Source organism: Saccharicrinis sp. 156 (genome assembly GCF_050589685.1).
Taxonomy (GTDB): domain Bacteria; phylum Bacteroidota; class Bacteroidia; order Bacteroidales; family Marinilabiliaceae; genus Saccharicrinis.
In genome coordinates, this window is the sequence record NZ_JBNGOS010000003.1 from 57,672 (window position 1) to 259,514 (window position 201,843).

Consider the following 201,843-nt stretch of genomic DNA (forward strand, 5'->3'; position numbering starts at 1 on the left):
TTCAGCAAATTACAAAGTATCTGGATGTAATGGATTTACCTCAATATGCTGAGTATTTAAATGAAGTAAGAGTTCAGGATGGACAAGACCCGAAAGATTCATTCCTCGATCCTAGTTTATTAGGAAAAGGTACAGATTGGCAAGAGGAAGTATTTAGAATTGCACCGATTACCAATCATCAGCTATCTGTTTCAGGAGGCTCGGAGAAGACTAAAGTTTATTCTTCGTTCAACTATTACCAACAGGATGGTATCTTGATTAATACAGATTATGAGCGCTTTGCTTTACGATTAAATATGGACCATCAGGTTAATGATTGGCTGAAAATAGGTAACACAATTACAGCCAGTAATGGTAAAGAGAATATTGCTTATAACGATTCTGAGGATGGGGTTATTATGGGTGCTTTAAGACAATCACCAGAGGTTCCGGTTTATAACTCGGATGGTAGCTGGGGTGGACCAATTGGAGCCGATGGAGTTGGTTCTGGCGGCGGTGGAAACCCGGTAGCATGGTCTAGTATTCGCTCGTCATATCTTGAAAGAAACAAAGTGTTAGGTACCATTTATTCTGAAATAAGTTTCTTAAAAGATTTCAAATTAAGGAGTGAGTTAGGTTATGACTTTAACTTCAACCAAATGTCATCGTTTAATCCATCATACGAGATTGGTGATTTAGTGAACGAAACAGGTACTTCTTTTAAGTATAATACCAACAGTTTTTATTGGATTATGAAAAATTTCCTGACTTACTCAAAAAAGTTTGGCGTTCATAATGTAACAGTAATGGCAGGTCATGAGGGGCAACACTCAGATTGGGAACAAATTCAAGCCAGTCGAGGTGGATTTTTAACCAACGATTTAACAGCTTTATCTATTGGAGATTCAGAAACAGCAGGCGCAACCAGTATGCAGAACCAATGGGCAATGCAATCGGCTTTCGCCAGAGCTAATTATAGTTTTAACAATAAGTATTTATTAACGGGTACTTTTAGAGCGGATGCTTCCTCTAACTTTGGCCCAAACAATAAATGGGGTTATTTTCCATCATTCTCAGCTGGTTGGGTAGTGAGTGAAGAGCCGTTTATGGAATCGCTAAAAGGAACATTGGATTGGGTTAAGATTCGTGCAGGATACGGAGAGGTAGGTAACCAAAATATTGGAGCTTATGCTTACGGTCAGTCTCTGGCAACCATTAACTCAGCATATGGTTCTGCTTTTATACCTGGTAATATTGCTAATCCGGATGTTAAGTGGGAAACAACTACTTCTACCAACTTAGGATTGGAATTAGGTTTCTTTAATAACCGTATTAACATGGACGCTGATTTTTACATTAAAAAATCAAAAGACTTCTTATATCAGTTGCCAATGGCTTACTATTATGGACGTGAAGCATTTTCAGCTCCATATGTAAACCTGGGTGAGATGAGCAACAAAGGTTTTGACTTGTCTATCAATACGGTGAATACAAATTCTAGCAGTCCAGTTAAGTGGAACTCAAGTATTGTTTTTTCTATGTACAGGAATGAGTTAACAAAATTGGCTGATGAAAATTCAACGATTACACAGGTTATTCAATTTAACCAAACAGTTACGCAAACTTCTGTAGGCAATCCAATTGGTCAGTTTTATGGTTACGTAACCGATGGTTTATTTACCAGTATGGATGAATTAAATAATGCGCCATCTCAGGGAACTATTGATGAAAACAATGGTGTATGGTTAGGTGATTATAAATTCAAAGACGTAAATGATGATGGCGTGATAGATGATAACGACAGAACGATTATCGGTAGCCCTCACCCTGATTTTACTTTTAGTCTTTCAAACAATTTATCATATAAAAATCTGGATTTAGCCTTTTCATTATATGGTTCTTATGGAAACGATATAATTAACTGGACACGTAAGGTAACGGAAGGAATGACTGAGCCATATGGTAACCAATCTGTAAAAGTGGCCAACAGGTATACCTCAAGTAATACAGATACAGATATGCCACGTTACGTTTCGGGTGATCCTAATTCAAATGCAAGGGTATCTGATCGCTATGTTGAGGATGGATCATTTTTACGTATTCAAAATATTACTTTAGGTTATACACTTCCTGAAAAGTGGATTAAGAAGACCGGAATCATATCGAACTTAAGAGCTTACGCAACGATCCAAAACTTACATACTTTTACTAATTATAGTGGATACGACCCGGATATTGGTGGGCATAGTAACAATGCATTGTTAGCAGGTATCGATAATGGAAGATACCCTGTGCCACGCACTTATTTATTTGGTTTAAAACTTGATTTTTAATCGTTGAATTCTAAAAGAAAAGAGATATGTACAAATATAAGATATTAGGAATATTAATGTTATTGGTCTTTATGACAGCATGTTCAGAAGATTTTCTGGACATTGCCCCTGAGGATAAAATAACAATTGATAATTATTACAATAACGACGATCAGTTATTGACTGGTGGTGCGGCACTTTATAATCGACCTTGGTTTTATTTCAACGAGAAATTTATTTTATGCTTAGATGTATATGCTGGTAATGCTTCTGGCGATTATGTAGATATTGCTCAGTTTAACAAGTTTGCAGTTTTTGCAGCAAATCAGTTTTCAACAGAGGGCTACCAATCATTATTTTCAGTTGTGGCCTATGCTAACAGTTTATTAGATATCGTAGAAAACAAAACAGGCCCTGCAGTAACTGATGAGGCGAAAGAATGGTCGCGAGGAGAAGGTTTATTTATGCGTTCCGTAGCCTACTATTTTTTGGTACGCACCTTTGGTCCTGTCCCTATTTTAGAAGATATTAACCAATATGGAACCGATGCCGTAGTTTATAAGAACAGGGTAGAGGATATTTACACTTTAATAGAGCGTGATTTAAAAGAAGCAGCTGAGTTATTACCTTTAGCCTGGTCGGAGACAAATGCTGGTAGAGCGACCTCCGGAGCAGCAAACGGCATGTTAGCCGAAGTGTATTTAACATTGGAAGATTATGCCAATGCTAAAGTTTACGCTGATAAAGTAATTGAAAGTGGAAAATATTCCTTGATGCCTGACTATTCAGATAATTTCCAGCATCAAGATGGTGTAAGCAGTGATAACAATAACGAATCAATTTTTGAGTTGCAATGGGTTTCTCCACCGCAAGGAGAACATTGGTATTATACCAATACACACCAGGCTTATTTGGCAGCTGCTGGAAAATTAACAGGAACGGGTGATGGCTGGTCAACTTTTATTCCGAGTAACGATTTTATTGCTGCCTATGAAGAGGGTGATTTAAGAAGACATCCGAGTATTATGGAAGAAGGCAACTTTTATCCTGAGTTAGTAACCAAAGAAGGTGGTTATTTAGTGGAGAATTCATTGTCCAATAACTATGCAGGTTTCAGAAAATATATTGTAGGTTCAGCCGAGGAGTGGCCTTCAGTAAACTTTATGAATACAGATATCAATACCCATATATTAAGGTATGCTGAGGTATTGCTAATTCGTGCGGAAGCTATTTTAGGAACAGCCTCTTCTACAACAGATGCTACTGCGCTGGCAGATATTAATGCTGTGCGTGAGCGTGCTGGTTTGGATGCTTTAACTGAAGTAACTTTAGATGATATCCTTCAGGAAAGAAGAATAGAGCTTGTGATTGAAAGTGGCGACAGATGGTTCGATTTAGCTCGTATCAACCGGACAAAAGCAATCGATATTTTATCGAATACGGATAGAGCATTTTTGGCTGACCGTGATGATCCATCGCAAGGAACAGAAGGTGGTGGTAGATTTGTGGTTCCGCAAGAAAGCGATTTCTTATTGCCGCTTCCTCAGGTAGAAACAGATATCAATCCACTTCTGAAAGAAGACCCTGTTGCTTACGATTTTAACTAACATTTAAAGCTTTTGAAATGAAGAAATTATTAAAATATAGCATATTGGCAGCTTTATTTGTAGGAATAATGTCTGTTAGTACCTCTTGCGAGGATGAAGAAACGTACAATCCTGAATTTTCATTATTAAGATCTACCAATGATGAAATTTCAACTTACGCCCAAGGTTTCCCTGGCGATTTAATTATTGCAGAAGGAGTTGAGCTAGATAAAATGAAATCGATAGGTTTTGTTACTACAGTAGATACTGTGAATGTAGTATTTAACCCAGTTTTAAACTCTGCTGTAGCAATAATGTTTAATGTTCCGTTTGATGAGGATTTAGGAAGTGAAATAGGATTGCAACAAATCTTATTCATCAATAAAAACGATACTGAAGTATTGCAACCTTTCGAGATTCTTCAGCCAGAACCTGAGATTACCTCTTTTACTCCGGCACGTCCAAAAGCAGGCGAATCTACAATTATTCAGGGAGAATGGTTTCAGAACCTTGAGAGTGTAACTTTTGCCGGACAACCTGCGGACTACAGCCAGATGTCATCAACAGAGATTGCCATTAATATTCCTGAAGGTTCTGTTCCTGCTGATGTGGTGGTAACGACTTCTGTTGGTAGTGTAACAGAATATTTAGATGTAGATATAGGTTACAACGTGTACTTATACAACGATTTAGATGGAGGTGGTCTATTCGCTATTAACGAGTGGTGGAGTAATGGAGATTTATCTGACACCCCTATTAAGTTTAGTGATACAGATGGTTTTAAAGGTAACTATGCAGAAATTACCTGGACTGGCTCGACAACAAACGGTTGGGGTAATGCAGAAACATCATCAGGTGCGAATCCTGGAATCCAGGAGACTAGCCAAGCAGATGTTTACTTTGTTTTTGAGGTTTATTGTGTAAGTGCAGCAGGTTCATCTATGCAAATTCAAATAGACGATGGAGGAACAACTTGGGCACATGATTATACTTTCTCAGCAGATGAAGTAGGTAAGTGGATCACTGTTGAAATGAGTACTTATGACTTTGGTAGAGGGTACGACCCAGGTAATCAAACTCACGATATGGACTTGCAGAGTATCAGCAAAGTAAAAGTAGCTATCAACAGCTGGAGTGGTGTTGCGCCAACTACGGTTAGGATAGATAACTTAAGATTCCACGGATATTATTAATGAATATTAGGTTGCTTGCCAAACGTGGCAAGTTAACCTCTAAGATCCTTGAAAATTAAGAGAAGTGTTTCGAAAATATCGAAGCACTTCTCAACATTAAACAAATATTATGCATCAATTAAAAATTTTAATACTTATTGTAGGAACATTTTTAATGTCATCATGTGGTAGTGATGAAGGAGACGAAAACCCTAGCCTTTCATCACCTCTAGCCTTAAATGCCGATGATATTACAGAAACAGGTTTCACAGCTAAGTGGGTAGGAGTAAACAACGCAGAGGGTTATATATTAGACATTTCAACAAATACCGATTTCTCAGATTTTGTACAGGGGTATCAAGCAAAAAAAATTAGTGGTATTGAAGAGACGGTTACAGATTTAACTGGGGCAACAGAGTATCATTACCGGGTGAGAGCATATAACGGCAGTGTTGAATCAGACAACTCAAATGTAATTAAAACAACCACGGAAGTTCCAACCAATGTTACTTTAAAAGAAGCTACTTCAGGTTTTTTTATTGGAACAGTAGTACAAGCCAATAGGCTTACGGGCGATCATGATGTGGTGCTGAAAAGAGAGTTCAGTAGCATAACAGCAGAGTATCAAATGAAAATGAACATCATGTATCCTAATGAAGGGGCTTACGACTGGACAGAATCTGATGCTATTGTTGATTATGCTTTTAACAATAGTTTTAATTTGCATGGCCACGCTTTAATCTGGCACAATGCTACACCAGACTGGGTTGTGAACTACAGTGGAACAGATGCTGAGTTTGAAACGATAGTGGAGGATTATATCAAAACCGTTGTTACTCGTTATAAAGGAAAAGTTACATCGTGGGATGTGGTGAATGAGGCTTTTGAAGATGGTTCAGGTTCGTACCGAAATTCTGTTTTTTACCAGCGAATGGGTGGAGATGATTACTTGAAGAAATGTTTTCAATGGGCTCGTGAAGCTGACCCTGATGTACTATTATTCTATAATGATTATAGCATGTGTAGCGACCAAACCAAACAAGATGCTACATTTAATATGGTAGATGATTTTATAGCGAATAATGTACCTATTGATGGGGTTGGTTTCCAAATGCACATCTCATATGACTGGCCGCAGAAAGATGACATCGAAAGCGCTACAAATCGTATTGTTGAACGTGGATTAAAAGTTCACTATTCAGAATTAGATATTCGAGCGAACCCGAATAATGACTTAACAAGCCTAACAAGTTCTCGTGCTTTAGAACTTAAGGAAAAGTACAAAGAGGTGGCAGCCCTATATAACAATATACCTACTGCAAACCAATATGCTTTAACTATTTGGGGCATGAAGGATAATGAAACTTGGTTAATAAATCATTATGGGCATATGGACTGGCCATTACTTTTTGATGCAAACTTTGATAAGAAAGAAGCATACTATGGATTTCTTGAAGGACTATTATATTAAATTTGAGTTTCAGGAATTCAGGTTTGGGCGAAGTGCCAAATTTGCTTAGGGCATAATTGATGGAGAATCATTATTTAATAACGTTGGTGAATGAAAAACTTTATAATATACATACTGATTCTATCAGCAGGTTTGATAGATATAAATGGACAAAAAGTAGAAATGCTAGATTCAAAGATTGATGAAATAATGGAGGAGATGACTTTGGAGGAGAAAGTTGCCATGTGTCATGCTCAATCTAAGTTTAGTACTCCAGGAGTACCACGATTAGGTATACCTGAATTATGGATGTCTGATGGTCCACATGGCGTTAGAGGGGAGATTAATTGGGATGATTGGGGTTATGCCGGTTGGACCAATGATTCGATAACTGCTTTCCCGGCGTTGACTTGTCTGGCCGCTTCCTTTAATCAGGAACTATCCCATGCGTATGGAATAGCTATTGGAGAAGAAGCCAGATATCGTAAAAAAGATGTTTTACTGGGGCCAGGTGTTAACATTTATCGTACTCCTCTAAACGGAAGAAATTTTGAATATATGGGCGAGGATCCCTATCTGGCTTCCCAATTGGTGGTTCCTTATATAAAAGGAGTGCAGAAAAATGGAGTAGCGGCTTGCGTTAAACATTATGCACTAAATAATCAGGAGATGTGGAGAAACCACATTAGTGTAAACGTAAGTGATAGAGCGTTACATGAGATTTACTTACCTGCATTTAAAGCTGCCGTTTTAGAAGGTGAAACATGGTCAATTATGGGTGCATATAACCAATTCAGAGGGCAGCATACCAGTCACCATCAACTTTTAATGAATGAAATTTTAAAAGGAGATTGGGGATTTGAAGGAGTTGTCATTTCTGATTGGGGAAGTGTTCATAATACCGATGAAGCCGCTATGAATGGTATGGATATAGAAATGGGCACATGGACCAATGGATTGACGGCTTCGGAGAAATTTGCTTACGACGATTACTTTCTGGCTAAACCTTTTCTGGAGAAATTAAAAAGTGGAGAGATTGAAGAATCAGTTATAGATGATAAGGTCCGTCGTATTTTACGACTGATGCTACGTACCAGCATGAACCCTAACCGTAACTATGGGCGAATGAACAATGTTGAGCATTCTCAAATAGCCAGGAAAGTAGCTGCCGATGGTATTGTATTATTGAAGAATGAGGATGACTTTTTTCCTCTAGACAAGAATGCCAAATTAACCATTGCAGTTATCGGAGAGAATGCTACACGTTCTATGACTATTGGTGGAGGTTCATCGGAGCTTAAAGCTAAATATGAAATATCGCCATTGGAAGGAATAGAACAATGTTTTACAAATGCCAAGGTGCTACATGCCATGGGGTATGCTTCAGGACCTTCTGTTTATGAAAAAGTAATTCCTTCGGAACTTGATGCCGATGCATTGGTAAAAGAAGCAATTGAAGTAGCTTCTAAAGCTGATGTTGTTTTGTATGTAGGCGGTTTAAATAAAAGTCACCATCAGGACTGTGAGGGAGGAGACAGAAAACATTACAAATTACCTTTTGGTCAAGATGAGCTCATTGACAAATTATTAGCTGTTAATCCTAACCTGGGAGTTGTTTTGGTCAGTGGAAATGCTGTTGAAATGCCATGGCTTGGCAAAACAAAGGGATTAATTCAATCGTGGTATAATGGTAGCGAAGCAGGAAATGCGTTGGCGGATATTGTAAGTGGAGTTATAAATCCATCAGGAAAGTTACCGTTTTCATACCCGGTTAAACTCGAAGATAATGCAGCGCATCATTTTGGAGAAATATCCTACCCGGGAGATAGCATAAAACAAAACTACCTGGAGGATATTTTGGTTGGTTACCGCTGGCATGATACAAAAAAGATTAAACCGCAATTTCCTTTCGGATATGGATTGTCATATACAAATTTCCAAATGGAAGATGTAACGGTCGACAAAAAAGTTTATATAAAAGATGAATCCATTAAGATCAACCTTAACGTTAAAAACTCGGGTGATATTTATGGGGCAGAAGTTGTACAGATTTATGTGGGTAAAACGAAATCGAAAGTTGATAGGGCTGTAAAAGAATTAAAAGGCTTTAAAAAGCTTTATCTAAAAGCCAGTGAAAGTCAAAATGTAACGATCGAAATACCTGTAAGTGATTTGGCTTTTTATGATGAAACTATTTCCGACTGGAATATTGAAAATGGAAACTACACGGTATATATTGGTAATTCATCAGATAACATCATAGCAAAACAAAAAATAACTGTCAATTCTAAGTAGAGTCTGTCCATAAGTCTTCATATTTTAAGAGTCTGAGATTTTATGTTCGAGAACAAGGCTTGTGAAGTTTTGAAAATAAGGAGTTTACTTTTGTAAATGACTGTTTTCAAAATAAGCATAACGCAGTTATCGGACTTAAAAGACAGACTCTAAGTAGACTTAAGTAAGATATTGTTGATAAGGCATTAACCTTTTGTATTGATTTCACTTAAGGTCAGAAATTCACATCTTATTTTCTAAGAAATTATTCAAAATATGAGCGATAAACCATCACAAAAAATATCAGTAATCGAAAAAATAGGATACAGCCTCGGCGACTTGGCTGCCAACCTAATTTTTCAGACATTGATGACCTTTCTGGCATTCTTTTACACCGATGTGTATAAGATTCCTCCAGCAAGTGCCTCTGCCATCATATTTGTTGGAGGTATGATAGGTGCATTCTTCAATCCTATAATGGGAGCCATTGCTGATAGAACCAATACACGTTGGGGTAAATTTCGACCATGGATCTTATGGACAGCCATACCCTTTGGTGCAATGGCTATATTAGCTTTTAGTACACCTAATTTCGGACCTCAGGGCAAAATCATATATGCCATGTCTACTTACGTGCTATTAGTGATGATTTATTCGGCAAGTAACCTACCCTATTCCGCGTTAAGTGGTGTTATCACAGGCGATATGGCAGAACGTAATAGCATTTCTTCGTATCGTTTTGTGGCTGTGATGGTTGCTCAGTTTACGATACAGGGCTTATTATTACCCTTAGTTTTAATATTTGGAGATGGTGATAAAGCTGTTGGTTTCGAAAAGGTAATGACTGTATTTGCCATCGTGGGAGTCATCTTTTTAATCATCACTTTTTTAACGACTAAAGAAAGAATTGTTCCTACCAAAGATCAGAAGTCATCTTTAAAAGAAGACCTAGGAGATCTCTTTAAGAATAAACCTTGGATTGCCATGTTAGTGCTTACTATTCTTATTTTTATTACGCTAGCACTGAAGGGAGGAATGTATATTTATTACTTCGACAATTTTTTAAATAAAGAAGCACTTGCAGCATTTTTAAATAACATTGGTTTTGTTGATTTAATAGCATCGTTAAAATATACATTTTCGGGTTTTGATTGGCCCGATGATCCGGTAACATCTGCTTTTAGTTTATTCAACGCAGGAGGAATTATCTTTATGATTGTAGGAATTGGTTTCTCAAAACCATTGGCCGATAAATATGGAAAACGAGATGTGTTTATTGTAGCCTTAATTATATCTACGCTTTGTGTTTTGGCATTTTTATTTTTCCCAGCTAATAAAATTACCATTGTTTTTATAACGCAAATACTTCATGGATTTTTCTACGGTATTACGATTCCTTTGCTTTGGGCTATGATTGCCGATGTAGCGGACTATTCGGAATGGAAAAACAATAGAAGGGCTACAGCTATAATCTTTTCAGCTATGATATTCGGTTTAAAAGCAGGATTGAGTATTGGAGGTGCATTAGTAGCCGGTATTCTTGCGGCCTATGGATATAACGAGCAATTGACTATTCAAGCTCCTGAAACTATAAAAGGCATTCTGCTTTCGGTTAGTGTATTTCCAACAATCACTTTTTTGCTGGGAGGTGGCTGTCTCTTCTTTTATGAGATCAATAAAAAGATGGAAGTAAAAATTGAAGAAGATTTAAGATCTCGCAGAAATTAATTTTACCAATAAAGACACATGAATTTAAAGACAAAATTATCATATATACTTGCAGGGTTCTTAGTATTGGGATTAAGCTCATGCTCTTCTCCAGCAAAAACATCGAAAGACAAAGTAATGACGCTTTCGAAAGCTTACGAAGGCAAATTTTTAATAGGAACAGCCTTAAATACAGCTCAAGTTTTAGGTGAAGATACATCATCCTTAAAAGTTGTTAGAACGCATTTTAATTCAATAGTGGCCGAAAACTGTATGAAAAGCGAGGTGCTTCAACCACAGCAGGGCGTATTCGACTTTAAACAAGCAGATGGTCTTATAAAGCAAGGAGAGCAAACAAACTCTTTTATTGTGGGACATACTTTGGTTTGGCATTCGCAAGCTCCTGCGTGGATTTTTGTGGATAATGCAGGAATTGAAGTATCAAGAGATACGTTAATTGAAAGAATGAGAACGCATATTTCAACGGTTGTGGGACGTTACAAAGGTAAGGTACACGGTTGGGATGTAGTGAATGAAGCATTAAACGAAGATGGTACATTACGTCAAAGTAAGTGGTACAATATAATAGGACCTGATTTTATTGAATTAGCCTTTAAATTTGCACATGAAGCCGACTCAACTGCAGAGTTATATTATAATGATTATAACATGTATAAACCTGAAAAAAGAGAAGGAGCTGTTCGATTAGTTAAATCGCTTCAGGAAAAAGGTGTTAGGATTGATGGTGTAGGAATGCAGGCACATTATGGTTTAGATATGGATCTGATTTCTGACATTGAAGCTAGTATAAATGCCTTCTCTTCAACTGGTGTTCAAGTAATGATTACAGAATTAGATATATCGGTACTTCCTTTTCCAACAGAAGAGCTTACAGCTGAGGTTAGTCAGTCGTACGAAAATAAGCCTGAGTTTAATCCATATGTCACTGCTTTGCCAGATTCCATGCAGCAAGCTTTAGCTGACCATTATGTAGACTTATTTAAGGTGTACCTGAGAAATCATGATAAAATTAGTAGAATTACTTTTTGGGGAGTAAACGATAGTCAAACCTGGCGTAATTATTGGCCTATATCAGGACGTACGGATTATCCTTTATTGTTCGATAGAAATAACAAGGCAAAGCCAGTATTAAATAAATTGATAAAACTTGTAGAACAATGAAAAGTGGGAAGTATTTTTTATTAATCACGATTGTGTTTCTTGGGGTCATATCCTGCAGTAAAAATAAAAGTACTACGGTTTCCATTAAAGATAATCAGTTTTATATCAATGGGGAATTAACTTACAAAGGTGTAAAATGGAACAATTATCCCATTGAAGGATTGTTGATGAATGCAAGGATGGTACAAGGTATTTTTGATGACCTTAACCCCAACACAAAATCAGGTTTTATTTATCCAGACACAAAAACATGGGATGCGGATAGAAATACCAACGAATTTGTTATGGCAATGGGTGATTGGTATGACCATGGCTTATTGGCTTTTACCTTAAATATGCAAGGGGGTAGCCCATTGGGATATGGTAATGAGGGTTGGATAAATTCGGCTTTTGATCCCAAAGGAGAGTTACGACCAGATTATATGCTGCGCTTGCAGAAAATTTTAGATAAGGCCGATCAGTTAGGAATGGTCGTTATTTTAGGATACTTCTATTTTGGTCAGGATGAACATCTCGAAAATGAACAAGCTGTAGTTAATGCAGTTAATAACATTTCAGATTGGCTTATAAAAAAAGGATATAGAAATATTCTTGTTGAAATAGCAAATGAGTGTGATATTTATTACGACCATAATATTTTAAAGCCAGAAAGAATAGTAGAGTTGATTAAGCTCGTTCAAGAGAAAGGCTTATTGGTAAGCACAAGTTTTAGTGGAGGAAAAATACCAACGTCTGAAATTATTGACCAAGCAGATTTTGTGTTGCTCCATGGAAACGGGGTTGATAACGCAAAGGAAATTACAGAAATGGTTGATGCCGTTAAAAACAGTTTGGCTTATACTAATAAACCTATCCTTTTTAATGAAGATGATCATTTTATGTTCGAAGAGGATAGTAATAATTTTAAGAGTGCTATTGTAGCATATGCATCCTGGGGATATTTCGATTTTAGAATGGAAGGAGAGTCCTATGAGCATGGATTTCAAAGTGTACCTGTGGATTGGACAATAAGCTCAAAGCGAAAGAAATCATTTTTTAATAAAATCAAGGACATAACATCCAATTAGGGTGAGAACCCTTGATTAAAATATAGTAAAATGAAAAAAGCAAAGTACTTAGTTAAGGATTTATTTACAGCTGACCCTTCAGCTCACGTTTTTAATGATAAATTATTCATATATCCATCACATGATTTTGAGTCGGGAGTGCCAGAAAATGACAACGGGGATCATTTTAATATGCGCGACTATCATGCTTACTCTATGGATTCGATTGATGGAGAAATCACCGACCATGGTGTGATATTGGATGTGGATGATGTACCATGGGCAAGTCGTCAAATGTGGGATTCAGATGTAGCTGAAAAAGATGGAAAATATTACCTATACTTCTCTGCCAAAAATCATAATGACATATTTAAAATTGGAGTTGCAGAAAGTGATACGCCTGAAGGTCCATTTGTTCCACTTACCCATCCGATGCGTGGCAGCTACAGTATCGACCCATGTGTATTTAAAGATGATAATGGAGAATACTTCATTTATTTTGGTGGTATTTGGGGTGGACAGTTACAACGTTACCGTAATAACAAAACCATTGAATGTGGTACTGAACCTGCTGATGATGAGCCTGCTTTAAAACCAATAGTGGCAAAATTAAGCGATGATATGTTGGAATTTGCCGAAGAACCTAAGCAATTGCAAATTTTAGATAAAGATGGTAACCCTCTTTTAGCAGGAGATCATGATCGTAGGTTTTTTGAGGCTTCCTGGATGCATAAATACAATGGCAAGTATTACTTCTCTTATTCTACTGGTAACACCCATTTATTGTGTTATGCAACGAGTGATAACCCTTACGGACCATTTACCTACCAAGGTGTTATCTTAACTCCGGTTGTCGGTTGGACTACTCACCATTCTATTGCCGAATTTCAGGGTAAGTGGTATTTATTTCATCACGATTGTGTCCCTTCCGGAGGTAAAACTTGGCTTCGAAGTATGAAAGTGGTTGAATTGGAATATAACGCGGACGGAACTATTAAAACGATAGAAGGTGGAGAATAGCAAAAGAACTTTAATTCAATGCATATTCCTTACCTGGATTGTATTCAGTATTGTGGCCTGTGGAAATTCAGAAAAGAATCCTGAAGCAGTAATTTACAACCCGGTATTGCCCGGATTTTATCCCGACCCTAGCATTTGTAGGGTCGGTGATGATTATTATATGGTAAATTCTACTTTTAGTTATTTTCCGGGTGTTCCGATTTTTCACAGTCGTGATCTGACCAATTGGAAACAAATCGGACATGTTCTTAACCGTCCCTCCCAAATTGATTTGGATGGATTAGGTGTCTCAAGAGGAATATTTGCTCCAACAATTAGGTATAATAAAGGAACGTTCTTTCTGATTACTACCTTAGTTGGGAAAAATGGGAATTTTTTTGTGACGGCACAGGATCCCTCAGGCCCCTGGTCTGATCCCGTATGGCTTCCTGAAGTTGATGGAATAGATCCTTCTATTTTCTTTGATGATAACGATAGCTGTTACATTGTTAATAATGGTCCGGCTCCTAATAATGAACCTTTATATGAAGGTCATCGAGCTATATGGATTCAACAGTTTGATTTGAATGCGAATAAACTTGTTGGAGAACGAAAAATTATCGTTGATGGAGGATCTGATATTAGTCAACAACCAATATGGATTGAAGGTCCTCATATTTATAAAAAAGAGGGTAGCTATTTTCTGTGTGCCGCAGAGGGGGGTACAGCTGAAAATCATTCGCAGGTTGTATTTAAAAGTAAATCCGTTTGGGGTCCTTGGCAGGCATTTTCAGGTAATCCCATTTTAACACAAAGCAAACTTCCGGTTGATCGTCCCCATCCAATAACTTGTACAGGACATGCAGACCTGGTAAAACTGCCGAATGGTAATTGGTGGGCTGTTTTTCTTGGTTGTCAGCCTTATGCTCCAACGGTTGAAAATCATTTTAATACCGGCCGCGAAACATTCATGGCACCGGTTGACTGGTCACAAGGCTGGCCAATAATTGGCGAAAAAGATGAAGCATTGAAACGTGTTTATCCTAGGCCTATGTTGAATGAATACGCACCTGAAGGTTATAAACCTTTGAACGGTTCATTTACGGTTCGGGATAACTTTGAAAAGGATTTCCTTTCGTTAACTTGGAGTTTTTTGCGCGTTCCTACGGATAATTGGTATGAGTTAAAAAACGGAAAGTTAGTTATTAAATGTCGTCCGGTGCCATTAACCGGGTCTGGGAACCCTTCTTTCATCGGACGCCGACAGCAACATTCTTTGTGCTCATCAACGGTTAGTTTGAATTTTCAAGCGGTTAACCAAGAAGAAGCAGCAGGACTGACAATTTTTCAGAATGAAAATCATTTTTATGGCTTACTTATTTCTAAATCGGACGGACAACATGTTGTTCGACTCGTTAAAAGAGAAGAAGTACTGGCTGAAAAAGCAATTTCAGACGAAGATGTTGACGGCTCCATTCAATTGCGTATAACAGCGCGTTGTAATTCATATGATTTTGACTATCGCGCGATTACAGCAGAATGGGTTTCTGTTGCTGCCAATGTGGACGGAACTTTTCTGAGCACACGTACCGCTGGAGGTTTTGTTGGTGCTTATTTTGGGATGTTTGCATTTGGAGACTCTGGTAATCAGGCTGCTTTTGAGTGGTTTGAATATTCAGGAGAATAAATACAATCATCGTCTGCTGTGTGCAAGGGAAGGTTGATTTATATATTGCGTAGGCACAGCTAGTCTGTAATGAAAATTAAATAGCATAAGTGGAAGTTTTAATGGAATAACAAAAAGGTAATTCTTACTTGGGAAATTTTGTTTGCCATTAGGCTTTCGCTTGTTGTATTAGAGTTTGAAAAAATAAATTATAAACCATGCGTTATTTTATACTGATTAGCTTTATTTGGGCTGTTACCTTTCTTCCACCCTACAAATTATTCGCTCAAAAATATACGATCTCTACACAAAAAGATCGTTTGCATCAATATGCTGGTCAGTGGGTGAGTACCATACATCCTAATACCGATTCTATCGCATCCAATCCGCAACTTAAGATGATCAACACATCTAATACAAATCATCATTCTTTAAATGTAGAGGTGTTACGATTAATTGGAGAAGATTACCATCCCATTCTACATGAACTAATCGGTTTTGATCGTATTAGCCAAGATATATTTGCAGCAGGACATAATGATATAGGAGATTTTTTTACTGGTAAAGGTCAGTTTACATCTGAGAATAGATGGATGATGCAAGATGCTGATTTAAACGGTAAACCTACCATGAAGGTTATATTCAATTTCCAGAGTTTTACTGATGTTATCGTTGAGGGTCTTGATACAGAAAATAACAGCCTTTGGAAAACAAGATACATCAAGCAGAATCCGAAAAACAATCACATTGGCATTCAGTTGGTATCGGTTCATGACGAAATGCAGAAAGATGCTATAGGAACATTGAAACAGTTGGGTAGGATGGGATATGATTTTGTGGAAACCTTTGTCTATAATAATGGAGCTTTTTATGGTATGCAAGCACAGTATTTTAAATCTATAGTCGAACAAGCAGGTATGCAATTTAAAGGTTCCATGACTTTCTATAATCTTCCGGACGAGAAGAATTGGAGCGAAGCAATGGAGTGGTGGAGCACATGTATTAGTGATCATAAAAAGGCGGGCGTTTCTTACCTTTCAACATCAAACAATCAAATAAAAAGTATAAAAACAAAAGTAGTTTTACAAAGATATTGCGATTATTATAATGCGGTAGGAAAATTATGCAAGGAAAGTGGGTTGCTATTTGTTTATCACAACCATGCAGATGAATTCAAAGAAATTGATGGGATAAAAGTGTATGATTATTTTCTAGAAAATACGAACCCTGAATTTGTACATTTTCAAGCAGATTTATATTGGATGCACGCAGGGGGAGCTGATATAGAAGGTTATTTCACTAAGTACCCAGATCGTTTTATTAGTTGGCATATGAAAGATTATAAGGAGCTCGGAGAAAGTGGTAAAATTGGCTTTAAAACGATACTTAAAAATGCTGATACTTCCAACCTCAAATATTTAGTTGCCGAAGTTGAGGATTATAGTTTTCCACCATTGTACAGTGCTGCATTAGCATGGGAATATATTCACTTTGAAATGTTACAACCATGAAAAATACTTTAAAATGGATAACTGTTCTAATATTTGTACATTCTTCAACTTTTATTATGTCACAAAATCAGTTCAAATTATTACTATTTACACAAGAGGATGAGTGGCATTCGGATTGTATACCTGTTGCTATAGAAACCTTTCAAAAAATGTCAATTAAACACCAGTTTCACTTCGATTGGACACTTCAGCCAGAAGAATTAGCTGAAAAGTTATATGCTTATGATGTGTTGGTATTTTTAAATGCCAATGTAGATAGTTTTGATAGCATACAAATTCAAGCGTTAAAAAGCTTTATCAACAATGATGGTGGATTCGTTGGCATTCATGCCTGTTCTTACCGTAAGAAAAATAAGCCTTGGTTTGATGGATTGATAGGAGGAGTGTTCTCCAACCACCCAAAACTTCAAACAGCAATTGTTAAAGTCGAGGAAAAGGACTTTCCTGCAGTGATGCATCTATCCAACAAATGGCTCTGGAGCGATGAATGGTATAATTTTCGAAATCTAAAAGATGATATTCGTGTTGTATTATCTGTGGACGAGAACAGCTACAATTTTACAGCCGGATACGACAATATTTCATTAAAAGGAATGGGAGCAAACCATCCTATTTCCTGGTATCACCATTACGATGGAGGAAGGGTGTTTTACACATCATTAGGACATAAGCCTGAGGCATTTAAAAACGATTTGTTTTTAAATCATATTTTTGGCGGTATTTACTGGGCACTTGGCAAATAAAAAAGGGCCGGCAACCTGCCGACCCTTTCATATATATCGCTTATACAACTTACACGTTGAATAATAACTCGCGGTATTTAGGCAATGGCCAGATTTCATCGTCAACGATCAACTCTAATTTGTCGATATGGTAACGGATGTCATCAAGGTAAGGACGAACTTTTTGATCGTAAGCATGTGCTTTATCAATTCCATCCTCCATAACATTACACTCCTTACGAGCCTCAATCATTTCTTTTCTCTTAGCTTTAATAGCAGAAGTATGTTGAGAAATTTCTTTAATTAAATCCAAACGTGTTCCTGCTAATGTCGTAAATTCTTCTTCTGTGAATAAGTCTTTCAACCCTTGAACATTTTGAATCAACTTAGTCTGGTAATTAACAGCTGTTGGCACAATGTGGTTGATGGCTATATCAGCAAGTACGCGAGATTCGATCTGAATCTTGTACACAAACTTTTCCAATTCTACCTCTACACGAGCTTCCAACTCTTTTTCACTCATGATACCACCGTCAACCAATACTTTTTTAGCAGGAGCTTCTAAGTATTTGCTTAATGACTCAGGTACACTGGTGATGTTGGTTAAACCGCGTTTTGCCGCTTCTGTTTTCCATTCATCAGAATAACCATCACCGTTAAAACGGATAGGTTCACACTCAATAATGATTTTCTTTAGCACCTGGAAGATCGCTTCGTCTTTCTTAACACCGGTATCAATTAAACCGTCCACTTCCACTTTAAACTCCCTTAACTGAGTAGCTACTGCTGCACTTAATACCGTAGTAGACACAGCTGCATTGGCAGAAGAACCTACAGCACGGAACTCGAAACGGTTTCCGGTAAATGCGAACGGAGAAGTACGGTTACGGTCAGTGTTATCCAAAATAATCTCAGGAATACGACCAATACCCAACTTAAGAGCCGTCTTTTCATCCGGTGTCATTTTATGATCCGGTACCTCAGCAACAATTTTATCTAACATAGCGGAAACCTCAGTTCCCAAGAACGCAGAGATAATTGCCGGCGGAGCTTCGTTAGCACCTAAACGGTGGCTGTTAGAAGCAGTTAGGATAGATGCACGTAATAAATCCTGGTTTTTGTATACAGCCATTAAAGTGTTCACCACAAAAGTTAAGAACTGTAGGTTACCTTTAGGATTTTTACCCGGAGCATACAATACAACACCTGTATCTGTACCTAACGACCAGTTATTGTGCTTACCTGAACCGTTGATTCCGGCAAATGGTTTTTCGTGGAACAACACGCGGAATTTATGACGACGTGAAATACGCTTCATCAAATCCATCATTATCTGGTTGTGGTCATTTCCTAAGTTAGCCTCTTCATAAATAGGAGCAACCTCAAACTGAGAAGGAGCCACCTCGTTATGACGGGTTTTAATAGGCATACCTAATTTATGTGCCTCACACTCAAGATCAACCATAAAGCTACCAACACGCTCAGGAATAGAACCAAAGTAGTGGTCATCTAACTGCTGATCTTTTGAAGAAGAGTGCCCCATTAATGTACGACCAGTCAATGCCAGGTCAGGACGTGCTTGATAAAGCGCCTCATCAATTAAGAAATACTCTTGCTCCCAACCCATGTTGGTATGTACTTTGGTAACATTTTTATCGAAATACTGACATACAGCTGTAGCCGCCTCGTCAACTGCAGCTAACGATTTCAACAAAGGCGTTTTATAATCTAAAGCCTCTCCTGTATATGAAATAAATACGGTTGGAATACAAAGTGTAGTTCCTACAATAAAAGCCGGAGAAGAAGTATCCCAGGCGGTATAACCACGTGCTTCAAAAGTTTGGCGAATACCTCCCGATGGGAAAGAAGAAGCGTCAGGTTCCTGTTGCGCTAATAATTTACCCGAAAAGTTTTCGATAATGCTACCATCGTCTCCATAGTCGATAAAACCATCATGCTTTTCAGCAGTTCCATCCGTCAATGGTTGAAACCAGTGCGTGTAGTGAGTTGCACCTTTTTCGATGGCCCAGGCTTTCATTCCTGATGCAATACCGTCAGCCATTTTTCGGTCGATTGTACCACCTTTTACGTTTGCAGCTTGCACGGCAGCGAAAGAATCCTTTGAAAGATACTTTCTCATTGACTCGTTATTAAAAACTTGTTCGCCGTAATAATCAGTTACCTTATTTGATGGTAACGTTACTTCTTTCGGTGCTCTGGAAAGCAACTCGTTTAATGCTTGAAATCTTAATGTTGCCATAATTGTATTAAAAATTAAATTTTTCTTCGAGTTAGCGTAGCAAAAATATATAATTCTAAATTAAAACCTCTAATAAACATGATTTTTTTCACTAATATTTACTTTTACGAAACAAATACCCTATTTTCTATCCATCCACAGCAATATTTTTCTAAATACAGGTGCCATTTTTTATTTTATCCTCAATCTTAAACTTAATCCCGAACAGTCCAAAAACAAATCGAAAGTAAATACCCCAGATTGCTATCAATTTAAAAGTGAAGAAAAGTGATTGTAAAATCAATATCCTAAAAAAATAAAAAAACTTTTGCATACACAGGCAAAAGTCCGATTCAAAGGGTAGAATAATCTTCTTTTTATCTACAAAAAAGCCAATCTAATTATTTTATCTTACAAGCAAATAAAAAGAATCCTTCTAAAAAATTAAAAGCATAAATGAGATTTCTTCAAGATTTAAACACTCTCTCGATTGGAACTAATCCTAATTATTCACGAACAAATACCCCTTTCGATAGCGATTAAGAGCCTCATCCAATATTAGTCTTCTAAATTGGGACTTCTCTATTTACCGGTTAATCCTCCTGAACATTCATTTCATGAAACATCATGTATTATACGTACTAAGGGATTAAATTTTCTAATTCACCCATTCCCCATCAACAAGGCACTTCTTCCTTGTTTTCAATATGGAGAGAAAAAAAATGCCGACAAAACTTGTCGGCACCTCAAATAATACATACAATATACTTTACTTCCTTAATGCTGCATAATATTCGTAGAAATATGGAATGGCCTCAATCCCTGTAAAGAACTGCTCCAACGGATAATTTTCGTTAGGCGAATGAATGGCATCCGATTCCAAGCCAAAGCCCATTAAGATGGATTTAACACCCAGGATGTCTTCAAACGTAGATATTATAGGAATTGAGCCGCCACTTCGCACAGGCACCGGCTTGCGACTAAATACTTTTTCATATGCTTGCTCGGCAGCCTGGTATTCCGGCATATCGATCGGACAAACATAACCCTGACCACCATGTAAGCTTTTCACCTCCACTTTAACACTTTCCGGGGCAATGGATTCAAAGTGGTTTTTAAATAGCTCCGCTATTTTATGATGATCCTGGTTAGGAACCAGCCTGGTAGAAATCTTTGCATATGCCTTGGATGGCAATACGGTTTTAGCTCCTTCGCCCGTATATCCACCCCAAATGCCACATACATCAAAAGAAGGACGAATACCGGTTCGCTCATTGGTTGAGTAACCTTTTTCCCCACTTAACTCTTTTACGCCCACAGCTCCCTTATAATTTTCTTCATCAAAGGGTGCTTGCGCCATCTTTTTGCGTTCTTCGGGCGTAACCTCAATCACATCATCATAAAATCCTGGTATGGTAATTTTACCTTCCTCATCCGTCATTTGCGCGATCAATTTAGCGAGCACGTTAATTGGGTTGGCGACGGCACCGCCAAATAATCCCGAATGTAAGTCGCGATTCGGTCCGGTCACCTCTACCTCCCAATAGGCCAAACCCCTAAGTCCGGTAGTAATGGAAGGAATACCTGGTGAAATCATAGAAGTATCGGAAACCAGAATCACATCGGCCTTGAGCATCTCTTTGTGCTCCATGCAAAATTTAGGCAGGTTAACAGACCCGACTTCCTCTTCCCCTTCAATCAGGAATTTAACATTACAAGGTAATTGGTTGGTCTTTACCATATACTCGAATGCTTTGGCATGCATAAAGCTCTGTCCCTTATCATCGTCGGCACCTCGAGCGTATATATTTCCGTCTTTTACGGTAGGCTCAAACGGATCGGTATCCCATAGTTCTATGGGATCTACTGGCATCACATCCATATGTGCATACACCATTATCGTTGGCAATTTCGGATCAATGAGCTTCTCTCCGTAGGTAATTGGATTGCCTTCCGTCTCGAAAATTTCAGCCTTATCGGCACCGGCATCCAGTAGTATTTTCTTCCACAATTCTGCCGCCCTGTACATATCCGGTTTGTGCGACTCTATACTACTAATTGATGGGATTCGAAGCAATTCGAACAATTCTGCAAGAAAACGATTTTTGTTTTCGCTTATATAAGTTTTTAATCCTTCCATATTATAAATTAATTAAAAAAACGATACAAGGTACAAAAGTATCGTGGTATATATTATGAATTATATCATTACTACAAACTGGATAGTTTTAAGCCTATAAAAACCGTTCGCGGACGGGATGGCCCATATATATAACCACTATCCCTGTTTTTACCGGTATCAAAATCATCCTGGTATTCATTAAAAATATTCTGTACCCCTGTGAATAGCTCTATACTCATACCTTTTTCAAACCAATCATACTGGTACGACAGCTTTAGGTTATTCTCCAAAAAGGATGACGATGTGATAAGCGCATCCTGCTCAGGCGTTCCCGGATCATCAGGCACTCCAAAATGCGGAATCAACATGGAGCCAGTATATACTCCTGATAGAGCAGCCTTAAACCCAGACCGGGGAGTGTATGTAAGGGTATAATATCCGTATTCTTGAGGCGTTCGCAAATAATCTTTTTCTCCCGACAATTCCTCCGACCATTCAACTGCCTCATCAAAGCGACTGGTTTGAATGGTTGCTCCGGCTTCCAACTGCACTTTTCTGTTATAATTTCCTCTTACCTCAACAGTACCGCCCTTAACCGTTGATCCGTCACCGTTCCTTTTTTCGAGAATAGAATTACCATCTTCATCAACGCCCATTTCTTCAAGTATAAAAGCATTATTTAAATTTGTATAGAAGCCTTCCAAGGTAAAACCAAAAATAAAATGCTTATGAGGATAATCGTAATTAATGGATGCACTCCAACTTTTTGAACGTTCCTCTTTTAAATCCGCGGCCAATTGCACTTTCTGAATTCCACCGCCGGCAAATGCTATATGCATATCGGCATCAAACGCTTGTGGCGGCCTAAATCCGGTAGACCAACCCGTTCTGAATTGCCAATTCGACAACTTATACAATAAAGATACCCTAGGGCTGAGAATCAATTCATCCACCATATTATGTTTGTCGGCCCTCACGCCCGTCAACAGGGTCAATTTTCGGTTTATTGCCCAGTCACTTTGTAAAAAGGTACCGAAATTTTTAGTGGTTTGATCGATAATATATTGATATGCTAAAATTTCATCATCCACCATATCGTAATTGTACTCTAAACCAAAAGTCAAATTATTTTTTCCTGAGATAAAATCAGATAACATGTGGTTAAGCTGAATGCCACCAATATACGTTTGATTATCGGTAACGCCATAAGGCGGTTCTTTAATGTGCTTTTCGTAAAGATCCTCACCACTGCCACTTAATTCGCCCACATCAGGCACAATACCCGTATAATGGTCTCGATCTGTTCGCTGCAAGGCCAGGTAAGCGGCAAATGACGATAAATTTTCATTAAAATTTACACTATAATCAACCCCTCCCATCAACACATTATGTACTCGTTCCTCACTTTGGTCGGCCAGATATGCCGGCCCATCTTCTTTATTACCACCGTATCTATATTCGTACATTGACGACAGGTTAAATTCAATTTTATGATTGGGAGCCGGTAAAAGAAAAGCATTTACCCCAAACGAATTATTTTTAAGCTGTGCCATCTCACTATAACCGTCCCCATTATGATCGTAAGAATCCCGTTTTCGGTGCGAGGCAAACAAACTCAATCCTGAATTTCTTCTATCTGAAACCGCGCTCACATTAACATTTGCCATAAAATCATTTGATTCGCCATTGATTATTGCCGTATTTGTATTTACAGCGTATGCGTTTCTATCCGGAGGACGCGTAATCACATTTACGGTTCCGCCAATTGCACCTGCGCCATACAAAGCAGACGCGCCTCCCCTTACTACCTCGATACGCTCAATCATGTTGGCGGGAATCTGCTCCAAACCGTATAATCCGGTCAACGGACTGAACACCGGGCGACTGTTAATTAATATCTGAGAATACCCTCCTCCTAAGCCATTCATACGCAATTGGGTGTAATTACAAGTCTGACAATCCGTCTCCAATCGTATTCCCGGTTGAAACACCAAGCCTTCCGATAAAGTATTGGCCTGTACCAACTCCAGTGTTTTCCCTTCCATCACGTTTACTATTACAGGCGATTCAGTCCTGCGCTTGAACGTTTTTGTTCCTGTGATCACCACATCATCTATGGCCATTATTTGTTCTTCCAACACAAAATTGATCTCGATACTTTGACCTGCTTTCACAACCACTTCTTTTTCAACAGGCTTATACCCCACACTGTTGGCTACAATGATATGCTTTCCCGGTTTCAAATCTATCAGCATATAATGTCCCGACATATCGGTGGCTGTCCCCTTGTTGGTCCCTTTAACATATATACTTACAAAAGGAAGATGCTCTCCTTTACTTTGAACATCCCCAAATATATTGGCATCGGTATGTTGGGCGTTGTTATTCGCCACCAATATCAACCCAGTTAAAATCAATATTATTATTCTCATTTCATTTGACTTTTTTAATGTTGATAAATAAACTGACAAACACATTAATTTGCCGCGTTTCTTCATCAATCCTACATTCGTTTTCCGCAAATCAGTCTTTGCTTTACAAAAACATCAATAAACTTAAGGCCATAATGGCCATACCGGTAACCAGCCCGTAAATTGACAAATGGTGTTCCCCGTATTTTTGGGCTGCCGGCAATAGTTCGTCCAAGCTAATAAAAACCATAATTCCTGCTACTCCGGCAAATATAATCCCAAACAAGGTTGGTGATAGAAATGGCATTAAGATAAGGTAACCCACCAAGGCGCCAACCGGCTCAGCTAAACCCGAAAGGAAACTTAACCGGAAAGCTCTACGCTTGCTTCCTGTAGCATAGTAAATAGGTACTGAAACCGCAATCCCTTCCGGTATATTATGGATGGCTATGGCCACGGCAATGGCGATACCCAGATTCGGATCGGTTAATGCCGCCGTAAAAGTAGCCAAGCCCTCCGGAAAGTTATGAATTGCAATGGCCAGTGCCGTAAAAACTCCCATACGCATCAGGTGGGTGCTTTTTCTCCGTTTTTCTTCGGTCATATCCTCAATCTTTTCCATTTCGTGCGGGTTTTCTGCCGAAGGGATCATTTTGTCAATGATTGCTATCAATGCAATCCCCCCAAAAAACGATATCACGGTTGCCCATGTTCCTGAAACCACGCCGTAGGATTCAGTCAAACTGTCCTTGGCCTTAAAAAATATCTCGACAAATGAAACATAGATCATTACCCCTGCCGAAAATCCCAAGGCCAGCGATAAAAACTTAGTATTGGTTCTTTTGGCGAAAAATGCCATGGCACTGCCAATTCCAGTGGCCAGCCCCGCAAACAGGGTTAGGCCAAACGCCATTAAAATTTGTGGGAATGCTATATTTTCCATCTTATTTGTTTCAAAAATAATTATTTACAATGTTTTTATATTTTCAATCATTTATTTATTACGCATCCAAGTACTTACAATAAATTTTTTTTTGAAGAACCGGTGACAAATGCACCTTTCTTCCATCAAATTCTATTTCCATCGAGTTATCCAAAGCAAACATTTTCACTACCTTAAAGCTTTTTCCTGTTTCAACCTTATAATGCTTGAACATCTGCTGTACTTCTTCGTCGGCATAAATTAAACGAACAATCTTATATTGTTCACCTTCTTCGCATTCATTCATTTTAATAGCGTTTTTATGCCTTTGTATGGATCCATCCGTGCCGGGAATAGGGTCCCCGTGCGGATCAAACTTCGGTTTTCCCAGATAGTCATCCATTTTTGCCAGCAACCTATCCGAAGTTTGATGTTCCAACATATCAGCCTCCATATGCACTTCATCCAAATCCATTTTTAAAACCTGGTGCAAAAACATTTCCCAAATCCGATGGCGGCGAATCACCTTTATCGCAAAGTTTAATCCCTGAGGAGTTAACTCAAGCTCTTTGTAAGGCTCATAGTTAACCAGTCCTTTTGCCGATAATTTTTTGGCCATATCTGTTATGGCAGGCCCCGAAATCCCTAAACGCATCGACAAATTAGTCATGGAGGCCTTTTCCCCTTCATCATTTTTTAAGGTGAAGATATTTTTCAAAAAATTCTCGACAGACGTTGAATTCATTTTTTCAGTTTGCTTTGTTGCAAACTTAAGCACACTTAACTTATTTTGCAAACATTTTTAGAATAATTCTAAATAAAATAACGTTACAACTCAAAAGTCACTGAGAACAAGCTTTTATTAATGAAGAAAAGAATTATTTTTGCACATAAGAGGAAATTTCTTTTACCAGAACAGATTAAAGATGATAAAAAGATTATTGATCTTATTGATAGGGTTTGTGCTTCTGCCTGCAGAAGCACAAGAAACTGTTAAAACAAAATATTCTACCCCAAAAAACGGAGAAGGACTGTATGCCTTTTTAAAACGCAACAGCCTTAATTCTGACGATTTAAAGACGGAATTTCTCGAGCTGAACAAATCCAAACTAGGCAAAAACAACACCTTGTTAATCGGTGTAAAGTATATACTTCCAGAAACAAGCACTACGATTTACGAACCTTTATATGGTAAGGAAAGAGAAAATTTCGAACTGGAATCTGATGCGCTAAAGGGTGCGGTTTTTCATTTGGTTAGCGGACATGGAGGCCCAGACCCCGGCGCACTAGGAAAATATGGCAGTAAAACCTTGTCAGAAGATGAGTATGCTTACGATATCACATTACGACTAGCAAAAAAGTTGCAGGAAAACGGGGCAACGGTGCATATGATAATAGAAGATAAAAACGATGGCATCCGAGACGACTCTTATCTTGAATCCGACAAAGATGAAACATGTTTGGGGGAAGCTATCCCCTTAAAACAGATCAACCGCTTACAACAACGTACCGATGCCGTAAACAAATTGTATATCCAAAACAAGCCCTCATACCAAAGGTGTGTGGTTATCCATGTAGATTCAAGAAGCAAGGGAAAAGAAATTGATGTGTTTTTTTACCATGCACCTAAAAGCAAATCAGGTAAAGCCACCGCTCAATCCATATTAAAGGTATTTGACGAAAAGTATAACAAACATCAGCCGTCGAGAGGGTATTCCGGTGTGGTAAACAGCCGTAATTTATACCTTTTGCGAAAAACATACCCAACAGCAGTATTTGTTGAATTGGGCAACATTCGAAACTACCGCGACCAGCAACGATTCATCATACAAAACAACAGACAAGCGCTGGCTAACTGGATGTACGAGGGCTTAATAAATGATTTCAAAGAAAACAATTAATTTATAGATAATCTCCCCCTACTTTACAGCAAGGTTTTTACCTTTGAATGAATTTTATACAAAACGCTAAATAATATGAAACCTACACTTTTAGTACTGGCAGCCGGAATGGGCAGTCGCTATGGAGGATTAAAACAATTGGACACCTTAGGCCCCAACGGAGAATCAATTATAGACTATTCTGTTTACGATGCTATTCAGGCTGGATTTAAAAAAGTTGTATTTGTGATTCGTCATTCTTTTGCCGATCAGTTTAAAGAAAGGTTCGACCCTATGTTGGCGGGGAAAATAGAGGTTGATTATGTGTATCAGGAGCTAGATATATTACCTGAAGGTTTTTCTGTACCCGAAGGAAGAGAGAAACCATGGGGTACAGGACATGCCATGCTGATGGCCAAAGAAGCTATTCAGGGACCTTTTGCCATTATTAATGCCGACGATTTTTATGGACGTGAGGCTTACCAAACGGTGGTGGACTTTGTGGAAACGAGCACGAGCGACACCGAATACGCAATGGTAGGCTATTATCTGGATAATACTTTATCCGAATACGGTACGGTATCGCGTGGTGTTTGCGAAACAGATACGAACAATAACTTAGCGAACATAGTGGAGCGTACTAAAATTGGATATCTTGACGGTAAAGTGGTCTTTTACGAAGGCGAAGAAACAACCGAGCTAACCGGTAAAGAACCTGTGTCCATGAATTTCTGGGCATTTAAAAACTCCTTCTTCTCCGCATTAGAAGAAGGCTTTTTGGCTTTCCTTGAGGAAAAAGGAACTGAAATGAAATCAGAATTCTATTTTAATGCATTGGTGGATAAAATGATTAAAGCCGGAAGGGCTACAACCAAGGTATTGTCCAGCGATGCCAAATGGTTTGGTGTTACTTATCAAGAAGACAAACCAATTGTACAGCAAAGCTTACAAGCTTTAATTGATAAAGGCGTGTATCCCTCTAATTTGTGGGGGTAATATATTAGTGATTCGTCAATGGTCCTCGGTCAGGGTTGTAATACTACCACTGACTGATGCACTATTGACCATTAAACCCAATCGATGACAAAACCCGAAAAGGTACTAAAATTCTGCCCCAAGTGCGGTTCTGAAAAGTTTCACTTTGAAGGCGAACGCTCTTTCTTATGTGGCAACTGTAGTTTTCATTTTTTTATTAATGGAGCGGCCGCTGTCGCTGCTCTGATCGAAAATGAGAAGGGCGAACTACTTTTAACAGTAAGGGCATTCGACCCCAACAAAGGTATGCTGGACTTGCCGGGCGGTTTTGTCGACCCTAATGAATCCGTTGAACATGCTTTGACAAGGGAAATAAAAGAAGAATTAAACCTAACCGTAACTGAGTTGGAATACTTAACATCTTTTCCCAACGAATATGTTTTTTCGGGTTATTCCGTTTACACTTGCGACCTGGCTTTCAGGTGTAAGGTGCAAGGGTGGGATCAAATGCATATCAAGGATGATATCTCGGATATAAGATTTGTTAGCAGAGAAAATATCGACTGGGATGCCGTTGGGGCCGAATCCATTAAAAAGATTGCCAAAGCACATTGGAATATGTAATGCCAGCTTCGCTCCCACAATAATTTATCTTTTTTCAACCTTTCCCATAATAATTTGTTAATAAACTGCTCTTTTTTTAGCAAATTTGCAATACGCACCAATTATTGTACGCAAAAAAATATTCACACAAAACGTAATTGTAACGATGAATCCGCAAGCACAAGAATTAAACGAGGTTATTATTTCAAAAAATCCTGTTGTTTTTGAATTATTATCCGAAAAAGGGAAAAATATTTTTTTCCCCAAAAAAGGGATTTTAGGTCAGACTGCAGAAGCGAAGGGCACCAAGATAAATGCCACCATTGGAGCCGCCATTGAAGACGATGGAACGCCAATGCGATTAGAATCGATTGCCTCAAAGATAGATTTGGATCCATCACTGTCCTTTCCCTATGCGCCCAGTTTCGGCCGTCCCGATTTAAGAAGCAAGTGGAAAGAAATGATATACGAGAAAAACAGTAAACTTAAAGGTAAAGAACTGAGCCTGCCCATAGTAACCAGCGCCCTTACACATGGCCTTAGTATGGCCGGCTACCTGTTCATGGACGAAGATCAGGAAATTATTGTGCCCGACTTATTTTGGGGCAACTACAATTTAGCACTGATAAATGCCTATGGCGTAAAGTTTAACAAGTTTAATTTGTTTAAAGACGGGGGATTTGACACCGAAGCTTTAAAGGTTAGTTTGATGTCGGGAGGCGAGAAAAAGATAGTGATACTTAACTTCCCTAATAATCCGACCGGATATACCCCTACCAACGAAGAAATGGATGCCATTACTGCAACCATAAAAGAAGCCGCCGAAACGGGAAAGAAGATTGTGGTAATTATAGACGATGCATATTTTGGCCTTGTGTTTGAAGAAGGAATTGCCAAAGAATCCATTTTCGCCAACTTGGCCGATTTACACGAAAATGTGTTGGCAGTAAAGATAGACGGGGCAACGAAGGAAGATTATGTATGGGGTTTTCGCGTAGGATTTATCACCTATGGAATTAAGGGAGCAGATGCAGATTTGTATCATGCACTTGAAATGAAAACAGCTGGCGCAGTTCGCGGAAACATATCCAATTCATCAAACCTAAGTCAGTCCTTGTTGTTACACGCTTTCGAGTCGCCTGATTACCCAGAACAGAAACACTCGAAGTTTGTACTCATGAAAACCCGATATCAGGCCATTAAAGATGTGTTAACTGATGACAAATATGGCGAGTACTTTACTCCTCTTCCATATAATTCAGGGTATTTTATGTGCGTCAAACTAAAGGAAGGGCTGGATGGTGAAGCGATCAGGGAAATTTTGATAAAAAAATACAGCATCGGAGTTATCAACCTCAACAATATATTGCGGGTCGCCTTTTCAGCCATGGCTGCATCTGATGCGCAAGAATTGTTTGATGGCATATTGGCTGCCTGCAAGGACTTCGAATCGAGATAACGATCTTTTTATGTAGCAGTTGCCAATAAACGTAAAATACGCGTTTGCACATCCCGCAGCCGTATGACCGTTTTTTCTGGCTTCACAGACCTTCTCTTTGACCGCTTCTTAACGAAGGTTTTGTAACCAACGAGTTATATTGCAGGCACTTATTTATTTTAAAAAAAGACGGGGAGATGTTTCCAACAGGAATATTCACCTCGTTCTTTTTTAAATATTTCTTTTAAAATAAATAGATTTCCATTAGCTTTAATCGCAACATACAGATGGCTATGGAAACTAAAGACCTTTATATAGAAGAGCGCAATGAGGTAGCTCGATTTATGCGACGATTGTATAATAAAAACCTTACCACCAGCTTAGGCGGAAATATCAGCAAACGATTAGGTGAGCATGTTATTATTACCGCAACAGGCATTGACAAAGGGGAGCTTGAAGGCAGCCAGGTGGCTATTATTGATTTTAGCGGTATCAACCTGACCCCACATCTTAAACCCAGCCTCGAAACCACAATGCACCTTCAAATATACAAGGATCATCCCACCGTCAACGCCATTGTGCATTGCCACACTATATTTGCATCAGCATTTTCTGCCATGGACATCCCAATCAATGCGCACCTTATTGCCGAATCACGAATGATTATTAAAGAACCCGTTGTGGCTCCGTATGGTTTGGTGGGCTCTGAGGAACTTGCCAAAAATGTAAGTGACACCTTTGCCGAAAATAAAGTTTTAATCATGGAAAATCACGGTATCACTGCTATCGGTTCCAAAATGATTAAAGCCTTTAACAGAATTGAAGTTTTGGAAAACGCGGCAAAAATGACCTTCATCACTCATCTGATGAATGACGAAAGAAAGCTTTCAGATGATCAGCTATCGCAAATTGATGAATTGTGAAGCATATAACCTATCTTGTTCAGCAAGGAATATCAAATCGGATGTGTAAAAGTAAATTGCGTTCCAACATTCAGCTCACTTTTTAATCTAATTTGACCACCCAATAATTCCACCATAGTTTTTGCGATCGACAGTCCCAGGCCGGTTCCTCCCATGTCGGCAAAATGTTGGTTCGAGAACCGAATGGCCTTGGTTTGCTTTATCTCCTCCCGCCGCAGTCTCCCGTTGTACCGGGATTATGTATTGGAGGTTCGTCATGAGCATTGCAAGTACAATAATACAAGGCATTACTGAAACGAAGCATATTATCGTTCTGGTGAGTTGAAGTGATGCAACGAAGTGCCTTGTTTTAAAGTAATTTCAATGTGTAATAGAATTTCTAATGCATATTGCGGGTTGAAAACAAACACCAATCACAAGTTGCCTAAAAGCAAAGTCATGACAATAGAAAAAATGAAAATCAGTTTAGTTTGATTCTGGGCACGCTCCTTTAGATAATCCGAATACATAAAACCCTCAAGACTAAAGTCCTGATCTAGCATACCTAAACTCACAAACACCTCACCAATGTGTTGCCATCGTGCTTTGTACATATATCCAATTTCCACAAATTGAGGCTGAATCAATTCCTCCATCTTCCGGGCCTCATACATAAGTTCTTCCGCGGTAAGGCAATCACTATATTTATTTATAATAACTTCACGTTTATGACGCATTGCATATTGCCAACCTTTGATATGTGTTGGCATATTTACTTGATCTCAACCATATATTAAACTATAAACTGGCCCAAATACGAGCGAGCGAGCTGCCCGGAGCGTCAATCTTTAAATCCAAAAAATACCCAAACGGCGTTTGGGCCACTTCAAAATCCGAATTTTCCAGTCTTTTTTGGGCTGCATCAAATAAATCTTTTGTAAAACCGCTTGACGCCTTACTTTCGGACAGATGAGCAAATGAATGCAAAACCACGCGTTTGGTGTCATTTTTTCTAGCCGTCCATTTTAAGTGATTCACCAGCTTTTTCTCCCGACTCAACAAGTCCTTATCCTCATCGTCTTTTTCCACCTGAATAAATGCCAGGATAGAGTCACTGAAGCTCTTTCCCTCACCCGGGTCTGGGGCATCGTCCAGGTTTTGCACCTTAGGACAATATGAAAAGCTATTTACAAACAAAACCAACACTTTCATAACACGTTAACACGAACATCATTTTATTAACAGAACGAATCACAAGTATAATAAAAAACACAGTAAAAAATTAACTAAGCCTGAATTTAGATCGTCACTGTTCAAAAAATCCATGTTCAACCAAATTCAGGATCTCGACCTCCATCTTACTTGCCTTTTCAACAATAGACTTACCTTCAGACAAAACTTCTCCAACAAAGTTTTTATCATTAAGATCTTTGGCATTGATTTTAACGTTTAGCCAGGCACCTACCACACCACTGCGCGCGCTGATAGCGCCAACCCCGGCATCGGAAATTGAATTTGGATTTCCAACTTTGGCCATCTCCAACATCACCTCCATCGAATTGCAGCATAACTGCATTGTTTTAAAAGGAACCTCAATAGCATATTTTGTTGCACGCTCAATGGCGTCTTGTCTGGATTTTATTTCCTCTTCGGATTTTTTGGGCAACTGAAAAGCATCCATAATCATATTAAAGGCACGGGTATCTTCATCCACCATTTTTAACAACTCGTCGTGAAAACGCTTTCCTTTTTCTGCCCATTCAGAAAATTCCTCAACGCGATCATCCCAGCCTCTTTTATGTGAGGATAGATTGGCAACCATGGTTCCCAACGCAGCGCCAACAGCACCCAGGTATGCCGATACAGACCCTCCTCCCGGTGCGGGTGACTCGCTTGCTGTTTCATGAACAAAGTCGGTCAGGCTCATGTCCACCAGCTTTTTTTTGTTTTTGTTCGACTCCTTCTCCAGAATATATTCAATAATCTTCTTATCCGCTTCAAAAGGATATAATTCATCCAATCCAAGAGACTTTACTGCTATTTTAATTATTTCCTTATCGGAAATACCGGTCGATCTCCTTTGTTTTTTAAGGAAATATTTACCTGCGTCTATCATTGCCTGCAAAGGGACAACCCCCACCAATTCCGAACCTGTTACTCGGAGTCCGTTTGCGGTTGCTCTTTCACATGCCGTATCAAAAGCCTTGTGCATACTTGTGACTGCGATATCTGTAAGGTTTAAGGAAATTTGGGCAATCCCGTATTCCTCAATATACCAACCAATTCCTTTTACCGACTTCAACAAACCTGGTTCGTTAACCGGATTGCCTTTTCCGTCTTTTATAATCTTTCCAGTCAACGTTCCTCCTTCGCGCTTTACACGGCCTCGCTCCCGAATATCAAAAGCAACTGTATTTGCCCTGCGAATACTGGTTGTATTTAAATTTACGTTATACGCGATTAAAAAATTCCGTGCGCCAACGGCAGTGGCCCCGGACTTTTGCGTTTCCTCATCCCACTGGCGCGAGCCAAAATCAGGTTTCCATTCGTTGCTCTGAATCCTTTCGCCCAAAGCTTCATACTCTCCTTTCCTGCATTCTGCCAGGTTTTTTCTAACTTTTATTTGTGCTGCACTCTCGTAACAATATATAGGTATATTTAATTCATTCCCTATTCGTTTGGCTAACTTAAGCGCATATTTAACCACTTCATCCATGGTAATATTGGAAACCGGAACCAACGGACAAACGTCTGTAGCACCAAAACGAGGGTGTGCACCTTTATGTTTACGCATATCAATAAGCTCCCTGGCCTTTTTAATTGCCTGAAATGCAGCCTCCAAAACCTCATTGGGCGTCCCTACCATGGTAACAACCGTTCGATTGGTTGCTTTACCTGGATCAACATCAATTAAACTAACCCCTTCTACTTTTTTTATTTCGTCGGTAATTTGATTAATTACATTCATATCGCGTCCTTCGCTAAAATTGGGGACACATTCTATTAATTGCTGCATATATTAAATATTTAAGGGTTTTTTAATTATTTCTCCGTTAATAATCATGGTATCGATCTTATTTTCCCCATAGTAATATGGAATATACGCTATATTGGGAATTTGCTTTGTAATAATCAGATTGGCTTTTTTACCAACCGTTATCGATCCTAACTCACTTTCTACACCCATAGCATAAGCACTGTTGATTGTGACCGCATTAATGGCCTCGGCAGGTAACATTTTATAAAGGATGCTGCCCATGGAGATAATGAACTGCATATTGCCAGAAGGCGATGAACCCGGGTTAAAGTCGGTAGCCAATGCCACTGGCAAGCCTGCAGAAATCATTTTGCGCACAGGTGCATATTTCATATTTAAAAAGAAAGCAGCCCCCGGCAAAACCGTTGGCATCGTTTTCGAATTCAATAAGGATTCAATCTCAGCATTCCCAACAAATTCCAAATGATCAACAGAGCGCGCATTGTGTTTTACACCCACTTGAACTCCACCGGAATAATCCAACTCGTTAGCATGAATCTTAGGAGCCAGGTTATATTTGGCGCCTGCTTCCAATATTTTATCGGTTTCTTCAACTGTGAAGAATCCTTTGTCACAGAATACGTCGATATAATCGGCCAGTTCCTCCTTGGCCACTGCAGGAATCATCTCATCAATAACCAATTTCACATATGCTTCCCGGTTATCTTTATATGTTAAGGGTAAGGCATGTGCTCCCAAAAAGGTAGACTTAACGGTAAGCGGACTAAGCTCTTTCATCCTCTTTATAACCCGGAGCATTTTAAGCTCGGTTTCGATAGAAAGACCGTAACCGCTTTTTATCTCCACAGCCCCGGTTCCCCAGCAAATCAGCTCTTCAAGCCTGCCCATCGCCTCTTCAATAAGTTGATCTTCGGAGATTTTCTCCATAGCCATAGAAGAATTCAGAATACCACCACCTCGCCTGGCAATCTCCTCGTACGAAAGGCCTTTTATTTTATCTATGTATTCTATTTCCCTTGTTTTGGGGAATACCAAATGCGTATGCGAGTCGCACCAGGCTGGCAATATAGTTTTGCCCGTTGCATCAATTTCCTCATCATAGTATTGAATAGGTAACGCCTTCATGCTGCCAAAGTCTGTTATAATATCACCTTCGATTAGCAAATAGGCATCTTCAATGCTATTCAAAACAGACATGTCTTTTCCGGAACGAAACATCAATTTTGAGTCTGTCACAATTCCGGTAAGCTCCTTAATGTTTTTTATTATGGTAGTTTTCAAAACAAGATATTTTAGGAACCATTTATAATATGATAAAATTAAAAGGAGATTGTCCCATTCTCAATGATAACGGTCATCAAACACGGTTCAGATTCAACAATTTGCATGTTTTTTCGCAGGTTCAAACTATTGTAAGATTTATTTTAAATTATTTTCAGGCGCCAACCTATTATATATCCTGCACAATATCTGAAACTTACGGTCATATGAAGATATCTCCATTTGTTAAAAAATGATAAAAAAGACATTGGAGTATAAAAATATATTGACATCTGACCCATATGGTTGTAATTTGCGTGTAATAAAAATGCTCTCCTGGTCCCCAATAATAGGAACATTCAAAATGTGTGTGAGGTTTAGGTTAGTTTTTTAGAATGTTTCCGTATGCCTGTCTGTCCTAAGACAGGCTTTCTTTTTTATAATCTGCGGTATTTTTGTATTTTTCCAAAAACTTCACTCATGAGTAAAAAGAAAATATTATTTGTTTGTTTAGGAAACATATGTCGCTCACCAAGTGCCGAAGCCGTGATGAAAGCCAAATTGGAAGCACATGGTTTAAGCGAAAAGTATTTTGTTGATTCTGCAGGAATAACCGGATACCACGAAGGCGACCCAGCAGATTCGAGGATGCAGCAACATGCTTACCGAAGAAACTACACACTGACCAGTATTAGCCGCCCGATTACAACACCAAAGGATTTTCTTGAATTTGATTATATTATTGGCATGGACCAGCAAAATATGAATGACCTGAACGCCCTGGCGCCAAACAAATATGATCATTCTAAGCTCAGCAAGATGACCGATTATTGCAATAATTTTCAGCACGACTCTGTACCAGATCCCTATTATGGCGGTGCAGCAGGTTTCGAATTGGTATTGGATTTGTTGGAGGATGCATGCGAAGGATTAATTAAAAAATTAGAAAGTGAATGAAGCTTTAATCAATCGGATTTCCGGTATTGTCAATGAGGATATTGTTGGAAGCTTATCACAAGGTGGAGGATGCATTGCCAACTCTCAAATCATCAAAACAGCATCGGGCAAAGCTTTTTTCTTAAAACAAGGATTCTCCAATGGCATGTTCCCTTGCGAAGCCAATGGATTAAAAGAATTAGAGAAATCAGCCTCCATCAAAACCCCCAAAGTGGTAGCGGTTGACGAAGACTTTTTATTGTTGGAATATATTGAACAAGGCGGCAAAAGCAGGGAAGCCATGTTTAATTTTGGCTGTAGCTTTGCGCAGATGCATCAATACACAGGGAGCAACTTCGGATTTTATGAAGATAATTTTATCGGGGCAACTCCCCAAATAAACTCCCCCAATGAAAACTGGTTAGACTTCTACCATGAAAAGAGATTACTATATCAATACAAATTAGCTGAAAAAAACGGTTATGCCAATACCAGCCTTAAAAACAAATTTAAGAGTATTGAACGGCAACTACCGGAAATCCTTTCAGGTTCCGAAGAACGTCCATCTCTTTTACACGGGGATCTATGGGGAGGAAACTACCTGATCGACAGCAGCGGGAATGCAGTGCTAATTGATCCGGCGGTTTATTACGGTCATCGCGAGGCCGACCTGGCGATGACCAAACTGTTTGGTGGATTCTCAGGCGAGTTTTACAAAGGATATCAACAGACGCTGCCTTTAAAAGATGGTTACACATATCGGGAGAACATTTATTTGCTGTATCACGTCTTGAACCACCTCAACCTATTCGGCACAGGATACTATTCCCACGCAATTCAATTAATGGATTTTTACTTATAGCAAAAAAGTCCGCCAAAAAACTGGCGGACTCATACTTTCACATCCATTAAATCTTACACAAAACCACGCGTTTCAGCAATAATCACTATCAACTCAACAATTTCATCATCGGTCATTTCCTTGCAATTAAAGAAAATATCGTAAAACTGGACATCGGGAACCCCCTTTTCGAAGTAAGCCCTAAACATGGTTCTTCTCCTATCCATATCCTGACATTCGCGCTTGGCTTCCGACATGGTTTTTCCATACTTTTTGCTGACAATCTCTGCCCTCCATTCTAAAGGAGCTATCAGCTTAACATGGAACGATTTCTTGAAGTTTTTGGTGATAGCTTCTGCGGCCCTACCTACGATAACCACATTACCTTCGCTTGCCGCGGAGTGAATAAAATTAGCAATCGTATTGTTGATCTTGGCATCACTGGGGTAGTACGTGTCGGAAAAAAACAACGCAATATTCTCAAAAAAGCTCCGGTTTTTATATTCTGCCAAGTCCTTAACCAACGAAGGGGTTAGCTTTAGTTCCCTGGCCGACTCTTCCAGAATCTCTTTGCTGATCCATCTCCATTTCACGTCCTTTCCTTCTCTCCTTAATCGTTCGGTAAGAACATTGGTAAGGTGTTGACCAATTCTTTTTCCGGGGCATCCATATTCCCTGGAAATAGTAATTACAGGGCCATCGGAAACAGGAGCCTTTAATTCATCCGCTTTTCCTACCCTTTCTCGCATATACTTTAAAAATACATTATCCATGGTGCTACGGTTCAATAGGTTATTATAGCAATAATATAACGAGAAAAAATTGATTGAGCAAAAAAAAGAAGGTAAGAATTTAACAATAAAAAAAGGATAGATGGAAACATCTATCCTTTACCCTTAAAATCAGCTTTGTTAAATCTAAATCTATGAAAAAAAATCTACACAACAAATATAGACCAAAGTTTAATGAAAGAACATCAAAATAAGTTAAAGCGTGTTAATTACGCATTTGATGTATTTTAATGGCAGAAATAGCTGAATACGTTGGTGCTTTGAATCAGGCAGCAATAGCATATTTTGCACTATTGCTTTAGCAAACCATCTATTTTTTATTATTTTTGCGCTAAATACATAGGAATTAAGCTAATGGCCAAAAAGGGACGTAAAAACATCAACAAGCCTGTTCAAAAAACTCGTGCAGCAGTACTCCGAAGAAATCACCGTACTTCGTTCTTGCTCAACGAAAAAGAAAAGGAGGCCATGGAATGGTACTGCAAAAAAAACAGAATCAGCAACAAGTCGAAGTTTATGCGAGAAACTTTAATGAGAGCCGTAATGGATCATTTTATGGACGACTATCCTACCTTATTCGACAAAAAAGATATGGATCAGTTAATTATTGGATCAAAGTAGTTTAACCCATTTTTCTAATCTGTAATCCGTTAAATCCGGCTCATTATCCTCATCCAAAGCCAGGCCTACAAATTTCCCGCCCACAAGAGCCAAAGAATCTGAAAAATCGTATTCCTCCGAGGGCCAAGCACCTACAAACTCGCAACCCTTGTTCTTTATTAATTCGTATAATTTGCCCATCCCATTGCAAAAAGTATCGGGATATGTAAATTGATCCCCAAGACCGAACATGGCCACTTTTCTACCCTCCAAATTGCATTCTACCAGAGTGTCAACGAAAGTCTCAAAATCATCCTGTAAATTACCTACCCCCCAGGTAGAAGTTCCTAAAATCAGGAAATCGTATTTTTCAATATCGGGTTGCGTGGCCTGCTCCACGGGATTCAATTCGGAACCGGAAATAAGTCCTGCCAATTTTTCGGCTACAAATCTCGTATTGCCAACCGATGAACCGTAAAAAATACCTGTCATAGTTTTTGTTTTTTTGATTGGTTAAACACCGGGAAGATAGGAAAGTTTAATTAAGTGGTTTTATTTCTTCCGAATAACAAATATGCCATCCCGAAAAGGAAATATTACTTTCTCTACCCGGTCATCCTCCTTTACCATTCGGTTAAACTCCAGGATGCCCAGCGTATACGTGTCGTTTACATCCAAAGGTTCCGTCACCTTGCCGTCCCACAAAACATTATCGGCCAGGATATACCCTCCGGGATTCAGCATATCAAACACTTGCCTGTAATATTGGGGATATTGCCTTTTATCCCCATCCATAAATACCAGATCATATTTTTTATTCAAGGACGGCATTATTTCCAATGCATCGCCAATGTGCATTTTAATTTTATGGGCCAAGCCCGATTTATCAAAGAATGATTGTGTAAAGGGTTCTATCTCATCGTCAATGTCGATGGTGTCAACAAATCCATCTTCCGGCAATGTTTGGGCCATACAAATACAGGAGTATCCGGTAAAAGTGCCGATCTCCAGGATTTGCTTTGGCCTGATCATCCTGCAAATCATCTTTAAAATTTGCCCTTGCAAATGCCCCGAGAGCATTCGCGGTCGTAGAATATGAAGGTGGGTTTTCCGGTTGAGCTCATATAAAAGTTCGTCCTCCTTGTTTATATGTTCTAAGATATAATTCTCTAATTCTATGTTTTGATTGAACATGTTCTACAAATAAATAAGTTGCGACATCTCATCTGGATTAAGGCATTCATTGGATATTTGCAAAAGATCGGAAGCGGTAAGCTTATCTATCTTATTGTAGATATATTCCAAAGTATCCACCTTATTGTACAGCAGATAACTCTTACCCAGATTCAACATTAAGTTCTCCTTGTTTTCGGACGAGATAGCGATTTGACCTTTAAGTTGACGCTTTGCCTTATGAAGCTGCAGGGTCCCCAGTCCTTTATTGCGAAGCATATTGAGTTCGGCAATAACGATTTTAAGGCTTTTGTCCACATTTTTTTTATCCGTTCCAAAATAAACCGAGAATACACCCGTACCGTAAAACGCAGTATAGGACGACTCAATATTATAAGCTATTCCTCGTTTTTCGCGCAGGGACATATTCAGCCTGCTGTTCATTCCCGGGCCACCCAACAAATTGTTTAAAAGGTGTAAGCCTAGTCGTTTGGGATGATTATAATCATAGGCAGTGCCGCCTATCACGACATGACTTTGGTAGGTATCCTTATCCACTCGCACAATCTTAGGAGAATGCTTTAATATGGGCTTCCTCTTTATCATTCTTCTATTCTCAGGAATCTCACCAAAATATTTTTCCGCCAACCTCACTACCATTTTGAAGTCATGCTTTCCAACAGAGCAAAAAACCATTTGGTCGGTATGGTAGTTGTTTTGGATAAATCTAAATATATCTTTGCGCGTAAAATACTTCAATGCTTCCGGTGTTCCCAGGATATTTCTTCCAATTGGGTGATCAGGATAAAGCAACTCCTCAAAATCATCGAATATCAGTTCTGCCGGAGAGTCTTTGTACGAATTTATTTCGTCAATGATAACTTCCTTTTCCTTGATCAATTCCTTGTCGGGAAACACCGAATGAAAAGTGATATCGGCAATCAGCTCCATCGACCTTTCATAATCTTCCTTTAAATACGTGGCATAAATGCAAGTTTCCTCTTTTGTGGTATAGGCGTTTAGTTCGCCTCCCACATCCTCCAAACGGCTCAACACATGAAATGCCTTGCGTTTTTTTGTGCCTTTAAAAACAACATGTTCAATAAAATGAGCCATGCCATGTTCGTTCTCACCCTCATCTCTGGAACCCGCATTGATAATTATCCCGCAATAACCGACTTCGCTGTTTTCGGGCTTGTGAATTATTCTGATTCCATTATTTAGTGTATGTCTATAAAATTCCATAAAAAAATATTGGAGTGCAAAAGTACTAAAGAACAACGTATTTCAATGCCCTCGTCGCCAAAATTAAATGATAATTTTAAAAATGGTTTTGAAGAAAAAAATCTTTGTGTATATTTGCACCGCCTTAAGCGAAAATGCACTTCTACTGAAAGCGGTAGAAAGAACTAAATAATGAAGGTACCATAGCTCAGTAGGTAGAGCAATGGACTGAAAATCCATGTGTCCCTGGTTCGATCCCAGGTGGTACCACATTAAAATATAAATTCTGAATAAAAACAGACCTCAAGAAACAAGGGGTGCCATAGCTCAGTAGGTAGAGCAATGGACTGAAAATCCATGTGTCCCTGGTTCGATCCCAGGTGGCACCACCCTTAAAAGCCGATAGAAGAAATTCTCTCGGCTTTTTTTATGACTTTTTTAAAAAATATTATCTCCCAAAAGCATATTCCTGTCCATTCCTTATTAACTTTATCATTGCAGGTTGAAAATCGCACCGGCCATCAATATTTTGCAAATTATTAAAGTATATGAAAAGATTGGTAAGACATGCAGGTAATTTATTAAACTCGTTCCATAAAAACCTGCAAAAATCGAATCGCTATACGGACAAAAAGGATATTCATAATTTAAGGCTTGATTTAAAACAAATATTTGCCCTGTTGAAAGTGCTTGATTTATGTATGGGGAATATTTCGAAAGACTTTTATAAATCGGTCAAGACAGTCCATAAACTGTTTAAGCTCACAGGGATTATCCGCGACAACCAACTTATATTAAAAAGAGCCAAACAGACGCTGCCCTTTAAGCCGTATAAAACTGTTAAACGAATAACCGATAAAAACATAAAAAAAGCCAGCCAGGCATTGGAGGAAAGTTTGGAACAAATAAACATAAAACAGGTTCGCCAGGATTTAATTTTAGGATTTAAGGAAACACTGCACGTAAGAGCTGATATGGTTATTCATCATTTGAAACACCGTATTAATAGGGATGAAAAAAAGATATCTAAAGAATTGGCCCAAAAAGAAACCGATTTCCATTTGATACGACGTTTGGTCAAGGAACAGTTTTTTTTGTTGGTTACACTTAAAGAGGTGTTCGGCGTAAATGTTGGATATTCAAAAGTTGCCCATAAAGAAAAATTAGGCAAAGATTTAGGGGAGTGGCATGACTGGGTGGTTTGTAAAAGTAAAATAGAAGAATGGGATGTCGGTTTAGACGATGTCTGGTGGAAGTTAATTGCAGATCAACCAGAAAAGATTTTAAAGCGTACACTAAAAAATCATTTGCTTCATGTTTCGTAGGGGAAAGTTTTTATAAGTGTTGCAATCAAAAAATATACCGAACGGGTTCGCACCGCACATGTTGAAACATATCCGTTCGGTAATTCCGTTAAATAACACGATTCTCAGATCTAACTAATGACCTATTTCTGAGCGACCTCCTGGTCTTTGACGATCACAATTTTCTGGTTAAGTTTTTCAATCACCTTATTAAACAATCTTTTTAGTTCAGGATAAGTTGCTGCCGCAAAAACGGGTTTCTTAAGTTTAATGGTAGCGCGGATTAACACTTTATTATCACCTGATTTTTTCGCATTAAAAATCATTTGGGTGTTTTCGCTATTGTTTGAATAAGCCTCAGGTAATTGTTCGATTTGATAACCGGTTGGAATTTCTATTTCGGCTTGGTAACTCTCCGAGATCGGGTAAACGATATCTATGGCCAGTTCTCTTTTTTCTTGTTTAAAGGGGTTAGTCTGGTTGGGTAACTTAAGGAATGGCGCAAAAATAATATGACCATCAATATTGTCTACTTCGCTCTTAAATGTAAAATCATATTGGAATATCTTAGAATTGTCATCTATATCCATAACGGATAAATCTTTGGTGAGATCAAGCCCTTTATCTTTTAATTTGTTGACAAATTCGTCCTTATCCCTGTTGTATTTTTTACGTTCCGAAACAGAGGTGTGGCCGCTGTTACGTATATGTCCAAACCCTTCAATTAGATTGGTTTCGGGGTTTAGGGCATATTTCATGGTGGTTGATGTCATAGAGGCAGCTATGCTGCGTACATGAACCCAGGCTTCGCTATCTTCTTTAACGATGTAACCTTTGCCATTATAACAGCGGGCTGGTATCATATTGTTGGGACAGTATGCATCTGTTGCATCCAACAGTTTTTGTTTTCCATCAATGGTAGCCAATATAATTACATTGTTAAAAAGGTCCGAGAAAGGAAATTGGTCGCTAACCTTGCCGTGATCACGGGTGCTAATAATGACAGGTTCGGCTTTTATTCCTATTCCCCTTAGTATACCGAGCGCCATTAAGTTAATGTTGGCCGTATTGCCTGTTTTTTCCTTGGTAAACTCCTTAATGGTTTTTGATGCCCATTTGTTGGTATAACCATTGGGTTTAAAATTCGCTTTCATGTGGTTTAACACTACATTTAACTTCTCTTGCTCGGGTTTGTCAATAAGATGGGCAAATTGCTTGCTACCTATTTTTTCGCTTTTACCAATGTATTTACCAAAACCCTGACTGTCTAAAAATTCCTTTGAAAGGTCGGGCCAGGTGGTCATGTATTTTTTCGTGTAACCGCTGGGATAATTAATTTCAGATAATTGGAAATCGATTTTTTGTATATAATCTTCTCTCGATGAAATGTAAGATTCGTCTTTGAATGATGGTATATTTTTCATTCCAAATTTATAATTCATATCATTAAAAATCATCCCGGCAAAAGTACGGTCGTTAAAAGATTCTTTGTTTTCAAAAACATCAAACCTCGAAAACCCTTGAGCCCTATAAGTATAAGTGTAAAAGGGAGTCATATTAACCCGGTACTCGCTGTAAATGGTTGGTATGTCGGACTGAAACTCCCAATCTGGCAAATGCATAAAATAAGGTGTGCGGATACTGTAGCTGTATTCAATAACACAACCCTCCTTAACGTTAGGCAAGGTAAACTTTTTACGATACCAGTATTTATTGATGGGTTCTTTAAATATTTGATTCTTGTCAAGGTGAGTGACTTCTAATTTAGTTCCATCATAATTGTATGTAGCAGCTTTAATATCATCAACTGTCTCTAAGTCACTATCTCCAATGTACAGCTCTATCTCCACTTCGGCCTGGTCAAACGCTGATTCTTTAAATATTTTAACTCTTTTATGACGTTGGTAACTAATGTAAAAACTTCTATCACCTTTCAAGAATTCAGTTTTCCCTTTATCAAAGATGACAACAGCCGGGGCATCTGGTTCAAATTCACATTGGGTTAATTTCATGCCGGAATCCCCTTCCTGACCGATGAGGTTTTGAAAAGAGAAAAAACAAATAAAATGTAGTAGTAATAGGGCTAACTTTTTCATTTTGTTGGGGTTTTAAAAGGTGATTAATGTTTTTTGCTGATCTAATCTGCATGCTTTGGAAACAAATTCATAAAAGTTTTCATATTTTCCAATGTCATATAGGTTTTGATTTAACTGGAATGTTCTGGTTATTATCAATTCATTGTCTTTTATCGTAAAATCCCGTCGGTACACACCAAATTCAGAATTGACCTCTTCGGTAGTTAAGCCCTTGACCAGTGCTATGTTTTTATCAAAAGCGTAGATTATTGTATCGCATTTATTAACCGGATAATACACAAAAATATCACTCTTTCTTTCTTCTATTGGAGTAAGTTTATAGTTGATTGCTTTAAATGGGCTTAACAATATACTGTTGCCCAGTTTTTCGGTTATTTGAAGTGAGTTGCCGTTTAGCTTAATATTTAAATAGGTTGAATCTCTATTCGCTCGCTCAATTTCAACACTTTGGATATCGGCATTGTGCGAGAAATTAACATTATCGACATACGCCTTTTTGTCGTTAGGTGACAAGTTGGTGTCAAAGCCTTTGAAATAATCATATTTCCTGCCTTTCAATTTCCCGCTTGAGTTGAAGGTTACGTTTTTATTAATGTTGATTTTGGTCATATAGCTTTCGAGTGCATCCGCTAAACTGTGCTTTGGGGTTTGTACCAGCTGACTGGTGTTTGGCAGGTTGAAAAGGGCCAGTCTGTTCTGCGAACTTGCGCCGATATAATTAAATGGTGCCGTTTTGTCGGTGCACTCCAGCCAGATAGTGTCACGATTCATAGGAACCGATAAAATCACATGGTTGGCATGTTCCGAAGGAAAATCTTTTTTCACTCTCCTGGGTTTAATGTCCGCGTAAATAGTAGTGTAAACGGATTCTATACCTACTTCTTTCAGCAAGGCTTTCATGTAATTGGTCAGCGCCTTGCAGTCTCCATAACGATTGATACAAACATATGACGCAGGGTAAGGAAGGTGTCCGCCTATATCCAACGAAACATTGATGTAACGCGTATTATCCTGCAAGTAATGATACAAAGCCCTGGTTTTTTCGAGATCGCTGTCCATGCTATCGGTAAGTTGATAAACGATATTTTTTTCTTTCTCAGTAAGTGAATCAAGTCCTTCAATTAAATTGCATTCCCAATTACCCAAATCCTTCCAGGTATTACTTTTGCCATCCACCCCATAATGGAAATCTTCGGCCATGACTATTACATAAGGATTTACATCATAAAAATCGGGCGAAAATGATTCTTCTTTATTAGCCGTGAAATTTTTAACTCTCCAATTGTAGGTGGTGGTCTCTTCTTCGTGACGGATTTCGGCCGGTTGTGTTTTTTGCTCGTAAAGCCTGATATCCAACCCCCTGGGAACTTCAACATGTAAAGAGGCAGTGTTCACTTTAAGCTTTTTGTTAAAAATAGGCGTCCAATGAGTAAGTGAAATATAATTTTTCGTGACGTATTTATAACTGTATTTAAGAATATAAGGATAGCTGGTATGTATGAGTTTAAAGGATAAAAGCCTGTCGTCGGAATGAAAATTACTGTAGCTCCAGGGAGTTTCTATTTGAATGTCTTTCTTTTTAAGTTTTCGAATTTCATTGCCGGATAAATCATAAATACATGCTTCCAGATCTTCAACTTTGTTGTTTTCGGAAAACGGAATAGAAACTTCCGCATATTCGGTACCTGCACCATTGTTTATTTGGAGTTCGAGACTTAATATTTCGGTAACTTTTTTTCCGTTAAACCTAACTTTCGTATCGTAACTACAAACTTTGCAGTTTGTACTTTGACAGAAAGCGGTTAATGAAATAGTTATTAGTAGGATTAGGCAAAGTACTCTCATTATTTTTAAATGTTAAGGTAATTATTTATTTATAACAATCATATTTTTTGACATAAGGAATATTGTAACTATTAAACCTAACTTTCACAACAAAAACAATAATAAATTATGAATCATTTATTTATGACATCCTGCAATAAACTAATTAATTGTTTGGGCTGTTGTGCTTAAGAAAAACTTAAAACCAACGCATCATGAAAACTTTGATTCCCTTCCTTATTTTCTGTGTTTTTATTTCCAGTTGTAAAGTCTACGAAAAAGTCCCCAGCGTTCGTTTTCAAGGGCCTAAGATAGAAAGTGTGCAGACTGGCCCTGAGCTTAAAGAATTGAAATTGAATGTTAATTTGCGCTTTCTGTTTACCAATCCACTAAATATGGATATTGTAATTCCTGCGCACGACTTTAATCTGAAGATTAACAACAAACCATTTGTAGCCGATGTTAAATCGGTGGAGAGTTTTGTGCTGAAGGGCAAAACCGAATTAATGAAGCCGTATAATTTTGAGATTGCATTGAACCAGGAAACGCTGCAAAGTTTACATGTGTTGGGCAGGGACAATTATCTTGAATTTTTAGCGGATGTTAAAATTGATTTGGCCGATTATGGTATCAAAATACCTACCATTTTTGGAAGGCAAGTCCTCCGAAACCACACCTTAACATTTAGTTATGGTGACACATTGCGTTTCCCATTAATGCCTGAAATCCGTAAAATAACCAATAAACCGGCCAGGGTGGTTATGCTGGGGGAAATGGAAACCATAAATCTGGAGATATACAAAGATGCTTTTGCACCTTTTGTTTCCTCGATAATCGATGCGGAATTTTCCACAAGTTCAGGTTTCGACTTTATACAGCAATTAGAGGATTTAGGCCTAATGGATGATATAGGCTTTTTTATTTCAGGCTTGGTTTTGCTGCCGGGTACGCCTGATAGCAGAAGAGAACAATGGGAGAATTTTGTGAGTAAAGTCAAGGATATGGATCCGAGCGGTAAGAATATCATGGATCATTTTGTAAAAACCTATGCTAAACCTGTGGTTGGGAACCAGGTCGTAGCCAATTGGAATACTTTTAAACAGCACTGGGGCAATTTTGTAGATGAAGATTTGCTGGTGAGTTATCCGGGCAAGAACATTTATGGTATTAAAGTAGAGATTCCATTTAAGATTTATAACCCCAATTATTTTCCGGTTGAGGCTCCGTCATTTTTCAATCATTTTAAATCGGGCAACTGGCAGCCCTTATTGTTCCAGGCTGTTCCTAAGGACGGTAACACTACTATTAAAGCACGCAGTGACAAAGAGATGAGCCTTACCATGCAATTGGATTGGAGTAAATCAAACGAGGGTATCCTCGATTTTATCACAGGAAACCCAACCAGTTATAAAATGGAAGGAGAAACTAAGATTGATTTGGGATATGGCCCCATGACTATTGTCTACGAACTTCCATTGGTTCCCATTCAGCCGGGAGTGGGTAACTAATATATTATTTAGCCTAAGCTGAATGAATGGTCTTTGCAAGAAAACTACTTTTTCTTGCAGACACCAAATTAGTAACGAAAATTCGATGTGTTCATAATAATTTATTGCCTTGAATCATTGTGGCTTGCCCAGGTTGGCTTAATGAAATGGCAACGATTCTTGACATTAGATGATAAAAAAGGTAAATTCTGGAACAGGAAACTTAAAATGAGATGCGATGTATTGGTGGCAAGGTTTTGAATTGTATCTGAGTGAAGATGAAAAAGTGAAACAACAAGTCTTTATCCAGATTAAAAAAAAGTTTGGTGTTAGACCTGTTCCTGTATTTAAGGAAGGCCTTAACAAGAAGAGAAATGATTATCTGAAAAATATTTATACGATCAGGCAGTTCATGTCATCATCCTTGGTATGGGATAAGGCAAGAGAGATAGCTCGCATACATGGTGTTTTAGATGTAGATCCTGTTATAAACACGAAATATAAATTTGAACTTGAAGATTATGATGTCCCGCTCAGTCAAGTGGTAAATGTGATACCTGAAAATCGTCCTGATCCCAATTGGTTTCATGCCAATTCCAGATTTCCCGATGCCCTTAAATATGCCGAGGAACAATTTAACCTGGGCATAGGCAAATATGATGGAGGCGAAACAAATCTGATATTGGCTCAGCTTGATACCGGTTACAGTGATCATCCCGAATTATCAAAAGTAAAAAAGGAACTTGGATATAATTATGTCAATACCTTTCTGGACCGGATCTTATCCATTTTTATAGGTCGCCCGTCAAAACGCAATGCCAAGGACCGATTGAGGAATGCCAAACCGTTCAAGTGGGCATCGCATGGAACCTCCACGGCCGGCGTTGTGATTGGGGTAAATACCAAAAATGCCGGTATTGTGGGAGAAAACAAAGATAATACCGATGGAATTTTTCCTTACTTAAACCTAATACCTTACAGAATTTCGGAAACCGTTATTTCCTTTAACAATAAAATGGCCCATGCTGCCAGGCAAGCCATGGCGGACGGTTGTAAAGTGATTACGACGAGCCATGCCGGATTGTTGCGTCTGAGAAGCTGGAAGGAAGCCGTAAAGGAGGCATATGATAATGGCGTAATTTGGGTGTCCGCTCCGGGAAGTCATGTGAAAGGGGTAAAAAGAATATGGACCTATCCCTCTAAGTTTCCGGAAACGATAACAACCACCGTATCTACCAAGGACGATGAAGCCTGGGAGAAAACTTTTGGGGGGGCAGAGGTGGATATTGCGGCACCGGGTTTCGATATGTACGTTCCTTTTGCACGAAAAGGCAGAAAATACGGTTACAGGTGGAGTGAAGGAACATCATTTTCAACGCCAATCACAGCGGCAGCGGCAATTATTTGGATAGCGCATCATAGCGACGAGAAACTGAATGGTATTTATAGAGAACCCTGGCAACGGGTTGAAGCCTTTAGGACTTGCCTGAAGAGAAGTGCGCGTAAACCCGATGGTTGGAATACAGAAATTTATGGGGCAGGTATTTTAGATGTGCTTGCTTTGCTTAAATGCGAACTTCCAAAACCCGAGGAACTAAAGCATGCCTCATCTCCTATGGATGTTGATTGCGACGAAATTGAAAAGGTGGATTGGGACATATACATGATCAACAAGGAAATTACTTACCAAACTTGTCGTGCTAAACTGGAGTCCAAAGGCCAAGAGGACGATATGTTCGAAAAAGTTGAAAATGCCGTAGGTATAGAGGCTAAAGCCAAACTTAAGGTGATGACTGCTACAATAGGCGAAAATAAAACCGAGGAACTAAAAAGAAGAGTGAATGAATTTGCCAAAGATTGGGGGTATTGATTAGGTAGGCTGCCAATTTTACTTTTATACAAAAGTAGGGTTTCAAAAACATAAACGATCACCATGGAATAGTAATGTCATACTAGTCCATAGTGAAAATCTTGGGGTTGAATTAGTTTATTATTACTTTTAATGTTTGCTTGAAATGTTCAAATTGAACATTTACCAAAATCACGCCTTTAGGAAAAGTGCTACAATTAACAATGATTTCGCTTTGCAGCGCTTCGCCTTGAAATAACTTAATCCCATCTGTTGAATAAATCTCAATACTAGCATCAGCTGGTAATCCTTTGATTTTGAAGAAATCCTGATTAACAGGGTTTGGATAAGCAGTTATGCTGGTTAATGTAAATTCATTTGCGTCTGTAGCAGTTTCGTTTGTTATATCTAATAATGATGGTTTGATTTTTCTAACGGAATGATACTTATAAGGAAAGGCGTATTTGATGTTTTACTTCCCGTTTTTCTGATAATACTTGCAGTAATCTTGCAACCCGCATTTGGCACACTTGGGAGACCTTGCGATGCAAACATAACGACCATGTAGTATTAACCAGTGATGGGCAATAGGGAGTAAATCTTCGGGAAAATGTTTTACCAACTGCTTCTCGGTTTCAAGCGGGGTTTTTGAGTTGGTAGTAAGCCCTATGCGTTCCGAAACCCGGAATACATGCGTATCTACAGCCATGGCAGGTTTTTCATACACCACACTGGCAATTACGTTAGCCGTCTTTCTTCCGACACCGGGCAGTTTTTGCAATTGTATGATGTCGTCAGGTACTTCGTTATTGAAATCGGCCGTCAGCATTTTGGCCATGCCTACCAGGTGTTTGCTTTTGTTGTTAGGATAAGTACATGAACGAATATAGTCGAATACCTCAGCCGGCTCGGCCTCTGCCAATTCTTTGGCCGAAGGATAACGTTGGAACAGGTCGGGCGTAATTAAGTTTACCCTTTTGTCGGTGCATTGGGCCGAAAGGATAACTGCTACCAAAAGTTCGTAAGGATTTGAATAATCCAACTCGGTTTCCGCAACAGGCATATTGGCCTGAAACCATTCAATTATTTTTTCAAATCGTTCCTTTTTAGTCATATTTCAGTACGATATAAAGTTGGATCTACTAATTACGTTTACGCTATGAATGAGATCCTTTGCTAACTGATATCCGATTGTAACCACTAACCGTTAAGCAATCCTTTCTCCTTCAATATCTTTTCCGATTCTTCCATTTCATCATAAAAGGCTTCGCCATATTTTCTGATGATTGGTTCTTTCAAGAATCTGTACACAGGAACCCCCTCTTTTTCTCCAAGTGCACGGGCATCATCACAAATTGGCCAAACATCGTAATTCATGGCCTCGCCCTGGCTTAATTTCCTAGTTCGAATGGGATACAGGTGACAGGAAACAGGTTTTCGGAAGTCTACCAAACCTTGTTTCCAGGCCATTTCGATGGCACAATGAACACCCCCTTTGTTATCGAAGTAGGTATAAACGCATTCTTTGCCATGAATAATAGGCGTAACCAACTCATCCTCAAAATCTATAACCGAAGCACCTTCTTCTTCTATAGTTTTTATAGCTTCAGGTGATAACAGGTGTTTAATTTTGGGATAAATATTGTCGATGATTTTCGCTTCATCCTCCTCCAACGGCGCACCGGAATCACCTTCCACACAACAAATACCATGGCACTTGGCAATGTTACAAATAAATTTGTTGGTGAACAGTTCCAGGCTAATTATTTTATCATCAATTTGAATCATCTCACAATTAAAATAGTTGAAAATAGAAAAAAGCAGTAACCCAAAGAATTACTGCTTTATAATTATATCGAGAAATCCTACTTCAGGTGAATTAAGCATTCACCGGTCATATCGGCGGGCTGCTCAACACCCATCAGTTTAAGCAACGATGGAGCTACATCGGCCAATACACCATCTTTAACAGTTCCTTCTCTGTCTGATACCCAAACAAATGGCACTGGATTTAACGAGTGAGCGGTATTTGGTGAGCCGTCGGCATTTACGGCATTGTCGGCGTTACCATGGTCGGCAATTATGATGGCTTCGTAACCGTTAGCTTTAGCGGCTTCAATTACACCTTCCACACATTCGTCAACAGCCTTAATCGCTTTTTCAATGGCTTCGTAAACTCCCGTATGACCTACCATATCTCCGTTGGCAAAATTTAGAGTTATAAAGTCGTATTTGTTTGCGTTCAACTCGGCAACGACTTTATCTTTTACTTCATAGGCACTCATTTCCGGTTGCAGGTCGTAGGTGGCCACTTTGGGTGAGTTCACCAAAATGCGGTCTTCGCCTTCGAATACTTCTTCGCGTCCTCCCGAGAAAAAGAAGGTTACGTGGGCATATTTTTCAGTTTCGGCAATTCTTAACTGCTTAAGTCCTGCTTTTGCAACAACCTCGCCAATGGTATTTTCCACATTTGCTTTGTCAAAAAGAATATGCATTCCTTTAAAAGTAGCATCATAAGGAGTCATGGTGCAATAATGAAGCGGAATCGTTTTCATTCCTAGTTCCGGCATATCTTGTTGCGTTAAAACCATAGTTAGCTCTTTTGCACGGTCGTTTCGGAAGTTAAAGAATACTATTACATCACCTTCCTCAATTTTGCCAACCGGGTTTCCATCGGCATCAACCTTTACAATTGGCTTGATAAACTCATCGGTAACATTGGCATCGTACGAGGCCTGGATAGCTTCCAGCACATCAGTGGCCGTTGTTTCTCCAACACCGGCAACCATGGCATCGTATGCCACTTTAATACGCTCCCATCGCTTATCGCGGTCCATCGCATAATAACGGCCTGTAACTGTTGCCACCTGACCAACCGTTTGATCCATGTGCGCCAACAAATTACCCATAAATCCCTTTCCACTCTTAGGGTCTGTATCCCGACCGTCCATAAAGGCATGAACAAACACATCGCTTAAACCATACTCCTGGGCAACACTTATTAATTTATGGATATGTGCCTGGCTACTATGAACACCTCCTTGAGACATCAGACCAAGCAAATGTACTTTTTTACCATTCTCCCTGGCATAGTTGTATGCTTTCTCCAGCTCCGGGTTCTTGGCAATAGAACCATCGGCACAAGCGCGGTTAATTTTTACCAAATCCTGATAAACTACCCTTCCGGCACCAATGTTTAGGTGACCTACTTCCGAGTTACCCATTTGTCCGTCTGGCAAACCAACAAATTCCCCGGAAGCGTTTAGCTTCGAATTTGGGTATTTTTCAATCAAACTGTCCCAGTACGGAGTTTCAACAGTTGAAATTACATCGGACTTTGATTTGTCTCCAAATCCCCATCCATCCAGAATAACAAGAATTGTTTTCTTATCCATGGTTTATATATTTTGTATTTGTTATTAGCTATTTTGAAAAAATCTAAATTAGTGCGCAAAATTATCTAATTAATAACTAAAAACAAAGTTTACACTCTTATACTTAGCTTAAACTTAACCTGGCAACAAACGTTAAAAACTGGAAAAAGAAATGTTTATTAATTATATTGTCGCCCATACGCACAGTTTAGTTATATATGCGAGTAAGATGAAATTATCATAATTTATTAAGGTTGGAAAGCGTAAACATTACGTGCAAGAACTATACGTTTGCAAATCTTTAACACAGCTAACTAATTATATTCATGGAAGAAAGCAACAATCATACACAATCAGAAATATCCAATTTAAAGGAAGCACTCAGTGATATTGAAGAAAAGTACAAGGTGCTTTCCGAAACAGTGTTCGAGGGCGTGTTTATTACAGAAAAAGGGTATTGCATTGAAGCCAATCAAGTTGGGTGCGACATGATAGGGTATTCTCAAGAGGAGGTGTTGGGTATGTTTGCAGCGGACCTAGCAGTGCCGGAACATCGCGAGTTGGCGCTGGAGAGGATCGCAAACCCACTGGATACACCTTTTGAGATAGATGTCGTGAGAAAGGACAACACCCTGTTTCATGCCCAGATTCAATCAAAAAAACATACTTTTGAAGGAAGGGATGCAAGAATTGTTGTAGTCTGGGATATATCGGACTACAAAAAATCTGTAAAGGAGCTGGTAGAAAGCGAAAACAAGTATTGCGCTGTTGTGGAGAATGCCGGAGACGGCATAATTATAGGAGATGCGGATGGAAACATGCTTGAAATAAATAGCGGCTTTGAAGCGATAACCGGTTTTTCAAAGAACGAGCTGTTGAACAAACACATATCAAGTATTTTCGCCCCGGAATCCCTTGAAGAGAAACCACTGCGGTTCGATTTGTTGGATGTGGGCCAATCCATAATTTTTGAAAGAAACATTCTGGGTAAGAACGGCGAGCGGATTCCCATCGAAATGAACTCAAAAAAACCTTCGGGGAAAAATTACCTGGCTATCATCAGAGATTTAAGGGAGCGAAAAAAAGCACGGGAAGATCTTGAAAGAAAAAATGAGGAGTTAAGGATTGCGAAAAATAAAGCAGAGGAGAGTGACATGTTAAAATCCTCCTTCCTGGCCAATATGAGCCATGAGATACGCACGCCAATGAACGGAATAATAGGCTTTGCCGAATTGCTGAAAATGTTGGAATTAACCTCGGAACAAAGAGAGGATTATCTCAATGTAATTCTCTCGAGTGGACAACAATTGTTGAATATCATTAACGATGTCCTTGAATTCTCCAAAATAGAAACAGGACAGATAGTGGTGGAGTCTGTTGTGTTCGACATTAGTTCCATGCTCAAAGAAATTATTTCGTTCTTTAAGCCGGTAGCCGAAAGGCGTAATAACACCTTGACGTTAAACACTACCAAATGTAATATGGCTATATTGAGTGGTGACCCTTCTAAAATACAACAAATACTCACCAACCTGATCAACAACAGCCTTAAGTTTACCGAGTCGGGAAATGTAGAGGTGGGTATTATAACCGATTCCGCAGAAATTATTTTTTACGTTAAAGATACGGGGATAGGAATACCGAAACAATATATGAACACGATATTTGATAGGTTTACGCAGGCACAACACGATGGAATCAACAAGCAGAAAGGTACCGGACTTGGCCTTTCTATTTGTAAAAAATTGGTTCATCTGATGAATGGAACCATTTGGGCAGAATCGGAAGTGGGTGAAGGTTCAACCTTTTATTTTGCCATTCCTTTTACAGGCATATAAAGTGTGTTCGTTTTAATGATTTTTACAAAATGGAAAAGAACGCTGCCAATAAGTGGAAAATTTCCAACACTGCAATAATTGATCTTTAAAAATGACTAACAGAAACAGTCATTTTAGGAGTAATTGCAAATTGTATCAACGATGAAATATCCAATTGGGTTATTCAAACATTTTTTAACAATTATACATTTGTGTGTCCCAATCTCTTAGCTTATTTTTGCGGGCTAAAATTTAAATCTACTTAAAATGAAAATCGGAAACCCCGCGGTAGTAGGCTTGGCCGGATTTGGCTTAACTACCTTGTTATTGCAATTTCATAATCTTGGTTGGATGGGGCTAGGCCCAGTGTTGTCCATGGGAATAATTTTTGGAGGATTGGCGCAGATGATTGCCGGTTTTCAGGAACAAAAAATGGGCAACAACTTTGGATATAGCGCTTTTGTTGGTTATGGTTCTTTCTGGATCGGACTAGGTATTATCTGGTTTTTGAACCACTTTAGCGTTTATAAAGCATCGCATACCGATGTAGGGTTCTTTTTGGTTGCGTGGACTTTGTATACCGCCATATTGTTTGTGGCCTCGTTACGGGTGAACACTGCCATGACGTTTACTTTTGCTACCTTACTTATTGGCTTTGTATTGTTGGATCTTGCACATTTTGGATTCCCTCAGTTAACCAAATTTGCTGCCTGGGATTTGATAATATGTGCCGGCGGAGCATGGTATATGATGGCCGCTATTATTATAAACGACTTAGCTGGCAAAACCGTTATTTCTGTTGGGAAAAGATTGATTCAGTAACTTAGTATAAAATATTAAATATGCGAAAGCTGTTCGATTCTTCGGGCAGCTTTTTTTTGTGGAAAAGGATCAATAAAACAGCTCGGCGGTAATGGGGTTCCGTAAACCAATGGCATCAACAAATACCGCCTTAACCGAACCTACCAACACTTTGGCCTCCACTACAATTGGTATCCTTGCAGCATCGTCGGTTACCCAAACCGTCATAGCTTCGCCCGATTTAAAAATTGTTCCCGGAACTAACATTGGGGAGAATTTCAAACACTTAAATTTTCTGCCATCCCTGTTCGTGATAATCTCCTTGCCTTGATAACGAATGAACAAATCGAAAATTTTATTATCCACAATCATCCGGATAGGAATTTTTTCGTCCACCTGATATTTGGCGTAATCAAGGTTTCGGGCTTTGTATACCATCGACAGCAAATCGGCGGTACAATCTTCTAATACCACTACACTATCCCTGAATACCGTTTCCTTGTTTTTTTTGACTTTGGTTTTAATAACCCGGTTATCGTAATCGAACCAATATTGGTGGTGACCTACGGTGCTCCCCTCTTTTGTTACGCGATTAAAATAAATTGGGTCAAAACGCTCTTTGTCAACATATACCTCAAAAGTATCTCGAACCTTCATAAACTTGTCGTAACCACTGTACGTCCTCCCGTATGCCGACAAAAACCAGGTATCCTCACCACCAAACGCTTTGTCTTCAACAGAAAAATGCACAATTCCGGCATTCAGCCAAATAAAATGCCAGTTGTAATAAGCGTGATAGGTAACCACCTCTCCACTCTTGAAAGTATAATTTTCAACATTGCATTGGGCATGGATCCGAATCGAAAAAACACAAAACATCACCAGTGCAGCAATGGTAACCCTCTGCCGCATACATTTTAACCCACATGTTACAATCATAAACTATGTATTTACCTTGCCTATTTTATTCTCTATGGATTGAATCTTGGATTTCATTCTCCCCACATCTCCCCTACGGACATCCATAGTAATGTTAGCGTAAACGCGATCGTGGTCTTTTTCCAAAAGCGCATATGCTTTGTTGATAATCTCCAACGCCTCCGGCATGGTTTCGGTTTCAATAGAGGTTCCCATAGGGCCAAGCACATAAGGAACGCCACTATTTTTTATTAATTCAATAATCCCACTTACTGGTTTGCTTATACTGATACCTGCATCAGTGGGGAACATGGCAAAATTTACAAGTACTGACATAATAATATTGGTTTAATGGTTTTTCAGTCATTGGTCATTAGCACGTCATTATTCAGGAAAAAATCCATGACTATCGACTTAATAACGGCAGTCCCGCCTCTAATTAAATTGTTTATTTGTGGCGGCACATCGCGTTGTTCCAACTGTTGATGGAAGACTATTCATCCCTCGTCTTGGGTTTCCTGTTTTTCTCCACAAAATCGTAAATATCAAAATCCTTCACATTCCATTCAACTGCATGTTCCCAGGTAGCTCTTAAAGTAATTTTATCGGGATAATAATATACCTGCTCGGGTTGCAATTTTTCGGAATATTTACCGGTATCCCATACTCCATTTCTGTTTTTATCCAACACTAATTTCAACGTGTAAGTACCTGGATTAAGATATTGAAACCCTAACTTTCCCGATTTAGGAACATACTTCTGTTGTATCACGTTTTCGGAATTATCCTGTAACTGAACCAACCAATTATCGCCTGTTTGCTGCATCTTAATCAGCAAGGTACCATAAGAGTCCAGCTCTTTTACGGAAAACATTTTACCTATTGAATCACATTTCAGCCCATATATATCTTCAATGGCAGCAGAATCAATCGTTAGCAAATATTGAGCTCCCGGCGTCCATTTGGTAATGGTTCTAACCGAATACCGTCGTTTAAACAAAGAATCCTGCATAACCTCAAATTCTCTTTTTTCCCAGAGGGTATCCACTTTTTCCATGAGATGAATAGCGTTTACATTAAATTGCTTAACGGGTGTTGGCATTATAAAATTAAAGCTATTGTAAACATCAACCGACGATGATGATTTACCTATCTTTAAGGTATTCACAACCTCTTCTGTTTTCTTGTTCCGTCTTCTGGCTTCCCTCTTTTTAGGCATGGTAAAATAATACATTTTAACCGTATCATTCACAAGTGTCGGTTTGTTTAAACTATCCAGCCCCAAATAAGAATAAGCCATCGTAAGCGTATCTTTTTTATAAACCGTACTATCCGCTATCCAAACAAACATGCTATCTTTCTTCATGGACGGTTCAAACACTGCCCAGTCCTTTTTCACCGATTCATCTAATACCGGTTGCAATTTAAAATCCTCCAACGGAAGATTGAAAAAGAAAGCCAGGGTATTGGAATCTTTTCGTTCTTCACCCAATGAGTACTGCTCGGTACTTTCTTCTTTAAACAAGAAAAGCTTCAAATCGTTGGGAGTATACACTAATTCTTCTTTAAACACGACTGAATCCGGAGCTATAGTATCGGGCATTTGCACGTACGCCATGGATGGCGAGATAATGGTATCGTACCAGGCAATGTATTCTCCCGGTTGATCGAACATGTAGTTACTATTGCCGTCTTCAATGGCATAAATCCTATATTTTCCGGGGCTTAGGTTACGAATGGCAAAATGCCCTTCATCATCTGTTTTCCCCAGACGTACCGGTACATCATGTGTAAAGGCCGTGTCGTTCAGATTTTTATGAGCCATCACCAAAGCACCTTCCACGGGAGACAGATCGTTCGCTTCCCATAAGTTACCCATAATAGCGAACGAATCCACCACTTCGCCGGTAGAAAAAGAAAACACAAACGACTCTATAGGATTTCCTTCGTTATTATCCTGAACAGCATCGGCAAAATCCAGCGTATACGTGGTATTGTCCTGAAGTACCTCCTCCTCGTCAAATTTTATGTTTAGCCTTTGGGCACGAGCATCAATCTTCGGTCTCTTTTTCAAGGGAGGTGACACCACAAATTTCTGATAAACATCGTCTAGCTTAATAATCTCATCGAATTCAATGGTTACCTGGTCTTTTTTGTAGTTTAAAGCATTGGGTTTCGGCGTGGATTTTTTGATCTTTGGAGGAGTTTCGTCCTTTGGGCCACCTGTAGGATAACCAGGGTTAGCACAGGAGTAAAACAGTATTATTACCGCAATCAACCCAAAAATATAATTTCGCATTATTTAAAATATCTTAGTTCAATATAAGTGGCAAATTTAATTCAATTATACATTCATCCTCTAAAATGATGAAAATAATATGATCCTGAAAATGTCTAACAACACTTTTGCACTTTTTGTCCGACCTTAATTGATATCAGACAGTGACCGAAGCATAATCAGCTGACGATTGAAAATGAAACAGATACGTTGATAAAATAAATAAAAATTTCTTTCATTTTAAATGTCCGGATCAATCCCGACAAAGCTTTGTTGCTCAAAGCTTTGTCACGCTATGGGCAAATTTGTCATTCTATGACAACAAATTTGGGATGATATAATTGCCCCCCGGTTATAAGTAATGCAGTAAAAATTTTAAATTTGCCGTTATTAAAATAATAGTACACACATAACAATGGACAATACAGAAAACAATACACCACATAAATCGCACCAAACTACCATAATTGTGGGGGTCATATCCCTGGTTCTGATTATCATATTAGGATTTCTTTATTTTAAAAACCGAAGCGAAATGAAGGTTTTGGTGGACGAGATGATAGAGGAAAAGGAAATGTTAACCTATGAGTTTGAGAACCTGGCGCTAGATTACGACTCCTTACAAACCAACAGCGACACGCTAAATATCATGCTGGAAAAGGAACGTGAAAAGATTTCGCAGTTAATCGAAGAGATCCAGACCATAAAAGCTACCAACTCGTCTAAAATACGGGAATACAAAAAAGAACTCACCTCACTGCGAAAAGTACTTAAAAATTATGTGGTTCAGATAGATTCGCTCAACCAGAGTAACAAGGCCTTACAGGAAGAGAATCTGGAATACCGGAAAAAAGTATCCAACATGCAGACCACCTACAGCAAATTGGAGGAGGTAAAAGAAACTTTGGAAAAGAAAGTAGAAGTAGCATCCAAACTGGAAACCTTTAATATGGAGGCGGACGGGCTCAATTCCAAAGACCGGACGACCACCAGGTCATCCAGGGTTTCCAAAATAAGGATCTGTTTTTCTATTCAAAAAAATATTACGGCTGAGGTGGGTGAGAAAACCATTTATTTGAGAGTGTTAAGACCCGATGGCGCGCTGTTATATCATAGCAAAGATGATTTGTTCCAACACCAAAACAAAGAAATCAATTACTCATCGATGCGCACCATTGAGTACGGAGGCGAAGATGTGGATGTTTGCCTGTACTATCAAGTGGATGCCGGAGAGCTTACGAAAGGTGAATATATTGCCGATATTTTCGCAGATGGCCATAACATTGGAACCATGACGTTTAATTTAAGGTAGAATGAAGGATTTTTACTGTCGAATACATTTTCGTGTACTCTTAGTAGGGATTTTATTAATGTCCTATGGGTTAATAGTAACTGGACAAGAAAAAAACTTGCCCCAATTTCCCACATGGATGGTAGAAAAAAGAATGGAGGTTCTTAACTATCAAACCCCTATCCAACTGGATTACAACGAGCACATTCAGGCTTATATTGACGTGTATACCGTAAAACGAAGGGAACACCTGGCCAACATCATCAGCCGCTCCAAACTATACTTTCCCCTGTTTGAAGAATATCTCGACAAATATAACCTACCACTCGAACTTAAATATCTGGCAGTCATAGAATCCGCCCTCGACCCAAGGGCCAAATCAAAATCAGGCGCTAAAGGCCTTTGGCAGTTTCTTTATCATTCCGGTAATATGTTTGGACTGAAGGTGACCACCTATATTGACGAACGCAGTGATCCCGTTTTGGCAACGGAAGCAGCTTGCCAATATTTAGAATACCTGTACCGGATTTTTGACGATTGGCAGTTGGCGTTGGCTGCCTATAACGGAGGTGCCGGCGTAGTGAAAAAGGCCATTGAACGATCGGGCGGCAAGACCAACTATTGGGAGCTACGCCCTTATCTCCCCTCCCAGGTAAAAGGATATGTACCTGCTTTTATTGCAGCAAATTATGCCATTGAATACCATTCTAATTATGATATTGAGGTAGCACCTGTCAAATTTAACTTCAATCAACTGGATACCGTCCTCGTACAACAAACCATTACGCTCAACAAAATATCGGAAGTGATAGGAATAAGCATGGATGACCTTACCTTTTTAAATCCGGCTTTTACGAAACAGACCATACCTGTTAACAAAAAACCGGTATGCTTATTCCTTCCGAGGGAATACGTAAATATCTTTGTTAAAAAGGAGCCCTTGCTTTACCAAGGTGAAGAGCGAGTGCAAATAAACAGTAACAAACCGTCAAACTTTAAAACCATTCATACGGTTAGTAAAGGTGAATATTTCCATAAAATAGCCATTCAGCATGAATGCACCATTGAGGATATCATGAGATGGAACAACATAAAAGACAAAGATCTGCACCCGGGGCAAAAACTAACCGTATGGAAAAAAAAAGAGGCTCAAAATTTCTTTTTTATAAAGGACGAACTTGATCATTTGACAGAAGTAAATTAGTGTTACAAGAAGTTTATAGTAAAAAACAGATATTAAATTTAAAAATATGAAACAATTAGTTTATTTGTTATTTATTTTATCCATAATAACCACCAGTTGCAAAACAAAACCCAATTCGCATAAACCAAACCCTTCGGGCAACGCAGGTGTCATGATTATAGTCATGAACGATGTGGTAAAGAAGACCGAAGCCGGGAAAAAATTATGGGACATGATGGTGCAGCCTATGATTGGTTTGCCGCAAGAGGAACCCATGTTTGATGTTTCGGTTATCCCGCACAGGTCGTTATCCGACTTTATGAAAACCTACCGGAATATTGTAGTAGTGGAAGTGGGTGAAAATGTTAAAAAAGAAGGTATTTATTTCCATACGGGCACTTGGGCCAAACAACAGGCCCTGGTACGTATTTATGCCAAGGACGATGCCTCCATGCAAAAATTAGTGGAGGAAAACGAATTAAAGCTGGTAGGTTTTTTCGCTAAAGCCGAACGGGAGCGCTTAACTAAATATTTCAAAACTACTTTTAACAAAGAGCTGAAAAATAAAGTAAAGGAAAAATTTGGGATATCCATTGAAGTCCCTCTCGACTTTAGCCTAAGAAAAGAAGTGGACGGTTTTTTATGGATGTCGCAAGAAACCAGCATTTCTAGTTTAGGATTGTTGATATATGAAATTGATTACGTTGGCGAAGGAAGCTTCTCAAAAGAGTATCTGTTAAACAAGCGGGACGAAACAATGATGAAAAATGTTCCCGGCCCGTCGGCGGGTTCCTACATGACAACGGAACATCAATTCCCTATTAACTATCAAGTAATTAAAACACCTGCCGACTCAAACACCGTAGTGCTTCGCGGTTTATGGAAAGTACAAGGCGATATGATGGGTGGCCCATTCATTACCATGGTGCATCACAACACCAAACGCAATAAGCTGATCATTACGGAAGGTTATTCTTACAATCCTCAAAAACCCAAAAAAAGAAATATGGTTCGTCAGTTAGAAGCCATTTTATACTCGTATGCACCAGTTAAAAAGGAACAACCATGAACTTCCCTGCAACATCGCGAGCCGATTTACAACAGGCTTCCCGTAAAAATGAGCTTATTGTTGAAACCGGAAGGCAGATTCAAAAAGATTTTGGCGAGTTCGGACTGGAAATACATTTCTCGGGAAAAGCAGAAATTTTTTATGAAGAATTGTTCGAACAGATGAAAGTTCATGTGGCATCATTAATTTCGGACAGTCAGGATCGCTTCATGCATTTCCTGTATCGTATCGATATTAGCGAAAAACAAATAATGCTGTACGAACAAGAAATGCAGGACAGTGATTATAGCGAGGTTTTAACCGAGTTAATCATTCACCGCGAACTAAAAAAAGTGATAACCCGCGATTATTTCAGGCAACAAAACAGTAACCGCGACCGGTTGGAATTAGATTAGGAGAACAATCCAGTTATAAATACGTTCTTCCATACTGAATACTGAACTACATTAAACAAAGCATATGCATCCTATAATAAAAAACGCTATTGACATCAACCACGAAAAACACTTAGTTTTTTTGGTGAATGATTTATCCACATTAAGCGATTTTAAATTCTCCGAAGAAGAGATTGAATATATCCAGAGCAAAACCGCTAAGGAAAAAACCCTGGTTCATATAAACCGACTGTCGCAACAGGTTTTTATCCGTTTCACCAACCAACAAGGAAACGAAGAAAACGAGAAAATACGAAAGGACGGTAACGCTATCTTCAAGAAACTCAAAGCTGAAGAAGTTTCGGAATTTTCATTGATAGACCTTATCGGCAACAAAAACCAAGCCCTGGCATTGGCGGAAGGAATTGCCTTGAGCGCCTATAGTTTTGTGAGGTACAAAACGGAAAAGAAAGACGAGGAATTTGAACTGAAAGAAATTAACATTGCGAGTACTGCAGTTACCGGATGCGAAATCAACGAATTAAACAATATCATTGAATCCGTATTTCTAACGCGCGATTTGGTAAACCAACCGGTCGACAAACTCAATGCTACACAATTAGCCGATTTTATCCTCAATCAGTCGGGGAAAGATGGTTTTAACGCTGAAGTTTTCAACATAGCCAAGATAGAAGCGCTTAAATTTGGTGGGCTATTGGCGGTTAACAAAGGAAGCATTGACCCTCCTACTTTTTCAGTAATGGAGTGGAAACCGGAGGATGCAGTCAATGAGAAACCATATGTACTGGTGGGTAAGGGAGTTGTTTTTGATACTGGCGGCATTAACCTAAAAACCCCACCTGGAAGTTTAGATACGATGAAATGCGATATGGGCGGGGCAGCCTCTGTAATAGGAACGATGATGGCCATTTCCAAAAACAAGCTTCCGGTTCATGTGATTGGATTGGTTCCTGCCACCGATAATCGGCCCGGCAAAAATGCCTACGTTCCCGGTGACATCCTAACCATGCACAACGGATTAACGGTTGAAGTATTAAATACTGATGCTGAAGGAAGGCTGATTTTGGCCGATGCCCTGAGCTATGCCAACAAATACGAACCGGAACTGGTAATTGACCTGGCCACCTTGACAGGCTCTGCGGTAATGGCTATTGGTGAGTATGGTACCGTTGCTATGGGAACTGCGGATGAGAAGACATTTAACGAATTGGAAAAAACTGGATTTGAAACGCACGAGAGAATCGTTAAATTTCCGTTCTGGAGCGATTATGATGAGTTAATAAAATCGGATATTGCAGACATTAAAAACCTTGGGGGAAGAGAAGCTGGCTCCATCACGGCGGGTAAATTCCTGTCGAAATTTGTGGATTATCCTTGGGTACATTTAGATATTGCAGGTCCGGCATTTCATTTATCAGAGAGCAGCTATCGCGGAAAAGGAGCTTCCGGAGTTGGTGTTCGTTTGTTATATCAGTTTTTCAAAGCAAAAACAAAAAAATAGCCTTTTAACCGGATAGTTCCGCAAAAATGGCGATATTTAAGCCCCACCAGATATTTATGGAGGAAGACAATACGTGAAAAGGATTAATTACTGGCTGTAAAAAAAGAATTCATGAGGACAGATAAAATAAGATTGGGAATAACCCACGGCGATATAAACGGAATTGGTTACGAGATTATATTCAAGGCGTTGAGCGATATCAGAATGTTTGATATGTGCACACCAATTGTTTACGGTTCGTCGAAGGTAGCTGCTTATCACCGCAAAACTTTAAACATTTCAAACTTTAGCCTTAACAACATAAAAACAGCGGATGAGGCACATCCCAAACGTGCCAACATCATCAACTGCGTAGACGACAGTGTAAGGGTTGAACTGGGCAAAGCAACTAAAATGGGTGGTGAAGCGGCATACGCCGCACTAAGTAAAGCTGTTTCCGACCTTAAAGAAAAGAAAATTGACGTGCTGGTTACAGCGCCCATTCACAAAAAAAATATTCAGTCGGATGACTTTAAGTTTCCGGGACATACGGAATACCTGGAAGCTGAATTTGGTACCAGTGGTTCTTTGATGTTGTTAATCAGCGATGTATTAAAAGTAGGCGTGGTTACAGGTCACATCCCCTTAAACGATGTATCAAAAAACATCACAAAGGAAAAAATTGTCAGCAAGCTAAAAATCCTAAATAAATCGTTAAGGGAAGATTTTACCATCAGAAAACCCAGGATCGCAGTTTTGGGTCTTAACCCGCATGCGGGAGACGAAGGATTAATCGGTAAGGAGGAACAAGACGTGATTATTCTTGCCATTGAAGAAGCCAAAAACAAAGGCATCATGGCGCTTGGCCCCTACCCGGCCGATGGATTGTTCGGGTCAAATAACCTTTCAAAGTTCGATGCCATATTGGCGATGTACCACGACCAAGGATTAATACCATTTAAAACTATCTCATTCTCATCTGGAGTCAATTTCACGGCTGGCCTTCCTGTTGTCAGAACTTCGCCCGACCATGGAACAGCATTTGAAATTGCCGGGCAAGGCAAGGCGGATGAGGAATCGTTTAGGCAGGCGGTTTATTCGGCTATCGATATTTACAGGAATAGAAAATCCCATAAAGAATTATCGAAAAACCCGCTCCGATCCTACGACATCAGTAAAATGGACGATAAGTTGGATGACAGGGTTCCCAGCGAAGAAGAAGGACAACGTTAAGGTACGTCATCCACTGTTGGCCATCTGCATCACAACTGCCAGTTTATTTACAAACCGCTTGCGAAAAACCCAAAAGTAGTTTGTTGGATAATTTCAAAACAAAATTTGCATTTGAACGTATTATTTTAAGCCGATACAACAAGAACTATTTATTATCCGAGATCGGCTGTTAGAAAATACAGTATTTTCTAACGCCAGCAGGCTTTTGCCGTCCCGATAGAAAATCTTACTAATCAGTTTTCCGAAACGATTAGATTTTTCTTATTGGAATTTCTCAATGGGTATTTACAAATGATAATTTTGGGATTATCTTAAATTTTTTCAATAAATTAGTGCTAACAACGAACAAGGAGGGGATAAACCATGAAACGCAAAAAAACATCGGGGTACATCAAGATATTATCAATATCTACAAGCATCATAGCGCTTTATATCGTAACACAATTATTTACTTTTTCATCATCGCCCACGCCCACGGTTGAAAAAGCGCTTACATTTAAGGACAATTATTCTATTTTTAGCTTGAAGATTCCCGACAGTATCAATTTTGCGAACGAAAGAGTTCCGATTGAACAACATTGGGTACGGGAAAGCCTCGACCGGGAATTATTGGTGAATACGTATTGGCAGTCGCAAACAGTTTTATTCATTAAACGATGTAATCGCTATTTCCCGGTTATCGAGCCTATCTTGAAAGAACACGGTGTTCCCGATGATTTTAAGTATTTGGCGGTTATTGAAAGTGGATTGATGCCCCGTTCTATTTCTCCGGCAGGAGCTGCAGGGATTTGGCAATTCATGAAAAGCACAGGTAGCGAATATGGTTTAGAGGTGAACAGTGAAGTAGACGAGCGCTATCATCTTGAAAAAGCAACAGTTGCCGCATGTAAGTATTTTAAAAAGTCCTATGCCAAATATCAGAACTGGACGTTGGTTGCCGCATCATACAATGCAGGCAAAGCCGGTATTAGCAAGCAATTAAACCGCCAGCAAGCTTCCGATTACTACAACTTATTGTTAGGCGAGGAAACAGGCAGATATGTTTATCGTATCATCGCCCTGAAGGAAATCCTTTCCGATCCCGACAAATACGGATTTCATGTTGACAAAGAGGATATGTATCCGTACCTAAAAACAGAAAAGGTCAGTGTGGACAGCACGATACACAACATAGCAACTTTTGCCAAAAAATTTGACATCTCCTACAAACAGTTAAAGGATTTAAATCCCTGGTTGAGGGATAATGAACTGACAAATAGTCGAAAGAGAAGTTATGAAATTCAATTGCCGGTAAATGCACTAAAAGCAGAAAAGCCAATAGAAAATCCCATTACACCTGAATCAATCCCTGCCCATAGTATCAACGGAAACCAGATTCAACTAAAAACACAAGGACTGCGGGTGAAGTAACTTCAGCAAAAAAATCACAATGATAAATCAAAAGCGTTGCATTTAATGTCAGCGCTTTTTTTATTTAAACAAACCTCACATTAAAAACGCTATATCAAAGAACAAAAGTGATTTGTTCTTATATTTGCCTGTTAAAATTTTTTTTGCGAGATATGGGTACAAAAAAAGATATAATTGAACACTCCGATGCAGATATAGTGGAGAACGGAACGATTTCCGTAATGGGAGCCAGAGTGCACAATTTACAGGACATTGATGTAGAATTCCCCCGAAACAAGCTGGTAGTCATTACCGGATTAAGCGGAAGCGGAAAATCTTCACTGGCTTTTGATACCATTTATGCGGAAGGCCAACGCAGATATATCGAGACCTTTTCGGCTTACGCCCGACAATTCTTGGGGAACATGGAGCGGCCCGATGTTGACAAGATTACCGGATTAAGCCCCGTTATTTCCATTGAGCAAAAAACAACCAATAAAAACCCACGTTCCACCGTCGGAACCATCACCGAGATTTATGATTTCCTAAGACTATTATATGCCCGTGCTGCAGATGCCTACTCGTACAACACGGGTGAGAAGATGGTAAAGTACACGACGGAAAAAATACTTTCCTTGATTAAGGATAACTTTGATGGCAAAAAGGTAATGGTTCTTGCCCCTCTAGTTAAAAACAGAAAGGGGCATTACAAAGAACTATTTGAGCAAATCAGAAAAAAAGGTTTTTTGCATGCCCGTGTGGATGGCGAAATAGTAGAGCTGGAGCATGGCTATAAACTAGACAGGTACAAAAACCACAGCATCGAAATGGTCATCGACCGCATTAAAGTTTCTGATAAGGAAGAAAAAAGACTCTCCGACTCACTCGATCTGGCCATGAAAAATGGTAAAGGCATAATGATGATGCTTGACGTGAAGAGCAATGAGGCCAAGTTTTATTCGCAAAAGTTAATGTGCCCAACAACGGGAATTTCGTACAACGAGCCTGCACCCCACTCCTTCTCGTTTAACTCACCACAAGGTTCCTGTAACAAATGTAAAGGACTCGGCACTATTAACATTGTTGATATTGAAAAGGTCATTCCCGATGATAAGGTTAGTATTCATGGCGGAGGAATAGCTCCTTTGGGGAAATATAAAAACACACTTATCTTTTGGCAGATCGAAGCCCTGGCCGAAAAACATGACTTTACGTTAAAAACCCCTATCAAAGATCTTCCCGAAGAGGCATTGGACACAATTTTAAACGGCTCAAGCGAACCGATCACCTTAAAAAACACACCCCTCGGAACCAGTTCCAATTACTTTATAAGCTTTGACGGGGTTATCAAATACATATTGCAGCAACAGACCAACGACACCAGCAAGAAAGCTAAAAAATGGGCCGGTCAATTTGTTACCAATTCTATTTGTCCCCAATGTAACGGACAAAGATTAAACAAAGAAGCCTTGCATTTTAAGATGAACAATAAGAACATCGCCGAATTGGCCGAGATGGATTTAAGCCTGTTGGCAGTATGGTTTAAAGGTATTGAAACGCATTTAAGTGAAAAACAAAACGCAATTGCGGCAGAAATATTGAAAGAAATCCGAAGCCGTCTTGGCTTTTTGTTAGATGTAGGGTTAGGTTACCTCGCCCTGGACAGAAGCGCCATGACCTTGTCTGGTGGCGAAAGCCAGCGAATAAGGTTGGCAACGCAAATAGGCTCTCAATTGGTCAATGTACTTTATATCTTAGATGAGCCGAGCATCGGGTTACATCAGCGCGACAATCATAAGTTGATTCAGTCGCTGCACCAATTAAGGGATACGGGTAACTCCGTTTTGGTGGTGGAGCACGATAAAGATATGATGATGCAAGCCGACTACCTGATTGATATGGGACCATTTGCGGGGAGACATGGCGGTGAAATTGTTGCTCAGGGTACGCCATTGCAAGTCATTCAACAAAACACGTTGACAGCGGATTATTTGAATAACAAAAAATCCATAGAAATTCCGGAGAAGAGAAGAAAAGGGAACGGTAAAAAATTGGTCCTGCACAATGCCTGCGGCAACAACCTAAAGCATGTTACTGCAACATTTCCCTTGGGTAAGTTTATTTGTGTTACCGGAGTTTCTGGCAGCGGGAAATCCACGTTAATAAACGAAACACTTTATCCGATTTTAAACCAACATGTGTACAATTCGGTAAAGGACCCGTTGCCCTTTGAAAAAATTGTTGGCTTAAAGTCAGTGGACAAAGTGGTAGATGTGGATCAATCTCCGTTAGGAAGAACACCACGATCGAATCCGGCAACCTACACAAAGGTTTTCGATGAAATAAGAAAGTTGTTCACCAACCTTCCTGAATCAAAAATAAGGAACTACAAACCGGGGCGCTTTTCCTTTAACATGACCGGTGGCCGTTGCGAAACCTGCAAAGGAGGAGGTGTTCAGGTGATTGAGATGAACTTTTTGCCCGATGTGATGGTGGAATGTCCCGAGTGCCACGGCAAACGCTACAACCGCGAAACCCTGGAAGTGAGATACAAAGGAAAATCCATCAGCGATGTGCTGGACATGACCATTAACCAGGCGGTAGACTTTTTCGAAAACATTCCACAAATAGCGCACAAACTGAGGGTAATCAAAGAAGTGGGATTGGGATATATTACCTTAGGTCAACCCTCCACTACCTTATCCGGAGGAGAATCGCAACGCGTTAAACTGGCTTCGGAACTGGCAAAAAAAGATACGGGAAAAACGATCTATATTTTAGATGAGCCAACTACAGGATTGCATTTTGAAGATATCAGGGTGTTGCTAGACGTACTAAACAGACTGGTAGATAAAGGGAATACGGTTATCGTTATTGAGCACAACCTGGATGTTATAAAAGTAGCTGATTACATCATCGATATCGGAAAAGAAGGTGGTCGCTTTGGCGGCGAAATTCTTTGCGAAGGCACACCCGAAGAGGTCGTTAACAACCAGGAAAGCTTTACGGCCAAATATCTGGCGCTTGAACTAGCCAGGGATAAAGTTTAGAGGTCTGCTAAATACAAATAATTAAAAGCAAGATATAAAACGTCTCCCCGTCTTTTCCCCACAGACAGCGACATCGAATATAAACAGTTCGTACATTATACTTGCTAATTGCTGAAATCAGTTATTTTATTAACGGACTATTCTATAAATATGAGATGCCACCAACATCAATATCAAAGCTTTCAAACTAATGACCGACCCTTATTCCGACCACACATGTATAAAAGTTTGATGCATCTGTAAGTATTTACTATTTTAACACAATAAAATCTTAAAATCACCCATATGAGTCAACAAATAGAAATCAAATGCCTAAACAACAACACCTACAAAAGTTATAAACGGGGTATCACATTAAAACAAATAGCCGAAGACCATAACATTCAACTCCGAAGTGAAATAATAGGCGCCCTGGTCAACAATAACCTGGAACAGCTTCCCTATGAAATATTTCACCCAAAAACGGTTGAGTTTATTGATATCACCAATCCCGATGGTATGCGTATGTACATCAGGAGTCTGTCGTTTCTGTTATATTATGCCGTTGAAAGTGTAATTCCAGGCACAAAACTCAGAGTGGAACATTCGGTTTCAAACGGCGTGTACTGCGAACTTGACAGCCCCGGTGAGGTTACCTTTGACCAGGTAGCGGAAGTGGCCGAATATATGCGCAGCCTGGCAACAGAAGATATCCCATTTGAATATTTCCAGAAAGAAACTGAAAAAGTGATAGCGCTTTTTAACGAACAGGGCTTTGATGATAAAATCGGCTTGTTGGAAAGCAGAGGTCAGAACTACACCTCATACTACCGGCTAAAAGATGCTGTGGCTTCATTTTACGGCTATTTGGTTCCGTCAACAGGATATCTGAAAGTGTTCGATGTCAACAAATACTACAATGGCATTTTACTGCAGATCCCCAAGCGTTTTGAACCGGAAGTAGTGGAGGACCTGGTGATTCAAAACAAGATGTTCGAGATTTTTCAGGAGTATAGCCACTGGAACAAAGTGCTCAAGGTCACCAATATTCACGATTTAAACACGTTGCAAAAGAACGACAAGGCCCAACGCCTTATTAAGGTATCGGAAGCATTTCACGAAAAAAAGATAGGTCATATTGCGGATATGATAGCCGAACGAAAGGACAATGTCCGAATCATCTTGATAAGCGGCCCCTCGTCAAGCGGAAAAACCACCTTTAGCAAACGTCTGGCTATACAACTGATGGTCAACGGACTTAAACCACATACCTTATCTCTGGATAATTATTTTGTAGACCGCGAAAAAACACCGCTCGACGAAAACGGCCAATTCGACTTTGAAGCGTTGGAAGCCCTGGATATCGACCAGTTCAACCAGGATTTAACACTGCTTTTAAAAGGAGAGAAAGTCAACTTGCCCAAATTCTCGTTTGAAGCGGGGAAACGGTTTTACGACGACACCAAGATGAGATTAAAAAAGAACGACATACTTGTTATTGAAGGTATACACGGTCTCAACCCGGAATTAACCCGTAACATCCATGATTCCTTTAAATTCAAGATTTATGTTTCGGCACTTACTTCCATCAACATCGACAACCACAACAGGATACCCACCACCGATAACCGACTTATCAGAAGAATAGTCAGGGACTACAAATACAGGAGCTATTCGGCTGTAGACACCCTTTCGCGATGGCAAAGTGTGAGAAGAGGCGAAGACAAGCATATTTTCCCATACCAGGAAGAAGCAGATGTCATGTTCAACACCGCGCTGTTATACGAACTGGCTGTTCTGAAGCCCCTGGTGGAACCCATGTTACTTGAGGTCCCCCACAATAAGCCCGAACGTGCCGAGGCGAACAGGTTGTTATATTTCTTTAGCTATTTTAATAGTATTCAGGCCAAAAACATTCCACCCACCTCCATTATTAGGGAGTTTTTGGGAGGAAGCAGTTTTAAATACTAGTTTTTTCCTCCTAAAAAACACTCCGTAAGTTTTCGGCGTAGCCAAAAGAGGCTAAGCCCATGTTGCACAAGCAAACCATCTTCAAAATGAAAATTGCTATAAAAAAACAACACTGAAAAGAAGAAATGATCGTTAACAAGCTTGAACCCGGATTATGTATTGGAGGTTCGTCATGAGCATGGCAAGTACAATAAAACAAGGCATTACCCAAACGAGGCATCACTTGTCCGGATTACTTTCGGGAGCATCGTTCTGGTGAGTTGAAGTGAGGCAGCGGAGTGTCTTGTTTTGAAACAATTTCAATGGGTAATAGATTTTCTAATGCATATGGCGGGTTAAACCGTTTTTTCAACATTTACGTTAGTCCTTCGCCATTGGATAAGACCGTCGGGGTAAAAGGTGGGGTAACTAGTTCGCACTACTTACAATCCGTAAGTTCAATATAGAAAACAGCCCCGACGACAGATTCCATCTAACTAGAATGTCCCCATAAAGCAGACAATTCATCCCATTGGTCAAGGGTTGAAAAAATAAAACTTTCCATATATCAACATTTTCACTAACTTTTCTCAAAATTAAGAAAGTGAAAACTGCCACCTTCAAATTATATTTGTTTATTTTAATACTATTTTGTTTAGTACGGGGGTTGTTTGCCCAATCCGAACCAAATCATAAAAAAATTCTCTATATAAATTCCTATAGTATCGGTTTACCCTGGACGGATGACTTGACCGAAGGGTTTAAAACGGAACTGGACAAAAGTGGTGACCTGGAGTACTATATCGAATTTATGGACACCAAACGCCTTACATATCAACCAAATTTTAATTACTTCTACCAATACCTTATTAGCAAATACACCAATATTAATTTTGATATTGTTGTTACTTCCGACAATAACGCACTTGATTTTTTCCTAAGCCATAAGGATTCAATTATTTTTAAAAACAAACCACTGGTATTTGCGGGTATCAGGAACATTGATGATTATCAATTTAACCAGATACATGCCTACGGCATTGTTGAAGGCAGAGGATTAGAACATGTTTTTTATAGTATGCATCGCCTCTTCCCCGACAGAAAAAACGTATATGTCTTTTCAAATGTATCTCATACAGATTCATTGAATCAAGAAACTGTAGCCAAATACGCGCAAGAATTTGGAGTGCCCGACTACAAAACAATAATGAGTAGTAACGAAGACACGTTGATCCGTATCCTTAATTCTTTGGGTAAAAACGATATGGTATATCTTTTTAGCAGAACGTTTAGTCAATTAGGAGCCCATTGGCCTTATTCCGATATACTGAACAAAATTGAAGACCCCCTGGACGTTCCCATTTTTTCGGGATCACATATTCGTGACGGCATTGATAACATTGTTGGAGGTGAAGAAAACGTAGGCATGTTTCACGGTCGTACCGCTGCCCAAATGGTGATTAAAATACTTAACGGCAACAAAATCAGTCCCCGTATTATCCATCCCAAAGGAAAACTGGTATATAACTACGCAGAACTAAAACGATTTAATGTTGACAAGGAATTATTACCCCGCGATGCCATAATCGTTAACAAGCCTGATTCTATTTTTTTAAAATTTAAACAACTGATATACATCAACTTTTTATTTATCGCTGCCTGTATCGCTATCATTATCATTTTAGTTTTAAATAACAGGGATCAGAAACGATACCGAAAAAGGATTGAGGATGCCAGAGATAGGGCATTGCAGTCAGAATCAGTAAAAACGTCATTTATTGCTAACGTTTCGCACGAAATAAGAACACCGCTAAATGCGATAATCGGATTTTCCGATATTTTAAAGACTGAGAACAAGAATGAGAAACTAAACGATTTCATAAAGCATATCCATGACAGTTCGCAAATTCTGGAACGATTGATCAATGATGTTCTGGATCTTTCACTAATTGACTCCAACGAACTAAAACTAAATTATAGGGAAGTATACTTGCCCACCTTTTTGGACGGGCTCATTAATAGAAATAAGGATCAATTGGAACGCTTAAAAAAAACAAAACTCAAACTGAGATTGAAGATACCCGAAGGAGGCCCAAAAAATCTTTATGTCGATCAGTTTAGATTGAACCAGATTATCCAAAATTTGATCAACAACGCCATTAAATATTCCTACACCGGAACAATAACGTTAAGCTATCATTTTTACACCAAAAACGAGATCATCGCTAAAATAAACCTTTATGATTACGAACTTAACCACGACCAGTATTGCCTGTTCTCCGTAAAGGATTATGGAATAGGCATACCCCAGGAACTCAAAGCTTTTGTTTTTGAAAGATTTAGGAGGTTAGATCAAGTGTACATGGGCCATCACGGCGGCGTTGGTCTTGGTTTAAACATCTCAAAATCAATCATAAACCTAATGGGTGGTGAAATATGGTTTGAAAGCGAACAGGATAAGGGATCTACCTTTTTATTCATTGTACCGCACATTCATCCTACGCTCTAAATAATACAAATGAATTTTACCCATATTATTATATATTTAAGGAGACATCTTGAGGCGTTCATTTGGACAGCTGGACTATTGCTTATGGCGTTTTCCGATCCTTATGAAAACAGCCATTATTCAATGTGTTTATTTAAAAACTGCGGTTTAGGATTTTGTCCCGGTTGTGGCCTGGGGCATTCGGTGGGCTTTATAGCCAGGGGAGAGATCACAAATTCATTCAACAGCCATCCGCTGGGTATTTTAGCGGTGGTGATTTTGACATATAGAATATTTCAAATTTTCAGAAACAACCAATTTAAAAACAAACTCAAATGAACAGAATTCTCAACTTTTTTCCCGATCTAGAGCTGGAAGAAGCCTCATTTATTGACGACGTCATCAAAGATTATTCAGATGACGAAGTTAAAACCTTTGCAATGCTATACCGCAGCAGGCGCAAAGATCCACAAATGATATTACTACTGGCTTTGGTCGGTTTGTTCGGGGTTGCAGGCATACACCGTTTTATCATTAATCAAATAGGTATGGGTGTATTATATTTTTTAACAGCCGGACTGTGCTTAATCGGAACAATCGTTGACCTGGTCAATTATAAATCGTTGGCGTTTGAGTACAATCAGAAAATGGCATTTGAAGTTAAAGCCTATATGTCTATGGCAAAGAAGTAGTATAGCAAATATGCTAAAAAAATGGCGGTACCAAAATGCTGATACCGCCTATATTTTTAAGGTGGATTATTCTCAAGTTCCTCTATATATGAATCACCTCATCATACGCCGCCGCCGCGGCTTCCATAATGGCTTCGGACATGGTAGGGTGAGGATGAACCGATTTTATCAACTCATGGCCCGTTGTTTCCAGCTTTTTGGCCACCACAAGTTCCGCGATCATTTCAGTTACATTGGCACCAATTAAGTGCGCCCCCAACAGCTCACCATATTTGGCATCAAAAATCAGTTTCACAAAACCATCCTTGTGACCGGCAGCGCTGGCTTTGCCGGATGCCGAAAATGGGAACTTACCTACCTTGAGTTCGTAACCCGCTTCTTTGGCTGCCTTTTCGCTCATGCCCACAGAAGCCACTTCGGGGGAAGTATAAGTACAACCCGGTATGTTGTTATAATTAATTGGTTCCGGGGTATGTCCGGCAATTTTCTCCACACAGGTAATAGCCTCCGCAGATGCAACGTGCGCCAATGCCTGTCCCGGCACTATATCACCTATGGCATAAACACCATCAACCGAAGTCTTGTAGAATTCGTCTACTTTAATCTTACCATTTTCCACGGTCACCCCTACTTCTTCCAATCCGATTCCTTCAATATTGGGTGAGATACCTACAGCGGATAAAATTATGTCGGCTTCGTGCGTTTCTTCACCCTTTTTAGTTTTTATGACCGCCTTCACCTTATCGCCACTTGTATCTACGCTAAGCACCTCCGAAGATACCATCACATCTATCTTAGCCTTTTTAAATGAACGCGCCAATTGCTTAGATACTTCTTCATCTTCCAACGGAACAATGTTAGGCAAGAATTCCACGAGGGTAACCTTGGTTCCAATGGAATTATAAAAATAGGCAAATTCGCTTCCGATGGCGCCCGAACCCACCACAATCATTGATTCCGGTTTCTTTTCCAACGTCAAAGCTTTTCTATATCCAATAACTTTAACTCCATCCTGCGGAAGGTTGGGAAGCTCGCGGCTGCGTGCTCCTGTTGCCAATAAAATATGTTTGGCGGAAACATCTTGGGTGCTTCCGTCTTCTTTTTTAACCTCCACAGTTTTGTTGTCCTTTAATCTCCCGAAACCGTTGATAACATCTACCTTGTTCTTTTTCAACAAAAACTGAACACCTTTACTCATACCGTCGGCTACTCCCCGGCTTCTTGAAACCATGGATTCGAAATCGGCCTTCGACTCCCCCTCTATCTTAATCCCGTAATCCCCGGCATGTTGAATATATTCGAAAACTGTAGCACTCTTCAACAAAGATTTGGTAGGGATACAACCCCAATTCAGACAAATCCCGCCCAGTTCTGCTCTTTCTACTATGGCTACTTTTAAGCCTAATTGCGAAGCACGTATGGCTCCTACATAGCCCCCTGGGCCACTTCCAATAACTACTAAATCGTATTGCATATTTCTAAGGTATATAATTCTTTAAAATTCGGTCACACCACCAATTAAACCACGTTCAAAATCAATTGATAGCCTAATATATTTTACGGCAACGATAAATTAACAAAGCTTAAACAAAAAGGTTGAATACATTTACCTAATTGTTTATCCCTAAATAGGCACCAGAAAATACCTGATGAACCAATCGATTGAGAGATTCTAAGGTAGAATATTAAACGTACACAACAAAAAATAAGTACATGATTTAATTCAATCCATATGTTAAAACTCCTGTCTCATGGAAAATAAACTTATCACATAATTTTATCCCCAAAAAATAAACTTCATCTAACCCATTCCGTTTTTTTTACCCAACACTATCTTTTTCGCACCTTCTTAAAAGGTAGACATTCAGGGTAATTGAAATGCGACATCCCGCATATTCGCAGCCATCCTTCTAAGTAGGTCATTTTAATCTGCTGGAATCAGGTATTTTTTTTAGTAACATTTTGGCATTGTTCTCGTTTAAACCATCTGTACCGAAATGAACGAACTGCAATGCCGCGTTGCGTTAACATGATGTTAAAACGCAACATTCATATTCGGGCGTTGCATTTGTTTTATTAGCTTTGTAGTCTCATAAAACACCGGATAGACTTTAACTAACAGATAACATTTCAAAATACGATTGAAAATGAAAAAGATTGTTTTATATGCCTTTGCTTTACTTTGGGTATCCACCTCGTGGGCGCAGCATTCAAAACCGGCCTTCTCCTTTAACGAAACCCTTCACAATTTTGGTGAAGTTAAGGAAGCGGACGGAAAAGTATCACACGAATTCAGCTTTACCAATACCGGTAGCCTGCCGTTAGTTATTCATAACGTAAGAGCATCCTGCGGTTGTACTTCTCCCGAATGGAGTAAGAAACCGATTGCCCCGGGTGCCAAAGGGTATGTAAAAGCCACGTTTGACCCCAGAAACCGTCCGGGAAACTTTAATAAAACCATTACGGTAACCGCCAACACAGCTAATCCTAATACCGTTTTAAGGATAACCGGTAATGTAAAACCCCGACCCAAAACGGTGGAAGACACGTACCCGAGAGCGGTTGGTCCATTGCGTTTTAAAAGTACCCACATTAGCTTCACGCGCATACAGCCTAATGAAAAAAAGAGCGAAACGGTTGATTTTATAAATACTTCCGACCAAACGATTACACTGGATTTTGACCGTGTACCCAAGCATATTACGTTATTTGCAAGTCCGTTAAACCACGCTACCACGGTTAACCACTCCAACATATTTAAACCGGGAGAAAAAGGAATTATTACAGCCACTTACGATGCTGCCGCCAAAAACGATTGGGGTTTTGTTTATGATCAGGTTTTCTTGAAAATTAACGGGGAAACCAACTATAAGAACCGTATCAGCGTAAACGCGAATATCCAAGAGGATTTTGCAAGCTGGAGCCAGGAGCAAAAAGCAAATGCTGCTAAAATAAGTGTCGATAACAAGGTCTTCGACTTTGGTGAGATTAAACAAGGGCAAAAGGCCACGCACACCTATTATATTACCAACACGGGAAAGTCAAACTTACTTATCCGTAAGGTGAAAGCCTCTTGTGGTTGTACCGCTATCAAACCGGAAAAAACCACGATTGCCCCGGGTGAGAAAACAGCCATTGTGGCAGAGTTTAACTCGACAGGTAAAAAAGGTCGCCAAAACAAATCGGTTACCGTAATTACCAATGATCCATTGGCCAGCAGCACACTATTACGAATTCAAGGGACGGTAACCAACTAATATTATATTCGAATTTTAGTCGAATATTAAAACGATATAACGGAATGCCCTTATCACTGGGGGCATTCCGTTTTTGTTTTAAAAAAAAAGTGACGATTAATGTGGATTTAATGTAAATTCGCAATAAATTTATTGCAGGAATGATTAACGACAACCATCATCATATCGAGAACGACCCGCATTACAGTAACCTGAACGTCAACAAAGGAGTAGAAAATGTTCAGACTGTAAATGCCGCAGCAGCGCAAAGGTTCCTGAAGAAAAAAAGGAAATTACCTACCGCGGACGAATTTTTTGAAGGTATAAGAAAAGGGGACATCACACTATTGAGCAAGGCGGTTACTTTGGTTGAAAGCTCGCTTCCGAATCATCAGAGCGTGGCCCAACAAATTATAGAAAAATGCCTTCCCTATTCAGGAAACTCCATCCGCCTAGGAATTACGGGCGTGCCGGGGGCAGGGAAAAGCACCGCCATTGAAGCCCTGGGGATGCATATTATACAACAGGGTGGAAAATTGGCCGTTCTGGCTATTGACCCCAGTAGCGAAAGGTCTAAAGGGAGTATCCTGGGTGACAAGACCCGTATGGAGGAACTTTCCGCTGAACCGAATGCCTATATCCGTCCTTCGCCATCAGCAGGCTCGCTGGGTGGTGTTGCCCGCAAAACACGGGAAACCATTATTTTGTGCGAGGCCGCAGGTTTCGATACCATCTTTATTGAGACGGTCGGGGTTGGACAATCCGAAACCGCCGTGCATTCCATGGTTGATTTCTTTTTGTTGATTATGTTGGCCGGGGCCGGCGACGAGTTACAAGGCATCAAACGCGGCATCATGGAAATGGCCGACGCCATCGTCATCAACAAAGCCGATGGAAACAACATTCAACGTGCCAACCTGGCCAAAACAGAATACACCAGCGCCCTTCACCTGTTCCCTCCCACACCATCGGGATGGATACCCAGGGTTGAGACTTGTTCTGCCTTAGAAAAAACAGGGATTAACGAAATTTGGGATATGGTGAACGAATACGTTGAAAAAACAAACAAAAACGGATTCTTTTCGTACCGGAGGAACGAACAGTCGCAGTACTGGATGTTCGAATCGATCAACGAAAATTTAAAATCGAACTTTTACAACAATCCTGATATTGCAACGTTAACAGAAAAGTACAAACAAAAGGTGTTAAACGACGAAGTAAGCTCGTTTACGGCCGCGCAGGAATTGTTAAACCAATATTTTGAAAAAATAAACCAGTAAATAATTTCAACCGGGTAAAATATTATCTTACCCTTAAAATGATTCAGAATGAAGAACTTATTTTTAGTGGCAGTAATGGCCATTATTTTCGCTGCCTGTCAGCCATCAACTTTTACCATAAACGGCACCATTGAGGGGGTTACTGAAGGGAAAGCCATCTTGAGAAACATTGTGGACGGTAGACCTGCTTCTTTGGACACAACCGATATTGTAGAAGGTAAATTTACTTTTACAGGAACTGTGGACGAACCTCAGTTGTATTTGATTTTTATTGAAAACAACCGTACCCCTATCGTATTCTTCGGCGAAAACGCCAACATCACCATCGAAGCCAATACCGAAAACATGCAGGAAGCTGTTATCACAGGATCGGCCATAACAGATGTGTACAACAATTTTGTAAAGGAGCTTCCGGGATCAGATCGTCTGAACCAAATTAACGAAGAGTATCAAAAGGCAATGGGTGCCGGCGACAATGAAATACAGAAGGCATTGCGCGAAGAAGCCAGCGAGCTTATGGAAGAGCAAAAAGCGTACTTCATTGATTTTATTAAAAACAACACCAACAGCGTGGTTGGTGCACATATGGCTATGCAGGCGATTAGTGAGTTTGAAGTTGAAGAATTTAAAGCCCTTACGGCCGAGTTTGAGGCAAACCTTGGCGACAGCAAGTATGTGGCCGATTTGAAAAAAGCCCTGGAGCCCATGGAAAAAGCGGCCGCTGCGGCTAAAGCTACCGAAGTTGGTGCCGTTGCACCTGATTTCACCCTGGAATCGGTGGACGGTGATAATGTAGCGCTTTCATCGTTACGTGGTAAATATCTTTTGGTTGACTTTTGGGCTTCGTGGTGCAAGCCTTGTCGCGAAGAGAACCCGAATGTGGTTAAAGCTTATGGAACATATGCCGCTAAAGGCTTTGAGGTATTAAGCGTTTCGTTAGACAGGGATTCTGCCGCCTGGAGAAAAGCCATTAACGACGATGGCCTAACCTGGACCCAGGTAATCGATGGGAAAGGTGACATTGCCAACACATACGGTGTTACGGGAATTCCCTTTACTCTATTATTAGATAAAGAAGGAAAAGTGGTTGCTAAAAACCTTAGAGGCCCTGCCCTGGAAGAAAAATTGGCCGAACTATTGAACTAGTGCTGAACTCGTGAAGTTTCAAAGTATAAAGTTTATATAGTGAAATTGATATTATCAGTTAAGAAACAATTACATACAATCGTTTTTTAAGCTTTGAACTTCTTAACGGAATTTATTGAATGCTCTACTAGTAACCCATATCAATTGTAGTTTCGGTTAAAATTAGATATAACTTGAAAGGCGTCCAAAGGACGCCTTTTTTTGTATCTGAAAGTCTCCACCTTCCCTAATTCCAACTTTTCCAGAGTTTAAAACTTTGGTAAAGTTCATTTCAGCGTGGTTCGTGATCCAATCATTGAGGTTGTAGAATCGTTCAGAGAGGTTCATGATTCGGCAATTATGGTTCGAGATGTAAGAATCAATCTATCGATGTTGGGAATTAAGGATTAAGATTTGCGATATAAAGTATGCACTTCGGGTTTAAAAATTCGTGTAATTTGAGACATTACGGTTTAAATACAAGTCAGTGGTGAAGCTGTTGGACTGAAACTTAGACCATATGAATTTTTCTGTCGACCAAGTACTGCAGTTAAATACACCATGCTTTACCTTAATGCCAAACGAAAGCTATATTGTAAAAATTAAAAACACTTAAGCTCCGCTTTAAACCTTTCATACTGACATTTACATCTTATTCGCCAGATGAATAAATGAACAGAAATCATTTTTATATATTATTTTCCGCACGTTGACTCATCATAATACATACGAATTTTTGAGACTGATGAATAAGTGCAAACCAACCAATTCCATATGTTTTTGGGTACACATCCTTTCTGAACAGCAATGCAATCGTATGGAACCGAATCCCATGCTTGGTAAATTACAAAATCATGTTTGACGTGGGTAACCAAGTGCTTCATATTCAATTTGCTTTTTGTTGGTTATATTGGATTTATCATTAGCACGGTCTATAAGATGAATACAACCGAGAGATCAATGCAGCCATTATAAATTCACGGATTATTATTTACCTTGTAATTTGGGGAGTGATGTACCTATTACATACCCTCTCATTTGTTATGACTAACTGAATCCTAGTCAACTAAGACATAAAAGTTTGGTATTTTCCCAAAATTGGTTTTTTCAGGAAATAAAGCACGACCACGCCTTCGCAGACAGCCAGATCGCTTGGATATAAAAACATAAGCATTACGGCTGTTAGCGCGGTTTTGTAAGCCTCCGCTAAGGCAGAGGATGAATATCCTGGTTAACAGTGCATTCTATTGAAAGAGAATACAAAAGATTGAATGTGAATAGCGATATCGAAAGTTTTTGTCCATCAAGTAAACAAGACTGGAGAAGATGGGTCGAAATTAATCATCAGAAGAAGGAAGCATTTTTTAAGTCTAAGTAAATCCGTTCGAAGAGCAATGTTACAGCGGATTATTTTGGCAAAACGACCGAAAACCAGACGAAAGCGAATTGAAGAAACAGTGAAGAATGCAGGTAATAAAAAAAACAATTCGCTAAACTAAAAATATCAGAACAAAAAGGAAAATAATCCTATTAATCAATTCATTTTTAGCGAATAGTTGTATTTAACAAACAGTGTTACATGGAAACCACCGTTGCCGCACAAATCTCGCATGGTTTGTTAAACATCGCACGGCACTACATCGTGGGGTGGCATGGCTTTATTGTTAACAAATAAACAAACGCATCTTCCATCAGCATTATTCTTTATCAAATAATTCAAACGCCCAATTGACTTGCTCCGGATTACCCAATACATAAACGACATCATTACTCCTGAGAACAGTAGTTGGCACAGGATGCTCAATTATGGATGAATCACGTTTGATAGCCAAGAGCGTAACTCCTGTTTTGTTTCGCAGCTTAATTTCGGCAAGCGATTTCCCATCAACAGGAGAATTTACTTCGATTTTTATGGCTGATATATTCATATGCTGCAGTTCATCCAGTATGCTTGGCTGATTAATGATATCTCTTTCCGAAAATTCCCCTAAATTCAGATTTCGGATATGGGTTAAAATACGATTAACCTCTTTTTGAGGATATAATTTTTTAACCAGTATCCTTTTGAACAAATCTATCGCAATCTCCAGTTTTTCAGGCAAAACCTGGTCAGCTCCAAGTTGGTACAGTTGTTCTACATTTCGGATATGTTTTGCCCGCGCAATGACATATGCCTTTTTATTCAGCTGTCTAACTTTTTCGATGATGGCCATAGATGGTATTAATCTCCCTACAGAAACCATGACAATTTCAGCCGTATCCACATGAGCTTTTAATAATATGGGTTCATTAACAGCATCACCATAAACCACCAAATCACCATTCTGAATTTTTTCATTTGCAATTAAGGGGTCAAAAATGATGGACACGTGGTGCAGATTATTTAATTGGGCCATTAACGATAGCTTTAGGGCACTCGTGTCCGTTCCAATAATTACAAGATGATTTTTAAAATCGGGTATTTCGATTTCTTTTAACGGAAACAACCCGTCAACCCAAAATTTGGGCAGCGGTAATTTCAACAAAAAATTCGACAAGGGTCTTGACAGACTCATTAAAAAAGGGGCAAAAGCCATAGTGATTACTGAAACAGCCAGGAATAGCTGATAAAAATAATCATCTATGATCGAATTGTTTAATCCTATTTTAGCAAGGATAAATGAGAATTCTCCAACTTGACTTAAGGCAAGTCCTACCAAAACAGTACCGCGCAAGGTATGACCTAAAATAAATCCAGCACCACCGGCTATAATTGTTTTAACCGCAATAACCACAACTACAATAGAACCAACCAGCAAATAATTATCGACCACAAATGTCAAATCCAGCAGCATGCCAATGGATACAAAGAAGAAGCTTGTAAACGTATCTTTAAATGGAATAAGATTAGAAAATGCGTTATGGCTGTATTGAGATTCAGAAATCATTAGTCCCGCCAAAAAAGCACCAAATGCGAGAGACATCCCTAACTGGGCTGTTAAAAGTGCTATTGCGAGACAAATGAGAAAAATACTCATCATAAATAGCTCTTGATTTTTTGTCATGGCTATTACATGCAAAAGTTTTGGCAACAGCCACTTATTCCCGACATAAACAAAACCTATAATGAAAATTGCTTTTAGCCCAAGAAATAAGAATTCCCGGGCAATATGAACATCATTTTCCCCAAGTAGATTGGCAAACAATATTAACGGCACCAGTAATAAATCCTGAAATATCAGAATACCTAAAATAGTTCGCCCATAATTAGAAGAGAGTTCTGATCGTTCTTGCAATATTTTTAGTACCAGCGCCGAACTACTTAATGCCACAAGAAAACCAATAAATATACTCGTTTGCCAACTGAGACCATAAAAATGGGCAATACCATAAAATAATGCGGCCGTTATTGAAACCTGCAATAATCCGCCAAGAAATACTATTTTTCTGATTTTCAGCAGGTGCTTTAACGAAAACTCCAGACCGATAGTAAACAACAATAAAACGACCCCAATTTCCGCTAACACCTCGATTTCATGTTCTCCATTTACCAAGGAAAGAAGATGAGGGCCAGCAAGAATCCCCGTTAGCAAATAACCTACAATGGTTGGTATTCTTAATCTTGTAAAAATTAAATTTACCAATGTTGATAGTGCAAATATTATTACAATATCAGTGAGTATTGAAAATTCCATGGATGGTAAAATTTATGTGATTACTATTCGTTTATATTTACAATTCGTATCCTATACCCTCGAAAACAGCCTATTGGCCAACATTACCCAGAACAAGCCAGAACCAAGATAAATCAAAAACGCAGAACGTTGACTTCGATTAGTCACAGCCCAAACATAAAAAATCTCCTACTCCCCATACGCAATCAGCGACTTATCATCGCAAACATGAAATTCCGGCTGAAGGGTAGCATGGTGGATATTAAATTCGTGATGTAGCAGTTCTCGCACCTTGTCCATCACCTTATCTACTTGCGACAATATCAAATCTTCCGAACAATCGATATGCGCCTCGAAATGTATCTCATGATCGGTAAGCTGCCAAATATGCACATGATGTACGTTTTCAACCTGGTTCAACCCACAGATTACTTCCTTTATCTTATCTAGGTCAATATCTTGCGGGGTAAACTGCATCAACACTTTCATGGCACCTATCACCAGTTTCCAACTGGAAACGATCAGGTACACGGCAATAATTACCGACAACAAACTATCCACCCAATACAATTTATAATTCATCATTAAAAAACCACCTATCAATACAGCAATAGAAGTAAGCATGTCGGAGAAAAGATGAAGATAGGCCGCTTTCATGTTCATGCTATTCCTGGCATCTTTTTGTATCAGCAACACACTTAAACCGTTGGCTACAATACTTAATCCGGCCAGCCACATCACCAATTCGCCACCTACTTCAACACTTTTTGACATTACCATGCGTTCAATAGCTTCCACAATTAAATATATAGAAATGCCCAAAAGCGTCGCAGCATTGATGAAGGCCGCCAAAATTTCGGCTCTTTTATATCCAAAAGACTGCCTGTTCGTGGGTTTCCTTTTGGCCAACTTATTAGCCACATAACTAATCACCAGAGCCATTACATCCGAAAGGTTATGCAAGGCATCTGTCATTAAGGATAGGGAGTGGCTCAATATGGCGCCTATGATTTGCGAAACTGTAATCAGTACATTTAGCAATATGGCAATCATCAGGTTCTTACCCTGTAATTCGGGATGATGATGCCCGTGATAATGGTCATGATGATGATGTCCCATATTTTTTTTAGGGTAAAAATAGAGTTTTTGATCTAATTCGGTAGCTCAATGGTAAAATTATCGAAATTTCCTACTACATTTTTTAATCCTATAAGCTAACTGCGTCCACCCGTTACAGGGTTTGCTGCCCTTGTCAGCGCTATATACAATTGCAGGTCATTACAAACATGGAAGAACTGCGATTAACCGAAAGCATTGTCCGTCCTTTAAATCATAATAGTATATTTGCAGGAATCATATTTTAAAAAGTAATTATGGATTTGAAGCAAAAAGTTCAAGAGCTAACCCAAAAATACTATCCCGAAATTATAGAAATCAGAAGGCATATTCACGAGAACCCGGAGCTTTCGTTTGAAGAATTTAACACGTCAAAATATATCTGTTCCAAGTTGGACGCGTACGGAATACCATACAAGGCGGGCTATGTGAAAACGGGCATTATCGGAACCATCAAAGGAAAAAATCCTGACAAAAAGGTGATCGCCTTAAGGGCTGATATGGATGCATTACCCATTATCGAGAATGAGGATAATCCTGTTAAATCGTGCAACAAAGGAGTCATGCATGCCTGCGGACACGATGCACATTCTGCCTCATTGTTGGGCACCGCAAAAATATTAAACGAATTAAAAGACCAGTGGGAAGGGACTATTTTGCTGATTTTCCAGCCGGGCGAGGAAAAATTTCCGGGTGGCGCCAAACTTTTGATGGAAGAAGGGGCGTTAGACAATCCTAAACCGGAAATCATAATTGGCCAACACGTGCTGCCTGATATGGAAACAGGCCATGTTGGTTTTAAGGAGGGAATGTACATGGCTTCGGGCGATGAGGTATATTTGACCATTAAAGGAAAGGGCGGACACGCCGCCATGCCACACACTTTAAACGACAATGTGTTAATTGCGGCCAATATTATTGTGTCGCTGCAGCAGATTGTTGCCCGAATGGTTCCTGCAAATATTCCAACCGTATTGTCATTTGGGAAAGTCATTGCGGATGGCGCCACCAACATAATACCCGAAAAAGTGGAAATAGCAGGTACACTAAGGACGATGAACGAGGAATGGCGCGCAAAAATTAAAGCCCAGATCCGTAAAATATCCACCGAAATGGCGGAGAGCATGGGTGCAACATGCGAGGTGAAAATTAACGATGGATATCCTGTGGTTACAAATGATACGGAGGTCACTGAAAAAGCGTATACTGCCGCGCAAGAATTTCTCGGCCACAAGCATGTTCACAAAATGGATATCAGGATGACGGCTGAGGATTTCGGGTATTACACACAAGCCTACCCTTGTACTTTTTATCGCTTTGGGGTTAAACAACCAAACCATATCCATACCGGTGGGTTACACACCCCGGGATTCAGCCTCAACGAATCATCTCTGGAAACTTCCGTCGGACTGATGGCCTATATCGCCTTAGATATTTTAAGTTGACTACAAAGGACTTAGGGATATTTCAAAGTAATTTTCGACCCATAAAACTTATTTAAAAACATTTCAAATAAACTTAAAACCGATGATATTGTTTTAATATAAAAAAAAAGAAAATACATTTGCTTTTCTAATACTAATTAAAAACATTACAAAAATGGCTTACGTTATTAACGAAGATTGTATTGCATGTGGAACATGCATTGATGAATGCCCGGTAGATGCTATTTCTGAGGGTGATATCTATAAAATTGATGCTGAAGCTTGCACTGACTGCGGTTCTTGCGCTGATGTTTGTCCGACCGAGGCTATCCATCCGGCATAATGATTTATCGAGAAAGAATTTAAACCCTGCTTTTAACAAAGCGGGTTTTTTTATGTCCTGCCGGTTATCACACAATCCATATTTATATCGTGTGGCTCAGTCGGTATACCTTCAACCAGCTGAAAATTAAACCCCACACCGACTTTATAAGCGCTTTGCAATTTAGGCAATAACCTGTCGTAGTATCCCCCACCTCGACCCATCCGGTTTCCGGAAGCTGCAAAAGCGACTCCCGGAACAATAATTACATCAATCACTTCCGGCTGTAGCAATTCAGCACCTGTTGGTTCCCAAATACCATAAGCACCTTTGCTCAAGGATGATTCTCCTTTATACAAATGCAAACTTAATTCCACGCCCACCACTTTGGGAAGGTAAAAATTCTTTTTCCTATACCACTTATTCATAAATTCGTGCGTAGGCAACTCATCGGGCAGCGACCAATAACACAACATATGATCCGAATGAATAAAAGTATCTTGTTGTTCAAGCTGGTCAAAGACCTGCTTTGCCTGCCGATTTCTTATTTCCGCAGTCAGCAGCTTTTTTTGATCGTTTATTTGCTGCCGTAGTATTTTCTTCTGACTTACCACATCCGTCATGGCCGATAATTTGATGCTGCCAGTATTTTACGACCGTCCGTTTCTTCCATTAAATCTTTTAAACTTACCGTTTTGTTTTTATTCATGTAAGACGCTATGATCTTGTATCCGAGAAACTCACCGGCTCTTGGTGCCGAATTATTGCCAAAGTTTGAGGTAAAAGGAGCATCTCCCGTATATTTCTGAATCAACATTCTATCTTCCTTAAAAAGATGTTTCCACTCAACAAGCGATGCCCACATATCCGATTCGTGATTATTGCACCAATGCATCTGTTCCTTTGAATAATCAAAAAGCAAGGTATCTTGAATATCGGGAAACATCCGGTGCACAAAATACCTTACCTTGCCTTGGTAGACCATATTGTTGATTAAGTCGTCCACCTCCCTGGCATTAGAATAATTGGTCATAGCTATGGCTCTCAAAACATCAGGCGCCATCTTTTCCTTAACCATACCCTTCCGAAGATATTTGGGTATGCCCAGCCACGCATAAAACTCACAATCCTGTCCAAGATACTTTTCAATACTCACACCTACCCAGGCCGAATCCACGGCTATGGATTGGCTGAAACCTGATATCATCAGATAGACATCCGGAACAGGCATCTCCGGAAAGTAATACTTGTAATACTTAAATCCTTTCTCCAGTTGCTTCTGAAAATCATTGAAGTCAGGAAATATTTCCTTTGACTTCCGGTAGATATCTTTATTGGCAGGATAGGTAACAAAACCATACAAACGATCCGCATATTCCTGTGCTTCGGGATTGCCAAGTTTTGCTATTTTATAACTGTACGCCGTCATAAACTCTGGATATTTAGCAATGACCGGAGCAATCTCCTCGCCCACTTTCATGGTATCCATGCCGTGTATATCCTGATAGATTGGAATAACGTTTATATCAATCCCAATATCGCTTACATCGGGATACATGTTTTTATCCTTACACGAAAAAAAGGTAACACCCAACACAATACAAAATAACAGTACAAACTTATTAGCAAAAGTACACATCTGATTTCACTTAAAATTTAACGACACCAAACTTAAATATTTTAGCACAAAATACCTATCCTTATCATTTTGCAAATGGAATTAGGCTGATATCAAGTAAGTTTGTTAATACATTTAGTATTTTTGCGGCAAACAAAACAAAATGCTCAAAAAGATAGATGGATTTATTGTTGGCTTGCTGTGCATGATACTACTCGCTTATCTGTATCCTGGTATTGGAGATGAGAACAGCCCCATCCAACTCACAACCGCAACATCCGTTGGAATCTCGCTGATTTTCTTTTTTTACGGATTGAAACTGAGCCCCAGGAACATGGCAAAAGGACTGTCGAATTTCAGACTTCATATCTTGGTTCAGCTAACGACTTTTGCATTATTCCCCTTGTTAATGATCTGCTTACGCCCATTGGTAAAAACAGAAGAAATCCATTTACTTTGGTTGGCATTATTTTTTATGGCAGCACTCCCGTCTACCGTATCTTCATCGGTGGTCATGGTATCTATTGCCAAAGGAAATATACCGGGGGCGATATTTAACGCCAGTATTTCCGGCTTAATTGGTATTATTATTACACCCCTTTGGATGGGTTTATTTATGCACACGGCGGAAAGCGATTTCGACCTTGCGGGAATTGTGACCAGCTTAATACTGAAAATTTTATGCCCTGTAATTCTGGGACTATCACTAAATAAATATTTAGGCAACACTGCCCGAAAATACGGCAGGTATTTAACCTTGTTCGATAAAAGTATCATCCTTATGATTGTTTACAACAGCTTTGGCAAATCCTTTGTCGCCAATGTTTTCGATGACATTAAGTTATCACACCTAATTACAACGGTTGTAATAATCATATGCACGTTCACCCTTATTTATGGTATTGTATTTGTTATCACGCTAAGACTAAACTTCTCGAAAGAGGATCAGATTACGGCTTTGTTTTGTGGTTCCAAAAAGTCGCTGATTCATGGTTCGGTAATGGCAAACGTGCTATTTAAAAACATGGCTTCGCAAGGAATCTTCATTATCCCGATAATGGTATATCATTCGCTGCAATTGATTGCAATAAGTTTTATCGCCCGGCGTTTTGGCTTAAGAGCGGAGAATGTAACAAAGGAACCGGAGTATTAATCGATTACTACTAAAACATGCCATGGCTAAAAGCTAATCGCTATTAATTTATTAAGTTTGCAATATTTTTAACTAATCAAATAATCATTATACCATGAAACCGACACGTCCCCTGTCCGCCATAGGCAGGGAGCAAATAATCAGGTCATAAACAAGCACACGATTGAAATACGCACTGGTTATCATGGTTTAGCTAAAATTTAAGAGATGAAAAACACAACCTTACTGCTCATATTGATGTTACTTGTTGCATCTACGATTTTTGCGCAAACCAGGTCAGGCAGAGAATCTGATTACAGGTTTGCCTTTGTACTTAGTCCCCAAATCAGTTGGTTGAAATCGGACAATACTGCCGCCGATGGAAACGGGAATTTGATGGGGTACAATTTTGGCTTTGAAATGGATAAGTTCTTTGCCCAAAACTATGCTATCTCAACGGGATTAACAATTAACACAACAGGTGGCAAACTACGTTATAAAAATCCAATTGATTTTAATGTGGGAGGAGAAGAAGTTGCTTACGATGCCAATTCAACACTGGAATACAGGTTAAAATACCTTGAAGTACCACTTGCCTTAAAGTTACAGACCAGTGATTTTCAGCGTGCCAGTTACTATGGCGTTTTTGGCTTGTCAGGGATGGTCAACATTAAAACCAATGATGGATCTGGTAAAAACATTAATGATGAAGTAAAACTTTTTAACTTAGGCTACCGATTTGGAGGTGGCATGCAATATTCGGTGGGTGGTGACGCCTATTTGAAATTTGGATTGACATACAACCAAGGTCTTTCGGATATAACTGACAATGGCACCATTGACGATAAAACGATATTGAACCGCCTGGTGTTTAACTTTGGAGTCATATTTTAAAAACACTACCGCTTACCAAGAAATAATTCATAAGTTCCTAATAAATGAAGATAGCGCTTGCTCAATTGAACTACCATGTTGGAAATTTCGCATCCAACACCAAAAAAATTATTGAAGCCATCGAAAAAGCACAAAATGATGGATGTGATTTGATCGTATTCTCCGAACTAGCTGTCTGCGGATATCCCCCGCTCGACCTGCTGGAAAGGGAAGAATTTGTAGAACAGTGCTTGCAACAGGTTGACCTGATTGCCGAAAAATGCAAGCACATTATCGCTATTGTAGGCTGCCCCAGCATAAACCCGGAACCAAAAGGAAAGAAGTTATTTAACTCGGCATATGTACTTAGTGAGGGCAAGATAAAATCAGTTCATCATAAAACGCTACTGCCCAACTACGATGTGTTTGATGAGTACCGTTACTTCCAGCCTAATAGCGAGTTTAGTTTGATTGATGTAAAGGACAAAAAAATAGCATTAACGATTTGCGAGGATTTATGGGATGAGCAACCTGTGGCCAATTCTTTTGCAAAAAGCAAGTTGTACACCAAGTCACCAATGAAAGAGTTAAAACAGCTCAACCCCGATTTTGTGGTAAACATTGCAGCCTCTCCATTCTCCTACAATCAAGGGCAGATTCGTCAGCAAATTATTAGAAACAAGGCTGCAAAAAACGAAATACCGTTTGTTTATGTAAACCAGATTGGTGCGAATACCGAACTGGTTTTCGACGGTAGCTCTTTGGTGGTAAACAGCCAGGGTAAAATTGTAAATCAGCTTAATTCCTTTAGTGAAGATATTCAGTACTGCAAATTGGAAGACATTGAGCATGCCAATGTGATAGAACCGGTTCCAAAGGAAAAACTGGATATGATTCACGATGCGTTGGTATTGGGCGTTAGGGATTATTTTGAGAAAATGGGTTTCAAAAAAGCCACATTGGGGCTGTCCGGTGGTATCGACTCTGCCGTAACTGCAGTTATTGCCGCGCGTGCGCTTGGTCCGGAAAACGTGAGAGTGCTTCTTTTACCCTCGAAATATTCTTCGGATCACTCTATTAAGGACGCGGAAGATCTGGCCAACAATCTGGGTATCCGATACGACATTGTCCCTATTAAGGACATAGTGGGTAGTTTTGACAGCACAATGTCCTCCCTGTTCGAAGGTTTAAATCCTGATGTTACAGAAGAAAACATTCAAGCCAGAATACGAGGAACCTTGCTCATGGCACTGTCTAATAAATTTGGACATATCTTATTAAACACTTCCAATAAAAGTGAAGCCGCTGTTGGGTACGGTACTTTATACGGCGACATGAATGGCGGGCTTTCCGTTTTAGGTGATGTGTACAAGACCGATGTGTTTGCTTTGGCAAAATTCATTAACCGAAACGATGAAGTAATACCAGAAAACACCATTGTAAAACCACCATCTGCAGAGCTTCGTCCCGACCAAAAGGACAGCGACTCTCTACCTGACTATGATGTATTGGACCAGGTTTTATTCAATTACATCGAAAAAAATGAATCTCCTGCAAAAATTATTGCCGCAGGATTTGATGAAGCAGTGGTAAAAAAAGCGGTCAGAATGGTTAATATCAATGAGTACAAGCGCTTTCAAACAGCACCTATTATAAGGGTTTCATCCAAAGCCTTTGGATTAGGCAGGAGAATACCATTGGTATCCAGGTTCTAATTTCAACGTTGAAATAATACGGTTCAACCACCTTTATTAAATAAAAAAGTCCGCATTACCCTGTTTTACTTGTGAGTATGTGGGCTTTTTTCTATTTTTGGCTGAAATTTACATGTTGTACAACATATCCAATATGCCAAGAAGAGCCGAAAAAACTGAAATCAAAGAACCTACCATCAAAGACATTTCTCAGCTTTACGATGTACTTACGGAAGAAGAAAAAGAGAAAGTACTGCACAACCATAAGGCCATACATTACAAAAAAAATGAAGTGATTTATCAGGAAGGTGAAGTCCCTGATGGTTTGCTTTGCCTTGGATCGGGGAAAGTGAAAGTATACAAGCTTGGGTTTGGTGGCAGAGATCAGATTGTACGCATGGCAAATCCCACGAGTTTTATTGGTTATCGGGCTTTCTTTGCGGAAGGTCCTCATGTGGCTTCGGCAGTTGTTATTGAACCCTGCACTATATTTTATATTCCCAAGGCACTTGTTTTTGAGCTTTTGGAAAACAACCATAAATTTAGTTTAAATATAATCCGTTCCCTTGCGCAGGAACTTGGTTTCTCCAGGTATAGAACCGTAACACTTACCCAAAAACATATCCGCGGAAGATTAGCTGAGAGCTTATTGGTGTTAAAAGAGATTTACGGGTTTGACGAAGATGGCACTACCCTAAACGTGTACTTGTCGCGCGAAGACTTGGCCAATTTTTCCAATATGACCACATCCAATGCCATCCGCACCTTATCTACCTTCGTGAACGAAGAGGTAATTACCGTTGATGGCAGAATCATTAGAATATTGGATCCCGAAAAATTGGAGAAGATTTCTAAATTGGGCTAGTCCTTTGGAGTTAAGAGGCAAAATTGTTAATCTAATGAAAAAAGTTATTCTTACTCGTAATAGTAAACCCTTTTCACTCTTCTGCTAATGCTTGTAAACACTTCGTAAGGAATGGTATCCAGGGCTTGCGCAATATTTTCTACCGGGTTGTGTGGGCCAAAAACCTCTACCTCATCACCCTCTTTTGCCAAAAGTCCTGTTACGTCTATCATGCACATATCCATACAAACATTTCCAACAATGGCTGCCAATTGCCCTTTCACCATCATTTTACCCGCTCCATTACCTAACTTTCGGTTTAATCCATCAGCATAACCTACGGGAACTATGGCTATTTCAGCATCATACGCCAACACTCCTTTACGGTTGTAACCAATAGTTTCGTCCGCCTTCACGCTTTTAATTTGTGAAATATAAGATTTAAAACGGGTTACAGGCTTAAGATTTTCTTGTTCAATTGCACCTACCCCGTACATGCCAATTCCCAAACGAACCATATTAAACTGTGCCTGGGGAAACCTTAAAATACCTGCCGAGTTTAAAATATGCTTGATAAAAGAATATCCCAATTCTTTTTCCAATCGTGTTGTTAAATCAGAAAACCTATTTATCTGCTCCTGGGTAAATTCATCGAACTGAGCGTCATCGCTTCCCACTAAATGCGAGAAACAAGACTTTACACTAATTTCGTGAGTTTGTTTTAATACTTGTGTGAGTTGTTTTATTTCGCTGGACACAAATCCCAAACGGTTCATCCCTGTATCTAACTTTATATGAACGGGATAATTTGAAATCCCTTCCTTTGCCAATAAGTTTACAAACTGATTAAAAACCTTAAACCCATATAATTCCGGCTCAAGTTGATGCTCTAACATCATAGGAAAACTTTTTGCTTCAGGATTCATCACAACAATAGGTAACGAAATCCCGGATTTACGTAACTCAACGCCCTCATCCGCAAAAGCAACGCCCAGATAGTCTACCTTTTGATGCTGCAAAACATTGGCAATCTCAAAAGAACCACTACCATAACTAAATGCTTTAACCATGGCCAAGACCTTGGTTTTATCGTTTAGCTTAGAGCGATAATAATTTAAGTTATCCACCAATGCATTTAAGTTAATTTCCAAACTGGTCTGATGATGTCTCATCTCCAGTACGGAAGAGACCTTCTCGAATCCAAAATTTCTTGAACCCTTTATGAGAATAGCTTCGTTTTTAAAAGAATTGGGAACCAAACTTTGAAGCAATTCCTCTGTAGTGTCATAAAATATGCCATCCAAATCAAACATATGAGCATGTGATTTAAGAATATTTCCCACACCCACCAGTTTAGTAACACCTACTTGTTTTAGCAATTCATTAATTTGAAAACACAACTTTTTGTTCCCGATGCCACTTTGGTAAATATCCGAAAGGATCAAAGTACGCTTTTCTGTTTTATCCCGACTTTGCTGAACTAAAAACGCCAGTGACAAAACCAAAGAGGATAAATCGGAATTGTAGGAATCGTTTATCACTATGCAATTGTTAATGCCCTCTTTTAATTCCATTCGCATAGCCACGGGTACCAAATCCCTCAGTGATTTTGATATATATTCAAAATCGTAACCCAACACTAGAAGAACGGAAATGGCGGTTAAGGCATTTTCAAAAGAAACGTCATCAGAAAATGGAATAAAAACTTCATATTGCTGGGCATGATACTGTAATTGGATAGCGGTTTCTGTTCCTTTGGCTTTTTTTGATAAATACTGCAGGCTAGCCTCATCTCCACGCCCCCAAGTAAACAACTTTTTGTTTGCATATTCAGATTGAATTTCATTTTTAACAAAAGTAGAATCTGAACAAAATATGATGGTACTGCTATTTTTAAAAAGCTTAATTTTTTCCTTTAGTTTTTCGAGTTGAGAGGTAAAGTTCTCCTGATGTGCAGTGCCAATATTGGTCAGTACGCCAATCGATGGCGAAATAATCGGGGCTATTTTTTCCATTTCGCCTCTCTGGGATATCCCAGCCTCAAAAACACCCAGTTCGGTTTTCGCATCCATTTGCCATACCGAAAGAGGCACACCAATTTGGCTGTTGTAACTTTTGGGAGAACGAACTATTAATTTTGAATTGCCTATCAATTGTGATATCCATTCTTTCACAACCGTTTTGCCGTTGCTTCCTGTAATTCCAACAACCGGGCAAGAATATGCGTTTCTTTTTTTGGCCACCAACTGTTGAAATGCCAACAAGGTATTTTCAACCACCAAAAAATTAGCCCCATCCAGTCCTGTAGCATAATCAAAATCACGCTCCACCATAAAACAGCGAACTCCTTGCTGATAAAGGGAGGGAATATAATCATGTCCGTTATGGTTTTGACCGGAAATAGCTACGAACATCGCTTTTTCAGGAATACCCACTGTGCGGCTATCGGTAATTAGGTTCGAAAAAACCATGTCATTATTGACAATAGACTTACATGGTATCCACTGGCTTACTTCACTAAAGAGATATTCCTGCATTCTTATTATTTTTTATTGACTTTACAATAGCAGGTGCGACATAAAGGCTCATACTCAACTCTTTCGCCCAACATTACTAATTTTTCCTCGTCAGACAAACGGTGAGAAAATTGTGCCAAATCGCCACACTTCATACAAATGGCATGTACCTTAGTCACGTATTCGGCACAAGCCATTAACTGAGGCATAGGTCCAAAAGGTTTACCTTTAAAATCCATGTCCAGCCCGGCCACGATAACCCGAATGCCTTGATCGGCCAGTTGCGAACAAACATGTGTTAATCCTTGGTCGAAGAATTGTGCCTCATCAATCCCAACCACATCAACATTTCCGGTTAACAACAAAATATTTCCAGATGTTTCCACAGGTGTCGACAGAATTGAGTTTTCATCATGTGAAACAACTTCTTCATCACTATAACGCACATCTAAATGGGGCTTAAATATTTCGACCTGTTGCCTGGCTATTTTCGCCCTTCGCAACCGCCGAAGCAATTCCTCTGTTTTACCCGAAAACATAGAGCCTGCAATCACTTCTATCCAACCGTGCTTTCCTTCTTTGTTTATTTTGTTCTCTAAAAACATTTTATCATAAAAAAATAAAAAAGCATCAAGATGGCAAGCTATTCTGTTTTTGGTATTTTTCTTGCTACTTTTATATTGGTATTTAATACTGGATATTATCACTAACTTTGCAAAATAAGAAAAAAGAGCTTGAATTGATATTATTATGGACAAAGAAACACTACTCAATATTATTATTAAAGATATTTCCGAAATAGAAACCCTTGTCAAATCATTTCATGGTCAACAAGATATCCCTGGTGCATTTCTGGATTTAACGGAAAGTAAGCTCGCAAATATTACCGAAGAATTTAAATTACTTAAACATATAAATGGGGCAGAAGCAACTACTGCACCAGTTAAAACTTTGACTGTTGCGGCAACACCTGTAGAAGAAACACCCCAAGTTGTTGAACCTGAACAAAAGGAAGAGCCTGCAAAGGAAATTATAAATCCAGAGCCGATTACTAAAAAGACTGTTGCTGAAGAGAAGCAGGCCATTGAAATACCCCAGGACGTTTCAAAGGAGGATAAACCAGAGATAATCGAACAGGCTGATTCAAAATTTGAAAATATAGAAGCCAAACCGGGTGATAATCCAAAAACCATTGGCGAATCATTGGTTTCCGAAAAAAAATCGGTAAACGAGTTAATTGCCAATACTCAGGTCTCTACTATTCAAAAGCCCCTCAAGGGCAAACCCATCCAGGATCTAACCAAAGGTTTAGGAATTAACGACCGTTTTATGTTTCAAAGGGAATTGTTTGGTGGTAAAATTGAAGTATTAAACCAAACGCTACAACAACTTAACGATATGCCAGATTTTATAACGGCCCAATCATTTATTCAATCGAATTTTAACTGGGACGAAGAACAAGAAGTCACTAAGGCGTTTTTTAGTTACATTGAACGAAAGTTTTAATCAGTCAACAGTCGACAGTCAACAGTCAGCCGTACATGCTGATAATTTGTTTTCTGAATACTGTTAACTGCTCACTGAAAATAATAATGGGCAAATTATATATAGTACCAACCCCGATCGGGAATCTCGAAGATATTACGCTGCGAGCGCTGACTGTTTTAAAGGAAGCAGATTTTATTTTGGCCGAAGACACACGTAAGACAGGTTTTTTGCTGAAACACTTTCAAATTGGGTCGAAAATGTATTCCCATCACAAATTCAACGAGCACAAAACATCAGATATGATTGTGCAAAGAATTTTAGGTGGAGAAAACGGGGCGTTGGTTTCGGATGCGGGCACGCCTGCCATCTCCGACCCTGGTTTTTTATTGGTAAAACATGCTGTTGATCAGGGGGTGAATGTAGAGTGTTTACCCGGAGCTACAGCTTTTGTTCCGGCGTTGGTTAATTCTGGCCTGCCCAACGACAGATTCTGTTTTGAAGGATTCTTACCACAAAAGAAAGGCCGGCAAAAGAGGCTGCGATCACTTACGGAAGAAACAAGAACCATGATATTCTACGAGTCTCCCTTTAGGCTGGTTAAAACCCTGGAACAATTTATTGATGTGTTTGGCGAAGGAAGGAAAGTTTCCGTTAGCAGAGAGCTAACAAAGCTACATGAAGAAAACAAACGAGGCACCTTAAGCGAAGTAACCCAACACTTTGCCGCCAAAACCGTAAAAGGCGAAATTGTAATTGTTCTGGAAGGCAAAGAGGACAAGCCTGCCGGAAAAAAGGAAAATAAATACGCCAAAGTCAACGTTAATGAAAAATAAATCTTAATTTAATTTAGATTTTAAATCAATCATAAACAACACATCATGAGAAAAACACTTATTGTACCATTATTGGCCATAGCAATTATTGCTTGCAACACATCCAAGCAAAAAGCGTTGGAGCAGCAAAACGATTCGCTGGTTTCCGTTGCCATTGAACAGCAACAGATCACGAACGACCTGGTAAACACTTTAGTGACCATCGATCAGAACCTTCAAGAAATCAAGGAAAAAGAGAAACTCATTGATGTAAACATGGGAACACCCGAGGGAAATTCAAGGGACATCCAAAGGAGGATCAATCAGGACATTCAGGATATTTACAAACTGATGTTAGCCAACAAGGAAAAAATCGCCGAGCTTGAACAAAACTTGCAATCCTCAGGTTTGGAAAACAAGAACATGAGTAATCTGATAGGCCGCCTTAACCGACAGCTTAAAGACAAGAGTATTGAAATAATAGCGTTGAAAGAACAATTGAACACCAAGGATATTGAAATTGCTTCGCTTAATTTCACTGTGGAAGGAATGACCGAGGTGATCGATTCAATCAGAACGGTTAAACAAAACACACAAGAAGTTCTCGACTCTACAACAATTGAATTATATGCGGCTTACTATGCCTTTGGCACTAAAAAAGAATTAAAGGAACACAATGTTATTTCAAGTGAAGGTCTTCCGTTATTTGGAAAACAAAAGGTGTTAAGTGAAGATTTCAACGAGGACTATTTCACAAAAGTGGATATCCGGGAAGTAGAAAACATTCCACTGTTCCGCCCCAAAGTTAAAATGTTAACCAGCCACCCGGAAGGATCATATGAACTGGTTAATGGCGAAGAAGATACCAAGACAGTTAAAATATTAGATAAGGAAGCATTCTGGAGCATCTCAAAATTTATGGTGGTCCAAGTAAATTAGATAAGGACTACACAAAGAGATTTTTAGATTACCTGTCCCCCTGGATTGCGGGAAGAGATCAGATACATAAACTCCGCGATTCGCGGAGTTTATGTATTTATGGATTTATCCCAAAACTGTCATTCTAGTTCATTATAATAACCATTCGAGAAGAATATCCTGACATTGCCATAAAACTAAAAATCTGCGTCAATCTGTATAATCTGTGGACAATCAAAAAAAGTTATTTATAATAACTTTATCTTTGCTTCCAAATTTATGCATTATGCAAAAATACAAACACCTTTTTTTCGACCTGGATCATACCTTGTGGGATTTTGAGACGAACTCTGTTCAAACGCTGGAGGAGCTGTATGAAAAATACAAATTAAGCGATTCTTTTAGGAGTTTTGGAGCGTTCTATGAACGTTACGAACAACATAACGAACAACTTTGGACGCAATACAGGAAAGGAAAAATTACAAAAAACCATTTGAATTTTGACAGGTTTTACACGCCATTTTCAGAAGTAGGAATAACCAACGAATCTATCGCACAGCGTTTTGCCCAAGATTACATTACCGTTAGCCCCACCAAAACAGCCTTAATGCCAAATACAAAAGAAGTTTTGGAGCAACTTAAACAAAGATACACCTTGCACGTTATTACCAATGGCTTTAAGGAAGTGCAATTTGTAAAACTAAAGAACAGTAATTTACAGCATTATTTTTCTAAGATATTTATATCTGAAACTATTGGAGCTTCAAAACCTAAAACCGCATTTTTTGAGTATGCCGTAAAAAGTGCCAATGCCAGAAAGAAAGAATGCTTGATTATTGGCGATAATCTGGACACAGATATCGACGGTGCTATTAATTTTGGATTGGATTATGTATTTTTCAACCCTAACAAAAACAAACACGACCGACAACTGATGAACGAGATTTCTGACTTAAAACAAATCATACAAATAGTCAATGGATGATTAGTCATTAGTAATTTAAACGTAATGACTATTAACTAATGTTCCGTGACTTATTAACTAATAATTATGCTAAAAATTCACCCGCTAACTTACAATCCCTGGCAAGAAAACACATACATAATCGCTGCCGAAAATGGAGATTGCATTATTGTTGACCCCGGCTGCTTAACAGATGAAGAACAGCAACATCTGGTTTCGTATTTAGAGGATAACCATCTTAAACCGGTAAGATTATTGAATACGCATTTGCACCTGGACCATGTGTTTGGAAACCGTTTTGTTTGCGAACACTTCAAGCTGGGGGCCGAGGCACATCAGGGAGATGAGTTCTGGATTGAACAGACAGTGCCTTATGCGACTCAAATGGGATTTGCAATAAAAGAAAACCCGCCAGCACTCAAAGGATACCTACAACATGCGCAGGTGATTGAATTCGGTGGCTCAACCATTAAAATGTTACATATTCCCGGGCACTCTCCCGGTGGAGTGGCCCTTTATATGGAAAACGAAAACACAGTTATTGCAGGCGATGTTTTGTTTAGAGAAAGTATTGGCAGAGCTGACTTGCCTGGTGGCGATTTTGATACCCTTATTTCGGGAATTAAAACACACCTTTTAACTTTACCGGACGAAACCGTAGTATACCCGGGCCATGGTCCTTCGACCACCATTGGACACGAAAAAAAGCACAATCAGTTTTTGTAAAAGAAATAAAAAGGGAGATGCCTTGGTTCATTCAAGTGCATTTCTCTTCAAGCTTTAATTGCACCCTATCCCTTCTCCTTCCATGTTTATCTTCTCTCCAACTCATCCATTTTTAAACTGAATAACCATCATTAATATTTAATTACAAAAATCTTTTAAAAAATAAAAGATATGTTTTAGTAAATTATTTTATTTTTACATGAAAACCTATTGAGATTTAGACACCACACACATCCCCATAATAACAAATGAACAATGAATTAACCCAATATGAGATACAACCTTTACCTTTCGTATGTTCTGTTATTCACAATAAGTATATTTGGCATTGATGCCCAAACTGTTAAAACCGACAGCCTTAAAAACCTTCTACAGATCCGCTCAAAAAAAGATAGCACCAGGGTTAATTTATTAAATGAAACTGCCAATGCATTTCAAAACATTAACCCCGAGACATCAAAAAAATATATAACAGAGGCATATAATATTTCGATTGCCTTAAATTATTCCAAAGGTAAAGCAGAAGCCTTTTACCAAATGGCAAATTATTACAACACAATATCCGATTTTGAAAAGGTGCTGGAATATGCCCAAAAAAGCCAGACTATTTTTGAAGATATTTCTGATAAAAAAGGAATGGCGAAGAACATGCTGGCTATTGGAGACATCTATTATTTCCAAGGTGATGTTGTAAAAGCGTTGGACTTTAAGAAAAAAGCGTTGGATATCAACATTGAATTAAAGGATAGTTTAGCAATTTGCCATAGTTACGCCAACATAGGCACAGACTATTGTGACATTGGCAACTTTGCTTTAGCATTAGACTATGAAAAGAAAGCACTTGATATTGCGTACAACTTAACCAACAAAAAATCCATTTCCTATGCGCTCAACAATTTAGGGGTTGTTTATAATGTGCAAGGAAATTTTCCAAAGGCATTGGAGTGCTATCAAAAAAGTTTTTGGATAGATGAGAAGCAGAAAAATTACAAAGATGCGGCAGTATCTGCTTCCAATATTGCTTTTATTTTAAATATACAAGGCGAATTCTCCAAAGCCATAGAATATTGCCAAAAAGGATTAGACTACTCTGAACAAATTGGCTTTAAGACAGGTCTGACATATAATTATGAGTATTTGGGACTAATTTACAAAAACAAAGGTGATTATGAAAAGGCATGGGAAAACCATCAAAAAGCACTGACTTTACAAAAGGAAATTGGGAATAAAACCGGTTTGGCCAACGCATATAAAGATCTCGCTGAAATATACTATCTGCAAAAAATGTATTCAGAGGCCATTTCGTATTATAATCAATCATTAAACATTGGCAAAGCTATTGCTAATATGCAAATTGAAATGAAATGTTATGTAGGTCTTTCTGTCCTTTATGCAAATCAAAAGAAATACCTTTTAGCCCAAAAATACGGTAATAAAGCCTTTTCTATGGCCAATGATATTGGCAATATTGATTTAATAAAACAAAGTGCCGAAATATTAGCTCAAAGTAAAGCTGCTTTAGGTGAATATAAAGAGGCCTACAAGTTTTTTGTTTTATTTAAAAATATGAGCGACAGCTTGTATAACGAAGAAAATATAAAATCCATGGCAAATCTGGAATATCAGTACAAATACCAAAAAGAAAGAGAAGCCATGGAGTTTGAACAACAGAAAAAAGATGCCATACACACTGAACAAGAAAAACAACAGAAAATCATCAGAGATTCTTTAATTGGCGGTATTATTCTAGCAATTGTTTTAGCTTTGGCAGTCCTTCATAACCTATTGCAAAAACGAAAAGCGAATCTTATTCTGGCTAAACAAAAAAAACGAATAGAAGAAGTAAACAAAAAGCTTACTATCCAAAAAGAAGAAATACAAGCTGTAGCCCAGGAACTAGAAAAAGCAAACAAAACAAAGGACAAATTTTTCTCAATAATTGCGCATGACTTAAAAAGTCCGTTTGGAGGCATATTAGGTTTTACCGAACTCTTACTGGAAAATCATACTATGTATAAAGATGAAGAAAGGGAAACATATATTCAGTACATTAACGACTGCTCATTAAAAACCTACAAACTACTTGAAAACCTACTAACCTGGGCACAATCTCAAACAGGAATCATTAAATTCTCACCTGAAAAAATAAATATTAAAACATTAATTAATGAAATAATTACCTTATTAAAAGAAACTGCGGAAAACAAGGAAATAAAGTTGGGGTTGAAATCCGAAAAAGAAATATTGGTAATTGCCGATAAAAACATGATATATACGATAATTCTGAATTTAGTGTCCAATGCCATTAAATTTACACCTAAAGGCGGTGACATTATAATAAAATCTCACGTCATAACAAATAAAAACAAACAACAGCTTGCGCAAATATCTGTCGAAGATACAGGAATTGGAATCTCACCAAAAATCCAACCCCAGCTATTTGACATCAACGAAAACACATCAACTAAAGGCACCGAAAATGAAACCGGCACTGGCTTAGGCCTAATCTTATGTAAAGAATTCATTGAGAAACATAACGGAAATATTTGGGCTGAAAGCAAAACTGATATAGGAAGCAAATTCCTATTTACTATACCTTTATCAAAAAAATATTACAACGTTCAAAAATAACTTTGTACTTATATCAGAACTGCCTGCTACAATTGCACATTGTGTCTTAACCCACATATTATGCCATAAAAAACACTGCTTGTGCCGTTTTCAAATGAGATTAGAAAAAGTTGACCTGTAAGTGCCAAAATACAATTATACTAAATCAGCTGGAGAATTGGAAAAGGCCAACAGGGGGCGCTGACAAAAATCATCATTAAAAGCCATAAACATCATTTTTATAATTTTCTTTAAATCTTACCTTTAACACCATCATTTTAACAGGAAAGCCTGGCGGCATTACTTTGCTTCCATAGGCAATAAACTATAAAACGAATATGGCTACTGATAAATTTGTTGCAAGGCATATTGGACCTCGTGACCATGAGATTGACGAAATGCTAAAAACCATTGGTGCAGATTCAATGGAAGCATTAATTGACGAGACTGTTCCTTCAAACATTAGATTAAAGGAACCCTTGCGATTGGCGCAGGGAATAACGGAACGTCAGTATTTTAGAAAAATATTGGACATTGCCGGTAAAAATAAGGTTTACAACACCTATATTGGGATGGGTTATTACGATACCATAACACCTGCCGTTATCCATCGTAATGTTTTGGAAAACCCCGTGTGGTATACATCATACACACCTTATCAGGCCGAAATTTCCCAGGGTCGCCTGGAGGCTTTATTAAACTTTCAAACGGTAGTTATTGATCTTACCGGAATGGAGATCGCGAACGCATCCCTATTGGATGAAGCCACAGCAGCGGCAGAAGCCATGGTGATGATGTTTAACTCTCGCCCAAGAGCTATGGCCAAGGCCGGTGCAAATATTATTTTTGTGGACGAAAAAGTATGGCCCCAAACCCGCGCCGTTTTGGAAACAAGAGCTAACCCATTGGGTATTGAATTACAATTTGGCGACTGGAGAAGCTATGAACCAACAGATAAACACTTTGGCGTAATTGTTCAGTACCCTAACTCTGATGGTAACATTGAAGATTATAAGGCACTTGTTGAAAAAGCCCATGAAAGCGAATGTAAAATAGCCGTGGGGGCCGATTTATTGAGCCTTGCTTTGTTAACTCCTCCGGGGGAATGGGGAGCCGATATCGTATTTGGATCTACCCAGCGTTTTGGGGTACCTATGGGCTATGGTGGTCCTCATGCCGCTTTTTTTGCTGCAAGGGAATCGGCCAAGCGCTTCTTGCCAGGCAGAATTATCGGAATTACCAAAGATAAAAACGGCAACCGTGCCTTAAGGATGGCTCTACAGACACGCGAACAGCATATTAAGCGCGAAAGGGCTACTTCTAATATCTGTACTGCACAGGCACTACTTGCTACTATGGCCGGTTTCTATGCCGTGTACCATGGTGCAGAGGGTATTAAAAGAATTGCCGGACAAATTCATAATATAGCATCCTTATTAACAGAAGAAATTGAAAAATTAGGCTACAAACAGCTTAACCAAAACTATTTTGATACCATCAGGTTCTCGATGGCTCAACATGCTTCGGTTGATTTAATTGAGAAGTATTCTCTGGAATTGGAAATGAACTTCCGTTATTTCGAGAACGGCGATGTTGGTTTAAGCATTGACGAAACAACCAATCTGGAAGATGTCAACTGGATATTGGAGGTGTTTGCCCGTGCTGCCTGTATCGAGGAACCTGAAATTAGAGAAATACCAGATGCCTGTACCATCAATAATGAATATTTAAGAAGCAGTGATTATCTGCAACAAGAAATATTTAAGCACTATCGCTCCGAAACAGAAATGGTCAGATATATCAAAAAGCTGGAACGCAAGGATATTTCTTTGACACACTCGATGATCTCGTTAGGTTCGTGTACCATGAAACTGAATGCCGCTACCGAAATGCTTCCGCTGAGCTGGATTGAGTTTGGGGGCATCCACCCCTTTGTTCCCGGAGACCAGGCAGCAGGTTATCACCTTCTTTTTGCCGAATTAAAAAGAGATTTGGCCGAGATAACGGGATTTGCTGACGTTAGCCTTCAGCCAAACTCCGGAGCAGCAGGCGAATATGCAGGCTTAATGGTCATTAGGGCTTATCACCAAAGCAAAGGCCAAGATCAAAGAAACGTGGTCATCATCCCATCGTCGGCTCACGGAACCAACCCGGCGAGTGCCGTAATGGCCGGAATGAAAGTAGTAGTGGTTAAATGTGATGAAAGAGGAAACATTGATGTAGCCGACTTAAAAGAAAAAGCAGAAAAACACAAGGATACATTATCATCCTTAATGATCACCTACCCTTCCACTCACGGCGTATTTGAGGCTTCTGTAGTTGAAATTTGTGAGATTATCCACAAGAATGGTGGACAAGTTTATATGGACGGTGCCAACATGAACGCCCAGGTTGGGCTGACCAATCCGGGCTTGATAGGAGCCGACGTTTGCCACTTGAACCTTCATAAAACCTTTGCCATCCCACACGGTGGCGGTGGACCTGGGGTTGGCCCCATTGGCGTAGCCAAACATTTGGTGGAGTTTTTACCCACACACCCTGTTGTTCAGACCGGACGCAAAGGTATTTCAGCTGTAGCTGCTGCCCCATGGGGAAGTGCCAGCGTATTACCCATTACCTATGGTTATATAAAAATGCTGGGAAGTGATGGCTTAACCAAGTCAACAGAGATGGCTATTCTTAATGCAAATTATTTGGCACATCATTTAAAAGATGGCTACGGTATACTTTACACCGGAGAAAAAGGAAGGGTAGCACACGAAATGATACTTGAATGCCGCCACTTTAAAAACAGTGCTGGGATCACAGAACTTGATATTGCCAAACGACTGATGGACTATGGCTTCCATGCGCCAACATTATCATTCCCTGTACATGGAACTTTAATGATAGAACCTACGGAAAGTGAATCTTTACAAGAATTGGATAGATTTATTGAAGCACTGCAAGGAATTTACAATGAAATTAAAGAAGTAGAGTCCGGTGCTGTGGACAGGGAAGATAACGTTCTTAAAAATGCTCCTCACCCCGATTACAAGGTGGTATCCGACGAGTGGACACACCCATATGGACGTGAAAAAGCGGCATTCCCACTGGAATGGATTCGTGAGAATAAATTTTGGCTGACCGTAGCCAGGGTTGACGATGCCTTTGGCGACAGAAACCTGATTTGTGCTTGTGGTACTCCCGAGGAATACGAGTTAATTGGAAAGTAATATCATCTTGACCCTTCGCCTTGGGTAAGAATTTTACACAGGGCGAAAATTAATGCTCGATAATTCTTTAATTATATGGAGCAATTCTGCCGATAACCTACCCGATTTTTTCGAGGTAGTAGGTTTAACGATACATCATTAACATGTCGGTATAAATTATAACAATAATGGTAAACAAGGGCTGCTTTTATGATTTGAAGGCAGCCTTTTATTTCCTCGAAAACAAACTGTTTTTAATATATACATTGAAAATAGCGATGTCGGAATAATCGGAGAAGTTAGTATTGCTGTGGGTGTGCTGATAAAATAAAGTTCCTTCTAGAGAAGTTTTTGAGTTTAGCTTATAACCGATTCCAATCCCATGTCTCCCCCTGTTGAACAAAATATGGTCATGCTCCATTTTGCCTACCGGGTTAAAAAAGAACTCAACCGAGGCCATCCAATATGGCGTTTTAGCTTCAATGTTTTTATTAGTGTTAAAAGCCCGCTTGGTTTTAATCTCATATCTGAACCGTGAGGCATTTTTGTTTTCCCGGTCACGATTGTAAGTATAGAACTGCTCTTCCATCCTAAACCGGTGCGAGAATGACATATGTGCCATCCGCGGATACATAAACTTTATAGATTGATGAGGACGAAATTCACTTTGCACAACCTTATCGGGAGTTGCGGTGCGATTATACATAAAACCAACGTCCACAGACACATTCCCGCTTAATTTGTAGGCGGTAAGATTTCTAATGCCCCAACGTGTCCAATCTGCTCCGTTATATCCCTTATAAAATCCACCATCAAAAGTGGTTGTCCAGGACGGATCAATTTTAAATTGTTCCAGAACCAACACTCTAAGCTCTTGTTTCTGAGCCTTTAAAACATTAGCAAGTAATAAAATACAAATAAAAACTATCGTTCTTTTAAAAATCATTTTCCCACACTAATATTCGGAGCGCAAAAATCCTTGTTAGCAACACAAAGAACAATGCTGTGTTAATTTAATGTTATCGACGACAAAAGTGTAAAAAATGACCTAAAATTCAAACTATTGAGACATAGAACTTTCGATAATCTCTGTGAAAACTTCCTTTATATTTAAGCCCGCAGCTTTAATTTGCTGAGGAATAAAACTGGTAGCCGTCATACCCGGTGTGGTATTTACCTCCAGCAAAAAGATGTTGTTCTCCTTTAGAATATAGTCGATTCGTACGATACCTTTACAGCCGAGTATATCATAAATCAGCGAAGTAATTTTTTGCATCCTTTCAGCAGTTTCCTGTGGCAAACGTGCCGGCGTAATTTCCTCCGCTTTATCGGCGTTGTATTTGGCTTCAAAATCAAAAAAATCATTGGCAGGAATAACTTCTGTAATTGGGAAAACGGTTTCTTTTCCCACGATTTTATATAATCCGCAGGTAAATTCCTTTCCGTCGACAAATTTTTCGATGATCACCTCGTTGCTCTCGCTAAAGGCTTTTTCGATGGCAGGTTTTACTTCCGATATTTTTTGAGCCTTGGTAATTCCAAAGCTGGAACCTCCCGCGTTGGGCTTAATAAAACACGGTACACCAAGAGTATCGATAATATGATCTATGTTATATTCTGTGCCTTTTCTGATCAGCAGCGAATCGGCCACCAATACACCAAAACCTTTTAGGTACGTATTACAGGCAAACTTATTAAACGATAGCGATGCCGGCAACACTCCACAAGTAGAGTAAGGCATACCTATCATATCAAAATACCCCTGCAACTTGCCATCTTCGCCGGGAGTTCCATGAATAGTTACATACGCACAATCAAAAAACTTTTTTTCCCCATGTATCGAATAAGAAAAATCATCTTTATCAATTGGAAATTCCTGCCCGTTTACCTCGGCCACCCATTTATCCGAAGTAATTAAAACAGGTATCGAATCATATTTAGCGTCGTCGATAAAAGACAATACTCCCCGGGCGCTTTTTCGCGACACAATTATTTCCGATGAATCGCCGCCATAAACAACAGCTATGTTTTTTTTATTCATGGTTGTTTGATTATACTTATAACTAACAATATGTTTGTTCCGACACACAATTGTACATTTTTTTTGAGTTTAGTGCTGCGTCGGATTTATTTTTGCCTTGTAACTATGCAGTCTTTCCAATACTAGTTAGGGACAGGTTATGATATCTTCCCGCAATTTTTCGGGACAACCTGTTCCGCAAGATCGGAAGGTTATCTCAATATCTAATGTTTTACCTGGTGAACACTACGGACTTCTTAGTGTCCCCTACTTGAAATATAACCCCTCCATTTTTCAATAGCCATGGTCATATCCTCAGGAAGTTCAGTATCAAAACTCATTTTTTCCCCTGTGCGGGGATGGATAAAACCGAGCGACTTGGCATGAAGTGCTTGTCGCGGCAGTATCTTAAAACAGTTTTGCACAAATTGCTTGTATTTAGTAAACGTTGTTCCTTTTAATATTTCGTTACCTCCGTATCGTTCATCGTTAAAAAGGGTATGTCCAATGTATTTCATATGGGCACGGATCTGATGGGTACGTCCTGTTTCCAACACGCATTGCACCAAAGTAACATATCCGAATCGTTCCAACACTTTATAATGCGTAACAGCATGCTTCCCAAACTCTCCTTCCGGAAAAACAGACATCTGCATTCTGTTTTTAAGACTACGCCCGATATGTCCGGTTATCGTTCCTTCCTCCTCGTCTATATTTCCCCATACAATGGCAGTATAGGAACGTTCCGTTGTTTTGTCGAAAAACTGACGTGCCAAATGGTTTTTGGCCTGCTCCGTTTTGGCGACAACCAATAAGCCTGAGGTATCCTTATCTATTCTGTGCACCAAACCGGGTCGTGGGTCGTCGGCATTAAAAAGCGGAAGATCTTTTAAATGATAAGCCAGGGCATTTACCAATGTACCTGAATAGTTCCCGTGTCCGGGATGCACCACCATCCCCGGCTCCTTGTTTATGACCATCAAACAATCATCCTCATAATGAATATTCAATGGGATATCTTCTGGAATAATCTCGATCTCTCTGCGAGGATATTCCATTACAATGGTAATGGTTTCGTTGGGCTTTATTTTATAATTTGATTTTACCGAAGTTCCATTTACCAATATATTCCCTGCGGAAGCTGCTTCCTGAATTTTGTTCCTGGAAGCGTTCTCCATTCTATTGACCAAAAATTTATCAATACGGATTTGTTTTTGACCTGCGTCCGTAACAAAACGGAAATGCTCAAACATTTCATTTTGCTCTTCCTCCAGTCCTTCCATTTCTTTTCTATTATCCTTCTGCTCCGTCATTACTTAGTTTATTTGAACGGCCAATGAATCCACCATTAAAGTATCGGGCATTATCTTAAACGAATCGATGGTCAACCATACGTCCAGCGAAGAACCCAGTCTTAATTTCTTCCCGGATTCAATCTCGGGCAACTGCTTCCATATAAAGGCCCTCGTACTGTCTTCAAGCGTAGGTATGCTATCATCGTAAATAACGGCGTTTATGTTTAATGCGTTTGATTGGCACAAAATCCTTGCTTCTTCCAGGGTCATCCCAAACAAGTCCGGCACTTCCGTTTTTTCGTCACTTAATCCTTGCCCCACCAACAAGTCGACACTTGAACCTTTGGCAATCAACACACCCTGTTCAATGGGTTTACCTTGATAATGCTGACCCAAAACCAATTGGGTATATTCCGAAGGAATGTAAATCAACTTCCCAACCCTCAGCCCATAAGACTCCAAAGTTACCTGGGCATTACGTAACGAAAAATCGACTAACTGCGGCATGGGTACCTGTTCTGCCGAATAGGCATTGATGGTAAAAAAAATGGTTCGGTTTTCCTTCACCTTACTGCCTGGCTTGGGTGTTTGTTCAACCACAACACCCGGTGTCATTTCAGAAATATGAACCGAATCAATGATTTTATACCTAAGTTTCTTCTGTTGCACCAAATCGATAAACTGCTTCTCTGTTAAACCTGAGAAATCCGGTGTGGCGTAATTTTCACCATGATGGGTATAAATATTCAGCGTAATAAAGGTGCTGATCAATATTAAAGCCACCAGACCAACGGCTGATGCTATATGCAGAAAAAACTTTTTGCTGACCAGAAATTTAAGAACCGACATAAGTTTGTGTTTTATTCAAGACGAGCTCAAAAATAATACAAAAAGGCAAAAAAAAAGGATTCACGAGGAATCCTTTTTAATATCTGATGAAGCATTAATTATGCTTTATGTCTTTTCTCGCTTGAAACACTCAGTTTCTTCCTACCTTTAGCTCTTCTCGAAGCTAAAACTTTACGTCCGTTAGCGCTGGCCATTCTAGCTCTAAATCCGTGCTTGTTTCTTCTTTTTCTGTTCGAAGGTTGAAATGTCCTTTTCATCGTATTACTTTTTTATATCTTTCGACAGTTCGTTAGTTTCTATTTTCGGACTGCAAAAATACATCTTTATTTTCTTCTTCCAAAAAAAATAAAAGATTTATTTAAAATGTAAGGTGAATTAATTTCTTGGTTTCAAAGAAATCTTCCGAATAATATTCTTTCAACGCTATAACGGACGTGCTTTTCTTAAACGGTTTTATTTCTTCCTCAAAGTCGCCTCCCTTAAGATACAAGATCCCGTTGGTAACGGCATTTTTGCTTTTATTGCTTATCAAGTGCCTTGTTAACGAAACAAAACGAGGGAATGCAGTTACAGCCCTACTTACCACAAAATCGTATTTTCCTTTAATATTTTCGGATCGGGCCTGTTGTGCCATTACATTGTTCAACCCAAGTTCCTGGGCGATAGTTTCAACCACCTTAATTTTTTTGCCAATAGAATCTACCAAATGAAACTCGCAATCAGGAAAGTAAATAGCCAACGGGATGCCGGGAAAACCGCCACCTGTGCCTACATCGATTATCTTTGTCCCCGGTTTGAATTTTATGTATTTCGCTATTGCCAGCGAATGTAAAACATGACGAATATTCAACTCATCAATATCCTTGCGTGAAATCACATTGATCTTGTCATTCCACTCGGGATATAGCTCCTCAAGTTTTTGGAACAGTTTTACCTGCTCTTCCGATAATCCGGCAAAGTATTTTTGAATCAAATCCATTAATATCCCTTCCTCTTTTCTCCCAATAACAATGCATTATAAATTTTGCTTTAGCTTTATACAAATTACATACTTATATGCAGAAAACGTGTAATTTGTATAATGCTAATCTAATTTAACGTCGGTATTTTTAAGGGTGTTGAAAAGGAGTTCGCGAGCCCTGAACAACTGCGCTTTTACTGTTCCCAAAGGTAAATCAAGCTCTTGCGCAATCTCCTCGTACGAAAATTCGTTGAAATAACGCAGCTCAATTAAAGTACGGTATCTTGGCTTCAGTTTTTTAACAACCGTTCGCATCAATACAGCCTTCTGTTGTTTTATCAAACCTTCTTCCGGATCCGGAGTTTCATCCTTCAAATGTATAGGTGAATCGTTCTCTTTCTCCTCACTGATGTGCGTTCCATCTATAGAAACAATATTATTGCGTTTCTTACGCAAATAATCGATACAATTGTTGGAAGCGATTTTAAAAAGCCAAGTACTAAATGCGTAGTTGGGAGAATATTGATGAATGTTTTTAAAAGCTTTTCCAAAAGCCTCAATGGTTAGATCCTCTGCATCACTTTTATTATTTACCATCTTCAACAACATAAAGTAGATGGCATCGCGATATCTACCCATAAGTTCGGCAAACGCTTTTTGATCGCCCTTCACAGCTAATTGAACGAGTGCATAATCGTGTCTAGCCTTTTCTGATAAGTTTGGATTTAAGTCCATTTATATTTTTTTGCTTGTCTTTTTCCACTAAAAAGCAATGTTCCCGTTACTAAGGGCAGAATAAAATCTAACAATAACCCGCCCCAAGGTAATTCGGTTGTTTCTAATTGCCTGGCTATTTTACTTTGAATAAAAAATTGAACTGCCAATTTAATAATTATTACTGCAATTAAAACTACGGCAAAATTAGAAAAAAAAACAGATATTAAAGATATGCCCCAAAATATTTGTCTCGATAAAGCCTCCAAACCAATCAGCATCTTAGTTTTAAACTTATAGAAATGAGAGGTTGTCAAATGTCTGCTTTTTTGTCGTTTCCACTCCTTTAAGCTAGCTACCGGAACCGATTTGGTTTGACTTTGCGGTAATGCAACAACAGCTACATTATCTTTTGTTGCTGCATCTCGTATAAATAAATCATCATCTCCCGACAATACGTGCTGGTGGCTTTTAAATCCTTCATGTTTTTGAAAGAGCGACTTTTTATAAGCCATGTTTCTCCCCACCCCCATATACGGAACTCCCTTTAAGGCGAACGATAAATATTGTATCGCAATCTGAAAAGTATCGTACCTATGCCAAAGGTTCACAAATCCTTTTTGTTTTTTATATGGGCCATACCCCAGCACAATATCTTTACCGGATGCAAATCCTTCGGCCATGTTTTTTATCCAATATTTTCCTGCCGGTTCACAATCTGCATCTGTAAATAAAAGATGCTCATACTTTGCCGCTTTCACTCCCAAAGTAACCGCCAGCTTTTTACCATGATAAAATTTTTTATCATAAGGTATACTCGTAAAATATAAATTATTGTACTTTTCGTTTAATTGAGCCAATACCAACTCCGAATTATCCTCAGAAGCATCATTAACAACAATCACCTGAAACGGTGCTGGGTAATCCTGTTCTAATACAGAAGGAAGATGTTGCTTCAGATTTTTAGACTCATTCCTAGCACAAATTATTACTGAAATAGGTGGATACGAAAAATCATTTTCTTCCGTATAGTTCTTCAAATATTTATCCAATACGTTGTAGAAAAACAAATGGTAAAATATTTGTATAAAAAAAGCACTTAGCAATACAATAAATACATAAAGCCAAGGGCCATGGGTTGGTATTAAATTTGATAATTCCACTTTTCAAATATGTTTAATTAATAAGACTCTGGCAAGTATAACTCATTTAACTTTGCTTCTATAGCATTACGCATTAAAAAAATAAAAGTTCCCCTTTTTTATAGATTGCGGCCATGTAGACAATAATCATTGGGTTCATTTTCTACAATCTCATATTCAACACCTTACCCACCCTAAACCATATTTATGCCACACTTACATTCTAACACTAAAAATTACTTAAGATGAGGTGTTGTATTGTGATGCATTGGCTGTTAAACGTAGACTTACACTAATTATAACATAACGCTCTTTTTAATCGAGTCAAAAAAATGCATCCATCCACTTTTTTTTTGTAAAAAGTAAAATAATTTGGAGGTTTTTTATTCCTGTCCGGACAAGCTTTTTTAAGGTTTTTCCAATTGGCTAAAATGCCAGGATGTTCGAAATATTTGTCTTGCAGAACAAAGTAAGCCTGCCTATCGGCTAAAAAAAAATTTTCATTCAACCTTTCCTTTCATTTCAATATTGACTGACACAAGTGATTTATTTTTATAAAATATACAGGGTGAAGTATATAATGTATTTTTATATTTGCAGCCCCAAATGTAGACCGAATGGATTTTGAATTACAAGTAACAGACCCCAAAAGCAGAGCACGGACAGGAAAAATAACCACGGACCATGGAGAAATAGAAACGCCTATTTTTATGCCCGTAGGAACTGTGGGAAGCGTTAAAGGCGTGCACTTTAACGATTTAAAAAAGGATATTGAAGCCCAGATAATCCTCGGCAACACTTACCATTTGTATTTACGCCCGGGATTAGAAATAATTGAAAAAGCTGGAGGGCTGCACAAGTTTAATGGTTGGGACCGTCCTATATTAACAGACAGCGGCGGCTATCAGGTATTTTCCTTAAGTGGCAACAGAAAACTAAAAGAAGAAGGGGCTGTTTTCAGATCACATATAGATGGATCGAAACATTTATTTACGCCTGAAAACGTGGTTGATACACAAAGAATCATTGGGGCGGATATTATAATGGCCTTTGACGAATGTGCACCTGGGGATGCGGATCACAAGTATGCTAAAAACTCTATGGAGCTTACCCACCGCTGGCTGAAAAGAGGAATCACTCAATTTGATGCAACGGAAGCGAAATACGGTTATTCTCAAACATTTTTTCCCATAGTACAAGGGGCAGGTTTCAAAGACCTCAGAAAACAGTCGGCCGAATACATTGCTTCTTTTGAGAGAGCGGGGAATGCCATTGGCGGTCTTTCTGTTGGAGAACCCGCAGAGGTAATGTATGAAATGACGGAAGTGGTTACCGGCATCCTTCCCGAGGACAAACCTCGCTATTTGATGGGCGTTGGAACTCCGGTGAATATATTGGAATCCATTGCGCTTGGCGTGGACATGTTTGATTGTGTGATGCCCACACGAAACGGACGAAACGGAATGCTCTTTACTTCGAGAGGTGTGATGAACATGAAAAACGAAAAATGGAAAGATGATTTCTCGCCTATAGACCCAGAAGGAACCTCCTTTGTCGACCGTCATTACACCAAAGCTTACCTTCGGCACTTGTTTGTTTCAAAAGAACTTTTGGCCGCACAAATTGGGAGCTTGCATAATTTGGCCTTTTATTTGTGGTTGGTGCAGGAAGCACGTAAACATATTCAAGCCGGTGATTTTAGCGAATGGAAAGACAAAATGGTAAAACAGATGTCGTTAAGACTGTGATCAATCAGCTTCTTAACTTGCGTTAAACCAATATCGAAATAAACCGGAGCAATAGTTTTGTCCGTTATTTTTTTGTTCTTTTGTAAACAATTTAAAGTATACCACTTCAAATGAGAGGAGCCATACAAAAGCTTGACAGGTACATCATTAAAAAATTCTTGGGCACCTACTTCTTTGCCATTTTGCTTATCATCAGTATAGCGGTAGTGTTCGATTTCACCGAAAAAATCGACAACTTTCTCGATAAAGAAGCACCCCTGAACGCTATTATCTTCGATTACTACGCTAATTTCGTGCCCTATTTTGCCAACCTGTTTACTCCGCTCTTTGTTTTTATCGCGGTAATATTCTTTACCTCAAAGATGGCATACGATACAGAAATAATTGCCATTTTATCGGGAGGCGTAAGCTTCAGGCGATTGATGTTTCCTTATTTTGTAGGAGCCCTAATAGTGGCCATTTTCTCATTTTTACTGGGCGCATATGTCATTCCGCCTTCCAATAAAACCAGACTCGAATTTGAGTCCACCTACGTAAAAAACAAAAAAGACACAGGACTAACCGACATCCATTTACAGTTGGAACCCGGATTATTTGTTTACATGGGAAAGTTTTACGGGTACAGAAACAAAGGAAGTTACTTTAGTGCTGAGCGGTTCGAAGGAACCAGGTTGATTTCGAAGCTTTCATCACAAAGCATTACTTACAATAAGGACAAAAAAAACTGGACGCTGACCGACTATATTCAAAGAGATTTTATTGACGAAAAACACATAGAAATAACCGAAGGAAGCAAGATTGATACCGTATTTAACATGACACCATCGGATTTTAAATCGGAACACAATTGGTTTGAGACCATGACCAATACCGAACTTGATACCTATATAGAAGCTCAGACACAGAAAGGTGTCGGCTCGGTTAAACCGTATATTATTGAATATTACAAGCGTTGGGCCAATCCTTTTTCAGCTTTTATTCTTACCTTGATAGGCGTTTCACTGGCTTCCAGAAAAGTGCGGGGAGGTATTGGATTGCATATTGGAATTGGCTTGGGACTTAGTTTTGGATATATCCTGTTTATGACTGTGTCTACCACATTTGCTATTAACGGAAATATGAATCCTCTTATAGCAGTATGGCTTCCGAACCTGGTGTTTGCTCTTATTGGTGTGTATTTGTATAACAAAGCGCCTAAATAGCATTAAAAAGAATGCTACTTGGGCAAAAATATCGGTAATATCAGTGCTAGTGCAAAATGATTTTTTCTGCAAGTTTTCGTATCAAAATAATTTTTGTATTTATGTACCCTGAAATTGCAAGCATATTCTTATTTTTAAGACATTGATTTGTATTAGGTTAATTAAAAATGTTTAACTATGTCATTGAAAAAACACATCCTTGATCTTCGGAAAAGAAAAGAAAAGGTTGAAATGGGGGGTGGCGAAAAAGCCATCGAGAAACAAGTGGCCATGGGTAAAATGACTGCCCGCGAGCGTATTCTTGCCATTCTTGACCAGGATTCTTTTACAGAGTACGATCTTTTTGTTGAGCACGAAGCCAAAGACTTCGGGATGGACAAAAAGCAACTTCATGGTGATGGTGTGATTATCGGAACCGGTACTATTTATGGCGCACCCATTTGCGTGTTCGCCCAGGATTTTACCGTAGCCGGTGGTTCTTTAGGGCTAATGCACGCCCGTAAAATTACTAAAATCATGGATCACGCTTTAAAGATGCGTGTGCCTTTAATTGGAATTAACGATTCCGGCGGTGCCCGTATTCAGGAAGGGGTTAACTCTCTTGCCGGGTATGGAGAAATCTTTTACAGAAACACCATTGCCTCCGGTGTCATCCCTCAAATCTCAGTAATTCTTGGGCCTTGTGCCGGAGGAGCTGTCTATTCACCTGCTTTGACAGACTTTGTGTTTGTGGTAGATAACATTTCTAAAATGTTTATCACAGGTCCGGGTGTGATTAAAACTGTTCTGGGAGAAGAAATCTCGATGGAAGAACTTGGTGGAGCACGTGTACATGCCGAAACTACCGGTAACGCACACTTCTTTGCCGAAAGCGAACAAGAGTGTTTCGAACAAATTAAAAAGCTAATCACTTATATCCCTTGGAACAACAGCAAAAAAGCGAAGGAATTTCCTCCAAAAGAACCAGTTTTCAAAGGAAATATCGAAGACTTGATTCCTTCTGACCCGCGCAATCCATATGATGTACGCGACGTCATTAAAGGAATCGTGGATGACGGTGACTTTTTCGAAATCCAGGAACTTTTTGCTGCAAACATCGTAATCGGTTTTGGCCGATTGAACGGACAGACTATTGGTTTTGTGGCCAACCAGCCACTTGTGTTGGCTGGGGTATTGGATTGTGACAGTTCTGACAAAGCAGCTCGTTTTATCCGTTACTGTGATTCATTTAACATTCCAATCGTTACCCTTGAGGATATGCCAGGTTACCTTCCGGGAGCGGATCAGGAACATGCAGGTGTTATCCGACATGGTGCAAAAGTACTATATGCTTATTCCGAAGCTACCGTAGCAAAGGTTACCGTTATATTACGTAAAGCCTACGGAGGTGGTTATATCGCCATGAACTCGCGTCACTTAGGTGCTGACTTTATGTTTGCCTGGCCTACCGCGGAAATTGCTGTAATGGGACCGGAAGGTGCTGCTAACATTATCTTCAAGAAAGAGATTGAGGGAGCTGAAAACCCGGATGAAATGCGTCAGCTTAAAGTTCAGGAGTACCGAGAGAAATTTGCCAACCCTTATGTTGCTGCAGCTAAAGGTTACATTGACTCGGTAATTGAGCCTAACGATACACGTAACATTCTTTTACATGCTTTGGAAGTTTCTGAAGGCAAGGACGTTCATCATCCTGAGAAAAAACACGGTATCCCTCCATTTTAAATCGACTAATAATGAGTAACAAAAAAGAATTGGTTGGCTTTAGGGTACATACCATGGAGTACCAAACAAAGGTTACTAAAAAGTATACCGATAGAAAACCTTGGCAGGCTCCGGATCCTTGTGAGATCCGCTCTCACATCCCAGGAACGGTAATTAAGTTTAACGTGAAAGTTGGCGATGTAGTTAAAGAGGGAGATTCCATAATGGTGCTGGAAGCCATGAAAATGCTAAATCAGATTACGATGCCGTTCGACGGTAAGATCAAGGAGATTTGCGTTAAGAAAGGTGATAAAATTCCTAAAAATGAATTGATGATACTTATTGAAGTATAAACATCGATTTAAGAAATCATATTAAAGCCCTGGAGAAAACCGGGGCTTTTTTTATAATATTTCGGCCCAAGAAAAACAATTAGCAAATTCAATATCAGGCTCCTCCTTAAATAATCCAAAAACAGCCGCACCACTTCCTGTCATCGAAGCATAAACCGCTCCTTTGGTATACATCTTTTCCTTTACATCCTCAATTTCAGGATAATTTGGGAAAACAGCAGTTTCAAAGTCGTTTTTTATAATACCTTTCCAGTTTTCAACAGGTAACCTTAATTGATCTTGAAAATCTATTTCGGGCAGTCTTGGCGTAATTCCGCGATAAGCCACAGGTGTTGAGACATGGATATCGGGTTTAACCAACAGCAAATGGTATCCTTTTAGGTCAATATTACATGGAGATAGTACATCACCAATGCCGGTTGCCGTATGTGGTGTATTATATATAAAAAAAGCACAATCGGCTCCAAGTTCTGCCGAATACTCTAGCAACTTCCGTTCTCTAATTCCCAAATCAAACATCTGGTTTAAAGCTTTTAGGGTGAAAGCAGCATCTGCCGATCCCCCACCCAAACCTGCTCCAAAAGGAATAACCTTATGCAAATGCATCTTAACCGGTGGTATTTCATAGTCTTTTTTCAAAAGCATTAACGCTTTTACGCAGAGATTATCTTCCGGATCAGCATCTACATCAATACCACTGTAACTCCAAACAAAATCCTCCTTGCCATTTTTATTCTCTATAATTTCCAGCACATCCTTCAGTTGCGTTGGATAAAATAAAGTTTCGATATTATGGTAGCCATCCGGTCTTTTTTGGGTTACATATAAACCTATATTAATTTTTGCGTTGGGGAAACAAATCATAATGCATCTTAAAAAAGTTGACCAAAGATATATAAAGTATCAAGATTAAAAATCAATTATAAACAAGCAAAATCATCGGGTAAAAATTATTAGGCTGATTTAAATCTAATTACACAATTACTTAAAAACATTTTGACAAGCGGTATTGATGACTAAATTTTGTTGATTAACTTTGTGACCCGTTTGCAGAAATTACGAATCAGGTTATGGCAGAGAAAAGAAGTTACACGAACAAAAAAGCACCACAAAATATTGATTTAGAGGTTGGAAGGATGCCGCCACAAGCGTTAGAACTTGAGGAGGCTGTATTAGGTGCGTTGATGTTAGAAAAGGACGCCTTTACTGCTGTAGGCGAAATACTTAAGCCCGAGTGCTTCTATAAAGATACACATCAAAAAATTTATACGGCTATCCAAAACCTTAACTCAAAGGATTTACCTGTGGATATGTTAACCGTAACCCAGGAATTAAGAAGTCTAGGTCTTTTAGAAGAGGTAGGTGGTGCATTTTTCATCACTCAATTAACCGGCAGGGTTGCCTCTGCAGCCCACATCGAGTATCATGCCAGAATTATTTGGCAAAAACACCTTCAGCGCGAGGTAATCCGAATCAGCTCGGAAATTCAAACCAAAGCTTTTGATGAGGGATATGATGTGGATGATTTGTTGGATGAATCGGAAAGTGCTTTCTTTAAGTTGAGCCAGGGCAACATGAAAAAGGGGGTTACCCAGATTAACCCTGTGATTGACGAAGCTATTGAGATGATTAAAATAGCATCGCAGCGCGAAGATGGATTAAGTGGTGTTCCTTCCGGTTTTCATGACCTGGATAAAATAACCTCTGGTTGGCAAAAAACAGATATGATTGTAATCGCTGCCCGACCTGCTATGGGTAAAACAGCCTTTGTACTATCCATGGCACGTAACATGGCCTTGCAGTTTAACCAAAGTGTCGCCGTGTTCTCCCTGGAGATGGGTAACGTACAATTGGTAAATCGTTTAATTGTATCGGAAACGGAGCTTCCTGCCGAAAAAATAAAGAAAGGTAATTTAGTGAGCTACGAGTGGGAACAACTCGATCATAAGATTCAGAACCTGATTGATGCACCCATTTATGTAGATGACACGCCTGGCTTGTCCGTTTTCGAGCTAAGAGCCAAATGTAGAAAACTCAAAAAAGAGCATGATATCCAAGTCGTGATTATCGACTACCTTCAGTTGATGAATGCAAACGGGATGAACCCGGGATCCCGTCAGGAGGAAGTAAGTTTGATTTCCCGAAACCTTAAGGGACTGGCCAAAGAGTTAAATATCCCTATCATTGCTCTTTCACAGCTGAACCGTGGTGTTGAAGGACGAGCGGGTGCAGAAGGAAAACGCCCCCAACTATCTGACCTAAGGGAATCGGGTGCGATTGAGCAGGATGCCGATATGGTATGCTTTATTCACCGACCTGAATATTATGGAATCACAGAAGATGAACAGGGCAACAGCTTAATTGGAATGGGGCAAATTATCATTGCCAAACACCGTAACGGTGCCACGGGTGATGTTAACTTGCGGTTCCGGGGTGAACTAGCCAGGTTCGAAAACCCAGACACGGGTGTATTTGGTGCCGACCTTGGTATGGATAAAGGAGGTCAATCGGTCACTTATGGTTCCAAAATGAACGAACCTGCCGGGGGAGACAACTTTAACCGGGCTCCGGCCGCAAATGAATTTGGCCTCCCGGATTTCCCGCAAAGTCCTCACGACAAGGACATGCCGTTTTAATTTGGTCAATAAAGGATTAGTCATTGGGTTATAATAAGTAGTTGACTATGCGAAGCTTCTATTGACTGTTGACCGATGACTATTTCACTATTCCTTTTAACATTGGCACAAAGGCAAAACGGCCAAATTCCTCTTGGCTGAATTCTGTTTTTGATTCGCGCGTTATTCGTGTCATTATCTGAACTTCGTCCCCTCCTACCGGGACAACCATCATTCCACCTAAACAAAGTTGGGTAAGTAATTCCTCTGGTATTTTGGGTGCGCCTGCGGTTACAATAATCTTATCGAAAGGCCCAAACTGGGGTAAACCTTTGTAGCCGTCTCCCAAGAAAAAACGAAGTTTATATCCCATCTGAGGCAGTATCTTGCTGCTTTTTATATAAAGTTCTTTCTGGCGTTCAACGGTAAACACTTTAGCATCCAACTCACATAGCACAGCTGCCTGATATCCGGAACCCGTTCCTACTTCAAGTACTTTCTGCCCGGGTACCACCTCCAACAATTCCGATTGAAAAGCGACAGTATATGGTTGCGAAATAGTTTGTCCGGCACCGATAGGAAATGCCTTATCCTGATAGGCAAATTGTATAAAACTACTCTCGAAAAACATATGGCGAGGAACCGCTCCTATAGCCCTTAACACGCGTTCATCTTTAATTCCTTTACGAGTAATTTCCTGAACCAACCTGTTCCTTAATCCTTTATGCCTAAATGTATCCATGTTCATAATTATGTAATCCTCAAAAATAATGCTTCCCGAGAATTTAAAGGCCATACAACATACTTTTAATTGTAAATTATTTCAATTCTCATACTTAATCGAAAGCAATAACGTTATATTAGCAATTGTATATGTTAGCAACATGCCTGGGATAAAAGAAAAGGAATCTACTAAGTTTAAACGAATTGTTGATAAAGAAGTAGCTTTATGGCACTTTGCAGGCGATATTATAGCGCTTATTCTATGCCACATCCTATTTTTGGGCAAATATCGGCTACCATACCACGAAATTTTTTCTCCACTAATTCCGGTTCAAATTGAGCATATGAGTGTTGCAATTGCAATAGCTACCGTGATTATTCTGTGGCTTTTTGCTTTTTATATCTCGGGTCATTATAGCAACCCGGCCCGAAAATCAGGGCTTCAAATAATTGGCCCTACCGCAGCCACTTGTTTTATTATGTCCGTTTTGTTGTTTTTCATGTTAGATAATTATTCCCCCATTGAACTAACAACAAACGCGATAAGCTTATCCTTACGATATCTTTTCGTGGTTTTTGTATTTACTTTTTCGTTCCGGATGGCAATCATTAGCCGACTACATCATCTTATAATAACAGGAAAAAGAGGGTATAAAAAGATATTCGTGGGTAATAATCAACAAGCTTTAGAAATATTGAAAGAACAAAAAGATGCGAATGCATTAAGGCAAAAGTTTGTGGGATATTTAGTTGAAGATAATGAATCCGGTTATGACATGACCGAATTAATACCCTGTCTCGGAAGTGTCTCCGATATTGAAGAGCTGGTCAACCTAGAAGATATTGATGAGGCGGTTGTGTGCTTAAACCAATCGCACCACGAAACAATAAATCACGTTATTAATATTCTAAAACAGAAAGACATACTCATAAAACTATCCACCAACATTAATCAAATGCTGGAGGGAACTGTTAAAACACAGAATCTGGAAAGTTCTCCCTTCATCACCATCACAAACCATAAAATACCGGTTTGGCAAGGATTGGCGAAAAGAATTTTCGACTTCGTCATGGCTTGGACAGGTCTGATAATTTCAGCGCCTCTTTTCATTGGGATTGCAATCGCCATAAAAAACAATTCAAAGGGACCGGTTTTCTACCAACAGGAACGTATTGGTAAAAACAAAAAACCATTCATGATTTATAAATTCCGATCAATGTATACGGATGCAGAAAAAAATGGTCCGGCACTAGCTTCGCACAATGATCCCAGGATTACAAGCGTAGGGAAATTTATACGTAAATGGCGAATGGACGAACTGCCCCAGTTGATTAATATCATCATGGGAGACATGTCTTTTGTTGGCCCCAGACCCGAAAGACAGCATTTTATCGACCAGATCCTCCCCAAAGCTCCTCATTATGCGCACTTATTTAACGTTCGGCCAGGCATTACCTCCTGGGGTATGGTAAAATATGGCTATGCCGAGAATGTTGAAGAAATGATTGAAAGACTTCAGTACGACATACTTTACCTCGAAAACAGAACGCTTGTAATTGATTTTAAGATTATGTTATTTACTTTGAGGACAATTCTTAATGGAGAAGGAAAGTAATATTCTTTTTTGACGAACCTGGGAAAAGCGATTCATTTATTAATGCTTTATACTGGATACCGCAATTGGGTAAAGCACAATAAAGCTATTTATTCTTGCCTTTAAAATCGCATCATACCAAACCCGACCACATTCAATACCCATCACTTACGTGAAAAATCACTAAAAATTGGTATATGAAACTCAAACCAGATACAATACTTTTGTGTTTCAATTATAAATATAGAATATGGAGAAGCATCAACATGAGAAGAAAACACTTTGGGTAGTTTTGTTGACTGCCATTACTATGGTAGTCGAAATTATATTTGGAATCACAACAAACTCGATGGCTTTATTAGCTGATGGTATTCACATGGGTTCCCACGTTCTGGCAATTGGTTTAAGTTGGTTAGCTTATGTTATTGTAAGAAAAGTTTCCCAGAATGAAAAATTCAGTGGCAACTCCAATAAAATCCTCTCCCTTTCGGGATATAGCAGTGGCTTGATGCTATTAATATTTGCTATTGTTATCGTGGCAGAAGCAATTGAACGATTCTTTAATCCTGCCGACATTGTTTACAAAGAGGCAATTTTGGTGGCTACTATTGGGTTGGTCGTAAATATTGTCAGCGCATTTCTGTTGCATCACGAACATGAACAATCCGACCATAACATTAAAGCTGCCTACTTACACGTAATCGCTGATGCTTTAACCAGTTTGGCTGCTATTTTAGGATTAACTGCTGCTATGATTTGGGATATACCTTTTATTGACACGATTGCGGCGATTCTAAGTTCTATAGTAATTATTAAATGGTCTATTGGATTATTAAAGGATTCAGGCATTGTTTTATTGGATATCGACAAGGAACATAAAGGACATATCCACGGACATGGGCATCATCATTAACATCAAACGAAATGTACAAATCGTTATATCATTTTCCCAAAATGGATTGTCCGTCCGAAGAAAACATGATACGCACGAAACTGGATGGACTACATTCAATTAGAAAATTAGAATTTGATATAAAAAACTGAAACCTCACTGTATTTCATGCATAAGAAGATAATGAAATATTATCTCGCTTGGAATCATTAAACCCGCAATATGCATTAGAAATTTTATTACACATTGTGAAATTACTTTAAAACAAGACACTTCGTTGCATCACTTCAACTCACCAGAACGATGCTCCCGAAAGTAATCGGGCCTAGTTATACCTCGTTTCAGTAATACCTTGTTTTATTGTACTTGCAATGCTCATGACGAACCTACAATACATAATCCGGGTTAAACTTTGGTGTAAAACTGTCAAATTCAAGTTTGGCAGACGATAAAGGTATTAAAATAAAACGTTGCTATTTGCAATCAAAATTGCTTTGGTCTGTTCTAATAATTAATTTTGGTTTCTTTATAATTGAATTAACAACAGGCTTAATCTCCAAATTAATGGGGTTGGTAGCCGATTCGTTGGTATATGGACTTAGCTTATGGGCTATTGGCTCTGCTGTTCTTAGAAAAAAGAAAGTAGCCCGTTTAAGTGGTTATTTCCAGTTGACACTTGCCATAGCAGGAATTATTGAAGTGACCAGAAGGTTTGTTGGCTTTGAAGCTATGCCTGATTTCCGAATTATGATTGATGTATCTATCTTTGTCTTAATAGCCAATGCAATTTGCTTATACCTACTCCAAAAATCAAAAAGCAAAGAAGCTCACATGAGAGCGAGTATGATATTTACATCCAACGATGTGATCACTAAAGCAGGGGTGTTTCTTGCAGGATTATTGGTATTACGCACACAATTCAAATATCCCGATTTAATTATTGGCCCAATGGTTTTTTTGATAGTTGTAAAAGGGGCAATTAGAATATTAAAATTGGGAAAATCATGAAGTTTATCTTACTAAAATCAACAATTACCTGTCCTAATTGCGGATTTCAAAAGGAAGAAACCATGCCGGAAGATTCATGCCAGTTTTTCTATGAGTGTGAAAAGTGCAAATCTGTCTTGAAACCAAAGAAAGGTGACTGTTGCGTGTATTGCTCCTACGGTTTGGTAAAATGTCCCCTAATGCAACAAGGTCAAAACTGTTGTTAATTGTATCTTTGCAATATGAATTCAACAACTCTACATATCAAAAACATGGTCTGCAAGCGCTGTATAAAAGTGGTCAGGGACGAGTTTGCAAAGCTGGATTTGATTATTGAAGAAATAGAGCTAGGCAAAGTCATTGTTTCTCCCCAGCTCTCAAATGATAAAATTGAAGAAGTCAGACAAATTTTAGATGAAAATGGTTTTGAGTTAATTGATGATAAGAAAAGCAAATTGATTGACAGTATTAAAACCTTAATCATCGAAAAAATACACTACGCTGAAAACTCATTTGAGTCAATTAACAACTCTGATTACATCGCAAAAGAGTTAGGTTTTGATTATTCCTACCTTAGTAATTTATTTTCGTCGGTAGAAGGCATTACCATTGAGAAATATATTATCAATCAGAAAATAGAAAAAGCAAAAGAGCTGCTGGTTTATGATGAATTATCCCTAAATGAAATCTCCTACCAATTAGGATATAGCAGTGTCCAGCACCTTTCCAATCAATTTAAAAAAGTTACCGGACTGACGCCTTCCCACTTTAAAAAACTCAAAGAAAACAAGCGGAAACCACTTGACGAGGTGTAATCTCCTGATGCAAATCCGAATTTAATTCTACAAGCAAATTCCAATCGGCTATCATGAAACTTGCGTCTCAGAAACAAAAATGATATAACTTTTTTCCAAAATCGTGTAATAGCCATCACATATTTACTTCCTTACTTTGTAATATTAAAAAATGGAGGTTTAAAACAGAGCCATGGAAGTACTAAAATATGTTACCACGTTTCTAAATGATTTGGTGAAGATATTGAGTGAAATGTCTCCTTATCTTTTGCTTGGTTTCTTTTTTGCCGGATTGCTTTATGCCTTTATTCCAAAGAAGAAAATCGAAAAATATTTTAATGGTAAGCCTTTTAGGTCTTCGGTATTAGCTTCTTTGTTAGGTGTGCCATTGCCGTTATGCTCATGTGGCGTTATTCCAACAGGTACGGCTTTTTATAAAAATGGAGCATCTAAAGGAGGTACGGTTTCCTTTTTAATATCCACACCGCAAACCGGGGTTGATTCAATATTAGCAACTTTTTCTTTGTTGGGATTACCCTTTGCGATAATCAGACCATTGGCAGCTTTGGTAACTGGTATAACAGGTGGGTTAATTACAAGTGTTGTTACTAAAACCGAATCAGATACACGAACATTTCAGAAACAAACCGAGGAACATAAAACATTTACTCAAAAGGTAGTCGATGCGTTTCGTTATGGATTTATTGAGTTTATTCAGGATATATCCAAATGGCTGGTGATTGGATTGGTATTGGCAGCCATTATTTCTGCATTAATACCCAATGAATTCTTTGAGCTTATGAATATGCCCCCTATTGTTCAAATGTTCTTAATTCTGCTTGTTTCTATCCCACTTTATATTTGCGCTACAGGTTCAATCCCTTTGGCAGCAATATTGATTCTTAAAGGTATAAGTCCGGGAGCTGCATTTGTTTTATTAATGGCTGGCCCGGCAACCAACGCTGCCACAATAACCATGATAGGTAAAGTATTGGGAAAAAGAAGTTTGATTACTTATTTGGCAACCATTATTGCGGGGGCTGTGGGATGTGGATTAATAATTGATTACGCTTTGCCCACCCAATGGTTTACCGAAATCGCCCATCAACATTTGGGCCATAATCATGGGCAAAGTATAAACTTGTGGCAATTTACATCAGGCATTGTTCTAATTGTCCTCATCATCAATGGATATGTTCAGAAATATCTGAACACCAAAAAGAGTACTATTCAATTAAATAATAATACCATGGAAATTAAAACAATAAAAGTGGAAGGAATGACTTGCAATCATTGCAAGGCAAATGTAGAAAACAACCTCGAAAAGTTAGATTTTCTAAGTAAGGCAGATGTTAATCTAAGCGATAAAACGGTTACGCTTAAAGGCGACAACTTTGAAATGGAGAAAATAAAAGAAGTCATAGATTCTCTTGGTTATAAACAAATCGAATAGCTAGTAGTTGAAGAAAACCGGGGTTAACATTTTGTTAACGGCCACCATTTTATAAACATTTATTCAATAATTTCGTTTCTTTGTATATAACCTCTATATAATGCTTAGAAGAATTACACATATTATAATGGCACTATTCCTGACTACAGCAACAGCAGGAGTAACCATTTCTATGCATTATTGTGGGGGAGAATTAATCTCAACTTCTCTTTATGTGGAGGCTGAGGCTTGTTGCGATTCAGACGATTGCTGTAAAAACAAGACCGAAGTATATCAGTTAGATGAAGATTTTTCTGTTTCAACGGCAATAGAAATACCCGAATCAGTTCATTTTTATTTATTGGCAGTATCATTAGTAGTCTTCAATTCTATGATTGAGGAAAATTCAATTGCTGAGGATTATGAATTAATTGATTCGCCGCCACCGCCAAAAATTCAGACTTCCCTTGCCATAAGGCAAACTTATCTTTTATGATTTTGAAACATGGAAGCAAAGCTATGGTAGTTGTACCATGGCTTAAATGCTTGTGCATTTAATTTGTGTTTGAAATAGAATTATAAAAGAGAATCATGTTGAATAAAACCATAAAGTTTTTTCTTGAAAACAAACTGGTTACGTTTTTAGTACTCATTGTTTTCATTTCGTGGGGAATTGTAAACTCTCCTTTCGGTTGGGATACCGGTATTTTACCCTCCGACCCCGTCCCTGTGGATGCCATTCCCGATATTGGCGAAAACCAACAAATTGTTTACACCGAATGGCCGGGCCGTTCGCCACAGGATATCGAAGACCAGATTTCGTATCCACTCACCACTTCCCTCTTGGGTATCCCGGGAGTTAAAACTATCCGGAGCAACTCCATCTTTGGCGTTTCCAGTATTTACATCATCTTCGACGAAGATGTAGAATTTTACTGGAGCCGTACCCGGATATTGGAGAAGTTAAATTCGCTGCCCGCCGGAACGCTGCCCGAGGCTGTAACGCCCGCTTTGGGACCCGATGCCACAGCATTAGGCCAGATTTACTGGTACACTTTAGAGGGCCGTGACAAAGACGGTAATCCCGCAGGAGGATGGGACCCGCATGAGTTGAGAACCATACAGGATTTTTATGTGCGTTATTCGTTAACATCTGCAAAAGGCGTTGCAGAAGTAGCATCCATTGGGGGTTTTGTCAAGGAGTATCAAATAGACATTGACCCGAATGCCATGAAAGCCCATGGGGTGAATGTAGCGCAAATAATGGCTGCCGTAAAAAACAGCAATCTCGATATAGGCGCACGAACCATTGAATTTAATCGTGTAGAATATCTGGTTAGGGCATTGGGGTATATTAAAGACCTCGAGGACCTTGAGAAGAGTGTGGTTGCAGTAAACGACAATGTCCCTATCCACATTAAAGATGTGGCAAAAGTAAACTTTGGTCCATCTACCAGGCGAGGCGGCTTGGATAAAGGAGGAGCAGAAGCAGTTGGCGGCGTTGTGGTTGCCAGATATGGTGCAAACCCATTGCATACCATCGATAACCTTAAAAAGAAAATAGCTGAAATTGAACCGGGCTTACCCTCAAAGACATTGGCAGACGGCACTGTTTCAAAAGTAACCCTCGTACCTTTTTACGACCGTACCGGATTAATTAAAGAAACTTTGGGCACACTGGAAGAAGCCATTTCGCTTGAGTTGTTAATCAGCATTTTGGTGGTTATTGTTTTGGTGTTTAACCTAAGGGCTTCATTCTTAATTTCAAGCTTATTGCCCATTGGTGTATTGATAACTTTCATAACCATGCGCCGTTTTGGTGTCGATGCAAACATTGTAGCACTCTCAGGTATTGCTATATCAATTGGGGTTATGGTTGATGTGGGGGTGGTGTTTACCGAAAATATAATCAGGCACATAGAACTGACTGAACACCTCGGCGCAAAAGGTAAAAAACTTTTAAATGTGGTCTATAAAGCCACAACAGAGGTGGCGGGTGCGGTGATAACGGCCATTTCTACAACCGTTGTTAGTTTCTTACCCGTTTTTGCTATGGAAGCAGCAGAAGGCAAGCTATTCAAGCCATTGGCTTTCACCAAAACATTTACAATGCTTGCTGCATTGCTCATTGGGTTGATCATTATTCCAACCCTGGCCAATTTTGTATTCTCTATACGTTTCGACAAAAAAAAATACCGGAAAACCCTGAACATTACATTAGCTGTTGCAGGTATTATCATCTCAATTCTTAGCGGATATTATATCGCTTTAGTTTTGACCGCATACGGAGTAAATGCATTTTTTGCAGACAGGTGGTCTAAAAAAAGAAAAGGTTGGACAAACTACATCAACATCATTATCACAGGTGTTACCATCATCTTTTTCCTGACAAAAGCATGGTTACCACTTGGGGCGCAAAACAGCTTGTTTGCCAACTTCCTGTTTGTAATCGTAATTGTTGCAATTGTTTTGGGCGCTTTATCCATGGTGGTGTTGTTCTACCCAAGGCTTTTGAATTGGGCATTAAACAATAAATGGAAATTTTTAACCCTACCAATGCTGATTGTAGTATTTGGAATAACTACCTGGCAAGGTTTCGATAAGCTCTTTGGATTTATACCCGATTTTGTAAAAAAAACAAATTTATACAGCACCTTATCAGAAAAAATGCCGGGTATCGGTAAAGAATTTATGCCATCGCTTGACGAAGGTTCGTTCTTATTGATGCCAACCACCATGCCACATTCTGGAATTGAAGAAAATCTGGAAGTCATCAGAATATTGGATAAAAAAGTAAATGCTATTCCTGAAGTTGAAAGTGTAGTTGGAAAATGGGGACGGGTAAATTCTGCACTTGACCCTGCACCAACCTCCATGTACGAGAATGTCATCAATTATAAACCGGAATACATTCTGAATGAAAAGGGGCATCGAATGCGTTTTAAAACCGATAAAAATGATGCATTTGTTTTGGTTGATGGTTCAACTTACAATCCCAAAGAAGAGGGATTCCGGTTAATCGAGAAAGAGAATCTGACAGTAGATAAAAACGGTGAATATTTCCGGCAATGGAGAGATGAAATACAATCTCCCGATGATATTTGGGACGAAATAATCAAACAATCCTCCATACCGGGATTAACTTCGGCTCCCAAATTACAACCTATCTCAACCCGTTTGGTAATGCTTCAAACAGGCATGCGAGCTCCCATGGGAATAAAGGTGTATGGTCCTGATTTGGAAAGCATCGAAAAAGTTGGCTTTGAAATTGAAAATCATTTGAAGCATGTGGAGGGTGTTGAAAGCATGTCGGTATTTGCCGACCGTGTAGTTGGCAAACCGTATTTGGAAATGGAGATAAACCGGGATGCCATTGCACGATATGGAATTACCGTAAAAAGCTTACAAAATGTAATCAGTAGCGGTATTGGCGGCATGCAATTAACAACTACAGTTGAAGGTAGGGAACGTTTCCCGGTTCGCTTACGTTATGCCCGTGAATTTCGTGACAATCCCGAGGACTTAAAAAAGATATTAATTCCAACAGCGAGCGGCTCCCAAATTCCATTGGGAGAATTAGTCACATTTCATTACGTAAGGGGCCCGCAATTAATTAAAAGTGAAAATACATTTCTTGTAGGGTATGTAATCTTCGATAAACAAGATGGCTTTGCCGAGGTGGATGTGGTGGAAAATGCACAGGAGTACTTATCTGGAAAAATCGAATCAGGTGAATTTATTGTTCCTGCGGGCGTAAACTATGTATTTACCGGAAACTACGAGAATCAAATCAGGGCTACAAAACGTTTAATGATTGTTATTCCAGTTTCGTTGATAGTCATATTCCTGATACTCTATTTTCAATTCCGTTCGGTAACATCAACATCGTTAATCTTTACCGGTGTTATTGTTGCGTTTTCCGGTGGTTTTATCATGTTATGGCTGTATGGTCAGCCCTGGTTTATGGATGCTACAGTAGGAGGCATACATCTTCAGAATTTATTCCAGATAAAAACCATTAACCTCAGTGTTGCTGTTTGGGTCGGCTTTATCGCCCTTTTCGGTGTGGCAACCGACGATGGTGTGCTCATCAGTACTTACATTAAACAACTTCAGGAAAAGAATAATCCGAAAAGCGTAAAAGAAATTCGTGCGCTTATTTTAGAAGCTGGTTCAAAAAGGGTGCGCCCGGCCATCATGACAACAGCAACAACAATAATCGCTTTACTTCCAGTGCTGACTTCAACGGGTAAAGGTTCTGATATTATGGTCCCAATGGCCATCCCACTGTTTGGAGGTATGACTATTGAAGTGTTAACCATGTTTGTGGTTCCGGTGCTGTACAGTATGTGGCAGGAACAAAGAATAAAAAAGGAAATGAGACAACAAAAAGTATAAGCCATGAGGAAAATCAAGATAATAACACTCCTATTGTTTGTGTTGCTTACTTCATGGGTTACGGCACAACGGGAAGATTTGGACAATTATTTGCGAATAGCATCGGAAAATAATCCTGAATTAAAGGCAAAGTTTAACGATTATATGGCAGCTTTGGAAATTGCACCGCAGGTTAAAGCTTTGCCCGACCCGCAAGTTGCTTTTGCATATTTTATAAGCCCTGTTGAAACCCGTGTTGGTCCGCAGCAATTTAGAATATCTGCATCCCACCTATTCCCTTGGTTTGGTACTTTGGCAGCCAAAGAAAACGCAGCCATTCGAACGGCAAAGGCGAAATACGAATTGTTTGAAGAGACTAAGTCCAAACTTTTTAATGAAGTAAGAGGCGCATATTTTAATCTATATTTTAATAAAAAGGCGATAGCAATAACGCTTGAGAACATCGAAATACTGCAAACCTTTCAAAAGTTAGCAACGATTAAAGTTGAAGTGGGGAAAGTTTCCGTTGTTGATGAATACCGCATTGAAATGGAGATTAATGAACTGGAAAATCAACTCGCGCTGCTCAAAGACCAAGAATATGTTCTTGAAGTGATGTTTAAGAACTTTTTAAATACGCATGAAATTGAGTCGATTTCTGTACCTGACGATTTGTGGCGAAATGATTTTCCCATTTCAAAACAGGCTGCACTTGATTCTGTTACAACTAATAACCACCAATTACTATCCATCGAATTACAGCAAGCCGCTTTGGAATACCAACGCGATGTGGCCAAACGCAGCGGTAACCCGAATTTCAACATTGGGTTCGATTATATTTTGATGGGTAAAGGTGAAAATAACCTTGCGGGAAAAGACGCTTTTATCTTTCCATCGGTTGGTTTAACCATTCCGCTATACCGTAATAAATACAAAGCAAAAGTGCAAGAGGTAATTTATTTGGAAGCCACGAAGTCATTCGAAAAAGAGAATAAAAACAATCTTTTGGAAACACTTTTTGAAAATGGGTGGAAAGACTATCATGATGCAAAAAGAAGGATTCAATTGTACGACACGCAACTTGACCTGGCGCTAAAAGCAATTAAAATTCTGGAAACGGGGTACGTAACAGGAAACAAGGATTTCGAGGAAATATTAAGGATGGAGCGTAAAGTATTGACATATCATTTAGAAAAAGAAAAAGCGATTGCGGATAAGCAAGGTGCCATTTCATTCCTCAATTACTTAATGGGTAAATAACAGTTCGACTGCGCTCATTGCAATGTCAGACTAAGCAAAGACAAATTAATTTATTATCATGAAGAATATCACAGAGAATATAAAACAAAACTTAAAGCTTGTAATTGGCGCTTTAGTGGTTGGATTACTTTTGGGGTGGCTTTTTTTTCACTCAGGAAGCTCAAGTACAACTAACAAAGAAGAACAAGAGCTAACGGGTCATGAAGGTCATGACCATGAATCGGAAGACCCTTCATCCTGGACTTGTTCCATGCACCCCCAAATCAAACAAGATGAACCGGGCGATTGTCCAATATGCGGCATGGATTTAATCCCGTTGGCATCGATGGTTGCAGACGGTGAAGATGTGGATCCTAATGAAATTATGATGTCTGAATCAGCGGCAAAACTGGCTGCGATTCAAACTTTGGTGGTGGATACCGGAACTCCTGAAAAATCGATTCATCTTCAGGGCAAAATACAGGAAGACGAGCGAAGAATTGCTGAGTTAACAGCTCGTTTTGGAGGAAGAATAGAGGAACTGTTTGTGAACTTTACCGGGCAAAATGTTAAAAAGGGGCAAAAGCTGGCCACCATCTACTCCCCTGAGTTAGTCACCGCACAACGAGAACTTTTGGAGGCTATTGCCTTTAAGGAATCCCGACCGGCATTGTACACAGCAGCAATAGGCAAACTGAAGCTTTGGGGTTTAACCGACAAACAAATTAAAGCGATTGAAGAAAAAGGAGAACCACTGTTGTACTTTGATGTACTTTCTCCAATTTCAGGAACCGTTACCATGCGCCATGCAGCCATTGGTGATTATATAAAGGAAGGTTCGGCTCTTTTCAAAGTGGTTGATTTAACCAAAGTGTGGGCTTTGTTTGATGCCTATGAAAGTGATTTACCCTGGATTAAGTTAAAGGATGAAGTTGAGTTTACTATACAATCATTACCAGGTAGAAATTTTAAAGGTAAAGTTTCATTTATCGACCCCTTTATTGATTCAAGAACCAGAATAGCAAAGGTAAGGGTAGAGTTAATGAATCCCAAACTTGAAGTAAAACCAGAGATGTTCACAAAGGGTATTGTAAATTCGAAATTTGCAGCAGCGGGCACTGAAATACTCATCCCTAAAACGGCATTGCTTTGGACGGGAAAAAGAGCAGTGGTATATGTAAAAGTTCCGAACAGGGAAAATCCATCATTCCTTTATCGTGAAATTGTTTTGGGACCGGAGGCAGGTAATTTTTATGTAGTAGCCAAGGGCTTGCAAGAAGGAGAGGAAATTGCGGTAAACGGTGTATTCAAAATCGATGCAGCGGCACAACTGGCGGGAAAAACAAGTATGATGAACCCTGATGGGAGAGCTGATTCAACAGGGCACAATCATGATGACCAACCCATGTCTGCGAACGGAAGGAAAGACCTGGCGAAAGAACCACAAAAATTTAATGTTAGCGTTGAATTCAAAAAGCAACTGACTGATGTTTACAACAAATACCTATTGATGAAAGATGCATTCATTACATCTGATGCTCAAAAAGTTATAACAATGGCCGATGAATTGGTTAATAGCATCGAAAGCGTTGATATGGGATTACTAAAAGGTGATGCCCATATGGCATGGATGGAATACGTTGCTGTTCTTGAAAAAACATCCAAATCAATAAGTAAATCGATGGATGTTGAAAAACAACGAACCGAATTCGCCAAATTCAATTTGACCTTTTACAAAAGCCTTAAAGCTTTCGGACTAAACAATGTGACAGCCTATTACCAGTATTGTCCCATGGCTGAAAAAGATAAAGGTGCTTATTGGTTCAGTTCAGATGACGAAATACGGAATCCATATTTTGGGGATATGATGCTGAGTTGCGGGGAAACCAGCGAGATACTTGATTATGCGAAATAACAATTAAAATTAAAATAATATGAAAACAAAAATGTTAAGTTTAATAAGTATGTTCCTTTTAGGAACAAGTATGCTATTTGCTCAGGCAAAAACAGAAAAATTTAAAGTGTATGGCAACTGCGGTATGTGCGAAAACCGTATCGAAAAAGCGGCCCAATCGGTTGAGGGGGTAACCGGTGCCGACTGGGATAAGCAAACCAAAATGATAAAAGTTTCATTCGATGAATCAAAAACCAACGTCCATAAAGTCCACATGGCCATTGCCAAGGTTGGGCATGATACTGACATGCACAAAGCCAAGGATGAAACTTACAGCTCATTACCCGGATGCTGCAAATACGATAGAACAGCTTCAAAAAAAGAGGATCATAGTAAGCATTAAAATTTAACGTGGACAAGCCAAAACCAAATAGGATTTTGGCTTGTTATGTTTAGTCGGAAAAATTTAAGAATGCATATATTTAAAATAAATTTTTACGGCTTTCATCTTTGATTGTTCAACAAAAATGCATTATAAATTTTACTTAAGTACGTTAACCCCCATATTCTACCATCAAAGGGCAGAATATGCGTTTATAATATTGACGTCTACTCTGGACAAACCCAAACACTATTCCCTAGTTTATCCATAAAAAACCGGAGGTTGCAAAATACTCCCCCAAGTATATAACAAAAGTACGAGCCTATCCATATATTAATGCTTTATCACTTTAAATGCCCGATAACCATTATTATCGCCTATCAAGTGGATTAAATAAATACCAGTAGGATAAGAGGATAAATCAACACTGTCCTCTCTTCCATTAATAGCTTTATCGATTATCAATTGCCCGGTTATAGAAGTTATCTTAATTCTTTCGAATGGGTTATCACCAGAATAAATGCGCAACACAGCAGTAACCGGATTGGGCGCTATCCATGCGTTATTAAAATAAGTGGGATCGCCAATACCCACATGAGGAACAAAACCATCCAGCTTTTTCTGAGTAAACAGGGCAAACTCACCTGGTTGTAAAGTGTATGTCATATTTGTACCGGTAACGTTTATGCTATCACCATCGAAATGATTAAACCAATATCCTGTGGAGCTGAATTTTGGCAACACTGTTTTCTCAATTAAATCGAAGTTGCCCACCAAACGAATATCAGAGCCGCTTTCATTAAGCTCAATAAGTTTGGTTGAAGCAGAAACTTCCATATTGAAATCTTCGGTTGAAAAAACGGACTCGTTTTTCTTTAAGTCGATGATTTCTGAATAAGTATTATAAAGTGCCTTCCTGTTTTCATCTTCGTAATATTCCCATTTAATAGGCTTCTTACCTGTTCTGCCATTCTCGTCAATGGAAATATCATAACCTAGTTCGCCAAACTGCCAAATCATCTTAGGTCCTGGTATAGTCATTAAAAACACTGCGGCAGCCTCTGTACGATTAAGTGCAGTGGGTAAATCAGTAACATCGTAGTCTCCAGAACTTTCTCCATCATTTAGATTATTATACATGATTCGTTCCTCATCATGACTTTCCATGTAATTAATGATATGTGGTTTACTCCAATCTCTTTGAAGATATGAAGCCCACGAGAAATCTGAACCATTTATTTTACCCTCAGTTGCTCGATAGAAATTATAATTATGATTACCCCATAGCAATATGCCATATTCGGCCAATACTTTTTCCTCTGAGTTCTCGCTTAAATGTTCAAAAGAAATAATCGCATCCTCTTTCACGCTCCAGATTTCATCGGCCATACGCTTCAATATATTTATACGGCCCTGATCATAGGCACTGGCCCAATCTCCCACAGGATATTCTTTATTTGTAAATCCCTTGGTAAAATCGAACCTAAACCCATCTATTTTATACTCTTTTAACCAGAATTCATTGATTGAGTCAACCAACATTTGAGTTTCAAGGCTTTCATGGTTAAAGTCGTAACCCCAATGGGCCGCAGGCTCCAGCATATTATGTTCGCGGTTGTACCAGGGGTTATTATCCGCAGGCTTTCCACCTTCGAAATACATCCGGGCAAACGAAGATTGGCCAAAGGAATGGTTCAGCACCATATCCATTAAAACCGCAATTCCGTTTTGGTGGCAAACATCAATAAATTCTTTGTAATCTTCTGCGGTTCCATAAGCCTTGTCCGGCGCAAAATAAAAGGATGGATTATAACCCCAACTGTCATTACCTTCAAACTCGTTGAATGGCATTAGTTCGATAGCCGTTACTCCAAGGCGCTTGAAATAATCAATAGAGTCAGTAACCGTTTTTATATCTCCGTTTTCAGACCAGTCTCTAATAAGCAATTCATAAATAACCAGTTTGGTAGCATCGGGCACCTCAAAATCTTCCACCTGCCAATTGTAACTTTGATCGGCAGTTGCAAAAACGCTTACGATTTCCTCTGTTTTATCATCAGGATAAGCTTTAAGGCTTGGATAAACGCCTTCCGGAATATACTGGTCGTTCCAGGGATCAAGCACTTTATTGGTGTACGGATCAGCTACTTTCAATCCCTCATCAAACCAAAATTGATAAGCATATTCTGTTTCAATGTTTAAACCATCCAATGTCAACCAAAAATAGTCCCCATCTTTTTTCATCAGGGCATCGTTGGAAGGTTCCCAATCGTTGAAATCGCCCATTAGGTATACAAACTCCTTATCCGGAGCAAACAATAATACGGTAACAGTATTTGCGTCAATTACGTTAACTCCCCTGCGTAACCCTGCAGGTTTGGTTTCGTTAACCACCTCTCCCCTCACGTAAAACTTGATGCTGGACTCAACTGTCTCCGCACCTTTGGTTGCTACAGCTCTTAACTCATATTCGTCGAGAGTTATATTTGTAACCGTATGAGTGAGTGATTGGGCAGACGTACTGGCAACAGAAGTCCCATTTACAAAAAGCTCAAGGTTATCGTTGAGCAAGGCATCTACTTTTACCTCAACATCAGCTCCGCTCTCAAATACACTATTATCTGCCGGAGTGGATATTGACACGGTTAATATCTCCTCTGATACATTCACAAATATATCTTTACCTCCCGTATCCTTGCCTTCCAGGGATTTATCCGCACTTCTAAAAACAAAGGCCATTTGCTCAATCTTCTCGCCCGACGGAACTCCATAATAGTCGCGAATATTGGGTGAAATGGTTAATGTATAAGTATTGGCTGCAGTTCTTGTCAGTTTATATTTCGCATCATTATCCCCCCATGCAGGTGCATATTTCCAATCCGAGCCACTGGTACTTTGATCCGTAATAACACCGGTATGGGCATATACTTCACCTGTAAAATTCTCCAAACCTCCTGTTCCCTGATCCGCATAAAATGTGATTGTAACCGCATCGCTTTCCACCGGAATGGTTGGATCGGATGTAACTACCTGTGCACTGGTGAATATCGTACACCACGTTATTAATAATAAAATTGACCAATTCCTCATCTTATTTATAGTATTAATTTTCCACTTCTTTTAACACATGCCCGGAAATCCCTTCTACAAGCATTTGATTTCCTTCAAAAATTTCACCACTTAGTATATCCATATACTTTTTGCCAGATGAAAATTCATAACTTAGCCCTTTTTCGCCTGCATTTAAAACCACTAGAACTTTCTCGTTGCCATTAATTCTGTTGTAAACCAATAAGCTTCCTTCGGCTTTTACAAACTCAATACTTCCTTCTTTTAAAACAAGATTTTCGTTTCTTAGTTTGGTCATCTGCTTGTAATATCCGTGTAAATCAGCATTAAACCCAACCTCTACATATTCAGGTTCCTTATCATGGATGCTATTCTTGTTTTCATCATCAAATGTATACTCCGGCCACCAAAGCGGCTTACGACAATCCGGGTCGTCACTTCCCCACATGCCCATTTCATCGCCGTTCCAGATATGAGGAGCCCCAATACTGGTAAACTGGTGCAACAAATAAAGCTTCACCCTTCGATAGGTCTCTTCGTCAGGTTTTCCTGTTATATAGTTTTCATCATCGTTGGGCTTAGCCTTGTATTTGTATTTTCCAGGATTGGCAAAAGAAGTCAACAGTCGAGGTGTATCGTGGGTGGCAGCTACATTCATCATTCCTTTGGCTGTGGCATCACTTATTCTTCCCCATTGATAGTTCAGGCTATCTACCAATTGAGCTGCATCAATTTGATAATCGGACTTGGCAAAAAAGTAACGTGCCGGACGGTAAACCTGATAATGCATTACTGCGTCAAATACACCTCCCCTTAAATATGGAACAGGATTCATCAGTTTATCCGGCCATTCTTCCCACCAGATTTCTCCCACCAAATAAGCTTCGGGATTGATGGATTTTACATATTTATAATAGTCTCTCCAAAATCCCATGGGTATATGATCGGCAACATCCAAACGGTAACCGTCCAGCCCTTTGCTTACATCCCCGTTTGGGGCCAACCAACGTTTGGTTACATCATACACATGTTTCTTCACTTCGGGATGCAAATCTCCTTCAAATGGATGGCCTGGCTTATGCTCCCCTTGTGTATTTACTTTTGTTAGGGCAGGCAGGCTCATAATATTTAACCAACCCTCATACTCAAATTCATTTTCCTCAGTTGTTGGATCATCAAACGATTTGATTTTATACCAATCTTTATATTTAGATTCCCCCTGGTTTTTAATAATATCTTTCCATGCCCAGAACTCAACTCCGGTATGGTTCCAGGAATAATCCAGCACCACCCTGATATTTCTTTTGTGGCATTCGTCGATAACCTTTAAAAACAATTTATCCGCCGATGTCCACTTCCATGTGGATGGATCATTGGGATCCTCCGATGCCATAATTTCCATATCTCCCTTTGGATCGGGGCCAAAAGTCACATCTATATGATGATAGTTGCGGGCATCGTATTTATGAAGCGATGGGGCATCGTTCAACGGGTTAAAATAGATAGCCGTGATTCCCAGGTCTTGTATATAATCAAGTTTATTTAACACGCCTTGCAAATCACCTCCATACCTCCGCAATTGTAGGTTAGCATAAAAATCCTGCACGTCTTTTCTAGCCCACTCTTCTTCCTGATACCATTCCTGCGTCCATGAGGTTACCGACCAGTTTTGGGGTGTTTCTATAAAGTTAGATGCAGCATACATGGTTTCCGGCGAAGGATCATTTGAAGAATCCCCATTATTAAAACGCTCCACAAATATTTGGTACCAGATTACATCCTTTGCCCAAGCCGGAGGTGTATCTGTTAATTTTTTGGGTTGGTTTGGGGTGTTTTGACAAGCGCTTAGATTGAACAGGATTAATATGACAGGAATTAAATGTCGCATGGCAATGGTATTTAGGTATCAACGAATTCTATTTGCGAATAGAAATAAAAGGCCGCCATTAAATGACGGCCTTTCCTAGCATTAAAAATGTAATATTAGTTTTTAGTAACTGTGGCAACATTAGTCATTGTGTTCAAGGTAATTGTATAGTTACCTGTTTCGGCAATTGAGAAATTACCTCCATCCTGTACTAATGCACCAAGATCACCTCCAAGGTTTATTGCCCAGTCATCGTTTGCTCTAAACTTAAACGAAGCAGCTGTTAAATCAAGCGTTGCTGTAAATACCTGATTTGTTGCATCCCATGTCATATCTGTATCATTGTCCCAACCTCCAGGGGTAGCATCACCAATAACCCCCCAACGGTTAGCCATATAAGTATACTGATTTGGGTTACTTAAGTCAAGTGTGATATCATAATCGGCCTCTAATGTATTGGCAATATTAGATCCATCATGACTTAAATAATCATCACCTTCGTTTAATCCATAATTGATTGCCCAATCGTCATTCGCTCTAAACTTAAATGAACCATTAGCCAAATGAACGGTACCTCTCCATTTCTTAGAAGCTGGATGATAAGTAAGATCGGTATCATTGGCCCAACCTCCTGGAGAAGCATCGCCAATTACTCCCCAATGGGTAGCTACTGCGGTATATGTCATCGGTGTGGCAGACATATCGACATTGATCTTATAATATCCAGCAGGAACATCAAAGTTTCCAGCATTAGGATCGTCACTCAACTCACCAGCTGTGCCGCTATCACCATAATTAGGACCATCCCAACTTGGTTTTGATGCGAACTTCCAATTATTGCTGGCATTAGCCATGTACACATAACCTTCAAGCGTAGTTGGATTATCATCCGTATTCTTAACAAAAGGAGAATTGGCAGGGTCCCAGTTAGCAAAAGTCGTACCGGGATAACTTGCTGCCACATAATCGCCAGGAACATACCATGTGGTTATATCCGACAATGTGGTAAACATGATTTGTTCACCATAAGCCGTTCCCTCGCTGTTAGTGGCAAAGGCACGCACATAATATCTTTTCCCGGAAGACAATTCAGTAAGGGCAGCCATCATAGATCCTTCTGTCGTTGCAGCATCTACAATTTTTGTGTCATCAATAGTTGGATTCGCTGCTTGTGCCATTACAAAACCTCTTTCGGTAATATCCACTCCTCCTCCGGCAACTACTGTACCGTAAATATTGGCAGTTGTTTTTGTGATATCACGAATACTATCGGTTGTTAAAACTGGTACACCGTTTTCTGTAGTAAAAGTTATTTCACTACTATACGCAGTACCTATTTTGTTAATTGCATAGGCACGAACATAGTACATTGTCGCAGGCAAAAGATTTTCAAGATCAGCAGTATACTCACCCAAACCTTCGCCATTTGAAGTAGAAGAATTATCCACGGTAGGAGCAGTTTCCGTATTCCAACAAATACCTTTAGCGGTTACATCTGCTTTTCCATCATAAGTAACATTACCTGTTACCTGTGCGAAAATATCCGTGACACCCGTTGCCGCACTGACTGCAACCGTTGGAACATGGGCCAAAGTTTTAAAAGTGCCATCTTCACCATAGGTTGTATTGCCAGCATTGTCAATCACATAAGCTCTATAGTGATAAGTTGTTAAGTGCTCCAAACCATCAACAGTTACCCAATAAACAGCCTTTTCTACTGTATCCGCAGCCTTCTTATTATCTGAAGTGGTGGGGTTCTCTGTTAAGCCCCAAACAACGCCATATTCGGTATAACCAGCTCCTTCCGCAACTACAAAACCACTTAATTTAACGGAAGTCGAAGTTATTCCGTCATTCTTCCAGGTTACCATCTCGGCATCCAATTTGGGAAGGTCGTCTTTTTCGCAGCCGACTATAACCAGAAGAACAGCTGCCATTAGAAGACCAGTTATTTTTATTAATATATTTTTCATACTCATTCTTTTAAAGGCATCCTGCCAAAACAAGGCAGGATGCAAAATTATTCACTAATGGATTTAGTTTTTAATAATTTCGTAAGTACCAGCATCATCACTCAACACCTTAAAAATGATGGTATAATTACCATCTTCGCTGATAGGAATATCGTTACCTACACCACCTTGCTGTGTATTTCCGGACATACCAGGCTCTTCACCTTCAACATGACCCATATTCCACGACCAGCTATTATTCAATCTGAATTTAATCATTCCTGAAATAAGATTTAATGTAATACTCCAGGTTCCTTCTGCTGCATCGTAATTCATTGGCTGGTCAGGTCCATCCCATCCGTTAGGAGTGGCACTACCAACAAGCCCCATACTATAAGCTTCATTGACAAATGCAAGACCATTAACATCGGCGCTTAGCTTATACCAACTGGCATCGGCAACGGCAATTGCAGCTCCGTCAACTACCAGGTTTCCACTGCCACCGCCGTAAGTAATATTGTTATCAGGATCAAGAAGTGTAAATGTATCACCAGCATTAAATTTAACGAAACCTTCATAATTTCCATCACTAGCCGGAGAAACGATTTTTTGTGATTCTGTAGCACCCGTAATTATTACATCTAGACGTAACAATCCAAAAATGGTAGCATCTGCAGTTACCGTTGCCGAGATGAATTCTAAATCTTCAACGCCGGCACCGGCATCTGTTTCAAGTACACAACGAATTCTGAAATCAACCGATGAAGTCATATCTTCGGGGAAACCGTCTAACAAAATATTGTTTAACGCACTCACGGTCATCGTAATTTCTTCGCAGGTAATACCATTATATACCTGAATCACATCCTGGAAGTTATTGCCTGCCGGACAAGCCTCCAGAAAGTAACTTGCCGATGCATTAAATCCAGGGTCAACTTCTGAACATTTGAAGATTACATTATTAGCGCCGTTAGCCCTCACCAATGTTAAATCGGGCATGGTTGTAATTGCAGGCGCAATAACATTTTCGCGCATCACAGGGCTGTCGCCATCTTTTTCGCAGCTTGTAAAAAAGCCCAACACCCCAACTAGTGCAAATAATAATATATAGTATTTTTTCATTTTTACTGTTTTTAAATGATTAATAACCATCATTCTGCGTTATATTAGGATTAGCCGAAATCTCGTCTCCCGGAATTGGGAACAAATCCCTGTGGCTGGAAGTGGACGACCCATTGAAGGTTCCACCTTTCCACGACCATAGATAATTACCACCTGTAAATTTACCAAAACGGACCAAATCCGTACGTCTTTGTCCCTCGTAATAGAACTCACGGGCACGCTCATTAATAATGAAGTCGTCGTTTAATTGTGCTTCCGTAATATCACCACTGTTGTCGCCATAAGCTCTTCTTCTTACCACATTGATGTCTGTTACTGCATCGGCTGAATTACCCGAATTATACAAAGCTTCGGCCCTCATTAAATAGGCATCTGCATAACGGAAAATTGGGAAATCGGTACTTGCATATGTGGTATTGTAGTTATCCGCTTGCGAACCATCGTGGTTTTTTGCGGTAAACTTGTATACTCCAACTCCAAAGTCTCCACTAGAGTTTACAGTTGGAATGTCAATGGATCTTTTTTGTCTTAAATAAATCCTATTATCAGGTGCTTGCGCAAAAATAGTGTCTTCTGCAGGTACACTTACATTACCGTAAGTAGCCAATGTGTCTACTAAAATATTCATCAGCTGTTTTCTGGCACGGTTACCGTTCCAGTTTGTGTTGGAAGTAAGTCCATGATAAATTTCTGCAGGAATGTAAGTTGCATCGCTGGATGACTGAATAAGGAAAGTTGTCCCTCCATTACCTTGGGTATTGATACCATCTTCTGCAAAAGCAAAAATCATTTCGTTGTTTCCATGCTGGCGATCGTTATCTGCACTAAAGTTTTGTCTGTAGTCATCAGCCAACTGGTATGCATTGCTCTCAATTACTTTATCACAATAAACTTTACAGCTGTCCCACTTCGATTCTCCAATATAAACCTCAGCGTTTAAATACGTTCTGGCCAACAACATCCAACACGAACCTTTATCTGCTTGTGGGTATGAATATCCAGGCTCACCCAAATCAGCTTCAATCGCTTTTAGTTCATCAACCACATACCTAAACAACTGAGCCCTTTGAATTTGCTCAGGAAAATATTTGCCAACACCGTCTGCTTCAGTTGTGAATGGAGGATTTCCGAACAAGTCCATTAACCAGTAGTAAGCTAATGCTCTTAGGTATCTGGCCTCTGCACGGTATCTAATAAATTCAGGATCTGAAGTTCCTGCTGTGTTATTTAAAAAGTCGTTACAATAAGTAACACTCAAGCTTAAACGTTGATATACCGCAGTTAAAAATGGATTCTGGGGGCTCCAACTCATTGTATTTAAATCGGCAATTCCCACATCCCCCCACGCATTCATACACTCATCAGTAGTTATTTCCTGCAAGTTCCATAACGCCCTGGCTAGTGTAAAGAAACCATCATCACTTGATGTAATATCGGCATTACCATCTCCTTGACCGGAAATAATAAAACTAGCATAAAGCTTACCAAGCGCTTGTTCCATATAAGCTGGATCGTCGCCTAAGTTACCCGCAAGAATTTTATTGGGGTCAATAGGCTTCACATCTAAATCATTCACACACGATGTAAACATCAGCGCTGAAATCAGTATTCCGAATAATATATTTAATTTCATCTTCATCTGTTGTTAAATAATTAAAATGTTAAATTAACACCTAATGTAAACGTTCGAGGTCTTGGATAGAAATTGTTATCAACACCAAATCTATCGTCTTTTTCTCCAACTTCAGGATCTAGCCCACTGTACTCAGTAACCGTGAATACATTCTGTACCGTAAAGCTTACTCTTGCGCTGATATCCTGTCCGGCTACATTATCAAAAACATATCCTGCACTGATGTTATCCATTTTCAAGAAAGAAGCGTTCTCTACAAAATAATCAGATGTAAACTGACGCTTCACAAAATTTGTTTTGCTCAGGTGGGTCGGCATATTTTTCCAGTATCCAATTTGTTGCATTTGGTCATAAGAAGAACCTGCGGCCACTTGATTCAACACGTAATTGTCGATATTGGCACGTAGGGATGTCGACATATCAAAATTCTTATAGTTAAAACGTGCCGAAAAACCTAAAGTATAATCAGGTGCAGGATCATGATAAATATATTTATTGGCATTATCTCCGGCGATCTCTCCGCCATTCCCGGCCAAATCTTCATACAACCCTTCAATTGGCTTACCATTAGTATCATATACTTGCTTGTTTACAAAGAAAGCATGGGCAGCTTCCCCCACTCTGGAAACCTGAGTAATACCAGTCATTCCAGTACCTTCAGGTACGCCAATATAATCTGGGTCATCGTTTAATAACAGTCTGGTGATTTCATTTTTATTATGGGTAAAGTTTATGCCAATATTTAGCGACATATCCGGCTTAGATATAGGCACGAAATCCAACGAAACCTCGATCCCTTTATTCTCCAGGTTACCCACATTAGTTAATAATGTGTTAGAAAAGTTACTTCCACTAGGGATCGTTACATCGTTTAATAAATCCTTGGTTTCTCTGAAGTAGTAATCGATAGATCCGTTAACTCTGTTATTTAAGAATCCGAAATCAAGACCAATGTTTTGAGTTGTTGTTTCCTCCCACTTAATATCAGGATCGTACGTCTCAGGCCTTAATGTACGGATATATTTCCCGTTGATATAATAATAATATCCGTTATCGGAAGCAGTATACTGAGCTTGCCCGGGATAATCATTGTCTTCTATAATGTCCTGTTGCCCTGTGATACCCCAACCCATTCTAAGTTTTAAATTTGATAAAACATCAACATCTTGCAGGAATGACTCTTCATGAATTTTCCATGCAAAGGCGGCCGACGGAAAAAATCCCCATCTGTTGTCCTCATTAAATCGGGAAGATCCATCGTAACGGAAAGTACCGGTTAAAAGATATCTGTTTTTATAGGCATAGTTTAATCTACCAAAGAATGAAACCAAATAATTTTCAGTTTTTGACTCAGTGTCATTGTCAACCTCTAACGGATGACCTGGAGCTTCAATTGATGTTGTATAATTGTATTCTTCTCTCTCAAAGTGTTGCCAGGAATAACCTCCTGTGGCATCCATTCTATGATTTTCATCTAGGTCTTTATTATAATTCAAATAAAAATCCAAAAGGTTGTTTTTATTCGTGGCACCATAATCACTTAACTTACCATAGTCTCCCGGAACCAAGGTTGACGGAGAAGTAATCGGCCGATTGTTAACACCTTCACTATCTGTATAATCAGTGGCCATATTTAAAGTTGCCTTAAGTTCAGGTAACATCGGAAGGGTATAATCCAATTTTAAACTACCAACAAACCTAATTACATCAGATGTATTATCTACTGCGAATGCTTGCTCAACAGGGTTAGGTGTACCCAGGTTGGCCCCATAGTTTTGCCATTGGTAATATCCTGCGAAATCATCGGCTTCTTTGTCGTAAATAGGCTGAGTAGGATCCATTGAAATAGCAGAACCAATTGCTCCGTCATCACCAAAATTATTTTTTGTACTCATCAATTTGGCATTGGCGTTTACTGTTAAATGGTCGTCCAGAAAACTAGGATTCAAGTTTACAGATGCGGTAACCCTCTCCATATCCGTATTTTCCAAAATACCTTCCTGATTGGTATATCCTATAGAAACACGATAGGGCAAAAAATCATATGCCCCGGAAAATGCAACATTATGATCATGTGAAATAGCGGTACGGAAAATTTCCTTTTGCCAATCTGTATTGGCTGTGCCCAATGTGTTAAAATTAATGGCACCAAACAAAGTCTCATTCTCCAGGGCTATTTTTCTCATTTCATCCCCCGAATATACATCCACATAATCTATTGGAGTAGAAACCGAAACGTTACCGCTGTATGAAATCATCATATCACTGCCGGCCGATCCTTTTTTAGTGGTAATAATAATAACACCATTGGAAGCTCTGGAACCGTAAATTGCAGTTGCCGAAGCATCTTTTAATACCGTAAAAGTTTCAATATCGTTTGGATTAATAAATGAAAGGGCATTTGCACTACCACTAACATTGTTTGCAACACTTTCTATTGGCATCCCATCTACAATAATAAGAGGATCGTTAGAAGCATTTAATGAAGAACCTCCACGAATTCGAATGGTGGAGCTGCTACCTGGGGCACCTCCAGCTGAAGTAATAACTACTCCTGAAGACTTACCCACCAACAGATCCTGTGCGGAAGTAATATTTCCTTTATTAAAATCTTTGGAAGATACGCTTACCACAGAACCGGTTTTATCTTCCTTCTTCTGAACACCATAACCAATCACCACAACCTCCTCCATGCCAATAACATCATCTTCCAACTCGATATTAATGGTTGTTTGGTCTCCTACAACCACTTCTTGTGAAAGAAAACCAATAAATGAAAACATGAGAACATCACCTTTATTTGCACTTATAGTATATGTTCCATCCGGAGTAGTAATCGTACCGGTGGTTGTACCTTTAATAACCACGGTAACACCCGGTAACACATCACCTATACCGGCATCCCGTACGGTACCGGATATAGTCACTTCCTGAGCCAGGGCTACGTTTGTTATAATAAACAAACCGGCCAGCACCAGCATGACTTTGTTAAAACGAAATGATTTAATCATAAAACTAAAGATTTAACAGTTAAAAAACTTGTTTAATTTTCTTAATTGATAGTAGATTTTAAATTTAGATATTGATTTAATATACAAACATAACACACTGCTTTGCAATCGCCTTACGCTCATTTGGACTTTACAAATCTACAATAAAAACAAGCTTGAGATAAACATTTATTAACATCATTGGGTTTATTATTGACATTTTTTAACGCAAACGTTTGCGAAGACGTTTGCGAAGACGTTTGCAATACGCACGTATGTTTTATAACATATTTTTAACCTTTTGCACTTTTGTTCAAAACATGATATATGTTGGTTTTTCATGGCAATGAGGAAATTACTCTACAAAAGAAGCCTGCAGAACAACTTTATTTTGCACAATTATTGTACTTTTAAATATTACAACCCCATGGCATGGGAAACATAACCAATACATTTATTTTTACATGGCTACACATCAGGTTACTATAAAAGACATCGCTAAAATACTGGGCATCTCCGCATCTACTGTATCCCGGGCACTAAAGGATCATCCGGATATCAGCCCGAAAACAAAACAGATGGTTCAGGCTTTTGCCGAAAAGGTTCATTACAGACCTAATGCTTTAGCCTTGAATTTGAGACGTAGCAAAACCAACACCATTGGTATTATATTACCGGAAGTTGTACACCACTTTTTTTCTTCTGTTCTTGCAGGAATCGACAAAGTAGCCTATGCTGCCGGATATAATGTAATGATATGCCAGTCGAACGAAGATTATCACCGGGAGGTTAGCGACGCACAAGCATTATTGGACAACCGTGTTGATGGTATCTTAATGTCGATGAGTAAAACCACGTACCAACTGGATCACATACGTAACTTAATTGAACATGGTGTACCTGTGGTTTTCTTTGATAGGGCACCGGAAGAAATTGAAGCAGACAAAGTACTTATTGATGATTTTTCAGGCGCAAAAATTGCCACACACCATCTTATGTCTATTGGATGTAAAAAAATATTGCACCTGGCAGGACCTCAGAATCTGGCCATAGGTAAACGAAGAAAGGAAGGATACCAGGCAGCACTAAATGAAGTTGGTATAGATTATAACCCAGAATACGTCATTAAATGCGATACCAGAGACGAAGTTTTTGCCAATGCGGGTAAAATACTTCAGTTAGCCAACCGGATAGACGGTATATTTGCCGTAAACGATTCAACGGCCATTGCAGCCATGCAAGTACTTATTAAAAACGATATTAAAGTTCCCGAGCACATTTCCGTAATAGGTTTTGGAGATGGTCCTAATGCCACCATTGCCTACCCTCCTTTATCAACTGTGGAACAAAAAGGTATTGAAATGGGGAAAGAGGCCATTCAGTTATTAATTAATCAAATTGAAAACGAGGAAGAAGTTCACATACCCCAAACAAAAGTACTCACCCCTGTATTGCGCATTAGAGAATCTACGACTAAGGTGAGGGATTAGTTTATAGCTTTTGGCTGGTAGATATTAGTCCAAAGCGGATTTTGCAAACGGTTGCAGAACCACGCCCTGATATTTTTTTAGCTTTTTTTTATATTTTACGCATGTACCGCAAACGGTTGCAATCTGATGTTTCTATAACACACCCACAAACAAACAGCCATAACTAGCTATAAATGATAGCTTAGAATTAATATTTATAACGTATCTTTGATGCAGATTTTAAATCATTGGACACGATTTGATATAAGTCAACACCTGCATAACTCCAATTCTGGAATTAGCAAAGTATTTTACTCTCTTGGATAAACAAATCCGGGTTAATAGCATTTATTGTATATTCCTGCGATTTATCTCGTTAACCGAGATACATAGTAATCATGTAATTATTTTTGATTTTATGAAGAAGATGCCTCGATTATCCTTTTGGCAAATCTGGAACCTAAGTTTCGGTTTCCTGGGAGTTCAATTCGGCTTTGCCTTACAAAATGCCAATGCAAGTAGGATATTAACCAGTTTAGGTGCGGATCCGCATAACCTGTCATTCTTTTGGTTGGTTGCACCCATCATGGGATTAGTTGTGCAACCAGTGGTTGGCGCAGCAAGCGATAAAACCTGGACCAGGATAGGAAGAAGAACACCTTATATTTTGTTTGGGGCCATTATTTCAATGGTAGCTATGTTTTTTATGCCTAACGCTCCTCTTGTTTTTAAAGCGGGAACAGCAGCAGCATTAGCTTTTGGCGTTATCATGCTGGCCCTGATGGACGGCTCGTTTAATGTAACCTTTCAACCTTTTAGGGCACTGGTTGCAGATATGACTCCTGAAGAGCAACGAAACGTTGGGTATTCCGTTCAGAGTTTCCTGATTAATTTTGGTGCGGTAATAGGATCTGCTTTGCCCTTTATTTTAACTGCTATTGGTGTATCCAACGAAGGTGAAACCGGAGAGGTAGCTCCATCTGTGATATGGTCGTTTTATATTGGAGGTACCTTACTGTTAATAAGCGTCTTAGTTACCGTGTTAAAAACCAAAGAATATCCGCCCGAGGAATACGAAGCGTATAAAAACATAACTGAAGAAGACAAGCAGAAGAAAGAGAGTTTTTGGGAATTATTAAAAACGGCTCCTAAGGTTATGCGACAGCTTTCTATTGTTCAATTGTTCTCGTGGTTTCCGTTTTTCCTGCTTTGGGTTTATTCCACCACAGCCATTTCGCAACACTATTTTGGGGTTCCGTTGGATTTTAATGCTACCGAAAACACCGACACAATTTTAAGAAAAGCATTTGACGAAGCAGGTAACTGGGTTGGTATATGTTTTGCCATGTACAGTTTAGTTGCGGCAATTTATTCAATTTTACTACCAAAACTGATCGCCTTAACAAGCCGAAAAACTATTTACAGTTTCTCCTTACTTCTTGGAGGGTTAAGTTTTATAAGTATTTTCTTCTTCACAAATCAGTATTACATTCTTATATCAATGGTTGGAATTGGGATGGCCTGGGCAGCTATACTATCCATGCCTTATGCCATTTTATCGGGCGTATTACCTCCCAAGCGCATTGGGGTATATATGGGACTTTTTAACCTGACTGTAGTAATTCCGCAAATTTTGAGCGGTGTTATCGGAGGCCCTATTCTTAGATCTTTCTTTGGCAATCAGGGTATTTATATTTTAATTCTGGCAGGAATAATTATGGTGCTGGGAGCATTTTCAGTAGCCTTTGTAAAGCAGGACAAAGAACAAGAGGCTTAAAACAGAAAAATAAAACGTCAACATTTAACAATTATTTATAAAATGGGAAAAGTAAAAGCTTGTCTTTTCGATTTAGACGGGGTAATAGTAGATACCGCCAAGTATCATTACATAGCATGGAAGGAACTGGCTAATGAAATGGGGTTCGATTTTACCATTGAGGATAACGAAAGACTTAAAGGTGTGAGCAGAATGACGTCCTTAGACATACTTCTTTCAATAGGGCAGATTGAAAAAACCGAAGAGGAAAAACTGGCTTTGGCGGCAAAGAAAAACGAAAATTACTTGACATATATTCTAAAAATGGGGCCGGAAGAAATCCTTCCCGGAACCAAGGAATTTTTAGAACTATTAAAAAAAGAAGGAATTAAAATTGCCTTAGGTTCGGCCAGTAAAAATGCCATGACTATCCTGGAGCGATTGGAACTAACATCGTATTTCAGCACCATAATAGACGGAACAAAAGTATCTAAAGCAAAACCCGATCCGGAAGTTTTTTTGAAAGGTGCAGAAGCATTAGGTGTTGATCCTGAAGATTGCGTGGTTTTTGAAGATGCGGAAGCTGGGGTTGAAGCAGCTTTGGCCGGAGGCATGAAGTGTGTAGGCATTGGCAATGAAGAAGTATTGGGCAAAGCTCACTTGGTGGTAGCTGGGTTGCACAATATGAACATGCAGAAACTGGGTCTGTTAAACGGCTAACCCAACCGTAGGCAGATAACTTATGAATATGTCACTTAAAAATTATTTGACCCGACCGACGGGAATAAAAAATTTTAATCATGAAAAAATATCTTAAACATAACGAATGGTGTGTGATTGAAGAAGGATTTGATCCCGTCAATCATCAGGCTTCGGAAAGTATCTTCAGCATTGGTAACGGAAAGATGGGACAACGGGCCAATTTTGAAGAAAAATATTCGGGACCAAGCTTACAGGGAAGTTATATTGCCGGAGTTTATTATCCTGACAAAACAAGAGTGGGTTGGTGGAAAAATGGGTATCCTGAATATTTTGCCAAGGTTCTAAATTCTCCAAACTGGATTGGTATCGACGTTACTATTGACGGTACTGAATTAGACTTGTACAAGTGTAAAGTGGAAAACTTTGTGCGAACACTGAATATGCAAGAGGGATATTTAGAGAGGGAATTTGATGCTATTTTGGATGATGACAGAAAAATCCATGTTAAAGCAAAACGCTTTGTAAGCATGGCAGATACCGAAAACGGAGCTATCCGTTATGAAGTAACACCTGTTAACTTTAATGGTGTTATCAGCTTTACCCCCTATATCGACGGAGATATTGAAAACGAGGACGCTAACTATGATGAGAAATTTTGGAACGTTTTAGATGTAAATGCTACTGAAGGTGGTGCCTATTTAGAGTCTCAAACCAAGAAATCGGACTTTAGGGTTGGTATCGCCATCAAATACCATGCAATGATAGATAACAAACAGGTGCAAGCCAAACCTGAAGTTATTCAATTAAGCAAATGGGTAGGCAACAAGGTTGAGTTTGAAATAAAAGCAGGTCAAACGGCTTGTCTTGAGAAATTTGTTGGCGTAACCTCATCTTTAAATTACGCTACCAACGAATTAAAATCCAATGCCGAAGAATTAGTTTCGTACGCTTGCCACAAAGGTTTCGATAAATTATTTGCCGATCACCGACAAAAATGGGCCAAAAAATGGGTTCTCAGTGATATTAAAATTAAAGGTGATGTAGCTGCGCAGCAAGGTATCCGGTTTAACATCTTCCATCTAAACCAAACCTATACCGGTGAGGACGAAAGATTAAATGTGGGGCCCAAAGGGTTTACCGGTGAAAAGTATGGCGGAACTACCTATTGGGATACTGAAGCCTATTGTGTCCCGTTTTTTTTAATGACCGCTCCTCCAGCAGTTACCCGTCAATTATTGATTTACCGATATAAACACCTGCCAAAAGCCATTGAAAATGCCGAGAAACTGGGCTTTAAAGATGGAGCCGCACTTTACCCCATGGTGACAGCCAATGGCGAGGAGTGCCATAATGAGTGGGAAATTACCTTCGAGGAAATTCACCGTAATGGCGCTATTGCTTTTGCTATCCACAATTATATCCGTCATACCGGGGATAAAAAATATTTGGCAGAGTATGGCATTGAAGTTTTAGTTGGTATCTCCAGATTTTGGAGCCAGAGGATCACATTCTCACAGGCAAAAAATAAATACGTGATGTTAGGGGTTACCGGCCCTAACGAATACGAAAACAACATCAATAACAACTGGTACACCAACAAAATGGCAACATGGAGTTTAAAATACACCATGGAATCTTTGGATTACGTCAAAGAAAACAGTCCGGTCAGATATAACGAGTTAGTCGAAAAGCTGCGCTTTGACGGAGATAGCGAAACACAGCGCTGGAAAGACATTGTTGCCAACATGCATTTCCCATACAACGAGGATCTTCAGGTTCACATGCAACAGGATGGGTTTATGGACAAAGAACAGATCATGGCTGATGACCTGGACCCCGGGCAACGTCCAATTAACCAACACTGGTCGTGGGACAGAATACTCCGTTCAAACTTTATTAAACAAGCAGATACCTTACAGGGAATGTATGTTTTTGAGGAGGAATTCAGTAAAGAAGAAATTGAGCGAAACTTCAACTTTTACGAACCGCGTACCGTACATGAATCTTCCCTGTCTCCTTGTGTGCACTCTGTTATTGCAACAAAAATTGGGCGCGTTGAGAAAGCTTACGAGATGTATCTGCGGACTTCTCGCCTGGATTTAGATGATTACAATGCCGAAGTTCATGAAGGATTACATATCACGAGTATGGCAGGAACATGGATGTCAATCGTTGAAGGATTTGGAGGCAAAAGGGCTTATGACGAGAAGTTATATCTGAACCCGGATATTCCTGCACGATGGGAAGAATATGCTTTCCGTATTACCTTTAAAGGAAACGACCTGGAAGTAAGGGTTAGTGTGGCAGATGTGGAAATTATTTCCCATGCGGAAAAAACCATTGAACTATACGTTTATGATAAACTAGTGACTGTTGAACCGAATCGTTCGCAGACTATTTCCCGATAGTATATGGTACATAGAGACACTTTGGCGCTGAGTGATCCCTCTCCCGCAGCCCCTTGTGTCTCTGTTTTTTATTCCTCCCTCACCCTTTTTACTTAACTTTAGGTACCCAATTAAAAATGAAACTACTTCAAATTTTATATGTTGCCATGATGATATTATCCAGTTCAAACATACTTGAAGCCATGAGCACAGCCGTTATAAAACGCATTGAGCCTACCAATTGGTGGGTAGGAATGCATTCTCCCGAACTACAACTTTTGGTTTATGGCCCGCAAATTGCTTCCACTGATATTCGTATTGATTATGGAAGCGTTTCTTTGAAAAAAGTCACTAAAGTAGAAAACCCCAATTACCTGTTTGTTGACTTGTTGATTTCGCCTACAGCCAAAGCAGGAACTATGCCTATCGAGTTTATAAAGGGAGGAAAGGTTATTTGCACATACGAATACCAACTATTAGATCGGGAAGCCGGGTCCATGTACAGAAAAGGATTTGATTCGGGAGACGCCATTTATCTGATTATGCCCGATAGGTTCGCCAACGGGAATCCCCAAAACGATAATATTGAAGGCCTGCTCGAAAAAACGGATCGCAAGGCACCTTATGGGCGTCACGGCGGTGATTTACAAGGCATTTTAGATCATTTAGACTACGTTGAGGAGATGGGATTCACCTCCATTTGGCTCAATCCGGTGATGGAAAACAATCAGCCCATGGCTTCTTACCATGGTTATGCCATTACCGATTTTTACCGGATCGATGCCCGGCTCGGAACCAACGAAGAATTTAAAACACTCACCAAAGAATGCAACAAACGCGGCATCAAGATGATTATGGATATGGTGTTTAACCACTGTGGAAGTAACCACTGGTGGATGAAGGACTTGCCCATGTTCAGCTGGATTAATCAATGGGAAGAGTTTACACGTTCCAACTATCGTTTATCAACCATTTCCGACCCTTACGTTTCCCGGGCCGACAAAGATCAATCCGTAAAAGGTTGGTTCGACACCACCATGCCCGATCTCAACCTGGAGAACGAGTTTATGATGAATTATATGATTCAAAACAGCATTTGGTGGATCGAATATGCAGGTTTAGAAGGCATTCGAATGGATACCTATCCTTACCCCGATAAACATGGGATGGCGGTTTGGACACAACGTATTTTAAACGAATACCCCAATTTTAATATTGTTGGAGAATCATGGATTACCGAGGCTTCGAAACTATGCTATTGGCAAAAGGACTTCCCCAACAAAGACGGCTACAACTCGCACTTGCCCAGCCTGATGGATTTTCCGATGCAAGATGCCATCAAACGTGCGTTTAATGAAGAGGAGGGTTGGGAAACCGGCATGTCGAGACTCTACAACACCCTGGCCGACGACCACCTCTACCGCAACCCCATGAACCTGGTTGTATTCCCGGACAATCATGACGAAGGGCGCATTTTGCATGCCTTGCAAAACGATACGGCAAAACTAAAAATGGCGTTGACTTATGCAGCCACCACCAGAGGCATATTGCAGATATACTATGGAACCGAGTTACTGATGAATGGAAACGGGTTGGATGGCCATGATAAAATCAGGCTTGATTTCCCAGGCGGATGGAAAAACGATAAGCTTAATGCTTTTACCAAAGAAGGACGAAATACAGACCAGAACAAGATTTTTGGGCTGATAAAAAAACTGCTGAATTACCGCAAGCACTCCGAGGCCTTAAAATACGGCAACACTTTGCATTTTATTCCAAGGGATGGAGTATATGTGTATTTTAGATATACTGATAATGAAACCATCATGGTCATTCTAAACAACAACACAAAAGGTATTAAACATATTGATACTTCACGATTTAAAGAAATTACAGGTGGCTTTAATCAAGGCACTAATATTCTAACGGGAAGAGCCATCGGCAATCTTAAAAGTATTAATATCAAAGCAAAATCAGCAATGGTGATTGAGCTTAAATAAATTGAATAGATACGTTCAACTCAAACAATGACAATTCTGGGGTAAATTTTGCTTTATACCCAACAAATCATATTCTGCCAATAAACGAAAGAATATGATTTGCAAACAACAATATCAAACCTTAAAAGTATTGAACTTTCCTTTGATAATATGCCGCTTGCTATTCAACCAGTTTTTCAGCTCAGATGCGTATATCTCCCTGAAATACATAGTGTACGTTTTATGAAAAGAACCATGTTTAGCTGGATTACCGGGAGTAATAAAAGTTTAATGACATATGGCAAGAATTAATTGACAGTGCATTAATTCAAAAAAAATGATGAAATTTGTTTTGAGAGGATTGTTTTATGGCAAAGTATTACAAAAACGAGATTAAGGTACCACGGTTTAGCGAAGCCAACGGATTTTACACCACAAAAAAACGATCCAGGATGATGAGCAAAGTTCGTGGAAGAGATACAAAGGCCGAAGTTAAGCTGCGTAAGTTTCTGTGGAGTATTGGTATTCGTTACTATAAAAACGTAAAGCGGCTACCCGGCAAACCAGATATCGTTATTGGAAAGTACCGGTTAATCATTTTTATTGATGGAGAGTTTTGGCACGGTTATAATTGGCACCGGAAAAAGCACCAAATAAAAACAAACCGCCGCTTCTGGATTCCAAAGATTGAAAGAAACATGCAACGGGACGCTATGATCAACAGTTTTTATAAACGAAAAGGATGGACCCTATTGCGTTTTTGGGAACACGAATTAAAAAAGGAGTTTAATGTTTGTGTTATTAAGATATTGGACGTTATTGAAGAAAAGGAAATGTATGTGCTTACATAATTTTTTACTCCAAACCTGATTGATGTTGATGGAAAGCTAATTTTAGTTTATCTTAATGCTATGAAACCGACAATAAGCATATTGGGTTGTGGTTGGTTGGGCATTCCTTTGGCTGTAGAATTAATCAAGGCTGGTTACCCGACTAAAGGATCAACGACTTCACAAATTAAATTAACCGAGCTAGCCGAATTAAAAATAAATCCTTATTTAATTGATTTATACGATAGGGAAGATCGTACTGAATTTTTAAAGGCAGATATTCTTGTCATTGCCGTCCCTCATAAGGATATCGATAATTTTCAATTCCTGGTCTCGCAAATTCATGCCTCTGATATCGATAAAGTAATCTTTATTAGCTCTACTTCAGTATACCCAAACTTAAACGGAGAGGTAACGGAAGAAACTAACACATTGGATACTGCTCTTGCTAAAATTGAGTCGATATTTTGCAGTAGTTCTCTCTTTAAAACAACTGTTCTTCGATTTGCAGGTTTATTTGGAGGAGATCGAAAACCGGGGTATTTTTTTCCTAACGGAATTAAAATCAAGAATCCAGAGGGTTTTGTCAACCTGATTCATTTAGAGGACTGCATAGCGATTATTAAGACATTAATCGAAAAAAATATTTGGGGTGAAATTTTTAATGCATGTGCAGATACTCATCCAACACGAAGAGAATTCTACACCAAAGAAATGAAGGGAGTAGGAAGAAAGCCACCTGAATTTGACGAAGTTAAACCTTCGGAATTCAAAGTTGTAAGCAATAATAAACTAAAGAAGCACGTAAATTATCGTTTCAAACATCCCGACCTGATGAATTATAGGTAATTGCTTACCATACAAATTAATTAATTATGAAACTATTCAGAAAATTAATAGCCGTTCTTTTCCTTATACCAATTTCTTTGTTGTGTGTAGCTCAGGTTAAAGTAATGACTTACAACATCCGTTTCAATAATCCGAATGATGGCGACAACTGGTGGGAAAACCGTAAAGGCGAAGTGGTACAGCTACTCGATTATTATTCACCGGAAATTATTGGAATACAGGAAGGACTCCATTCTCAAGTTGAATATATTGATAAAAAAATGCCTAATTACAATTATGTGGGAGTGGGCAGAGACGACGGGATTAAAAAAGGCGAATACACTGCCGTTTATTTTGATACGACCCAAATAATTTTGGTAAAAACCAAAACCTTTTGGCTATCAGAAACACCAGATAAAGTTTCGATAGGATGGGATGCCTCTATGGAAAGAATAAGTACTTACGCCATATTTAGGATTAAGAAAACCGGGGAAGTCTTACATGTATTCAACTGCCACTACGACCACATTGGTGAACTAGCCCGCGTAAATTCTTCACAACTGATTATGAATAAAATAAAAGAATTTAAGTTGGATGAAGAAAAGGTGATTGTAATGGGCGATTTTAACAGCGGGCCCGATAGTGAACCCATTCAAATACTAAAAAAACAAATGGATGATGGGGCTAAAATATCACTTAAACCGTTATATGGCCCCCACGGAACCTTTAACTCGTTCGGCAAGAATATAACACCTATAAGAAGAATTGACTATATTTTTACAAAGAAACTGCAAGTAAAAAGATACCGGCATATTGATGACAAGAGAATAAATGGCTTGTGGTTTTCCGATCATTTACCAGTGATGGCTGAAATCATATTGGATGATTAAAAATTCCCGGGAAACAATAATCTTAAAAATAGACTCATGAAAACGTTAAAACTAACAATGTATTGTAGCTTAATTGTATTGGTGGCGGCATGCTCTTCCAAAACAAAGAAAACAGAACCTCAAAACAAAACCCCGGAACCTTTTCTGGAAATGGTTTGGCAAACCGATTCGTTAATGACAACCAGCGAATCAGTCCTGTACCACAAAGAATCGGGGGTGATCTATGTCGCTAACGTCAACGAATCACCTTGGGAGATTGATCATAACGGGTTTATTTCCACCATAGATACCAGCGGAAATATTTTAGAACTCAAATGGGTTGAAGGAATGAGCGGCCCCAAGGGAATGGGTATTGTTGGCGACAGACTTTTTGTGAATGATATCAACAGAGTGGTAGAAATTGATATGAAAGAAAGAAAAATCGTGAATGAATACCCGGTGGATGGAAAACCGGACTTAAATGATTTAACTGTTTCCTCCGAGGGCGTTGTTTATGCTTCAGGTTCGTCCAGCGAAACAATATATGCTTTGCAAAACGGGAATATGGATGCGGTTTTAGTAAAAGATTTAGCCCGGTTAAATGGTTTGCTGTCTGCTAAAGAGGGAATGTATTACGTAACCTCAAAAGCCAGTGAGTTTGGGATATGTAATTTAAAAGATGGATCATTAAATGTGTTGACTACCGAAATTGGTCATGGCGATGGAATTGTAAGGTTACCCAACGACGATTTTATCGTTTCCAACTGGAAAGGTGAGGTATTTTATATTTCAGCCAAAGACTGGAGTAAAAAACAATTGCTGGATACCCGCGAGAAAAATATCAATGCCGCGGATATTGATTTTATTCCTGAGAGTAATTTGTTGCTAGTACCAACTTTTTTTAATAATAGGGTGGTGGCGTATAGGTTGAAATATAAGTAAAGATATAACAAAGATTAATATGATTGCTCAAACGCCACCCCCTCCGTATTATGCCGTTATTTTTACTTCAACTAGAACAGAAGGAGATAACGGATACGCTGAAATGGCTGATTTTATGGAAAAACTTGCCCGGGAACAGGAGGGTTTTTTAGGTATTGAAAGTGCCAAAAATGAAGTGGGCATAACCGTTTCGTATTGGAAAGATTTGGAATCCATTAAAAAGTGGAAAAACCATATAGAACATACGAAAGCCCGAGAGAAGGGTAGAGAAATGTGGTATAATTGTTATAAAACCCGCATTGCGTTGGTAGAGTCGGATTATAGTTTTGAGATGTAGTCAATATTTTATTTTTTAACGACTCCGGAAACGTAAATAAGGATTTGTATTACACCTGTGTAATATACATTGATGCAGGATGTTACTTGTGTGAATGCTAAAACCCCATTGGGGTATATTTGTGTAACGCTAAACACACAGGTAATACCCTGTGCTATTGCTATAAGCCCGTTGGGCTTTTGTTTTCGATTAATTGATATTGATCGAGTGTATCATATCCTTCGGCTTAATATTGAATGCGCCAAAGGTGTTATAGAAATAGCATAGGCAGCGCCCTATGTAACTTACGTCATGTACATAATGCCCCAAAGGGGCTATAGCCATATCGCAAAATAGATGTTTATGCGAAATGGCAAAGTACGCATGGCCAAATAGGATTGTTTTTCTTAACTTAATAAACAATAATCCTTTAAATAAATAACCATGCCTCAATCTTTATCAAAAGTGTATGTCCATATTACTTTCAGCACTAAGCACAGGGAAAATTTAATTAATAACGAAATCCAGGATCGACTATATGAATACCTCGGAGGGGCATGTAGAGCTTTGGAATGCAATCCCGTAAGCGTTGGTGGTTATTATGATCATGTTCATATTTTATGCACATTGTCACGTAAAATTACACAAGCCGGTCTGTTGCAAGAATTAAAACGGGGATCTTCCAAGTGGGTAAAGACGTTAGGCGCTAAATATCAAAATTTTTATTGGCAAGATGGATACGGTATTTTCTCTGTAAAACCTTCAGAGATTAATGTGGTGGTCGATTATATTAAAAATCAAAAGGAACATCATAAAACAAAAACTTTTAAAAAGGAGTTCAGGGGTTTTCTGAAAAAAAATAATGTGGAGTATGATGAAAAATATGTGTGGGATTGATGATTGGTGAGCTATTAGGGCGTTGCCCTACGATAATACTATAAGCCCGTCGGCTTAAATTGGTTATCGTTTAAAATTTTTGGGCAAATGCTTCTTACTTTGCGCCAGGATTAATGGCTACAAAGGTGTTATAGAAATAGCACAGGGCATCGCCCTATGAGTTCTGCGTCATGTAAATGATTGCCCCAAGGGGGCTACAGCGGCTAATAACCAATTAAACATTGACTAATTGAATGGCACTACCTACTCAACCATTGTTTAAATTTCGATGATTTTTCTGTGGAGACAATTACCTCAAATGGCAAAGAAGGTGCCAGGTTGAGCTTCAGTTTGCTTTTTGAATAAACCACCGCATCTTTAACCGCTTTTATATGGACGATGCATTTGCGGTTGGCCCTAAAAAAATATTTGGGATCCAGTTTTTCTTCCAACTGTTCCAGGGTATTGGACAAATCATAGGAATGTCCATCGAACATGGTGATAAATACAGATTTGTTTTCGGCGTAAAAAGAGGCTATATCATCCACTTCTATAGCTTTAATCTTATCGCGATAGTGCACCATAAAACGCTCCTGATATTCTTTTTTGCCTACCGAAGCAGCTATTATTCGGTTGATTTCCTGATAATCTACAGCCGCGGAAGGTTTCACGGCCAGATGAACTTTTTTGAATTTTTCAATAGCCTGCTTCAACCTTTCTTTTTCAATCGGTTTTAAAAGATAATCAACACTTACCTGCTGAAATGCTTCTATGGCATATTGATTAAAAGCTGTGGTAAAGATGATAGGTGTTTCTACTTTGATTTGTTCGAAAATAGAGAAGCTGTTTCCATCGGCCAGGTGAATATCTAAAAAAATCAAATCTACTGTGTTGTTATCCAAAAACTCCACTGTTTGTTTTACGGATTCTAAAATCTCCACCACCTCAAAGTCGGGTTCAATATGGCTCACCAAAGCATTCAGCTTTCGTGCCGATGGCATTTCATCTTCAACTATTAAAACTTTAATCATCTTACCTTGGGATTAAGGTTATTTTTACAGAATAATGCTTTCCATCATTTTTAATGACCGGTAATGCACAGTTCAGCAATTCATATTTTTCAAAAATATTGTTTTGTCCTGTATTGGTTGATTCTATTTCCGACTTATCCCGGAATTGCAGGTTATTTTTCACGATTAAGCCATTATCCTCGTTAAAAACACAAATACGAAGTGGTTGACTTCGGGAAACAACATTGTGCTTAATGGCATTTTCAACCAGTACCTGAAGTGTTAATGGTGCAATCAGCATTTTCTGCTTATTTTCATCAATGTTGATTTCATAATCAAAACCATCTTCAAACCTGAATTTATACAGTTGCAGGTAGCTTTTTATAAAATCTATTTCTTCTTCCAGCGTCACCAAATCTCGTTTGTTGATAGAGAGCACATATCGATATACTTGTGAAAATCGTTGGATAAACTTGTCCGCTTTATCCACATCTTCATAGATAATGGAAGAAAGAACACTTAAGTTGTTGAAAAGAAAATGGTGATCTAATTGCGTTTTTAGCGCACCATATTTGGCATTGATTTGTTCCTTTTCGAGATGAGCGACCTGTATTTCCAGTTTATTACGTTCTTCCATTCCCATAATTAACTCAATCAAGACTAAGAAGAGGCTATCCATAACTAAAGGCATAATGTATAAAAAATCCTTGTCCAATTTCTCCTGAGGGACACCGAAATGCCCATGTACAGAAAGGTAATTGAGAATAAATACACCGGCAAAGGCATGAGCAACAATAAGTACGGCATCTAACACCAATCGAATTCCCCAGTTTTTATTCCACTCTACAAATTCGTTAAACCAGTTAACCGCGAAATAAAATATAGTTACAGCAACTGCGGCATTACCAAAGGCCCATATACTACGGTGCGTAAAAATATTCATAACTTCATTCACTGTTCTAAATCCTAAAAGAACCATCATGGATAATGATGTTATCATGATCAGAACAGTTACAAATGGTATAAAGAATATTTTTATACGGTTGGAAATCATTTTTTAGACTTTTATATATGAGATAATAGATTTTTTTCTTTTCTATACCAATAACAGCCAATAACTTTCGACATTTGACTTTCGACTTTAAACTAATCACTATTTAATCAACTCTCCTGTTATTCTTAATAAATTGAACTCTGCAATTTTTGCGTTAAAATTAGCATCATTAAAATTATTGGCAACATTCAACATGTTTTCTTGTGCAGTACGAAACTCAATGGAGGTTGCGTTACCAAGTTTAAACATTTCTTTGGTTTGCTCAAAATTAAGCTCTGCTTGTTCCAAACTTCTTTCCTGCAATTCAACAATTCGCATTTTGTAGGCATAATCGGTATAGGCATTCGAAGCGTCTCGCTCCAGCTCAGCTTTAACCTGTCGGGTTCGTTCCTGTTCGCTCAATAAGTTGAGCTGTGCATTTTTTTCGCGGGTACGCTGTTGACGACCGTTAAACACATTAAAACTAAGACTTAGACCTGTTGTTAAACCATTGCTTTGCGAGTAAATACTGTTACTGTTGCTATAGTCCGTTTTGCTGTAGGCATACTGCCCATAAGCGGAAAGCGTGGGGTATTTAGCTGCTTTCGTAATTCTTAAATCTAATTCGGTAATTTCTTCCGATTTTTTTTGTGATTGTATGGTACTATTGTTTGAAACAGCAGCATTTATAACTTGTTCTTCCGAAAAAGATTTCTTGAATTCCAGTTTTTCATCTACTTCAAATTCAGAATCAACAGGAAGACCTAAAACCACATTTAAATCTTTAATAGCTATCAAATAATTTTGTTCTGCATATAATATCTGCGTACTATCACTGTTCATATCTACCTCGGCATTGAGCACTTCTAGCTTATTTGTTTGTCCGTATGCTTTCCGGTCTAGAGCTTTTTGATAGCGCTCTTTGGAAATGTCCATCGACTCAATTGCCAGTTTTAGGTTTTGTTGTGCACTGCAAACATCGTAAAAAGCCTGAACTACACTCAGCATAGTATTCTCCATTTGTTGTTGAAAAAGAATCTTCTGGCGTTCGTCAGTTTGTTGCAGCTTCATATAATTATATTGATTCCCAAAACCATCGAATAAAGTATAGTCAATTCGAGCACTTCCATTATACCCACTTGAGGTAGCTCCTTCGCTTTCCAACAACCCTATATAAGTAGTCTCGTTCTCGGTGTCAGACTTAGAATAGTCAGCTCCGCCACTTAACGAAACTGAAGGCAAAAGCCCTGCGTTTCCTATAGTATTATTGTTCTCAGCTTGTTTTAATGTGTTTTTGGCAATTTTTAAATCGTAGTTGTTAACCATTGCCGTTTCAATGGCTTTTTGCAAGGTCATAGTTTCGGCAACTGTTTGGGCATTTTGTCCAAACAGTACCGTCCCTACCATAACCAAACCTAAACCTAATAATATTTTTTTATAGCTCATTATAATCGTATTTCATTTCTTTTATAGCATTCTCAACTTGTTCTGGCGTTACATTTTTGCCTCTGACTTTATTCTGCCAGTTTACTTTCAGGTTATTTACAATCAACAACATTACCGGCAATAAAAACAAGGTTGTGGTTGTGGCCATAATCATGCCATAAGCCAACGATAAGGATACCGGAATCAGGAATTGTGCTTGTAAGCTAGTTTCTAACACCATTGGTGCCATACCAGCCACTGTTGTTAAAGTAGTTAATATAATCGGACGGAAACGTGACACTCCTGCTTCGAGCAGTGCGTCTTTATAGGACATGCCTTCTTTCAGATTGATGTTTAATGCGTTGATTAGTACCAGGCCATCATTAATCATTACCCCGACCAGAGCAATCATTCCCATGGCCGACATTAAGCTCATGGCCATTCCATGGATCCAGTGTCCCATCACAACACCAAATAAACTTATTGGAATGGTCATATAAACCAAGATAGATTGACCAACCGATCGTAGAGTTAAAACTACCATAGCAAACATAAGTAACAGAACAACCGGAATGGTTATTTTTGCAGAATTTGCCACTTTACTTGTCTCACGTTGCTGACCATCGTATGACACACCTACTCCCGGATGTTTCTCGAAAATAGGAGGCAATATTTCCTTGTTTATCTTTTGCATAATCTCCGGCAAAGAAGAATATGGATCGGTTTGATTAGCTTCAATTATAACATCACGATCAAAATCCAGGTGACGAATATTGGTAACCCCGTTAACCATTTTAAATGAAACAAGTTCGGATAAAGGATAATTAACCCCATTGCCCAAACGGATTTTCATATTTTCGAGCTGGCCTAGCGACCTCCTGTTTTCGATATCGTACCGCACCCAAACTTTTACTTCGTCCTGTCCGCGTTGCAAACGTTGAACCTCATTGCCATAAAAAGCCTGACGAACCTGACTGATTACCTGTTGCAATGTAACTCCCAAATGATTGGCCTTAGGTTTTAAAGTAAGCTCAATTTCGCGATTTCCCACCGGTGAATTATCCGATACATCCGAAAGCTCGGGCATATTTTTAAGTGCTATCTTTAATTCTTCTTTGGCTTCCTGTAAAGCATCGTTATCATCACCGACCAATGATAATGAAAGTGCTTTACCAAAGGGGTTAAAACCAACTATCTCAAAAGTCTCAGCTCCCGGCACTTCTCCAACTTTATTACGAATTTGCTCAATCACCTCTGCTGTAGTTGAGCTTCTTACTTCTGCATCTAATAATGTAACCCCAATTGTAGCACTATTACCAGCTCCCTGAAATTGCTCGTATAAAATTTTAATAACATCCTGACTATCGGGTTGTAACACCTTCATTTCTTCGTTTACTTCCCAAATACACTTTGATATTCTGTCGATATGCTTTTGTGTAACAGACTCTTCTGTTCCAGACGGCATAGACAATGTAACAGAAAAATTATCACCGTCCACTTCTGGAAAAAAAGTAACCGTTACCAGCTTATTACTTATCATCCCAATAGACAAAATAAACAGGGCGATAAAAACAGAAAGGGCAATTATTCTATGCTTAATGAAATAGGTCAATAAAGGACGATAGGTTTTATCTCGCATCCAGGTTAGCCATCTTTCCGACCAACCCATAAATTTCAACCATTTTTTATCACTTCCTCTCTCCAATGCTTTTGAATGTGCCATATGAGCCGGCAATACGAATAGTCCTTCAATCAGCGAAACCAATAAAATAACAATCACAATTATAGCAACCTCCGAAAACATCTCACCTATTTTTCCATTCAAAAACAGAAAGGTAGAAAAGGCAGTAATAGTAGTCAACACACCTGACACAACAGCAGGGGTTACCTCCAAAGTGCCATCCACAGCTGCTTTAACCGGACTCTTGCCCATTTGCCAGTGCCTGTACACATTCTCTCCCACAACAATGGCGTCATCCACCAGAATACCCAGCACCAAAATCAAACCAAATAACGACAACATGTTGATGGTAACCGATGTAGCAGGAATAATAACAAACATTCCTAACATAGAAAAAGGAATACCAACAGCTACCCAAAAAGCAATACGAGGATTAAGGAACAAAGACAAGAAAAGTAATACTAAAATAATACCCAACAAACCATTATCCATCAACAACTCAATCCGTTGATTTAAAGTATCACTTTGATCCCTGATAACGTCAGCCTGCAATAGTTCCTCATTTTTATTAAACTCATCCAGATATTCATTCAGTTTTTCGGAAGCTACAATAATATCTTCATCAAAAGTTGTATTAATAGTTATTACGACAGCTTGTTTATCATTAAATTTAATTTCCGATGGAGAATCTTCCCATTGATCTTTAATTTTAGCAATATCTTTTAGATAAATGATACCTCCGCTACTCGAGTTTCTAACCACAATATTTTCGAGCCCCTCACTATAATATTCCTTGTTTCTAGCACGGATATAAAATTCCTCATCACCATCTTTTATACTACCACCTGTCATAATCAGGTTAGTTGAAGCCACTGCACTAGAGATCTCAGTAAATGTCATCTGATATGCATCCATAGCCTCCTCATCCAGCAAAATAGCAATTTCTTCATCAGGATAACCGGATAGGGTCACATTTGAAATGCCATCCATACGAAGCAAGTCTTTCTCCATATCACGGGCTATTGACTTTAGATACTTTAAAGAAACTGTTTTCCCCTCTTTTGCAGTAATGGCAAAATTAATGGCAAAATTGGTATTGTCGTGTTTATAGGTTACTACCGACTCGATATCAGCCGGAAAAGAAGAGATTTTATCCACGTCATTTTTTACACGAATAAGTGCCTCATCCATATCAGTACCTAACTCCATTTCAATGGTAACATTACCAGCATTCTCGCTTGATGTTGAAGTGATACGCTCAAGGCCTTCCAATCCTTTGATATTCTCCTCAATTTTCAAGATGGCTCCTTCCTCCACTTCTTCGGGGGATGCTCCGGGGTAAATAATGTCTACATAGATGTACCGGGTGGGCACATTCGGGAAAAAGTTTTTCTGCAATCCTAAAAGTGCAATGATCCCAAACAGTGCTACCATGACCATTAACAGGTTAACGGCCAGCGGAAATTTTATAAAATATGCTATTAGTTTTTTCATGTTATACTATTCGTGTCAAGACGCAGGCCTCAAGTATCAAGATGCCTGTTTCTATGATTTTCTTATATCAAGATTAATTGGCAATGCGGACTTTCATGCCATCGTATGCGCTTTTTACAACTGTAGAAAGTACAGGAGTTCCTTCTTCAAGGCCTTTGACAATAGCGATATCGCTTTTGCGGGCAAGTACGTTTAGCTGCTTTTTAACTAATTCTCCGTTTTCAACCACAAACACATTGTTATCATCATCTACCATTTTACGAGGTAAGCTCATTGCGTTTTCGTATGGTTGTTGTTCTAATTCGGCAGTCAGGAACATGCTTTCTTTCAGATCTTTCCCCGATGTTCGGATAAACAACTTCAGACTTTGCGTTTGCTCGTCGATGTCGCCTCCAATTCTAACTACTTTCCCTTGCCACTGACCTGAAAGTTCTGTTGAAGTCAAAACAGCTTCTGTTCCTATTTTAACATTTCCAAGTAATGATAGCGGTACCGTAATCTCAAGGTCGTAAGAGGAAGTACTGACTAAAGTCCCCAATTGCGAGCCATTGTTCACTGCTGTGCCTGCGTCAACAACAGCAGAAGTAACCACTCCGTCAAATGGTGCCCTGATAGTGTATTTGGCTAATTTTTCTTCTGCAGATAATATATTGTAGTAGGTGCTGTAAATACTTTTGCCGGCCAGGTAAAATTTCAACTGTTCCGTTTTTACTTCCGGTAATTCTTTCAATGCCGCGTTTACATCAATATTTGACACATACTTGCGCCATGTGGTATACGCGTCCGGATAATCCGATTTTAAATCAGGCAGAATGGAAGTTATCAATGTGATAAAAGTACTTTTTTGAGCCAGAACGGTCATTTCATATTCACGTTGGTCAATCTCTAACATCACTTCACCTTTGGTATAACTTTTACCTTCTCTAAAGTTTCTGGCAGATGAAAGAATTTGCCCTGAGACCTGTGCGTAAATCTCATAACGGTCGAATGCAGTTAATTTACCGGTTGCTTTATAAGAGTGCTCAACTGTTCCCTGTTCTGCGTACATCACTTCAACAAGCATTCCTTCGTTTTTGGTTGTTGTTTCTTGCCCTTTAGCTTCTCCTTCGTTTTTAGGTAGTGCTTTTAGCACCATAAAAGTCCCTAAAACAATTAGCAGTGATATTCCAATAGTGATGATTCTCTTTTTCATGTTTTTTCATATTAGTTAAAACTTTATGTCCTTTACAAATTATCGAACGGCTTTAATGTACTTCGATATTTGCGCTGGCCATGACAGTTTCATGGTTATGTTGTTTTCTGTTTTTTCTATCTATTACGATAGCAAAAGTGATATAACCAAAAGAATTATGAAATATTAAGGGAGTGAAACGGGGATATGAAAAGATGAATCGGAAATTAAGGGCGTGAAACGGAAACTGTGATATGACATTTCGCGAGTGACAGACTCGATTTCCTGGATGTCGGATCCGATTTCCTGGATGTCAGACTCCATTTCCTGGGTGTCAGACTCCATTTCTTGGGTGTTAATCCCGATTTATTGGGTGTCAGATCCGATTTCTTGGGTGACAGATCCGATTCCTTGAATGACAGTTGCGATTCCTTGAATGACAGTTACGATTTCTTGGGTGACAGCGCTTGTTTCCTTACCTATTGCTGTTGTTCTTTCCAAACCTTACCTTCGTGGTTAATAGTAAATTTGGTTCCTGTTGCAGCATCATATATATGAGCTTCATAAACTTCACTGCCAGTGTTGATATTTGGCTTGTAAAGTAATTTAGGTAATTTAAGGCCCACGTCCGTTAGCCCGGCCACCTTCCTGGAGAAACGACCATATCGTTTTAGATGGCGCTGTTGGGCATAGTAAATATTCCGGAGTTCCCAACGCACTTGTCTTTCAAATTGTTGCCGGCTAATTTCCTGCGATGTTTGATTGAGTGTGTTAAAATGCCATTCGCCCCATAGCTCGGGGGTGTTAATATTATTTTCATCCAGAAAACTCCAAACCCATTTTTCGCCGGGGTACTTTTTGCCGGTATGGGGGTTCAGCATTTTTTTATATAGTCCTGCAACAACAACAGACGGCCAATACGTTCTCTGAACATTGACATTCCAGGTAGTATGGGGTTGTAGTAGTGTTAAACTGTCGACTTGTAAATTAAGTGGTACGGCACATTCAAATGACCAATACCTGTCATTATCTTTGGGATTGTTAACCGTCCCATCAATAAACACCGAACACCTGCCATGCGACATATCGAGCAGTGAGAATCTCGAAAGCGGCTTATCGTTGTTCCGGTTCCAGTATTCGCCACAAAGGTTGCCGAGAGCGTTTATTTTCAATACCACATAATCCTTTTCATCATTATCGGCGTCAAGGTATAATTCCAAAAAATTGTCTTCGAAAAAGTAGGACTGGCAGATGTCGTTTACCGCCCAAATATGTCTGTCGTAAACAATCGCAGAAAAATATAAAGAATCCCCTTTGGTGCCCAATTTATACCTGGTGCTGTAAGCTGGATTTGCCATACCGTTTTTCACACTAGATACCAACGGTTCGCTCCAGGGGGTATTGCCCCATTCATCGTCTGAAATATACCCATCTATTGTTGGGGTTCCGGAAAGCGTGTGAACGGCATAGACTTTTGGCGTGCAGTAGCCGGGACAATTTGGTAACCCATATTCATTAATACTATATACTTTCTCCTGAGGCTTTTGGCACCCCAGCATACAAGCAAAAAGTATCATTACAACATAGTAATAACGCTGTTTTAATGAAATCAGAGCTACATTCACTTCGTATTTAACGCTATTATTAATCATCGGCAATATACCCGGTAGTAACTTCATTGTACATGTGGTATAATATGGCTTAACTTTTAGCATCAGTGTGGGTGTGACTTATACAATTTACATCATATCTATATCCGATGCAAATTATACATGGCATAAATTATGGTTTGAGTTAAAGATATATGTCCCTAAAAAGTTTACTATGAAAAATCTATATGCCTAAAATCTGGATAGCTAAACCCGAAAGGAAAATCATAGCTCCGGCGATGACATGGGTATATAGGCCGATTTTTTTTAAAGGTACCAGCGAAAATCCGAAAGTACCGAGTGCGACCGTGGAAAGCATTGCCAAAAGAGTTGTAATTCCAAAAGCTGCGGTAACCATCAGCATTCCGGAAACACTGGTTTGGGCCGCAGGGTACATCACCAAGGGAATAAGAACCTCGCAAGGGCCTAACACAAATATGATAAAAAGAACCCATGGCGTTATCTTTTTACCCTCTTCCTTCTCATGAATGTGGGTGTGATCACTTGTATGCCCGTGTTCATGGGAATGCACCACACCGCAACTGTGCGCATGAACATGCGAGTGTTTGCGGTTTTTGTACACCTTTCTTAATCCCCAAATGGCATATACTAAACCAAAAGCAATCAAAGCCCAGGCTGCCAGGTTTCCTCGCGATGCTTCAATAAAATTCAGTTTTTCGAGGCCTACCCCAAAAAAAACGCCCACCATACCCAGAACCACGGAACTGAGCACATGACCTAAACCACAAATAAATGTCAACATCAATATTTTGGTGACATTCCAGTTTCGGGCCTTTCCAATCATTATAAAGGGTAGGTAATGATCGGGTCCTAAAATAGTATGTATAAATCCTGCCGAAACAGCCGTTGTTGTCAATAATTGTAAATCTGCTGTCATGTATTCATTTTTTTAAAATATCAGATGTCAATCTCCACAATAGTAATGCCACTTCCGCCATGTTGAATATGTTCGTCCCTAAAACTTTTTACATGAGGCATGGTATTCAACATTTCCCTAAGCATTTGTCTTAGGATACCATTCCCTTTACCATGAAGGACTTTGACTGTACCTACTTCACACATTACGGCTTCGTCAATATGATTGGTAACCACCTGGATGGCTTCCTCGGTACGTTGTCCTCTCACATCAATATCAGGCTTAAAGGTAAGCTTTCTTTTTCTAACTTGCTCAGCCACGTTAGCACCCAAACTAGGCTGGTTCAGAGAGCGCATGGCTTGTTTAACTTCCTTGTTGCTAATTTTCTCCAAACGAGTAATTTTCACATTGGTCATTAGATGCCCGAATGCCACCAAAGCGTTCTTGCCTGTTATTTCCATTACTTCGCCAGGTAGCGATTGGCCTTCGAGCCTTACCTTATCACCTTTTCGGATAATACCGTCGTCTTTCACCCTTGGTTTGGCACCCCCCTTTTTAACCGATGTTTTGGAGTCGGATTGCCCCTTGTTTTCATCACCGCTGTCATGTTTCTCACCTTTACGTTTTTGGCGGTTTTTGATGCGTTCTATCTCTCGTTCAATTTTGTGCTTCTGTTGGTCATCCTGATTTTCCAGCCTTTCTTTAAAATCGGTTAGTGATTCGCGGGCCTTTTTGGTACGTTCTTTTTCCGCCTGGCTTTCTTTTATTTCCCTTATGGTGCGCTCAATGCGTTTATTGGCGGTAGCCATCAATTCTTCCGCCTCGAGACGCGCTTTTTCCAGTATGTGATTGCGTTCTTTTTTACTTTGCTCTAACTGGGTCAGATATTTTTCGTAAACATCCTCCAACTGTTTGTCTTTGCGGCGAATATTATCCCGTTTTTGTTCCCAGTATCTTTTGTCTCGGGCAATTTCGCGCAGGTGTTTGTCAAAATTGATATGATCCTCACCGATTTGTTCCTTGGCACTGTCCAGCAGGTCTTCCGGCAAGCCTATCTTTCGAGCTATCTCAAACGCAAAAGAACTACCCGGCTGACCAATCAACAGCTTAAACAAGGGTCTTATTTGACCTGTATCAAACTGCATGGCACCGTTCTCGATCCCATCAACACCTGAAGCATAATGTTTTAGGTTGGTATAGTGCGTGGTGATGACTCCGTTGAGCTGCATGGCATTAAACTGCTTCAACACGGATTCGGCAATGGCTCCACCCAAAGCAGGTTCTGTTCCCGTACCAAACTCATCGATGAGGATAAGCGTCTCGGGCGTACCGTGTTTTAGGAAATACTTCATATTCAGCAGGTGCGAACTGTAGGTACTCAAGTCATTTTCGATAGACTGTTGGTCACCTATGTCGATGAAAATATGCTGGTAGATACCCATGGTACTGCGTTGGTCCATGGGAACCAATAGTCCACATTGAAACATATATTGAAGCAAGCCAACGGTTTGAAGGCATACGGACTTACCCCCTGCATTTGGCCCTGAAATCAATACGATTCGTTGTTCCTTATTTAATTGTATGGTCAAAGGAACCACCTCTTTGCCTTCGGCCGAGTGTTGCAAATAAAGCAGGGGATGCGTGGCATCTTCCCAATCTACCTCAGGATGCGTGACCATTTTGGGCAAACAGGCATTTATTTGCAAGGCGAACTTGGCTTTGGCCCTGATAAAGTCCATGATGCCTAAAAACTCGTACGAGAAAATCAGGTCCTCGAGATACGGCCTAATGCTATCCGAAAAAGCAACCAGAATCCTATTAATCTCTCTTCTTTCTGCATATTCCAGTTCCCTAATCTCGTTATTGATTTCAACAATCTCTGTAGGTTCAATAAAAGATGTTTTTCCCGTTGCCGATTCGTCATGAATAATACCGTTCAGCTTACGCTTGTTTCCGGCAGGAACAGGGATTACCGCCCGTCCGTCGCGAATGGCTACATTGGTGTCGGCTTCCACCAATCCTTCTTTGCGGGCATGATTTAAAATGGCGGCCATCTTACGGGATACACTGCCTTGTTTTTTAATCATCTCGTTTCGAATACGGGCCAGCTCGGGTGAAGCGTTGTCTTTTATCTTCCCAAACTTATTTAAGATAGCATCAATGCGCTCAAAAACAAACGGGTACACCATCACTTTGGAAGCTATCTCGCGAAGATGGGGGTATGTATTTTGTTCTTCTTTGTTTTTAAAAAAACGTACAATGTCTTTCACCGACAGAAGGGAACGTCGAAGATCAAAAAGTTCCCTTTCCTCCAGAAACAGTCCTTCAACTTTAATTCTGTTTAACGGTCCCCTTACATCAATATAATAACTGGTTGGGAAAGACTCCTCCACACAAATTTTCTTAAACTCGTTAGTTTGATTAACCCATCTGGACACCACATCATGCAATGTTACATAACGCATCTCGTCGACACGTTCCTTTCCCATCGAACTTAAACATTGTTCCTTAATCAGTTCCCTTACCCGGTTGAATCGGATTTTTTCTTCAAAAAACGCTGGATATATCAATTGTAATTCTTTATTATAGTATAATCAAATCTGATTCAGGATTCAACATCACCGGTTTGCATGAATATATCATCCTAAAACAGCGCAAAAATAGTAAAATAATATGGCTATTTTAATTCATCAGTTGAGTATAAACAAACATACATACTCATCCGATAAAATACATTAGCTTTTGTGTTTCTTCACCTGTTTAACCATTTTGGCAAATTTTTTTCCTTTTCTTCTTTTTTCCGCTTCACTTTCCGAATAATGCTCTGATTCCCGTTTCATCCTAAGATAGTTTTTATAGCTTTCTTCACTAAGCACTCCTGTCTCAACCGCATTAAGTACCGCACAGCCTTTTTCATTCTTGTGTGTGCAATCGGTAAACTTGCAGTTGACAGCCAGTTCCGTAATGCCGGCAAAACTTTGATTAAGGCCATCCTCAACGCTGGTAAGCCCTACCTCCCGCATGCCGGGATTGTCGATTAAAACACCTCCATCCTTTAAAACAATTAGTTGACGGTGCGTAGTAGTATGTTTTCCCCTATCTATCGATTCACTTATTCCCATGGTTTTCATCAGTTCGTTCTGGTAAAGGTAATTGATGATGGTTGACTTACCCACTCCCGAAGACCCTAAAAAGCAATAAGTTTTACCACGATTTAAAAGTCTCTTCAAATCCATTAAGCCAGAATTGTTCACACAGTTGGTGGTATGAAGCTGAACATTCGGAATTCGTGTTTTAATCTGTTTTTTATAATCCTGCAATACATCTTTATCTATTAAATCAGTTTTATTTAAAATCAAAACAGGTTCAATATTAGCATTGTAACAAATGGTTAAGTACCTTTCAAACCGATTGATATTAAAATCCCGGTTTACCGCTTCAACAATAAAGGCATAGTCAATATTTGTGGCAATAATTTGCTCATCGCTCTTTGTTCCGACCGATTGTCGTTTAAGTATATTCCGTCGTGGTAAAACTTCATGAATTAAAGATTTGCCTTCGTCGTATGGGGAGATGGAAACCCAGTCGCCAACCGCAGGCAAGTCCGTTCTGCTTTGCACGGAAAAACGTAGGTTACCTATTATTTCGGCTTCAAATTCTCCAGATACGCTTTTTACGATATATCTTTCTCTGTGCTCGGAAATCACTCTTGCCAATTCCAAATCGTTATTTATGGTATAGTTTAGAGTTTGATGATAACCTAAATCTAAAAGAATATTGTTTGCTGACATTTTAATTTTTATTGGAGACACAAAATACCTCATGAAAACTTGACTTACTAAAGGTATGATGTGGTTATTAAATGATATTAACTAACACTGAAAGACAGGTGCACAATAGCACTCAATAAATATATTGATGTGGTTATACGACTAGTCACCTGCCGGTTACACCGAATACAGGTACTGAACAAAGGAGATATGTAATGAAGTAATTTTCATAAGATACAAAGTTAGTGTTATTCCGGGTAAAACAAAAAATGAAAAACAAATAAGACTAAAATTAGTATCCAATACAGTAAATTCCTTAACTTGAATCGAAATTAAAGTATTAGTTTATGTTTACCCCGGATCCACAGAAAGTACTTATTGTTGAAGATTCCATGACCAATATTCTTGCATTAAAAGATGCTTTAAACGAATATAATTGTGTGGCAGCTACTTCCGGTAACCAGGCATTAGAATTAGCCAGGTCGCACAAACAACCCGATTTGATACTGTTGGATATAATTATCCAGGGCATGAATGGATACGAGGTTTGCGAAAGGCTTAAAAGTGATGCAAAAACCAAAGAAATTCCGGTTGTTTTTTTAACTGCCCAGAGCGACCCGGAAAGTCTGGTGAAGGGATTTAAGGTAGGTGCGGTCGATTTTATTAGCAAGCCGTTTCATATTGATGAACTAAAAGCAAGAGTTGCCAACCAGCTGAAGTTCAAGAAATCCATGGACAACAACATCATCTACTTGAAATCTATTGAGGAAATATACGACACCATTACGGACAGCATGTATTATGCGCAACAAATACAACATGCCACCTTGCCTCACAAGGAACATTTACAAAGGGTTCTGGAAGAGTATTTTATTCTCTACAAACCAAGGGATATTGTTAGCGGTGACTTTTATTTGGTTCACCAGATAAAAAACAAAAAACTACTTGTTGCTGCAGACTGCACAGGTCATGGCGTGCCGGGTGCATTAATGAGTATGATGTGCATGGCATTGATCAATGAAATAATAAATGTAGAAAAAGTTATCAAGCCCAGTGAGATTTTAAACAAATTACGATCTGTCATTATTCAAACTTTTAGCAGAGAGGGAGATACTGACATCTCAGATGGATTGGATGCCTCAATTGTATTAATTGATCCGGAAACGAATACCATGGAATATGCAGGCGCCAATTCCCCTATCTATCTGGTAAGAAGCGGAGTATTAGTTGACTTTAAGGGAGACCGCATGCCGGTTGGTATTTATCCTTCACAAACACCATTTTCCAACCATACAATAAAGTTGAAAGAGGGAGACTGTTTATATATGTTCTCGGATGGATATGCCGATCAATTTGGTGGTGATGCCAACAGGAAAATGATGTTGGGAGCCTTTAAGGATTTACTGACTTATAATAGCCAATGGAATATGGCAGAACAAAACGAACGATTAGACAAACACTTTATAGAATGGATGGGACACAACGAACAGGTGGATGATGTTTTGTTATTGGGATATCGCTTCAAAAAGTAAATCACCCCAAAAATATTGTTAGATATATTCACTTTGTGCTGCCAAATCTAATTCTGCACAAAAAGAGGCGAACCCGGGAAGGATCCGCCTCTCAAAATTATCAATTTAAATAAGTGTTAACCGTTCTTTTTAACATTAGCCTGCGCAGCAGCCACCCTGGCAATTGGCACCCTGAAAGGGGAACAAGAAACGTAATCTAAGCCCACGGAATCGCAGAACTCTACCGAACTTGGCTCACCTCCATGTTCACCACAAATACCTACCTTAAGATCCGGTTTGGTGGAGCGACCTCTTTCGGTTCCCATCTGAACCAGTTGTCCGACTCCTTCTTGATCCAAAATTTGGAATGGATCATTCTTCAGAATACCCTTTTCAATATAAATAGGCAAGAATTTATTGGCATCGTCGCGGGAATAACCAAACGCCATTTGCGTTAAATCATTGGTTCCGAACGAGAAAAACTCGGCAAACTCGGCAACTTTGTCAGCTGTTAATGCCGCACGGGGAATCTCTATCATGGTACCTACCATATATTCCACTTTGTCGCCTCTTTCCGTAAAAATAAGTTCGGCCGTCATATGGATAATATGGGCTTGCATTTTAAGTTCTTCCACCGTACCAATTAATGGAACCATAATTTCAGGTTTGGTGATGATACCTTTGGCTTTCAGATTCAAGGCAGCTTCAATGATTGCACGTGCTTGCATTTCCGTGATCTCCGGATAGGTGTTTCCCAAACGACAACCACGGTGTCCCAGCATCGGGTTAAATTCAGAAAGATCAGAAACTTTATTTTTAACATCTGCCAGGCTGATACCCATTTCCTTAGCCATTTCTTGTTGTGCCAATTCAGTATGCGGCACAAACTCGTGCAACGGTGGGTCCAACAAACGAATGGTAACGCCATATCCTTGCATAGCTTCCAAAATTCCCTCAAAGTCGCCCCTTTGGTATGGAAGTAATTTTGCCAACGCAGCCCTGCGCCCCTCTTCATCTGAAGATAAAATCATTTCCCTTACCGTTTTAATTCTCTCTCCTTCAAAGAACATATGCTCGGTTCTGCACAAACCAATACCTTTAGCACCAAATTCACGGGCCACAATAGCATCCTTAGGAGTATCGGCATTTGTTCGCACGGTCATACGGGTGTATTTGGTTGCAAAGTCCATGATCGAAGCAAAGTCTCCGTCCAATTCAGGCTGACGTGTTTTCACTCTTCCTTCATATACTTTACCGGTAGAACCGTTCAACGAAATCCAATCACCTTCTCTATATAAATGACCATCAATACGTAAAACACGTTCTCTGTAATCAATCTTTAATGCTCCGGCACCAGAAACACAGCACTTGCCCATTCCTCGTGCTACCACAGCAGCATGGGATGTCATTCCACCGCGTGCGGTCAAAATCCCCTTGGCCACCAACATTCCCTCTAAATCTTCAGGAGATGTTTCAATACGTACCAATATCGTTTCAGGATATTTTGTCGCTTCATCGGCAAAGAAAATTATTTGACCGGAAGCAGCACCTGGAGAAGCAGGTAGTCCTTTGGCCAACTCATTAGCGGAAACAATGGCATCCATGTCAAATACCGGGTGAAGTAATTCATCCAGTTTGTTGGCTTCTATTCTCATTAATGCCATTTTATCGTCAATGATTTTTTCCCGATATAGGTCCATGGCTATCTTAACCATAGCTGCACCTGTACGTTTACCATTACGTGTTTGCAATAACCACAGTTTGCCGTCCTGAACAGTAAACTCAAGGTCCTGCATGTCTTTATAATGCTTTTCCAACTTTTCCTGAACGGCATTTAATTCCTTATATACTTGTGGCATGGCTTCTTCCAACGAAGGATACATGTCGGCACGATCTTCTTCGGTAACGCCCTGAAGTTCGGCCCATCGTAAAGAACCTTCCTTGGTAATTTGTTGCGGAGTTCGGATACCTGCAACCACATCCTCACCCTGAGCATTAATTAAATATTCACCGTTAAATATGTTTTCTCCTGTTCCGGCATCACGGGTAAATGCCACACCTGTTGCCGAATTGTCGCCCATATTACCAAATACCATGGCCTGAACGTTTACTGCTGTTCCCCATTCGTCAGGAATTCCTTCCATCCGGCGATATAATATTGCTCTGTCGTTGTTCCAGCTATCGAACACGGCCATGACGGCACCCCAAAGCTGTTCCCATGCACTTTCAGGGAAATCGTGTCCGGTTTGTTCTTTAACGGCAGATTTAAATAATTTTACCAACTCTTTTAAATCGTCTACATCAAGATCGGTATCCAAATCCACTCCCTTTTGTTCTTTCACTTCTTCCATGATTCGCTCAAAAGGATCAATTTCTTCCTTCGACTCAGGTTTCATCCCCAATACCACATCACCATACATTTGCACAAATCGACGGTACGAATCCCATGCAAATCGTTCGTTACCTGATTTTAAAGCGATGCCGGCTACGGAATCATCATTCAATCCTAAATTAAGTACTGTATCCATCATGCCCGGCATAGAAGCTCTGGCTCCTGAACGAACGGAAACCAATAGAGGGTTTGTTCTGTCTCCAAAAGAAGTTTCGGTTAAGGATTCAATATTTTTTATGGCAGTTTCAACATCTGATTTTAACAGATCAACAACCGCATCCTTGCCTAACGCATTGTATTCGATACAAACATCTGTTGTAATGGTGAACCCTGGAGGCACAGGCACACCAATCAGATTCATTTCAGCCAGGTTGGCTCCTTTACCTCCAAGGAGGTTTTTCATGTCAGCCTTTCCTTCTGCTTGTCCGTTACCGAAGGTATAAACTCTTTTTACAGCCATAATTAAGGAATTTTTTTTTAGTTATAAATTTGAATTTGGGATAATTCATTTACTGTGCTAATAAAGAAAACGATTTTTTTCGAGAATAAAAATGCATTCAATCAATTCATGCTTATAAACAGGTTGTAACATTGAATTGGATAGCTATTCTCAAATCAAACCAAATTAATGTATGACATTGACATTTAGATACATTACAGAATCCGAACAAAAAATACAAGTCTTCGAATATAAGTTGATATTGTTTAAAATCGACTGCATATAATCGTTAACTATATCGGTGACCAAAGCAAATTGCACTCTATATGCTTTGCTATAATAGTCACTTTTATCAATTATCGGCAAATTCAACTGAAAAATCGGGACAAGCTAGCTTATATTAAGAAGCCTTTGGGTGCATTGTTAAACAATATAACAATCGGCATTAAGTGATGTTAATGGCCACAAAAAAAGGTGCCTTACGCACCTTTCTTTTATCTACTTACCTGGCATTACACCTGATATTGCTTTGTGAATTCTTTGGATTTCATTAAGTAATCAACATATTGGGCCCTTTTGTAAGCATAAGGTTCCTTCAGGTTGTTCTTTGAAAGTTTACCTTTAAAATCATCTATTTTCTCATAACCTTTATTTTTCATCCAAACAGTCAGGTCTTCGAGTATAGTAGTAACCTGAACCAGTCCGTTTTTATAAATGGTGCTCACAATTTGTGCGGCATCAGCACCGGCCAACAATACCGAAATTAAATCATCTGCATCATGAATTCCGTTATTGGCACAGATGGATCCTTTTACATTTCCATAAAGAAGTCCGGCATATCTTAAGGCAAGTCTGTTGTCATTCTTGCTACTTAAGTTATAAGGCATTTTAAGTTCTTCAGTTTCAGTATCAATATCCGGTTGAAAAAGTCGGTTAAAAAGCACAAATGCATCTGCCTTTGCTTCATCAAAATTACGAATAACATGTAGCGCATTGGAATAATATGGGCTAAGCTTAACACTAACCGGAATTTTTAAAGCCTTTTTCACTTTTGTGAGAACTTCCAATTGTTCTTTTTCTATTTTGGCAGAGTCCTTTTGGTTTTCTGAGATGGTATGATAAAAATTCAGTTCCAGCCCTGCGATTCCGGTTTCTTCAAGATACTTGGCATACTCTACCCAACTTACATCGTAAAGACAGTTTAAGCTTGCAAATACAGGTATGGATACTGCATCCACCACGTCTTTTACAGCCATCAAGTGAGCCTTTGGTCCGCTGTGCTCTATTTGCGGGAACAGAGACGTCATCTCAGCATTTCGTTCGTCGTATTCGTGCAAGTCTTCGTCAAGTTCGGCAGCCTCTAAATGGATTTGTTCTTCGAAGAGCGATTTGAAAACAATGGCAGCAGCACCAGCTTCCTCTAATTTTTTGGCCATGTTAATATTGTTTACCAAATTGCTTGCTCCTACGATGATGGGATTTTTGAGCTCAATACCCATGTAAGTTGTTTTTAAATCCATGATTTGTTTGTTAAGGGGTTAATATCATGCTTAAAACAGCCTAGCGATAAAAATGTTTAAAGCATCATTCATGTATTCTTCGGATGATTAATATGTTTAAATTAGTCATCAGAAAAATATTGTCACCTTGTTATGTTTCGTGGTAATCTGATCATCTGAACAAAAAACATCGAAATTAGGGACATAGCAGCACCTGCCCATAAAGGGATTCTTGAATCCAGCATCCATAATGCTCCGCCAGCTGCGGGGATTACAACTGCCGAAAGATGATTAACGGTAAACCCAACTGCCATGGACGGTGCAATATCTTCGCGAACACCTATCCTATGGAAATAAGTGTTTACGGCCATGGCGGCACCAAAGAATATATGATCGAGCACGTACAGGATGACCACAACCGTTTTGTCTCGCACAAAAGCATACGAAATAAAAATATCTGTTAACGAAAAATATTCCGCCGAAAGAACGATTCTTTCTCCAAACCTATTGATAGCCTTTGCAAATTAGCGGAACGGAAAAGTAGGTGATCATATTATTGACCACGAAAAGAACTGCAATAGTCTCAACTTTGAATTTAAATTTCTCGACCAACATAAAAACGGCAAAGGCAACAAAAATCTGGCGTCTGGCCCCACTTAAAAAATTAAGCAAGTAATAAAGCCAGTATATTCGTTTAACCCGGATTATGTATTGGAGGTTCTTCATGAGCATTGCAAGTACAATAAAACAAGGCATTACTGAAACGAGGCATAACTTGTCCCAATTACTTTCGGGAGCACCGTTCTGGTGAGTTGAAGTGATGCAACGAAGTGTCTTGTTTTAAAGTAATTTCAATGTGTAATAGAATTTCTAATGCATATGGCGGGTTTAACCACCATCTTTTTGTTTTGCGGGGGAGGAATTTTGCTGATGGGATTGCGCGTTAAAGCATATACTCCGCACAGTATTATCATTATACCAAAAATTATAAAGATGCTCGATTACTCCAAATGTTTACTAACCATCCATATAATCCCGCCTACGATAATATTGGTAGTGCACCAACGCTCTTTATTCTGCCCATAACAACAGGAACTTGCTTTTGGGAGAAATGTTGAAGCGTAAGACTTTTATTTACCGTTTTGGAATAATGGAAACCCAAGGACATGATAAGCGTTGTAAACACCAGACCTCCAAAAGATGGGAACAAGCCCGTAAAGCCGACCCCAACACCCATTACCAGTACAGATAATGCTGCCAACCGGTGTTCTTTGACAAGCAATAATAGGTACACCACTAACAAGGCCAGAAAACCCGAAATTTCCCTAACAGACTGAACAATACCTATTTGAAACCCAGTAATACCAATTTCATCTACCGCATAATTGTTGAACACGGTTCTCCATGCTTGCAAACCAGCAATCATAGTTATGCACAGAAGCAGTAGAAAGCTGTACATTGGATTTTTCTTTAATACCAAATGCATGAAAAATTTAATTATTTGAAAAAAAATAGCATTTTTACAATCTAACGTAACATGTTAGCGATAAAAGTAGTTAAAGAATTGTTGTGATTATATTTGTTTAAGGACATCCACAAGCCTACGTTTCTTGAACAGGGATGAGACGCGTTGTATAAAGTATGGAATTTATAGATGAGAGTTAGAAAAATTCTGATTGGCAAAGAGACTTTTACAATTGCCCTTTTTATAGGTTTGCTGCTTATATTGGGTTCTCCTTTGCTTGCCCAATCGGAGTATGGAGAATTTGAAAATATAACTAAAAAAGAGGGCTTGTTGCACCTGAATATCACTTCCCTGTTCAAAGATAGTAAAGGTTTTATTTGGGTCGGCTCTGTGGACGGCTTAATGCGTTATGACGGAGTTCACTTTGATCTTTTCAGAAAAGGTAAGCGAGACAGTTCCGCAATAAGCGACAATGCAATTACCTTTATCACGGAAGATATCAATGATTATATCTTTTGGGTTGGAACGTTATGGGGTGGCATTAACCGGGTTGATATAATCAAAAATGACTACGTGCATTTTCCCATTGGTTCGGATAATAAGGGAATACCCATCCGAATCAGTTGTATTCATCAAATAAGCAAAGATGTTTTTTTGGTGGGAACTTACTTAAACGGATTGTACTTTTTTAATCCTTCAACGGGTAAATTTACTCCTACCGGATATGTTTCGGATCGTACATATATTTATGATATTATTAAAGGATCGGAGTCTTTATGGGTGCTCAGTGCCAAAGGACTGGTCTGCGTGGATAAGTCTGATGGAAGATATCAGGATATCCTGGATTTTAAATTTGATCATGAAGGAAATTTACTGGCCGAAAGCGGAGCTGATTATTCAAGGATTAGGGGATTACTGGAAGAACCAGATGGATTTCTGGTGTTCACCATGGCCAACGGTTTATATAAGTATAATTTAACAACCAGAAAAATAGAACGACAGTTTTTAGTAGATAAAGGAATTGTTTTATTGGATATCGAAAAGGATAGGAAAGGTAATTATTGGATTTCTTCCATTAAGGATGGACTCCTTTACTATGATGTTGAACGAAAGATAGTAAAGAACTACCGGGCAGATCAGAAAGACGGAGACAATAGATTGATATCTAACCAGATAAAAGATCTTCTCTACATAAACGATCAGGATGTGTTGTTCGTGGCTACCCGGAAAGGAATATCAAAGTTTGATTATCACCAGAATAGCTATAAGAAATTTAACGTAAATAGGCTGTCTAAAGGGAAAACAAGCGAAGTCGCATTGCTTTTTAAGGACTCACAGGGAACTTATTGGATAAGTTCCCAAAGCGGCAAAATCTATAAAAAGACCAAAAACGATGTTGGTTTTGCGTCTTTTGATCACCCTTATGCTTTCTATCCGTACCAATTCCTTCAAACTGACCCCGAGAATGTATGGTTAGTAAGTAACATTGGATTGTACAATTATAATCTACAAACGGAAAAACACGATTTAATCCGTTTTAAACAATGTGGTGTCATGGAGAATAGGATTAACCATCTGAATGCCGCACTTCAAGATGAAAGCGAAAACATCTGGTTATTAGGACAAAATGGTCTGGTTTTATTTAATACCAGAACACATGCTTATCAGTTTTTCAACCATGACTTTAGACAGGAAAATAACGGTTTTGTCAAGTTTGTTTCTCTGCATTACTCTATCGATAAGAAATATTTGTGGTTTGCGGAACGGGCAGGGACCCTGTATAAATTTAATCTGGAGACCAAGATGGTGGAAAAAGTAGTTCCCGAATACAACAAAAACACCCAACTGAAGCCCAGGCTGATTGTTGATTTGGAGATAGATGAAAAAGGGCGATTTTGGATAGCCACTTATGGAGCCGGATTATTGCTTTACGATCCGGTTACAAATAAGGTGTCGGACGAATTAGCCTTTGGAGAGCTGGAGAGTTATGTGTATAGTATTGTTTACGATAAGGCAGGGTCTATGTGGGTAAGCTCCAATTTTGGTGTCAGTAAAATAAATATCGATGATTTTACCTGGAAAACTTACGATCTGGAGGCCGGAAATCTTTCTCATGAATTTAATCAGCGTACTTGTTATATGGGCCAGGATGGAGCCATATTGTTCGGGGGGCAGGATGGTTTTGTGGAATTTGACCGTAACAACACCTATCAAAACAACTATAAAGCTCCCCCGGTTATTAGTGCCTGGAGCAAGAAAAATATCTCATCCATATTTATGTCAGATATTTATGACGAGGTATTATACATCAACGATACGGTAGTCAAATATAATCATTCAGATTCCAGGGAGATCAAATTTTACCCATCTGTTTTGAATTACTCTCATAGTCGGGATAATCGAATTTCATGGATGCTGGAAGGTTATGATGAAAATTGGATAGAAAGTTATTCTTCGTATCCAATCATGTTCAATAACCTTAAACCGGGAAGCTATACGCTCCATGTCAAAGGAATCAACAATGATGGTGTTAAAAGCCCAAAAGATGCCCAATTAAAGATAGTCGTAATTCCAGCGTTCTATCAAACCCTTGGATTTAAAATCTTGATCGCCCTTGCCGTTGCATTGATCATATATTTTATATTCAGGGTTCGAATAAAATGGTATGTCAACCAAAAGAAAGTTTTGGTACACATGGTGAATGAAAAAACCAAGGAAATATCCAAAGCCAATAAAGAGCTGAAAAATACCAAAGAAGAGATACTCAAGCAAAATGAAGAGCTTAACGTCCATCGTAATTATCTCGAAGATTTAGTAAAAATAAGAACCAAAGACCTGGAAAAAGCCAAATCGGAGGCAGAAGAGTCCGACAGGCTCAAGACCGCTTTTCTGGCTAACCTTTCCCATGAGATTAGAACACCGATGAACGCTATCATCGGATTCTCCAGCTTAATTAAATTGGATGATTTTCCTGATGGTCAGAAAAAAGAATTGATCCATCACATTGGCCAAAGTAGCGAAACCCTGCTGACCTTAATTGACGATATTATTGATATTTCGCGAATAGAGACAGGAAACGTTAAATTGACCAATCAGATAGTCAATGTGCCCGTCTTAATTGCAGAGACCATGAAAGAATTGAGTTTTGAGGATAGATCGTCTGATGTTACGTTCCACGAGAACTGTGAGTTGGTTGGCGATGATGAAAATGTTTATTCCGACAAACAACGCTTAAAGCAAGTTTTAAGCAATTTAATCAGGAATGCTTTTAAGTTTACCAAAATCGGACATGTAAAATTGGTGGTTAAAAAGGTTGACTCCAACGAGCTCGAGTCCATAGGTTTTAGCGTCAGAGGAATCGGCCAGAATAATATGAAACCTATTTTGTTTCAGGTAGAAGATACAGGAGTAGGAATCGAGGGAAAAGATTTAGGGCTTATATTTCAACCATTCCAAAAAGCCGAAAGAAACAAAGAAGTTCATAAAGGTATGGGACTGGGTTTGAGTATTGTGAAAAATATTATCGTTTTATTTGGAGGGGATATTATAGTACGATCAGAGCTCGATAAAGGTACCACCTTTAGTTTTTATATAAATGCCAACCCGGTAACTAGTTCGTAAAATTTTTTAATCCAATTCTTAATTGGGTCATCCACCTCACAAGGTTCACTTAAGCATACTTTGTTATGAACTCTGTTTTTTGAGATGTATTTGCTAAGGGCAATCGGAAAAACATCAGTGATAGATTTCTAATACATATGGCGGGCAGAATTGACATTGATGCACTCGTATACAATCTTCCAACAAGGATAAAACAATCTGTTTAATGTTTTCGGGTTTACGCCAAAGATGATCTTCTACTTATATTATATGACACCAATGATACTGCTTAGGCGTTCTGAATGATTTATTACATTTAGGACAGGTGCACATTTCTTATCACTTTACCCTAAGGTTAAACCCGGATTATGTATTGGAGGTTCGTCATGAGCATGGCAAGTACAATAAAACAAGGCATTATTGAAACGAGGCATAGCATCGTTCTGGTGAGTTGAAGTGATGCAACGAAGTGTCTTGTTTTAAAGTAATTTCAATGTGTAATAGAATTTCTAATGCATATAGCGGGTTAAAACAATTTCTGCAACTAGGCTGAGTTACTTTCCCGCCCTTCTATTCACGAAACTATACAGAACCAGTGAAACACCTATAATGATCATCCCCATTATGGGGATGAATTCTGGTTCTTCGCCAGGAATGACAATCCAACTTAATATAGCACCAAAAATAGGTATGATAAATTTCCAAATGTTCAGATCCGACACCAGCACATTGGGGCGTTGAAGCAACATAAACCAGATGGTGAAAGCGGCTGCAGATAAAAAACTAAGCCAGCCCAGAGACAAAAAGTAGGCGGTTGGCATATCGAAACCTGAAAAGGGCTCAAATAACAATGAAAATAAAAATAACACCAAACCACCAATGCTCATTTGCCAGGCACTTAATACGGTTGATGATATTTTCCCTTTTTGTTTAGCCACAAAGACATTTCCTATGCCTGATGAGATATTAGCTAAAACAAGTATGCCCATTCCCAAAATTTGTTGCAAACCATTCTTGCTGCCCCATCCTTTATGATATGCAATTAAAACAATGCCCCCAATTCCAAATGATATGGCAAGCAGTTTTTGAAATGAAATTTTATCGTTCTTTTGCATAACAGACGATACAAGGGCCGCAAATAGTGGTTGCGAACCAATAAGGATGGCAGCAATAGCACCGGGAACCAAACTAACACCCCAATAAAACAAACCGTAAAGTATAATAGTCTGAAATAACGAGACCCTAACGATTTGCCAAAAGTTAGTTTGAATAGCAGACAAAAACACTTTACTGTTTTTGGTAAGCGGAATGATTAATATCCCCGCCAAAAAGAATCTGATACCCGCAAACTGTAATGGTGTAGTGTATTGCAATCCGATTTTTATGCCCGCAAAGGCTGTTGACCAAAGTAAACATGCTATTATGGCCAGAAAGTAAGTGTGAGCTATAAGTTTTTTCATAAAGAATAATATGGTGCCAAGAATATTATATATGTGAGAAAAATGGTAAAGTTGATATAAACAGATCCGAATAAAAAGGTTCTAACGATATAACCACTTTACCAACTTGCGAACTTTGTTAATCCTTCAATTTCGGAAAGCCCAATAGAATGGCTAATATGGAGATAAGCCCCATCAAATAAGGATAAAACAGAAATTGCATGATCTCAAAAGGGGAAACACTGGCCCCTGCCAGTCCGATAACTGCTAATATTTGAGCACCGTATGGCAGTACGCCTTGCATAAAGCACGAAAAGGTATCTAAAATACTGGCCGATCTGCGCGGCTTTATTCCATATTCCGCAGAAATATCTTTGGCAAGTGGTCCCACCATTAAAATAGTAATCGTGTTGTTGGCAGTAAAAACATTGACTATTGAAGTCAACAGGGCAAGGCTAAATTCAGCACCCCGTTTCGATCTGGTGTTCTTACCGATCAGCCTGATAATGTAGTCGATACCACCATTATACCTGATTATTTCCACCATTCCACCCACCAGTATGGAAATAATAATAATCTCCGACATACCATCAATTCCGTTACCAATTGAATTAACCATACCCCAGGTATCAAAACTACCTATAGACAAACCAATTATCATAGCCAAAACTGAGCCAACCACTAACACCAGAAACACATTCATGCCAGCTAAAGCAGCTACAAGCACAAACAGGTAAGGTGTTATTTTTAACCATTGGTGCGCTATATCAAGGTTAATAGGCGGAGTACTTTGCTGTTTGTTTATCAGAAGGTAAATGACAAATGTAACAACAGCAGCGGGAAAAACAATTATAAAATTCACCCTAAACTTATCTTTCATTTTGCAACCTTGCGTTCTGGCGGCTGCAATGGTAGTGTCAGATATAAATGATAAGTTGTCACCAAACATGGCCCCTCCAATAACTGCTCCCAGCGCCAAACCGGGTTGAATACCGGTTTGTTCTGCAATACCCAGGGCAACGGGAGTAAGAGCTACCACGGTTCCTAGGGAAGTTCCTACCGATAAAGAAATAAAACAACCAATTACAAATATACCGGCTATTAAAATGTTGGCAGGAAGAAGGCTTAAACCAATGTTAACCGTTGCATCCACCGCACCCATTGTTTTAGCCAAATTAGCAAACACCCCGGCCAAAATAAATATCAGGCACATCATCATAATTCCAGCGTTGCCCATGCCTTTCAAATAGGTCTCGGTTCTGTCCTTGAACTTCCTTTTTGTGTTCATGGCCAAAGCAACCACCGAGGCTGCTAAAAATGACACGGGAACCGGCATCTTATAAAAATCACCGGAAATAACAGATGAAACCAGGTAGAGAATTAAAAATACAACAATTGGGAATAGGGATAATATAGGATGTTTTAGTGTTTTGATATCCATTATTTTTTTTTGCAAAGAAAGTTAATTAGAATGAGTTGGAAAAACCTGAGAAAAAAATACATATGAAATGTAAGGCTATAACCAATAAGTCGACAATATATACATAAAAGAATATCGAATCTATTAATCTTAAAATAACGTGATTATGAAATCAGAAAAAAGGAGTATCCTTAAAGGTGTTGTAATAAGTGGAATGATTGCAGGCACAATGCCGGTTATGGCCAACTCGGGTAACTTGTTTAACTACGAGCATATGGGGAATGGTTCTGAGCTAAGAGCAGAGCTTTTAGGACAATATGGCTCACCGGTTGACTTACAAAATGCGGGTTCCGGAGATTATTTGGTTGGTGAAGCCAAATGTGGTGAGGGAAAGTGTGGCGAAGGAAAATGTGGGGAGGAAAATAAAAAAGAAGCCAAAAAGAAATCTAAAACCGAGAAAAGCGAAAAAACCTCAGAGGCTAAATGTGGCGAAAAGCCGAAAGAAACCAAAAAAGAAAGTAAAGAGAAAACCGGAGAGAGCAAGTGTGGCGAGAACACCTGTGGCGGAGATGAATAGTTACGGTATTTTTCAATATTCTGAACAAAAAAACGCTTTAACGGACGTTAACATGCAATGAATAAATCGAATACTGCCCAAAGCAAAACGCTTTATTGTGAATGATAGGATGCGGAAGGAAGCATAAATTGTTTTTGCATTAACCCGGATTATGCATCGGTGGTACGTAATGAGACTAAACTACCATAAAACAAGGCGTTGCTGAAAGGAGGCACAACTCCGTTCTGGTGAGTTGAAGCAAGTTAGTGAATCGCTTTGCTTTGAAGCTGCTTAATTGCGTAACAGGATTTCTAATGTACATGGCGGATTAATTGGGTAGTAGTGCGGAGTTGCTGTTGTTTGGGTATATGGATGCAGATGCGACCAATATGTTTTTTTTGATTCTTAAGTTGAGGCAATCGCATCCCGATTGTTCAGGCAACAGCTTTTTTTTGTGAAAGGCGCTATCCTTTCTAAAGTTTAAATCTTTGGAAAAGATGATGTCCTGTCGATCGGTATTTCCCATAAATCATGAAAGTTTTAATATAATGGAAAAAACTATAGCGAAGGTAGGTGTTGGATTTCGGCGTGATATCGCTGAAGAGTTTCTGCATAACGATACATTTAATCCTGATTTTATTGAGTTCGCTCCGGAAAACTGGATGGGTATGGGGGGTTACTGGAAAAAAGTGTTGGATAAAGCTGCGGAAAAGTATCCCATCACCTGCCATGGGTTATCTTTATCCATTGGAAGTGCGGAACCACTGGATTATGACTTTTTAAAGGAGTTGAAAACGTTCTTTAAGGGTTACAAAGTTAAAATATACTCGGAACATCTATCCTATACAAAAAGTAGAAATGCACATTTGTACGATTTATTACCTGTTCCTTTCAGGGACGACGCCATAAAGCACATTGTTGATAGGATTAAAGAGGTACAAGACATTCTGGAGCGAACAATAGCCATCGAAAACGTATCGTATTACATTTCGCCCGGAGCCCAGATGGATGAAGCTACTTTTGTCAGGTCAATTGTGGAGGAGGCGGGTTGTGGGCTCTTGCTGGATGTGAATAATATTTATGTAAATAGTTTTAATCATGGGTACAATGCCAAGGAATTTATTGATAAAATGCCTTTGAACAAGGTATCCTATATTCACATGGCTGGACACGAAAAAGTAAGTGACGATTTGATTATCGATACACACGGACAACCGATTATTGACCCGGTGTACGAATTGTTTGGGTATACCATCAACAAAATGAAACCTGTTCCTGTATTGTTGGAAAGAGATTTTAATTTTGAAGATTTTGATGGCATTGTTGAAGAATTTGGCAAATTAAAATCAATCACGCATAAAAGTTGGGAGGTATGTCATGCATCTTAATTCGGAAACAATTGAAATACAACATAAACTGTCGGAATATTGCCGTACCGGTAGGTATGTTAAAATAAACGGTGTGAACAAGGAGCGGGCAAGTCATTATAGGCGACTGGTTTTGGGCAATGTAAAAAACACTTTGGAAAGGGCTTATCCTATTACTTTGGAATGGTTAAATGAGGATGAGTGGCTTAAGCTAGTCGATGAATTTTTTGAAAAGCACGATTGCCAAACACCCAAAATATGGGAACTTCCCGAAGAATTTATGGACTTTGTGGTACAGGCTAATTATGCCCATAAATTTAATAAGCCTGCTTTAAACGATTTACTGTTAATTGAGTGGGTGGAGATAGAGGTACATACTGCGATGGAAAAAGTTACTTTGGCTTACCAAAAAGATGTAAACCTGCTTTTTGATAAAATAGTATTGACGCCAGAATATAGTCTGCTTAAACTAGAATATCCTGTTCATGCTTTGAATGCGGATGAAGCTGCCTCTAAAAAGGGCGAATGGTTTATTTTTGTGTTTCGAAACCGGGAAACCGATAGTGTGCAATTCCTTAACATCTCACCGCTGCACGTTTTTGTGATTGAAAAGCTATATGAGCAGCCTCAATCTATGGAATCCCTATTACCTTTAATATCTTCCGTTTTTGGCTTAACAGATTTTGAACCACTCAAAGTACATCTTCAATCTTTTCTATCCGATTTACACAAAAAAGGGGCGTTACTGGGTGGTTTGGTTTAATATTTCATTCAACAAATTCTTTGAACACCTTTGTAATCCATTTCCTGTTTGTGTTCGACATACTCAATCAGAACATCGGCTGATGCTTCTCCGGTTGACGCTCCTACATCGCCATGATCAAAATTGTAGGATACGGAGATGTAGGAGTTCATGGCCACTTTATACGATTTGCTCTGGTCTAACAAATTTCCATCAAAATCGTAAGTGTTATGTAACCGTTTGATGGGTGATAAGTATACCCGACACTTTTAAATCGCTGGGATTACTGTTTTTGATAAAAGTAAATAGTTCATAATAGGATAAATTAAATATCATTAATTCGTTTCTAAACGGATCGTTCTGATAAACATCCTTTACAAATATATCGCCTTGTGAAAATGAACTTGTTATACCCCATAATGTTGAAAAGAAAAGTCCGCATTGTATTTTTAGGTAAGAGTATATGATCCGGCCTGACAAATCAAAGCATTGTTGAATAGTTGGGGTTGCGAAACAGCTGAATGCGTGCGACTTCCAACAACTACGTCTAACTCATTATTATTCACGGCTAAGCTTTCATGGAACCAAGTTCTAAATGTGATAAAATCACAAATATATTATCATTCTTTTTTAGATGGGTATACTTCTTAATCCCGTTTTATAATAAGGGAAATAACATCCTTCCTCCTTGTCGGAATGAATTGATGAAATATACTTTTCTCCTACTTTTTCACCAGTTTCATTCCCAACATCACCGGTTCAAATTCTTTTTCCGATATCAGAGTTTCATACCACAGTGGTTATTGTTTGACCTAAGTCCCCTGCGGTAGCGTCAATATTGACAAATTTAAAAGGAAACTCAGCTTGCTAAATACGCTAGTTTAGTTCTTCCTCTCCTTAGTCGAACTCATGGTTTCCTATTACAGAAAGATCAAAACCAACTTTATCCATAAAATCAATGATTGGATATCGAGCTTATCATACGTCTCTACCAATGGATTACCACTAAAAATATCTCCTGCCAAAAGAACATAAACATTATCACCGGTATCCCTACGCCTATTAAAAACGGCCGATATTTAAGGAATTGCATCAATATTGGGGTGCAAATCGTTTAAATGCAGAAAGACTCTGTCCTCCATAAGAATTGTGTCATTCAGGATATTAGTAGAATCTTTGACTTGACCGTTTTGTTCATCATCTAAATCTGCTGAGTCATCGTTAGAACACAAAAAAAACTTACAGAAAAGACAACGGCAAGTATGAAAGGAAAGTTACTTTTATTGAACTGCATATATTTATTAATCTTCAATTGATCATAAAATAATAAAAAAACTCCCTTTTTTTGAAGGGAGCTTCTTTCTAAATGATAATTTCTTTTACTCACATGGACAATAAGTGCTATACCATCCCCAATTTTTGCCATCAAATTCGGTTCCTGTACTCCATGCTGTTTCTTCCCATTTTTCATTACCCATCGTTTTAGATACCACGGCATGGGCAGCAATCGGCCAACATCCGTTTTCATCTTTACAAATATTTTCGAGATCCGCCAGTGGAATCATTAATATTCCATTATCAAAGTCTTCAATATGATATGGGAAGTTCCCGTTTTTAGGACTGCCCTTTTTAGTGGCAGGCATTTCTTCAATGCAACCTACATAAACATGTGCTTCATCAAGTGTGTATTCACCACCAAGTTGATAATTAATATAAAGCTTGTCATCTGCTTCCCAAATCACAAGATCTCCCACGTCGTAGTGCTGGGCAGCTATAATGTCTCCCACTTTTTCTGGAGGACATGGGTTACATTCTTTAAGACAGTAATCTAAATAATAATTATAACTATAAGTATTGTCCGAGGTTACCCACCAATATCTGCTAGTTGTAGGATTATACATTTTGATTTTGATATTTATTTTAATGCATTCTGACCATTCAATGATTTTGGGAATTTTATAAATCACAATCTCTGGTCTTGGATCCGAAGAAAAGTGTTTTTGGTAAGGGAATGATCCATAATTTGCATTAGGCGTTTCTCCTTCACTAAACATGTTTAAAGAAAGATAATGTATTTGCCAGCTTTCTTCTGCAGTTACTTTTATATAGAGGAAATCTATATCGTTGAAAATTGATACCATCGCAGCTCCTAAAAATGGAAAGAAATCAGCCTCCTCACATGTTTCTATTTCAAGATCTTGGGTCGTATAATACCAATTGTTTGTTGACATATATTCCCATTCATCGAGGTGTCCACTTTTTAAATCTGCGGAGTCAGAAATTATCTCATTCATTTCTTGTTGTTGGGTACAAGATGTGATTACGAAAAGCGACATCACTAGTATCCACGAAAGGTATATTTCTTTTTTCATAACAGTGTTTTTTTTGATTATAACATCGTATAAATTTCCAAGTTTTCGAAGGCAAAGTCAATATTTTTTTGACAAAGCTCCCATAAGTCAGGGTTAGTATTTATTTTTAAGATATAAAACGTCCCCACCCGTTTCAAATATTACGAATAAGTAATATTTTCGGCTATCTAGTGATTTGTTTTGCTTTCGCAGAATAAATGAAAAGTAAAGGCATTGAAATACGGCAACAGTCAGGATTTGTGTGTAAAGTAGACAATAACCCCTTTCAAGATTACTGTAAGAATATTAGCTTAATAATTAAGAACATAGTCCATCCCTATTTCATTATACGGATCGAATTTACACAACATAATAGTAAGAAATACTTAATCTTAGTAATTGAGGAAACTTTATTTTTAATTGAAATGGTCAACCAAATCAAAAAAAGCGATAAATACTAATAGTGAGTATACCCATTCAATTTTGATAAAACTGCTGTTGGGACGTCACTACCACCAATAACCACGATAACTCCTTGATTAACTGACTCAGGTAGTTTTATTGAAAAAAAGATGAGGATAGTTAGAAACAAAAAGAGTTATGAAGTAATCCTGGTAAGAATTTTTATTCTTCTCATCTATTTTTCGTGGAATCTTATTTACAATATTAATTGGTGGGGTAAAAATAAAAAAGTTGGAACAATCTTATTGTCTTTAAGTACTATATTATTCACTATATTTGATATTCAATCATCAAGTTTATAAATATGAAGTATTTGTTCGCTTTAGCAACAATCATTAGTGGAATTGTTTTTTTTAGTTGTCGAAATCCCGAACCCAAACCATTAGAATCGGGTGTTTCTCTTGCATTGGCGGAAGAAAGATTTAACGATATTTCCAACATCGAATATAAGCTGGAACTTACAATTCCAGATTCGATGCAAAATGATATTGAAGGCACTGCGCTTATCTCCTTAAACAAAAAGAATTCTAAAACTCCACTGGTGCTGGATTTTGTAAGCACTACCGATAAAATACAAGCCGTATTGGTGAACGACGAAAAAGCGTTTTTCAAGCTGGAAAACGAGCATTTAGTAATCCCGCCACGTTTTTTGCAAAAAGGTAAAAACAAATTAGAAATCACTTTTATTCTGGGTAACGGTGCGCTCAATCGCAATGATAACTATTTCTATTCTCTTTTTGTACCTGCCAGAGCCCGGACCGCTATTCCATGCTTCGACCAACCGGATTTAAAAGCCAAAGTTTCTTATTCCATCAGCATGCCCAAAAACCTAACAGCTATAACCAATGGTAAACCTGAGTATTACGAAGATATATCCAAGAACAGAAAGTTGGTTAGTTTTGCCTCCTCCAAACCAATAAGCACCTATCTGTGGGCTTTTGCTGTAGGGGAGTTAAAAAAAACAACACAAAAAAGAAGCGGAAGGGAGATTTCCATATACCATATGGAAACAGACTCTAACAAGATAATAAGAAATACGCCTGCTATTTTCGACCAGGTATTTCATTCAATAAACTGGTTGGAAGATTATACCGAAGTAGATTTCCCATTTTCCAAGTATGATTTGGTATGTATTCCTTCCTTTCAGTTTGGAGGTATGGAACACCCGGGGGCTGTATATTATCGCTCGGAACTGTTGTTTCTGAGCGAAAGCCCTACCCAACAACAATTACTACGAAGAGCTCAGCTTATCGCACACGAAACAGCCCACATGTGGTTTGGCGATTTAGTGACCATGAAATGGTTTAGCGGGGTATGGCAAAAGGAAGTGTTTGCCAATTTCATGGCCGATAAAATTGTGGAAGAACAGTTCCCCGCATTAAATCACAAGCTCACCTTTTTAACCAGCCACTTTCCCGCCTCTTATTCGGTAGACAGAACCATTGCCGCCAACCCCATCCAACAAAAACTTGTTAATCTGAACGATGCAGGCTCCATGTATGGAAACATCATCTATCATAAAGCGCCCATTATGATGAACCAGCTGGAGAACCTGACTGGCAAAGAACAGCTTCGCAAAGGATTGGGTAAATATTTGAAGGATTATAGCTATGCGAATGCTACCTGGTACGATTTAATGGAGATTTTAAATGATTTGTCGGAATATGATTTGCAACTTTGGAGCAATACATGGACCTATGCGGCAGGTCGCCCCATTATTAATTTCAACTTTGAAAATAAGCAGTTGGTTATTAACCAACAACCTGAATATGGAGATACCAATAAAGTATGGCCACAAAGAATCCAATATTGCAGAATCAATGCTTCGGAAAAAATAAATGAGGAGGTTGAATTATTATCGGCTAAAACCGCTATCGAAGATGTAAACATTCAACCTGAATTTATACTTCCCACCATCAACGAAGGCGGGTATGGTTTATTTTTAATGGATGATATCTCGTTGGAATATGCCATTAACAACATTCATGTATTGGCTGATGAGTTGGCAAGAGGTGCAATGTTGGTTCAGCTTTTCGAAAACTTTATGCATGGAGAAATAGCTCCTTCCCGATACTTAAATATGTTACAGACTATGGTATCCAACGAAAATAACGAACAAATATTGACTTTAGCCTGTAACCAACTTGTGGATGTATTTTGGCGTTTTACCACCGAAAAATTAAGAACAGAACTTGGTAATAGCATAGAACAAACCCTATTCAACCAAATCAGTATTGTAGGATCCACCGGAACAAAAAAGTTACTTTTTAATGCATGGTCACAAATAGTCGCTACCCCATCCGGTCTAAAGAAACTCAAACAGGTGATTAAACGGGAAAAGGTATATGGAGCCTCACTTTCCGAACGGGATGTAAGCGCTGCTGTATTAAACCTCGCACTGAAAGATAAAACGTTAGACCAACAGTTTGTTATTTCTTATACGGGCAAACTCAAAGATGAAGAATTAAAAAACAAAATGCTTTTTGTTAGTCCTGTGTTTTCATCGGACAATACCGATTTGGATAAATTTGTTACCGGACTGCAATCAGAAGCCAACCGAAAACAAGAAAATTGGGTTCTGACTGCACTTTCCTTTTTGCACCATCCCTACCGAAACGAACATTCGATAAAATACTTAGAAGTTTTACTTGATTTAACAGAAACCATCAAAGAAACCGGAGATATATTTTTCCCTATTGGATGGTTAAACAATACGCTGGGGGGTTATGGTTCCCTTGAAGCGGAAAAAATCATTGATTACTTTTTTAAGGACAATCCAAATTATCCCGAAGATTTAAAACGCAAAATATTGCAGTCGGCAGATATGATTAAGCGGAGCAGAATGGTAAAAGATAAGTATTTGGATTGATATCACAAACACCGCTAAGGCACCAGGTTCACTAAGGTATACTTAGAAATAACCTGGTGTTTCCCAGTGCTCTTTGTCCCTAATTGGTATTTTATATCTGCGCTGACATTTTTAAAACATCTTCAATTTTTGCCAATTCGTCTCTGTTGAATTCCAGATTTTTCAGGCTCTCCACACTATCCTTTAGTTGACGGACGGAACTCGCTCCTATCAGAACAGATGTTACCCTTGGATCTTTCAATAACCAGGCTATCGCCATTTGCGCAAGTGACTGACCACGGTTAACGGCCAATTCGTTCAGATTCTTTATCACCTCCAGCTTTTCCGGTGTCAGATGCTCTTCTTTTAAAAAGAGGTTTCGTGTCATGCGTGATCCTTCAGGTATGCCCTGCAGGTATTTATTGGTTAATAAACCTTGTGCCAAAGGCGAAAAGGCAATCAATCCGATACCTCGTTTATCAACCACATCCAGCAACTCCTCTTCAACCCATCGCTGAAACATGCTATACCGTGCCTGATGAATCAAACAAGGCGTACCTAATTCGCGCAAAATGGATTCTGCCTCACGGGTTTTATCCGCCGGATAATTAGAAATACCCGCATACAATGCCTTCCCTTGTCTTACAGCATGATCCAGCGCCATCATGGTTTCTTCCAAGGGTGTATCAGGATCAAAACGATGTGAGTAGAAAATATCCACGTACTCCAGTTTCATTCGCCTTAAGCTTTGGTCCAGGCTGGAAATTAAATTTTTACGTGAACCCCATTCTCCATATGGGCCAGGCCACATATAATATCCGGCTTTGGTAGAAATCAATAACTCATCGCGATAAGCTTTCAGGTGATTGTTCAGTACCTTTCCAAAGTTTTCTTCGGCACTTCCGGGTTCAGGACCGTAGTTATTGGCCAGATCAAAGTGCGTAATCCCTTTGTCAAAAGCTTCGAAAATAATGGCCTTTCCATTTTCAAAAACGTCTACCGAGCCAAAGTTATGCCATAATCCTAAGGATATTGCCGGCAGTTTAATTCCGCTTCTACCGCATCGCTGGTAAAGCATTTCGTCGTATCTCTTGTTTTTTACCTGATGTTGCATTTTTTATTATTTAATCAGTAATATGTAAACTTTAATCCGTTAAAAATAGAATCATTTTTTCAATGGCACGCTGACATACAGGACAAAACGCGCGGGCTTCGTTCGATTTCATTCTGCAATCATATGCAGGACGATAAACACCCTTTGCCACATATCCACCTCCTTCAAAAACGCCAACTTTACGAAAGTATTTTTCTTTGGCAGGCGTTGGAACAGGTGTTGAAGAATCAATCATATCCTTCCATTTGCCCTCAAATTCTTTTAGTGTTGTTAAATTAGGTTGCCATGGTTCAATGGCTTGGTTAAAATAATCGCTGTAACTCACTTCCGAAGTGTAATACTCATCACCTAAGCCGGCAAAGGCATGTCCAAACTCATGTATAAAAACCGTTAAGGAGCGGTGGTTATCCACGGAAGTCAGCGAAAAATGATTATAGATTCCACCTCCCCCATATTTATCGGTATTGGCAATAACATATATCTGATCGTATGGTACCAAAGCGGCATAATCCCTGATTAAAAAGGTATTTGTACTTGCCAGATATCGATCTGAATTTAACGTATTAAAACTTGATCGCAAAGCCGTATCCTTCCATATATCTTTTCTCGGATCCGTTACTCCTGATTCTTCCGAAATAGCATCCACGGCCCAAATATTAAATTTCTTTTGGAATTTATCAAAGGGAGCTTGTGTAAATAAGTAATTGCTCAATCTGAGGATGTCGTCGTGAAACTTTTCAATCTCGTCCTTAGTATAGCCGTCCCCGATAAATGCAATATCTATACATTCATCCTTTGAACCATTATCTATTAATTTATGTGTGCCGATGTTTTTAAGATGAGATTTAGATACGCCATCATCATTAGGCTTTATCTCTGCGTGAAATAACTCATAAAACGCCCCGTTTCTCGTTCTTTTTTCAATGGATACTAAAATATTATCCCTCGGATATGGTACAGTCAGTGTTTGAAAAAAGCTCTTGTCCACCAACTCAGCCTCCTCTGTTGTTTGCCATTCTTCAAGCAAGGAACAAAAGCCACGCGTATAAATATCTTCCTTACTTTCTGCATCCTTCACAACAATTCTAAACTCGCCATATTCAAACTGATCAATCGTTTTAAGCAATGTACCTCCAAAATACGGTTCTTTCTTTAACTCAAAAATCGAAGCATGGGTTTCTTTCGCATTCCCACTTAATATAAAATCAATTCGTAAACTTCCATTCTCAAAATATTCCTGAAACTGACCATATGATAAATAACCCAGGTTAAGAAAAAAAAGAAGAATTAATACAATCTGTTTCATGTTGGAACAATTTTACTTTTACTTTTGTATGTTGAACAATGTACAAATAATTGAATTTAAAAATACTGCTCAATGTCAGATATCATCATTAAAGCACAGGTTGACGTCGAAAGTTTAAAATCATCTTTTGATAACCTGATGCAACGTACCGGCCTTAGCGATGAAGTAATCAGTTATTTAACTGTTGCTCTTTTGTCTATCCTTGCCATCCTTCTTGCAAAAGCAGCTCACTTTTTTGCAAAAAAATATTTGGTGCACACGGTAGAACGCTTTATGTCGAAAACCAAATCGAAATACGACGATTTCTATGTAAAACGTAACTTGATTAGCAGAACTGCATTAATAGTTCCCGCATTGGTAATTTACGCGTTTACCGATTTAATTTTCAAGCCCTATCCGCAAGCCTACAGCCTACTTAACAATATCGTTTCATCTTATTTTATAGTGGTTATATTGTTGATGGTAGATTCGTTTTTAAAAGCCACACAAGATATTTACAACGTTCAACCTTATAGCAAAGACAGACCTATTAAAGGGTATGTTCAGGGCATTCAACTAGTTATAACTCTGGTAGGTATTTTAATTATAGTTTCTATCATTTTCGGGGTAAAGCTCACTGAGGTATTTATTGGACTTGGAACTATTGCGGCTGTTTTAATTTTGGTTTTTAAAGATACTATTCTTGGTTTTGTGGCAAGTATTCAATTATCGGCCAACAATATGGTTAAGCCGGGCGACTGGATTGTAATGCCGTCTCGCAATACAGACGGGACGGTATTAGAAATAACCCTAAACACGGTAAAAATTCAGAACTGGGACAAAACCATTTCCACCGTTCCAACTTACGCCTTGGTTAGCGAGAGTTTTATTAATTGGAAAGGAATGGAGGAATCGGGAGGTAGACGCATTAAGCGTTCCATTAATATCGATATGAAATCGGTAAAATTCTGCACTCCCAAGATGATTGATAAATTTAAGAAGGTAAAATTCTTGCAAGGTTACATTGAAGATAAGCTTACCGAGTTGGAAGAATATAATCAGCAGTTTGATATTGATGAATCATCCGCTATTAACGGAAGAAACCTGACCAATCTGGGCATTTTCAGAAAATACTTGGAAAGCTACCTTACTCACCATCCCAAAATACACAATAAGATGACCTTTCTGGTTCGCCACCTGCAACCCAATGAGAAAGGTTTACCTATAGAGATATATGTTTTCAGTAATGATCAGGCATGGGCCAACTATGAATCTATTCAAGCAGATATTTTTGACCACATTTTGGCGGTTATCCCCGAATTTGACCTAAGGGTCTTCCAGTTTCCCACTGAACAGGTTCAAAATCAGCAAATATTTGAGGAATAGCTGTTATTTCCTATATTTTTTCAAAAAATAATCCACTTGCGTTGTATGCCTGCCCCTAACTTGCGCAAACCAAAACCAAACATGATAACGCTTTGATTTTGAAGCATACCTGCCTCGGAGTATCGAAGCACATCTGCAAGTGCTTATAATTTATAAGCAATATCCGAAATTAATTAATATTAAATTAATAAATATGACAATTTTTGTTGAATATTAGGAGTTGGTTTTATAATTTAGTGCCGATTTATTATAAAAACCAATTAAAAAACTACAAATTATAACCAACAAGTAAATCATGGATAGCCGACAAATTGATAGTTTAGATAAAAAAATATTATCTCTTATCATAAAAAATGCACGTATTCCTTTTTTGGAAGTGGCAAGGGAATGTAAAGTATCAGGTGCAGCCATTCACCAACGAATACAACGCTTGATGAATTTGGAAGTAATCAAGGGTTCTGAATTTATTATCAACCCGGCAAAAATAGGATATCACACCTGTGCATTTATGGGTATTTTTCTAAAAAAGGCAAGTCTGTTCGATAAAGTGGTTGAGATGTTACACGAAATTCCACAAATCACGGAATGTCACTATACAACCGGATCGTATGCTATCTTCATTAAAATTTATGCCAAAAACAACGAAGATTTAAAACGCATGTTACATGATAAACTACAATCCATAACAGGTATTTCATCTACGGAGACTATTATATCGTTAGAAGAAACATTTAAAAGGCAATTACCGGTTGATTAAAATTACTTGAAGATATGACTGACTCCGATTGTTCCCAGATATCGGAGTTTTTTTTTATTCTTAATTCTACGTATTCATGGACATTCACATCCGTTTAACCCGCAATAGGCATTAGAAATTCTATTACACCTTGAAATTACTTTAAAACAAGACACTTCGTTGCATCACTTCAACTCACCAGAACG

Annotated in this window: 154 protein-coding genes and 2 tRNA genes (1 of these 156 cut by a window edge); 91 read left to right on the forward strand and 65 right to left on the reverse strand. The window is 39.0% G+C overall.

The window, feature by feature from the left end; genetic code table 11:
- From ACRD64_RS02025 to ACRD64_RS02080, 12 genes are all read left to right on the forward strand, one after another.
- A protein-coding gene (locus ACRD64_RS02025) for a SusC/RagA family TonB-linked outer membrane protein (protein ID WP_430931484.1) crosses the window boundary here: on the forward strand, positions 1 to 2,312 show its 3' portion. It extends 808 nt beyond the left edge of the window; the window shows 2,312 of its 3,120 coding nt (coding positions 809–3,120); its start codon lies beyond the left edge, outside the window; it ends in the stop codon at positions 2,310 to 2,312.
- Positions 2,313 to 2,338: 26 nt separating this feature from the next.
- The gene (locus ACRD64_RS02030) at positions 2,339 to 3,898 is read left to right on the forward strand and encodes a RagB/SusD family nutrient uptake outer membrane protein (protein WP_430931485.1); all 1,560 of its coding nucleotides are present in this window, start codon (positions 2,339 to 2,341) and stop codon (positions 3,896 to 3,898) included.
- A gap of 17 nt (positions 3,899 to 3,915) precedes the next feature.
- Positions 3,916 to 5,070: a hypothetical protein gene (locus ACRD64_RS02035; RefSeq protein WP_430931486.1), complete on the forward strand. Its 1,155-nt coding sequence runs from the start codon at positions 3,916 to 3,918 to the stop codon at positions 5,068 to 5,070.
- 109 nt (positions 5,071 to 5,179) lie between these two features.
- Positions 5,180 to 6,520 (forward strand): endo-1,4-beta-xylanase, encoded by a 1,341-nt coding sequence (locus ACRD64_RS02040; RefSeq protein ID WP_430931487.1) that lies wholly within the window; start codon positions 5,180 to 5,182, stop codon positions 6,518 to 6,520.
- A 90-nt stretch (positions 6,521 to 6,610) separates the two neighbouring features.
- Positions 6,611 to 8,794 (forward strand): glycoside hydrolase family 3 C-terminal domain-containing protein, encoded by a 2,184-nt coding sequence (locus ACRD64_RS02045; protein WP_430931488.1) that lies wholly within the window; start codon positions 6,611 to 6,613, stop codon positions 8,792 to 8,794.
- A gap of 255 nt (positions 8,795 to 9,049) precedes the next feature.
- Positions 9,050 to 10,501 carry an MFS transporter gene (locus tag ACRD64_RS02050; RefSeq protein ID WP_430931489.1) on the forward strand — a complete coding sequence of 484 codons (1,452 nt, stop codon included), beginning with the start codon at positions 9,050 to 9,052 and terminating at the stop codon, positions 10,499 to 10,501.
- Positions 10,502 to 10,519: 18 nt separating this feature from the next.
- Positions 10,520 to 11,662, forward strand: coding sequence for an endo-1,4-beta-xylanase (locus ACRD64_RS02055; protein WP_430931490.1), 1,143 nt, complete (start codon positions 10,520 to 10,522; stop codon positions 11,660 to 11,662).
- A complete protein-coding gene (locus tag ACRD64_RS02060; RefSeq protein ID WP_430931491.1) occupies positions 11,659 to 12,729 on the forward strand; it encodes a hypothetical protein in 1,071 nt (356 codons plus the stop codon). Before ACRD64_RS02055 ends, ACRD64_RS02060 begins: the two co-directional genes overlap by 4 nt.
- A gap of 30 nt (positions 12,730 to 12,759) precedes the next feature.
- The gene (locus ACRD64_RS02065; protein WP_430931492.1) at positions 12,760 to 13,728 is read left to right on the forward strand and encodes a glycoside hydrolase family 43 protein; all 969 of its coding nucleotides are present in this window, start codon (positions 12,760 to 12,762) and stop codon (positions 13,726 to 13,728) included.
- Complete coding sequence (locus tag ACRD64_RS02070; RefSeq protein WP_430931493.1) at positions 13,718 to 15,394, forward strand: glycoside hydrolase family 43 protein; 1,677 nt, start codon at positions 13,718 to 13,720, stop codon at positions 15,392 to 15,394. Before ACRD64_RS02065 ends, ACRD64_RS02070 begins: the two co-directional genes overlap by 11 nt.
- Before the next feature lie 197 nt (positions 15,395 to 15,591).
- Positions 15,592 to 16,884 (forward strand): sugar phosphate isomerase/epimerase family protein, encoded by a 1,293-nt coding sequence (locus ACRD64_RS02075; protein WP_430931494.1) that lies wholly within the window; start codon positions 15,592 to 15,594, stop codon positions 16,882 to 16,884.
- Entirely contained in the window at positions 16,881 to 17,627 is a 747-nt protein-coding gene (locus tag ACRD64_RS02080; protein WP_430931495.1) for a ThuA domain-containing protein, read from the forward strand. The genes ACRD64_RS02075 and ACRD64_RS02080 overlap by 4 nt, the downstream gene beginning before the upstream one ends.
- A gap of 49 nt (positions 17,628 to 17,676) precedes the next feature.
- Here the strand turns inward: ACRD64_RS02080 and ACRD64_RS02085 are convergent, their stop codons facing one another.
- From ACRD64_RS02085 to ACRD64_RS02105, 5 genes are all read right to left on the reverse strand, one after another.
- Entirely contained in the window at positions 17,677 to 19,866 is a 2,190-nt protein-coding gene (locus tag ACRD64_RS02085) for a glutamine synthetase III (RefSeq protein WP_430931496.1), read from the reverse strand.
- A gap of 748 nt (positions 19,867 to 20,614) precedes the next feature.
- A complete protein-coding gene (locus tag ACRD64_RS02090; RefSeq protein ID WP_430931497.1) occupies positions 20,615 to 21,985 on the reverse strand; it encodes a dipeptidase in 1,371 nt (456 codons plus the stop codon).
- A gap of 71 nt (positions 21,986 to 22,056) precedes the next feature.
- The gene (locus ACRD64_RS02095; RefSeq protein WP_430931498.1) at positions 22,057 to 24,399 is read right to left on the reverse strand and encodes a TonB-dependent receptor; all 2,343 of its coding nucleotides are present in this window, start codon (positions 24,397 to 24,399) and stop codon (positions 22,057 to 22,059) included.
- 103 nt (positions 24,400 to 24,502) lie between these two features.
- The gene (gene zupT, locus ACRD64_RS02100; RefSeq protein WP_430931499.1) at positions 24,503 to 25,321 is read right to left on the reverse strand and encodes a zinc transporter ZupT; all 819 of its coding nucleotides are present in this window, start codon (positions 25,319 to 25,321) and stop codon (positions 24,503 to 24,505) included.
- 58 nt (positions 25,322 to 25,379) lie between these two features.
- Complete coding sequence (locus ACRD64_RS02105; protein ID WP_430931500.1) at positions 25,380 to 26,078, reverse strand: metal-dependent transcriptional regulator; 699 nt, start codon at positions 26,076 to 26,078, stop codon at positions 25,380 to 25,382.
- Positions 26,079 to 26,226: 148 nt separating this feature from the next.
- Here ACRD64_RS02105 and ACRD64_RS02110 point away from each other — a divergent pair, with 148 nt between their 5' ends.
- From ACRD64_RS02110 to ACRD64_RS02130, 5 genes are all read left to right on the forward strand, one after another.
- A complete protein-coding gene (locus ACRD64_RS02110) occupies positions 26,227 to 27,201 on the forward strand; it encodes an N-acetylmuramoyl-L-alanine amidase family protein (RefSeq protein WP_430931501.1) in 975 nt (324 codons plus the stop codon).
- A gap of 75 nt (positions 27,202 to 27,276) precedes the next feature.
- Positions 27,277 to 28,176 carry a nucleotidyltransferase family protein gene (locus ACRD64_RS02115; RefSeq protein ID WP_430931502.1) on the forward strand — a complete coding sequence of 300 codons (900 nt, stop codon included), beginning with the start codon at positions 27,277 to 27,279 and terminating at the stop codon, positions 28,174 to 28,176.
- Positions 28,177 to 28,260: 84 nt separating this feature from the next.
- Complete coding sequence (locus tag ACRD64_RS02120; RefSeq protein WP_430931503.1) at positions 28,261 to 28,779, forward strand: NUDIX hydrolase; 519 nt, start codon at positions 28,261 to 28,263, stop codon at positions 28,777 to 28,779.
- Between the two features lie 145 nt (positions 28,780 to 28,924).
- Positions 28,925 to 30,217 (forward strand): aminotransferase class I/II-fold pyridoxal phosphate-dependent enzyme, encoded by a 1,293-nt coding sequence (locus ACRD64_RS02125; RefSeq protein WP_430931504.1) that lies wholly within the window; start codon positions 28,925 to 28,927, stop codon positions 30,215 to 30,217.
- A gap of 272 nt (positions 30,218 to 30,489) precedes the next feature.
- Positions 30,490 to 31,119 (forward strand): class II aldolase/adducin family protein, encoded by a 630-nt coding sequence (locus ACRD64_RS02130; protein WP_430931505.1) that lies wholly within the window; start codon positions 30,490 to 30,492, stop codon positions 31,117 to 31,119.
- A 32-nt stretch (positions 31,120 to 31,151) separates the two neighbouring features.
- Here ACRD64_RS02130 and ACRD64_RS02135 read toward each other — a convergent pair whose 3' ends face one another.
- From ACRD64_RS02135 to hutI, 5 genes are all read right to left on the reverse strand, one after another.
- Entirely contained in the window at positions 31,152 to 31,337 is a 186-nt protein-coding gene (locus ACRD64_RS02135) for an ATP-binding protein (RefSeq protein ID WP_430931639.1), read from the reverse strand.
- Positions 31,338 to 31,532: 195 nt separating this feature from the next.
- Positions 31,533 to 31,868 carry a hypothetical protein gene (locus ACRD64_RS02140; RefSeq protein WP_430931506.1) on the reverse strand — a complete coding sequence of 112 codons (336 nt, stop codon included), beginning with the start codon at positions 31,866 to 31,868 and terminating at the stop codon, positions 31,533 to 31,535.
- 28 nt (positions 31,869 to 31,896) lie between these two features.
- Entirely contained in the window at positions 31,897 to 32,310 is a 414-nt protein-coding gene (locus tag ACRD64_RS02145; RefSeq protein ID WP_430931507.1) for a threonyl-tRNA synthetase editing domain-containing protein, read from the reverse strand.
- A 94-nt stretch (positions 32,311 to 32,404) separates the two neighbouring features.
- Positions 32,405 to 34,114, reverse strand: coding sequence for a glutamate formimidoyltransferase (gene ftcD, locus ACRD64_RS02150; protein WP_430931508.1), 1,710 nt, complete (start codon positions 34,112 to 34,114; stop codon positions 32,405 to 32,407).
- 3 nt (positions 34,115 to 34,117) lie between these two features.
- Positions 34,118 to 35,377 (reverse strand): imidazolonepropionase, encoded by a 1,260-nt coding sequence (gene hutI / locus ACRD64_RS02155; RefSeq protein ID WP_430931509.1) that lies wholly within the window; start codon positions 35,375 to 35,377, stop codon positions 34,118 to 34,120.
- 459 nt (positions 35,378 to 35,836) lie between these two features.
- On the opposite strand from hutI, the gene ACRD64_RS02160 reads away from it, so the two are divergent.
- Both ACRD64_RS02160 and ACRD64_RS02165 read left to right on the forward strand, forming a co-directional pair.
- On the forward strand, positions 35,837 to 36,313 hold the full coding sequence (locus tag ACRD64_RS02160; RefSeq protein ID WP_430931510.1) for a low molecular weight protein-tyrosine-phosphatase: 477 nt from the start codon (positions 35,837 to 35,839) through the stop codon (positions 36,311 to 36,313).
- Complete coding sequence (locus ACRD64_RS02165; RefSeq protein WP_430931511.1) at positions 36,306 to 37,154, forward strand: fructosamine kinase family protein; 849 nt, start codon at positions 36,306 to 36,308, stop codon at positions 37,152 to 37,154. Before ACRD64_RS02160 ends, ACRD64_RS02165 begins: the two co-directional genes overlap by 8 nt.
- 53 nt (positions 37,155 to 37,207) lie before the next feature.
- On the opposite strand, the gene ACRD64_RS02170 is transcribed toward ACRD64_RS02165, so the two are convergent.
- Complete coding sequence (locus ACRD64_RS02170) at positions 37,208 to 37,906, reverse strand: AAA family ATPase (RefSeq protein WP_430931512.1); 699 nt, start codon at positions 37,904 to 37,906, stop codon at positions 37,208 to 37,210.
- Between the two features lie 372 nt (positions 37,907 to 38,278).
- On the opposite strand from ACRD64_RS02170, the gene ACRD64_RS02175 reads away from it, so the two are divergent.
- Complete coding sequence (locus tag ACRD64_RS02175; protein WP_430931513.1) at positions 38,279 to 38,545, forward strand: hypothetical protein; 267 nt, start codon at positions 38,279 to 38,281, stop codon at positions 38,543 to 38,545.
- Here ACRD64_RS02175 and ACRD64_RS02180 read toward each other — a convergent pair.
- Genes ACRD64_RS02180 through ACRD64_RS02190 form a run of 3 tightly spaced genes read right to left on the reverse strand, consistent with a single transcriptional unit; the run spans position 38,537 to position 40,942 of the window.
- Positions 38,537 to 39,016 carry a flavodoxin gene (locus ACRD64_RS02180; RefSeq protein ID WP_430931514.1) on the reverse strand — a complete coding sequence of 160 codons (480 nt, stop codon included), beginning with the start codon at positions 39,014 to 39,016 and terminating at the stop codon, positions 38,537 to 38,539. The genes ACRD64_RS02175 and ACRD64_RS02180 overlap by 9 nt on opposite strands.
- A gap of 60 nt (positions 39,017 to 39,076) precedes the next feature.
- The gene (locus ACRD64_RS02185; RefSeq protein WP_430931515.1) at positions 39,077 to 39,718 is read right to left on the reverse strand and encodes an O-methyltransferase; all 642 of its coding nucleotides are present in this window, start codon (positions 39,716 to 39,718) and stop codon (positions 39,077 to 39,079) included.
- A gap of 3 nt (positions 39,719 to 39,721) precedes the next feature.
- Complete coding sequence (locus tag ACRD64_RS02190; RefSeq protein ID WP_430931516.1) at positions 39,722 to 40,942, reverse strand: M16 family metallopeptidase; 1,221 nt, start codon at positions 40,940 to 40,942, stop codon at positions 39,722 to 39,724.
- Between the two features lie 176 nt (positions 40,943 to 41,118).
- Between ACRD64_RS02190 and ACRD64_RS02195 the strand changes: the two genes are divergently transcribed.
- The 3 genes from ACRD64_RS02195 (at position 41,119) to ACRD64_RS02205 (ending at position 42,246) form a co-directional block, all read left to right on the forward strand.
- Positions 41,119 to 41,191 (forward strand) — tRNA-Phe (locus ACRD64_RS02195).
- Between the two features lie 46 nt (positions 41,192 to 41,237).
- A tRNA-Phe gene (locus ACRD64_RS02200) sits at positions 41,238 to 41,310 on the forward strand.
- A 159-nt stretch (positions 41,311 to 41,469) separates the two neighbouring features.
- Entirely contained in the window at positions 41,470 to 42,246 is a 777-nt protein-coding gene (locus tag ACRD64_RS02205; protein WP_430931517.1) for a CHAD domain-containing protein, read from the forward strand.
- A gap of 122 nt (positions 42,247 to 42,368) precedes the next feature.
- On the opposite strand, the gene ACRD64_RS02210 is transcribed toward ACRD64_RS02205, so the two are convergent.
- Together ACRD64_RS02210 and ACRD64_RS02215 are read right to left on the reverse strand one after the other, a co-directional pair.
- Entirely contained in the window at positions 42,369 to 44,321 is a 1,953-nt protein-coding gene (locus ACRD64_RS02210) for a DUF3857 domain-containing protein (RefSeq protein WP_430931518.1), read from the reverse strand.
- Between the two features lie 12 nt (positions 44,322 to 44,333).
- The gene (locus tag ACRD64_RS02215) at positions 44,334 to 46,166 is read right to left on the reverse strand and encodes a DUF3857 domain-containing protein (RefSeq protein ID WP_430931519.1); all 1,833 of its coding nucleotides are present in this window, start codon (positions 46,164 to 46,166) and stop codon (positions 44,334 to 44,336) included.
- Between the two features lie 194 nt (positions 46,167 to 46,360).
- On the opposite strand from ACRD64_RS02215, the gene ACRD64_RS02220 reads away from it, so the two are divergent.
- Entirely contained in the window at positions 46,361 to 47,653 is a 1,293-nt protein-coding gene (locus ACRD64_RS02220; RefSeq protein ID WP_430931520.1) for a hypothetical protein, read from the forward strand.
- A 217-nt stretch (positions 47,654 to 47,870) separates the two neighbouring features.
- Positions 47,871 to 49,502, forward strand: coding sequence for a S8 family peptidase (locus tag ACRD64_RS02225; protein ID WP_430931521.1), 1,632 nt, complete (start codon positions 47,871 to 47,873; stop codon positions 49,500 to 49,502).
- 112 nt (positions 49,503 to 49,614) lie between these two features.
- Here the strand turns inward: ACRD64_RS02225 and ACRD64_RS02230 are convergent, their stop codons facing one another.
- The 4 genes from ACRD64_RS02230 to gpmI form a co-directional block, all read right to left on the reverse strand.
- The gene (locus ACRD64_RS02230) at positions 49,615 to 49,950 is read right to left on the reverse strand and encodes a T9SS type A sorting domain-containing protein (protein WP_430931640.1); all 336 of its coding nucleotides are present in this window, start codon (positions 49,948 to 49,950) and stop codon (positions 49,615 to 49,617) included.
- Between the two features lie 3 nt (positions 49,951 to 49,953).
- Positions 49,954 to 50,595 (reverse strand): endonuclease III, encoded by a 642-nt coding sequence (nth, locus tag ACRD64_RS02235; protein ID WP_430931522.1) that lies wholly within the window; start codon positions 50,593 to 50,595, stop codon positions 49,954 to 49,956.
- An 86-nt stretch (positions 50,596 to 50,681) separates the two neighbouring features.
- Entirely contained in the window at positions 50,682 to 51,269 is a 588-nt protein-coding gene (locus ACRD64_RS02240) for a DUF3109 family protein (protein ID WP_430931523.1), read from the reverse strand.
- 77 nt (positions 51,270 to 51,346) lie between these two features.
- Positions 51,347 to 52,876 (reverse strand): 2,3-bisphosphoglycerate-independent phosphoglycerate mutase, encoded by a 1,530-nt coding sequence (gene gpmI, locus ACRD64_RS02245; RefSeq protein ID WP_430931524.1) that lies wholly within the window; start codon positions 52,874 to 52,876, stop codon positions 51,347 to 51,349.
- A gap of 305 nt (positions 52,877 to 53,181) precedes the next feature.
- Here gpmI and ACRD64_RS02250 point away from each other — a divergent pair, with 305 nt between their 5' ends.
- Together ACRD64_RS02250 and ACRD64_RS02255 are read left to right on the forward strand one after the other, a co-directional pair.
- A complete protein-coding gene (locus tag ACRD64_RS02250) occupies positions 53,182 to 54,693 on the forward strand; it encodes a PAS domain-containing sensor histidine kinase (protein ID WP_430931525.1) in 1,512 nt (503 codons plus the stop codon).
- A gap of 246 nt (positions 54,694 to 54,939) precedes the next feature.
- A complete protein-coding gene (locus tag ACRD64_RS02255) occupies positions 54,940 to 55,494 on the forward strand; it encodes an acetate uptake transporter (RefSeq protein WP_430931526.1) in 555 nt (184 codons plus the stop codon).
- Positions 55,495 to 55,563: 69 nt separating this feature from the next.
- Here the strand turns inward: ACRD64_RS02255 and ACRD64_RS02260 are convergent, their stop codons facing one another.
- The 3 genes from ACRD64_RS02260 to ACRD64_RS02270 form a co-directional block, all read right to left on the reverse strand.
- Positions 55,564 to 56,412, reverse strand: a complete 849-nt coding sequence (locus tag ACRD64_RS02260) for a DUF3108 domain-containing protein (RefSeq protein WP_430931527.1) — start codon at positions 56,410 to 56,412, stop codon at positions 55,564 to 55,566.
- 3 nt (positions 56,413 to 56,415) lie between these two features.
- Positions 56,416 to 56,727, reverse strand: a complete 312-nt coding sequence (locus tag ACRD64_RS02265; RefSeq protein WP_430931528.1) for a thiamine-binding protein — start codon at positions 56,725 to 56,727, stop codon at positions 56,416 to 56,418.
- A gap of 157 nt (positions 56,728 to 56,884) precedes the next feature.
- On the reverse strand, positions 56,885 to 58,690 hold the full coding sequence (locus ACRD64_RS02270) for an Ig-like domain-containing protein (RefSeq protein ID WP_430931529.1): 1,806 nt from the start codon (positions 58,688 to 58,690) through the stop codon (positions 56,885 to 56,887).
- Between the two features lie 394 nt (positions 58,691 to 59,084).
- Between ACRD64_RS02270 and ACRD64_RS02275 the strand changes: the two genes are divergently transcribed.
- The 12 genes from ACRD64_RS02275 to ACRD64_RS02330 all read left to right on the forward strand — a co-directional run bounded on the left by ACRD64_RS02275 (position 59,085) and on the right by ACRD64_RS02330 (position 74,868).
- Positions 59,085 to 59,981 carry a hypothetical protein gene (locus tag ACRD64_RS02275; protein WP_430931530.1) on the forward strand — a complete coding sequence of 299 codons (897 nt, stop codon included), beginning with the start codon at positions 59,085 to 59,087 and terminating at the stop codon, positions 59,979 to 59,981.
- A gap of 118 nt (positions 59,982 to 60,099) precedes the next feature.
- Positions 60,100 to 61,164, forward strand: coding sequence for a transglycosylase SLT domain-containing protein (locus ACRD64_RS02280; RefSeq protein WP_430931531.1), 1,065 nt, complete (start codon positions 60,100 to 60,102; stop codon positions 61,162 to 61,164).
- Positions 61,165 to 61,210: 46 nt separating this feature from the next.
- Complete coding sequence (locus tag ACRD64_RS02285; RefSeq protein WP_430931532.1) at positions 61,211 to 62,212, forward strand: DUF4837 family protein; 1,002 nt, start codon at positions 61,211 to 61,213, stop codon at positions 62,210 to 62,212.
- Positions 62,209 to 62,607: a hypothetical protein gene (locus ACRD64_RS02290; RefSeq protein ID WP_430931533.1), complete on the forward strand. Its 399-nt coding sequence runs from the start codon at positions 62,209 to 62,211 to the stop codon at positions 62,605 to 62,607. Before ACRD64_RS02285 ends, ACRD64_RS02290 begins: the two co-directional genes overlap by 4 nt.
- Before the next feature lie 64 nt (positions 62,608 to 62,671).
- Positions 62,672 to 64,108 carry a leucyl aminopeptidase family protein gene (locus tag ACRD64_RS02295; protein ID WP_430931534.1) on the forward strand — a complete coding sequence of 479 codons (1,437 nt, stop codon included), beginning with the start codon at positions 62,672 to 62,674 and terminating at the stop codon, positions 64,106 to 64,108.
- Positions 64,109 to 64,219: 111 nt separating this feature from the next.
- Positions 64,220 to 65,320, forward strand: coding sequence for a 4-hydroxythreonine-4-phosphate dehydrogenase PdxA (gene pdxA, locus ACRD64_RS02300; RefSeq protein ID WP_430931535.1), 1,101 nt, complete (start codon positions 64,220 to 64,222; stop codon positions 65,318 to 65,320).
- A gap of 363 nt (positions 65,321 to 65,683) precedes the next feature.
- Positions 65,684 to 66,730 (forward strand): lytic transglycosylase domain-containing protein, encoded by a 1,047-nt coding sequence (locus tag ACRD64_RS02305; protein ID WP_430931536.1) that lies wholly within the window; start codon positions 65,684 to 65,686, stop codon positions 66,728 to 66,730.
- 152 nt (positions 66,731 to 66,882) lie between these two features.
- The gene (gene uvrA / locus ACRD64_RS02310; RefSeq protein WP_430931537.1) at positions 66,883 to 69,759 is read left to right on the forward strand and encodes an excinuclease ABC subunit UvrA; all 2,877 of its coding nucleotides are present in this window, start codon (positions 66,883 to 66,885) and stop codon (positions 69,757 to 69,759) included.
- A 285-nt stretch (positions 69,760 to 70,044) separates the two neighbouring features.
- The gene (locus tag ACRD64_RS02315) at positions 70,045 to 71,709 is read left to right on the forward strand and encodes a nucleoside kinase (RefSeq protein WP_430931538.1); all 1,665 of its coding nucleotides are present in this window, start codon (positions 70,045 to 70,047) and stop codon (positions 71,707 to 71,709) included.
- A 583-nt stretch (positions 71,710 to 72,292) separates the two neighbouring features.
- Complete coding sequence (locus ACRD64_RS02320) at positions 72,293 to 74,197, forward strand: sensor histidine kinase (RefSeq protein WP_430931539.1); 1,905 nt, start codon at positions 72,293 to 72,295, stop codon at positions 74,195 to 74,197.
- A 123-nt stretch (positions 74,198 to 74,320) separates the two neighbouring features.
- Entirely contained in the window at positions 74,321 to 74,515 is a 195-nt protein-coding gene (locus ACRD64_RS02325; RefSeq protein ID WP_430931641.1) for a DUF2752 domain-containing protein, read from the forward strand.
- A complete protein-coding gene (locus tag ACRD64_RS02330) occupies positions 74,512 to 74,868 on the forward strand; it encodes a TM2 domain-containing protein (RefSeq protein WP_430931540.1) in 357 nt (118 codons plus the stop codon). Before ACRD64_RS02325 ends, ACRD64_RS02330 begins: the two co-directional genes overlap by 4 nt.
- An 82-nt stretch (positions 74,869 to 74,950) precedes the next feature.
- Here ACRD64_RS02330 and lpdA read toward each other — a convergent pair whose 3' ends face one another.
- The gene (gene lpdA, locus ACRD64_RS02335) at positions 74,951 to 76,342 is read right to left on the reverse strand and encodes a dihydrolipoyl dehydrogenase (protein WP_430931541.1); all 1,392 of its coding nucleotides are present in this window, start codon (positions 76,340 to 76,342) and stop codon (positions 74,951 to 74,953) included.
- Between the two features lie 673 nt (positions 76,343 to 77,015).
- Between lpdA and ACRD64_RS02340 the strand changes: the two genes are divergently transcribed.
- The 4 genes from ACRD64_RS02340 (at position 77,016) to ACRD64_RS02355 (ending at position 82,008) form a co-directional block, all read left to right on the forward strand.
- On the forward strand, positions 77,016 to 78,125 hold the full coding sequence (locus ACRD64_RS02340) for a DUF1573 domain-containing protein (protein WP_430931542.1): 1,110 nt from the start codon (positions 77,016 to 77,018) through the stop codon (positions 78,123 to 78,125).
- A gap of 140 nt (positions 78,126 to 78,265) precedes the next feature.
- Positions 78,266 to 79,384: a methylmalonyl Co-A mutase-associated GTPase MeaB gene (gene meaB / locus ACRD64_RS02345; RefSeq protein WP_430931543.1), complete on the forward strand. Its 1,119-nt coding sequence runs from the start codon at positions 78,266 to 78,268 to the stop codon at positions 79,382 to 79,384.
- 48 nt (positions 79,385 to 79,432) lie between these two features.
- Positions 79,433 to 80,530: a redoxin domain-containing protein gene (locus ACRD64_RS02350; protein WP_430931544.1), complete on the forward strand. Its 1,098-nt coding sequence runs from the start codon at positions 79,433 to 79,435 to the stop codon at positions 80,528 to 80,530.
- A 1,322-nt stretch (positions 80,531 to 81,852) separates the two neighbouring features.
- Complete coding sequence (locus ACRD64_RS02355; protein ID WP_430931642.1) at positions 81,853 to 82,008, forward strand: YdeI/OmpD-associated family protein; 156 nt, start codon at positions 81,853 to 81,855, stop codon at positions 82,006 to 82,008.
- A gap of 198 nt (positions 82,009 to 82,206) precedes the next feature.
- On the opposite strand, the gene ACRD64_RS02360 is transcribed toward ACRD64_RS02355, so the two are convergent.
- Both ACRD64_RS02360 and ACRD64_RS02365 read right to left on the reverse strand, forming a co-directional pair.
- Positions 82,207 to 84,183, reverse strand: coding sequence for a cation:proton antiporter (locus ACRD64_RS02360; RefSeq protein WP_430931545.1), 1,977 nt, complete (start codon positions 84,181 to 84,183; stop codon positions 82,207 to 82,209).
- A 168-nt stretch (positions 84,184 to 84,351) separates the two neighbouring features.
- The gene (locus ACRD64_RS02365; RefSeq protein WP_430931546.1) at positions 84,352 to 85,281 is read right to left on the reverse strand and encodes a cation diffusion facilitator family transporter; all 930 of its coding nucleotides are present in this window, start codon (positions 85,279 to 85,281) and stop codon (positions 84,352 to 84,354) included.
- Positions 85,282 to 85,535: 254 nt separating this feature from the next.
- Between ACRD64_RS02365 and ACRD64_RS02370 the strand changes: the two genes are divergently transcribed.
- Both ACRD64_RS02370 and ACRD64_RS02375 read left to right on the forward strand, forming a co-directional pair.
- Positions 85,536 to 86,723, forward strand: a complete 1,188-nt coding sequence (locus ACRD64_RS02370; protein ID WP_430931547.1) for a M20 metallopeptidase family protein — start codon at positions 85,536 to 85,538, stop codon at positions 86,721 to 86,723.
- Positions 86,724 to 86,877: 154 nt separating this feature from the next.
- The gene (locus ACRD64_RS02375; protein ID WP_430931548.1) at positions 86,878 to 87,045 is read left to right on the forward strand and encodes a DUF362 domain-containing protein; all 168 of its coding nucleotides are present in this window, start codon (positions 86,878 to 86,880) and stop codon (positions 87,043 to 87,045) included.
- 50 nt (positions 87,046 to 87,095) lie between these two features.
- Here the strand turns inward: ACRD64_RS02375 and ACRD64_RS02380 are convergent, their stop codons facing one another.
- Together ACRD64_RS02380 and ACRD64_RS02385 are read right to left on the reverse strand one after the other, a co-directional pair.
- Positions 87,096 to 87,647, reverse strand: a complete 552-nt coding sequence (locus ACRD64_RS02380) for a 5-formyltetrahydrofolate cyclo-ligase (RefSeq protein WP_430931549.1) — start codon at positions 87,645 to 87,647, stop codon at positions 87,096 to 87,098.
- The gene (locus ACRD64_RS02385; protein ID WP_430931551.1) at positions 87,644 to 88,663 is read right to left on the reverse strand and encodes a gliding motility protein GldB; all 1,020 of its coding nucleotides are present in this window, start codon (positions 88,661 to 88,663) and stop codon (positions 87,644 to 87,646) included. Before ACRD64_RS02385 ends, ACRD64_RS02380 begins: the two co-directional genes overlap by 4 nt.
- Before the next feature lie 142 nt (positions 88,664 to 88,805).
- Between ACRD64_RS02385 and ACRD64_RS02390 the strand changes: the two genes are divergently transcribed.
- The 4 genes from ACRD64_RS02390 (at position 88,806) to ACRD64_RS02405 (ending at position 93,206) form a co-directional block, all read left to right on the forward strand.
- A complete protein-coding gene (locus ACRD64_RS02390) occupies positions 88,806 to 89,795 on the forward strand; it encodes a bile acid:sodium symporter family protein (protein WP_430931552.1) in 990 nt (329 codons plus the stop codon).
- Between the two features lie 207 nt (positions 89,796 to 90,002).
- Positions 90,003 to 90,668: a porin family protein gene (locus ACRD64_RS02395; protein ID WP_430931554.1), complete on the forward strand. Its 666-nt coding sequence runs from the start codon at positions 90,003 to 90,005 to the stop codon at positions 90,666 to 90,668.
- Positions 90,669 to 90,712: 44 nt separating this feature from the next.
- A complete protein-coding gene (locus ACRD64_RS02400; protein ID WP_430931556.1) occupies positions 90,713 to 92,362 on the forward strand; it encodes an NAD+ synthase in 1,650 nt (549 codons plus the stop codon).
- Positions 92,363 to 92,495: 133 nt separating this feature from the next.
- A complete protein-coding gene (locus ACRD64_RS02405) occupies positions 92,496 to 93,206 on the forward strand; it encodes a Crp/Fnr family transcriptional regulator (RefSeq protein ID WP_430931558.1) in 711 nt (236 codons plus the stop codon).
- Between the two features lie 50 nt (positions 93,207 to 93,256).
- Here the strand turns inward: ACRD64_RS02405 and ACRD64_RS02410 are convergent, their stop codons facing one another.
- Together ACRD64_RS02410 and ACRD64_RS02415 are read right to left on the reverse strand one after the other, a co-directional pair.
- The gene (locus ACRD64_RS02410; protein WP_430931560.1) at positions 93,257 to 95,722 is read right to left on the reverse strand and encodes a bifunctional UDP-N-acetylmuramoyl-tripeptide:D-alanyl-D-alanine ligase/alanine racemase; all 2,466 of its coding nucleotides are present in this window, start codon (positions 95,720 to 95,722) and stop codon (positions 93,257 to 93,259) included.
- 5 nt (positions 95,723 to 95,727) lie between these two features.
- Positions 95,728 to 96,306 (reverse strand): thymidine kinase, encoded by a 579-nt coding sequence (locus ACRD64_RS02415; RefSeq protein WP_430931561.1) that lies wholly within the window; start codon positions 96,304 to 96,306, stop codon positions 95,728 to 95,730.
- 145 nt (positions 96,307 to 96,451) lie between these two features.
- Here ACRD64_RS02415 and ACRD64_RS02420 point away from each other — a divergent pair, with 145 nt between their 5' ends.
- The 7 genes from ACRD64_RS02420 (at position 96,452) to gcvP (ending at position 106,434) form a co-directional block, all read left to right on the forward strand.
- The gene (locus ACRD64_RS02420) at positions 96,452 to 97,207 is read left to right on the forward strand and encodes a hypothetical protein (protein ID WP_430931563.1); all 756 of its coding nucleotides are present in this window, start codon (positions 96,452 to 96,454) and stop codon (positions 97,205 to 97,207) included.
- Between the two features lie 86 nt (positions 97,208 to 97,293).
- Complete coding sequence (rsmI, locus tag ACRD64_RS02425; RefSeq protein WP_430931564.1) at positions 97,294 to 98,022, forward strand: 16S rRNA (cytidine(1402)-2'-O)-methyltransferase; 729 nt, start codon at positions 97,294 to 97,296, stop codon at positions 98,020 to 98,022.
- A 45-nt stretch (positions 98,023 to 98,067) separates the two neighbouring features.
- Complete coding sequence (locus ACRD64_RS02430; RefSeq protein WP_430931565.1) at positions 98,068 to 98,940, forward strand: hypothetical protein; 873 nt, start codon at positions 98,068 to 98,070, stop codon at positions 98,938 to 98,940.
- A gap of 265 nt (positions 98,941 to 99,205) precedes the next feature.
- On the forward strand, positions 99,206 to 99,904 hold the full coding sequence (locus ACRD64_RS02435) for a YjjG family noncanonical pyrimidine nucleotidase (RefSeq protein WP_430931566.1): 699 nt from the start codon (positions 99,206 to 99,208) through the stop codon (positions 99,902 to 99,904).
- A gap of 66 nt (positions 99,905 to 99,970) precedes the next feature.
- The gene (locus tag ACRD64_RS02440) at positions 99,971 to 100,609 is read left to right on the forward strand and encodes an MBL fold metallo-hydrolase (RefSeq protein ID WP_430931567.1); all 639 of its coding nucleotides are present in this window, start codon (positions 99,971 to 99,973) and stop codon (positions 100,607 to 100,609) included.
- A gap of 270 nt (positions 100,610 to 100,879) precedes the next feature.
- Positions 100,880 to 103,240: a tetratricopeptide repeat-containing sensor histidine kinase gene (locus ACRD64_RS02445; RefSeq protein ID WP_430931568.1), complete on the forward strand. Its 2,361-nt coding sequence runs from the start codon at positions 100,880 to 100,882 to the stop codon at positions 103,238 to 103,240.
- Positions 103,241 to 103,557: 317 nt separating this feature from the next.
- Positions 103,558 to 106,434, forward strand: coding sequence for an aminomethyl-transferring glycine dehydrogenase (gene gcvP / locus ACRD64_RS02450; protein ID WP_430931569.1), 2,877 nt, complete (start codon positions 103,558 to 103,560; stop codon positions 106,432 to 106,434).
- A gap of 208 nt (positions 106,435 to 106,642) precedes the next feature.
- Here the strand turns inward: gcvP and ACRD64_RS02455 are convergent, their stop codons facing one another.
- The 8 genes from ACRD64_RS02455 to ACRD64_RS02490 form a co-directional block, all read right to left on the reverse strand.
- Positions 106,643 to 107,359, reverse strand: coding sequence for a DUF2490 domain-containing protein (locus ACRD64_RS02455; RefSeq protein ID WP_430931570.1), 717 nt, complete (start codon positions 107,357 to 107,359; stop codon positions 106,643 to 106,645).
- 114 nt (positions 107,360 to 107,473) lie between these two features.
- Positions 107,474 to 108,454 (reverse strand): D-alanine--D-alanine ligase, encoded by a 981-nt coding sequence (locus ACRD64_RS02460; RefSeq protein WP_430931571.1) that lies wholly within the window; start codon positions 108,452 to 108,454, stop codon positions 107,474 to 107,476.
- Between the two features lie 236 nt (positions 108,455 to 108,690).
- Entirely contained in the window at positions 108,691 to 109,746 is a 1,056-nt protein-coding gene (locus tag ACRD64_RS02465) for an RluA family pseudouridine synthase (RefSeq protein ID WP_430931572.1), read from the reverse strand.
- A 3-nt stretch (positions 109,747 to 109,749) separates the two neighbouring features.
- Positions 109,750 to 110,577 carry a PASTA domain-containing protein gene (locus tag ACRD64_RS02470; RefSeq protein WP_430931573.1) on the reverse strand — a complete coding sequence of 276 codons (828 nt, stop codon included), beginning with the start codon at positions 110,575 to 110,577 and terminating at the stop codon, positions 109,750 to 109,752.
- 98 nt (positions 110,578 to 110,675) lie between these two features.
- Entirely contained in the window at positions 110,676 to 110,834 is a 159-nt protein-coding gene (gene rpmH, locus ACRD64_RS02475) for a 50S ribosomal protein L34 (protein WP_044262814.1), read from the reverse strand.
- Between the two features lie 101 nt (positions 110,835 to 110,935).
- Positions 110,936 to 111,556, reverse strand: a complete 621-nt coding sequence (gene rsmG, locus ACRD64_RS02480; RefSeq protein WP_430931574.1) for a 16S rRNA (guanine(527)-N(7))-methyltransferase RsmG — start codon at positions 111,554 to 111,556, stop codon at positions 110,936 to 110,938.
- A 105-nt stretch (positions 111,557 to 111,661) separates the two neighbouring features.
- A complete protein-coding gene (locus tag ACRD64_RS02485; protein WP_430931575.1) occupies positions 111,662 to 112,273 on the reverse strand; it encodes an RNA polymerase sigma factor in 612 nt (203 codons plus the stop codon).
- Complete coding sequence (locus ACRD64_RS02490; RefSeq protein ID WP_430931576.1) at positions 112,264 to 113,415, reverse strand: glycosyltransferase; 1,152 nt, start codon at positions 113,413 to 113,415, stop codon at positions 112,264 to 112,266. The genes ACRD64_RS02485 and ACRD64_RS02490 overlap by 10 nt, the downstream gene beginning before the upstream one ends.
- A 596-nt stretch (positions 113,416 to 114,011) precedes the next feature.
- Between ACRD64_RS02490 and tgt the strand changes: the two genes are divergently transcribed.
- From tgt to ACRD64_RS02510, 4 genes are all read left to right on the forward strand, one after another.
- Entirely contained in the window at positions 114,012 to 115,142 is a 1,131-nt protein-coding gene (gene tgt, locus ACRD64_RS02495; protein WP_430931577.1) for a tRNA guanosine(34) transglycosylase Tgt, read from the forward strand.
- Between the two features lie 110 nt (positions 115,143 to 115,252).
- A complete protein-coding gene (locus tag ACRD64_RS02500) occupies positions 115,253 to 116,344 on the forward strand; it encodes an LptF/LptG family permease (protein WP_430931578.1) in 1,092 nt (363 codons plus the stop codon).
- 177 nt (positions 116,345 to 116,521) lie between these two features.
- On the forward strand, positions 116,522 to 118,066 hold the full coding sequence (locus ACRD64_RS02505; protein ID WP_430931579.1) for an acyl-CoA carboxylase subunit beta: 1,545 nt from the start codon (positions 116,522 to 116,524) through the stop codon (positions 118,064 to 118,066).
- Positions 118,067 to 118,077: 11 nt separating this feature from the next.
- Complete coding sequence (locus tag ACRD64_RS02510) at positions 118,078 to 118,398, forward strand: acetyl-CoA carboxylase biotin carboxyl carrier protein subunit (protein ID WP_430931580.1); 321 nt, start codon at positions 118,078 to 118,080, stop codon at positions 118,396 to 118,398.
- A gap of 51 nt (positions 118,399 to 118,449) precedes the next feature.
- Here ACRD64_RS02510 and ispE read toward each other — a convergent pair whose 3' ends face one another.
- The gene (gene ispE / locus ACRD64_RS02515; RefSeq protein WP_430931581.1) at positions 118,450 to 119,262 is read right to left on the reverse strand and encodes a 4-(cytidine 5'-diphospho)-2-C-methyl-D-erythritol kinase; all 813 of its coding nucleotides are present in this window, start codon (positions 119,260 to 119,262) and stop codon (positions 118,450 to 118,452) included.
- A 206-nt stretch (positions 119,263 to 119,468) separates the two neighbouring features.
- On the opposite strand from ispE, the gene dnaB reads away from it, so the two are divergent.
- Positions 119,469 to 121,034 (forward strand): replicative DNA helicase, encoded by a 1,566-nt coding sequence (gene dnaB, locus ACRD64_RS02520; RefSeq protein WP_430931582.1) that lies wholly within the window; start codon positions 119,469 to 119,471, stop codon positions 121,032 to 121,034.
- Between the two features lie 79 nt (positions 121,035 to 121,113).
- On the opposite strand, the gene ACRD64_RS02525 is transcribed toward dnaB, so the two are convergent.
- The gene (locus ACRD64_RS02525) at positions 121,114 to 121,809 is read right to left on the reverse strand and encodes a protein-L-isoaspartate(D-aspartate) O-methyltransferase (protein ID WP_430931583.1); all 696 of its coding nucleotides are present in this window, start codon (positions 121,807 to 121,809) and stop codon (positions 121,114 to 121,116) included.
- Positions 121,810 to 121,897: 88 nt separating this feature from the next.
- Here ACRD64_RS02525 and ACRD64_RS02530 point away from each other — a divergent pair, with 88 nt between their 5' ends.
- From ACRD64_RS02530 to ACRD64_RS02580, 11 genes are all read left to right on the forward strand, one after another.
- The gene (locus ACRD64_RS02530; RefSeq protein ID WP_430931584.1) at positions 121,898 to 123,352 is read left to right on the forward strand and encodes a sugar transferase; all 1,455 of its coding nucleotides are present in this window, start codon (positions 121,898 to 121,900) and stop codon (positions 123,350 to 123,352) included.
- Between the two features lie 229 nt (positions 123,353 to 123,581).
- Positions 123,582 to 124,244 (forward strand): cation diffusion facilitator family transporter, encoded by a 663-nt coding sequence (locus ACRD64_RS02535; RefSeq protein WP_430931585.1) that lies wholly within the window; start codon positions 123,582 to 123,584, stop codon positions 124,242 to 124,244.
- A gap of 456 nt (positions 124,245 to 124,700) precedes the next feature.
- Positions 124,701 to 125,231, forward strand: coding sequence for a cation transporter (locus ACRD64_RS02540; RefSeq protein ID WP_430931586.1), 531 nt, complete (start codon positions 124,701 to 124,703; stop codon positions 125,229 to 125,231).
- Positions 125,228 to 125,437, forward strand: coding sequence for a GDCCVxC domain-containing (seleno)protein (locus ACRD64_RS02545; protein WP_430931587.1), 210 nt, complete (start codon positions 125,228 to 125,230; stop codon positions 125,435 to 125,437). Before ACRD64_RS02540 ends, ACRD64_RS02545 begins: the two co-directional genes overlap by 4 nt.
- Positions 125,438 to 125,452: 15 nt before the next feature.
- Positions 125,453 to 126,025, forward strand: a complete 573-nt coding sequence (locus ACRD64_RS02550; RefSeq protein ID WP_430931588.1) for a helix-turn-helix domain-containing protein — start codon at positions 125,453 to 125,455, stop codon at positions 126,023 to 126,025.
- 172 nt (positions 126,026 to 126,197) lie between these two features.
- Positions 126,198 to 127,457 (forward strand): permease, encoded by a 1,260-nt coding sequence (locus ACRD64_RS02555; protein ID WP_430931589.1) that lies wholly within the window; start codon positions 126,198 to 126,200, stop codon positions 127,455 to 127,457.
- A gap of 100 nt (positions 127,458 to 127,557) precedes the next feature.
- The gene (locus tag ACRD64_RS02560; RefSeq protein WP_430931590.1) at positions 127,558 to 127,932 is read left to right on the forward strand and encodes an HYC_CC_PP family protein; all 375 of its coding nucleotides are present in this window, start codon (positions 127,558 to 127,560) and stop codon (positions 127,930 to 127,932) included.
- A 95-nt stretch (positions 127,933 to 128,027) separates the two neighbouring features.
- Complete coding sequence (locus ACRD64_RS02565) at positions 128,028 to 131,834, forward strand: efflux RND transporter permease subunit (protein ID WP_430931591.1); 3,807 nt, start codon at positions 128,028 to 128,030, stop codon at positions 131,832 to 131,834.
- Between the two features lie 3 nt (positions 131,835 to 131,837).
- A complete protein-coding gene (locus ACRD64_RS02570) occupies positions 131,838 to 133,073 on the forward strand; it encodes a TolC family protein (protein ID WP_430931592.1) in 1,236 nt (411 codons plus the stop codon).
- A gap of 58 nt (positions 133,074 to 133,131) precedes the next feature.
- The gene (locus ACRD64_RS02575) at positions 133,132 to 134,967 is read left to right on the forward strand and encodes an efflux RND transporter periplasmic adaptor subunit (RefSeq protein WP_430931593.1); all 1,836 of its coding nucleotides are present in this window, start codon (positions 133,132 to 133,134) and stop codon (positions 134,965 to 134,967) included.
- Positions 134,968 to 134,986: 19 nt separating this feature from the next.
- The gene (locus tag ACRD64_RS02580) at positions 134,987 to 135,349 is read left to right on the forward strand and encodes a heavy-metal-associated domain-containing protein (RefSeq protein WP_430931594.1); all 363 of its coding nucleotides are present in this window, start codon (positions 134,987 to 134,989) and stop codon (positions 135,347 to 135,349) included.
- Positions 135,350 to 135,661: 312 nt separating this feature from the next.
- Here ACRD64_RS02580 and ACRD64_RS02585 read toward each other — a convergent pair whose 3' ends face one another.
- From ACRD64_RS02585 to ACRD64_RS02610, 6 genes are all read right to left on the reverse strand, one after another.
- Positions 135,662 to 138,418, reverse strand: coding sequence for an alpha-amylase family glycosyl hydrolase (locus ACRD64_RS02585; RefSeq protein ID WP_430931595.1), 2,757 nt, complete (start codon positions 138,416 to 138,418; stop codon positions 135,662 to 135,664).
- Between the two features lie 13 nt (positions 138,419 to 138,431).
- Entirely contained in the window at positions 138,432 to 140,285 is a 1,854-nt protein-coding gene (locus tag ACRD64_RS02590) for a glycoside hydrolase family 13 protein (RefSeq protein WP_430931596.1), read from the reverse strand.
- Positions 140,286 to 140,380: 95 nt separating this feature from the next.
- On the reverse strand, positions 140,381 to 142,237 hold the full coding sequence (locus ACRD64_RS02595; RefSeq protein WP_430931597.1) for a SusF/SusE family outer membrane protein: 1,857 nt from the start codon (positions 142,235 to 142,237) through the stop codon (positions 140,381 to 140,383).
- Between the two features lie 63 nt (positions 142,238 to 142,300).
- Complete coding sequence (locus ACRD64_RS02600; protein ID WP_430931598.1) at positions 142,301 to 143,338, reverse strand: SusE domain-containing protein; 1,038 nt, start codon at positions 143,336 to 143,338, stop codon at positions 142,301 to 142,303.
- A gap of 19 nt (positions 143,339 to 143,357) precedes the next feature.
- Entirely contained in the window at positions 143,358 to 144,971 is a 1,614-nt protein-coding gene (locus ACRD64_RS02605) for a RagB/SusD family nutrient uptake outer membrane protein (protein ID WP_430931599.1), read from the reverse strand.
- Between the two features lie 20 nt (positions 144,972 to 144,991).
- Positions 144,992 to 147,982 (reverse strand): SusC/RagA family TonB-linked outer membrane protein, encoded by a 2,991-nt coding sequence (locus ACRD64_RS02610; protein WP_430931600.1) that lies wholly within the window; start codon positions 147,980 to 147,982, stop codon positions 144,992 to 144,994.
- A 443-nt stretch (positions 147,983 to 148,425) separates the two neighbouring features.
- On the opposite strand from ACRD64_RS02610, the gene ACRD64_RS02615 reads away from it, so the two are divergent.
- The 11 genes from ACRD64_RS02615 to tnpA all read left to right on the forward strand — a co-directional run bounded on the left by ACRD64_RS02615 (position 148,426) and on the right by tnpA (position 160,936).
- Positions 148,426 to 149,451 carry a LacI family DNA-binding transcriptional regulator gene (locus ACRD64_RS02615; RefSeq protein ID WP_430931601.1) on the forward strand — a complete coding sequence of 342 codons (1,026 nt, stop codon included), beginning with the start codon at positions 148,426 to 148,428 and terminating at the stop codon, positions 149,449 to 149,451.
- A gap of 397 nt (positions 149,452 to 149,848) precedes the next feature.
- Positions 149,849 to 151,207: an SLC45 family MFS transporter gene (locus tag ACRD64_RS02620; protein ID WP_430931602.1), complete on the forward strand. Its 1,359-nt coding sequence runs from the start codon at positions 149,849 to 149,851 to the stop codon at positions 151,205 to 151,207.
- A gap of 42 nt (positions 151,208 to 151,249) precedes the next feature.
- Positions 151,250 to 151,906 (forward strand): beta-phosphoglucomutase, encoded by a 657-nt coding sequence (pgmB, locus tag ACRD64_RS02625; protein ID WP_430931603.1) that lies wholly within the window; start codon positions 151,250 to 151,252, stop codon positions 151,904 to 151,906.
- An 80-nt stretch (positions 151,907 to 151,986) separates the two neighbouring features.
- Positions 151,987 to 154,296, forward strand: a complete 2,310-nt coding sequence (locus ACRD64_RS02630; RefSeq protein ID WP_430931604.1) for a family 65 glycosyl hydrolase domain-containing protein — start codon at positions 151,987 to 151,989, stop codon at positions 154,294 to 154,296.
- Between the two features lie 116 nt (positions 154,297 to 154,412).
- Entirely contained in the window at positions 154,413 to 156,275 is a 1,863-nt protein-coding gene (locus ACRD64_RS02635; protein ID WP_430931605.1) for a glycoside hydrolase family 13 protein, read from the forward strand.
- Positions 156,276 to 156,622: 347 nt separating this feature from the next.
- Complete coding sequence (locus tag ACRD64_RS02640; protein ID WP_430931606.1) at positions 156,623 to 157,105, forward strand: very short patch repair endonuclease; 483 nt, start codon at positions 156,623 to 156,625, stop codon at positions 157,103 to 157,105.
- Positions 157,106 to 157,165: 60 nt separating this feature from the next.
- The gene (locus ACRD64_RS02645; RefSeq protein ID WP_430931607.1) at positions 157,166 to 157,933 is read left to right on the forward strand and encodes a hypothetical protein; all 768 of its coding nucleotides are present in this window, start codon (positions 157,166 to 157,168) and stop codon (positions 157,931 to 157,933) included.
- 26 nt (positions 157,934 to 157,959) lie between these two features.
- Entirely contained in the window at positions 157,960 to 158,802 is an 843-nt protein-coding gene (locus tag ACRD64_RS02650) for an endonuclease/exonuclease/phosphatase family protein (RefSeq protein WP_430931608.1), read from the forward strand.
- A gap of 36 nt (positions 158,803 to 158,838) precedes the next feature.
- A complete protein-coding gene (locus ACRD64_RS02655) occupies positions 158,839 to 159,723 on the forward strand; it encodes a hypothetical protein (RefSeq protein WP_430931609.1) in 885 nt (294 codons plus the stop codon).
- A 19-nt stretch (positions 159,724 to 159,742) separates the two neighbouring features.
- Positions 159,743 to 160,060: an antibiotic biosynthesis monooxygenase family protein gene (locus ACRD64_RS02660; protein ID WP_430931610.1), complete on the forward strand. Its 318-nt coding sequence runs from the start codon at positions 159,743 to 159,745 to the stop codon at positions 160,058 to 160,060.
- Positions 160,061 to 160,483: 423 nt separating this feature from the next.
- A complete protein-coding gene (tnpA, locus tag ACRD64_RS02665) occupies positions 160,484 to 160,936 on the forward strand; it encodes an IS200/IS605 family transposase (RefSeq protein ID WP_430931611.1) in 453 nt (150 codons plus the stop codon).
- Positions 160,937 to 161,175: 239 nt separating this feature from the next.
- Here the strand turns inward: tnpA and ACRD64_RS02670 are convergent, their stop codons facing one another.
- From ACRD64_RS02670 to rsgA, 9 genes are all read right to left on the reverse strand, one after another.
- Positions 161,176 to 161,946, reverse strand: coding sequence for a LytR/AlgR family response regulator transcription factor (locus ACRD64_RS02670; protein WP_430931612.1), 771 nt, complete (start codon positions 161,944 to 161,946; stop codon positions 161,176 to 161,178).
- Position 161,947: 1 nt separating this feature from the next.
- Positions 161,948 to 162,925, reverse strand: coding sequence for a sensor histidine kinase (locus ACRD64_RS02675; protein ID WP_430931613.1), 978 nt, complete (start codon positions 162,923 to 162,925; stop codon positions 161,948 to 161,950).
- 153 nt (positions 162,926 to 163,078) lie between these two features.
- A complete protein-coding gene (locus ACRD64_RS02680) occupies positions 163,079 to 164,404 on the reverse strand; it encodes a TolC family protein (protein ID WP_430931614.1) in 1,326 nt (441 codons plus the stop codon).
- Positions 164,394 to 167,558 (reverse strand): efflux RND transporter permease subunit, encoded by a 3,165-nt coding sequence (locus ACRD64_RS02685; protein ID WP_430931615.1) that lies wholly within the window; start codon positions 167,556 to 167,558, stop codon positions 164,394 to 164,396. Before ACRD64_RS02685 ends, ACRD64_RS02680 begins: the two co-directional genes overlap by 11 nt.
- Positions 167,559 to 167,631: 73 nt before the next feature.
- Positions 167,632 to 168,750 (reverse strand): efflux RND transporter periplasmic adaptor subunit, encoded by a 1,119-nt coding sequence (locus ACRD64_RS02690; protein ID WP_430931616.1) that lies wholly within the window; start codon positions 168,748 to 168,750, stop codon positions 167,632 to 167,634.
- 458 nt (positions 168,751 to 169,208) lie between these two features.
- Positions 169,209 to 170,408 carry a carbohydrate-binding family 9-like protein gene (locus ACRD64_RS02695; RefSeq protein WP_430931617.1) on the reverse strand — a complete coding sequence of 400 codons (1,200 nt, stop codon included), beginning with the start codon at positions 170,406 to 170,408 and terminating at the stop codon, positions 169,209 to 169,211.
- A 154-nt stretch (positions 170,409 to 170,562) separates the two neighbouring features.
- Positions 170,563 to 171,276: a sulfite exporter TauE/SafE family protein gene (locus ACRD64_RS02700; RefSeq protein WP_430931618.1), complete on the reverse strand. Its 714-nt coding sequence runs from the start codon at positions 171,274 to 171,276 to the stop codon at positions 170,563 to 170,565.
- A gap of 20 nt (positions 171,277 to 171,296) precedes the next feature.
- Entirely contained in the window at positions 171,297 to 173,825 is a 2,529-nt protein-coding gene (locus ACRD64_RS02705; protein WP_430931619.1) for an endonuclease MutS2, read from the reverse strand.
- A 165-nt stretch (positions 173,826 to 173,990) separates the two neighbouring features.
- A complete protein-coding gene (rsgA, locus tag ACRD64_RS02710; protein ID WP_430931620.1) occupies positions 173,991 to 175,046 on the reverse strand; it encodes a ribosome small subunit-dependent GTPase A in 1,056 nt (351 codons plus the stop codon).
- A 326-nt stretch (positions 175,047 to 175,372) separates the two neighbouring features.
- Between rsgA and ACRD64_RS02715 the strand changes: the two genes are divergently transcribed.
- On the forward strand, positions 175,373 to 176,557 hold the full coding sequence (locus tag ACRD64_RS02715; RefSeq protein ID WP_430931621.1) for a response regulator: 1,185 nt from the start codon (positions 175,373 to 175,375) through the stop codon (positions 176,555 to 176,557).
- Between the two features lie 116 nt (positions 176,558 to 176,673).
- Here ACRD64_RS02715 and ppdK read toward each other — a convergent pair whose 3' ends face one another.
- The 4 genes from ppdK to ACRD64_RS02735 all read right to left on the reverse strand — a co-directional run bounded on the left by ppdK (position 176,674) and on the right by ACRD64_RS02735 (position 182,325).
- Positions 176,674 to 179,388 (reverse strand): pyruvate, phosphate dikinase, encoded by a 2,715-nt coding sequence (gene ppdK / locus ACRD64_RS02720; protein WP_430931622.1) that lies wholly within the window; start codon positions 179,386 to 179,388, stop codon positions 176,674 to 176,676.
- Between the two features lie 491 nt (positions 179,389 to 179,879).
- A complete protein-coding gene (locus ACRD64_RS02725; RefSeq protein ID WP_430931623.1) occupies positions 179,880 to 180,887 on the reverse strand; it encodes a dihydroorotate dehydrogenase-like protein in 1,008 nt (335 codons plus the stop codon).
- Between the two features lie 122 nt (positions 180,888 to 181,009).
- Positions 181,010 to 181,300 carry a hypothetical protein gene (locus ACRD64_RS02730; protein WP_430931624.1) on the reverse strand — a complete coding sequence of 97 codons (291 nt, stop codon included), beginning with the start codon at positions 181,298 to 181,300 and terminating at the stop codon, positions 181,010 to 181,012.
- 605 nt (positions 181,301 to 181,905) lie between these two features.
- The gene (locus ACRD64_RS02735; RefSeq protein ID WP_430931625.1) at positions 181,906 to 182,325 is read right to left on the reverse strand and encodes a hypothetical protein; all 420 of its coding nucleotides are present in this window, start codon (positions 182,323 to 182,325) and stop codon (positions 181,906 to 181,908) included.
- Between the two features lie 195 nt (positions 182,326 to 182,520).
- On the opposite strand from ACRD64_RS02735, the gene ACRD64_RS02740 reads away from it, so the two are divergent.
- Positions 182,521 to 185,952, forward strand: coding sequence for an ATP-binding protein (locus ACRD64_RS02740; RefSeq protein WP_430931626.1), 3,432 nt, complete (start codon positions 182,521 to 182,523; stop codon positions 185,950 to 185,952).
- A 533-nt stretch (positions 185,953 to 186,485) separates the two neighbouring features.
- On the opposite strand, the gene ACRD64_RS02745 is transcribed toward ACRD64_RS02740, so the two are convergent.
- Entirely contained in the window at positions 186,486 to 187,391 is a 906-nt protein-coding gene (locus ACRD64_RS02745; RefSeq protein ID WP_430931627.1) for a DMT family transporter, read from the reverse strand.
- Between the two features lie 118 nt (positions 187,392 to 187,509).
- The gene (locus ACRD64_RS02750; protein WP_430931628.1) at positions 187,510 to 188,826 is read right to left on the reverse strand and encodes a Na+/H+ antiporter NhaC family protein; all 1,317 of its coding nucleotides are present in this window, start codon (positions 188,824 to 188,826) and stop codon (positions 187,510 to 187,512) included.
- Between the two features lie 130 nt (positions 188,827 to 188,956).
- On the opposite strand from ACRD64_RS02750, the gene ACRD64_RS02755 reads away from it, so the two are divergent.
- The 3 genes from ACRD64_RS02755 (at position 188,957) to ACRD64_RS02765 (ending at position 191,476) form a co-directional block, all read left to right on the forward strand.
- Positions 188,957 to 189,367 carry a hypothetical protein gene (locus ACRD64_RS02755; RefSeq protein ID WP_430931629.1) on the forward strand — a complete coding sequence of 137 codons (411 nt, stop codon included), beginning with the start codon at positions 188,957 to 188,959 and terminating at the stop codon, positions 189,365 to 189,367.
- 527 nt (positions 189,368 to 189,894) lie between these two features.
- Positions 189,895 to 190,734 (forward strand): HvfB family MNIO-type RiPP peptide maturase, encoded by an 840-nt coding sequence (locus tag ACRD64_RS02760; protein ID WP_430931630.1) that lies wholly within the window; start codon positions 189,895 to 189,897, stop codon positions 190,732 to 190,734.
- Positions 190,724 to 191,476 carry a DNA-binding domain-containing protein gene (locus ACRD64_RS02765; RefSeq protein ID WP_430931631.1) on the forward strand — a complete coding sequence of 251 codons (753 nt, stop codon included), beginning with the start codon at positions 190,724 to 190,726 and terminating at the stop codon, positions 191,474 to 191,476. The genes ACRD64_RS02760 and ACRD64_RS02765 overlap by 11 nt, the downstream gene beginning before the upstream one ends.
- Positions 191,477 to 191,484: 8 nt before the next feature.
- On the opposite strand, the gene ACRD64_RS02770 is transcribed toward ACRD64_RS02765, so the two are convergent.
- Both ACRD64_RS02770 and ACRD64_RS02775 read right to left on the reverse strand, forming a co-directional pair.
- Positions 191,485 to 191,628 carry a hypothetical protein gene (locus ACRD64_RS02770; RefSeq protein WP_430931632.1) on the reverse strand — a complete coding sequence of 48 codons (144 nt, stop codon included), beginning with the start codon at positions 191,626 to 191,628 and terminating at the stop codon, positions 191,485 to 191,487.
- A gap of 1,206 nt (positions 191,629 to 192,834) precedes the next feature.
- Complete coding sequence (locus tag ACRD64_RS02775; RefSeq protein WP_430931633.1) at positions 192,835 to 193,827, reverse strand: hypothetical protein; 993 nt, start codon at positions 193,825 to 193,827, stop codon at positions 192,835 to 192,837.
- A 745-nt stretch (positions 193,828 to 194,572) separates the two neighbouring features.
- Here ACRD64_RS02775 and ACRD64_RS02780 point away from each other — a divergent pair.
- Positions 194,573 to 197,137 carry a M1 family metallopeptidase gene (locus ACRD64_RS02780; RefSeq protein WP_430931634.1) on the forward strand — a complete coding sequence of 855 codons (2,565 nt, stop codon included), beginning with the start codon at positions 194,573 to 194,575 and terminating at the stop codon, positions 197,135 to 197,137.
- Positions 197,138 to 197,228: 91 nt separating this feature from the next.
- Here the strand turns inward: ACRD64_RS02780 and mgrA are convergent, their stop codons facing one another.
- Positions 197,229 to 198,230, reverse strand: a complete 1,002-nt coding sequence (mgrA, locus tag ACRD64_RS02785; protein WP_430931635.1) for an L-glyceraldehyde 3-phosphate reductase — start codon at positions 198,228 to 198,230, stop codon at positions 197,229 to 197,231.
- Between the two features lie 31 nt (positions 198,231 to 198,261).
- Positions 198,262 to 199,536, reverse strand: coding sequence for a M64 family metallopeptidase (locus tag ACRD64_RS02790; protein WP_430931636.1), 1,275 nt, complete (start codon positions 199,534 to 199,536; stop codon positions 198,262 to 198,264).
- 72 nt (positions 199,537 to 199,608) lie between these two features.
- Between ACRD64_RS02790 and ACRD64_RS02795 the strand changes: the two genes are divergently transcribed.
- Positions 199,609 to 200,901 carry a mechanosensitive ion channel family protein gene (locus ACRD64_RS02795; RefSeq protein WP_430931637.1) on the forward strand — a complete coding sequence of 431 codons (1,293 nt, stop codon included), beginning with the start codon at positions 199,609 to 199,611 and terminating at the stop codon, positions 200,899 to 200,901.
- A 295-nt stretch (positions 200,902 to 201,196) separates the two neighbouring features.
- Positions 201,197 to 201,658: an Lrp/AsnC ligand binding domain-containing protein gene (locus ACRD64_RS02800; protein WP_430931638.1), complete on the forward strand. Its 462-nt coding sequence runs from the start codon at positions 201,197 to 201,199 to the stop codon at positions 201,656 to 201,658.
- Positions 201,659 to 201,843 lie beyond the last annotated feature (185 nt).

Excerpts from the sequence above, each read along its gene's own strand:
- ACRD64_RS02630 (WP_430931604.1), top strand. The coding sequence starts at position 151,987 with ATGAAAAAATATCTTAAACATAACGAATGGTGTGTGATTGAAGAAGGA.
- ACRD64_RS02075 (WP_430931494.1), top strand. The coding sequence starts at position 15,592 with ATGCGTTATTTTATACTGATTAGCTTTATTTGGGCTGTTACCTTTCTT.
- ACRD64_RS02145 (WP_430931507.1), bottom strand. The coding sequence starts at position 32,310 with ATGAAAGTGTTGGTTTTGTTTGTAAATAGCTTTTCATATTGTCCTAAG.
- ACRD64_RS02420 (WP_430931563.1), top strand. The coding sequence starts at position 96,452 with ATGGACAAAGAAACACTACTCAATATTATTATTAAAGATATTTCCGAA.
- ACRD64_RS02605 (WP_430931599.1), bottom strand. The coding sequence starts at position 144,971 with ATGAAATTAAATATATTATTCGGAATACTGATTTCAGCGCTGATGTTT.
- ACRD64_RS02115 (WP_430931502.1), top strand. The coding sequence starts at position 27,277 with ATGAAACCTACACTTTTAGTACTGGCAGCCGGAATGGGCAGTCGCTAT.
- ACRD64_RS02325 (WP_430931641.1), top strand. The coding sequence starts at position 74,321 with ATGTGTTTATTTAAAAACTGCGGTTTAGGATTTTGTCCCGGTTGTGGC.
- ACRD64_RS02050 (WP_430931489.1), top strand. The coding sequence starts at position 9,050 with ATGAGCGATAAACCATCACAAAAAATATCAGTAATCGAAAAAATAGGA.
- ACRD64_RS02445 (WP_430931568.1), top strand. The coding sequence starts at position 100,880 with ATGAGATACAACCTTTACCTTTCGTATGTTCTGTTATTCACAATAAGT.
- ACRD64_RS02340 (WP_430931542.1), top strand. The coding sequence starts at position 77,016 with ATGAAAAAGATTGTTTTATATGCCTTTGCTTTACTTTGGGTATCCACC.
- ACRD64_RS02190 (WP_430931516.1), bottom strand. The coding sequence starts at position 40,942 with ATGGAATTTTATAGACATACACTAAATAATGGAATCAGAATAATTCAC.
- ACRD64_RS02130 (WP_430931505.1), top strand. The coding sequence starts at position 30,490 with ATGGAAACTAAAGACCTTTATATAGAAGAGCGCAATGAGGTAGCTCGA.
- ACRD64_RS02080 (WP_430931495.1), top strand. The coding sequence starts at position 16,881 with ATGAAAAATACTTTAAAATGGATAACTGTTCTAATATTTGTACATTCT.
- ACRD64_RS02600 (WP_430931598.1), bottom strand. The coding sequence starts at position 143,338 with ATGAAAAAATACTATATATTATTATTTGCACTAGTTGGGGTGTTGGGC.
- ACRD64_RS02275 (WP_430931530.1), top strand. The coding sequence starts at position 59,085 with ATGGACAATACAGAAAACAATACACCACATAAATCGCACCAAACTACC.
- ftcD (WP_430931508.1), bottom strand. The coding sequence starts at position 34,114 with ATGCAGCAATTAATAGAATGTGTCCCCAATTTTAGCGAAGGACGCGAT.
- ACRD64_RS02470 (WP_430931573.1), bottom strand. The coding sequence starts at position 110,577 with ATGTCGGTTCTTAAATTTCTGGTCAGCAAAAAGTTTTTTCTGCATATA.
- ACRD64_RS02580 (WP_430931594.1), top strand. The coding sequence starts at position 134,987 with ATGAAAACAAAAATGTTAAGTTTAATAAGTATGTTCCTTTTAGGAACA.
- ACRD64_RS02370 (WP_430931547.1), top strand. The coding sequence starts at position 85,536 with ATGGATTTGAAGCAAAAAGTTCAAGAGCTAACCCAAAAATACTATCCC.
- ACRD64_RS02390 (WP_430931552.1), top strand. The coding sequence starts at position 88,806 with ATGCTCAAAAAGATAGATGGATTTATTGTTGGCTTGCTGTGCATGATA.
- ACRD64_RS02780 (WP_430931634.1), top strand. The coding sequence starts at position 194,573 with ATGAAGTATTTGTTCGCTTTAGCAACAATCATTAGTGGAATTGTTTTT.
- ACRD64_RS02280 (WP_430931531.1), top strand. The coding sequence starts at position 60,100 with ATGGTAGAAAAAAGAATGGAGGTTCTTAACTATCAAACCCCTATCCAA.
- ACRD64_RS02735 (WP_430931625.1), bottom strand. The coding sequence starts at position 182,325 with ATGTACAGCTTTCTACTGCTTCTGTGCATAACTATGATTGCTGGTTTG.
- ispE (WP_430931581.1), bottom strand. The coding sequence starts at position 119,262 with ATGATTTGTTTCCCCAACGCAAAAATTAATATAGGTTTATATGTAACC.
- ACRD64_RS02585 (WP_430931595.1), bottom strand. The coding sequence starts at position 138,418 with ATGAGGAATTGGTCAATTTTATTATTAATAACGTGGTGTACGATATTC.
- ACRD64_RS02545 (WP_430931587.1), top strand. The coding sequence starts at position 125,228 with ATGAAGTTTATCTTACTAAAATCAACAATTACCTGTCCTAATTGCGGA.
- ACRD64_RS02415 (WP_430931561.1), bottom strand. The coding sequence starts at position 96,306 with ATGTTTTTAGAGAACAAAATAAACAAAGAAGGAAAGCACGGTTGGATA.
- ACRD64_RS02060 (WP_430931491.1), top strand. The coding sequence starts at position 11,659 with ATGAAAAGTGGGAAGTATTTTTTATTAATCACGATTGTGTTTCTTGGG.
- ACRD64_RS02405 (WP_430931558.1), top strand. The coding sequence starts at position 92,496 with ATGCCAAGAAGAGCCGAAAAAACTGAAATCAAAGAACCTACCATCAAA.
- ACRD64_RS02255 (WP_430931526.1), top strand. The coding sequence starts at position 54,940 with ATGAAAATCGGAAACCCCGCGGTAGTAGGCTTGGCCGGATTTGGCTTA.
- ACRD64_RS02160 (WP_430931510.1), top strand. The coding sequence starts at position 35,837 with ATGAGTAAAAAGAAAATATTATTTGTTTGTTTAGGAAACATATGTCGC.
- ACRD64_RS02400 (WP_430931556.1), top strand. The coding sequence starts at position 90,713 with ATGAAGATAGCGCTTGCTCAATTGAACTACCATGTTGGAAATTTCGCA.
- ACRD64_RS02765 (WP_430931631.1), top strand. The coding sequence starts at position 190,724 with ATGCATCTTAATTCGGAAACAATTGAAATACAACATAAACTGTCGGAA.
- dnaB (WP_430931582.1), top strand. The coding sequence starts at position 119,469 with ATGGCAGAGAAAAGAAGTTACACGAACAAAAAAGCACCACAAAATATT.
- ACRD64_RS02210 (WP_430931518.1), bottom strand. The coding sequence starts at position 44,321 with ATGAAAAAGTTAGCCCTATTACTACTACATTTTATTTGTTTTTTCTCT.
- ACRD64_RS02180 (WP_430931514.1), bottom strand. The coding sequence starts at position 39,016 with ATGACAGGTATTTTTTACGGTTCATCGGTTGGCAATACGAGATTTGTA.
- ACRD64_RS02265 (WP_430931528.1), bottom strand. The coding sequence starts at position 56,727 with ATGTCAGTACTTGTAAATTTTGCCATGTTCCCCACTGATGCAGGTATC.
- ACRD64_RS02120 (WP_430931503.1), top strand. The coding sequence starts at position 28,261 with ATGACAAAACCCGAAAAGGTACTAAAATTCTGCCCCAAGTGCGGTTCT.
- ACRD64_RS02330 (WP_430931540.1), top strand. The coding sequence starts at position 74,512 with ATGAACAGAATTCTCAACTTTTTTCCCGATCTAGAGCTGGAAGAAGCC.
- ACRD64_RS02240 (WP_430931523.1), bottom strand. The coding sequence starts at position 51,269 with ATGATTCAAATTGATGATAAAATAATTAGCCTGGAACTGTTCACCAAC.
- ACRD64_RS02555 (WP_430931589.1), top strand. The coding sequence starts at position 126,198 with ATGGAAGTACTAAAATATGTTACCACGTTTCTAAATGATTTGGTGAAG.
- ACRD64_RS02725 (WP_430931623.1), bottom strand. The coding sequence starts at position 180,887 with ATGGATTTAAAAACAACTTACATGGGTATTGAGCTCAAAAATCCCATC.
- ACRD64_RS02295 (WP_430931534.1), top strand. The coding sequence starts at position 62,672 with ATGCATCCTATAATAAAAAACGCTATTGACATCAACCACGAAAAACAC.
- ACRD64_RS02365 (WP_430931546.1), bottom strand. The coding sequence starts at position 85,281 with ATGGGACATCATCATCATGACCATTATCACGGGCATCATCATCCCGAA.
- ACRD64_RS02140 (WP_430931506.1), bottom strand. The coding sequence starts at position 31,868 with ATGCCAACACATATCAAAGGTTGGCAATATGCAATGCGTCATAAACGT.
- ACRD64_RS02290 (WP_430931533.1), top strand. The coding sequence starts at position 62,209 with ATGAACTTCCCTGCAACATCGCGAGCCGATTTACAACAGGCTTCCCGT.
- ACRD64_RS02775 (WP_430931633.1), bottom strand. The coding sequence starts at position 193,827 with ATGAAAAAAGAAATATACCTTTCGTGGATACTAGTGATGTCGCTTTTC.
- ACRD64_RS02615 (WP_430931601.1), top strand. The coding sequence starts at position 148,426 with ATGGCTACACATCAGGTTACTATAAAAGACATCGCTAAAATACTGGGC.
- ACRD64_RS02595 (WP_430931597.1), bottom strand. The coding sequence starts at position 142,237 with ATGAAAAATATATTAATAAAAATAACTGGTCTTCTAATGGCAGCTGTT.
- ACRD64_RS02185 (WP_430931515.1), bottom strand. The coding sequence starts at position 39,718 with ATGTTCAATCAAAACATAGAATTAGAGAATTATATCTTAGAACATATA.
- ACRD64_RS02055 (WP_430931490.1), top strand. The coding sequence starts at position 10,520 with ATGAATTTAAAGACAAAATTATCATATATACTTGCAGGGTTCTTAGTA.
- ACRD64_RS02525 (WP_430931583.1), bottom strand. The coding sequence starts at position 121,809 with ATGGCCTTTAAATTCTCGGGAAGCATTATTTTTGAGGATTACATAATT.
- ACRD64_RS02260 (WP_430931527.1), bottom strand. The coding sequence starts at position 56,412 with ATGATTGTAACATGTGGGTTAAAATGTATGCGGCAGAGGGTTACCATT.
- ACRD64_RS02635 (WP_430931605.1), top strand. The coding sequence starts at position 154,413 with ATGAAACTACTTCAAATTTTATATGTTGCCATGATGATATTATCCAGT.
- ACRD64_RS02225 (WP_430931521.1), top strand. The coding sequence starts at position 47,871 with ATGTATTGGTGGCAAGGTTTTGAATTGTATCTGAGTGAAGATGAAAAA.
- ACRD64_RS02360 (WP_430931545.1), bottom strand. The coding sequence starts at position 84,183 with ATGGAATTTTCAATACTCACTGATATTGTAATAATATTTGCACTATCA.
- ACRD64_RS02465 (WP_430931572.1), bottom strand. The coding sequence starts at position 109,746 with ATGACGGAGCAGAAGGATAATAGAAAAGAAATGGAAGGACTGGAGGAA.
- pgmB (WP_430931603.1), top strand. The coding sequence starts at position 151,250 with ATGGGAAAAGTAAAAGCTTGTCTTTTCGATTTAGACGGGGTAATAGTA.
- ACRD64_RS02570 (WP_430931592.1), top strand. The coding sequence starts at position 131,838 with ATGAGGAAAATCAAGATAATAACACTCCTATTGTTTGTGTTGCTTACT.
- meaB (WP_430931543.1), top strand. The coding sequence starts at position 78,266 with ATGATTAACGACAACCATCATCATATCGAGAACGACCCGCATTACAGT.
- ACRD64_RS02375 (WP_430931548.1), top strand. The coding sequence starts at position 86,878 with ATGGCTTACGTTATTAACGAAGATTGTATTGCATGTGGAACATGCATT.
- ACRD64_RS02385 (WP_430931551.1), bottom strand. The coding sequence starts at position 88,663 with ATGTGTACTTTTGCTAATAAGTTTGTACTGTTATTTTGTATTGTGTTG.
- ACRD64_RS02510 (WP_430931580.1), top strand. The coding sequence starts at position 118,078 with ATGAGTAACAAAAAAGAATTGGTTGGCTTTAGGGTACATACCATGGAG.
- ACRD64_RS02215 (WP_430931519.1), bottom strand. The coding sequence starts at position 46,166 with ATGAGAGTACTTTGCCTAATCCTACTAATAACTATTTCATTAACCGCT.
- ACRD64_RS02715 (WP_430931621.1), top strand. The coding sequence starts at position 175,373 with ATGTTTACCCCGGATCCACAGAAAGTACTTATTGTTGAAGATTCCATG.
- ppdK (WP_430931622.1), bottom strand. The coding sequence starts at position 179,388 with ATGGCTGTAAAAAGAGTTTATACCTTCGGTAACGGACAAGCAGAAGGA.
- mgrA (WP_430931635.1), bottom strand. The coding sequence starts at position 198,230 with ATGCAACATCAGGTAAAAAACAAGAGATACGACGAAATGCTTTACCAG.
- ACRD64_RS02770 (WP_430931632.1), bottom strand. The coding sequence starts at position 191,628 with ATGAACTCCTACATCTCCGTATCCTACAATTTTGATCATGGCGATGTA.
- ACRD64_RS02740 (WP_430931626.1), top strand. The coding sequence starts at position 182,521 with ATGAGAGTTAGAAAAATTCTGATTGGCAAAGAGACTTTTACAATTGCC.
- ACRD64_RS02350 (WP_430931544.1), top strand. The coding sequence starts at position 79,433 with ATGAAGAACTTATTTTTAGTGGCAGTAATGGCCATTATTTTCGCTGCC.
- ACRD64_RS02205 (WP_430931517.1), top strand. The coding sequence starts at position 41,470 with ATGAAAAGATTGGTAAGACATGCAGGTAATTTATTAAACTCGTTCCAT.
- ACRD64_RS02440 (WP_430931567.1), top strand. The coding sequence starts at position 99,971 with ATGCTAAAAATTCACCCGCTAACTTACAATCCCTGGCAAGAAAACACA.
- gcvP (WP_430931569.1), top strand. The coding sequence starts at position 103,558 with ATGGCTACTGATAAATTTGTTGCAAGGCATATTGGACCTCGTGACCAT.
- ACRD64_RS02410 (WP_430931560.1), bottom strand. The coding sequence starts at position 95,722 with ATGCAGGAATATCTCTTTAGTGAAGTAAGCCAGTGGATACCATGTAAG.
- ACRD64_RS02125 (WP_430931504.1), top strand. The coding sequence starts at position 28,925 with ATGAATCCGCAAGCACAAGAATTAAACGAGGTTATTATTTCAAAAAAT.
- ACRD64_RS02500 (WP_430931578.1), top strand. The coding sequence starts at position 115,253 with ATGAGAGGAGCCATACAAAAGCTTGACAGGTACATCATTAAAAAATTC.
- ACRD64_RS02800 (WP_430931638.1), top strand. The coding sequence starts at position 201,197 with ATGGATAGCCGACAAATTGATAGTTTAGATAAAAAAATATTATCTCTT.
- tgt (WP_430931577.1), top strand. The coding sequence starts at position 114,012 with ATGGATTTTGAATTACAAGTAACAGACCCCAAAAGCAGAGCACGGACA.
- ACRD64_RS02675 (WP_430931613.1), bottom strand. The coding sequence starts at position 162,925 with ATGATAACATCATTATCCATGATGGTTCTTTTAGGATTTAGAACAGTG.
- uvrA (WP_430931537.1), top strand. The coding sequence starts at position 66,883 with ATGGGTACAAAAAAAGATATAATTGAACACTCCGATGCAGATATAGTG.
- ACRD64_RS02610 (WP_430931600.1), bottom strand. The coding sequence starts at position 147,982 with ATGATTAAATCATTTCGTTTTAACAAAGTCATGCTGGTGCTGGCCGGT.
- ACRD64_RS02045 (WP_430931488.1), top strand. The coding sequence starts at position 6,611 with ATGAAAAACTTTATAATATACATACTGATTCTATCAGCAGGTTTGATA.
- ACRD64_RS02680 (WP_430931614.1), bottom strand. The coding sequence starts at position 164,404 with ATGAGCTATAAAAAAATATTATTAGGTTTAGGTTTGGTTATGGTAGGG.
- tnpA (WP_430931611.1), top strand. The coding sequence starts at position 160,484 with ATGCCTCAATCTTTATCAAAAGTGTATGTCCATATTACTTTCAGCACT.
- ACRD64_RS02655 (WP_430931609.1), top strand. The coding sequence starts at position 158,839 with ATGAAAACGTTAAAACTAACAATGTATTGTAGCTTAATTGTATTGGTG.
- ACRD64_RS02530 (WP_430931584.1), top strand. The coding sequence starts at position 121,898 with ATGCCTGGGATAAAAGAAAAGGAATCTACTAAGTTTAAACGAATTGTT.
- ACRD64_RS02095 (WP_430931498.1), bottom strand. The coding sequence starts at position 24,399 with ATGAGAATAATAATATTGATTTTAACTGGGTTGATATTGGTGGCGAAT.
- ACRD64_RS02110 (WP_430931501.1), top strand. The coding sequence starts at position 26,227 with ATGATAAAAAGATTATTGATCTTATTGATAGGGTTTGTGCTTCTGCCT.
- rsmI (WP_430931564.1), top strand. The coding sequence starts at position 97,294 with ATGGGCAAATTATATATAGTACCAACCCCGATCGGGAATCTCGAAGAT.
- ACRD64_RS02790 (WP_430931636.1), bottom strand. The coding sequence starts at position 199,536 with ATGAAACAGATTGTATTAATTCTTCTTTTTTTTCTTAACCTGGGTTAT.
- ACRD64_RS02455 (WP_430931570.1), bottom strand. The coding sequence starts at position 107,359 with ATGATTTTTAAAAGAACGATAGTTTTTATTTGTATTTTATTACTTGCT.
- ACRD64_RS02250 (WP_430931525.1), top strand. The coding sequence starts at position 53,182 with ATGGAAGAAAGCAACAATCATACACAATCAGAAATATCCAATTTAAAG.
- ACRD64_RS02660 (WP_430931610.1), top strand. The coding sequence starts at position 159,743 with ATGATTGCTCAAACGCCACCCCCTCCGTATTATGCCGTTATTTTTACT.
- ACRD64_RS02575 (WP_430931593.1), top strand. The coding sequence starts at position 133,132 with ATGAAGAATATCACAGAGAATATAAAACAAAACTTAAAGCTTGTAATT.
- ACRD64_RS02485 (WP_430931575.1), bottom strand. The coding sequence starts at position 112,273 with ATGGACTTAAATCCAAACTTATCAGAAAAGGCTAGACACGATTATGCA.
- ACRD64_RS02040 (WP_430931487.1), top strand. The coding sequence starts at position 5,180 with ATGCATCAATTAAAAATTTTAATACTTATTGTAGGAACATTTTTAATG.
- ACRD64_RS02695 (WP_430931617.1), bottom strand. The coding sequence starts at position 170,408 with ATGAAGTTACTACCGGGTATATTGCCGATGATTAATAATAGCGTTAAA.
- ACRD64_RS02645 (WP_430931607.1), top strand. The coding sequence starts at position 157,166 with ATGAAACCGACAATAAGCATATTGGGTTGTGGTTGGTTGGGCATTCCT.
- ACRD64_RS02640 (WP_430931606.1), top strand. The coding sequence starts at position 156,623 with ATGGCAAAGTATTACAAAAACGAGATTAAGGTACCACGGTTTAGCGAA.
- ACRD64_RS02305 (WP_430931536.1), top strand. The coding sequence starts at position 65,684 with ATGAAACGCAAAAAAACATCGGGGTACATCAAGATATTATCAATATCT.
- rsmG (WP_430931574.1), bottom strand. The coding sequence starts at position 111,556 with ATGGATTTGATTCAAAAATACTTTGCCGGATTATCGGAAGAGCAGGTA.
- ACRD64_RS02565 (WP_430931591.1), top strand. The coding sequence starts at position 128,028 with ATGTTGAATAAAACCATAAAGTTTTTTCTTGAAAACAAACTGGTTACG.
- ACRD64_RS02285 (WP_430931532.1), top strand. The coding sequence starts at position 61,211 with ATGAAACAATTAGTTTATTTGTTATTTATTTTATCCATAATAACCACC.
- ACRD64_RS02760 (WP_430931630.1), top strand. The coding sequence starts at position 189,895 with ATGGAAAAAACTATAGCGAAGGTAGGTGTTGGATTTCGGCGTGATATC.
- ACRD64_RS02745 (WP_430931627.1), bottom strand. The coding sequence starts at position 187,391 with ATGAAAAAACTTATAGCTCACACTTACTTTCTGGCCATAATAGCATGT.
- ACRD64_RS02795 (WP_430931637.1), top strand. The coding sequence starts at position 199,609 with ATGTCAGATATCATCATTAAAGCACAGGTTGACGTCGAAAGTTTAAAA.
- lpdA (WP_430931541.1), bottom strand. The coding sequence starts at position 76,342 with ATGCAATACGATTTAGTAGTTATTGGAAGTGGCCCAGGGGGCTATGTA.
- ACRD64_RS02505 (WP_430931579.1), top strand. The coding sequence starts at position 116,522 with ATGTCATTGAAAAAACACATCCTTGATCTTCGGAAAAGAAAAGAAAAG.
- ACRD64_RS02035 (WP_430931486.1), top strand. The coding sequence starts at position 3,916 with ATGAAGAAATTATTAAAATATAGCATATTGGCAGCTTTATTTGTAGGA.
- ACRD64_RS02380 (WP_430931549.1), bottom strand. The coding sequence starts at position 87,647 with ATGACGGATGTGGTAAGTCAGAAGAAAATACTACGGCAGCAAATAAAC.
- ACRD64_RS02085 (WP_430931496.1), bottom strand. The coding sequence starts at position 19,866 with ATGGCAACATTAAGATTTCAAGCATTAAACGAGTTGCTTTCCAGAGCA.
- ACRD64_RS02435 (WP_430931566.1), top strand. The coding sequence starts at position 99,206 with ATGCAAAAATACAAACACCTTTTTTTCGACCTGGATCATACCTTGTGG.
- ACRD64_RS02395 (WP_430931554.1), top strand. The coding sequence starts at position 90,003 with ATGAAAAACACAACCTTACTGCTCATATTGATGTTACTTGTTGCATCT.
- ACRD64_RS02430 (WP_430931565.1), top strand. The coding sequence starts at position 98,068 with ATGAGAAAAACACTTATTGTACCATTATTGGCCATAGCAATTATTGCT.
- ACRD64_RS02175 (WP_430931513.1), top strand. The coding sequence starts at position 38,279 with ATGGCCAAAAAGGGACGTAAAAACATCAACAAGCCTGTTCAAAAAACT.
- ACRD64_RS02170 (WP_430931512.1), bottom strand. The coding sequence starts at position 37,906 with ATGGATAATGTATTTTTAAAGTATATGCGAGAAAGGGTAGGAAAAGCG.
- nth (WP_430931522.1), bottom strand. The coding sequence starts at position 50,595 with ATGACTAAAAAGGAACGATTTGAAAAAATAATTGAATGGTTTCAGGCC.
- ACRD64_RS02065 (WP_430931492.1), top strand. The coding sequence starts at position 12,760 with ATGAAAAAAGCAAAGTACTTAGTTAAGGATTTATTTACAGCTGACCCT.
- pdxA (WP_430931535.1), top strand. The coding sequence starts at position 64,220 with ATGAGGACAGATAAAATAAGATTGGGAATAACCCACGGCGATATAAAC.
- ACRD64_RS02220 (WP_430931520.1), top strand. The coding sequence starts at position 46,361 with ATGAAAACTTTGATTCCCTTCCTTATTTTCTGTGTTTTTATTTCCAGT.
- ACRD64_RS02030 (WP_430931485.1), top strand. The coding sequence starts at position 2,339 with ATGTACAAATATAAGATATTAGGAATATTAATGTTATTGGTCTTTATG.
- ACRD64_RS02560 (WP_430931590.1), top strand. The coding sequence starts at position 127,558 with ATGCTTAGAAGAATTACACATATTATAATGGCACTATTCCTGACTACA.
- ACRD64_RS02685 (WP_430931615.1), bottom strand. The coding sequence starts at position 167,558 with ATGAAAAAACTAATAGCATATTTTATAAAATTTCCGCTGGCCGTTAAC.
- ACRD64_RS02670 (WP_430931612.1), bottom strand. The coding sequence starts at position 161,946 with ATGATTAAAGTTTTAATAGTTGAAGATGAAATGCCATCGGCACGAAAG.
- ACRD64_RS02620 (WP_430931602.1), top strand. The coding sequence starts at position 149,849 with ATGAAGAAGATGCCTCGATTATCCTTTTGGCAAATCTGGAACCTAAGT.
- ACRD64_RS02700 (WP_430931618.1), bottom strand. The coding sequence starts at position 171,276 with ATGACAGCAGATTTACAATTATTGACAACAACGGCTGTTTCGGCAGGA.
- ACRD64_RS02690 (WP_430931616.1), bottom strand. The coding sequence starts at position 168,750 with ATGAAAAAGAGAATCATCACTATTGGAATATCACTGCTAATTGTTTTA.
- rpmH (WP_044262814.1), bottom strand. The coding sequence starts at position 110,834 with ATGAAAAGGACATTTCAACCTTCGAACAGAAAAAGAAGAAACAAGCAC.
- rsgA (WP_430931620.1), bottom strand. The coding sequence starts at position 175,046 with ATGTCAGCAAACAATATTCTTTTAGATTTAGGTTATCATCAAACTCTA.
- ACRD64_RS02550 (WP_430931588.1), top strand. The coding sequence starts at position 125,453 with ATGAATTCAACAACTCTACATATCAAAAACATGGTCTGCAAGCGCTGT.
- ACRD64_RS02590 (WP_430931596.1), bottom strand. The coding sequence starts at position 140,285 with ATGCGACATTTAATTCCTGTCATATTAATCCTGTTCAATCTAAGCGCT.
- gpmI (WP_430931524.1), bottom strand. The coding sequence starts at position 52,876 with ATGGATAAGAAAACAATTCTTGTTATTCTGGATGGATGGGGATTTGGA.
- ACRD64_RS02755 (WP_430931629.1), top strand. The coding sequence starts at position 188,957 with ATGAAATCAGAAAAAAGGAGTATCCTTAAAGGTGTTGTAATAAGTGGA.
- ACRD64_RS02650 (WP_430931608.1), top strand. The coding sequence starts at position 157,960 with ATGAAACTATTCAGAAAATTAATAGCCGTTCTTTTCCTTATACCAATT.
- ACRD64_RS02270 (WP_430931529.1), bottom strand. The coding sequence starts at position 58,690 with ATGCGAAATTATATTTTTGGGTTGATTGCGGTAATAATACTGTTTTAC.
- zupT (WP_430931499.1), bottom strand. The coding sequence starts at position 25,321 with ATGGAAAATATAGCATTCCCACAAATTTTAATGGCGTTTGGCCTAACC.
- ACRD64_RS02090 (WP_430931497.1), bottom strand. The coding sequence starts at position 21,985 with ATGGAAGGATTAAAAACTTATATAAGCGAAAACAAAAATCGTTTTCTT.
- ACRD64_RS02460 (WP_430931571.1), bottom strand. The coding sequence starts at position 108,454 with ATGAATAAAAAAAACATAGCTGTTGTTTATGGCGGCGATTCATCGGAA.
- ACRD64_RS02535 (WP_430931585.1), top strand. The coding sequence starts at position 123,582 with ATGGAGAAGCATCAACATGAGAAGAAAACACTTTGGGTAGTTTTGTTG.
- ACRD64_RS02315 (WP_430931538.1), top strand. The coding sequence starts at position 70,045 with ATGAGTCAACAAATAGAAATCAAATGCCTAAACAACAACACCTACAAA.